The sequence below is a fragment of the Pseudomonas sp. FW305-25 genome, from assembly GCF_017351415.1.
Classification (GTDB): domain Bacteria; phylum Pseudomonadota; class Gammaproteobacteria; order Pseudomonadales; family Pseudomonadaceae; genus Aquipseudomonas; species Aquipseudomonas chlororaphis.
In genome coordinates this window covers 1-179,511 of sequence record NZ_JACNDE010000012.1, presented here as the reverse complement: position 1 = coordinate 179,511, position 179,511 = coordinate 1, and the positions used below count along the sequence as shown (strand labels likewise).

Genomic DNA, 179,511 nt, shown 5'->3' with positions numbered 1-179,511 from the left:
AGCTTGCTCGCGATGAGTCATGACGCTCGGGTGGGGGCAGCCGGTAGCGGCTGCGGAGGGCGGATAGGGCGGCTTTTCCCCAGGCCAAAGAAAACCCCCGGCAGGCAGGGCCTGTCGGGGGTTCGGATAAGCGCCGGGAGGCGCCTGTCGGCTCAGCTTATTGGCAAGCTTCGCAATCCGGCTCGTCGATGGCGCAAGCCTTCGGCACTGGAGCAGGACCGGCTGGAGCCGCCAGGACCGAGTCGTCACCGTGGTTGCCGCCGCTGGAAACAGCGTTCAGCTTGCCGGTGTTGATGGTCGACTTCTCGGTGCTGGTCGCGGCCAGGGCACGGAGGTAGTAAGTGGTTTTCAGGCCACGGTACCAGGCCATGCGGTAGGTCACGTCGAGCTTCTTGCCCGAAGCGCCGGCGATGTACAGGTTCAGCGACTGAGCCTGGTCGATCCACTTCTGGCGGCGGCTAGCGGCGTCGACAATCCACTTGGTTTCCACTTCGAAGGCAGTCGCGTAGAGCTCCTTGAGTTCTTGCGGGATGCGCTCGATCTGCTGCACGGAACCGTCGTAGTACTTCAGGTCGTTGATCATGACCGAGTCCCACAGGCCACGAGCCTTGAGGTCGCGAACCAGGTACGGGTTGATCACGGTGAATTCGCCCGACAGGTTCGATTTCACATACAGGTTCTGGTAGGTCGGTTCGATCGACTGCGACACGCCGGTGATGTTGGCGATGGTTGCGGTCGGCGCGATGGCCATGATGTTGGAGTTACGAATACCTTTCTGTACACGGGCGCGCACCGGTGCCCAGTCCAGGGTTTCGTTCAGGTCGACATCGATGTACTTCTGGCCACGGGACTCGATCAGGATCTGTTGCGAATCCAGCGGCAGGATGCCTTTGGACCACAGCGAACCCTGGAACGTCTCGTAGGCGCCACGCTCGTCGGCCAGGTCGCAGGAAGCCTGGATCGCGTAGAAGCTCACCGCTTCCATGGACTTGTCGGCGAAGTCGACAGCGGCATCGGAACCGTAAGGGATGTGCTGCAGGTACAGCGCGTCCTGGAAGCCCATGATCCCCAGGCCGACCGGACGGTGCTTGAAGTTGGAGTTCTTCGCCTGCGGTACCGAGTAGTAGTTGATGTCGATCACGTTATCGAGCATGCGTACAGCGGTGTTCACAGTGCGTTGCAGCTTGGCGGTGTCCAGCTTGCCGTCGACGATGTGGTTCGGCAGGTTGATCGAGCCGAGGTTGCAAACGGCGATCTCGTCCTTGTTGGTGTTCAAGGTGATCTCGGTGCACAGGTTCGAACTGTGGACCACGCCCACGTGCTGCTGCGGGCTGCGCAGGTTGCACGGGTCCTTGAAGGTCAGCCAAGGGTGGCCGGTTTCGAACAGCATGGACAGCATCTTGCGCCACAGGTCTTTGGCCTGGATGGTCTTGAACAGCTTGATCTTGCCGTATTCGCACAGGGCTTCGTAGTACTCGTAGCGCTCTTCGAAGGCCTTGCCGGTCAGGTCGTGCAGGTCCGGCACTTCCGATGGCGAGAACAGGGTCCACTTGCCGTCGTCGAAGACGCGCTTCATGAACAGGTCGGGAATCCAGTTGGCGGTGTTCATGTCGTGGGTACGACGACGATCGTCACCGGTGTTCTTGCGCAGCTCGATGAACTCTTCGATGTCCATGTGCCAGGTTTCCAGGTAGGCACACACAGCGCCTTTGCGCTTGCCACCCTGGTTCACGGCTACTGCGGTGTCGTTCACCACTTTCAGGAATGGCACGACGCCCTGGGACTTGCCGTTGGTGCCCTTGATGTACGAGCCCAGCGCACGCACTGGAGTCCAGTCGTTGCCCAGGCCACCGGCGAATTTCGACAGCATGGCGTTGTCGTGGATGGCGCCGTAGATGCCCGACAGGTCGTCCGGCACGGTGGTCAGGTAGCAGCTCGACAGCTGTGGACGCAGGGTGCCGGCGTTGAACAGGGTCGGAGTCGAAGCCATGTAGTCGAAGGACGACAACAGGTTGTAGAACTCGATGGCACGGTCTTCGCGCTGTTTTTCTTCGATCGCCAGGCCCATGGCCACGCGCATGAAGAAGACCTGTGGCAGTTCGAAGCGCACGCCATCCTTGTGGATAAAGTAACGGTCGTACAGGGTCTGCAGGCCCAGGTAGGTGAACTGCTGGTCGCGCTCGTGGTTGATCGCCTTGCCGAGTTTCTCCAGGTCGAATTCGGCCAGCACAGGGTTCAGCAGTTCGAACTCGATACCTTTGGCGACATAGGCCGGCAGTGCCTTGGCGTACAGGTCGGCCATCTCGTGGTGAGTGGCGCTCTCGGCCACTTCCAGGAAGCTCAGGCCTTCGGCGCGCAGGGTGTCCATCAGCAGGCGGGCGGTCACGAACGAGTAATTCGGCTCGCGCTCAACCAGGGTGCGCGCGGTCATCACCAGGGCGGTGTTGACGTCCTTGAGCGCTACGCCGTCGTAGAGGTTCTTCAGGGTTTCGCGTTGGATCAGGTCGCCGTCGACTTCTTCCAGGCCTTCGCAGGCTTCGGTGACGATGGTGTTCAGGCGGCCCATGTCCAGAGGCGCGAAGCTGCCGTCGGTACGGGTGATACGGATCGACGGGTGAGCCTGCACCGGCTCTTCGCCTGGGGTGCGGGTGGCGCGCTCTTTGGCGCGCGAGTCACGGTAGATCACGTAGTCGCGGGCAACTTTCTGCTCGCCGGCGCGCATCAGGGCCAGTTCGACCTGGTCCTGGATCTCTTCGATATGGATGGTGCCGCCCGAAGGCATGCGACGCTTGAAGGTGGCGGTGACCTGCTCGGTCAGGCGAGCGACGGTGTCGTGGATTCGCGACGAAGCGGCAGCGGTGCCGCCTTCAACTGCGAGAAACGCTTTGGTGATGGCGACGGTGATTTTGTCATCGGTGTAAGGAACGACAGTGCCGTTACGCTTGATCACTCGCAGTTGGCCAGGCGCGGTGGCAGACAGATCCAGGTTGGAATCGGCAGCCTGCGGCGCTTTGGCCTGCGGGTTCTCGCGAGTTGTGTCGGTTTGCATGGGTGTCTCCACGTTCTCTATGTTTGTTTGGGCACCCTTTGGGTGCCCACCGTTCCGTCCTGAAGCACTACAACCGGCGCACGCCGGGCATAACGACTTCGGGACAGTTCAGGAAGGGGGGCTGTTGGCGCCGCTTCCATGCCGAAGTCATAGGTCGCGAGCCAGTGGCTCGTGACCGTATTCCTGGTGGGTGACAGTCATGTACTGCAACACCCGTACCGTTTTCCTCGCCGTGGGCTGGAAAACCGCAGCCATACGCACGCGCGGTTTGGCTTCTGAAAATCCGATTGGTTCCACCAAACGAGTGCAAGAAAAGCGCTTGAGTTTCTTGTCTGATTTGTGTTTGGTTTTTGGCCTGAAACCCTAGATGTAGGGTTTTTTTGCGGCCGAGCTACAAGATAATGCGTTTTTGGGGGTGATTGCAACGTACAGCCTGTGGATAAGGTTGTGCGTAAATTGTGTATGAATCAGGTAAACCTCACGCAGGCCGCAGCAGGGCTGGATCCTACCGTTTGTCACTGTTTTTTGCCCTGCAAAACTGCCCGGGGCGGATTTTTGCGGGCGCGAACCCTATCACAAAAAAACGCCTTTACCGAGCGCATTCAGCGCCTTGTGTTCACGGCCTTTGCCGTTGCTACAATCGGGCCTTCCAGACATTGTTTTATCCATCTCACATTACAAAAAGACGGGCGGATTCTTCCTGAGCCCGTATCTGGCAAGCAGAGGTCACCGTGGAGCAAGAAGCGTGGCAGATATTGATCGTCGAGGACGATCAGCGACTGGCCGAGTTGACCTGTGAATATCTGCAGAGCAATGGATTGCGTGTCGCCATCGAAGGCAATGGCGCCCTGGCCGCGGCGCGGATCATTGCCGAACAACCCGATCTGGTGATCCTCGACCTGATGCTGCCCGGCGAGGATGGCCTGAGCATTTGCCGCAAGGTCCGCGATCGCTACGACGGGCCGATCCTGATGCTGACCGCGCGCACCGACGACATGGACCAGATACTGGGGCTGGACACCGGTGCCGACGATTACGTGTGCAAGCCGGTCCGTCCGCGCCTGTTGCTGGCCAGGATCCAGGCCCTGCTGCGGCGCAGCGAACCTGTGGAAAGCAGCGCGCCGGAGAAATCCCGGCGCCTGCAATTCGGCCCGCTGGTGGTGGACAGCGCCTTGCGCGAGGCCTGGCTGCACGACGCCGGGATCGAGTTGACCAGCGCCGAGTTCGACCTGCTCTGGCTGCTGGTAGCCAACGCCGGGCGCATTCTGTCCCGCGAGGAAATCTTCACCGCCCTGCGCGGCATCGGCTATGACGGCCAGGACCGCTCCATCGATGTGCGCATTTCGCGTATCCGTCCGAAAATCGGCGACGACCCGGAGCACCCGCGGCTGATCAAGACCATCCGCAGCAAGGGTTATCTGTTCGTCCCCGAAGCCGCTGCCGATCTGTTGCCGTGAACTCCATATTCCTGCGCATCTACGGCGGCATGTGCGCCGCCCTGATTCTGGTGGCGCTGTTGGGCGTACTGGCGCTGCACCTGCTCAACCAGGTGCGTAGCGAGCAATACCGCGAGCGCCTGGCCCACGGCACGTTCTCGCTGATGGCCGACAATCTGCAGCCCATGAGCGAGATCGAGCGCCGCCGCGCCCTGGCGGTGTGGGAGCGCCTGTTGGGCATCCCGCTGACCCTGCAGACCTTCACCCAGACCGGCCTCGACCTCGGGCAGCGCAACCGCGTTTTGCGCGGCCAGGCCCTGGTGGAGCAGACCGGGCCTTATGCGGCACGGGTCTACCGTCTGGTCAGCGAACCTGAGCAATTGTTGCTGACCGGTGAAGTGCAGCAGATCAGCGAACAACTGGCGCGGGCGACTATCTATCTGCTGGCCGACGAGCTGGTGCGCTTTCCGGTGGCCGAGCAGCCGGAGCGCCTGGCGGCACTGAAAAAGAACAAAGGCTTTGGCTTCGACATGCACCTGGTCACCCAGGACGACGCGGACATGGACGAGGACCAGCGTCGCCGGGTTGCCGAGGGCGATACGGTGATGGCGCTGGGCAAGGGCGGCGATTCGATCCGCGTGTTCGCAGGGATGGTGGGCACGCCCTGGGTGCTGGAAATCGGCCCGCTGTACCAGATGAATCCCTACCCGCCGCAATGGCTGGTGTTGATCGCGGTGCTGGGCCTGAGCCTGATCGGCCTGATCGTCTATTTATTGGTACGCCAGCTGGAGCGGCGCTTGCGTGGCCTGGAATCGGCGGCCACGCGCATTGCCAAGGGCAGCCTGGAAGCCCGGGTGCCGGCCGGTGGCGCCGACTCCGTGGGACGGTTGGCGGCGGCCTTCAACGGCATGGCCGAGCATTTGCAGCGCTTGCTGGCGATCCAGCGCGAGCTGGTGCGCGCGGTGTCCCATGAGTTGCGCACGCCAGTGGCGCGCCTGCGCTTTGGCCTGGAGATGATCGGCTCGGCGACCACCCCACAGGCCCGGGACAAGTACATGGAGGGCATGGACAACGATATCCAGGACCTCGACCGGCTGGTGGACGAAATGCTCACCTATGCGCGGCTGGAGCAGGGTTCTCCGGCGCTGAACTTCCAGCGCATCGACCTGGACGCGCTGATCAACCAGGTGATCAGCGAGCTGGCGCCGTTGCGGGCGCAGGTCAAGGTGCAGCGTGGTTCGTGCCTGTCCGCGGCGGATTGCGATGGCGCCTGGGTCGAGGCCGAGCCGCGCTACCTGCATCGGGCGTTGCAGAACCTGGTGAGCAACGCCATGCGCCACGCCGAGTCGCAGGTGCTGGTCAGTTACCAGGTGGGGCAGATGCGTTGCCGGGTCGATGTCGAGGACGATGGTCCAGGGGTTCCGGAAAGCGCCTGGGAGCGGATCTTCACCCCGTTCCTGCGCCTGGATGACAGCCGTACCCGCGCTTCGGGTGGGCACGGCCTGGGGTTGTCGATCGTGCGGCGGATCATTCACTGGCACGACGGCCGGGCATTGATCAGCAGGAGCAAGACCCTCGGTGGCGCCTGCTTCAGCCTGAGCTGGCCACGGCATCAGGATAAAGGTTGAAGGCTTGCGCTCAGGTTCGTCCGGGCATCAAGCCCGGATACTGACCAGGCTCAGCAGTTGCCCGTCCTGCAGGGCGAATTGCGCGTCCAGTTCACTGCCATTGCGCCATTCGCTGGACAGGTCGGTCAGCAGGCGCAGGCGGACCTGGCCGCTGGCCGTCCACTCCAGCACTTCGGCATGTTCGAAATAGAAGCGTTGCCGGACGATCGGGTACAGCGCCTTGAATAGGCTTTCCTTCACCGAAAAGGTCAGGGTGACCCAGAGCGCCAGTTGTTCCCGCGGGGCGGCGGCCATGCGCTGCATTTCGGCCGGGATGAGGATTTCCCCCGCCAGGCGTTCCGCCCGTTCGCTGTTGAGCAGGTTCTCCAGGTCCATGCCCAGCCCGCGCCAATGCTCCTTGCGCGCGACAATCGCCGCGGCACGCCCGGTGCTGTGGGTAATCGAGCCGCTGATGTGCGTCGGCCAGACCGGCGCCCGGTCCTCGCCGATCGGCGGAATGCAGTCCAGGCCATCCAGGCGCTGCAGGGCAGCGCGGGCGCAGAAACGACCGGCGAGAAACTCGGCCTGCCGTTTTGCCACCGAACGTTGAATGCTCGCGGGCGGCTCGATGGCGCTGCGCTGGAAGTCGTTGCTGGCCAGGCGCGAGGCATCGAAATGGGTGCCGAGCAGGACGGTGTCCGGCAGGGCGTCGGGCAGCGGCCACTGGTCGTCGAGTGGGGTGCAGCAGGCTGGGAGGGTGGGGATGCGATTCATGCCAGGCATTTTGCCGGGTTGTAAGGCTGGAGGGTAGCCTGGCAAGCGTCGGCCTCGATGCCGCCGCCCCGGGAATTGAGGTCTCGGGGCGGTCGACGCGGGGTCAGTCGAACAGCTTTTTGAAGAACTCTCGCATGTCCGCCCATGAGCGTTCATCGGCGGCCTTGCTGTAGCCGATGTCCAGCCCGCCATGTTCGCCGTGGCTCATGCGGTCGGCATCCGGATTGCTGAAGCTGTGCTTGGCGCCCTCGAGGTTGACGAACCGGTAGTCGGCGCCGGCCTTGTCCATTTCTGCCTTGAAGGCGCTGACGTTATCGGCGGTGACCATGCTGTCGAGGGCGCCGTGCTCCACCAGGATTTTCGCCTTGACGCTGCCGGGAGTGGCCGGGGTACTGGTGACCAGGGCGCCATGGAAACTCACCACACCGAGCAGGGGCAGGCCCTGGCGCGCTGCGTCCAGCACCACCTTGCCGCCGAAGCAGTAGCCGATCGCGGCCAGCTTGGCCGGGTCGGTCTGCGGTTGTTTCTTCAGCAGGTCGAGCCCGGCCTTGAAGCGCGCGCTGGCGGCGGCACTGTCTTTCGAGGCGGCCTGCATGAAGGCCATGGCGTCTTTCGGGTGCTCGGTGTTCTTGCCGTCGCCGTACATATCGATGGCCAGGGCGCTGTAACCCAGGGCCGCGAGATCCCGGGCCCGGCGTTTGGCGTAGTCGTTCAGGCCCCACCACTCATGCACCACCACGACTCCTGGGCGTGGCCCTTTCAACACGTCGTCATAGGCGTAGTAGCCGATGAGCCGGGTACCGTCGGGGCTCTGGTAGGGGATTTCCTGGGTCTTGATGGCTGCCTGGCTCAAGCCGCAGAAAGCCAACAACAAGCAAGCGAAAAGCGCGCGCATGGTCCGTTCTCCTTTTAAAAGACTGCCAGACAGCCTAGTCGATTTGATTCAGCCGAGGTTCAGAGTGTGTTCAGGGGGAGTTCAGGGCGGGGTCGGTAGTCTGGCTCCCGTACCCAAAAACACATAGCGAATGAGGAAACACCCATGACTACTTTCAAGAAGATGATCCTGGCCTTCACTGTTCTCGGCGCCAGCGCTGTCGTCCAGGCCGCCGACAGCAACTTCGCCAGCCTTACCTATGGCCAGACCAGCGACAAGGTCAAGAAGTCCAGCCTGCTCAACAGCAACCTGAACAACCCGAACGCCGACGGTGTGATCGGCAAGGACAACACCTGGGGCGTGCGCCTGGGTCAGCAGAATGACCAGCACCGCTACTACGCCACCTACGACAATGTCTCCGGCTCGCACAATGGCATTAAACTGCGCCAGGAAAACCTGCTCGGCAGCTACGATGTGTTCCTGCCGGTGACCAGCAGCACCAAGCTGTTCGGCGGCGGTACCGCGGGCCTGACCAAGCTGACCCAGGATTCCCCAGGCTTCAGCCGCGACAGCGATATCGGTTATGCCGTCGGCATGCAGGCCGGTGTCCTGCAGCAGGTTTCACAGAACACCTCGGTCGAACTGGGTTACCGTTACCTGCGTAGCAATGCCAGCACCGAGATGAGCGAGCGCAGTGGCAGCAAGCAGGGTTCGCTGAGCCTGACCAGCAGCGCCCAGACCTACCTGTCGGCCAACTACGCTTTCTAAAATATTGTCCTGGTTCTGAGCGCGCCGGATCTGCCAAGGCAAGATCCGGCGTTGCCATATATACGATCAGGGCGCCTGAGCGCCCTTGGAGATGTCGAATTTTGCCTGGGAGAGCTGCATGAAACTGCTCGTCGTTGAAGATGAGGCGCTGCTGCGCCATCACTTGCAAACCCGCCTCACGGACAGCGGCCATGTGGTCGAGTCCGTGGCCAATGCCGAGGAGGCGCTGTATCAGACCGAGCAGTTCAACCATGATCTGGCGGTGATCGATCTGGGCCTGCCGGGCATGGGCGGGCTGGACCTGATCCGCCAGCTGCGCTCGCGGGGCAAGGCGTTTCCGATCCTGATCCTGACGGCACGCGGCAACTGGCAGGACAAGGTCGAAGGGCTGGCCGCCGGCGCCGACGACTATGTGGTCAAGCCCTTCCAGTTCGAGGAGCTGGACGCACGCCTGAATGCGCTGCTGCGTCGCTCCAGCGGGTTCACCCAGTCGACCATCATCGCCGGCCCGCTGCTGCTCGACCTCAATCGCAAGCAGGCCTCGCTCGACGAACAGCCGCTGGCGTTGACCGCCTACGAGTACCGGATTCTCGAGTACCTCATGCGCCACCATCAGCAGGTGGTGGCCAAGGACCGGCTGATGGAGCAGCTGTACCCGGACGATGATGAGCGCGATCCGAACGTGATCGAGGTGCTGGTCGGCCGCCTGCGGCGCAAGCTGGAAGGGCCGTCGGGCTTCAAGCCCATCGATACCGTGCGTGGCCTGGGTTACCTGTTCAACGAGCGCTGCCGATGATCCGATCGTTACGCCTGCGCCTGATGCTGGCGGCCACGACGCTGGCGGTGCTGTTCATGCTGGCGTTGTTGCCGGCCATGCAAGGCGCGTTCAGCCTGGCGCTGCAGGACTCCATCGAGCAGCGCCTGGCCTCCGACGTGACCACGCTGATCTCGGCGGCCCGGGTCGAGAACAATCACCTGCAAATGCCGGCGCAACTGCCGGACGAGCGTTTCAACCTGACCGACAGCCGTCTCCTGGGTTACATCTACGACCGGGAGGGGCGGCTGGTCTGGCGCTCCAAGGCGACCCAGGAAGAGAACATCAACTACAAGCCGCGGTATGACGGGCGCGGCAACGAGTTCGCGCGTATCCGCGAGGTCAACGGCCAGGAGTTTTTCGTCTACGACGTCGAGGTCAAGCTGCTGGGCGGTAAAAGCGCGGCGTTCAGCATCGTCGCCTTGCAGCCGGTGCGTGAGTACCAGTTGACCCTGGAAGGGGTGCGGGAAAACCTCTACCTCGGGTTCGGCGCCGCGTTGCTGGTGCTCCTGGCGCTGCTCTGGCTCGGCCTGACCTGGGGCCTGCAGGCATTGCGCCGGCTGAGCCAGGAGCTGGACGAAATCGAGAGCGGCACCCGGCAAAGCCTCAGCGAAGAACATCCACGCGAACTGCTGCGCCTGACCGGCTCGTTGAACCGCCTGCTGCACAGCGAGCGCGAGCAACGCAGCCGTTATCGCGATTCCCTGGATGACCTGGCCCACAGCCTGAAGACCCCGCTGACGGTGTTGCAAGGGGTCAGCGAGGACATGGCCCTGCGTCCTCAAGACCGCGAACAGGCCTGGGTGCTGCAGACCCAGATCGAACGCATGAGCCAGCAGATCAGCTACCAGCTGCAGCGCGCCAGCCTGCGCAAGAGCGGCCTGGTGCGCCACCAGGTGCGTTTGCGTCCGGTGCTGAAAAGCCTGTGCGACACCCTGGACAAGGTCTACCGCGACAAACAGGTGCGGGTCTCGTTCGATCTGCCGGAGCGCTGCTATGTGCCGATCGAGCATGGAGCCTTGCTCGAATTGCTGGGCAACCTGCTGGAGAACGCCTACCGCCTGTGCCTGAGCGAGGTGCGTATCAGTGTCCGCCAAGACCTCCACGGCGCGCAGTTGTGTGTCGAGGACGACGGGCCGGGCGTGCCGCCGGACCAGCGGGCGCGGATTCTCCAGCGCGGCGAACGGCTGGATCGCCAGCATCCGGGGCAGGGGATCGGCCTGGCGGTGGTCAAGGACATCATCGACAGCTATGGCGCGCAACTGACCCTTGGCGATTCCACCCTGGGCGGGGCCGCGTTCCGCATTCACTTCCCGGCGATTTGATCGGCGCGCTCAGATTTCCTGGGCGCGGTAGGCGCCCGGGGTCAGCCCGGTCCACTTCTTGAACGCGCGGTGAAAGGCCGATGGCTCGGAAAAGCCGGTCTGCTCGGCGATCTGTTGCAACGACAGGTCGGCCCGACGCAGGTGGTAGATGGCGATATCGCGCCGCAACTGATCCTTCAACCCCTGAAAACTCGTGCCTTCTTCGCGCAAGTGCCGGCGCAGGGTCTGCGGGCTGATGTGCAGGTGCTGGGCGATGCTTTCCAGGTCCGGCCAATGGTTGCTGTCGCGGCTGAGCAGGCGGCGCAGCTGGCTGCTCAGACTGTCGCCGTCGTCCGGGCGGGCCAGGAGGTCGGCGGGGGAGCGTTCAAGGAAGTGCTTGAGGGTTCGTTCGTCCTGCAGCAGCGGCATGCTCAGGTAGCGGCTGTGGAACAGCAGGCTGCTGCAGTCGCGGGAAAACATCAGGGGGCAGGGGAACAGCAGGTCGTATTCGTTGCCGTGCTCGGGTTTCGGGTAGCTGAAACAGGCCTGCTCGAGGCGGATGCGCTGGCCGATCAACCAACTGCCGAGGCGATGCCAGATCACCAGCAGGCTCTCGCTGAGGAAATGGTCCGGGTCCCACAGTGCGGCGTCGTCCAGGCTCAGGCGGGTCATGTCCCCTTCGCGCGTCAGGCTCAGCCGCGGTGCCTGGGGGAACAGGCTATAGAACAGCAGGCCGCGCTGCAGGGCCTTTTCCAGGTTGCTGCAGTGGATCAGGGCGTGGCACATCATGGCGAAGGTGCCGCGCTTGCTCGGGCCGTCGCCAAACCCCAGGTACTCGTCGTCCAGGACTTGCCAGAGCTGTTGCAGCAGGCTGGCGAACTGCTCGGGGGCGATACGGGCCTTGGGTTCGTTGAGCAGTTCGAGGCTGATGCCCAGGGTCTGCAGCAGCTCCGAATAGTCGTAGCCCCGTCGGCGCGCCCCGCCCAGGGCGGCGCGGGCGAAATGACTGGCGATGGTGCGTTCGCGCATGAAGGTTGATCCGTCCATTAAGTGGCGGATGTTAACAGCCGACAACGACTGGGCAAGGCGGATATCCGCCAAATTGTAGGACGAGCGTCGGGCGATGGGCGGAAATCCGCCACTTCATGTAGGGGCAGGGAGAGCGAAGGCGAGCGCAAACCCTGATGTCCAAAGGCCTTCAGGGTTTTTTGGCAAGCTGGCACGGGCTTTGCGATAGCGAGCAAGGAGAAGGGAGCAGCGAAAGGTGTTCCCCGCAGCTCTACACAACAAATCCCTCCAGTGCAGGAGGGTTCGCACTTTAGGCGTCGTGTGCATCGATGGATGGTGTGCAACGGTGCTCTTGAGGAACTTTGCAATGACGACTCGTCAGCCACTGTACAAATCCCTGTATTTCCAGGTGATCGTTGCCATCGCCATCGGCATCCTGCTCGGTCACTTCTACCCGCAGACCGGTGTGGCCCTCAAGCCCCTGGGTGACGGGTTCATCAAACTGATCAAGATGGTCATCGCGCCTATCATCTTCTGTACGGTCGTCAGCGGTATCGCGGGCATGCAGAACATGAAATCGGTGGGCAAGACCGGTGGCTACGCGCTGCTGTACTTCGAAATCGTTTCGACCATCGCCCTGCTGATCGGCCTGGTTGTGGTCAACGTGGTGCAGCCGGGCAACGGCATGCACATCGACGTGTCCACCCTGGATGCCTCGAAAGTGGCGGCCTACGTCACCGCCGGCAAGGACCAGAGCATCGTCGGCTTCATCCTCAACGTCATTCCGAACACCATCGTCGGTGCCTTCGCCAACGGCGACATCCTGCAAGTGCTGATGTTCTCGGTGATCTTCGGTTTCGCCCTGCACCGCCTGGGTGCCTATGGCAAGCCGGTGCTGGACTTCATCGACCGTTTCGCCCATGTGATGTTCAACATCATCAACATGATCATGAAGCTCGCGCCGATCGGTGCGCTGGGCGCCATGGCCTTCACCATCGGCGCCTATGGCGTGGGTTCGCTGGTGCAGCTGGGCCAGCTGATGATCTGCTTCTACATCACCTGCGTGCTGTTCGTGCTGGTGGTGCTGGGCGCCATCTGCCGCGCCCACGGTTTCAGCGTGCTGAAGCTGATCCGCTACATCCGTGAAGAACTGCTGATCGTGCTGGGTACTTCCTCCTCGGAATCGGCCCTGCCACGCATGCTGATCAAGATGGAACGCCTGGGCGCGAAGAAATCGGTAGTGGGCCTGGTGATCCCCACCGGTTACTCCTTCAACCTCGACGGTACTTCGATCTACCTGACCATGGCGGCCGTGTTCATCGCCCAGGCGACCGACACCCACATGGACATCACTCACCAGATCACCCTGCTGCTGGTGCTGCTGCTGTCCTCCAAAGGCGCCGCAGGCGTGACCGGTAGCGGCTTCATCGTGCTGGCGGCGACCCTGTCGGCCGTGGGTCACCTGCCGGTGGCCGGCCTGGCGCTGATCCTGGGTATCGACCGTTTCATGTCCGAAGCCCGTGCGCTGACCAACCTGGTGGGTAACGCGGTAGCCACCGTAGTGGTCGCCAAGTGGGTCAAGGAGCTGGACGAAGACCAGTTGCAGGCCGAGCTGGCTTCCGGTGGTCGTGCTATCAGCGACACTCGCGAAGAAGATGACCTGGGCGTTGCCGAAGGCCCAACCCCGACGTCCGTGAAGTAACTTCACCACGTCGATGAAAAACCCGCTGCGGCGGGTTTTTTCATGCCCGGGGTTTGAGCGCAACGGTCAGCCCGGGTGGCGCTTGCGGTGATTGCCGGGCCTCGAGACGCTGCCTACTCTGTGGGCAGTCAATCGGCAAGGGAGGGTACTCATGCACGGGCCACTGGCGTCACTCAAGGTATTGGATTTCTCCACGCTGCTGCCGGGGCCGTTCGCCTCCTTGCTGCTGGCGGACATGGGCGCCGAGGTGCTGCGCATCGAATCGCCGACCCGTACGGACCTGCTGCGGGTGCTGCCGCCCCACGATCAGGGCGTCTCCGCCAGCCATGCCTACCTCAATCGCAATAAGCGCAGCCTGGCGCTGGACCTCAAGCAGCCCGAGGCGCTGGAGGTGATCCGCCAACTGGTGCTGGAATACGACATCGTCCTGGAGCAGTTCCGCCCCGGGGTGATGGAGCGCCTGGGGCTGGGCTACGAGGCGCTGAAGGCGCTGAACCCGAAGCTGATCTATGTCTCGATCACCGGTTACGGCCAGACCGGCCCGTACCGGGATCGCGCCGGCCACGACATCAATTACCTGGCCCTGGCGGGCTTGGCCAGCTACACCGGGCGCAAGGACAGCGGGCCGCTGCCCCTGGGCATCCAGGCGGCGGACATCGCCGGCGGTTCGCTGCATGGGGTCATCGGCCTGCTGGCGGCGGTGATTGCCCGCCAGCACAGCGGCCTGGGGCAGCACCTGGACGTGAGCATGACCGATTGCGTGTTCAGCCTGAACGCCATGGCCGGGGCCGGCTACCTGGCGTGCGGGATCGAGCCCGCGGCGGAGCAGCAGGTGCTCAATGGCGGCAGCTTCTATGACTATTACCGCAGTCGGGATGGTCGCTGGCTGTCGGTGGGCAGCCTGGAGCCGCCGTTCATGCAGGCGCTGTGCAAGGCCCTGGGGCGTCCGGAACTGGCGGCCCAGGGGCTGTCGCCGCAGCCGGAACAACAGCAGGCGCTCAAGCAGGCCTTGCAGGTCGAGTTCGAGAAGCACGATTTTGCCGAGCTCTGCGAGTTGTTTGCTGGGGTCGACGCCTGCGTCGAACCGGTGCTGGGCCTGGCGGAGGCGGTGGTGCATCCGCAGTTGCAGGCACGGCAACTGGTCAGCCAGGTGCCGCGTGGCGATGGCAGCTACCAGGCGCAGATGGCCTGTCCGTTGAAGTTTTCCCAGGGGCTGCCGGAGCCGCGGCATATCGGGGCGGAACTGGGCGCCCATAGCGACCAGGTGCTGGCTGAGCTGGGTTACAGCGCGCAGCGCATCGCTGAGCTACGCCAGGGCCGGATCATCCTGTAGGGCGCCGGGCCGGGTTCATTCCACCCGCATCTCGCCGCTGAATACCAGGGTGTGCCGGCAACGTCGGCACAGATAGCGTCGGCCCTGGGCGACCAGGCGATGGCGCTGGGCGGAAAACGGAAAGTCGTTGTCGCAGGGGCAGCGGTAGATGTAGCGGGTCACGCTGCGGCGCTGGATCTCGTAGGTGTGGCAGCGATTGGGCGGCAGTTCGTACACGCCGCGCATGATCAGTTGCCATTCTTCGCCGTGGGGCTGAATGCGCTCGCCGAACAGTTGGTGGGCGATCAGGTGCGCGACTTCATGGGCCACGGTCTGCTTGAGGAAGTCTTCGGTGTTTTCCCGGTACAGCTGCGGGTTGAAGCGCAGCAGGTTCTCGTGCAGGTGGGCGACACCGGCTTTCTGGCCGCGCAACTTGAGGCTGACCACCGGGCGTTTGAAAGGTCGTTTGAAAAAGGATTCAGCGAGTTGGAAACAGTCTTCGACGCGGGTGTTGAGTTGCTCGGGCATGCTTAACGGCTCTCCAGAGCGGGTGAGTATGCCGCAAAACCGATGCATTCCGAATCGTCCAGGCGCCGAATGGTCGTTGCGCAGATTGGAAGGCCGCCTTGCGGCGGCCTGTGTTGGCAGATTGTGTTGGTTTTTTGAGCGACGTCAGTTGGTGTAAACGGGGCCGACGCCAAGACCCCAGACGATCACGGTGAATGCCATGATCGCGACCAGTACCACCAGCCCAACGGCCAGTACGGAGCTTGAGAACAGGAAACCTTCGTCCGAGGGAATGTTCATGAAGGTCGGCAACCCGACATACAGCAGGTAGACGGTGTAGCAGATGGCGGCCGTGCCGACGATCATGCCCAGCCACATGTGCGGATACAGCGCCGCCAGGCCGCCGATGAACAGGGGCGTCGCGGTATAGGTGGCGAACGCGATGCAGCGCGCCAGGCTCGGGCTGGCGTCGTAGGTGCGGGCCATCCAGTGGACGAAGGCGCCCATGACCGCGACCCCGCCCAGCATCGCCAGGTACGACATGATGGTCATCCACAGCGCGCTTTCCATGGTCAGCATGACCGGTGCTCGATTGCCGATGACCCAACCGACCTGGGTGGTGCCGATAAACGCCGAAATCGCCGGAATCGCCGCGAGAATCAGCGTGTGGGTGAGGTACATGTGGCTGATGCTTTCCTCTTCGTCGCCACGTATTTCTCGCCATTCCTGATCGGGGTGGGTGAAGAGTCCCACGACATGATGAATCATAGTCAGTCACTCCTTTGTTATTGCCATCGCCCCCCAACGGAGCGCCTACGGGCCAGCGGCCAAGTAAGTAAAGGTCTGAATATGCGTGCGACCTTATGTCGCAGTATAGAAAGGACTGACCTGCAAAGGTCATGGGTGTTAGAGCAAATCGCGCTGTCGGCGCGGCTGGTAATCGCATTCGGCGATTTGATCGGTCGACTGGCGCCCGGCGCTTCGCCCGCGCGCGGTTTTTGCGTAAAATGACCGGCTTTTCGTCACACACCGCGGATTTCAAGCGCCATGGGCACTCTTACGGTCAACCAGAACAAACTGCAGAAACGCTTGCGCCGCCAGGCCGGGGAAGCGGTCGCCGACTTCAACATGATCGAAGACGGCGACAAGGTCATGGTCTGCCTGTCCGGCGGCAAGGACAGCTACACCATGCTCGACGTGCTGATGCACCTGCAGAAGGTTGCACCGATCAAGTTCGACATCGTCGCCGTGAACATGGACCAGAAGCAGCCCGGGTTCCCCGAGCACGTGCTGCCGGCCTACCTCGAGACACTGGGTGTGGAGTACCACATCGTCGAGAAGGACACCTATTCGGTGGTCAAGGAACTGATACCGGAAGGCAAGACCACCTGTTCGCTGTGCTCGCGCCTGCGTCGTGGCACCCTGTACACCTTCGCCGACGAGATCGGCGCGACCAAGATGGCCCTGGGTCACCACCGGGACGACATCGTCGAGACCTTCTTCCTCAACATGTTCTACAACGGCTCGCTCAAGGCCATGCCGCCCAAGCTGCGGGCCGACGACGGGCGTAATGTGGTGATCCGCCCCCTGGCCTATTGCAGCGAGAGGGACATCCAGGCCTATTCCGACCTCAAGCAGTTCCCGATCATCCCGTGCAACCTCTGCGGCTCCCAGGAAAACCTGCAGCGCCAGGTGGTCAAGGAAATGCTCCAGGAATGGGAACGCAAGACCCCGGGCCGTACCGAAAGCATTTTCCGCGGCCTGCAGAACGTGGTGCCGTCGCAGCTGGCGGACCGCAACCTGTTCGACTTCACCAGCCTGAAGATCGATGAAACCGCGGCTTCGCGTTTCGTCAATGTGGTGAACCTCTGAGTCGTCTCGCGGCTCTGTATCGTGGAATCACGGCGCTCCTTCGAGCGCCGTTTCTTTATCGTCATTAGGAGAGGGCATGCGCGATTACAAGTGGCTGCACGAATACTGTCTGAACCGTTTCGGTTCGGCGGCCGAGCTGGAAGCCCATCTGCCGGTGCCGAAAACACCGGCGCAATTGCGCAAGATCAGCGATGACCGTTATCTCTCGACCCTGGCCTTGCGGGTATTCCGCGCCGGCTTGAAGCACAGCCTGGTGGACGCCAAGTGGCCGGCCTTCGAAGAGGTGTTCTTTGGCTTCGACCCAGAGAAAGTGGTGCTGATGGGCGCCGAGCACCTCGAGCGGCTGATGCAGGACACGCGGATCATTCGCCACCTGGGCAAGCTCAAGAGCGTGCCGCGCAACGCGCAGATGGTGCTCGACGTGGAAAAGGAGAAGGGCAGTTTCGGCGCCTTGATCGCCGACTGGCCGGTGACCGACATCGTCGGCCTGTGGAAGTACCTGGCCAAGCACGGTCACCAGTTGGGCGGCCTCTCGGCTCCGCGCTTTCTGCGGATGGTCGGCAAGGACACCTTCGTGCCGACCTATGACGTGGTGGCGGCGCTGAATGCGCAGCAGATCATCGACAAGGAGCCCAGCAGCCTCAAGGACCTGGCCACCGTGCAGGGCGCCTTCAACCAGTGGCACGCCGAAAGTGGCCGGCCGCTGTGCCAGATCTCGATGATGCTGGCGTATACGGTCAATCACTGATCGGGGCGTGTTCCCTGGAGTACCGCGTCATCGTTCATCGCGAGCAAGCTTCGCTCCTACAGAAGTACTGGGTGCTCTGTAGGGGTGAGGCCTGCCCGCGATAGCTCGCCGTCAGGCGGCGCTGACCTGGCCTTCGCCCGCCAGCTTGCGGTTGAGCTGGAAGCGCCAGCGCACGTAGAGCAGGGCCGAGCAGAACACGGCCAGGCTGGCCAGCATTTCCAGGATGCCGAACAGTTGCCGGTTCGGGTCGTAGGCGGCCAGCGCGCCCTTGATGAAATACAGGTTCACCACAAAGCACATCCAGGAATGCCCGCGGGCGCTGCCCACCAGCATGCCCGGCGCCATCAACAGCAGCGGCACCAGTTCGATCAGCAGAATCACCCAGGGCCGGGCGCCGTGCAGGTCGGCGACGAACAGGTAGTAGCCGCAGAGCAGGCCGACCAGGCCGAAAAAGCAGATCAGGCTCAGCACCCGGGTGATGTGTACGCGCGGCTCCAGCCATTCGATGGCCGGCAGGATCTTCGGCTTTTTAGCCACGGCTGCTCTCCAGTTGCAGGGCAGTCTTGGCCAGGCGCAGGCCCAGGGCGCGGCAGAGGGCGACCTCGTGCTCGTTCAGCGGGCTCTTGCCGTCGGCGCCGGCATGGTGGCTGGCCCCGTAAGGCGTGCCACCGCCACGGGTTTCCAGCAGGGCCGACTCGCTGTAGGGCAGGCCGGTGATCAGCATGCCGTGGTGCAGCAGCGGCAGCATCATCGACAGCAGGGTGGTTTCCTGGCCGCCGTGCAGGCTGGCGGTGGAGGTGAACACCCCGGCCGGCTTGCCCACCAGGGCGCCGGTCAGCCACAGGTTGCTGGTGCCGTCGAGGAAGTACTTCAGCGGCGCGGCCATGTTGCCGAACCGGGTCGGACTGCCCAAAGCCAGGCCGGAGCAGTGCTTCAGGTCGTCGAGGCTGGCGTACAGCGCGCCGTCTTCCGGGATGCTCGGGGCTACGGCCTCGCAGTCGGCGGATATCGCCGGCACGGTGCGCAGGCGCGCTTCCATGCCACCTTGTTCGATGCCCCGGGCGATCTGCCGGGCCATCTCGTTGGTCGAGCCGTTGCGGCTGTAGTAGAGAACCAGGATGTACGGCGTACTCAAGGCAGGATCTCCAGCACGTTCTCCGGCGGCCGGCCGATGATGGCCTTGTCGCCGACTTCGAGAATCGGCCGTTCCATGAGTTTCGGGTGCGCGGCGATGGAGGCGATCAGCTGCGCTTCGCTGAGGCTGGCGTCGGCCAGGTTGAGGGTCTTGTACTCGTCTTCGCCGGTGCGCAGCAGCTGGCGGGCGCCGATCCCGAGCTTGCCCAGCAGGCTTTGCAGCTGGGCGGCCTCGAGCGGAGTTTCCAGGTAGCGGACCACGGTCGGGGTCAGGCCACGGGCTTCCAGCAGTTCCAGCGCACCGCGGGATTTCGAGCAGCGCGGGTTGTGATAAAGCGTCAGATCGGTCATGGGCGGGTCGCATCTTGCGTAAGGTGGCGGCTATTCTACCTGTGCGACGGGCAGTCCTGAACCTTGCGAGGCGATGGGTCGCACGAGAAAGCGGGTTTGACGGTTTTTTTTCAATACAAGGATCAAGGCATGGCAAGGCAACTGGCGGCGGCATTGGCGATCATCGGCACTTTGTTGCTGAGCGGCTGCGGTAACGATTACGGGGTCGATCAATATGGCCGGAAAGTCGCCGCCGAGCGCGTGGACAAGCAGTGGCTGGTGCTCAATTACTGGGCTGAATGGTGTGGGCCGTGCCGCACCGAGATTCCCGAGCTCAATGCATTGGCCGAAGGGCTCAAGGGCCAGCCGGTGAGTGTGCTGGGGGTCAATTTCGATAATGTGCAGGGCGAAGAACTGAAGAGCGCCAGTGAAAAACTGGGGATCAAGTTCACCGTGCTGGCGCAGAACCCGGCGGAGATTTTCGATTTGCCACGCAGCGAAGGCTTGCCGGTGACCTACATCATCGATGACCAGGGCAAGGTGCGTGAGCAACTGATGGGCGAACAGACTGCGGCGGGCGTGATGGCGAAGCTGGAAGCCCTGCGCGGGCATTGATCTGTAGCCGCCGCCGCAGGCTGCGATCGGCCTGCAAGGCCGTTGCAATCTTGGGATCGCTGAAGGTCCTGCGGACCTTATCGCAGCCTGCGGCAGCGGCTACAGGGGGCGGTATCAACCTTCCTCGAGCCACCAGCGCAACGGCTTGCCTTCGGCCGGCCAGAAGCGCACTTGCTCGATTGGGGAAATGTCCCAGCGCTGGACGGTTTCCAACGCCTGCAGGAAGCGTCGTTCCTGCTCCATCAGGGCTGGCGCGCACAGCTTGCGGGTACTGCCGACCTTGCCGAAGCTGAGCTTGTCGCCGTCCAGGGTATAGGGCGCAAACCAGTGGTTGCAGCCGCCGTTGCCGTAGGCGCGACCGTCTTCACCGAGGGTGATGGTCAGGTGGCTGTAGTCGATCAGCGGACGTTCGCCGATCCACTCCAGGATGTAGCTGCGATCCTGCTGCAGTTTCACCGGCTCCGCCGCGCAACCCAGCAGGCCGGCGCCGAACGCGGCGGTCAACGCCAGGCGTTTCATTGGGCGGCTCGCTGGCATTTCGGGCAGAGGTGTTTTTCCCCTTCGCTGATCCAGCCCAGCTCGGCGATCCGCGCGCTGGCCGCGGGCTTTTGCGCCTTGCTGCCCAGCTTGGCGTCCACCGCGAACTCGAAGCTCAGCTCGGCCGCACAGCTGTCGCAGTTGACCTGCCACTGATGGATCGCCAGCTCGCCGAATACCGGACCACGGGCCACGGCGACCCACTGGCCGACCGGGTTGATCAGGTGCCGCACGGTTTCCACCGTCAGGCGCATCGACAGGTCCTTGCTGCCCTTGAGGGTGACGATCAGCACGTCGTCGTTGCGGATGGAACCACCGTTGCCGGTGACCTGATAGCGGCCGGGCACCAGGGCGCGGCATTCGATCAGGGTGTGTTGCGGGTTCATCAGGCTGTAGCGGAAATCGTGTTCGACCATGGGTCCTCCAAATCTGGCGCGTATGCTAGCACGCACCCCGATATCTCAGGTTGCAGGCAGATGACCTTCGCTTACCGCCGGTCCGTCGGCTCAGCCTTCCACCCGGTTGCAGGGCGCGCCGGCGGCCCAGGCGGCGATGTTGTGCAAGGTGGTGTCGGCGATCGCCGCCAGGGCCTCGCGGGTGAGGAACGCCTGGTGGGCGGTGACAATCACGTTGGGGAAGGTCAGCAGCCGCGCCAGCACGTCGTCCTGTAGCGGCAGGTCGGAGCGGTCCTCGAAGAACAGCTGCGCCTCCTCTTCGTAGACATCCAGCCCCAGGTAGCCCAGCTGGCCGTTCTTCAGGGCCTCGATCAGCGCCGGAGTATCCACCAGGCCGCCGCGGCCGGTGTTGATCAGCATTGCGCCCGGTTGCATCCGGGCCAGGCTCTGGCGGTTGATCAGGTGTTTGCTGTCGGCGGTGAGCGGGCAGTGCAGGCTGACGATCTGCGCCTGGGCCAGCAGCTCCGGCAGGCTCAGGTAACGTGCGCCCAGGGCCTCGACTTGCGGGTTGGGGAAGGGATCGTGGGCCAGCAACTGGCAGCCGAAGCCGGCCATGATCCGGGCAAATGTCGCGCCGATCTGCCCGGTGCCGACGATGCCGACGGTTTTTCCCACCAGGTCGAAGCCGGTCAGGCCGTGCAGGCTGAAGTCGCCTTCGCGGGTGCGGTTGTAGGCGCGGTGCAGGCGGCGGTTCAGCGCCAGGATCAGGGCCACGGCATGTTCGGCCACGGCATGGGGAGAATAGGCCGGGACCCGGACCACGCTCAGGCCCAGGCGTTTGGCCGCGGCCAGGTCGACATGGTTGTAGCCGGCCGAGCGCAGCGCGATCAGGCGCGTGCCGCCGGCGGCCAGTTGCTCCAGCACCGGGGCGCTCAGGTCGTCGTTGATAAAAGCGCAGACCACCTCGTGGTGCTCCGCCAGGGCCGCGGTGTCCAGGCTCAGGCGCGCGGCCTGGAACTGTAGCTCGATACCCGGCGGCGGCTCGGCGCCGAGGAAGCTGTCGCGGTCATAGTTCTGGCTGCTGAAGAGAATCGTGCGCATGGCGTCGTCCTTGTGGGAGGTTGCCCCGAGCATGAGCCTTCGGGGCAAACCTGTCGTTGCCCTGGGTCAGGCGTTGATGCGGGCCTCCGTGGCCAGGCGGTTGATGGCCCGTTCGAGTTCGTCGAGGGCGGCGAATGCCTTGACGTCTTCCTGCTTGAGCAGGGTTTCGCTGCGCTGGCAGGCGGCGCGCAACTGCGGCACGCCACAGTAGCGGGTGGCCCCGTGCAGACGGTGGACCCGTTCGATCAGCGCATTGTGGTCGTTGGCGGCACGGGCGGCGCGAATCGCTTCACGATCGGCCTCCAGCGAGGCCAGGAGCATCGCCAGCATGTCGGCGGCCAGGTCCGCCTTGCCGGCGGCCAGGCGCAAACCTTCGTCGTGATCCAGCACTTGCAGCTCGAGGCCGTTGCCGGACGGTTCGCCAGTGCGTTCCGGTCCCTGGTTGCGCAGGGCCAGACCGGTCCACTTCAGCACCACCTGAGCCAGTTGCCGCTCACTGATGGGCTTGGTCAGGTAGTCGTCCATGCCGCTTTGCAGCAGCGCGCGTTTTTCGTTGGCCATGGCGTGGGCGGTGAGGGCGATCACCGGCAGCGGCGTGCAGTTGCGTTCGCTCTCCCACTGGCGAATCGCCTCGGTGCTCTGGCGGCCGTCCATGCCGGGCATCTGCACGTCCATCATCACCAGATCGAACGATTCGTTCTGCACTGCCTTGACCGCCGCATAGCCGCTGTCGACCGCGAGCACCTTGGCGCCCATGTCTTCGAGCAGGGTCTGCACCAGCAGCAGGTTGGCCGGGTTGTCATCGACACACAGCACCCGTGGCGGGCGACTGGCGATCGGTTCGCTCGGCTCGTTGCGCACCACCTTGGGGTTGACCAGATCGGCCAGGGCGCGCCGCAGTTTGCGGGTGCAGGCCGGTTTGGCCTGCAACTGGCTGTGAGGGTTGGGCACCGACAGATGGAACAGCGTCTGTTCGGTGGTCGGGCACAGCACCAGTACTTTGCAGCCCAGGTGCTCGAGGTCCCAGATGTGCTGGTTGAGGCGTTCCGGCGGCATGTCATTGCTGGTGATGCCGAGCACCGCCAGATCGATCGCCTGTTCGGTCTGGTGCACTCCGGTCACGCCGTTGGTCAGGGCTTCCAGGGTATTGAACGGCGTCACTTCCAGACCGCAGTCCTCGAGTTGATGCTGCAGGGCCTGGCGTGCCAGCTCATGGTTCTCCAGGACTGCGATCCGCCTGCCGAGCAGCGGCGGGCGGGCAGGTCTTCGGCGTCGTCGCGGGTTTTCGGCAGGCGCAGGCTGATCCAGAACTCCGAACCTTCGCCGGGCGTGCTGTCGACGCCGATCTCGCCACCCATCTGTTCGATCAGGCGCTTGGAGATCACCAGCCCAAGGCCGGTACCGCCCGGTTGCCGCGACAGCGAGTTGTCGGCCTGGCTGAAGGCCTGGAACAGGGCGCGCACGTCCTGGTTCGACAGGCCGATGCCGGTGTCCTGAATGCTGATGCGCAGTTGCACGCTGTCTTCGTGTTCTTCTTCGAGCATGGCGCGGGCGACGATGGTGCCTTCGCGGGTGAACTTGATGGCGTTGCTCACCAGGTTGGTGAGGATCTGCTTGAGACGCAGCGGGTCGCCCACCAGCGACAGCGGGGTATCGCGATACACCAGGCTGACCAGTTCCAGCTGCTTGGCGTGGGCGGCCGGGGCGAGGATGGTCAGGGTGTCCTGCAACAGGTCGCGCAGGTTGAACGGAATGCTGTCGAGCACCAGCTTGCCGGCTTCGATTTTCGAGAAGTCGAGAATTTCGTTGATGATTCCCAGCAGGCTGTCGGCGGACTTTTCGATGGTGCCCAGGTAATCCAGCTGGCGCGGGGTCAGTTCGCTTTTCTGCAACAGGTGGGTGAAGCCGAGAATACCGTTGAGCGGCGTGCGGATCTCGTGACTCATGTTGGCCAGGAATTCCGACTTGATGCGGCTGGCCTCCAGGGCCTCCTTGCGCGCCAGGTCCAGTTCGATGTTCTGGATTTCGATGGTTTCCAGGTTTTGCCGGACGTCCTCGGTGGCCTGGTCGATGCTGTGTTGCAATTCTTCCTGGGCGTTCTGCAGGGTGCCGGCCATGCGGTTGATGCCCGAGGCCAATTCGTCCAGCTCCTGGCTGCCGAGCAAGGGCAGGCGGGTTTCCAGGTTGCCGTCCTTGAGTTGGGTAACGGCATGTTTGATCTGGCTCAGCGGGTTGTTGATGGTGCGCCCCATGCGCAGCGCCAGCAGGCCGGTGCAGATCAGCCCGGCGATAATCAGCAGCAGGCTGGCGAACAGGCTGCGGTAGCCGCGCAACAGCATGCTGTTATGGGACAGCTCCAGCTCGACCCAGCCGAGCAGGCGGTCGGACTCGTCGGGAATCAGGTCGCCGGCCAGGTTGCGGTGGCGGCCGAACACCGGCAGCAGATAGCGGGTGGCGTCGCTGCCGGTGCGTTGCAGCATCTGGCTGCCGTTACCGGTCGGCGCCTGGTTGAGCATGCTCGGGCCGGCATGGGCCAAGGGGGTGCGGTCGGGCGCGAGGAAGGTCACTGCGCGCACGTCCTGCTGTTCCAGGGACTGGGTGGCGATGCGTTCCAGCAGGGCGATGTTCTTGTGGGCCAGGGCCGGTGCCACCAGGGGCGCCAGTTGCTCGGCGATCATTTCGCCGCGTTGCAGAAGCTGGGTTTGCAGGTCCGACTGCTGCATCCAGGTGAAATAACCGCCCAGCACCAACGCCATCAGGCTGGTTGGCAGCAAGGTCAGTAACAGCACGCGGCCTTTGATCCCCAGTTTCTTAAGCACGCAACTCTCCTGCTACCACGCCGTTTTGAATGAACCCTGCGCACATCCGGTGCGCACCACCTGCGCAGTGTAGCCATTTGCTTTGCCGCAATCTTCGCAAAATTAACCGTCGAACCGCTCAGGTGCCGCAGGCTGGCGAGCGCTTTGTCGACCGGTGTCGGTTGCCCGGCCGCGGACAATCTTGAATAATCGCCCAACTGAGAATTACTTGCAGAAGCTAATGAATCCCGTATCTGTCAGCCACCCCCGGATCCTGAGTATCGAAGACGACCTGGTGCTCGGTGCCTACGTGCATGAGCAATTGGGTCGTTGTGGGTTTGATGTCACCTGGTGCCAGAACGGCCAGGAAGGCCTGACGATGGCTCGCCAGCAACCTTTCGATGTGGTGCTGATGGACATCCTGCTGCCGGGGATGGACGGGCTGACGGTGCTCACCCATTTTCGCCAGAGCCATTCCACGCCGGTGCTGCTGATGTCGGCGCTGGGAGCCGAGGCCGATCGCATCAGCGGTTTTCGCCTGGGGGCCGACGATTATCTGCCCAAGCCCTTCAGCATGGCCGAGCTGCGGGTACGGATCGAAGCCATCCTGCGGCGCGTGGCCCTGGATCGTCGGCCGGCCCCGGCGCCGCTCAGGCAGGAAGCCCAGGGCCTGCGTTTCGACGACGAGCTGTGCGACGTGCATTACGGACAACAGTGGGCCGGGCTGACCCGCAGCGAATACCGCCTGCTGGAGACGCTCAACCGCAACGGCGACGAGGTCCTGAGCAAACCCTTCCTTTATCAGCATGTGCTGCAGCGCGGCTACGCGCCTCATGATCGCAGCCTGGACATGCACATCAGCCAGATCCGCCGCAAACTCAAGGCCATTGGTTATGTCGCGCGGGAAGTGCGTACGGTCTGGGGCAAGGGCTATGTGCTGAGTGCCGTCGATGAAATGGCCTGAGCTGCCCGGCAGGCATTCGCTGTTCTGGAAGCTGGCCTGCCTGTTGGTCGCGTTCTGCCTGCTGATGATCTGGCTGAGCTGGTCCTGGGGCCGCTACATGGAACAGAAGAACCTGTTCCTTTCCGACGAGGCCCGCGGCACGCTGACCGGCTACGCCGCCGAAGCCGAACAGGCCTGGAACCAGGGGCAGAGCGCCGGGGTCGATGCCTGGCTGCAGGGCATGGCCGAGCGCGAGCGCCATTGGGTCGGGGTCATCGGCCGCGACCTGCAATCGCTGAGCAGCTATCCGCTGAGCGAAGCCGAGAGCCAGCACCTGACGTTCCTGCGCGGCCTGGATTGGCCGGTCAGCCGGCATACCCGTGGCTTGCCCTGGCTGAAGATTGCGTTTCCCAACGACCCGTCCGCCGGCAGCCTGGTGATCGAGTTGCCCCAGCGCTTCATGCCCGGGCGCTACCGGGTGTTCTGGCGGGTGCTGACCAATGGGGTGATTCCCGGCCTGTTCACCCTGCTGCTGTGTGTCGGGCTGTATCGACTGCTGGTGGTGCCGCTGAACCAACTGCGCGAACAGGCCAACGCCTGGCGCGCCGATCAACTGAATGCGCGGCTGTCGAGCCAGACCACCAGTCGCCAGGACGAGTTGGGCGAGCTGGGTCGGGCGTTCGACCAGATGTCCGAGCGCCTGCAGGGCACGGTGGCCTTGCAGCAACAATTGCTGCGCGATCTTTCCCATGAATTGCGTACGCCCCTGAGTCGCCTGCGGGTCGCCTGTGACGGCGAGCAGAGCCTGCCGGCACTGCGCGAGCGGCTGGCACGGGAGGTCGATGGCATGCAGCGGCTGGTGGACGACACCCTGCAACTGGCCTGGCTCGACACCGAGCGGGCACCGCTGGCCGAGGAAGACATCCAGATCCAGGCCCTGTGGGAAATGCTCACGGAAAACGCCTGTTTCGAAAGCGCCTGGTCCAGCGCGCAACTGCACTGTGCGCTGGACGCTTCATGCTGGGTCCGAGGCAACCTCAATACCCTGGCCCAGGCCCTGGAAAATATCCTGCGCAATGCCATCCGTCATTCGCCCGCGGGCGGTCGTGTGCTGCTGGACGGCCAGCGTCAGGGCGAGCATTGGCTGCTGTGGCTGGAGGATGAGGGGCCTGGCGTGGCCGACGCCGATCTGCAGCGGATCTTCGACCCCTTTACCCGCCTCGACGGCTCGCGTCCGGGCAATGGCGGTTTTGGCCTGGGGTTGAGCATCGCGCGCAACGCCGTGCAGCGTCAGGGCGGCCAGCTGTGGGCGGAAAATACCGGGCGTGGGCTGCGTTTGAACATGCGCCTGCGGGCTGCCGTTGTGATGGACGCGCCTTCGCCCGAGGCTGATTCGCTGCCTTATATCGTTAAGCCATAAGACCCTCACTTTGCGTGATATGGCCTGCGAACGTTTGCCGGTATGATAGTCGCCCCCGCAGTCCGGATTGCGAATACGCCATGACCTTGCAGTACCCCACCATCGCCGATTGCGTCGGCAACACCCCGCTGGTCCGTTTGCAGCGCCTGCCTGGCGTCACCAGCAACACCCTGCTGCTCAAGCTCGAGGGCAATAACCCGGCGGGTTCGGTCAAGGACCGCCCGGCGCTGTCGATGATCACTCGCGCCGAGCTGCGTGGGCAGATTCACCCCGGCGATACGCTGATCGAAGCGACCTCGGGCAACACCGGGATTGCCCTGGCGATGGCCGCGGCGATCAAGGGCTACAAGATGATCCTGATCATGCCCGACAACTCCAGTGCCGAGCGCAAGGCGGCAATGACCGCCTATGGCGCCGAACTGATCCTGGTCAGCCAGGAAGAGGGCATGGAAGGCGCGCGCGACCTGGCCGAGAAGATGCAGGCCGAAGGTCGTGGCAAGGTGCTCGACCAGTTCGCCAACGGTGACAACCCGGAGGCGCACTACACCGGCACCGGCCCGGAAATCTGGCGGCAGACCGAGGGCACCATCACCCATTTCGTCAGCTCCATGGGCACCACCGGCACCATCATGGGCACCTCGCGTTATCTGAAGGAACAGAACCCGAACGTGCAGATCATCGGCCTGCAACCGATGGAAGGCTCGGCCATTCCCGGCATTCGCCGCTGGCCGCAGGAATACCTGCCGAAGATCTACCAGGCCAGTCGCGTGGATCGCATCGTCGACATGGCGCAAAGCGAAGCCGAAGACGTGACCCGGCGCCTGGCCCGCGAAGAAGGCATCTTCTGCGGCGTGTCCTCGGGCGGTGCGGTGGCGGCGATGTTGCGCCTGTCCCGCGAAGTCGAAAACGCGGTGATTGTCGCGATCATCTGTGACCGTGGCGACCGTTACCTGTCGACCGGCATCTTCGATGCGCCCAACTGATGGCTAAGCCAGTCAGAGGCTTGCGCTTCCAGCCTTCGGGCGGCAGCCGGGCTGCGCAGATACCCGTCGGGAAAAAACAGCGCCTGACCATCGAGCGTCTGGCCAACGATGGTCGCGGCATTGCCTTCCTGGAAGGGCGTACCTGGTTCGTCGCTGGCGCATTGGCGGGCGAAGAGGTCGAGGCGCGTGTGTTGGGCGCCCACGGCAAAGTGGTGGAAGCCCGTACCGAGCGGGTATTCAGCGCCAGCGATCTGCGGCGCCCGGCGCCATGCGCCCATGCCGGCCGTTGCGGTGGCTGCAGCGTGCAGCATCTGCCCCATGACGAACAGCTTGCCCTGAAACAGCGCATGCTCGCCGAGCAGCTGTCGCGGGTCGCCGGTGTCGAGCCAGAGGCATGGGCAGCGCCCTTGAGCGGTCCGGAGTTCGGCTACCGGCGCCGGGCGCGGGTCGCGGTGCGCTGGGACGCCAAGGCGAAAAAGCTCGAAGTGGGTTTTCGCGCCGCCGGCAGCCAGGACATCGTCGCCATCGACGAATGCCCGGTGCTGGTACAGCCCTTGCAACCGATCATGAGCCGCTTGCCGGCCATGCTGCAGCGCCTGAGCAAACCGCAGGCACTGGGGCATGTGGAGTTGTTCAGCGGTTCGGCGATTGCCGTGCTGCTGCGCCATATGGCGCCGTTGTCCGCGGCCGACCTGGAGATTCTCCAGGCGTTCTGCGCATTCCATGAGGCCCAGTTGTGGCTGCATGGCGAAGGCGAGCCGCAACCGGTGGACCCGGACCAGGCCCTTGGCTATCGCCTGGAGCCCTGGAATCTGCAGCTGGCTTATCGGCCGGGAGACTTTGTCCAGGTCAACGCCGGGGTCAACGAGGCGATGGTGGCCCAGGCCCTGGAATGGCTGGCGCCACAGGCCGACGAGCGCGTGCTGGACCTGTTTTGTGGCTTGGGCAACTTTGCCTTGCCGCTGGCGCAGAACGTTCGGGAAGTGGTGGCGGTCGAAGGGGTGGCGACCATGGTCGCGCGTGCGGCGCAGAATGCTGCTAGCAACAATTTGCATAACACCCGGTTTTTTCAGGCCGATTTATCGCAGCCCCTGAGCGACGCCGAGTGGGCCCGCGAAGGCTTTTCTGCGGTACTCTTGGACCCACCTCGGGACGGGGCTTTCGAGGTGGTCCGCAAGCTGGCGAGCCTGGGCGCCAAGCGCCTGGTTTATGTGTCATGCAACCCTGCCACTCTGGCGCGTGACACAGTCGAACTGGTCAGACAGGGCTACCGGTTAAAACGTGCCGGGATCCTCGATATGTTTCCTCAGACGGCACATGTCGAGGCCATGGCGTTATTTGAAGCGAGCTAGGATGGCTCGTCTAATCCGTTGGCCCGTCAGGCAGCACTCGCCGGCCCAGCGAGGAAATACTGGCAGTGAAGGTCAGCGATTTGACGCATTGAATGTGCGTCGTAGGGAAGGTAAAGCAAGATGGTACAGGTGAGAGCGCACCAGCCGATCAACACCGACGGCAGTATCAATCTCGAGGCGTGGCTCGATCATGCGGTCAGCGTCGACATGGCACTGGACCGTGAAGCCTTGAAAGAAGCCTGCGAGTTCGCTCGTGAGGCAGAGCAACAACACATCGCGGCGAAGAATCTCAGCGGCGAGGACATGTCGAGTTTCAGCACTGGCCTGGAGATCGCGGAGATCCTCGCCGACCTCAAGCTGGATCAGGATTCGCTGGTGGCCGCGGTGCTTTATCGTGGCGTCCGGGAAGGCCAGATCCCGCTGCCGGCCGTCAGCCAGCGCTTCGGCCCGGTGGTGGCCAAACTGATCGACGGCGTGCTGCGCATGGCGGCGATCAGCGCCAGCCTCAGCCCCCGCCAATCCCTCGTGCTCGGCACCCAGGCCCAGGTGGAAAACCTGCGCAAGATGCTGGTGGCGATGGTCGATGACGTGCGCGTGGCGCTGATCAAGCTGGCCGAGCGGACCTGCGCGATCAGGGCGGTGAAAAACGCCGACGACGAGAAGCGCAACCGCGTTGCCCGGGAAGTCTTCGACATCTATGCACCGCTGGCGCATCGCCTCGGTATCGGCCATATCAAATGGGAGCTGGAGGACCTGTCCTTCCGCTACCTGGAGCCTGAGCAGTACAAGCAGATCGCCAAGTTGCTGCACGAGCGGCGCCTTGATCGCGAGCGTTTCATCTCCGACGTGATGAACCAGCTGCAGAACGAACTGCGGGCCACCGGCGTCGACGCCGACATCAGCGGCCGGGCCAAACACATCTATTCGATCTGGCGCAAAATGCAGCGCAAGGGCCTGGAGTTCAGCCAGATCTACGACGTGCGCGCGGTGCGCGTGCTGGTCCCGGAAATGCGCGACTGCTACACCGCGCTGGGGATCGTCCACACCCTGTGGCGGCACATTCCGAAAGAGTTCGACGACTACATCGCCAACCCCAAGGAGAACGGTTACCGCTCGCTGCACACGGCGGTCATCGGCCCTGAGGGCAAGGTGCTGGAAGTGCAGATCCGCACCCACGCGATGCACGAAGAGGCCGAGCTGGGGGTCTGCGCCCACTGGCGCTACAAGGGCACCGACGTCAAGTCCGGTTCCAACCACTACGAAGAGAAAATCTCCTGGCTGCGTCAGGTGCTCGAGTGGCATGAGGAGCTGGGGGATATCGGCGGCCTGGCCGAGCAGTTGCGGGTGGATATCGAGCCGGACCGGGTCTACATCTTCACCCCCGACGGCCACGCCATCGACTTGCCGAAAGGCGCGACCCCGCTGGACTTCGCCTACCGCGTGCACACCGAGATCGGTCACAACTGCCGGGGTGCGAAGATCAATGGGCGCATTGTGCCGCTCAACTACAGCCTGCAGACCGGCGAGCAGGTCGAGATCATCACCAGCAAGCACGGCACGCCGAGCCGCGACTGGCTGAACCCGAACCTGGGCTATGTCACCACCTCGCGGGCGCGGGCGAAGATCGTCCACTGGTTCAAGCTGCAGGCGCGGGATCAGAACGTGGCGGCGGGCAAGACTCTGCTCGAGCGCGAACTCAATCGCCTCGACCTGCCGCAGGTGGATTTCGACAAGCTGGCCGACAAGGCCAACATGAAAACCGCCGAGGACATGTTTGCCGCCCTGGGCGCGGGCGACCTGCGCCTGGCGCAACTGGTCAACCTGGCTCAGCAACTGGTGGAGCCGGAGCGCGGCAACGAACAGCTGGAACTGATCCCGCGCAAGGCCACCGGCTACAAGCCCGGCAAGCGCGGCGACATCCAGATCCAGGGCGTCGGCAACCTGCTGACCCAGATGGCCGGCTGCTGCCAGCCGCTGCCGGGGGATGCGATCGTCGGTTACATCACCCAGGGCCGTGGGGTGAGCATTCACCGCCAGGACTGCGCCTCGGTGCTGCAACTGGCCGGCCGCGAGCCGGAGCGGATCATCCAGGTCAGCTGGGGCCCGGTGCCGGTGCAGACCTACCCGGTGGACATCATCATTCGCGCCTACGACCGCTCCGGCCTGCTGCGTGACGTGTCCCAGGTGCTGCTCAACGAACGGATCAACGTGCTGGCGGTCAACACCCGCTCGAACAAGGAGGACAACACTGCGCTGATGTCCCTGACCATCGAGATTCCGGGGCTGGACGCGTTGGGGCGGCTGCTGGGGCGTATTTCCCAGTTGCCGAACATCATCGAGACTCGCCGTAACCGTACCCCTTGAAAGTCGGAGCGTAGGAGTGAGGCTTGCCCGCGATGGCGATTTGTCTGACATACCGCTATCGCGGGCAAGCCTCGCTCCTACAGAAAACATGGTTTGGCAATGAGAGTGACCGATGTACAGCCTTGAAGACCTGTTGCACCTGATGGCGCGGCTGCGGGACCCGCAGTACGGCTGCCCTTGGGATATCAAGCAGAGCTACGCCACCATCGTCCCCCACACCCTGGAAGAAGCCTACGAAGTGGCCGATGCCATCGAGCGGGGCGATTTCGAGCACTTGCAGGGTGAGCTGGGCGATCTGCTGTTCCAGGTGGTGTATTACAGCCAGCTGGCGCGGGAGGAAGGGCGTTTCGAGTTCGATGGCGTGGTCGACAGCATCACCCGCAAGCTGATCCGTCGCCATCCCCATGTATTCCCTACCGGGGACCTGTACGCGCCGCTGGATATTCCGCGGCTGGATGAAGAACAGGTCAAGCAGCGCTGGGAAGAGATCAAGGCCGAGGAGCGTGCCGAGAAGTCGGCGCAGCCTTTGCAGTTGTCCTTGCTCGACGATGTGCCCACGGCGCTGCCGGCGCTGTCTCGTTCGGCCAAGCTGCAAAAACGCGCGGCACAGGTCGGTTTTGACTGGCCGGACGCCTTGCCGGTGGTGGACAAGATCCGCGAAGAGCTCGATGAAGTGCTCGAAGCCATGTCCGAGAATGACCCGCAGGCGATCGCCGACGAGGTGGGCGACTTGCTGTTCGCCGTGGTCAACCTGGCCCGACATCTGAAGGTCGATCCGGAAACCACCCTGCGTGGCGCCAATGCCAAGTTCGAGCGACGCTTCCGATTTATCGAGCAGGCATTGCGCGATACCCGCCGACCCATGGAAGATTGCACCCTCGAAGAGTTGGACGCCTTGTGGGGCGAAGCCAAACGTCAGGAAAAGAATTTGCCCAGCTGTGGCTGAGGCTGTTGCCTAAGTGAGTGAGCACCAATGAGCCTTTCCCTTCGCGACCAGTTGCTCAAAGCAGGGCTGGTCAACCAAAAGCAGGCCAAACAGGTCAGCAAAGAGAAACAGAAGCAGCAACGCCTAGTCCATAAAGGCCAGGTCGAGGCGGACGATACCCAGGCGCGCCTGGCCCAGGAGGCGCAGGCCGAGAAGGTCAAGCGCGACCAGGAACTCAACCGCCAGCAGCAGGAGAAGGCCGAGCAGAAGGCCCGTGCCGCGCAGATCAAGCAACTGATCGAAGTGTCGCGCCTGCCGAAGCTGACCACCGAGGATTACTACAATTTCGTCGACGACAAGAAGGTCAAGCGCCTGTCGGTGAACACCCTGATGCGCAACAAGCTGAGCAGCGGCTCGCTGGCCATCGTGCACCATGCCGGCGGTTATGAGGTCATCCCGCGTGAAGCCGCGCTGAAGATCCAGGAGCGCGATCCACGGCGCATTGTTCAGCTCAACACGCCGACCGAGGCGCCGGACGAGGACGATCCGTACGCGGCCTACCAGATCCCTGACGATCTGATGTGGTAAACCCGCAGAAACAACAAACCCCGCCATGAGCGGGGTTTGTTGTTTCTGAAGCGCCTGCCGATGCGTGGCGGCAGGCGCGGCAGTCGTTGTGAGGTCAGGAGCTTTGCGGTGCGCGGTTCTGCTCCAGCTTCTCCAGTTCGGCCTTGTAATTATGGGCATCGCTCTCGGAATGAAACATTCCCACCAGCAAGTCTTGTTGATGCACGTTCCAGATCCGTACACCTGCGGCTACGCCTTCATGGGACATGTGTGAATCGTCGCGTTCAGTTACTTTTACAGTCATCTGCTAGCTCCAATCTCTATTGATCTGCAGCAAGGCGTGTGCAGGACTCTGTTATATATTTTGTTAGCTGGCTAAGTAAATTGCTTTCAAATGCAACAATCTTTTGCAGATTTCGAAACAGTCCCGCAGGCCGCGGAAACTGTGGCATTCGGTCGCAGGGGTCGGAGTTTTATGACAAAAGTTTCATGTTGGGCGGCTGTCGTACTGGGTGTTTTGGCCCGGCGAGAGAGCCTGCCGGGTCGCCAGGAGGGCTGTGCTTGAGCGGCTAAATGGAAGCACCAGGCGAAAAAAAGCCCCGCATCGGCGGGGCTTTTTCATTGTCGTGCGGCTTAGCTGCCTTTGACGGTCTTGCCGTTGACGGTGCCGTTCAGGAGCATGATGTTGTACTCCTTGCCGTCGGTTTCGACCTGTTGCAGGCGAACCAGCAGGTAATCCCAGTCCTTGGCGAACCACATGACGGTGATGCGTTTGCTTTGTGTCGGGTCGCGCACGCGCTCGACCTTGATCGCGTCGATCTGGCCGGCCTTGGTGTCGACTTTTTCCGAGCCCAGGACACGGAAGTCGTAGGTATCGACTTCGCCATCATCGACGACCTGGTAGCTCATGCTTTTCTTGCCGGCGGCTACATCGTGCTGCAGAGCGAGCTGGTAGGTGGATTTGTCGACCATGCCGCGATTGAGCGGGATCTTGACTGCATCGCCGCGATCGGTGCCGGTGACCATCTTGGCATTCCAGTCGAAGTCCAGGTCGGCCTTCTTGGCTTTGCCCAGGCCGCCGCGCTCGAAGTGATAGGACTGCGGCAGCAGGGTGTCCTTGTCGAGCGTCAAGGTGCTTTCTTCAGTCAGGCTGGCGATCATCATCGAAGCCTTGAAGCTCAGCTTCCAGGTGCCGTCGCCTTTCTTTTCCAGGCTGCGTTCGGCGGTACCGCTCATCGGCAGCTGTTTCCAGTCGGCGGTATAGCTGGCGGAGAAGGGTTGAAGGTCCGCAGCCTGCGCGAAGGGCAGGGCGAGCAGAGCACAAGCGAAGAGCAGGGCGCGACGCATAAAATCTCCTAATTACGAATCAAGTGGCCACTGGCGGCCAGTAACTGACCATCCAGTAAAGCACCCTGTTCGCCGAGTGTGAGTCGACCTTCGGCAAACCAGCGTACGGCCATTGGGTAAATCCGGTGTTCCTGGACGTGGACCCGCTGCGCCAGGCTTTGCGGCGAGTCGTGCAACTCTACCGGGATCACTGCCTGTACGACCAGTGGTCCGCCATCGAGTTCCTCTGTCACAAAGTGCACGCTGCAGCCGTGCTCGGTGTCTCCGGCCTCCAGCGCTCGCTGATGAGTGTGTAACCCTTTGTATTTGGGTAGCAGCGAAGGATGGATATTGAGCAGGCGACCCTGATAGTGCCGCACGAAGTCCGCGCTGAGAATGCGCATGAATCCGGCAAGCACCACGAGCTTGGGCTGGAAGGCGTCGATCAGTTCGATCAGCGCGGCATCGAAGGCCTCGCGACCTTCGAATGCCTTGTGATCGAGAGAGCGGGTATCGATACCGGCGTCCCGGGCGCGTTGCAGGCCGTAGGCGTCGGCGCGGTTGGAAATCACCGCGCGGATGCGTACCGGGCTGTCGTCGCCCCGGGTACTGTCGATCAGGGCCTGCAAGTTGCTGCCGGTACCGGACAACAGCACCACTACATCACAGGTGGCTGGCATCGGCTCTTGCATCAATGTGCCTTGAGGTTTTTCAGCTCGACCCGGGCAGCGCCTTCGGCGGCGCTAGCGATCTGACCAATGACCCAAGGTTGTTCGCCGGCTTCGCGCAGGACGTTAAGGGCGCTTTCAACGTGCTCTTGAGCCACGCAGATCACCATGCCCACGCCGCAGTTCAGCACGCGGTGCATTTCGTGTTCGTCGACGTTGCCTTTCTCTTGCAGCCAGTCGAATATCGCCGGGCGCTGCCAGCTGGCCACGTCGACCACGGCCTGGGCGCCTTTTGGCAGGACACGCGGAATGTTATCCAGCAGGCCGCCGCCGGTGATGTGGGCCATGGCCTTGACCGCGCCAGTGTCCTTGATCAGCTTGAGCAGTGGCTTGACGTAGATGCGGGTCGGGGCCATCAGCAGTTCGGTCAGCGGCTTGCCGTCGAGCTGGACGGTTTCGATATCGGCACCGGAGACTTCGATGATCTTGCGGATCAGCGAGTAGCCGTTGGAGTGCGGGCCGGACGATGGCAGGGCGAGCAGGGCGTCGCCGGTGGCAACCTTGGAGCCGTCGATGATTTCGGCTTTTTCCACCACGCCGACGCAGAAGCCGGCCAGGTCGTAGTCTTCGCCTTCGTACATGCCGGGCATTTCAGCGGTTTCACCGCCGACCAGGGAGCAGCCAGCCAGTTCGCAGCCGGCACCGATACCGGTAACCACGGTGGCGGCAACGTCGACGTTCAGTTTGCCGGTGGCGTAGTAGTCGAGGAAGAACAGCGGCTCGGCACCGCAGACCACCAGGTCGTTGACGCACATGGCGACCAGGTCCTGGCCGATGCTGTCGTGTTTGTTCAGGTTCAGTGCCAGGCGCAGCTTGGTGCCCACGCCGTCGGTACCGGAGACCAGTACTGGCTGCTTGTAGCCGGCCGGGATTTCGCAGAGGGCGCCGAAACCGCCCAGGCCGCCCATGACTTCCGGGCGCGCAGTGCGCTTGGCGACGCTCTTGATGCGTTCGACCAATGCTTCACCGGCGTCGATGTCTACACCGGCGTCTTTGTAGCTCAGGGAGGGTTGCTTGCTCATGATCCAGGCCTTTAGGGGGGATTCAGGGGTATCGACCGAGTCCAGGGAGGCCATTGAAACAGTCGCGGCGGCAATGCCGCGCAATCATTTCAGCGACCCCGGCTGTTGCCGGTCTGCGAAGGCGCGCGATTTTATCAGGCTTGAGGTGTAGCGGCCATCCTCGGGCCGACGGGCAGGGCATATCCGCTTAAAAAAAACCGCAATTGCGCGTGTCGATCGCGCCGCTCGGGGCTGTATAAGGTATAGCCTTGTACCCGCTGTCGTTATGACAGCACGAAAACTTCCATCGACCGGGTGAATGTTTGCCCAGGCTTTGTGGTCACAGCCTGGGTCAATCCTGTTCATGCGGTCTGTTCCAGCCGCCTTTTGTCGTCGGGAATCCTCCATGCGTTTGGGTAAATTTCTTTTTGTGGGCTGTTTGTCATTGGTCAGCCTGGCGAGTCATGCCGAAACCCTCAATAACCTGTATCAGGTCCGCGAACCGGTTAGCAGCCAGTCCCCTGGCGAGCGCGACCAGGCCACCCAGCGGGCCCTGGAAACCCTGGTATTGCGCCTGACCGGTGATAGCAAGGCCTTGCAGAACCCGGGACTGGCGGCGATCCGCAAGGACCCGCAGCAGATCATCAGCCAGTACGGCTACGACGCCGGTCCTCCCGAAAGCCTGCAGGTCGACTTCGACCCGGCCAGCACCGACCGGGCGTTGCGCCAGGCTGGCCTGTCGCTGTGGGGCAGTAATCGCCCGTCGATTCTCGGCTGGTGGCTGACCGACTCCAGTGAAGGTTCCAGCCTGGTGGGCGATGGCCAGGCCAGCGCCACGCCGTTGCGCCGCGCTGCCCTGCATCGCGGCCTGCCGCTGCGTTTGCCGCTGGGTGACCTGAATGAGCAGATTGTCGCTACGGCGCCGAATCTCGAAGGTTCCGATCCGGCGCCATTGCGCGCCGCGTCGGAGCGTTACGGCGCGGACGCCCTGCTGGCGGTGCATGCCAGTGAAGAGGGCGGTCAGTGGCAGGCCAAATGGCGCCTGTGGCTGGGTGACCAGAAGGAACAGGGCAGCGTCCAGGGAGCTGATGTGCCGGCCTTGGCCGATGCCGTGCTGTTGGCGGTCAGCCAGCGCCTGGCCCCGCGTTTCGTGGTCAAGCCGGGCGCATCCAGCGAGCAGTTGCTGGAAGTGCAGGGCATGAACCTGGAGCGCTATGCGGCGTTGGGCCGTTTGCTCGAGCCCTTCGGTGGGCGTTTGCAGAGTGTCGATGGTGATCGTTCGGTGTACCGGGTCAGCGGCAGCGCCGAGCAGTTGCGTGCGCAACTGAGCCTGGCACGGTTGCAGGAAGTCCCGGCGGGCGCTGTGCCTGTCCAGCCGACTGTCGAAGGCGCGACACCTGCGCCTGCACCGGCCGCGCAACTGAGGTTTCGCTGGTAGGTTTTCTTTCTTTATATAGAAGCAATGGAGTGGTTCATGGCTGATACGCGTCGATGGGTCTGGTTGGGTGGGTTGGTCCTGCTCTGTGGATTTGTGTACCTGTTGCATCCGATCCTGACGCCGTTCCTGGTGGCCTTGCTGTTGGCCTATCTGTTCGATCCGCTGGTGGACCGCCTGGAAAAGCTCGGGTTGTCGCGCACCTGGGGCGTGGTGGCGGTATTTGCCCTGTTCACCCTGATCGTCATGGCGTTGTTGCTGGTGCTGGTGCCTATGCTCGCCAAGCAGCTGCTGCGCCTGTACGAACTGGCGCCGCAGATGCTCGATTGGCTGCAGCACACGGCGATGCCCTGGGCGCAGTCCAAGCTGGGTTTGTCCGATGGTTTCTGGAAGTTCGACAAGGTCAAGGCGGCGATCAGCGAGCACATGGGGCAGACCACCGATATCGTTGGCGTGGTCCTGAGCCAGGCAACGGCTTCCAGCCTGGCGCTGATTGGCTGGCTGGCCAACCTGGTGCTGATTCCGGTGGTCAGCTTTTACCTGCTGCGCGACTGGGACCTGATGATGGCGAAGATCCGCAGCCTGTTGCCCCGTGATCGCGAGGAGCGTGTGGTGGCGCTGGCGGGGGAATGCCATGAAGTGCTGGGGGCGTTCGTCCGTGGTCAACTGCTGGTGATGGTGGCCCTGGGGATGATCTATGCGGCCGGCCTGATGCTGGTCGGGCTGGAACTGGGGCTGTTGATCGGTCTGATTGCCGGCCTGGCGGCCATCGTGCCGTACATGGGGTTTGTCATCGGCATCGGCGCGGCGCTGATTGCCGGGTTGTTCCAGTTCGGTGGCGACCTGTACCCGATGATCGGCATCGTGGCCGTGTTCATGGTCGGCCAGGCCCTGGAGGGTATGGTGCTGACCCCCTTGCTGGTGGGCGACCGGATCGGCCTGCACCCGGTGGCGGTGATCTTCGCGATTCTCGCCGGTGGCGAGCTGTTCGGTTTCACCGGCATCCTGCTGGCCTTGCCGGTGGCGGCGGTGATCATGGTGCTGGTGCGCCATGTGCACGACTTGTACAAGGATTCGGACATCTATAGCGGTGTAGAGGAGTCCGAGTTGTAACGTCCACTGTTAATGCTTTCGGGGCGCCTGCGTTTCAGGCGGGTGCCATCGAGAGTGTTTACAGCTGTCACATCCACCGTCAAAGAAACCCCCGTGATTTCATCAGGCTAACGCAAACCTTTGATTTTGCTTGTGGTCTGCTACATTGTGCGCCCGGCGTCACGGGTATAAACTTTGCAAACTTTACACAGAGGCCACTAACGGTTCGTTTGGAACTGTTCAGTCAGCATGAAACCGATTCAGCTGCCCCTAGGTGTGCGTCTGCGTGATGACGCCACCTTCATCAACTACTACCCAGGCGCCAATGCCGCTGCACTCGGCTATGTCGAGCGGCTTTGCGAAGCCGACGCCGGCTGGACCGAAAGCCTGATCTACCTCTGGGGCAAGGATGGGGTAGGGCGTACGCACTTGCTGCAGGCGGCCTGCCTGCGGTTCGAACAGTTGGGGGAGCCAGCGGTCTATTTGCCCCTGGCGGAATTGCTGGACCGCGGCATCGAAATCCTCGACAACCTGGAACAGTACGAACTGGTCTGCCTGGACGACTTGCAAGCGGTGGCGGGCAAGGCTGACTGGGAAGAAGCGCTGTTTCATCTGTTCAACCGCTTGCGTGACAGCGGCCGGCGCCTGTTGATCGCGGCTTCGACCTCTCCCCGGGAGCTGCCGGTGAAGCTGGCGGACCTCAAATCCCGCCTGACTCTGGCGCTGATCTTCCAGATGCGCCCGCTCTCGGATGAAGACAAGCTGCGTGCATTGCAATTGCGCGCCTCGCGTCGCGGGCTGCACCTGACCGACGAAGTCGGGCACTTTATCCTGACGCGCGGTACCCGCAGCATGAGCGCCTTGTTCGAGCTGCTGGAGCGCCTCGATCAGGCGTCCTTGCAGGCTCAGCGCAAGCTGACCATTCCCTTTCTCAAAGAAACCCTGGGCTGGTAAAATCGCGGGCGGTAGTGGCTTTTTGGCATATTTCAGGCGCCAGAAACCCGCATCCGGAAGCGGTTCCAGAGGCGCGTGCGTTTAAAATGGGCTTAAGGCCTTAGATGTTGAGTAGAAACTGATAAGTCACATTTCAATCGATTGAATTTGCAAATTAGAGCGATAGAAGGCATAGTCGCGGCTTCTTTATAACTTTAAGCCACGGTCGTGCCCATGCTGAAGCGCTTCGCACCCCTCGTGCCTCTTGCACTCGTTACCCTGTTATTCGGTTGCGCCACCCACTCTCCGGTGAGCCAGCAAGAGCAGCAACAACAGGTTCAAAACTCTTCAAAAGCCCAGTCTTCCGCTATTTTCCAGGAAGAGCTGGCAACCGAAAAAGAACTCGCCGAGTTCGCTGACAGCAAGCCTTACCAGCTGCCAGTGCTGGCTGACAGTATTCTCGAACGTGGCATGTCCCTGATCGGTACCCGTTACCGTTTCGGCGGTACCTCTGAAGCCGGTTTCGATTGCAGCGGTTTCATCGGCTACCTGTTCCGTGAAGAGGCCGGCATGAATCTGCCGCGCTCCACCCGTGAAATGATCAACGTTGATGCTCCGCTGGTTGCGCGTAACAAGCTGCAGCCGGGCGATCTGCTGTTCTTCGCCACCAATGGCCGCCGCGGTCGCGTAAGCCACGCTGGCATCTACCTGGGCGATGACCAGTTCATCCACTCCAGCAGCCGCCGCAGCGGTGGCGTGCGGGTGGACAGCCTGGGCGACAGCTACTGGAGCAAGACCTTCATCGAAGCCAAGCGCGCCCTCGCCATGGCCCCGACCGTGGTCACCGCACGCAAGTAAGCGGACTTTTTGTAAGGTGAAGTTAAAGTCTTACTTGAAGTTTGGCGCGTAGACGCTAGAATCCTGATCTATTGTTGAAAACTAACCGCGTAAGCCCTGCTTACGCGGTTTTGTTTTCGGCCTCACGGCAGAGAAAGCCGCATCCAGATCAGGATTGTTCTGCATATGTCGACGTCGGCCCGCCTTGCATTGATCGTTCTCGCCGCGCTGCTCAGCGCGTGCGCCAGTCGTACCCCGCCACCCGCGCCCGTGGTACGTGCTCCCGTATTCAACACTCCCCAGACCTTCTCGCCGGCTGCCGAAGACGTGCTGTTTCGTGCGTTGGGCCTGGTGGGCACGCCTTATCGCTGGGGCGGCAACACGCCCGACTCCGGTTTCGATTGCAGTGGCCTGATCGGCTACGTCTATCGCGACGCAGCCGGTATCTCGCTGCCGCGCTCGACCCGCGAAATGATCGGCATGCGGGCACCGAATGTCGGCAAGAACGCCTTGCAGACCGGCGACCTGATATTTTTTGCCACCAATGGCGGTTCCCAGGTCAGCCATGCGGGCATCTATGTCGGCGAAGGCCGCTTCGTCCATGCGCCGGCCACCGGCGGCACGGTGAAGCTAGATAGCCTGTCCAAGGCCTATTGGCAAAAAGCCTACCTGAGCGCCAAGCGCGTGCTGCAGCCAGAGCATCTGGCGCACAATCCTTAGTCCTGTCTCTGCGTCGAGGTTGCCATGACCGCTCGTACCCTCAACCTCGACGACGCCCTCTATCACTACCTGCTCGACGTTTCCCTGCGCGAAACGCCGCTGCTGCGCCGTCTGCGTGACGAAACCCAGGCGCTGCCCATGGCGCGCTGGCAGGTAGCGCCCGAGCAGGGGCAGTTCCTGGCGTTGCTGATCAAGCTGATCGGTGCCCGGCGTGCGCTGGAGGTGGGGACCTTCACCGGCTACAGCGCCTTGTCCATGGCCGCGGCCTTGCCGGAGGATGGTCAACTGATCTGCTGTGACATCCCGGGCGACTACAACGCCACCGCGCGCCGTTACTGGCAGGAAGCAGGTGTCGCCGGACGGATCGAGTTACGCCTGGCACCGGCCCTGGATACCTTGGCCAGGATCGAGCAGGAGGAAGGCGAGGGTGGTTTCGACCTGATCTTCATCGACGCCGACAAGGCCAATTACCCGGCTTATCTGGAAAGTGCCCTGCGCCTGCTACGCGTGGGCGGGTTGGCGGTGTTCGATAACACGCTGTGGAGCGGTCGGGTGCTGGAGGAAAATCCCCAGAGTGAAGACACCCGGGCCATCCAGGCACTCAATCGCGCCTTGAAGGATGACCCGCGTGTCGACCTGTCGCTGCTGCCCCTGGGGGACGGCTTGACCCTGTGCCGCAAGCGCTGAACCTATTGCGCCTTGGCTGCTGACACGCGCCAGACCTTGTTGCCGACATCATCGGCTACCAGCAGATCCCCTTGCTTGTCGATCACTACGCCGACCGGGCGCCCCATGGCTTTCTCGTCGGCGTTGAGGAAGCCGGTCAGCACGTCCACCGGTTGGCCTACCGGCTTGCCGTTGGCGAAGGGTACGAAGATCACTTTGTAGCCGCTGTGGGGCTTGCGGTTCCACGAGCCATGCTGGCCGATGAACACGCCTTGGGTGAACGGCGCCGGCAGCTTGCTGCCTTCGGCGAATGCCAGGCCCAGGGAGGCGGTATGCGGGCCGACGGCATAATCCGGGGCGATGGCCTTGGCCACCAGGTCCGGGTTCTGCGGAGTGACTCGTACGTCCACATGCTGGCCGTAATAGCTGAATGGCCAGCCATAGAAGGCGCCGTCCTTGACCGAGGTGATGTAGTCCGGCACCAGGTCGCTGCCGATCTCGTCGCGCTCGTTGACCGCGGTCCACAACTGACCGCTTTGCGGCTCCCAGGCCATGCCGTTGGGGTTGCGCAGGCCGGAGGCGAAAATCCGTTGCTTGCCGCTCGCGCGGTCGACTTCCCAGATGGCGGCACGGCCTTCTTCCTGGTCCATGCCGTTTTCGCCGACGTTGCTGTTGGAGCCGACCGTGACGTACAGCTTGCTGCCGTCCTTGCTGGCAATCACGTTTTTGGTCCAGTGGTGGTTCAGCTTGCCGCCAGGCAGGTCCACCACCTTGGTCGGCTGGGCGCTGATCCTGGTGTCGCCGTCCTTGTAGGGGAAGCGCAGCAGGCGATCGGTGTCGGCGACGTACAGGTCATTGCCCACCAGGACCATGCCGAACGGCGAGTTGAGGTTTTCCAGGAATACCGTGCGGGTTTCCGCCACGCCATCGTGATCCTTGTCCCGCAGCAGGGTGATGCGGTTCGGGCTGGGCACGCCGGCCCCGGCGCGGCTCATGATCTTGCTGGCTATCCAGCCACGAATACCCTTGCTGTCATCGGGGGAGGGTGGGGCGTTGGTCTCCGCTACCAGTACGTCGCCGTTGGGCAGCACGTACAACCAGCGCGGATGGTCCAGGCCTTCGGCGAATGCGGCGACCTGGGTGCCGGCGGCGGCCACCGGTTTGGCGCCTTGCGGCCAGCCGATCGCGGGCGCGATGTTCACGGTCGGGAACAGGGTCTTGTTCGGTTCGGGGAGTTTCGGCGAGGGGCCGGTGCCGTCGGAGACCTGGAGGGTGGAGGTTTCGCCACAGGCACCAAGGCCTGCGGCGACGGCGATAAGGATTGCGTATCGAAGTTTGAGCATGCTGATTTCCCTATGTATGCACGACGTCGGTGTAGTCATAGAGAAGCACAGGTCGGCGATGGTTCAACCCGTTCAGCGCGCTTCCTTGAACAGCACGGCAACGCCGGGGTGATAGTTGCCGGCTTCATTGCGCAATTTGCGGTACGCGTAGGGGAAGTACCAGGCCACGGCGCAGCAATGTTCCTTTTGCAGGTCGTCGACCATGTCCTGCAGTTCTTCCGGGGTGGCGCTGTGCTGGGTTTTCTGGGGCGTGACGAACAGGCAGCCGAGTTTCAGGTCGCTGGGGTAGCTGGCTTTTTTCGCGTCGCTGGCGACATCCAGCAACGGTTGGGTCAGGTGCAGGCTGTTGACCCGGGGCCAGCGCTGGGTGGTCTGGATGTAGACGCGTTCCTCCTGCGTGGCGATGTACAGGTCGGTGCGGCCGTTGCGGTCGCCGTCCTCGAGCTGTTTTTTGCTCGGTGCGTGTTCCAGGGTGACCATCTCCGCCATCCAGGCTGCCGCCGAGAGCATTCCCAGGTTGGCTTTTTCGTCGAACCAGTACGGGCTTTCGTTATCGCCGCGCACGGCGTTGTAGCGGTCGATGCAATCGAACCAGCGTTCCAGGGCAGGGCGCAGGAATTCCAGTTTCGGATTGCTGATGATCATGCCTTGCATAGGACTTTTCCTATTATTGTTGAGATATTGGAGTTTTTTAACGCGATTATGGCTATTTGATATCACTGCACTGAGTGTGGCACAAGATTGGCGTCATTTTTCCGATATGCAGCATTCGCCGATCTGCGGGGCTTTAATTGACGCTCCACCCCCAACCCTCTAACCTTCGCGACTTGTTTCAGGTGCTCTGTGGCCTTGGGTCGACAGAGTGAAACAGGGAAGCCGGTGAGTACGCGTGCCGAAGGCGCACGCACGACGATTCCGGCGCTGCCCCCGCAACGGTAAGTGAGTCAAGACTGCGCCTGATGCCACTGTGTCGACTGTCGACATGGGAAGGCGCGCAGTTGGGCATTCCAGCCACTCACAAGCCCGGAGACCGGCCTGATCCATCCAACGGCATCACGGTGGGCGATGCCAGGCTTGCGCCGTCTATTCCTATTCCTGCCCCCCGTTATCCAGCCCCAACGGAGAGCTGCCCCATGACTGAATCCCCCGATCGTGACGAACGCCATCTGGCGCGCATGTTGCGCAAAAAAGCCGTGATCGATGAACGCATCGCCAACTCGCCGAACGAGTGCGGTTTGCTGCTGGTGCTGACCGGCAACGGCAAAGGCAAAAGCAGCTCGGCCTTCGGCATGCTCGCGCGGGCCATGGGCCACGGCATGCAATGCGGCGTGGTGCAGTTCATCAAGGGCCGCAACAGCACTGGCGAGGAATTGTTCTTCCGGCGCTTCCCGGAGCAGGTGCGTTTCCATGTCATGGGCGAAGGCTTCACCTGGGAAACCCAGGACCGCCAGCGCGACATCGCCGCGGCCGAAGCGGCCTGGGCGGTTTCCCGCGAACTGCTGAGCGATCCGACGATCGGCCTGGTGCTGCTCGATGAACTGAACATCGCCCTCAAGCACGGCTATCTGGACCTGGATCAGGTGCTCAGCGACCTGCAGGCGCGACCGCCGATGCAGCATGTGGTGGTCACCGGACGTGGCGCCAAGCCAGAGATGATCGAGCTGGCCGACACCGTCACCGAAATGGGCATGGTCAAGCATGCGTTCCAGGCCGGGATCAAAGCGCAAAAAGGCGTCGAACTGTGAGTGATGCCCGTCATTGCCCGGCGGTATTGATTGCCGCGCCGGCTTCCGGTCAGGGCAAGACCACCGTGACCGCCGCGCTCGCCCGCCTGCATCGCAATCAGGGACGCAAGGTGCGCGTGTTCAAGTGCGGCCCGGACTTTCTCGACCCGATGATCCTCGAGCGCGCCAGCGGTGCGCCGGTGTATCAACTTGACATGTGGATGGTCGGCGAGCAGGAAAGCCGCCGCCTGTTGTGGGAGGCCGCCGGCGAGGCGGACCTGATCCTGATCGAAGGCGTGATGGGGCTGTTCGACGGCACGCCGTCCAGCGCCGACCTGGCGCGGCATTTCGGGGTGCCGGTGCTCGCGGTGATCGATGGCACCGCCATGGCCCAGACCTTCGGCGCCCTGGCGCTGGGGCTGGCGCGTTATCAGCCGGACTTGCCGTTCGCCGGCGTGCTGGCCAACCGCGTCGGCACCCTGCGGCATGCACAGTTGCTCGAAGGCAGCCTGACCGAAGGCCTGCGCTGGTACGGCGCGCTGTCCCGGGAAACCGGCATCGAACTGCCCAGCCGCCATCTGGGGTTGGTGCAGGCCAGCGAACTCAACGATCTGGATCTGCGTCTCGACGCCGCCGCGGCCGCCTTGGCGGACAGCTGCGAAGTGGCCTTGCCGCCCGCCGTGGTGTTCGCCGCTCCCCAGACGGTTGACGTCGAGCCGTTGTTGGCCGGCGTGCGCATTGCCGTGGCCCGCGACGAAGCCTTTGCCTTTACCTATGGCGCGAGCCTGGATCTGCTGCGGGCCATGGGCGCCGAGCTGGTCTTTTTCTCGCCGATCCATGACGCGGTACTGCCTGAGGCAGACAGCCTGTACCTGCCGGGCGGTTACCCGGAGTTGCATCACCGGGCGCTGGCGACGAATAGCTCGATGCTCAGCGCGATCCGCGCGCATCACGCCGCAGGCAAACCCTTGCTCGCCGAGTGTGGCGGCATGTTGTATCTGCTGGATTCCCTGACCGACGTCGACGGCGAGCGCGCCGAACTGCTGGGCCTGTTGCCCGGCGACGCGGTGATGCAAAAGCGCCTGGCGGCCCTGGCCTTGCAGGCGGTGGAGTTGCCGGAAGGCTCGTTGCGCGGGCATACCTACCATCATTCGTTGACCAGCACCGAGCTTGCGCCGATCGCTCGCGGCCTGAGCCCGAATGGCGGGCGCGGCGCGGAAGCGGTTTACCGCGAAGGGCGGATGACCGCCTCTTATGTGCATTTCTATTTTCCGTCCAACCCCGAAGCGGTGGCGGCCCTGCTGGCGCCGGCAGGAGCGAGCGTGCTCGCGCGGTGCCTATGAGCGACAACGCCTTTTCCGCGGCCGAACGCGACGCGGTCTATCGCGCGATCGCCGAGCGTCGTGACATGCGCCACTTCGTCGGTGGCACGGTCGAGCCGCAGGTCTTGCGTCGCCTGCTGGAAGCGGCGCACCAGGCGCCCAGCGTCGGTCTGATGCAGCCCTGGCGGTTCATCCGTATCAGTGACCGGTCGTTGCGCGGGCAAATCCAGCAACTGGTGGAAGAGGAGCGGGTACGCACCGCCGAGGCCCTGGGCGAACGCTCCGATGAGTTCATGAAGCTCAAGGTCGAAGGCATCAACGACTGCGCCGAGGTCCTGGTGGCGGCGCTGATGGACGACCGTGAGCGGCATATTTTCGGCCGCCGCACCCTGCCGGAAATGGACCTGGCCTCGCTCTCCTGCGCGATTCAGAACCTGTGGCTGGCGGCCCGGGCCGAAGGGCTGGGCATGGGCTGGGTGTCGCTGTTCGAGCCCGCTGGCTTGGCCCAGTTGCTGGGCCTGCCGGCCGGGGCCAAGCCGCTGGCGGTGCTGTGCCTGGGCCCGGTCGGCGAGTTTTACCCGGCGCCGATGCTGGTGCTCGAGGGCTGGGCGCGGGAGCGTCCGCTGAGTGAGTTGCTGTATGAAAATTATTGGGGAGTGAGTCAATGAGTGTGGCGTTGCTGAGTGTCGCCGGAGTGGCGCTGGATGCGTTGCTGGGCGAACCCAAGCGCTGGCATCCACTGGTGGCGTTCGGTCGTTTTGCCGATCGCATCGAGCAACGCTTCAACTCCGGTGGCCGCGGCTGGCGCAGTCATGGCGTCACCGCCTGGGTCATCGCGGTGCTGCCGCTGACCCTGCTGGCAACCCTGTTTTCCTGGCTGCCCTACATCGGCTGGTTGTTCGAGATCCTGGCGCTGTATTGCGCCCTTGGCCTGCGCAGCCTCGGCGAGCATGTCGAGCCGGTGGCCCAGGCCTTGCGCAGCGACGACCTGGACCAGGCGCGGCAGCGGGTCGGTTATCTGGTGAGCCGGCAGACCAGCGAGCTGGATGCCACCGAAGTCGCCCGCGCCGCCACCGAGTCGGTGCTGGAAAACGGCAGCGATGCGGTGTTCGCCGCCTTGTTCTGGTTTGCCGTGGCCGGTGCGCCGGGCGTGGTGCTCTATCGCCTGAGCAATACCCTGGATGCGATGTGGGGCTATCGTAATGAACGCTTCGAGCGTTTCGGCTGGGCGGCGGCGAAGATCGACGACCTGCTCAACTACATTCCAGCCCGCCTGGTAGCCCTGACTTACGCGTTGCTGGGCAAGACCCGCCTGGCGCTGAAATGCTGGCGCCGCCAGGGGCCGACCTGGGACAGCCCGAATGCCGGGCCGGTGATGGCGGCCGGGGCCGGGGCCCTGGGCGTCGAGCTAGGCGGCGCGGCGATCTATCACGGCGAGCTGCATCAGCGCCCGCAATTGGGCGAAGGCGTGGCGGCCGATGCCTCGTCCATCGATCGCGGCTGGCAACTGGTGCAGCGCGGGGTCTGGTTATGGCTGCTGATTCTCTGCGTGGGAGCTGAGTTCTATGCTTGAGCACGGTGGCCGCCTGCGCAAGGCGGCCGAGCAATACGGCATCGCCGAGGCCGACTGGCTGGACCTGTCCAGCGGCCTGGCACCCTGGCCGTGGCCGATTCCCGAGATCGGGATGCGGGCTTGGGCGCGCCTGCCGGAAACCGACGATGGCCTGGAGCAGGCCGCCCGCGACTACTACGGCGCGGCCCATGTGTTGCCGGTGCCCGGTTCCCAGGCGGCGATCCAGCTGCTCCCGCGTTTGCGCCGCGCCGGCAAGGTCGGCGTGCTGTCGCCCTGTTATGCCGAGCACGCCGAAGCCTGGCGCCGCAGCGGCTACATCGTGCGGGAAGTGCTGGAACAGGAAGTGGACTTTTTCCTCGACAGCCTGGACGTGCTGGTGGTGGTCAACCCGAACAACCCCACGGGCTTGAGCCTGACCCCGGAGCGCCTGCTGGACTGGCATGCACGCCTGGCGCAGCGCGGTGGCTGGCTGGTGGTCGACGAAGCCTTCATGGACAACACTCCCCAGCTGAGCCTGGCGGCCCAGGCCGATCAGGTGGGGTTGATCGTCCTGCGTTCCTTCGGCAAGTTTTTCGGCCTGGCCGGGGTGCGCCTGGGCTTCGTGCTGGCCGAGCGCAAGCTGCTCAAGCTGCTGGCCGAGCAGGTCGGCCCCTGGGCCGTCAGTGGGCCGACCCGGGTGCTGGGCCAGGTGTGCCTGCGTGACAGCCAAGGCCATGGGCGGCAACGAGTGCGCAGCGAAGCGGCGAGCCTGCGCCTGGCGCAACTGCTCGAGCGCCACGGCCTGAAACCCCAGGGTGGCTGTGCGCTGTTCCAGTGGCTGATCACCGATCGCGCCGAGCTGTTGCATGAGTTCATGGCGCGCCGGGGCATCCTGCTGCGGCTGTTCACCCACAACAGCAGCCTGCGCTTCGGCCTGCCGGCCGACGAAGCCGACTGGTCGCGTCTCGAACAGGCCTTCGTCGCCTACGCCAAGGAACATCCATGACCACCCTGATGGTGCAGGGCACCACTTCCGACGCCGGTAAAAGCACCCTGGTGACGGCGCTCTGCCGCTGGCTGACGCGCCAGGGCGTCAGCGTCGTGCCCTTCAAACCGCAGAACATGGCCCTCAACAGCGCGGTGACCGCCGACGGTGGCGAGATCGGCCGGGCCCAGGCAGTACAGGCCCAGGCCGCGCACCTGGAGCCGCACACCGACATGAACCCGGTGCTGCTCAAACCCAACAGTGACACTGGGGCCCAGGTGATCATTCACGGTCGCGCGGTGACCACCATGAACGCGGTGGCCTATCACGACTACAAGGCTATCGCCATGCAGGCGGTGCTGGCCTCTCACCAACGCCTGAGCGCGGCCTATCCGGTGGTGATGGTGGAAGGCGCGGGCTCGCCGGCGGAGATCAACCTGCGGGCCGGCGACATTGCCAACATGGGCTTTGCCGAAGCGGTGGACTGCCCGGTGCTGCTGATCGCCGACATCAACCGTGGCGGGGTTTTCGCCCATCTGGTGGGCACCCTGGAGCTGTTGTCGCCAAGCGAGCAGGCGCGGGTCAAAGGTTTCATCATCAACCGTTTTCGCGGCGATATCGCCCTGTTGCAACCGGGCCTCGACTGGCTCGAAGCGCGTACCGGCAAGCCGGTGATCGGCGTGTTGCCCTATGTGCTGGACCTGCATCTGGAAGCCGAAGACGGCATCGACCAGCGTCAGGCCGACAAGGCCGAGCAGGTGCTGAAAGTACTGGTGCCGGTATTGCCGCGCATCAGCAATCACACCGACTTCGATCCGCTGCGCCTACACCCTCAGGTGGACCTGCAATTCATCGGTCCCGGCCAGGCGATTGCGCCGGCCGACCTGATCATCCTACCCGGCTCGAAAAGCGTGCGCAGCGACCTGGCGTACCTGCGCGCCCAGGGCTGGGACACGGCCATCGCCCGGCACCTGCGCTACGGCGGTAAGTTGCTGGGTATCTGCGGCGGTTTGCAGATGCTCGGCGAGCAGCTGCACGACCCTTTCGGGTTGGAAGGCGCGCCAGGCTCCAGCGCGGGGTTGGGGCTGCTGGCGTTCGATACGGTGCTGGAACAAGAGAAGCAGCTGCGCAATGTGCGTGGACGTCTGGCGCTGGAGGAGGCCGAGGTCAGCGGTTATGAGATCCATGCCGGCGTCACGACGGGGCCTGCGCTGGAACTGGCCGCCGTGACCCTGGACGACGGTCGCTGCGACGGCGCGCGCAGCGACGACGGGCAGATTCTCGGCACCTACCTGCACGGTCTGTTCGAGGCGCCGGCGGCCTGCAGTGCGTTGCTGCGCTGGGCGGGTTTGCGCGAGGTGCAGGCGGTCGACTACCACGCTCTGCGCGAGCGCGACATCGAGCGCCTGGCCGATCTGGTGGAGCAGCACCTGGACACCGAGCACCTGCGCCAGCTTTGCGGGCTTTAGAACGTCGGCGCCGGCATTGCCGCGCCGCTGTGGCTGTACCTCAATTCAAGGGTTTCCAAGCATGTTGCAACTGATCCTCGGCGGTGCCCGTTCCGGCAAGAGTCGCCTGGCGGAAAAGCTCGCCGGCGAGAGCGGCCTGGCCGTGACCTATATCGCCACCAGCCAGGCGCTGGACGGCGAAATGAGTCAGCGCATCGCGCATCACCGCGAACGGCGTCCGGCCCAATGGGCATTGATCGAGGAGCCGTTGGAATTGGCGCGGGTGCTGCGCGAAAGCGCGAGCGCCGAGCGCTGCCTGCTGGTGGATTGCCTGACCTTGTGGCTGACCAACCTGTTGCTGCTGGAGGATGCCCAGCGGCTCGCCAGTGAGCGCGAAGCGCTGCTGGAGTGCCTGGCGTCGCTGCCGGGCGAAATCATTTTTGTCAGCAACGAGACTGGAATGGGTGTCGTGCCGCTGGGCGAGTTGACTCGCCGTTATGTCGATGAAGCCGGTTGGCTGCATCAAGCCCTGGCCGAGCGTTGTCAGCGGGTAGTGCTGACGGTGGCCGGCCTGCCCCTGACTCTGAAAGGAACTGCGTTATGAATGACTTCTGGTGGCTGCGGCCGTGCAAGGCGCTCGACACTCAAGCCCTGGAGGCGGCGCAGTCGCGTCAGCAGCAATTGACCAAGCCAGCGGGTTCGCTGGGGCAGCTGGAGCAGGTCGCGGTACAGCTGGCCGGCTTGCAGGGGCGGGTCAAGCCTGGCCTGGAGCAGCTGTGGATTGCGATTTTCGCCGGCGACCACGGGGTGGTGGCCGAGGGTGTTTCGGCTTATCCGCAGGCAGTCACGGGGCAGATGCTGCACAACTTCGTCAGCGGCGGCGCGGCCATCAGCGTGTTGGCGCGGCAGCTGCGGGCACGCCTGGAAGTGGTCGATCTCGGCACGGTGACGCCCGGCTTGAACCTGCCCGGCGTGCGGCATTTGAACCTGGGGGCGGGCACCCGGAACTTCGTCGAGGGGCCGGCCATGACCCAGGCCCAGGGCGAGCGGGCCCTGCAGGCCGGACGTGACAGTGTGCTGCGGGCCGTCGAACAGGGCAGCGAGCTGTTTATCGGCGGCGAGATGGGCATCGGCAACACCACCGCGGCCAGCACCGTGGCCTGTGCCTTGCTGGATATTCCGGTAGCGCACCTCGCGGGGCCGGGCACCGGCCTGGATGCGGCGGGTGTCAGCCACAAGGCGCAGGTGATTGAGCGCGCCTTGAGCCGGCATGCCGCCCAGCGTGGCGATGCCTTGCAGACCTTGTTCAACCTTGGCGGTTTCGAGATCGCCGCGCTCGTTGGGGCGTACCTGGCCTGTGCCCAGGAAGGCGTCGCGGTGCTGGTCGATGGTTTCATTTGCAGCGTGGCGGCGCTGGTGGCGGTGCGGCTGAACCCCGAGTGCCGCCCGTGGCTGCTGTTCGGCCACCGTGGGGCCGAGCCGGGGCATCGGCATATCCTGCAAACCCTCGAGGCCGAGCCTTTGCTGGACCTCGGCCTGCGCCTGGGTGAGGGTAGTGGCGCGGCGCTGGCGGTGCCGTTGCTGCGCCTGGCCTGCGACCTGCACGGGCAGATGGCGACTTTTGCCGAAGCGGCCGTGGCGGATCGTCCGGCATGACCTTGCGCCTGGACCTGCTGCGCCACGGCGAAACCGAGCTCGGTGGTGGCCTGCGCGGCAGCCTAGACGATGCCCTGACCGACGCCGGTTGGCAGCAGATGCGTGCTGCTGTCGCAGGCCGGGGGCCCTGGGATCGGCTGGTAAGTTCGCCCTTGCAACGCTGCGCGCGTTTTGCCGAGGAACTGGGGGCGCGCCTGGCGCTGCCGGTGACCCTGGACCCGGATCTGCAGGAGCTGCATTTCGGTGCCTGGGAAGGGCAGAGCGCGGCGGCGCTGATGGCCACCGACGCTGAGGCGCTGGGGCGGTTCTGGGCCGATCCCTATGCCTTTACCCCGCCGCGGGGCGAGCCGGTGCTGGCGTTTTCCGCGCGGGTGCTGGGGGCGGTCGAACGTCTGCATCAGCGTTATGCCGGCGAGCGGGTGCTGCTGGTCAGCCATGGCGGGGTGATGCGCTTGTTGCTGGCCCGGGCCCGAGGTTTGCCGCGTGAGCAGTTGCTGAATGTCGAGGTTGCTCACGGTGCCTTGTTCGCCCTGACTGTCGAGGCTGGCCTGGTATTGAGCGAGGGAGTCTGAGCGTGCTGCCATTCTGGATCGCCCTGCAATTTCTCAGCAGTTTTCCGGTGCGTTTGCCGGGCATGCCGTCGCCCGAGGAAATGGGCCGGTCGTTGCTGTTCTACCCGTTGATCGGCCTGCTGTTCGGGCTGCTGCTCTGGGGGCTGAACCAGTTGTTGATGGGCGCGCCGCTGTTGCTGCATGGGGCGTTGTTGCTGACGGTCTGGGTGCTGCTCAGCGGTGCCTTGCATCTGGATGGGCTGGCCGACAGCGCGGACGCCTGGCTGGGCGGCTTCGGCGATCGCGAGCGCACACTGACGATCATGAAGGACCCGCGCAGCGGGCCGATTGCCGTGGTCACCCTGGGGCTGGTGTTGCTGCTCAAGTTCGCCGCGCTGGTAGCGCTGATCGAGCAGCAGGCCGGCGTTGCCTTGCTGCTGGCGCCGCTGATCGGTCGCGGCGCCTTGCTGGGATTGTTCCTCTGCACGCCTTATGTGCGCCCTGGTGGCCTTGGGCAGGCGCTGGCGAATCATCTGCCACGTCTGGCCGGCAAGTGGGTGCTGGCGCTTACTGTGTTGGTGTGCGTAGTGCTCAGTGGCTATAGCGCGGTGTTGGCGTTGCTGCTGGCGGGCCTGGTGTTTGCTGGCTTGCGTCAGCTGATGCTGCGTCGTCTGGGTGGCACCACCGGGGACACGGCGGGCGCCCTGCTGGAACTGCTGGAGGTGACGGTCCTGGTAGGGTTGGCGCTGTTCTAGAAAGGCGGAGCGCGGGTTTTATTCGCGCCCTGAACTATGCAAATTTCTTGCATTCCCTTAATCGCGGGTATATACACGCACCATGCTTCCTTCTCAATGTCTGTGCACCAACCTGCGGCGCGCCGCCCGTGGCGTTAGCAGGTTCTACGACGGCGCTCTCGACGGCTTCGGGATCAACGTTGCCCAGTATTCCTTGCTGAGTAACCTGCAGCGCCTGGACCAACCGAGCATTTCCAGCCTGGCCGAGGCCATGGGCCTGGACCGCAGTACCCTGGGCCGTAACCTGCGGGTGCTGGAAGGCGAGGGCCTGGTCCGACTGTCCGAGGGTGAGGATCAACGCAATCGCATCGTCCAGCTGACCGATGAGGGCCAGCAGCGATTGCTGGCGGCCTTGCCGGCCTGGGAAGCGGCGCAACAGCGCTTGATCGACCGTCTGGGTGCAGAAAAACGCGAAACCTTGCTGGCCTTGCTGAACGAACTGGCGTGAAGGCCTTTCGTTCGATGATAAGCGGGTATATACCCGTAAGTGGAGAATAAAATGACTTCGATGTGGCGTACCAGCGGTTGGGTTCTTCTCGGGAGTGCGCTGATCCTGGCCTTGTCCCTGGGGATAAGACATGGCTTCGGGCTGTTTCTGCCGCCCATGAGCGCGGAGTTCGGCTGGGCGCGCGAGGTGTTTGCCTTTGCCATTGCCCTGCAGAACCTCATCTGGGGCCTGGCCCAGCCCTTCACTGGAGCCCTGGCCGACCGCTTCGGTGCGGCCAAGGTAGTGCTGGTCGGCGGTGTGCTGTACGCCGTGGGCCTGTTGTTCATGGGGTTGGCCGATTCGCCGCTGTCGCTGTCGTTGAGCGCCGGCTTGCTGATCGGTATCGGGCTTTCGGGGACCTCGTTTTCAGTGCTTCTCGGCGTGGTGGGGCGCGCGCTGCCGGCGGAGAAACGCAGCATGGGCATGGGAGTCGCCAGTGCGGCCGGTTCGTTCGGTCAGTTCGCCATGCTGCCGGGTACCCTGGGTTTGATCGGCTGGCTCGGCTGGTCCTCGGCACTGTTGGTGCTGGGGTTGCTGGTGGCATTGATCGTGCCGCTGGTGAGCATGCTCAAGGACAAGCCGCTGCCCAGCCTGGGCCATGAGCAGAGCCTCTCCGAGGCCTTGCGTGAGGCCTGCTCTCACTCCGGGTTCTGGCTGCTGGCGTTCGGCTTTTTCGTCTGCGGTTTCCAGGTGGTGTTCATCGGCGTGCATTTGCCAGCCTACCTGGTGGACCAGCACTTGCCGGCCACGGTAGGCACCACGGTGCTGGCGCTGATCGGCCTGTTCAATATCTTCGGCACCTACACCGCCGGCTGGCTGGGTGGGCGCATGTCCAAGCCGCGCTTGTTGACCGGCCTGTACCTGTTGCGTGCGGTGGTCATCGGCCTGTTCCTCTGGCTGCCGGTGACGCAAGTCAGTGCGTATCTGTTCGGCATGGCCATGGGCTTCCTGTGGCTGTCGACGGTGCCGCTGACCAATGGCACGGTGGCGACCTTGTTCGGGGTGCGCAACCTGTCCATGCTGGGCGGCATCGTGTTTCTGTTTCACCAGTTGGGCTCGTTCCTCGGCGGCTGGCTCGGCGGGGTGGTCTACGATCGAACCGGGAGTTATGACTTGATCTGGCAGGTGGCGATTCTCCTCAGTCTGCTGGCCGCAGCCCTGAACTGGCCAGTGCGCGAGCGTCCGGTTGCCCGTCTGCAGGCAAGCGCGGCATGAGTCGGACAGGCTTGCGCTGGGTCAGTCTGGTGGCTGTCGTCGCGCTGTTGGCGGTGGCCTGGTGGGGCTGGCACCAGGGTGGGCTGGCGCTGATGCAGTTGGGCATGGGCGTCTGCCAGGAAGCGCTTGCTAGGGCGTCCGCCGGGCGAGTAGTTTGACCCTTTGACGGTACTTTCAAGGAGTTGAATATGTTGGCGCGCTGGCTTGCTGTTCCAGCTGTACTCATGGTGTTTGCCGGTTCGACCTGGGCGGGCGAATGCCCGTCGCTGTTGCAGGGTTCGCTGCCCAAGCTGCGCGCCAAGGAGTTCATCGACCTGTGCCAACGCTTTGCCGGCAAGCCGCTGGTGGTGGTCAATACCGCGAGCTTTTGCGGCTTCGCCCCGCAGTTCAAGGGGCTCGAGGCGTTGTACCAGCGTTACAAGGATCAGGGGCTGGAGCTGGTAGGCGTGCCGTCCAATGACTTCAAACAGGAGTCCAAGGATGGCGCGGAGACGGCCAAGGTCTGTTATGCGAACTACGGCGTCACCTTCATCATGACCGAGCCGCAGCAGGTCCGAGGCCCGGACGCGGTGCACCTGTTCAAGGTCCTGGCCGAGCAGAGCAGTGCGCCGAAGTGGAATTTCTACAAGTATGTGGTCGATCGCCAGGGCAAGGTGATCGCCAATTTCTCCAGCCTGACCAAACCGGACAGTCCTGAACTGATCGAGGCCGTGGAACAGGCGCTGGCGTCCAAGCCTTGAGAGTTATCCACGGCCAATAATAAAAAAGCCCCTGCATCCTTGGATGCGGGGGCTTTTTCGTTCAGGCCGTCAGGCTTTAGAAGCGGTAGGTTGCACCGACACCGAAGCCGTTCGCGCTGTTTTCGTACTCGGCGCTGTAAGACTGGCCGAGCTGTTGGTTCCTGTTGTTGACCTTGACCTTCTCTTCCTTGAGGTAGGAGTAAGCCACGTCGATGGTCAGGTCTTCAGTTGGGCTCCAGCCGGCGCCGAGGCTGAAGATGGTCCGGTCGCCGGTAGGGATGCGTGGCGAACGGTTGGTGTTGTTGGCCGGCGACTGGTCGAAGCTCAGGCCGGTACGCAGTACCCACTGCTTGTTCAACTGGTAGGAAGTACCGATGGCATAGGCCCAGGTGTCGTGCCAGTTCTGTTCTTCCTTGATGGAGCTGAGGGCACCCGGGGCCAGAAGACCACCGGCGCTGGCGGTTACGCCTTCGTTTTGTACGGTGATGTCTTTCAGGCGGCTCCAGCGGGTCCAGGTCGCACCGGCGTAGAGTTTCCAGGCATCGTTGAGGTCCTGGGTCACCGACAGGTCGGCCGACTCAGGGGTGGTGATGTCCAGCGAGGCGTCGTAGCGAGCACCGCGCAGCAGGGCGCCCGGAGTACCGGCGCCTGGGCTGACTTCGGTGTGGCCTTCCAGCTTGTACTTGACCTTCGAGTGATAAGTCAGGCCCACGCGAGTGGTGTCGGTCGCCTGGACCAGCACACCGATGTTGTAGCCATAGCCGATATCGTCACCCTTGATCTGGACATTGCCATCGTTAGGCGACAGTGGCGTGGTCAGCGCGGATTCCAGGGTGCCGGAGATACGGTTGATGGTCGGGCCGAAACCGATCGACACCTTGTCGTTGAAGGCATAGCTGACGGTTGGCTGGAAGGTGACGACTTTAACTTCGCTTTTGCTGCCGAAGTTACGGCCCTGGAAGCCGCTTTCATAGTCGGTGATCAGGCCGAACGGGGCGTAGACACCCAGGCCGAAGGCCCACTGGTCATCGATAGGCTTGACGTAGTAGGCCATTGGGACGGCGGTGAACGGCACCATATCGCCTTTGTTGGTCCCTCTCTGGCTACCGCTGGCGTCGTTGATATCGGTGGACGCGTCGATGGCCGCGAGGCCGCCAGTGACTTGCTGGCGTTTCAGGCGCGACATACCGGCAGGGTTACCAAAAACTGTGCTTGCATCGTCGGCAGCAGAGGATCGACCGGCGAAACCAGTACCCATGCCGCTGATGCTTTGTTCGTTCAGGGCAAAGCCGCTTGCGAAAAGTTGGGTGGATGCCATGGCAACGGCAAGGCTAAGACTGGTTTTGAGTATTACTTTTTTCATTATTAGAACTCCTGGTGATCACCGGAGCGAAAATTACCAACATTTCCTCCTCAACGCTATAGGCTGTATGGCTTGAGATAGAGCGGTTTTGTAGGACAATCCGACCAAAATTGCGCTTGTTTGCGCGATCTTGCAAAAAGTCCGGTCAGCAGGCGACCTGATTCAGTGGCGCAACACAGGTCTGCCAGGCATCGGCGAAGTCCCGCAGACGTCCTTGTGGCTGGAAGATCTGCTTCCAGATACGAGCCATGCCGACCAGGTCATCGGCTTCGGGGAGCGGGGTGTTCTGCTCTTCTACCAGCAGCCAGGCGATGGCGGTGGCGTAACGCAGGTTGACGGTCAGTTCCAGATGCGGCCCGCTGAGGAATGCATGCTGGCTGGCCAGGCCGCGAACCAGGCTGGCGCGTTCCGGGTCCAGGGCCAGATAGTGGTCCCAGAGTGCCTGGTGGCGGGGTTCGGCGATGCGGTAGAGGCCGTGGCCTCTGCGGTCGTGCAGGGCGGAGCCGAGGGCGGATTGACTGGCGGCGATGCCTAGCAGCAATGATTCTGCGGTGCGACTGTGATTGCCCAGATAGATCAGGGTCGGACGGATCACGTAGCGGCACAGTTCGCTGGCGGCAATACCCATAAAGCCCTCGAAGCGTGAAGTGGCCGGCGAGGCCTGATGGGGGAGCTTGGCAGCGATGGATCGGTCAGGCTCGCCGGAAGCGGATCATGCCGCTTGAGTTGAAGTGTAGTGTCATCTCGTTGCTGTAAAGGTCTGTTTTTAAAATATTTCCGGCTTCCTGTTATAACCGTTATACCGGATGGTGCTTTAGCCGAAGGCGGGAAAATCGAAATAACAGGTAATAAAAAGCCCCGCTATTCAGGCGGGGCTTCGGGTTTTTCAGCGCTCTGGCGTCTCAGGCGGTCAGGGCCTGACGAGTGCGCTCGATCACCGCTTGCAGCGGCTCGGCGCTGGAATACTGATCGGGGTACAGGCGTTCGCTGTGACGAGCGATACCGTGTTCGTTGACCAGGGTGAAGCTGAAGCAGCCTTTGCGAGCGGCCATGATCAGGCAGTTCATTGGAGCAAAAGCATTGGTAAGGGTGCGAATGGCATCCTGAGTCTGGATTTGAGTAGACATAGTTATTGGGTGTTCCTACAAATGACACGGTTAAGAACCGTGCAACGTTAAAACGTTCCAGTAACGCCGACCACCATTGGTCGAACGAAGAACCCGACTGGAACAAAGCAGCCAGTTGGAAGCGCTTTATCAAGTGCGCGCTAGGGCTGGCAGGTAGGTACTTAGGAGGGCAGGCAATCACAGCAGGGGTTAAGGTTCTGGGCCCCAGGTGAAGATCCTGATCAATTTGCAGGTTGGTTCGGTCAGAGTAAAAAGGGCTTCGCGACATCCTTTGCAATGTGTTCAAAGGCAGTGTCGGCGAAAGCTTTACCTGGAAACCAGCGAGGTGGTCGATCCCGTGTAGTCGGTAGAAACTTCTCTTCAGGGAAGCTGAACCGGGGGACTTGTTCGACCAGAATTGACTTTCAGCTTGGTACTAACGCTGTGGATGATAACGGATTGATGTAGCTGATGCAAGTGTGTTAGGCAAAATGGTTATGAGCGTCACAGGGGCGAGGTCGTGAACAAGGCAGGCCGGCCTTTCCACCGTAGTTGAGCAGAAAGTTGTTACTGGAGCTTTGGTCTTCGCTGCTGTTCTCCCGTGAAACGGGCGAAAAAGGTGCACCGATATAACCGGATCAAGGGTACTTGTGCACAATAGTTGCGCGGACTGTCACCGGCCTGTCACCTCACCTGTCGGGCCCTCCAATGCCTGCGATGAAAATTTAAGTCAATGAAAAACATCGGTTTTTTTTACTGGTGAAAAAATCGTCAGTTTGACTGCGGGCCCCGTCCCATGCGGCTTTCGGAGACTTGTAGGGCGGTTGTCCACTGAGTTATCCACAGCTTCTGTGGATTGTCCCAAGCGCTTGCTCTAGCACGGGCGTGCCGAGTTTTTTCGACTTTACGCGTGTGAAAAAAGGAGTAGAGTGGCGCGCCTTCCGATCTGCCCTACAGTGCTTTATGAAGTTTCGCTCAGTGTCACCTTCTGTTACCTCTGCCTCTTCCAGTGTTACCGAGCCCAAGCGTTTTTCGTTACGTGTGGCCATGTGGCTGCTCGACAGCCCGCGCCTGGGTGATAACCGGAACGTCAAGCACTTTGCCGGGCGTTTGCTCAAGCAGCCTGCCCGGGAAGGGGTAGTGGCGGCGCAGAGCCGTCTCGGCCAACTGATGTGCCGCGAATGCGGCAACGCCCGCGATCGGCGGATCGGCCATGACCTGCTGCGCCAGGCGGCACGGGCTGGCGATCGCCGCGCCCAGCTGGAGCTTGGCCAGATCGAAGACTGAGCTGTCCAAGCCTCGGTCCCTTGGTTAACCTTCAAGCTTTATTTCACTGTCTGGAGTGGCTATGGCTATGGACTTGACCAGCGTACTGCTCGGTCTGGCAGGCGCGGCATTGCCCTTGGTGGCGCTCGCCTGGCAACTGCAACGCCGTCTGAGCTCCCGCCAAACCGAACTGTCCCTGCTGGAGGAACGCCTGGCCACGGCGTTGCTGGCGCAGGATGGCTTGAACGCCCAACTGGATGCCTGCCGCGACGAGATCAGCGACCTGGGCCAGGCCAATGCCGTGAAGCAGGCCGACCTGGCGGCGGTGCGCCGGGAAGTCGAGTTGTTGCAGATCGAGCGCGACAACGCCCGTGATGCCGCCCACGCCTGGAACCTTGAACGGGCCAACAAGGAAGCCGAACTGCGGCGCCTGGACGCCCAGGCCGCGTCATTGAATGCCGAGTTGCGCGAGCAGCAAGAAAGCCACCAGCAGCGCCTGAACGACCTGCAAGGCTCGCGGGACGAGCTGCGGGCGCAGTTCGCCGAGCTGGCGGGCAAGATCTTCGACGAGCGTGAGCAGCGTTTTGCCGAGAACAGCCAGCAGCGTCTCGGACAATTGCTCGACCCGCTCAAGGAGCGCATCCAGTCCTTCGAGAAGCGGGTCGAAGAGAGTTATCAGGCCGAAGCGCGCGAGCGTTTTTCCCTCGGCAAGGAGCTCGAGCGCCTGCAGCAGCTGAACCTGCGCTTGAGCGACGAGGCGACCAACCTGACCCGTGCGCTCAAGGGCCAGAAAACCCAGGGCAACTGGGGTGAGCTGATTCTCGAGCGGGTACTGGAGCATGCCGGCCTGGAGAAGGGCCGGGAGTACCAGACCCAGGTCAGCCTCAAAGGGCCCGACGGCGAGCGTTTTCAGCCCGACGTGCTGATCATGCTGCCCGGCGACAAGCAGGTGGTGGTGGACTCCAAGGTCAGCCTGACCGCCTACCAGCAGTTTGTCGCGGCGGACGATGAAGTGATCGGCCAGGCGGTGCTGAAGCAGCACGTACTGTCCTTGCGCAATCACGTCAAAGGCCTGGCCGGCAAGGATTACAAGCGTCTGGAAGGCTTGCACAGCCTGGATTTCGTCTTGCTCTTCGTGCCCATCGAGGCAGCTTTTTCCGCTGCCTTGCAAGCCGAGCCCAACCTGTTCCAGGAAGCCTTCGACCGCAATATCGTGATCGTCAGCCCGACCACCTTGCTGGCTACCCTGCGAGTGATCGACAGCCTGTGGAAGCAGGAGCGGCAGAGCCAGAACGCCCGGGAAATCGCCGAACGCGCCGGTTGGCTGTACGACAAGTTCGTGTTGTTCATTCAGGATCTGGATGAAGTCGGCAATCGCCTGCAGCAGCTGGACAAGGCCTACAGCGCCGCGCGCAACAAGCTGACCGAGGGGCGTGGCAACCTGGTCAGCCGCAGCGAACAACTGCGGTTGCTCGGGGCGCGTGCCAGCAAGAGCCTGCCGGCGGACCTGCTGGAGCGGGCGATGACCGATGCCGACGGCGCGTTGCTTGAACTGCCGGATTGATTCGAGAGCGGGCTATCAGAGCGGCAGATGCCGGCTCAGCAGCGCCCGCAACGCCGCGGGCTTCACCGGCTTGGCCAGGTAGTCCAGCCCAGCGGCGTGCACCTCGGCGACCATCTCGGGGCGCCCGTCGGCGCTGATCACCACGCCTGGCACCGGGTCACCCAACTGGGTACGCAGCCAGGCCATGACCCCGGTGCCGGTTTCGCCATCGTCCAGGTGATAGTCCACCAATGCCAGTTGCGGGCGCACGCCATCATTGAGCAGCGCCGCGCATTCTTCGCGGTTACGCGCGGTCCAGACCTGGCAGCCCCAGCGGCTGAGCAGGCTGTTCATGCCGATCAGGATGCTGTCTTCGTTGTCGACACACAGCACCTGGGCGCCGGACAGCAGATGGCCGTTGAGTTCGGCCACCTGCCTCGGTGCGCTGACGACCGCCTTGGCCAAAGGCACGCTGACACTGAAGACGCTGCCCTTGCCCGGCCAGGAGCGCACTTGCAGGCCGTGACCGAGAACGCGACACAGCCCGTCGGCGATCGCCAATCCGAGGCCCAGGCCTTTTTCGGCGCGGGTCTGGTGGCTGTCGAGGCGTTTGAATTCTTCGAAGATCACTTGCTGCTTATCCAGTGGAATCCCCGGTCCACGGTCCCAGACTTCCAGGCACAGCTGGTTGCCGCGGCGGCGCACGCCCAGCAGCACAGGTCCCTTGGCGTAACGGAAGGCATTGGTCAGGAAGTTCTGCAGAACCCGGCGCAGTAGCTTGATGTCGCTGTCGACCCTGAGACGGCTGCCGCGCAGGCGGAATTTCAGGCCTTGCTCCTGGGCCAGTACCTTGAATTCGGCCCCCAGGGTATCGAACAGTTCGTTGAGCACGAACGGCTTGCGCTCTGGATTGATCTTGCCGTTTTCCAGGCGGGAGATATCCAGCAGGTCGCTGATCAGGTCTTCGGCGGAGCGCAGGGAGCTGTCCAGGTGCTGGACCAATTGCTGGGCTTCGGTGGACAAACCGTCGTCCTGGTGGGAGAGGGCGGCAGAGAACAGCCGGGCGGCATTCAGTGGTTGCATCAGGTCGTGACTGACCGCCGCCAGGAAACGCGTCTTGGATTGGTTGGCGGCCTCGGCGGTGCCCTTGGCCTCGGTCAGCGCGGCGTTCAGTTGCGACAGTTCGTGGGTTCGCTCGGCGACCCGCTGCTCCAGGCCTTCGTTGGCTTCGGTGAGGGCCTGTTCGGCTTCGCGGAACGGGGTGATGTCGGTGAAACTCATGACAAAGCCGCCGCCGGGCATCGGGTTGCCGATCAACTCGATCACCCGGCCATTGGGGAACAGCCGTTCGGAGGTGTGGGCGCGGCCCTGACGCATCCAGTGCAGGCGGCGGGCGACATGCACTTCGGCCTCGCCCGGCCCGCACAGGCCTCGTTCGGCGTTGTGGCGGATGATGTCGGCGATCGGCCGGCCGACGCTGATCAGCCCGTCCGGGTAGTTGAACAGCTCCAGGTAGCGACGGTTCCAGGCCACCAGCCTGAGGGACTGGTCGACCACGCTGATGCCCTGGCTGATGTTCTCGATCGCCCCTTGCAGCAAGGCCCGGTTGAATTGCAGCACTTCAGAGGCTTCGTCGGCGATGCGCACTACGTCTTCGAGCTGCATCTCCCGCCCTTCGATGGCGGCCTTGACCACCGCGCGGGTGGACGATGCGCCGAGCACGCCGGCCAGCAGGCGTTCGGTGTGGGCGATCCATTCGCCGTCGGCGTTCTGGTTGGGGTTGAAGCCTTTGCCCTGGCGGTAGGCAAAGCGGATGAAGCTCTGGCGGGCCCGTTCTTCCCCGACAAATCGCGCGGCGAGCTTGAGCAGGTCGTCGATCTGTACCGAGAGCATCGATCGGGCGCTGGGGCGGCCGCTGATTTCCTGGCCGATGAAGCGCCCGGCCTGCCAGTGTTCCGAAACCCGGGTACGCGACAGCACCGAGACCCAGGCGAACAGGGTGAAGTTGCCGGCCAGCGACAGCACCACACCTTGGGTCAAGGGTGTGATCGGCAGGTTCAGCGGGTTGCCGTGCAGCCAGGCCAGGCCCGGGAAGCTGCTCAGCGACCAGCCCAGGCTGTGGGCGGCGATCGGCAGGACCAGGGTGTAGAACCACAGGAAAGTACCGGCCGCCAATCCGGCGAACACGCCGCGGCGGTTGGCCTGCTTCCAGTACAGCGCGCCGAGCATGGCTGGGGCCAGCTGGGTCACCGCGGCGAAGGCGATCTGGCCGATGGTCGCCAGGCTCGCGGTGGAGCCCAGCAGGCGGTAGCTGACATAGGCCAGCAGCAGGATGACCACGATGCTGACCCGGCGCACCGAGAGCATCCAGTGGCGGAACACTTCGAAGGGCCGTTCGGCACTCTGCCGGCGCAGCAGCCAGGGCAGCAGCATGTCGTTGGAGACCATGGTCGACAGGGCCACGCTGGCGACGATCACCATGCCGGTGGCGGCCGACGCGCCGCCGATAAAGGCCAGCACGGCCAGGGCCGGATGGGCCTGGGCCAGGGGCAGGCTGATGACGAACGAATCCGGCAGCACCGAGCTGGGCAGCAGCATCTGCCCGGCCAGGGCGATCGGCACCACGAACAGCGCGGCCAGGGCCAGGTAGGCGGGAAACACCCACTTGGCCAGGCGCAGGTCCTGGGGTTCGATGTTCTCCACCACGGTGACGTGGAACTGCCGCGGCAGGCAGATGATCGCCATCATGGCGACGCCGGTCTGCACCACCATCGACGGCCAGTTGATGGTTTCTTCCCAGTACTGCTCCAGGCGCGGGGCAAGCATGGCCTGGCTGAACAGGTCGTCGAAACCGTCGTACAGGCCATAGGTGACAAAGGCGCCGACCGCAAGAAAGGCCAGCAGCTTGACCAGGGACTCGAAGGCAATCGCCAGCACCATGCCGCGGTGGTGCTCGGTGGCGTCGAGGTTGCGGGTACCGAAGACGATGGTGAACAGCGCCAGGATCAGCGACACGATCAGCGCCGTGTCCTGGGCGCGGGTGCCCATGGTGTCGGCACCCGCGCCGATCAGCAGGTCCACGCCAAGCACGATGCCCTTGAGCTGCAGGGCAATATAAGGAAGCACGCCGACCAGGCAGATCAGCGCCACCACCACCGCCAGGGTCTGGGACTTGCCGTAGCGCGCGGCGATGAAGTCGGCGATGGAGGTGATGTTTTCCTGCTTGCTGATCATCACCATCTTTTGCAGGACCCAGGGCGCGAGTACCAGCAGCAGGATCGGCCCCAGGTAGATCGGCAAGAACGACCAGAGTTGCTCGGCGGCCTGGCCGACGGCGCCGAAGAAGGTCCAGCTGGTGCAATACACCGCCAGCGACAGGCTGTACACCCAGGCACGCACCCGCGGCGGCAAGGGCGCGCTGCGACGGTCACCGTAAAAGGCGATGGCGAACATGATGGCCATATAGGCCAGGGCGACGATGGCGATCAGCCCGCTGGACAGCGACATGGAAACTCCGAACATAAAGGCGCGCCGGGCGCTTCAGCCCGGTCAGACAGTCTCGCACGATGTTCGGGGTTCGTCAGTGTCGACCAAGGTATTGGCGCGGCCAGGTGTCGCAGGGGGAAGAGGGCTGCCTGTCAGGTTTTATCGCGGAAGGCGCGCGCTTATGGAAGGTGGCTCGGAACCGGTCGGCGCGAGGGCAGCCTCAAGGCCGCAGCGCGATGTCGATCAGTTCATGCAGTTCCTGCACTTCAAGCGGTTGCGCGGCGAACAGGATGCGGAACACCGTTGGCGCCACCAGCATGTTCAACAGCCGGTCGATGCTGGGCAGGGCCGCTTCGCTGTGCCGGTGACGGTCGAGGATGATCTGCAATTGCCCGCTGAGAATGCTCACGCAATAGCCGGGCGTGCTGCTGCATTGCACGTCGCGCATCATGTTGCGCCCGGGTTCGGAGCTCATTTCATCGAGGTACTGTTCGGCCCAGGCCCGCAGGTCGCCGAGCAGGCTGCCGGTGGCGGCCGGTTCGCTGTCCGGGCGCATGCGTTCCAGGGCGACATCCGCCAGCAGTGCCGACAGGTCGCCCCAGCGCCGGTAGATGGTCGAGGGCGTAACGCCGGCGCGGGTAGCGATTTGCGGCACGGTCAGGGTCGAGCGCTCCTGTTCTTCGAGGAGTTCCCTGACTGCCGAGTGGATGGATTCCTGCACCCGGGCACTGCGCCCGCCCGGGCGTAAACCTTCTTTAATAGCCATGGATCGAACCTTAACACAAAGAATTTGCTTTAAGAGCGAGGCGGTAGCACACTCCGCAAAAGCAAAAAATTAGCTTTAATGGAGCGTGCCCATGTCCAGTAGTGTCGACTCTTCACGGTCAAACCGTTCCAGACTGTTGTTTCTGGCGATCACCTTACTCAGTTTTCTCGCCGCTTCCAGTGTGCCGACGCCGATGTATCACCTGTATCAGGAGGTGCTGCAATTCTCGTCGGCGACCTTGACCCTGATCTTCGGCGTCTACGCCTTGAGCCTGCTGGCGGCGCTGCTGACCGTCGGCTCGCTTTCGGATTATCTGGGACGCAAGCCGGTGATCTTCGTGGCGTTGCTGCTGGACATACTGGCGATGCTGCTGTTCATCCAGGCCGACAGCGTGGCCTGGCTGATTGCTGCCCGGGTGATGCAGGGCTTCGCCACCGGCATGGCCACCAGTGTGCTGGGGGCGGCGCTGCTGGATACCGACCGCCAGCAGGGGCCGTTGGTCAACAGCGTGGCGCCCTTGCTGGGCATGGCGTGCGGGGCGATGGGCAGTGGCTTGCTGGTGGAATATGCGCCGTTGCCGCTGCAACTGGCCTACTGGTTGCTGCTGGTGCTGTTTGTCGCCCAGGCGCTGTACGTCTGGCGTTTGCCGGAGACGGTCACTGCCCAGGCTGGTGTCTGGGCTTCCCTGCGGCCCTCGCTGCATGTACCGCCCCAGGCGCGACGGGCGCTGTGGTTGGCGTTACCGGTGGATGTGGCGGTGTGGGCCGTGGGTGGGTTCTTTCTGTCGTTGGCGCCATCGCTGGTGCGCGCTGCGACGGGCTCGACCTCGAACCTGATCGGCGGTGGCCTGGTGGCAGTGCTGACGCTGAGCGGTGCCCTGATGATTGTTTCCCTGCGCCATCGTCCGGCCGACAAGGTTTTGCGGTTGGGCGCGAGCCTGCTGGCCGTCGGCATCAGCCTGATCCTCATCGCCGTGCACACCGCCAGCCTGCCGCTGTTCTTCCTCGGCACCCTGGTCACGGGCGGAGGTTTTGGCTCCGGGTTCCTCGGCGCTCTGCGCAGTGTGATGCCGCTGGCCTTGCCCCATGAGCGGGCGGGATTGATGTCGGCGTTTTATGTCCTGAGTTATCTGGCGTTCTGCCTGCCATCCCTGCTGGCAGGAAACCTGACGCGCAGTTTCGGCCTGATCGCGACCACCGATGGTTATGGCGCGGTGTTGATCCTGTTGTCCCTGGGCGCTTTGTTGGGGGTGCTGCGTCAGCGAACCGCCAAGGCCTGCGTCGCGCAAGAGAGTTGAGCGCGACGCGGATGCCGGTGGTTGAAACGCAGGCAGTGTCTAGCTCTTATATTTATAAAATAGATAACAGATAGAGAGATTACCCGTTATATAGATATTCGATATGGTTCTACCATGGGCTCCACCTCATCGGAGGACAGGAGATCACACCATGACATGCCCCAATACCCTCAGAACCGGACGGCCCTTGAGCCAGTTGCAGCATCCTCGCGAAGCCATCCGCCATTTCACCCCCAACTGGTTCGCGGCCACCATGGGCACCGGCGTGCTGGCCCTGGCGCTGGCCCAGTTGCCGCTGCGGATCCCGGGCTTGCACCTGTTGGCCGAGGGGCTGTGGCTGTTCACCATCGGGTTGTTCGTAGTGTTCAGCGTCGCTTATGCGGCACGCTGGGTAATGTTCTTCGACGAAGCCCGGCGGATTTTCGGGCATTCCACGGTCTCGATGTTCTTCGGCACCATCCCCATGGGGCTGGCCACCATCATCAACGGTTTTCTGCTGTTCGGCGTACCGCGCTGGGGTGACGGCGTGGTGCAGCTGGCCGAGCTGCTGTGGTGGCTGGATGTGGCGCTGTCGCTGGCTTGCGGGGTGCTGATTCCCTACATGATGTTCACCCGCCAGGAGCACCGTATCGACCAGATGACCGCGGTCTGGCTGTTGCCGGTGGTCGCGGCCGAAGTCGCCGCCGCCAGTGGCGGGCTGCTGGCGCCGCATCTGGTGGACGCGCATTCGCAACTGGTGATGCTGGTGACCAGCTATGTGCTCTGGGCCTTCTCGCTGCCGGTGGCTTTCAGCATCCTGACCATTCTCCTGCTGCGCATGGCCTTGCATAAGCTGCCTCACGAAAGCATGGCTGCCTCGAGCTGGCTGGCCCTGGGGCCGATCGGCACAGGGGCCCTGGGCATGTTGCTGCTGGGCGCGGACGCTCCAGCGATCTTCGCCGCCAACGGCATGGCCGCAATGGGCGAAATCGCCGAGGGCCTGGGCCTGGTGGCCGGTATCACCCTGTGGGGTTTCGGCCTGTGGTGGATGCTGACGGCGCTGCTGATCACCCTGCGTTATCTGCGCGACGGCATTCCGTTCAACCTCGGCTGGTGGGGATTCACCTTCCCGCTGGGGGTCTATGCCCTGACCACCCTGAAATTGGCCGCTACCCTGAACCTGACGTTTTTCGCGGTGTTCGGCAGCCTGTTGGTCCTGGCGCTGGCGCTGATGTGGCTGGTGGTGGGCAAGCGCACGCTGCAGGGCGCTTATCGTGGCGAGTTGTTCGTTTCGCCTTGCATCGCAGGATTAGCGAAATAATCCGCGAACTTTAGGTAAGGTTGTGGCCTGGATCGAAGATCGATAATCCAATAACAGCATCCAAGCCACTCAGGGACATGGAAGATGAGTCACCCCTCACAGTTCACCTTGCTTCGTACGCGGCGTTTCCTGCCATTCTTCATTACTCAGTCCCTCGGTGCGTTCAACGACAACATCTTCAAGCAGTCGCTGATCCTCGCCATTCTCTACAAGCTGGCCATCGAGGGAGACCGCTCGATCTGGGTCAACCTCTGCGCCTTGCTGTTCATCCTGCCGTTCTTCCTGTTCTCGGCGCTGGCCGGGCAATTCGGCGAGAAATTCGCCAAGGACGCGTTGATCCGCCTGATCAAGCTCGGCGAGATTGTGATCATGGCCGTGGGGGCGGTGGGGTTTGTCTTCGATCACCTGTCGCTGATGCTGCTGGCGCTGTTCGCCATGGGCACCCACTCGGCGCTGTTCGGCCCGGTGAAATATTCGATCCTGCCCCAGGCGCTACGGGAGGAAGAGCTGGTGGGGGGCAACGGCCTGGTGGAAATGGGCACTTTCCTGGCGATTCTCGCCGGCACCATAGGCGCCGGGATCATGATGTCCTCCGCCCATTACGCACCGATTGTCTCGACGGCGATCATTGCCGTCGCCGTGCTCGGTTACCTCGCCAGCCGGGGTATTCCCCGGGCCGCGGCGGCCACCCCGGACATGCGCCTGAACTGGAACATCTTCAGCCAGTCCTGGGCCACCCTGCGCCTGGGCCTGGGGCAGACGCCGGCCGTGTCGCGCTCGATCGTCGGCAACTCGTGGTTCTGGTTTGTCGGGGCGATCTACCTGACGCAGATTCCGGCCTATGCCAAGGAGTGGATGCACGGCGACGAGACAGTGGTCACGCTGATCCTCACGGTGTTCTCGGTGGGCATCGCCGCCGGTTCCATGCTGTGCGAGAAGCTCTCGGGACGTAAGGTCGAGATCGGCCTGGTGCCTTTTGGCTCGTTCGGCCTGACGGTGTTCGGCCTGCTGTTGTGGTGGCATTCCGGCGGGATTGCGCCAAGCGAGGCGGGGTACAGCTGGCTCGAGGTACTCGGCTATGGCCACGCCTGGTGGGTGCTGATCGATATTCTCGGCCTGGGCATCTTCGGTGGTTTCTACATCGTGCCGCTGTATGCACTGATTCAGTCGCGGACCCCGGAGAACGAGCGGGCGCGGGTGATTGCCGCGAACAACATTCTCAACGCGTTGTTCATGGTGGTGTCGGCGATTGTCTCGATCGTCTTGCTGAGCCTGGCCAAGCTGTCGATCCCGCAGCTGTTCCTGGTGGTGTCGCTGCTGAACATCGCGGTCAACGCCTACATCTTCAAGATCGTCCCTGAGTTCAGCATGCGTTTCATGATCTGGCTGCTCAGCCATTCCATGTACCGGGTCGAGCACCGCAACCTGGAGGCGATCCCGGACGAAGGTGCGGCGTTGCTGGTGTGCAATCACGTGTCCTTCGTCGATGCCTTGCTGATCGGCGGCGCGGTGCGGCGGCCGATTCGTTTCGTGATGTATTACAAGATCTACAACCTGCCGGTGCTCAACTTCATCTTCCGTACCGCCGGGACCATTCCGATTGCCGGGCGCAACGAGGACATCCAGATCTACGAAAGGGCGTTCACCCAGATTGCCCGCTACCTCAAGGATGGCGAGCTGGTGTGCATCTTCCCGGAGGGCAAGCTGACCGCCGATGGCGAGATCAATGAGTTCAAGGGCGGGCTGACGCGGATTCTCGAAGAGACACCGGTGCCGGTGATTCCGCTGGCGTTGCGGGGGCTGTGGGGCAGCTTTTTCAGCCGCGATCCAAGCAAGGGGCTGTTCCGCCGCCTGTGGTCGCGAGTGACCCTGGTGGCGGGTTCGGCCGTGACCGCCGACAGTGCCGAACCGGCCCGTTTGCAAACCCTGGTGGGTGAGCTGCGCGGTAGCGTGCGCTAGGTTTCCAGCGCCTATAAAAACGCCCACAGAGTTGTGGGCGTTTTTGTTGGGGCGTTTGCTTGTATCAGGCCGCGCTGACCTTCAAGCCGATCAGCCCGGTAATGATCAGCGCCACGCTGGCCAGGCGGAACAGCGCCATGGACTCACCGAACAGAATGATCCCGGCGATCACCGTACCGACCGCGCCGACTCCGGTCCAGATGGCATAGGCAGTGCCCAGCGGCAGCTCCTTCATGGCCAGCCCCAGCAGGCCGAGGCTGACCGCCATGGCGGCGATGGTCAGGGCGGTGGGGAGAGGGCGACTGAAACCGTCGGTGTACTTGAGGCCGACGGCCCAGCCCACTTCGAACAGGCCGGCGAAAAACAGAATGATCCAGGACATGATGACCTCCATCGATTGACGGGGTCGTCCCCAGATTAATGACTCGATCGAGCCGCGGGGTCGTCCCCGCGTTGCGCAGTATAGTGCCCATTATTAATCCGGGGATCAAGGTTTCTCCTCAGTCGCTCGCCTGCTGGGCAGCCAGTGCGCGGTCGTCCTTTTCGCTCATGCGGCGGAACCAAGTGGAAAGCAGCGCCCCGGAAATGTTGTGCCAGACGCTGAACAATGCGCTCGGCACCGCCGCCAGCGGCGAGAAGTGCGCGCTGGCCAGGGCGGCGCCGAGGCCGGAGTTCTGCATGCCGACTTCCAGGGCCAGGGATTTGCGTTGCGCCAACGGCAGCTTGAACAGGCGGCCGGTGAAGTAACCCAGCAGGTAACCGAAGCTGTTATGCAGCATCACCACGGCCATGATCAGCAGGCCGGACTCGGCGATTTTCGCCTGGCTGGCGGCCACCACCGCGGTGACGATGATCACGATGCTGACCACCGACACCAGCGGCAATACCTCCACCGCATGCCGTACCCGGTCGCCAAGCACACGCTGGGCAATCACCCCGAGCACGATCGGCAGCAGTACCACTTGCAGGATCGACCAGAACAACTCCATGAACGAGACCGGCAGCCAGGCCGAGGCCAGCAGCCAGATCAGGGCTGGGGTCAACAGCGGCGCCAGCAGGGTGGTGACGGCGGCGATCGCCACTGACAGCGCCAGATCGCCGCGGGCCAGCCAGGTCATGACGTTGGACGACGTACCGCTCGGGCAGCAGCCGACCAGGATCACGCCGACGGCGATTTCCGGCGGCAGATGGAAGACCTGGCACAGCAACCAGGCCACGCCCGGCATGATCACGAAGTGCGCGACCACGCCCAGGGCCACGCGCCACGGATGGCGCGCGACTTCGGCGAAGTCTTCGAGCTTCAGGGTCAGGCCCATGCCGAACATCACCAGGCCCAGCAGCGGCACGATGGCGCCCTTGAGGCCGATGAACCAGTCTGGCTGCAAGAACGCCACTACCGCGAAAATCAGAACCCAGTAGGCAAAGGTATTGCCGACAAAACGACTTAATGCTGCCAGTGCACGCATGGCCTGTTCCTTCTTATATGAAAACGCCACCGAAAGCGGTGGCGTCTGTGGTGCTCCTGCAGGAGCGAGCGGGTTGGCGATAAGGCCGGGCGGCCCGTCGCCAGCAAGCGGGCTGCTACAAGGTCAGATGCCTTGTGGGATCTCTTCGCCACCCAGGGCTTCGAACAGCGCCGGGAGGAAATCGCCGAAGGTCAGCATCATCAAGGTAAAGCTGGCATCCAGCTGGCCGAGGGCTTCGTCGCCACCGTCCTGCTCCGCCTGATCCTGCAGCAGGTCTTCGAACTTCAGGCGCTTGACCGTCATCTTGTCGTCGAGCATGAAGGACAGTTTGTCCTGCCAGGCCAGGGACAATTGGGTGACCACCTTGCCGGTGCTCAGGTGCAGCTGGATTTCTTCGCTGGTCAGGTCCTGGCGCTTGCAACGGACGATACCGCCGTCTTCATGGGTGTCGCGCAGCTCGCACTCGTCGAGCACGAAGAAGTCGTCGGCGGCTTGTTGGGTTTTCACCCAGTCGGTCATGATCGCGGTCGGCGCGGTCTTCACGGTCAGCGGACGCACCGGCAGGGTGCCAAGCACTTCGCGCAGGGTGGAGAGCAGGTCTTCGGCGCGTTTCGGGCTGGCCGAGTTGACCAGGATCAGGCCCTGTTTCGGCGCGATGGCGGCGAAAGTCGAGGAGCGGCGGATAAAGGCACGGGGCAGGAATGCCTGGATGATTTCATCCTTGATCTGATCGCGTTCCTTTTTATAGACCTTGCGCATTTGCTCGGCTTCGATCTCTTCTACCTTTTCCTTGACCGCGTCGCGCACCACGCTGCCAGGCAGAATACGTTCTTCCTTGCGCGCGGCGACCAGCAGGAAGTCCTGGCTGACGTGGACCAGCGGCGCATCTTCGCCTTTGCCGAATGGCGCGACGAAACCGTAAGTGGTCAACTCCTGGCTTGCACATGGACGCGCCAGTTTGGTGGCCAGTGCGGTTTCCAGCGCCTCAGCATCAAAGGGCAGATCTTGGGTCAGGCGATAGATAAGCAGGTTCTTGAACCACATGGGGTGAATCTCTCCTTTATACAAAGGGGGGCATTATTCTCCGCGCAGCTCCATAGGCCAACCCTCCGCTAAGCCTTTGGAAGGCCTGAAAAAATTATTTTAAAAAGTGCTTGCCAGAGTAGGGGGCGCTCCGTAGAATGCGCGCCACACCGAACGTGAAGGGTGATTAGCTCAGCCGGGAGAGCATCTGCCTTACAAGCAGAGGGTCGGCGGTTCGATCCCGTCATCACCCACCATTCGCTTTCAGTGTTACGCGCAGCGGTAGTTCAGTCGGTTAGAATACCGGCCTGTCACGCCGGGGGTCGCGGGTTCGAGTCCCGTCCGCTGCGCCATATTCGATGAGCTGGAGCACTGAACGCCAGCTCATCACAGAAAGCCCGCTCACGCGGGCTTTTTGCTGTCTGGAGTATGTAAATGTTCCCCAAGAAAGCGGCCCGCGGGCCGCTTTTTTCGTTTCTGGATCACTGCTCGGCGTTGCGGTTGTGCCGGTAGTCGCTGACCGCTTCGTACACCGCCTTGCGCAGGCGGTTGATGCCGCCGATGGGGCGGTGCGCTTCCAGCCCGAACCAGGGGTTGAAGGACAGATTGTCGCATTGCAGGTTCTGCCGCGGGGTATCGAAGTCCTGGGCAGGAATCCTGATCCGCGCCACGGTTTCGAAGGGCGCATCGCTTTCCCGCCATTCGATGCTGGTGTCTTCGATGGGCATGTAGTGGCTTGGGTCCTGGCGCTGCACCTGCAATACAAAGCAGGCCGGCACGCGGTCGGTCGACAGCTGCTGGTTCAGGGCGTTGCGTAGAAAGTTGGGCAGGGCCTGGTTTTGTGCGGGCAGGTTGTACACCGGGCAGCTGTCGGGGTCCGGCGCGACGCGGAACTTGGCGTTGGCGCTGCCGAACTTGTAGGGCGAAACCGAAAAATAGCGGGTTTGCGTCGGGCTGGCCGGGGGCGGTGACAGGGTGGCCAAGGCAATGAACAGGTGGCGGACCTGCCAGGTGCGTGGGTCCCAGCCGGGGAAAAAGGCTCCGACCTTTTTTCCGTCCGCCTGCGCGGCGACATTCTGCCGGTACTCGGCGACATCGCTGACGAAGAAGTTCGGATGGTTGAACATCACGAAATCCTGCTCGCCACGGCCCTGCTGTTCCTTCAATAGCTGGGTGCCGGGCACATTCAACAACTTGATCGCCATCCCGCGCGCGTCACGAATGCTGTCGAACTGTGGATAAGCATTGCCGTTGGACAGCCGCACCATGGCTTGCCAGGTCTTGCCGGGTTCGGCGAACACGCCCTGGCGCAACGGCGGCGCCAGTTGCTCGAGCACCTGGACCTCGGCCTTTACGCAGCCATGGGCCTTGGCGTGGGCGTCGCGCAGGTAACGGGTGTTATCCCGGTGCTGATCGACGATGCGCACGGCGGTCTGGATGATGTCCTGGGTCATGGTGGCTTCGCCGGGCGGGACCTGTTCTTCGGTCGAAACCGGCCCCTGGTAGTGCCAGATCGACCAGGCGCTGCTCAGCGTCCAGCCGAGCAGGGCGATCAGCACCAGCAGCAGAAGTGTCTTGAGCAGCAGCGCCCCTATGCGCAGCCATAAGGTGATCAGCATGAAAGCGTCCTTTCGATGAGGGCCAGGGTCATGGCAGTTGCGCCTCCAGCGGCCCGCCCAGCACTTTCAGGTATTCCAGCAGGGCCCAGCGTTCCTCGGGTTGCAGCAGGCGGCCGATCACCCCGTCGCCACGCTTGCCCGAACGGAATTCATGGCCGCTGTTGTGATTGCCGCTGATCCTGGTATCGAACAGGAAGCCGTTCTTGAACGGCTCGGTACGATAGCCCAGATGCTTCGGATCGTATTCGAAGGTGCCTTTATAGAAGGTGCTGGCGCGTTCGTCCTGAGGCGAAAGCAACTGGTACAGGCTGGGCACCGAGCCGTTATGCAGGAAGGGCGGGGTAGCCCATACCCCGGCCAGCGGCCGGGCCTTGTAGGCGCGCAGTTCGCGGACGCCGATCGGCAAGCCATAGCCGTCGAGTCGTGGGCGTTCGGCCGGGGTCACCTGGGCGTCCCGGTAGGCGCGCTCCTCAACGAAGGCAGTGACATAGGCCAGGCCCTTGGCCGCTGAAAGCTGGCGCATGTCCAGCGGCTCAGTGGGCGTGGGGTGCAACTGGACATTTGATTGCGCCAGCTCGGCGGCGTCCCATTGCAGCGCGCTCAGGTCGTAACGCTGATCGGCAATATTGTTGGCCGTATTCGGGTCGGTGCCGATCACCGCGACTGGCAGCATCTTCAGTTGTTGTTCCGGGCGCCCGTTGACCTCGGTGACCGGCGGGACATGGCAACCTGCACAGTTTTCCGCGAACAGTGCTCGCCCCTTGGCCGCCAGGGGCTTGTCGATGCCGCCGAACAGTTCTTCTGGCCAGGTCGGCGGTTTCAGTCGTTGCAGGGTTTCTTCGATGCGGTTGAGGTCGCGCACCCGAACGCTCGACGCGTATCGGGCGTCGCCCTTGAGCGGCTGGCCCTGGGCATCGAAGAAGTTCAGGGTGGCGCCTACACCCAGCGCCTCGCCGATATTGCGGGCCATGGGTTGCTGGGCCGAGCCGTTCCACTGTACCCAGTCGAAGGTCCAGATGTCCCATAGCTGCGGATAGTCCACCGGTGCGTTGGCCACTCGATAGTTGTCGGGGGAAATGGCGTCGCCGAAGCTGGCATTGGCGATCCGGCCAAAGGCATCGGTACGTCCGGGGCCTTCCTCAGTGGGATAGAGACCGCGGTGAGTGTCGTTCCAGGCGACGTGCAGGAAGGTGTCCAGCGACGCCTTGAAGTCCTTGCGCAGTTGTTCATGCTCGGCGTCGTAGTTCTGGCCCAGCACGTTGCGGGCGAAGCGCTCGAATTTCCACGGGTTGTAATAGGTCGACGCCAGGCTGGCGACCAGGGCCTGGCCGAAGCTGCCGCCGCGCAGGGTGGGCACGCTGGAGGGCAATACATGTTGTGCCGAACCGCCGTCGATCCGCAGGGCCTGTTGGTTGTAGCGCAGCTCGCCGGTGTGGCAGGCGGCGCAGGTGATGTCCAGGTACTGCTGCGGGCTGCCAGGGTTCTGATGGCGAGTGAAACCGACTGGCAGGTTCGCCGGGTTATCGGCGCTGGCCTGCTGCGCTGGATCCACCAGGAAGCCGAAGCGGGCCAGGTACTGCGGCGCGGCGAAGCGTTGCGTGGAGAAGGGCAGTTCCAGGGCGGCGAACCACTCATAACGCAGGCCCTTCACCTGAGTGCCCTGGGGGGTGAAGTAATAGGTCTGGCGGTCGGCGGCGCTCCATTGATCCTGATAGTGCACCTGCCGGGCGGGAATATAGTCGGGCAATTTCGGATTGGCCACGTAATACAGGACCACGGCCAGGGCGACGCCGATCAGGGCGAGGATCAAGAGCAAAACACGGGATAAGAGGCGCAAGATAAACATCCTTGTCGAGTTGTGGCTCTCTTATGCCTCAAGGGCAAACTGCCGGGCAAGTGGCCATTACGTCCGCTGTCATTACTTTGCGGTCGAGGTGTTCTTTCCCGCGCTCGTTGTAATGGCTGGCGAAATGCTTTTAAACACGTGAACTTATCGGGCTAATCCGGCTCTCATGCCGGTAGCCATTGGTCGTGGCCGCCTGATAAGCTCGCGGCTTTACTCGATTGCCCTTTAGGCGCATGAACAAGGAAATAGCATGAAACAGCATCGGTTAGCGGCGGCGGTAGCCCTGGTTAGCCTGGTACTCGCGGGTTGTGACTCGCAGACCAGCGTGGAGCTGAAAACCCCGGCGCAGAAAGCTTCCTATGGTATCGGCCTGAACATGGGCAAAAGCCTTGCCCAGGAAGGTATGGATGACCTGGATTCCAAAGCGGTAGCCCAGGGCATCGAAGATGCCATCGGCAAGAAAGAACAGAAGCTGAAAGACGACGAACTGGTCGAAGCCTTCGCCGCGCTGCAAAAGCGTGCTGAAGAGCGCATGGCCAAGATCAGCGAAGAGTCGGCAGCAGCCGGCAAGAAATTCCTCGAAGAAAACGGCAAGAAGGCTGGCGTGACCACTACCGCCTCCGGCCTGCAGTACGAAGTGCTGAAAAAAGCCGATGGCGCCCAGCCTAAGCCGACCGACGTGGTGACCGTTCACTACACCGGTACCCTGACCAACGGCACTGTGTTCGACAGCTCGGTCGAGCGCGGCAGCCCGATCGATCTGCCGGTCAGCGGCGTGATTCCGGGTTGGGTCGAAGGCCTGCAACTGATGCACGTCGGCGAGAAGTACAAACTGTACATCCCGAGCGATTTGGCCTACGGCGCACAGAGCCCGAGCCCGGCCATTCCGGCCAACTCGGTTCTGGTGTTCGAGCTAGAACTGCTGGGTATCAAGGATCCAGCGAAACAAGACGACGCCAAGTAATCTTCGTCTGGTTCAATGACAACGCCCCGTTCTTACGGGGCGTTGTCGTATCTGGTCGTTGGTCCGGGAAAAAATGCGAACCCACGGCATAAGGCATAGTCTTAACAGCACGTGTTGCGGCTAGCCGCATGAGGCTGCCAAGTCAATGAAATTATGGGTTTTTTTATGTGAGTAAAAAACGCCCGATCTGAGCCGAGCCCTTGTAAAACGGGGCTTCCAGCTGTGAAAAGCGGCTCTGTTCACAAGGTTATCCACAATTTGTGTGGATAACATTTCAGTGGGAGTGACGATGAAAGCACCCTGGAATTTTGCCCGCTTCCTTCCCCTGGCCGGCCGCTTGCTCAGCCGTGGCCGACTGCCGACCCTGTTGTTCGCCGTGGCCAGCAAAGGTGCCTTGCAAGGCGGCCGTCTTGGCAAGCTCAAGGACGATCTGCGCCTGCTGCAGGCCCTGTGCCTGGCTTACTGGCGTGGTGAGTACCGCGCCATCAGCCCCAAGGCGCTGCTGTCGGTAGTCGCGGGCCTGATGTACTTCCTCAGTCCGCTGGATGCCATCCCGGACTTCCTGCCGATGTTCGGCATGCTCGACGATATCGCCGTTCTGGCCTGGATCATGAAAACCCTGGACGGCGAACTCAACGCCTTTCGCGCCTGGCGCAATCGCCAGCAATCGGAGAAGCTGGCGGTAGTGGAGCGTTTGCCCGACACCCCGGAACAACTGCAATTGGAAGGTCCGAAGAAAAACTGAAGTGAATTCGGATCCATACAACGATGCCCCCGCGACCTTAGTGACTGTTAGGATTACACTTCATAAGGAAAAGTCCGACTCGTTATGTGTCGTCCTACGGGGTAGTAATGGATATTCAGATAATTGCACGCGATGGCGAGCCCGAATATGCGGTTCTGCCATGGGCTCAGTATCAGGCTTTACTAAAAGCCGCAGGTATCACCGAACAATCTCCGCGAGAAGCCAGGGGGCCTGTCGCGACCACAGCCGACCAGCCGCTTCCAGGTCTGGATCAACTCCGCAGTTTGCGTGAAGCCAAGGGCATCGCCATTGAGGCGCTTGCCCGTACGGTAGGTATCAGTCCGTCATATCTGGCCATGATTGAAAGCGGTGAGCGTCAACCCGACGCCGCTATACGCCGTAGCCTGGCCTGGGAATTGACGGTTCCGGGTTGGAGGGATGAATCGTGAGCGTAAGGATCAGTCGTCAACATTGGGATGGCCTGTTGGGGGAACTCGACCAGGCCCGTCGGCAACGCCATCTTTTGACCTATCGCGCTCTGCTTGAGCGCTTGCAGCTACCCAGCCCCGCCATGCAGACCCTGACGGCGGCCCTTGAGCATCTGGCCGCGCTGGATGCGCGTGCGGAGCAGCCATTGCGCAGTTCGCTGGTGATCAGCCAGGGGGCGAGTCGATTGCCGCGCACCGGTTTTTTCGAGTGTGCGGAACGCCTCGGGCGTTTTTCCGGGCCTTCCGATGGGGTCGCGGCCGCGTCGTGGCACGCCTCGGAAGTGGTTCGTGTGTTCGAGTACGAATACCCCGAGTCGGTGGAGGCCTGAGTGTTCTGGCGCCTCAAGGCGCGAGCCGGCTACTGGCTGGCTCGCCGGTTGTTTCATTGGCCCTGGTTTGTGCGTCAACCCCGGGGCTGGCATTGGCTGGAGGGGCAATTGGCGCGCATGGCGAACCTGGGGGACGTCGACGCACAGAGCTTTTATGGCCATATCCTGACCTTTCGTGGCCAGGGGCTGGGGGCTCGTGAAGAAGGCATACGCCTGTTACGTCTTGCCGGCTTGGCCGGGGACGCCAAGGCGGCCTATCAGATGGGCGTCATCAGCCTGGCCGGTTCGCCCAGCAAGGCCGCGGATGCGGCGCAAGCCGCCCGTTGGTGGGCCCTGGCGGCGAAAGCCGGGCATCCCCTCGCCGAGGTCAAGCTGGCGCAGCTGAATCAGTCGAGTACGCCGGATCCGCTAGCCGGTCCGCGTCAGCCGTAAAGCCGTCTGCCATCTGGCGGCTGTCGATCACATGGATGCTGTAGCCCGGCACGTTCTTGGCGTGGTGCTTGGCTTGCGAGGCCAGCTCGGCCAACTGGCTGGCATCGAGTTGTCCACAGGCCTGTGGATACAGGTGCACCACGCCAATGGACAGTGACAGCAAGGCGAACTCCTGGCGAATGCCCTGGCGGTTGGGGGCGATGAAGCAGCCGGCTTCCAGGTGTTCGCTGCGATAAAAACGCCGGCACTGGCTATGGAAGTCGTCCAGCAGCTGGTTCAGGCGTTTTTGCCAGTCCTCGGGGCCCAATACCAGGAGAAAGTCGTCGCCGCCGATATGGCCGACGAAATCGCGGCTGGGGTCCACCCGGTCATTCAGGCACTGCGCCAGGCACAACAGCACTTCATCGCCACGGCCGTAGCCATAGATATCGTTGAAGGGCTTGAAGCTGTCGATGTCTACGTAACAGATCAGCGATTCCCGTCCTTGTTGCAGCAGGTGGGTCAGGCACTGCTGGATCGGCACGTTGCCAGGCAGCAGGGTCAATGGGTTGGCATAACGCGCCTGCTGGATCTTCAGCTCGGTAATCAGCTTGAGCACATCGATCACCCGCCCCAGGCCCAGGTAGCTACCGTTGAGGGTGATGATGAAATCCTCTTCGATCCGTTGCCGGGCACGACTGGTGATCAGGCGGCTGACTTGTTGCAGCGACTGGCTGATCTCTACCGCGAGGAAGTCATCGTTCATCAGGCGGCTGATGGGCTTGCGGGCAAACAGGTCGGTGGCGAAGGGCTTGAGCAGGGCATCGGACAATGAATGGCGGTGCACGATGCCGCAGGGCTGGCCCTGTTCGTCGAGCACCGCCAGCGAGTTGAGGTTGGCCTGGCGACGGAAGGCTTCCAGCACCGTGGCCGTCGGTATGTCGCGTGCTACCGCCGGTTGTTCGTTGAGCAGGGCACTGAGGTCGCTGCCTTCGTCGTTGAGCGTCGCGGGGGGGCTTTCGCGCTTGGGCAGCAGGTTGCGGCCATCGCGGGGCGGATGTTCCTGGGGGCGGCAGAGCAGGTAACCCTGCAGCAGGTCCACGCCCATTTCCGTGAGCACCTCCAGCTCTTCCGCCACTTCGATGCCCTCGGCGATCACTTGGGCGCGGGAGGCTTTGGCAATTTGCAGGATCGAACCGACGAACTCGCGCTTGAGGGCATCCTGATGAATGCCGTCGATAAAGTGCCGGTCGATCTTCACGTAGTCCGGGCGCAGCTCGGACCACAGGCGCAGGCTCGAATAACCGGCGCCGAGGTCGTCCAGGGCGATCGAGAAACCCATGTCCCGATAATGATGCAGCGCATTGTGCAGCAGCTGGAAGTCATCGATTGGCGTCTGCTCGGTGAGTTCGATCACCACCTGGCTCGGCGGAATACCGAAGTCTTGCAGCAATTGCAGGGTGCGGCCGGGCTGGTGGGCGGCTTCTAGCAATGACTCCGGAGACACGTTGAGGAACAGCTTGCCGGGCAACTGCTGCTCGCTGAATCCCTTGCAGGCGCTCTGGCGGCAAGCGATTTCCAGCTCGCTGAGGCGTCCGACCTGGCGGGCCACGGCAAACAGGGCGAGAGGGGAGTGCAGCGGGCTGTTGGACGGACCACGGGTCAAGGCTTCATAGCCGAGAATGCGTCGTTCGGAGAGGCAGATGATCGGCTGGAACAGACTGTGCAAACCGCTTTGAGCCAGGATTGAGCTCAAGGCACTCAGCTGTTCGGTCGTGGTCATGGCGATCTCTGTCGATAAAAAAAGGACCGGGCGCGCCCTTGATTCAAGAGCAGCGCCCGGTCCTTTATTTCACGACAGAATGATGACTGTTTGATGACGCTCCGAGGAGCGTCAGCATTAAATTGCCATCATCTCAGTGCTTGGCGACCGCAGTGTTGAGCTTCAGGTAATCGAGGAGGATTCGCCCGGTTTCGCTGAGGTAAGCGTCGTCTTCCGGCTTGGTCTTGTCCGGATCGGCGGCCGCGATGGCGTCCTCGTCTTCTTTCTTCAGCTCCTTGAGCGGCTCTTCACCCTTGGCCTTGCGGCGGATGTTTTCCAGCGCCAGCTGCTTGGCCTCGATGTCGGCGTGCTGCGCCCGACGTTCGGCTTCGTTGAGGCTGACGGTTTTTTCCGCCATCAGCTTCTTGGCCAGGGCCAGCTTGTCGCGGATGAAGACGAACTCGGCGTCCTTGGCCGAGCGCACGTCATGTTCGGATTTCAGCTGCGCGAGGAACGGCTTGAACGGATCCACCGCCGGCTTGATGGCCGGGCGAATGGTGTCCCATGGCATGGCTTCGGGCAGGGCGCTTTCGCCGATTTCCTTGGTGTCGATGATCGACGGGTAATCGATGTCCGGCAGCACGCCCTGATGCTGGGTGCTCTGCCCGGAAACCCGGTAGAACTTGGCCAGGGTCAGTTTCAGCTCGCCGTGATTGAGCGGCTGGATGGTCTGCACGGTGCCTTTGCCGAAGGTCTGGCCACCGATGATCAGGGCACGGTGATAGTCCTGCATCGCACCGGCGAAAATCTCCGAGGCCGAGGCCGAGAGACGGTTGACCAGCAGCGCCATCGGCCCTTTGTAGAAGGCGCCAGGGTTTTCATCTTCGAGCACATCGACCCGGCCGTCGGCGTTACGCACCAGCACGGTAGGGCCCTTGTCGATGAACAGGCTGGTCAGCTCGGTGGCTTCCTGCAGGGAACCGCCGCCGTTGTTGCGCAGGTCGATGACCACGCCGTCGACCTTGTCTTTCTGCAACTCGGTCAGCAGTTTCTTCACGTCACGGGTGGTGCTCTTGTAGTCTGGATCGCCGGCACGGAAGGCCTTGAAGTCCAGGTAGAAGGCCGGGATCTCGATCACCCCGAGCTTGTAGTCCTTGCCGTCCTGCTTGAGGTTGAGGATCGACTTCTTCGCCGCCTGCTCTTCCAGCTTCACCGCTTCGCGGGTGATGGAGACGATCTTGCTGGTCTGGTCGTTCGGCGCGTTGCTCGCCGGGATGATTTCCAGGCGCACCACCGAGCCTTTCGGACCACGGATCAGCTTGACCACTTCGTCCAGGCGCCAGCCGACCACGTCGACCATTTCCTTGTCGCCCTGGGCCACGCCGATGATCTTGTCCGCCGGGGCCACCTGCTTGGTCTTGTCTGCCGGGCCGGCCGGCACCAGGCGCACGACCTTGACCTGGTCGTTGTCGCTCTGCAACACGGCGCCGATGCCTTCCAGCGACAGGCTCATGTTGATGTCGAAGTTCTCCGCGTTATCCGGCGACAGATAGTTGGTGTGCGGGTCGTAGGACATGGCGAAGGTGTTGATGTACGCCTGGAAGATATCTTCGGCGCGGGTCTGGTCCAGGCGGGCGAGCTGATTCTTGTAGCGCTTGGTCAGCGTTTCCTGAATCTGCTTGGGTTCCTTGCCAGCGATCTTCATGCGCAGGACTTCGTCCTTGACGCGCTTGCGCCACAGGTCGTCGAGTTCCGCGGTGGTCTTGAGCCAAGGCGCGTCCTTGCGATCGATCAGCAAGGACTCCTTGGTGGTGAAGTCGAATTTGTCGACGCCTTTGCCCAGCTCGGCCAGGGCAAAGTCCAGGCGCGCCTTGACGCGGTCCAGGTAGCGTTTGTAGATGATGAAGCCGGCGTTCAGGTCACCGCTTTTCAGGAAGTCGTCGAACTGGGTTTTCCACTTGTCGAATTCCGCGATGTCGCTGGCCATGAAGTAGCTGCGCGACGGGTCCAGCAGCTTCAGGTAGCTGTCATAGATGATCGCCGAGCGCGCGTCGTCCAGCGGTGGCTTGCTGTAGTGATGACGCTTGAGCAGCTCGACGACATTGAGGCTGGCAATTACCTCGTCGCGATCCGGCTGAAGTTTGTCCCAGCTATTGGCTGCGAACGTATTGGTCGACATCGGCAGCAGACCGAGACCAATGAAAAGAGCGAGGGCGGTGCTGGGGAACAAATGCTTCATGCTGATTCGACGCGGGGGCAATTGATAACGCATATTAGGCCGTCTTTGAAGTCGCCGGTTCCACAAGGACCGGTCGCATAATGCAAAAAGCCCGGTGCTACAGCTCCGGGCTCAGTCCAGACTCACTATGGAGGCACTGTGAAAGCATTGCAAGGCGTTGAAGGTCATGTGGAGTGGGTTGAAGAGCCCAGTCCGACGTGCGACGTAGGACAAGTGCGAATCCGCGTGGCGGCCGCGGGACTGAACCGGGCCGACCTGTTGCAACGGGCCGGGCTCTATCCGCCGCCACCGGGCGCCAGCAAGGTGCTGGGCCTTGAGTGCTCGGGGGTGATCAGCGAGGTCGGCCCGGGCTCTGCGTGGCAGGTCGGCGATCGGGTCTGCGCGCTGCTGGCCGGGGGCGGCATGGCCGAGGAAGTGGTGGTCGATGCCCGTCATGTCCTGCCGGTGCCGGAAGGGCTGTCCCTGGCGCAAGCGGCGGCGCTGCCCGAGGTGTACAGCACCGCCTGGCTGAACCTGTTCCAGCTGGCGGCCCTCAAGCCGGGGGAGAAGGTCCTGCTGCACGCCGGCGCCAGTGGTGTCGGTTCGGCCGCGATCCAGTTGTGCAAGGCGTTTGGCAACCCATGCTGGGTCAGCGTCGGTTCCGCCGACCGCCTGGCCTACTGTGAGGCGCTGGGGGCCCAGGGCGGCGTGGTGCGCACTGATGGCCTGGAAGGGCTGCGGGATTTCGGGCCGTTCGATGTGATCCTGGATCCGGTCGGCGCCAACTATGCGGCGCACAACGTCAAGCTGCTGGCCCTGGACGGGCGCTGGGTGCTGATTGGCTTGATGGGCGGGCGCGAGGCCCAACTGGACCTGGCGCAGATCCTCGGCAAGCGCATCCAGTTGCTGGGTTCGACCTTGCGCAGCCGCGACGAGCAGTTCAAGGCCGATCTGTTCAGCGACCTCAGCCAGCATGTCTGGCCACTGTTCGCCGAAGGGCGCCTGAGCCCGCAGCTGGCCATGACCTTCCCGATCAAGGACGCCGAAGCGGCCTTTGCCGAGCTGGCGACCAACCAGGTGTCGGGCAAGCTGGTGCTGCTGATCGACGAGACCTTGGCATGATCCTGTAGCCACTGCTGAAGGCTGCGATAAGCCCAAAGGGCTTCAGCGATCTTCAGATCTTGCGCCCACGTTGTGGGCGATCGCAGCCTGCGGCAGCGGCTACAGAGGCACCTACTTCCACTGATGAATCGGCCAGCCGGCCTTTTCCGCGTGTTCGCGCAGTACCGGGTCCGGGTTGACCACATGCGGGTAGTCGACCTTCAGCAGCAATGGCAGGTCGTTGCGCGAGTCGGAATAGAAGCTCGCGCCTTCGAGGTTTTCTTCTTCGGCATCCAGCCATTCCAGCAGGCGGGTGACCTTGCCTTCGCGGTAGGTCAGGGTGCCCAGGGTATTGCCGCTGTAGACCCCGTGCAGGACCTCCAGCTCGATCCCCAGGACTTCATCGATGCCCAGGCGTTCGGCAATGGGCTGGACCAGGTGAGTGCCCGAGGCCGAGATCACCAGGATCCGGTCGCCGGCCTTGCGGTGGGCGGCGATGGCTTTGCAGGCGTCGCTGAAAATGATCGGTTCGATCACGTCCTCGACCCAGGGGCCGACCAGGTGCCCGACCTCTTCCGGGGTACGTCCGGCCATCGGTTCCAGGCTGAAGGCCATGAACTCCTCCATGGCCAGCTTGCCGTGGCTGTAGGCGTCCATCAGCTCGTTGTTGCGGCGCATGAAAGACTCGCTGTCGACCCAGCCCAGGCGCCCCATCTGTTCGCTCCAGAGGGTGGCGCAGTCGCCGTGGATCAGGGTCTCGTCCAGATCAAAAATTGCCAGGGCCATTAGTGCAGTTCTCTCCGAGAACAGCTTCAAGCTATAAGCTTCAAGCTGCAAGAATTGGATTTAGGTGCTTAGCAGTCTATCTATAACTTGAAGCTTGAAGCTTGAAGCTTGAAGCTTGCAGCTTGTCGCTGCCGTCAAGCTACTTCACAGAGGGCCGTGGGATCGATGGAAAGTGCCAGGCGTTGGCCGTCGGGGTGCAGATCGTCCGGCGAGCGGTTCAGCACATCCACCACCAGTTCCACGCCACGGGCTTCGACCCGGTAGCGGATCACGTTGCCCAGCAGGCTGTGGCTGCGGATCAGCGCGTCGGGTTCGCCGTCCTTGCGCAGTTCGATGGCCTCTGGGCGAATCGCGATACGCCCGTTGATCGGCCGCTGCAGCAGCTTGCTGGCGCTCTCGGCATCCAGCAGGTTGTAGTTGCCGATGAAGCCGGCGGCGAACACATCCACCGGTGCGGTGTAGAGCGTCTCGGCGTCGCCGCTCTGGACGATCTTGCCCTGGTTCATCAGGAAAATGCGGTCGGACATGGTCAGGGCTTCTTCCTGGTCGTGAGTGACGAAAATCGTGGTCAGCCCCAGTTCGCGCTGGATCTGCCGGATCTGTTCGCGCAGGTGCTTGCGGATCCGCGCGTCCAGCGCCGACAGCGGCTCGTCCAGCAGCAACAGGCGCGGACGGGTCACCAGCGAACGGGCCAGGGCCACGCGCTGGCACTGGCCCCCGGACAGTTGATGGGGATAACGGCTGGCGAAGTCGTGCAGTTCCACCAGGCGCAGGACTTCGAGCACGCGCTGGTGGCTCTCGTCGGCGTTGACCTTCTGCATGCGCAGGCCGAACGCCACGTTCTGCTCCACGGTCATGTTGGGGAACAGCGCATAGCTCTGGAACACCATGCCGATCCCGCGTTTCTGCGGGCTCAGGGGCACGATGTCGTGGCCGTCGAGGAGGATCTTGCCGGCGTCCACCGGGGTCAGGCCGGCGATGCAGCGCAGCAGGGTGGACTTGCCGCAGCCGGACGGGCCGAGCAGCGTGACGAATTCGCCCTTGTGGATTTCGCAGTTGATGTCGCTGAACACCGGGGTGCCACTGTAATTTTTCTGCAGGTGTTGGACGCTGACGAAGCTCATTGGCTTTTGTCCTTGTTCAAGATGTTGGCGGCCCAGGTCAGAACCAGCACAAAGAAGAAGTAGGAAATCACCAGCGCACTGGTGAAGTGGCCGCTGCTGTTGCGCATGTTGTTCAGGTAGACCTGCAGGGTTTCGTAGCGGGTGCCCACCAGGATGTTGGCGAACACGAACTCGCCGAACAGGAACGAGAACGACAGCAGCAGGGCCACCATCAGGCCCTTGCGCAGATTCGGCAGCACCACCAGGAAAGCCGCCTGCCAGGTACTGGCGCCCAGCAGCTGGGCGGCGTCCATCAGGTCGCGCAGGTTGATCGCTTGCAGGTTATTGGTGATCGCCCGGTACATGAACGGCAGGGCCACGGTGAAGTAGCAGCCGACGAGGATCCACGGCGTGCCGACCATGGCGAACGGTCCCGAACCGTAGAGTTGCAGCAGGCCCACCGAGGACACCACCGGCGGCACCGCGAACGGCAGCAGGATCAGGATGTTCATCAGCGCATCGAGCCTTGGGAAGTGGTAGTGCACCACGAACAGCAGGGGCAGGATCAGCACCACCGACAGGATCAGGGCGCCGACGCAGACCAGCAGCGACTGGCCGAAGGCGTGCAGGAAGCGCGGGTCGCTCCACAGCTGGATGTACCACTTGAAGGTGAAGCCGCTGGGCAGGATGGTCGCCGACCAGTTGCTGGCGATGGAGTAGATCAGGGTCCCGGCCAGCGGCAGCAGGAGGATAGCGAACAGCAGGTACACCACGACCCGGTGATAGAGGGCGGCGGAGCCGGGTTCAGCGCGAGACATGGTAGCTCCTCTTCAACAGCAACTGATGGACGATGGTCACCAGGGTCATCAGCGCCACCAGGACCACGGCCAGGGCGCTGGCCATGTTCGGGTCGAGGGAGATGTCGCCGGAAACCATGGCGGCGATGCGGATCGGCAGCACGTTGAAGTTGCCGGTGGTCAGTGCATAGACCGTGGCATAGGCGCCCAGGGCGTTGGCCAGCAGGATGACGAAGGTCCCCAGTAGCGCCGGGGTCAGCACCGGCAGGCCGATGTGGCGCCAGAACTGCCAGCCACTGGCGCCAAGCAGTGCCGCGGACTCGCGCCAGTCTTCACGCAGGGCATCGAAGGCCGGGTAGAGCAGCAGCACGCCCAGGGGGATCTGGAAGTAGGTGTAGAGGATGATCAGGCCGGTCTTGGAGTACAGGTTGAAGTCCTGAATGATCCCCGCCTGCTTGAGCATGATGGTGATGCTGCCGTTGAAGCCCAGCAGGATGATGAAGGCGAACGCCAGGGGCACGCCGGCGAAGTTGCTGGTCATGTTGGCGAAGGCGTTGACGAAGTTGCGCAGCTTCGAGTCGACCCGGCGCAGCGAGTAGCTGCCGAGAATCGCGATGACGATGCCGAACACGCTCGACCAGAAGCTGATCTCCAGGCTGTACTGGATGGCTTGCAGATAGAACCTGGAACTGAAGATCTTGTTGAAATTGGCCAGGCCCCAGCCGAACTCTTCCGATTGCAGGCTGTTGATCAGCACCCAGAGCAGCGGGGCGATCTGGAACACGATGAAGAACAGGGCAAACGGCAGCAGGCACAGGATCGCTAGCCATTTGCCGCGGGTGAATGCATTCACTTCAGCAACTCCCGGCATACAGGTTTGTCGTGGGGCACGCCGAGCAACTCGCAGATGGTGCCGCACAACTCGGTCTGATCCGGCGTGGCGACGGGGCTGAAGCTGAATGCATCGCCGAGAACGAACAACGGCACTTCCCGCTCCTCCGGCAGCAGGCCGTTGTGGGAGCGGTCGTTGTTCATGCCGTGGTCGGCGGTCACCAGCACCTGGTAGCCGGCGTCGAGCCAGCCTTGCAGGTAATCGGCGAGGATGATGTCGGCCGCGCGTGCGCTGTTGCGGTACTGCGGGGTGTCGAGGCCGTGCTTGTGGCCGGCGTCGTCGATGTTCATCGGGTGCACCAGCAGAAAGTTCGGGGCATGGCGCAGCCGCAGGTGTTCGGCGTCGGCGAACAGGTGGGAATCGGGGTAGTGGTCGTTCCAGTAGAAATGCCCGTGCTGGATCGGCAGCTTCTTGTTGTCGGTATGCCGGTCCCGGGCCGGGTTGAACGGTGAGCGGTTGTACAGCTCGCTGATCCAGTGATAAGCCGCGGCGGCGGTGCCGAGCCCGGCGGCGCTGGCGTAGTGGAAAATGCTGCGCTGGTTGGACAGGCGCGAGACGTTGTTGTGCACGATGCCGCTGTCGATCGGTGGCACCCCGGTCAGGATGCATTCGTAGAGCGGTCGGGACAGGGCCGGCAGTTCGCATTCCAGCTTGTACAGCGCTGCGCGTCCCGCGCCGACGTAGGCCTGAAGGTGTCCCATGGCATGGCGGGCGACCTCATGGTTGAGGCCGTCGAGCACGACAAGGATGACGTTGTGTGACATGGGGGAGGACTCCGCAAGACAACCAGGTGCCTGTAGGAGCGAGCTTGCTCGCGATGGCATCTCTGCGGTTCCAGGACAGACCGCAGCGCCTGGATCGCGAGCAAGCTCGCTCCTACAGATGCAGCATTACTGCATGTTGATGATCACTTCTTCCTGCCATTTCTGTGGCAGGCCCTTGGAGGTTTTCTCCCAGGCGTCGGCGTCCTTGATCGGCGTGACTTTCTTGTACTGCTCGTTGGGCAGCAGGTTGGCCTGGACTTCGGCGGGCAGGGTCAGGTGTTCGGCGCGGATCGGACGGGCATTGCCGCGCGCCAGGTTGATCTGGCCGGCATCGCTGAAGATGTATTCACGGGTCAGCTTGGCCGCATTCGGGTGCTTGGCGTATTTGTTGATGATGGTGGTGTAGCCGGAGATCACCGAACCGTCCGAGGGGATCAGCACGATGTAGTCGTCCTTGTTGACCATCTTGTTGCGGTAGCTCAGGCCGTTGAAGTCCCAGACCACGCCGACTTCCACTTCACCCTTTTCCATGGTGGCGATGGTCGGGTTGGCCAGCGACAGGCGTCCCTGCTTGGCGATCTCGGCGAACATCAGCAGCGCCGGCTGGATGTTCTTTTCATCGCCGCCCTTGGCGATGGCCGCGGCCAGCACGCCGTTGGCGGCCTGAGCGGCGGTGCTCACGTCGCCGATGGAGACCTTGTATTTGCCTTTCTCCAGGTCGGCCCAGCTTTTGGGGGCTTCGGAGCCGTGCAGCAGCTTCTTGTTGATGATGAAGGCGATGGTGCCGGTGTAGGCCAGCGCCCAGTTGCCGTCCTTGTCCTTGGCCCAGTCCGGGACCTGGTCCCAGGTGCTTGGTTTGTAAGGCTGGACCACGCCCTGCTTGACCGCGATCGGGCCGAAGGCCGCGCCCACGTCGCCGATGTCGGCGCTGGCGTTGTCTTTCTCGGCGGCGAACTTGGCGATCTCCTGGGCCGAGCTCATGTCGGTGTCGATGTGCTTGAGGCCGTAATGCTTGGCCAGGTCTTCCCAGGTCCCTTTCCAGTTGGCCCAGTCGTCGGGCATGCCGACGCTGTTGACGGCGCCTTCGGCTTTCGCCGCGGCTTCCAGGGTCTTCAAGTCGGTATCGGCGGCCATGGCGGCGGTGCACAGGGCAATGGTCGAGCCTAACAGTGATGCCAGGAAAAGCTGTTTCATCCGAAGCTCCTTTGGGCGTGTTCAACGCTGTGTTTGTCTAACGTTGTTGGTCTAGGTCAGCAATACCTGAGCCAATTTAAGCCGGCTGGATGACACTTTGATGTCGGCATCAGTCCTGCAAGGCGTTTGCGAGTGTCAGGCACGGGTCTGCGAGATAAGCGTAGCCCAGGGCTAAACAGCTGATATGAAAGGACTTGGCCAGCCAATTGCAGGTGTCTGGCACAGCGATTTGGCGGCGTTGTCATCTGTCAGTCATATGCAGTGCCTAGGCTCTCGGTGAAGGCTGAGTGCCTTTTTCCCTGGCACGTTTTGCCCTGAAACAGTGCTGGTCTAGTCCAGATAGGTAACGTTGATGCGCGAAGAGGCAGTCAAGGCGGTGACAGCCATTGGGCAGGTCCTGCAGGAACAGATCGATCACGGGTTGTTGGCACCCGGTAGCAAGCTGCCGGCCGAGCGCAAGCTCAGCGAGTTGTTCGGCACTACGCGGATTACCGTGCGCGAAGCCTTGTTGCAGCTGGAGGCCCAGGGCCAGATCTACCGCGAGGAGCGGCGCGGCTGGTTCGTCTCGCCGCCACGCCTGGCCTACAACCTGATGCAGCGCAGCCATTTTCACGCGATGGTCAGCGCCCAGGGGCGGGTGCCGTCGACCGAGATGATTTCGGCGCGCCTGCAACCGGCTTCAGCGGCGGTCTGTGCCTGGCTGCAACTGCCGGCGCTGTCCAGCGTGATCCAGATCCGTCGGGTACGACGTATCGACGAGCGTCTGGTGCTGTATGTCGAGCACTACCTCAATCCGCAGTACTTCCCGGGCATTCTCGAGTTCGACCTGAACCAGTCGATCACCGAGCTGTATGCCCGGCACTACGACCTGCATTACGGCCGGGTGCGCTTCGAGATCGTGCCGACCTCCTTGCCGGTGGAGGCGGCCGCGGCGTTGAAGGTTTCGGCCGGCAGTCCCGGGCTGCGGATCGCCCGGGTCAATTACGACCAGCACCAGCGCCTGATCGACTGTGACCTGGAGTTCTGGCGCCACGACGCGATCCATGTCGGCGTCGATGTGGTCTGAGCCCGCTCCCGGTGCGGGAGCGAGCCTGCTCGCGATAACGACAGGGGTCAATCCTTAAGGTTTGGCCCTGGCAAACAGATAATCGGTGGTCAATGACGCCAGGGTACGCACGCCCACCACCAGCGCCGATTCATCGACAAAGAACCCCGGGTTGTGGTTCGGCGCGGCTTTGGCCATGTCCTGGTCCCGCGGTGTCACGCCGAGAAACACGAACAGCCCCGGCGCCTCCTTGGCATAGAAGGAAAAGTCTTCCGCGCCCCCCACCAGCGGGCCCTGTACCACATCGTCCTTGGCCGCCCAGCGCAGGCTCGGCAGCATCTTTTCGGTCAGGGCCGGGTCGTTGATGGTCGGGTCGTACTTCTCGATGATGCTCACCTCAGCCTTGGCGCCACCGCTTTCGGCGATCTTTTCCACAGTCTGGCGCACATCGCTGTGCAGCTTCTGGCGAATGCCGTAGTCGTACGAGCGGATGGTGCCGCTCATGTCCAGCGACTCGGGGATGATGTTGTAGCGCGTGCCGCCGTTGATGGTGCCGATGCTGACCACCGAGGGAAACGACGAGATATCGGTGCGGCGGCTGACCACGGTTTGCAGCCCGACGACGGTCTGGGCGCCGACCGTGATCGGGTCGATGCCGTCCCAGGGGCGGCCGGCGTGGGTCTGCTTGCCGAGAATCCTGATGCGCAGGTCGTCGGAGCTGGCCAGGGTCGGGCCCGGGCGGTAGGCGATGCGTCCGGCCGGAATCCCGGCCCAGACATGCAGGCCGAACACCGCGTCCGGCTTGGGCGATTGCATCACGCCTTCCTGCACCATCATTTTCGCGCCCCAGGTGTTCTTGCCGTCGGGGATGAAATCGCTCGGGCCTTCTTCGGCGGGCTGGAAATAGAACACCACGGTGCCGGGCAGGCGCTTGCGCATGTCGCTGAGGATTTTCGCCGTGCTCAGCAGGATGGCGGTGTGGGCGTCGTGGCCGCAGGCGTGCATGACGTCCACTTCCTTATCCAGGTAGCGCCCCTTGGCCTTGGAGGCGAACGGCAGGTCCGCGACTTCCTTGACCGGCAGCGCGTCCATATCGGCGCGCAAGGCCACGGTGGGGCCGGGCAGGGCGCCCTTGAGCACCGCCACCACGCCGGTGCGGGCGACGCCGGTCTTGACCTCCAGGCCCAGGGCGCGCAATTGCGTGGCTACCAGCTGTGCGGTGCGCTGTTCGGTGTTGCCGAGTTCCGGGTGGGCGTGGATATCGCGACGGGTTTCCAGCAGCGCTGGCTCCAGGGCCTTGGCCTGTTCGGCGATGTGCTGGCGGGCCTGTTCCATGGGGCTGTCGTCGACAGCGTTGGCGGCCTGGCCGGACAAGGCCAGGACGCCGATCAGGCAGGCTTGGGCGATAGCGGATAGCTGCATAGGGGACTCTCTCCATGATTAGTGTTGTGCTGCTCAGGTGCCAGAACCTGTGACCGCCCCAACCCTGGAGAGTGCGGCCGCGCCCTTGCCGAGACGCGGCCGGACGCCTTACTCCTCTTGCTGGGGCCCGCCGCCGGCGGTGATCACCTGCACGCTCATGCGTGGCGTGGCCAGGTCCATTCCGGCTTCGTCGAGGTGACGCTTGAGGGACAGGTTGAAGGCTCGCGACACTTCCCATTGCTTGATCGGCGCGGTCTTGAAGCGGGCGCGCAGAATCGCGTTGCCGGACTCGAAGCTTTCCACCCCCTGGAACTCCAGCGGCGACCAGATGTTGCGCCGTTGCAGCGGGTCGGTACGCATCTTCTGGCCGACATCGCGCATCAGTTTGATGGCTTCGTCTATGTCCATGTTGTACGGAATGGCCACCCGGAAGATCGCGTAGCCGAACTCCCGGGAGTAGTTCTTGATGCTCTTGATTTCGCTGAACGGGATGGTGTGCACGATGCCGTCGATGTCCCGCAGGCGCACGGTGCGGATGGTCAGGCCTTCGACGGTGCCCAGGTGGCCGCCGACGTCCACGTAGTCGTCGATGGCCAGGGAATCCTCGATGATGATGAACAGGCCGGTGATCAGGTCGGCCACCAGCGACTGGGCGCCAAAACCGATGGCCAGGCCGATCACACCGGCACCGGCCAGCAGTGGCGTGACGTTCATGCCCATGTTCGCCAGGGCGACGATCAGGGCAATGATAAAGATCGCCACGAACAGCACGTTGCGGATCAGCGGCATCATGGTCTGTGCCCGGGCATTGGCCAGGCCTTTGCGCGAGCGGGTCAGGGCGTGGTGCACCGCGGTGTCGCTGAGGATCCAGATCAGCCAGGCGAACAGCAGGGTACCGCCGAGGCTGAACAGCTTGACGCTGATTTCGTGGCCGTCGCCTTCGGTGAAGCGGATCAGCGACATGCCCCAGACCCGCAGGCCAAGTTCGATGAACACCAGCCACACCAGCAGGTGGGCGAGGGTGTAGAAGAAGCCTTTGAGGCGCTCGGAATACAGGGCGTGGCGCTTGTGCCCGCGCTGGGGCTTGAGGGAATGGCGGCGCACCAGGCCGTTGATCACCATGCACAGCACCAGCAGCACGGTGCAGATCAGCGACTGGCGCAGCGCGGTACTGGTGTCGCCGGCGGAAATGAAGGTGGCGAACAGGGAAATGGCCACCAGCACCAGCGCTGGCAGGTACCAGAAGGTGCCGATGATCTCGATGGTGTCGCTCAGGGCGCGGCGGGTCAGGCGCCGGGACAGCGGCTGGTTGCGGATCAGGTGAGCGATCGGCCGGCGGAAACGCAGGATGAACACCCCGGTGGACAAGGCCGCCATCACATTGGCGAAGGTGGCCGCGGTGTGCGCCAGGTGGCTGCCCAGGCTGGCGATCAACCGTGGGTCGCTCAAGGCCTCGCCGAAGGCGGCGAAACTGCCGATCAGCCACAACGGCCGGAACGCCTGGCGACGCAGGATGTACAGCGCGCGGTGACGGTTCGGACCGTCCAGCACGGAAAAGGCGATCACGCAGATCGCCGAGAAGCAGGTGCCGACCACCAGCGCATAAGCCAGGACCATGGCCAGGTCCTTGCCTAGGGACGACGGCAGTTTGTAGGTCATGTACACGGTCATGATCAACGCGATCAGCCAGGGCCCCAGTTTGCGCAGGGCGAAGCGCAGCAGGTCCCAGGTCTTGGGGTGTTGCGGCAGTTCTTCGGTGAGGCCGAAACGCTCGCGCAGGCGGTGGCTGAGCCAGATCAGCGCCGCGGCGAGAAGGCTCCAGACCATCAGGATCAGGGCGAAGGCGAAGATGATCGGCAGCCATTCGCTGGCCGGCAGCATCAGGGCCGCCAGTTCATCCTGGGCCTGATCGAATTCGTTCGACCAGCGAGTGATCGGGCTGTCGGCGCCGGAGAACTGTTTTTCGAAGCTGGACAGGGTGCCGCCGATCAGGCCGAGCACGCCTTCTTCGGCGGGCGTCTGGGCCTTCTTCGTGGCGTCGCGAAGTTTTTTCAGGTCGGTCAGCAACTGGGTGCGTTGCTGGTCGTTTTCCAGGGACTTGATCACTTCATCCAGCGACTGCCCCAGGGGCTGCTCGGCTTGCGGCTGGGTTTTGCCGCTGTTGAGCAGGCCCGGCAAACCCACTGCCTGGGCCGATGACAGCGGCAACAGTGTCAGGAGACAGAGAAGCAGGCAGTAGGGCAGAACGGAAAGACGAGCAAACACTGGGCGGTCAACCTCAGAAAAAGCGGATCGACCGAGTGTACGAGGCAGCCAATACCAATGCGAGCCTGGACGGCGGATTTATTCGGCGAGTTTGGCGAGGATCTTGTAGATCACGGTGCCGAGGATCAGCAGCATACCGGCCCACATGCTGAAGATGCCGGCGTTCTTGTCGCGGAAGTTGTAGCCGATGGCCAACAGGATCATTCCCGAGAGAATGGGAATGAGCATGGCGTGGAACGAAGACATCGAGATCATGGCGACAGCCTTGTCGGAAGGGGATAGTCCTAAGTCTAGGTGGCTTTGGCGAGGTTCGGGTTGATGTGCATCAGAAATGCTTCGGCACCCTGTAGCCGCTGGCGCTGGCTGCGATCACCTGTAAAAACAGGCGCAGGATCTTGAGATCGCTGAAGCCCTTCGGGCTTGTCGCAGCCTGCGGCAGCGGCTACATGGGGCTTACGGCAGATCGCGGCTGGCGTAGAACGCGCTCAAGACCTTCACCAGATGGGCCAGGTCGTGGCTGCCGCACAGTTCGCGGATCGAGTGCATGGCGAAAGTCGGCAGGCCGATATCCACGGTGCGCACACCCAGGTGGCTGGCGGTGATCGGGCCGATGGTCGAGCCACAACCCATGTCGCTGCGCACCACGAAGCTTTGCACCGGCACTTCCTCGGCCATGCACAGGTGGCGGAAGAAACCGGCGGTTTCGCTGTTGGTGGCGTAGCGCTGGTTGCTGTTGACCTTGATCACCGGGCCGGCGTTGAGTTTCGGGCCGTGGTTGGCATCGTGCTTGTCGGCGTAGTTGGGGTGCACGCCATGGGCGTTGTCGGCCGAGACCAGCAGCGACTTCTGGATGGTACGCACGAATTCGTCACCTTCGGGCAGCAGGCGGCGCAGGGTCTGTTCGAGCATCGGGCCGTCGGCGCCACAGGCCGAGCAGGAGCCGACTTCTTCGTGGTCGTTGCAGACCAGCACGCAGGTTTCCTCGGTGTCGGCGTTGAGCAAGGCTTGCAGGCCGGCGTAGCAGGACAGCAGGTTGTCCAGGCGCGCGCCGGCGATGAAGTCGCCGTGCAGGCCGATCACCGCCGCGCTTTGGGTGTCGTAGAAGCTCAGCTCGTAATCGAGCACCACATCGGCGTTGAGGCCGTGTTCGCGGGCCAGCTGGTCGGTCAGCACCGCGCGGAAGTCGACCCGCTCGTCGCCGGCGAATTGCGCGAGGATCGGCGGCAACTCGGTCTGGGCATTGATGGCCCAGCCCTGGTTGGCTTCGCGATTGAGGTGAATAGCCAGGTTGGGGATGATCGCGATGGGCGCCTTGAAGTCGATCAACTGGCTTTCAACCTTGCCGTCGCGGCGGAAGGTGACGCGGCCGGCCAACGACAGGTCGCGGTCGAACCAGGGCGCCAGCAGGGCGCCGCCATAGACTTCCACGCCCAGTTGCCAGAAGCCCTGGCGTTGCAGCTCAGGTTGCGGCTTGACCCGCAGGCACGGGCTGTCGGTGTGCGCGCCGACCATGCGGATCCCGCCTTGCAGAGGCGAGTGCCGCCCCAGCTTGACGGCCACGATGGAGGAGTCATTGCGGGTGACGTAGTAGCGACCGTTGGCTTCGGTGGTCCACGGCTCGCGCTCGTCGAGACGCTGGTAGCCCGCGGCCTCCAGGCGTTGTACGAGGCTGGCGGTTGCATGGAAAGGGGTAGGGGAGGCCTTGAGGAAGTCGATCAGGCCCTGGTTCAACTCTTCGCGCATAAGTAACTCCAGACAGCAGTGGCGCGAGTTTACCGTATCGGCTCGCGGCATTGCAGGCGCAATGCCGTTGAGGGAGACAACATTCATCGCGGCAGGGAAAACGGCTCAACCGGTGATCAGGTTGCCTTTGAGGAACACTTCGCGGCGTTGCTTGCGACCCACATATTCATGCTTGCTGGCCTGGTAAACCTCATTGAATTTCTCTGCGCAAATGCCCGGCAGTTGATCGAGGTATTCCTCCACCAGCGTGTCGTACTGCGCTTCGGTGATCAGTTTGTAGACTTCGCGGCGATAGAAGAACCCCAACTGAAAACCCAGGGTTTCGCTGGCATGGGGCGTGATGGTCGCGAAGCAGTTCTCGAAGTCGATGGCCTTGAGCGGAGCCTGGGGGCTGATCATGATGTTGCCGGCCCAGAAATCCATGTGGGTGATGTTCTTTTGCGCGAGGGAGTGCAGCAGGCCGAATGCATCGCGGATAAAAGGCTCGATCTTGTCCGGATTGTTGCGCAACCACTTTACGCCGTCGACGTAATCATCCAGCAGGCGGGTAATGATGAAGTATTCCTGTACCAGTCCCAGGCGATCCCGGGTGTAGCCGAATCCTTCAAGGTCGGACATCTGTACGCCGCGTCGCTGGGCTTCGACGGTGTTGATCAGCTCTTCCAGCGGCCAGTCGAAGCGGCCGTTGCGCTGGGGCTTGCCCAGGGTGACGCGAACTTTCGCCTTGAGCGTATCCAGGGGCTGCACCTTGGCGAACAGCGGTGTCTCGCCGGTCGCCAAGGGGGTGCTGGCGCGGGTCTGTTTGTGGGCGTGACGTTGGCGGATGAGTTGTTCGAGGGCTGTGCAGGCGTCTGCCGAAGGTTTTTCGCGAAGGTGCAGGGTGGTATTCAGAAAGCAGAAGGTGAAAGGGTAATCGCGTTGAAATGGCTGACTGCTGAGCACGAGGGCTTCCTGCCTTAATGTCGAATGGCCACTATTTTAATATTATTTTCACAAATTCATAACAAATTGTTCAGATTAATCTTCATTTTTGATCAGATTTTTCCGTGTCTGTATGCCCCTCAATCGAGGGGCGTTTCGCTACGGTGGCCGCTCTCGATCAGAATGGTGCCGGGCACTCGAAGCGCAGGCGTTCGCCACTCTGCGGATGGGTGAAGCTGAGCATGCTGGCGTGCAGGCACAGGCGTGGCCAGGCGGCCAGCGCTTGCGGATGCGCGTACAGGCCGTCGCCCAACAGCGGGTGGCCGATGGACAGCATATGCACCCGCAACTGGTGCGAGCGCCCGGTGATCGGGGTCAGTTCGACGCGGCACCAGTCGCCGCAGCGTTCCAGCACTCGCCAGAAGGTCAGGGCGTTCTTGCCGAATTCGTGATCCACCACGTGCCGCGGTTTGGTCGGCGGGTCGTAGCGCAGTGGCAGGTCGATGCTACCGCTGTCCAGTTCCGGCTGGCCCCAGCACAGGGCGGTGTAGGCTTTTTCGGTCTCGCGGTCGTGAAATTGCCGGGACAGTTCGCGATGGGTATCGGGGTCGCGGGCCAGCAGGATGATGCCGGAGGTTTCCCAGTCCAGGCGATGGACGATGCGGGCTTCCGGGTAGCCGTTTTCCTGCAGGCGGGTGATCAGGCAATCCTTGTTGTCATCGGCCCGGCCGGGCACGGAGAGCAGCAGGGTGGGCTTGTCCACCACCAGGACGGCGGCGTCCTGGTGAATGATGCGGATATTCGACAGCGGCATTAAAACAGCCTCGTAACAAACGCCAACGGCGGCTCGATCGACCCGGCGTCTACAGGAGCACCTGTGCTCCTGTAGAAAAACCGAGGGACCGAGCCGCCGTGGCTCCAGCCGAATCGATCAGCGATCGGGCAGGGTGATATTGAGTTCCAGGATCGAGCAGCTGCCCTGGTTTTCCAGGGCGACATGCACGTCATCGGACCCGATATTGACGTACTTGCGGATGACTTCCACCAGCTCCTTCTGCAAGGCAGGCAAGTAATCAGGGGTAGTGCGCTGGCCGCGTTCATGCGCCACGATGATCTGTAGACGCTCTTTCGCTACCGACGCGGTGCTTACTTTTTTGCTGGCACGAAAGAAGTCAAAAAGATTCATTACCTACCTCCAAACAGGCGCTCGAAGAATCCCTTCTTCTCAACATCAAGGAACCGGTGTTCCACGGTTTTACCCAGCAGACGGTCGACAGCATCGCTGTACGCCTGGCCGGCGTCGCTCTGGTCATCGAGAATCACTGGAACGCCTTGGTTGGAAGCCTTGAGTACTGCCTGGGATTCTGGAATCACGCCCAGCAGCGTTACTGCGAGAATCTCTTTGACGTCTTCGACGCCAAGCATTTCGCCGTTGCTGACACGCGAAGGGTTGTAGCGGGTCAGCAGCAGGTGTTCCTTGATCGGGTCTTCGCCGTTCTCCGCGCGCTTGGACTTGCTGGCCAGCAGGCCCAGCATGCGGTCGGAGTCACGTACCGAGGAAACTTCCGGGTTGGTCACGACAATCGCTTCGTCGGCGAAGTACATGGCCAGGTGAGCACCTTTCTCGATACCGGCCGGAGAGTCGCAGACCACGAATTCGAAGGTCTCCTTGAGCTCCATCAGCACTTTTTCCACGCCTTCCTGGGTCAGCGCGTCTTTGTCGCGGGTCTGACTGGCGGCCAGTACGTAGAGGTTTTCCAGGCGCTTGTCTTTGATCAGGGCTTGCTGCAGGTTGGCTTCGCCGTTGACCACGTTGACGAAGTCATACACCACGCGACGTTCGCAACCCATGATCAGGTCGAGGTTACGCAAGCCGACGTCGAAGTCGACGATGACTGTTTTGTGGCCGCGCAGAGCGAGGCCGGTACCGATAGCGGCGCTGGTGGTGGTCTTACCCACACCACCCTTGCCGGATGTAACCACGAGAATCTTGGCCAAGGTGTTTCACCCCTAAGGAAAAAGGACTTTTAGCCCCTGAAAAACATCTCTTGAAAACTACTGCAGTCGGACAGCCTTGGCTGGAGGTCGGTTAACACCTGCTCCTACTTCGTTTGAGCCGTATTCGCTACGTTTTAGAGATGCTTGGAAAATGCGGCAGTATCCGTTAAAGACGTGTGATGTTCAACACGTCACCCGACAGGCTGACCTGGACCCCGGCACCCCACAACGGATCGCGCCGCAGGTCCTCGGAAACCTTGTACTGGCCGGCGATGGACACCAGTTCAGCGCTCAATTGCTGACAGAAAATCCGTGCCTTGGTATCTCCCTTGACCCCGGCCAGCGCTCGACCGCGCATCGGGCCGTATACATGGATGTTGCCATCGGCCAGAAGTTCCGCACCCGGGCTGACCGAGGAGGTCACGACCAGATCGCCACCCTGGGCATAGATCTGCTGCCCGCCGCGTACTGGCGAAGTGATGATGCGGGTGGGCTTGATGGTCGGCTCAGGCGGCTTTTCAGGCTTTTTCCGAGCTTCGTTTTCCTGCGGTTCCAGCGGTCGTTCTCGGGCGCCGGAAGGTGGCAGCACGGGCAGGTCGACGGCGATCGCCGCGGCGATGTCTTCGATGCGGCTGGCGCGGATCGCCAGGGTGCGCAGACCATGGTGACGGCAGACGCGCATCAGGCCGGGCAGATCGACGGCGCCTTCGCTGGCCGGCAGCTTGTCCAGCGCCAGCACCAGCGGGGCGTTACTGAAGAAATTCGGGGCTTGCGCGACCTTCGCCGCCAGTTGGCGATCGAGGCCCTCGAGGTCGTTGCGGGCCAGTTCCAGCACGGTGATGGCCAGCATACTGCCCTTCAACTGGAACACAGGATCCAGGTCTTGCGATTCGGTTTGGCTCATGGTCGGCATAAAGCGGCTTGTCACTAAAAGTGCCGAGACTTATAACGAGAACGCCCGCGGGCCGCAAGCCGGGTCGAACCGATGTAGAATGCGCGACCTTGTTGTCTGTCCGGAATCTGTAATGGATCGCCCGCGTTTTCGAGCTGCATTTCTTTATCCCCGTTTTTGGCCGCTGTGGCTGGGCCTGGGCCTGCTATGGCTGGTGGTCCAGCTGCCTTATCCGTTGCTGCTGTGGATCGGCCGTGCCCTGGGCGCGCTGATGTACCGGGTGGCCGGTGAGCGTCGGCGGATCGCCAAGCGCAACCTGGAACTGTGTTTCCCCGAAAAGTCCGCCGCCGAGCGCAAGCGCCTGCTCAAGGAAAACTTCGCCTCCACCGGCATCGCCTTTTTCGAAATGGCCATGAGCTGGTGGTGGTCCAAGCCGCGCCTGGCGCGCCTGGCCCATGTCGAAGGCCTGGAGCATCTCAAGCAGGCGCAGCTGGAAGGCAAGGGCGTGATCCTCATGGCCCTGCACTTCACCACCCTGGAGATCGGCGCCGCCTTGCTGGGCCAGCAGCACACCATCGACGGCATGTACCGCGAGCACAAGAACCCGCTGTTCGATTTCATCCAGCGTCGTGGCCGCGAGCGGCACAATCTGGATTCCCTGGCGGTGGAGCGTGAAGACGTGCGCGGCATGCTCAAGCTGCTGCGCGCCGGGCGGGCCATCTGGTACGCACCGGACCAGGATTACGGCGCCAAGCAGAGCGTATTCGTGCCGCTGTTCGGCATCCAGGCGGCGACGGTCACCGCCACCAGCAAGTTCGCCCGGCTGGGCAAGGCCCTGGTGGTGCCTTTCACTCAGCAGCGGCTGGCCGATGGCAGTGGTTATCGGCTGGTGATTCACCCGCCGTTGCAGGATTTCCCGGGTGAGACCGAAGAGGCCGATTGCCTGCGCATCAACCAGTGGATCGAAGGTGTGCTGCGCGAGTGTCCGGAGCAGTATCTGTGGGCTCATCGGCGCTTCAAGAGCCGCCCGCCAGGCGAGCCGAAGCTGTATAAGAAGCGCGGTTGAATTTATCGCGCTAGATTGAAAGCCCTTTATCAGCGCCATGGAGTGTAGCGATGAGCCCAGCGGAACCGGTCACAGGATTGATTCTTTCCGGCGGCGGGGCTCGTGCGGCATATCAGGTGGGGGTGCTGGCGGCGATTGCCGAATTGCTGCCGGCGGGGGCGAGCAATCCCTTCCCGGTGATAGTCGGGACCTCGGCCGGGGCGATCAATGCGGTCAGCCTGGCCAGCGGCGCGCTGGATTTCACCGCGGCCATCGAGCGTCTCACGGCGTTCTGGCAGGGCTTTCGCAGCCATCAGGTGATTCGCAGCGACTGGCCCGGGGTGATCCGCCAGGCCACCCGGTTCGTTGGCCACAGCCTGCTCGGCCTGGGCGCGCAAGTGCCGGTGGCGTTGCTCAACAGCTCGCCGCTGCGGCAGTTGTTGAACGATAAATTGCAGCTGTCCGGTATTCGTCATGCCATTGCGCAAAAGCATCTGCAGGCGGTGGCGGTCACGGCCTTCGGTTATGAATCGGGCCAGGCGGTGACCTTCTACCAGGGCGGCGGCACCATCGAGGCCTGGTTGCGCCATCGGCGTATCGGCCTGCCCACCGAACTCACGGTCGAACACTTGCTGGCCAGCTCGGCGATTCCACTGCTGTTCGCGCCGGTGAAAATCGACCAGGAGTTTTTCGGCGACGGCGCGGTGCGGCAATCGGCGCCCATCAGTCCGGCCTTGCACCTGGGGGCCAGCCGAGTGCTGGTGGTCGGGGTCAGCGGCAACCCCCGTGGCATCGATCCGCAGGCGCCCCAGCAACGCAGCTACACCGGGCAGCAGCCGACGCTGGCGCAGATCGGTGGCCACATGCTCAACAGTACGTTCATTGACAGCCTGGAGAGCGACATCGAGCTCTTGCAGCGACTCAACCAGTTCAGTCATCTGCTGCCGTCGGGCACGCCCGTCCGTACCCTGGGCGTGGCGCCGGTGGAGGTGCTGGTGATCGCCCCCAGCCAGCCGATCGACGAGATCGCCGCGCGTCACCGGCATGAGCTGCCGGCGGCATTGCGCCTGTTCCTGCGCGGGCCGGGGGCGACCAAGACCAGCGGTGCCGGGGTCTTGAGTTACCTGCTGTTCGAGGCGGGGTATTGCAGCGAATTGATCGAGCTGGGGCGCAGCGATGCCTTGGCCAAGCGCGACGAGCTGCGGCGGTTCCTGGGGTTGGCGGCAGAGGTCGCGAGGGCCTGAAAGAACATCGCGAGCAGGCTCGCCTACAGGGAATTCATTATCTCTGTAGGAGCGAGCTTGCTCGCGATAGCGTTTCTAAGGGCAATGCTCAGGCCGTCAGCTTGTCATCGCGAAAATCCCGCAATGCCTGCTCGATCTCTTCCCGGGTGTTCATCACGAATGGTCCGTACTGCACGATCGGCTCGCCCAGCGGCTTGCCGGCAATCAACAGCACACGGGCGCCGTCGGCACTGCTCACCTGAATCTCGCCCTGGTCGGACAGGCGCACCAGCTTGCTGCTGGCGACCGGTTGCGGATGCCCGGGCAGGTCGATCTGACCTTCATAGACATACAGCAGGGCCCGATGCCCTGCAGGCAGCCGCGGGCTGATGCTGGCGCCCGCAGGCAGGCGCAGGTCGAAGTAGTGGGGCTCGGTGTCCGGCCGTTCGACGGCGCCGGTCTGCTGCGCCTGGCCGTCATCGAAGCGGCCGGCGATCACCACCACTTCCACGCCATTGGCGGTGGTCAGGCGGGGGATGTCCTGGGGTTGAATGTCCCGGTAGCCGGCCTTGTCCAGCTTGTGCTTGCCCGGCAGGTTCAGCCAGAGCTGGAAGCCGCGCATCACGCCTTCTTCCTGTTCCGGCATCTCGCTGTGGATGATGCCCTTGGCGGCGGTCATCCATTGCACGCCACCGCCTTCCAGCAGGCCGACGTTGCCCAGGTGATCCTCGTGGCGCATGCGGCCTTCGAGCATGTAGGTGACGGTTTCGAAGCCGCGATGGGGATGGGGCGGGAAGCCTGCGATGTAGTCGTCGGGGTTTTCCGAGCCGAATTCATCGAGCATCAGGAACGGGTCGAAGCGCTCGACACCCTGGCCACCGAAGACCCGGGTCAGTCTGACGCCGGCGCCGTCCGAAGCGGGCTGGCCGGTATGGACGCTGAGTACTGTGCGAAATTGAGTCATCGATGCAACTCCTGATCAGGTTGGGATGAGCGACATGCTATGCCAGCTCAACTGATCGATGGTTGCGAATATCGGCGCGTTGCTATCGATTTATTCGATGTAATCCGTTCCCGCGACCCGCACGGGAACGGCGCTCACTGCATCAGAAGTGGTACTTGAGCAGCAGGCTGGCGGTGTTCTGGTCGGTGTCGAAGTAGGGGGTGTCCTTGACCCCGTACTTGTTCTTCCAGTAGTCGTACTCGATACCCACATACAACTGTTTGTCGCCCAGTTTCAGCGCCTTGCCCAGGTCGTACTTGATCTGCGGGTTGATGTGCAGGTTGGCGTGGTACTCGCCTTTGGAGTTTTTGTCGTTGTCCACCACCCAGTCGATGAAACCGTCGATCAGGATGTCCGAACGGCCCACGGGAATGGTATAGGACCAGACCGGGGTGATCTGCCAGACATTGTCGCCGGCACGGCTGCCTTCGGTCTGGCGGTTGTAGAAGTTCAACTGGAAGTAATCGAACCCGGGGATTGCCAGGTCGAAGCCCGGACCGATCAGGTAGGACTCGTTATCGCCTTCGCCGAACTCGTAAGTCATGGCCAGCAATACATCCTTGATCGGGCCGAACTCCAACTTCTGATCGAAGATCTTGCCGAACGAAAGACGCGGGCTGAACTCGCCGTAATAAGTGTTCGGGCCGACGTTGCCGTCCTTTTTACCGTTGTAGAAGATCTTGTCGATAAACAGGAAGTTGTCGCCGTACTTCCAGGCATCGGCATGTTCGAAAGTCACGGTTTGCTGGATCTGCGGGTTGATCGTGAAGTCTTTGCCGTAGAGGTAGGTCAGGCTGTTGTTTTGCCATTGCAGCAGGTCGCCGGCGGTGGCCTGGGCCCCTGCCAGCAAGGATCCGGCAAGCATCAGGCCTTTACAGATGCGGTTCATTCGGTTGCTCCCAAAAAGTAAGTGGTTCCACGTTTTTCTTTAAAAGCCGGTGCTCTGGTGTGGCACCTTTTAGTGGCTGAAAAATCATCCGATCGGTCAGCTTTGTTGCTGATAGCAAGAGCTGAGCCAAGGCGAAAAAAAAGCGCAAAAACTCCCGCGCGCCTGTACGAATACAGTCGATCGAGAGTGAATTCGGTTTTAACTCGGTACGCCTTAGTACTTTCCGGAGGCCGGGATAAGTTGGCTTTCCGGTCAGGTTTTAAATCCGGGCTTTTTTTTTCACCGGATTCAGGCGGCCGCGGAGAATACTGACTCCCACGGCCTTGCTCAAGTGCTCTGCAATAGCGCACTTGAAACAACTTTGGGGCACGTTTGCCGGTCATTCTAGAAATGCACCTTCACCAGCAGGCTGGCGGTGTTCTGATTGGTGTCCAGGTTGGCGCTGTCCTGAATGCCGTATTTGTCTTTCCAGTAGCTGTATTCGAGACCGACATACAGCTGCTTTTCGCCCAGGAGCAGGGCCTTGCCCAGGTCGTATTTGATCTGCGGGTTGATATGCAGGTTGGCGTGGTAGGTACCGCGGTCGTTCCGGTCGTTATCCACCACCCAGTCCAGGTAGCCGTCGATCAACAGGTTCGAACGGCCCAGCGGGATGCTGTAGGACCAGGAAGGGGTGATCTGCCAGACACCGTCGCCGGGGCGCGGGCCTTCGGTCTGGCGGCGATAGAAGTTCAGGGTGAAATAGTTGAAGCCCGCAAGGGCCAGGTCGAAACCGGGGCCGATCAGATAGGCCTCGCTGTCGCCTTCGCCATATTCGTAGGTCATGGCCAGCAACACATCCTTGACCGGGCCGAAGGCGAATGAGCGGTCGAGGATCTTGCCGAACGACAGCCTGGGGCTGAACTCGCCGTAAAAGGCATGGGGACCTTTGTTACGGTCTTCCTCGCCGTTGTAGAAAATCTTGTCGACGAACAGGAAGGTGTCGCCGTACTTCCAACGATCGGCGTGTTCGAAGGTCACCGTCTGCTGGATCGACGGGTTGATCGTGAAGTTCTTGCCGTACAGGTACGTCAGGCTGTTGGTCTGCCACAGCAGCAGGTCGCCGGCCATGACCTGGGTCGTGGCCAGCAGTGCGCCGCTGAGCAGCAGGCGTGCGTGTGCATATCTCATCGTGTTGCTCCCTGTTTGTTTTTATTGTCAAGGCGCAGGCAGCCGCCGACTGCGACCGGGCGCGGTGCCGGGTCTGCCTGTCGTGCGTGTATTTCGGGTATCGACGGTCAAGCAGGGGCGGCTGTCGGGCCGCCCCGTCCAGGCTTCAATGCTGGTGGGCGTGTCGGGCGTTGCTGGCGGCCCGTTCGGTGCCGCCCAGAATGTTGAACAGCAGGTTCAGGGCCAGCGCACTGAGGGTGGCCATGGCGATTCCGCTGTGAGTGATCGGGCTCATCCACAGGGGCAGGTGGGCGAAGAATTCCGGACGGACCACCGGAATCAGGCCCATGCCGATGCTCACCGCCACCAGCAGTTGATTGCGCCGGTCGGCGATATCGGTTTCCTGGAGGATCTTGATCCCGGTCGCCGCCACCATGCCGAACATGGCGATAGCCGCGCCACCCAGGACCGCCGGGGGAATCGAGGCCACCAGGAAAGCCGCCTTGGGCAGCAGGCTGAGTACGATCAGCAGGCCGCCGGCGACTATGGTCACCGAGCGGCAGCGCACACCGGTCATCTGCACCAGGCCGATGTTCTGGGCGAACGAAGAGTGGGTGAAGGTGTTGAGGAAACCGGCGAAAAACGAGGCGCCGGCATCACACAGCAGGCCACGGCGGAGCATGCGCGGGGTGACTTCCTGACCGGTGATTTTCCCCAGGGCGAGGAACATCCCGGTGGACTCGACGAAGATGATCACCACCACCAGGCACATCGAAAGAATCGGCGCCAGATGGAACTGCGGCATGCCGAAATGCAGCGGAGTGACCACCTGCACCCAGGGCGCCTGGGCCATGCCGCTGAGGTCGACCATGCCGATCAGGCCGCAGAGCACATAGCCCAGGCCCATGCCGATCAGCACGGAAATGTTCACCCAGAAACCGCGCATGAACCGATGCACCAGCAGGATTGTGCCCAGCACCAGCGCGGCGATGGTCAGGTAGATGGGGGAACCGAATTCGGCATTGTGGCTACCGCCGCCCGCCCAGTTCACCGCGACCGGGAACAGCGACAGACCGATGGAGGTGATGACGGTGCCGGTGACCAGGGGCGGAAAGAAGCGCACCACCTTGGACATGAAGGGCGCGATGAGCATGCCGAAGAAACCGGCGGCGATGGTCGCGCCGAAGATCCCCTGCAGGCCGATGCCCGGCATGCCGGCCATGGCTACCATGCTGCCCACGGCGGCAAAGCTGGCCCCCATCATCACCGGCATGCGGATGCCCATGGGGCCGATGCCGAGGGATTGTACGAGGGTGGCGATGCCGGCGACCAGCAGGTCGGCATTGATCAGGAAGGCGATTTCTTCACGACTCAGACCCGCGGCCTGTCCGATGATCAGCGGCACCGCGATGGCGCCTCCGTACATCAGCAGAACATGCTGCAACCCGACCAGGATCAGTTGCAAAAGGGGCAGTCGCGCAATGGCGGGTGCGTCGGGGATGCGCGGTTCGGTTAACGCGGACATGCAACACCTCGGATCTTCTTATTCTTGTGATTAGAAAGCTGTGTGGTTGCGAACAGCTTTTTTGCAGCAGGCCAACCGCGTGGCGGCCGATCGCAAGCAAGCTTCGCTCCTACAGAAGCAACACACATGCTGTAGGCGCGAGGCTTGCCTGCGATAGCGGTCGTCAAGGCACCGCGGTACTAGTTGGTGCGCGCCCCCTGGTTGATCCAGGCGCCGATCAGGTCACGTTCCTGCTGGGTCATCTGGGTGATATTGCCCAGCGGCATGATCTGGCTGGCGACTGCCTGGGCCTGGATCCGTGGGGCCTGGAGCTTGATCTGCTCGGGGGTGTCGAACATCACGCCGGCCGGCGCGGCACTGAACAGCGGGCTGGTGGGCTTGGCCGAGTGGCAGACGGTGCAACGTTCCTGGATCACGTTATGCACCTTGTCGAAGGTCGGGCCCTGGGCCGCCGTGGACGCTTGTGCCGGAGCCACTTCGGGAGTCGCCGGAGCTGCTGGAGTTGCTGCGGTTTCAGGCTTGGCGCCGCCGCCGATGGCGGTTTCCGGCAGTGGCTGGTACTCGATCTTCGCTGGGGCCTTGGCCACTTCCGGGCTGTTGGCCATTTGCGCGGGGCCGGTGACGTAGGCCAGGCAGATCATGCCCAGGGCGGCCACCGGCAGGGTCCAGGCGAACTTGTGGCTGTCGTGGCGGGTGTTGAAGTAGTGACGCACCAGCACCGCCAGCACCGCGATCCCGGCCAGGATCAACCAGTTGTACTGGCTGCCGTAGGTGCTCGGAAAGTGGTTGCTGATCATGATGAACAGCACGGGCAGGGTGAAGTAGTTGTTGTGGCGCGAACGCAGCAGGCCCTTGGCCGGCAGGGTCGGGTCCGGCGTGCGGTTTTCCGCGATGGCGGCCACCAGCGCGCGCTGGGCCGGCATGATGATGCGGAACACGTTACCGACCATGATGGTGCCGATGATGGCGCCGACGTGCAGGTAGGCGCCGCGACCGCTGAACACCTTGCTGAAGCCATAGGCCGCGGCGATCAACAGCACGAACAGGATGAAGCCGAGCAGGGCGGGTTTCTTGCCCAGGGGCGAGTCGCAGAGGAAGTCGTAGACAAACCAGCCGGCGATCAGCGAACCGATGCCGATGGCCACGCCTTCAGGGCCGGTCAGGCCGCTGCCGGGCGCTACCAGGTAGAGCATCGGGTTGTAGTAGAACACCAGGCACAGCAGGGCGATCCCCGACATCCAGGTGAAGTAGGCTTCCCATTTGAACCAGTGCAGGTTTTCCGGCATGGACGGTGGGGCCAGTTTGTATTTTTCCAGGTGATAGATGCCGCCACCGTGGATTGCCCAGAGGTCGCCCGACAGGCCGTCCTTGGGGTTGACGCGATTGAGGTTGTTTTCCAGCCAGACGAAGTAGAACGACGCGCCGATCCAGGCCACGCCAGTGATCATGTGAACCCAACGCACGCTCAGGTTGAGCCATTCCAACAGATGTGCTTCCACAGTTTTTACCTCTCGCCTGTCACCCTTGTTTTCGGGTGATCAGACCTTCTCTTATTGGTGGGGGGCGAGGATCAAACACTCATCCTCTTCAAAGAAATGCTCATCGCAGTTGTTGCCTGTACCACTGCGATCAACCACCAGGAAGTCATCCCGCTTTTCGATCGTCAGCACCGGGTGGTGCCAGACGCCGCGATGGTAATTAATGCCCTGCCTGCCATTGCTGACAAAGGCGCGGACCAAGCCCGATACAGGTGCATCGCCAAGTGGCGCGACCACGATCAGAAAGGGGTTGCCGAGCAGCGGAATGAAAGCCTGGCTGCCCAGCGGATGGCGCTCCAGCATGCGGACGGTCAAGGGCATGTCCAGCGCGTCGGCGCGGAAGATGCTGATGATCGCCTTGTCGTCCGGCGTGGCGGTTTCCACGGTAGCCAGACGATGGAAGCGCATGGTCGAACCGTTGTTGATCATGAAGTGATCGCTGCCGTCGGTTTCGATCACGTCACCGAAGGGGGCGAAGGCTTCTTTGCTCAGCGGTTCGATCATCAATGTGCGCATGCTGTTCTTCTTAATCTGTGAGTTCGTTGTTGTCGTCTTGTGCTGTCCTGTAGGAGCGAGCTTGCTCGCGATGCGGTTGTCCGGTGTTCATCTATCGCCCGGTCTGACGTCATCGCGAGCAAGCTCGCTCCTACACCTACAGGTTTGGCATTACTTCGCGACCTTGCCGAGTATCCGCAGGCGGCTGACGCCACCGTCCGGGAACACGTTCAGGCGGATATGGGTGATCGGGCCCAGGGCCTTGATCTGCTCGGCGAAGGTGTGTTCGGCGTGCATTTCCAGCTTCTGGCTCGGCAGCAGTTCACGCCAGAACAGCGACTGGGTTTCGATCTGGCTGTCGGTACCGCCCTTGACGAAGGCGCCCTGGATCGAGCAGCTGTCCGGGTAGTTGCCCTTGAAGTGCAGGGTGTCGACGATGATTTTCTCGATCTCGCCCGGATGGCCCAGGGCGACGATTACCCAGTCATTGCCCGGGGTGCGGCGGCGTGCGGTTTCCCAGCCATCGCCCATGTTGATGCCGCGGCCCGGGTTGAGGATGTTGCTCATGCGGCCGAAGTGTTCGTCGGAGCAGGCCAGGGCGCGGCCGCCGTTGAGGGCGGCTGCCAGGTCGATCTGCTCGTTGTCGCCGACCGCCGACCAGTCGCGGTACGGAATGCCATACACGCGCAGGCGGGCCACGCCGCCATCCGGGTAGATGTTGAAACGCAGGTGGCTGAACGCCTGGTCGTTGCTGATCTCGTGGTAGTGGTGGCTGTTGCCTTGCAGCTCGACGGCCGACAGCACTTCCACCCACTGGGTGTTTTCATTCGGTTCGCCTTGGGCCAGGAAGCAGGCTTCCAGGGAGGCCGACGGTGGGAAGTTGCCGGTGAAGAATGAGGTGTCGATGTCCACGCCTTTGATCTGGCCAGGCACGCCCAGGCGGATCACCGCGCTGTCGTAGCCTTCGAAGCGCTTGCGGCGCGACTCCCAGCCGTCCATCCACTTGCCGTTGTCATCGAAAACGCCCTCCTTCCATACGGCCGGGGTCGGCTGGAACAGACGGTTGGCGTCAGCGAACCAGTCATCGGTCACCGAAATGATCTTGGTGCCCAGGCGGGCGTCGGCCAGGTTGACGAACTTCTCGAAAGGTACGGCGTAAGCTTTCATTCTTCTTGTCTGCCTTTATAGAGTGGCTTGGGATGCTTGCAGGGCCCTGGGTACGTTTCGTACTCGGGCCAGGCTTGCTAGAGAGTCAGTAATCGGAACAGGGCGATCTTGTTGATCTCCGCCAGCGCGCACCTGAATTCGGTGTCCACCGAGTTGTGGATGCGGGCTTCGAACGCCGCGAGGATCTGATGCCGGTTGCTGCCTTTTACCGCCATGATGAAGGGAAACTTGAACTTGGCCTTGTAGGCGTCGTTCAGCTCGGTGAAGCGCTGGAACTCTTCGGCCGTGCATTGGTGAATACCCGCGCCAGACTGTTCTTCAGTGCTGGCCGCGGTCAGTTGCCCCTGGACGGCGGCTTTGCCGGCCAGGTCCGGGTGAGCGTTGATCAGGGCCAGCTGGCTCTGGTGGTCGGCGCTCAACAGGATATCGCTCATGCGCTGGTGCAGGACGTCGATCCGGTCGATCGAGGCATCCTGGCCCAGGTCGAAGGCCTTTTCGGCGACCCATGGCGAATGTTCGTAGATGTCGGCGAAGGCGTTGACGAAGGCGTCGCGGCTCAGGGTCGAGGGTTTCAGGGTTTGGAAGGTGCTCATTTCGCCGCCCCCGGGAACGGATGGGTTTGCTGCCAGTGGCGGGCGATGTCCACGCGGCGGGTGAACCAGACCTGATCGTGACCTTTGACATACTCGATAAAACGCTTCAGGGCGGCCAGGCGTGCCGGGCGGCCGATCAGGCGGCAGTGCAGGCCGATGGACAGCATCTTCGGTGCCTCGGCGCCTTCGGCGTACAGCACGTCGAAGGCATCCTTGAGGTACTGGTAGAAGTCGTCGCCCTTGTTGAAGCCCTGGACCTGGGTGAAGCGCATGTCGTTGGTGTCCAGGGTGTAGGGGATCACCAGATGCGCCTTGCCGGTCGGGTTGTTGGCTTCCCAGTAGGGCAGGTCGTCGTCGTAGGTGTCGCAGTCGTAGAGGAAACCGCCTTCTTCCATCACCAGGCGCCGGGTGTTCGGGCCGGTGCGGCCGGTATACCAGCCCAGCGGGCGTTCACCGGTGATTTCGGTGAGGATGCGGATCGCCTCGAGCATATGCTCGCGTTCCTGGGCTTCGTCCATGTACTGGTAGTCGATCCAGCGGTAGCCGTGGCTGCAGATCTCGTGGCCGGCCTCGACCATGGCGCGGATCACGTCCGGATGGCGCTGGGCGGCCATGGCGACGGCGAAGATGGTCAGCGGAATGTCGAATTCCTTGAACAGCTTGAGGATCCGCCAGACGCCGGCACGGCTGCCATACTCGTACAGCGATTCCATGCTCATGTTGCGTTCGCCCTGCAGGGGCTGGGCGGCGACCATTTCCGAAAGGAAGGCTTCCGACTCCTTGTCGCCGTGCAGGATATTGCGCTCGCCGCCTTCTTCGTAATTGAGCACGAACGACAGGGCGATGCGGGCATTGCCCGGCCAGTGAGGGTGAGGAGGGTTGGAGCCGTAACCGATCAGGTCGCGTGGGTAGTCAGCGCTCACTGCAGTCTTCCTTCTTATCGTGATAACGGTGGCGTGGCGGGGCCTGGGGGGAAGGACAGGCTGGCGTCACAGCGATGGGCTGATTGTATACAACTTTTCATTCGGTTTGTAAGCCCGATTTTTTGCATTTTTCATCGATTGTGTTCATGCCTGGGTACTGCAAGAAACCTGCCTGGTTGGTCAGCTAATGGATGAAAAGTCTTCTGTCCTCATGGTGTAGCCGCTGATCAAGGGAATACGGGGGCTTGCTCGAAGTACCCGAAAATGGGTGATTTTTATTGTGTACAATTTTTTTGAAAAGTGTCTTAATAAATTCCTCGCCGCATCCTTTCGTGCTCCGAAACGGTGCGGTCTCCTTATCAACTGACTTCAGGAGGCGCGAGGTCTGGACGTGTGAGCGCGCACAGACACGCAGAATCAATGGGACGTTTGACTACACACGTGTTGGATGCCGCGCATGGCTGCCCAGGCAGTGCCATCAAGGTCGAGTTGTACCGGGTCGAAGGTACGCAGCTGGAACTGGTCGCCAGTGCCCTGACCAACAGCGATGGCCGTTGCGATGCGCCGCTGCTGCAAGGCGATGACTACCGCACCGGGGTTTACCAACTGCAATTCCATGCCGGTGATTACTACCGTGCCCGCGGCGTACAACTGCCCGAACCTGCGTTTCTCGATGTGGTGGTGCTGCGCTTTGGCATCTCGGCCGAGCAGGAGCATTACCACGTACCGCTGCTGATCTCGCCCTACAGCTATTCGACCTACAGAGGAAGCTAGGACTTTCCCCCCACGAAGCCTGCGCAAATAGCTTCTTTGGTCTTTCGCCCGCTCACACTGCGGGCTTTTTTTCGCCCTTGAGAAAGGGGTGTCTGGGAGGATGTCATCGCGAGCAAGCTCGCTCCTACAGGTTTGCAGCAGCTCTCTGTAGGAGCGAGCTTGCTCGCGATGCTTTCAGCGGCTCAACAGCGACGCGGCACCGGCGCCGCTGAACAGCCCGGCGCTGACCCGGTTGAACCAGCTCTGGCCCTTGCCGCTGCGCAGGTAACGCGCCGCACCGTGGGCACCCAGGCCGTAAGCCAGCTTGCACAGCAGGTCGAGTACGGTCCAGGTGGCGATCATGATCAGCAGCTGGGGCAGGAAGGGCTGCTCGGCGCTGAGAAACTGCGGCAGAAACGCGGCGAAGAACAGAATGTCTTTCGGGTTGCTGGCACCCAGCACAAAAGCGCGCCCGAACAGTGCGCGAAAGCGTGGTTTCGGTGCGGCCTCGGGCACTTCGGCGCCATGAGACGGCTGCCGCGATTGCTGCCAGCTTTGCCAGGCGAGATAGAACAGGTACAGCGCGCCGACGATTTTCAGCGCGCTGAACAGCTGTTCCGAGGCCAGCAGCAGGGCGCCCAGGCCCAGGGCCGAGGCGCTCAGCAGGCAGATCGAGGCAAACACGCCGCCGAGAAACGCCGGGTAGGACCGGCGCAAACCGTAATTCAGGCTGTTGCTGATCATCAGCAGGGACAGCGGGCCCGGAATCAGGATCACCACCAGTGCCGCGCCGCTGAACAGCAGCCAGGTTTCCACGCTCATTGCCTTTCTCCTTATGCGCAAAAGCCTCACCCGACGGGGTGAGGCCGTTTGAAACCGATGTACCTACAAGAAAATGAACTTGGCGATAAAGATCGCGCACAGCACCCACAGGCTGATGGATATTTCCTTGTACTTGCCCGTCCCGGCCTTCAAGGCCACGTAGGTGATGAAGCCCAGGGCGATACCGTCGGCGACCGAGAAGGTCAGCGGCATCATGATCGCGGTCACGATCGCCGGGATGCTGTCGGTGGCCTCTTCCCAATCGATGTGGGCCATGCCGCCCATCATCAGCATCGCCACATAAATCAGCGCGCCGGCGGTGGCATAAGCGGGGATCATGCCAGCCAGCGGTGCGAAAAACATGGCTGCGATAAATAGCACACCTACGGTCACTGCGGTAAGACCAGTCCGACCACCTGCGGCGACGCCCGCGGCACTTTCCACGTAGCTGGTCACGGGCGGAACACCGACCACCGCGCCGAAGACGCTGGAGGCGCTGTCCGCCTTCAGGGCGCGGGAGAGGTTCTCGATCTTGCCGTCGGGGTTGACCAGGCCGGCGCGCTGGGCCACGCCCATCAGGGTGCCGGCGGTATCGAACATGTGCACGAAGAGGAAGGCCAGCACCACGCTGATCATGCTGACGTTGAACACCCCGGCCACGTCCATGGCCATCCAGGTCGGTGCCAGGCTCGGCGGGGCCGACATGATGCCCTCGTAGTGCACCAGGCCCAGGCCCCAGCCGGCCAGGGTCACGGTGATGATGCTGATGAGGATCGCGCCGAACACCCGGTGATAGCTGAGCACGGCAATCATCAGGAAGCAGACCGCCGCCAGCAGCGGGCCGGGTTCGCGCAGGGAGCCGAGCTTGATCAGGGTGGCCGGGCTATCGACCACGATGCCCGCGGTCTTCAAACCGATCAGTCCCAGGAACAAACCCACGCCGGCGCCCATGGCAAAACGCAGGCTGGCCGGAATGCTGTTGAGCAGCCATTCGCGGATCCGCGAGAAGGTCAGGAACATGAACAGCGCGCCGGAAACGAACACTGCACCGAGGGCGGTTTCCCAGTTGTAGCCCATGGTTCCGACCACGGTGTAGGTGAAAAAGGCGTTCAGCCCCATGCCGGGCGCCAGGCCTACCGGCCAGTTGGCGTACAGCCCCATCAACAGGCAACCCAGGGCCGCGGCGATGCAGGTGGCGACGAAGGCCGCGCCGTGGTCGATGCCGGCGTCGGCCATGATGTTGGGGTTGACGAAGATGATGTAGGCCATGGTGATGAAGGTCGTCAGACCGGCGATCAACTCGGTCTTCACCGTGGTGCCATGCAACCTGAGTTTGAAGATGCGCTCCAGCCAGCCACTGTTCAGCGGCGGCGAGAGTTCCAGCGTAGGGGCTTCGGATTTGCGGCTTTCCACAGCGAGTACTCCTCAAGAGTTTTATTATTTTTTCCAGAGCCGGGCACGTGAGGGTGGGCAGCGGCTCTTTGAGGCATGTAAGGCTTGCGGGCTTTTATTGACCTTTAGGTCAGGAACTCGCACGTGGCGAATTATGCTTTTGTATACAAAGAAAGCAAATAATGTTTTTTAGGTTGTGTGCGAAAAGTCCGCCAGAAAGGCTATATGCCCTGTAGCCGCTGGCGCAGCCTGCGATCGAGCGCGCAGCAGTCGTAATGGGGCTGACGCGGTCCTGCAGAAGTATCGGGTATGCGGGTTGACGACCGCTGCGTGCTCGCGGGCTGTGGTGTCAGCGGTTTTCGCCCAGAGCCTTGTTCACCGCCAGCCAGCCATCCACTGCCGCCTCGCCGGCCTCGGCGAATACCCGTTGCAGCAGCTTGACCTGCTCGCGCCGCAGCGATTGCTCAAAGCGCGCGCCGTCTTCCGTCAGCTTCAGCAGGCGTTTGCGCTTGTCGCTCTGCGAGGCAACGCTGTTGACCAGGTGCATCTCCATCAATTGGCGCAGCGGGATATTCAGCGCCTGCTTGCTCACGCCCAGTGCCGTGAGCAGTTCTTTCACGCTCAGCCCTGGATAGCGGGCGATGAAAAACACGATGCGCTGGTGCACGCGACTCAGGCCGCGACGCTCGAGCATTTCGTCGGCCTTGGCGGTGAACGCCTGGTAACCAAAGAAGAAGGCTTCCATGGCGGCTTGTTGGGTGGTCTGGTTTTTAAGGTCAAGCATATTGACGTATCTGCGAAAGTCGGCGTAATTTCGGTCAAGCAGTTTGACGTATTTTCCTCCGCCTTCGCTACGGGTGACCTCATGGCCTTCTCCGAACGTGTCTCGCGTCTTAAAAGCTCACTGATCCGTGAAATCCTTGCCGCCGCGCAGCGTCCGGAAGTGATGTCGTTCGCCGGAGGCCTGCCCGCCGAGGCGATGCTGCCGAAGGTCGATTGGCAGGCGATGCCGGTGTCCATGGGCCAATACGGCATGAGTGAAGGCGAGCCACAGCTGCGCGAGGCCCTGGCGGCACAGGCCCGGGCGCTGGGCGTGCCGTGCGAGGCCAGCCAGGTGCTGGTGGTCAGCGGCTCCCAGCAGACCCTCGACCTGGCGGCCAAGCTGTACATCGACAAGGGCACCGAGATCATGCTGGAAGCGCCGACTTATCTCGCGGCACTGCAGATCTTTCAGCTGTTCGGCGCCGATTGCCTGACCGTGCCGCTTCAGGCCGATGGACCGGATCTGGCGCAATTGCGCGCCTGCCTGGAGCAGCATCGTCCCGCGTTCATCTACCTGATCCCGACCTTCCAGAATCCTTCGGCGGTGCGCTACAGCGAGGCCAAGCGCGATGCCGTGGCGGCGTTGCTTGACGAGTTCGGGGTGACCCTGATCGAAGACGAGCCTTACCGCGAACTGACGTTCGATGGCGGCAACGCCACGCCTATTGTCGGGCGCCTGCGCAAGGCCAGTTGGATCTACACCGGCACGGTGTCGAAGACCCTGCTGCCAGGGTTGCGGGTCGGTTACCTGATCGCCAGCCCGGACCTGTTTCCCCATCTGCTGCGGTTGAAACAATCGGCGGACCTGCACACCAACCGCGTCGGCCAATGGCAGGCGCTGCAATGGATAGGTACCGAGCAGTACCAGCGGCACCTGGGCGAATTGCGCGATTTCTACCGGGTGCGCCGCGATGGTTTTCAGGCCGCCCTGCAACGTCATTTCGGCGATCTGGCCGATTGGCAGGTGCCCCAGGGCGGGCTGTTTTTCTGGTTGACCTTGAAACAGCCGCTGGACACCCGCACTTTGCTGAAAGCGGCGCTGGAGCAGGACGTGGCATTCATGCCGGGCGAACCCTTCTTCTCCGAGCCGGACCGCAATCCAGGTCACCTGCGGTTGAATTTCAGTCATATCGATCCGGCGCGTCTGGACGAAGGTCTCAAGCGGCTGGCCACCGTGGTACGTCAAGCACAGGCTGCACAGGCAGCCTAAGGGGAGAGGGCCATGTACAAGGTTTATGGGGATTACCGGTCCGGCAACTGCTACAAGGTCAAGCTGATGCTCAATCTGCTGGGCCTGCCTTACGAGTGGCACGCCGTGGACATCTTGAACGGGGATACGCAGACCGAGGCGTTTCTGGCGAAGAACCCCAACGGCAAGATCCCGGTGCTGGAGCTGGAAGACGGCACCTGCCTGTGGGAGTCGAACGCGATTCTCAACTTTCTCGCCGACGGCAGCGAATTCCTGCCGAGCGAGCCGCGTTTACGCACGCAAGTGCTGCAATGGCAGTTTTTCGAGCAATACAGCCATGAGCCGTACATTGCCGTGGCACGTTTCATCCAGCTCTATCTGGGGCTGCCGCAAGAGCGCCAGCACGAATACGAGAAGCTGCAAAAACGCGGTTACAAGGCCCTGGACGTGATGGAACACCAGTTGGCGCGCACGCCGTATCTGGTGGGTGAGCAGTACTCGATTGCCGATATCGCGCTCTATGCCTACACCCATGTCGCCCATGAAGGTGGCTTCGACCTGGCGCGCTACCCGGGCATCCAGGCGTGGATGCAGCGGGTGGAAAGCCATCCGCTGCATGTCGGGATGCTCGACTGAGTCTCTGCGGGAAACAAAAAACCGACCCTTGGGTCGGTTTTTTATGGTCTGGATCTTGTGGGGGCTGTTCTGGCGCGATGACGTCCTTCAGAACGCCACCAACCATTCAAGCTGTTGCAAAGCGCTTGTCCAGATAATCGATGATCACCTTGGACTCGTACATCCAGGTGGTCTGGCCGTTTTCTTCGATACGCAGGCACGGCACCTTGATCTTGCCGCCTTGCTCCAGCAGGGCCTGGCGATCCTGTTCGTTGTTTTTCGCGTCACGCAGGGCCACCGGAACGTTCAGGCGGTGCAGGGTGCGGCGGGTTTTCACGCAGAACGGGCAGGCGTGGAACTGGTACAGGGTCAGGCCCTTGGCGGCCTGTTCGACCTGGGCTTGAGCGGCGGCAGGGCGCTGCTGCTTGCGTGGGCGGGTGATGAAGTCGATGAAGATGATGAGCTGGCCCAGGCCGACTCGAAGCGCTTTGACGATCACGATATTGCCTCTTGCCCATGAAAGAAGGGGCGGCAGCTTACCTGATTTTTGCCAGGCGAAAAAAAACCGGCGATGAACGCCGGTTCTTTCGGGCAGCCGTTTACTTGATCAGGCTGAGAAACTCGCTGCGGGTTGCCGCGTTTTCGCGGAACTCGCCCAGCATCACCGAGGTGATCATCGACGAGTTCTGCTTCTCCACACCGCGCATCATCATGCACATGTGCTTGGCCTCGATCACCACCGCGACGCCCAGGGCGCCGGTCACTTGCTGGACCGCGTCGGCGATCTGGCGGCTGAGGTTTTCCTGGATCTGCAGGCGGCGCGCGTACATGTCGACGATACGCGCGACTTTTGACAGGCCCAGCACCTTGCCACTCGGAATGTAGGCGACGTGAGCCTTGCCGATGAAAGGCAGCAGGTGGTGCTCGCACAGCGAGTAGAGCTCGATGTCCTTGACCAGCACCATTTCGCTGTTATCGGAGCTGAACAAGGCACCGTTGGTGACTTCTTCCAGCGTTTGTTCATAACCGCGGCAGAGGTACTGCATGGCTTTGGCGGCACGTTTTGGCGTGTCGAGCAGGCCCTCGCGGGAGACGTCTTCGCCCAATTGGCCGAGGATCGCCGTGTAATTCTGTTCCAGGGACATGAAACTACCTGTGGGATTTTACGCAAAGGGCAAGGGTACGGTGGCGGACCGGGCGCTGCAAGCGCGACGAAGCGGCTTTACTCGTCGCGGCCTTCCATCATGGTGCGTTTGAGCATCACGTAGACCGCCCCGGCACCGCCATGTTTGGCCTGGCACGAGGTGAAGCCGAGTACCTGGGGATGCTGGCGCAGCCAGGTGTTGACGTGGCTTTTGATCATCGGCCGCTTGCCGTCCAGGCGCACGGCCTTGCCGTGGGTGACGCGCACGCAGCGGATTTCGAACTTGGTGGCTTCGGCGAGGAATGCCCAGAGGGTTTCCCGGGCCTTTTCCACGTTCATGCCGTGCAGGTCGAGGCTGCCCTCGAAAGGGATCTGGCCGACCTTGAGCTTGCGCATCTGGCTTTCCTGAACCCCGTCGCGGGCCCACATCAGCTCGTCTTCCGGGCCGACGTCGATCACGAACTGATCGGACAACCCGTCGACGGTCGTGGTTTCGGTGCGCACGCTGGCAGCCTGGCGCAGCTTGGCGATCTGCGCCCGGTCAGCCTTGGGTTTGCCGGTTTCGGCGCGATCGTGCTTGATCGGCTTGACGCCTTGGATCGCGCTTTTGAACAGGGAAAAATCGTCGTCTTGCATGTCAGCCTCCGCGAAGACCGAGCAGTTTACCCAACTCGACGGGAGAGGGGCGGGACAAAACGTGTTGCCGTCGATTCAGTCATGCTTCTTCATCAGGTGGGGAGCCATGTTCAGGGTCTGCGGCTGGCGCATGCGCCGCCGGCAGCGACGCCACAGCCAGACGCCGACATACAGCAGTAACAGACCGACCGCTAGAATCACCGCGGAACCCGCCGGACTTGCATTCAATTCGCCCAGCGCCGGAGGGCGCCCCAACAGGCTGGCGGCCCCGGCCATCGCCAGCAGCACACCGAAGGTCGCCAGCAACGCGGAGAATCCCGCGCCCAGGCGCAAACGCCAGTTCCGCGGGCCTTTGGGCCGCAGACGACGTGCGTCAAAACCATCGGATATCTTCATTCCGACCTTCCTCAATGGGTATCGGCCCTTCGACCGAAAGATGACCGGGTGGTTCCTGAGGCTAAGGCAATTACGGCAAATGAGAGGCTTTTACGGATGAGCGGCCTTGCCCCTGAAGGCGCGCCGCTCATTGCAGGTCGATCAGATCAGATCTTTGGTGGCGGCGAGGGTGGCGAAGTTGTCCGCCATGATGGCCATTTCGGTCTGCTGCACGTGCTCGGCGCTGAGGATGCCGCCCTTGTAGGGCAGGTCGCGAGTGGCGCAGGCATCTTCCACCAGGGTGCAGCGAAAGCCCAGGTTCTTCGCCGCGCGCACTGTGGTGCTGACACTGGAATGGCTCATGAAACCGCAGACGATCAGGTCCAGGGAGCCCAGGTCCTGCAGGCGCTTTTCCAGTTCGGTGCCATGGAAGGCGCTCGGCAGCAGCTTGCCGATGATGGTCTCGTCGCCCTGGGGTTCGAGGCCGGGGATGAACTCACCGCGTTCGCCCTGGGGGTCGAACAGGCCGCCGACGGTGCCGAGGTGGCGCACATGCACAACCGGGCGGCCGGCGGAGCGGGCGGCAGCGACCAGTTGCTTGATGTTGGCGACCGCAGCGTCCATGCCGGACAGGGCCAGCGGACCGCTGAGGTACTCTTTCTGGGCGTCGATGATCACAAGGGTCGCGTGGCTCAAATTAGCCGCTGCATAACCACGACCGCTGAGTTGAAACATCGTCTTTGGAACGGACATTCTGGGGCTCCTGTGAGTGGGGCTTTTGCGACATTGTCCTCTGGCGGAGCGCTTCTGTGAATCGCTACTAACGTAAGGTGCGTGGTTGCTGGCCTACAGCCGTGTCAAGGGCTATGGAGAATCGGGCCGAATGTGGAGAAAACCGCCTGAACGCCCCGCAGACTCAGATTTTTCATGCGTCGTCCTCAGACGTTTTGGCTGTTAGAATCGCCAGTCGTTTTTTCAGGAGTCTGTCCCGTGATCACTTCCCGCCTGCGCACCCTGCGCGACCACATCCGTTGGGCTGTCAGCCGCTTTCATGGGGAGGATCTGTTTTTCGGCCATGGGACCGACAACGCCTGGGACGAAGCCCGCCAATTGGTACTGGGTGCCTTGCACCTGCCGTGGGAAATCGCTGACAGCTATCTGGACTGCGCCCTGGAAGACGACGAACTGGTCAACCTGCAGCGTCTGCTCAAGCGGCGCATCGAAGAGCGCGTACCGACCGCCTACCTGCTGGGCGAGGCCTGGTTCTGTGGCCTGTCGTTCATTGTCGATGAGCGGGTGCTGATCCCACGCTCGCCGATCGGCGAGCTGATCGAAAAACGTTTCGAGCCCTGGTTGGGCGCCGAGCCCGCGCGCATTCTCGACCTGTGTACCGGTTCCGGCTGCATCGGCATTGCCTGCGCCTACGAGTTCCGCAAGGCCGAAGTGGTGCTGGCCGACCTGTCGTTCGAAGCCCTCGAGGTGGCGAACCAGAACATCGAGCGTCATGGTGTCGATGAGCGGGTGTTCACGGTACAGGGCGACGGTTTCGACGGCTTGCCGGGCCAGCGCTTCGACCTGATCGTGTCGAACCCGCCGTATGTGGATGCCGAGGACTTCGCCGACATGCCCGAGGAGTACCAGCACGAACCGGAGCTGGGCCTGGCCTGTGGCGACGATGGCTTGAATCTGGTGCGGCGCATGCTGGCCGAGGCGGCGGATCATCTGACCGAGAAGGGCCTGTTGATCGTCGAGGTCGGCAATAGCCAGGTCCATGTCGAAGCGCTGTACCCGGAAGTCGATTTCGCCTGGCTGGACTTCGAACGCGGCGGTCATGGCGTGTTCATGCTCACCGCCGAGCAGTGCCGACAGCACCAGGCACTGTTCAGCTCCCGGGTCTGATCGGCGCTTCAGTAGGAGCGAGCGGGCGGCGATCCGACTTGCCCGCGATCCAGGTACCGGGGTGTGCCTGGACGGACGCTATCGCGAGCAAGCTTCGCTCCTACAATTGTCCGCGAGGCGGCCAGGGGTCAGCGGTGGGTTGCGATCCAGATCAGCAACCCGGCCTGGAACACCGCAAACGCCACCAGGCAGGTGATGGTAAAGCGCAGCCCGGTGTCTTCGCGCTTGTACTTGGCGACCTTTTCTTCGTGCTTGCGCAGCTTCACTTCCTGTTCTTCGAGGTTCTGCTCGGCCTGCTGCAGCATCTGCGCGGCTTCGAGGATCTCGACGAATTGCAGCTTTTCGGTGTTCCAGTTGGGCAGTAGTTCACCGACCTGCACATGTTTGACGCTGCCCTTGAGATGCTGGGCGTCGGCGTAAACCACATCGAAACCCTGGACCCGCAGGAAATGATCGCGCCGCAGGCGCGTGGCCTCGTTCAGCGCATCCTTGTTCGCCAGTTCGAAACCGTCCACGCGGTAGTGCGGCCATTTCTTCTGGGCCCAGCTTGCCCCCTGCGCCAGCAGAAAGCGGCCGATGCCGCGGTTCGCCGGTTCGATCTGCAGGTTTTCCGGCTCGAAGCGCACCCGACGAGTCGCGTGGTCGACCCAGACATCCAGGTGATTCTGTTCCTTGCGCACCCGTTGGCCCGGCAGTTGGAGGGTCATGCGCAACAGGCTGTGTTCCTTGTTGCTGCGCTCGGCATAACCGAACTCGATAAAGCGCAGGGGCCGTCCGCCCGTGGCGCGATCGGTTTGCAGCGGGGCCAGGCGAAGCATCCGGTGATGCTCGGCATGGACGTCCGCCCACGGCAACGCCACGGCTTCGGGAGCGGGGTTTTCAACCTCGGTTTCGGGAGGGTTCTGGGTATCGGTCATAACGGCGAGATCCTGTCCAAGCGCTACTTGCCGACGGCAAGTGAACGGCCGGCAAAGGCTTATCGGCCGTTTTTTTCAGGACTGGAGGGGAAAACGCGTCAACGGGCGTGAAGTCCGTCAATAAAGCTGATGATGCGGGTGCCGAGTTCCGAGGCCAGGGGCAGCTGCGGATCCTTGTAGGAGGCCAGTTGCCGCTTGACGTCGTTGGGCACGATACGCAGGACATGGTTCATGCCTTCGATCAGCGCCAGTTGGGCGTCCGGCTTGGCGGCCTTGAGCATCTGCGCATCGCCGACACCGACCTGGATGTCATTACTGCCCTGGACAATCAGCGCCGGCATCTTCAGGCGGGCGAACGCGGCGGCCGGGTCTTGCTTGAACAGGGTGATCAGGTACGGCTGCACGCTGGGGCGGAAGATCACTTCCAGCTGCGGCGGCACGTCGGTGTCGACCCGGCCAGCCTTGAGGCTGTCGAGCAGTTCGTTGCTGCGAAGCATCAGCGGCGCCGGCAGGCGGTAGCTCAGTTGCTGGCGCAGCACCTGGTCCACCGGGCGGGCGGTGCCGGAGATGGAAATCACCGCCGCCGCATCGACCTGGGGCGCCGCCAGGGTGGCGATCAGCGCGCCTTCGCTGTGGCCGAGCATGATCAACGGGCCCAGGCGCGGGTCGCCCTTGAGCTTCTTGCCCCAGGCCACGGCGTCGGCGACGTAGGCGTCGAGGGTCAGGTTGCGCTCGTCCGGGGTGGCGGCGAGGCTGGCGGCCACCCCGCGCTTGTCGTAGCGCACGCTGGCGATGTTGTGCTTGGCCAGCACCCAGGCCAGGCGCTTGAGGCTGTCGTTGCGCCCACCGTCGGGATTGTTGCCGTTGCGGTCGGTGGGGCCGGAACCGGAGACGATCAGGACCACCGGCACCGGGGCGTCGGACTTGGGCAGCAGCAGCGAGCCGTATAACTCGCCAGTGCCGGTGTCGAGGCTGATGGGACGTTGCAGTACGGCCGCCTGGACCAGGCCGGTGAACAGGGTAAGGCTCAAGAGAAGAACTCGCAGCATCATCACGCCATCATGGAGAAGGTGCCGGTTGGACTTCCGGACACGGATAAGGTTCGAGGATGAACTAGTTGGGGAGCCTGCGTATACTTCCCGGCTCAGTAATCCAGATTGAGTTATTTCGGCTGATTTCATGGAGCGTCCTGCATGTCCGGCAATACCTACGGCAAGCTGTTCACTGTCACCACCGCGGGCGAAAGCCATGGTCCGGCGTTGGTCGCCATTGTCGACGGCTGCCCACCGGGTCTTGAGCTGTCGCTGGACGATCTGCAGCGCGATCTGGACCGGCGCAAGCCCGGCACCAGCCGCCACACTACCCAGCGCCAGGAAGCCGATGAAGTCGAAATCCTCTCCGGCGTGTTCGAGGGCAAGACCACCGGCTGCTCCATCGGCCTGCTGATCCGCAACACCGACCAGAAGTCCAAGGACTACTCGGCGATCAAGGATCTGTTCCGCCCGGCCCACGCCGATTACACCTACCACCACAAATACGGCATCCGCGACTACCGCGGCGGCGGTCGCAGCTCGGCGCGGGAAACCGCCATGCGCGTGGCGGCGGGGGCCATCGCCAAGAAGTACCTGGCCAGCCAGGGCATCGTGGTGCGTGGCTACATGAGCCAGTTGGGCCCGATCGAAATCCCGTTCAAGACCTGGGAGTCGGTGGAAGACAACGCCTTCTTCAGCCCCGACCCGGACAAGGTGCCGGAGCTGGAAGCCTACATGGACCAGCTGCGTCGCGATCAGGACTCGGTGGGCGCCAAGATCACCGTGGTCGCCGAGGGTGTGATGCCGGGCCTGGGCGAGCCGATCTTCGACCGCCTGGACGCCGAGCTGGCCCATGCGCTGATGAGCATCAACGCGGTCAAGGGCGTGGAAATCGGCGCCGGTTTCGCCAGCGTCGCCCAGCGTGGCACCGAGCATCGCGACGAGCTGACCCCGCAAGGTTTCCTCAGCAACAACGCGGGCGGCATCCTGGGCGGGATTTCCTCCGGCCAGCCGATCGTCGCGCACCTGGCGCTCAAGCCGACCTCCAGCATCACCACCCCGGGCCGCTCGATCGACATCGATGGCAACCCGGTGGACGTCATCACCAAGGGCCGTCACGACCCGTGCGTGGGCATCCGCGCCACGCCGATCGCCGAAGCCATGATGGCCATCGTGCTGATGGATCACCTGCTGCGTCATCGTGGCCAGAATGCCGACGTGCGCGTCAGCACGCCGGTGCTGGGCCAGTTGTAATGGCGTCTCTGCCAGTCGCCACGGTCTGACGGCCGTGGCGGCGCTCCCGTACTGGCGGCTCTCCAGTTTCTACCTGTTCTATTTCGCCTTGCTGGGGTCGACCGCGCCGTTTCTGGCGCTGTATTTCGATCACCTGGGGTTTTCCAGCGCGCGTATTGGCGAGCTGGTGGCGATTCCCATGCTGATGCGCTGCGTGGCGCCGAACCTCTGGGGCTGGCTGGGCGACTACACCGGCCGGCGCCTGGCCATCGTACGTTTTGGCGCGATCTGCACACTGCTGAGCTTTTCGCTGATTTTCGTCAGCAAGAGCTACGCCTGGCTGGCGATGGTCATGGCCCTGCATGCGTTCTTCTGGCACGCGGTATTGCCGCAATTCGAAGTGATCACCCTGGCGCACCTGCAAGGCCAGACCGCTCGCTACAGCCAGATCCGCCTGTGGGGCTCGATCGGTTTCATCCTCACGGTGGTGGCGCTGGGGCGGCTGTTCGAGTGGTTGAGCCTGGACATCTACCCGGCGGCGCTGGTGCTGATCATGGCCGGCATCGTGCTCAGCAGCGCCTGGGTGCCCAACGCCCAGCCAGCGGCCCAGGGCAGCCGCTTGGCCGTCGGGGGCTTTCTTGGCCAGCTGCGCAGCCCCGGCGTCCTGGCCTTCTATGCCTGCGTGGCGCTGATGCAAATGAGCCACGGTCCTTACTACACCTTCCTGACCCTGCACCTGGAACACCTGGGCTATAGCCGCGGCTTGATCGGCCTGTTGTGGGCGCTGGGGGTGGTCGCCGAAGTCTTGATGTTCCTGGCAATGAGCTGGATTCTCTCGCGGTTTTCGGTACGCCGGGTGCTGCTGGCGAGTTTCCTGCTGGCAGCCCTGCGCTGGTTGCTGCTGGGCGCCTTTGCCGAACACCTGTGGCTGCTGTTGTTTGCCCAGGTGCTGCATGCCGCGACCTTCGGCAGCTTTCATGCCGCGGCCATTCATTTCGTGCAACGCAGCTTCGGCGACCGTCAGCAAGGCCAGGGCCAGGCCCTGTACGCGGCCCTGGCCGGCACCGGCGGCGCATTGGGCGCGTTGTATTCCGGCTACAGCTGGAACGCCCTGGGCGCGACATTGACCTTTAGTATTGCAAGCCTCGCAGCGCTGGCGGCAGCCGTTATCATTGCCACACGTATGCAAGAGGAGAGGCCATGAGCCTTACCCGCGAACAGCTGGCACAGGACATCATCGAGGTCGGACGCTTTCTGTATGCCCGCGGCTGGTCCCCGGCCACCAGCAGCAACTATTCCACGCGCCTGTCGCCGAGCGCGCTATTGCTCACGGTTTCGGGCAAGCACAAAGGCCAGTTGGGCCTGGATGACGTGCTGGCCACCGACTTGTCGGGCAACAGCCTGGAGCCGGGCAAAAAGCCGTCGGCCGAAACCCTGTTGCACACCCAGCTGTACAGCTGGAACCCGCAGATCGGCGCCGTGTTGCATACCCACTCGGTGAATGCCACGGTGCTGTCACGCCTGACCGCCGAGGACTTCATCGAGTTCGAGGGTTACGAGCTGCAAAAGGCTTTTACCGGCATTGCCAGCCACGAGTCGCGGGTGCGGGTGCCGATTTTCGACAACGATCAGGACATCGCCCGGCTGGCGACCAAGATCCAGCCCTGGCTCGACGCCCATGCCGATTGCGTCGGCTACCTGATTCGCGGTCATGGCCTCTACACCTGGGGCGCGCGCATGAGTGACGCGCAGCGCCAGATCGAGGCCTTCGAGTTTCTGTTCGAGTGCGAGTTGCAGACTCGCGCCCTGTTAAACCGTTAAGGCTTGCTTCGACTGAAGTAGCCAGCGCCTGATGATATGCACTGCCTGACCGGCCTGGAAAAAGCCGCAAGGCACTGCCGATAACGAGGAATTGCCAGATGAGCAGCCTGTCCGTTTACCACGTATCCAGCCCGGACCTGCCGAACAAGGTGCTGACCCATTTCGACGATATCGCCGCGACCCTGGCCGAGCAGGGCGTGCGTTTCGATCGCTGGCAAGCCGCCACCAGGATCCAGCCGGGCGCCAGCCAGGAGGAAGTGATAGGCGCCTACCAGGAACAGATCGACCGCCTGATGACCGAGCGCGGCTACATCACCGTCGATGTGATCAGCCTCAATGGCGATCACCCGCAGAAGGCCGAGCTGCGCGCCAAGTTCCTCGACGAACACCGGCATGCCGAGGACGAGGTGCGCTTTTTCGTCGCCGGCCGCGGTCTGTTCAGCCTGCATATTGGCGACTACGTGTATGCCGTGCTCTGCGAGAAGAACGACCTGATCTCGGTGCCGGCCGGTACCGCGCACTGGTTCGACATGGGCGAGAACCCATACCTGGTGGCGATCCGCATGTTCAACAACCCGCAAGGCTGGGTCGCCAGCTTCACCGGTTCCGATATCGCCAGCCAGTTCCCGCTTCTGGAGGATTGAGCGGATGCCGATCAAGGCCATTCTCACCGACATCGAAGGCACCACCAGCGCGGTGAGTTTTGTCTTCGAGGTGCTGTTCCCCTACGCGGTGCGGCAGCTGCCGGACTTCGTGCGCAAGCACGCCAGCCGGGCCGACGTTGCCGAGCAGTTGCAGGCGGTGCGCGAGGCCAGCGGCGAGCCGGCGGCGGACGTCGAGCGGGTGATCGGGATTCTGCTGGGCTGGATCGCGGAAGATCGCAAGTCCACGCCGCTCAAGGCGCTGCAAGGCATGGTCTGGGAGCAGGGGTACCGGGCCGGACAGCTCAAGGGCCATGTCTACCCGGATGCGGTGGCGGCGTTGCAGCACTGGCATCAGGATGGGTATCGGTTGTATGTCTATTCGTCGGGCTCGATCCAGGCGCAGAAGCTGATTTTCGGTTGCTCAACTGCCGGGGACCTGTCGCCGCTGTTCAGCGGTTTCTTCGACACCACCTCGGGGCCGAAACGGGAAGTGCAGTCTTACCAGCGCATTACCCAGGCCATCGGCTGTGCACCCGGGCAGATTCTCTTTTTGTCCGATATCGTCCAGGAGCTGGATGCGGCCCGGTCCGCCGGCCTGGCCACCTGCGGCCTGGTGCGCGAAGGCGGGGTATTGGCGGGGCATGCGAATGTAGCGAGCTTCGCCGATATCGATCCGCAGGGTTTCTGAAAAGCAATCAGGCCGTGTCAGCGCAAGGCTGGCACGGCCTGATTGGGGTTATCTGTTATCCAGTTGCCGGTGATCATCGCGAATCCGCGGCGGTGCGGATTTAAAGCGAGTGATACGACGGCAGGGCAAAACGGTTCTGGCTTTGCAGCAGGGAAATCTGTGGCAATTCGCTGGCCTGTTCGGCCAGGTCGCGACGCAACGCGCTGATCACCCACGACAACTGATCGCCCGCATGTAACTGCGCATAAGAGATCGAGCGCTTGAGCTGTTTACCTTCGCTGTTACGCAGCGTCAGCAGGATGCCGCCATCGGGCCGTGGCTGAGTGGTCACTTCGTAGTTGGAGAACAGGGAAGCGAATTTTTCTTGGATCAGGCTCATGTCTATCAGCTCCATTGGTTCTTGAATGGCAAACCTGGAGTGATAGGTGCAGCGATTGTGCCAGCCTCAATTTTTATAAAAATCCTTATAAATCATATTGTTATAAAAATTCGCCGTTTGCGTGTCCGTGCAATTTGCATGAATGGCCATCGTGCATCCTGCATTTTGCGAGATCGCGGGCCTGGGTAAGGGCAGGGACGTAACGCTGTGACTGCCGGTTCACGCAAAAGATTCAGCCGGCAAGCCCGGCCCTCAAGCGCGAGGCACCTGGCGGCGCGGAGGAGATACAAAACTTTGCAAAAACTCCATGTACAGGCCAGGAAGCGCTGACGTATTTTTTTGCCAGCGACAGGCTTGGCGCAGACTCTTTGCACAAGCCCAAGCCCTGATGTTCCGGGCTGTACAGGTCAATCAGACGTTTCACCGACATGGACAGTCATGCGCCGTGGTCCCCTTGGATCATGGGCGCCTGATAATAAGAAAATAGGACGTCATCCATGAACGCCATGCTCTGCGTTACTGCCAATAGCACGCCCCCTGTTTCTCCTGTTTGCCGTGGCGGCCCGCCCTCGGGCCCCAGCTGAATAGCCCCATCGACCCTTGTCCGCCTGCCCGGCCTGGCCCCGTGCAGGATCCTTTTGCGTCGAACAGGAGCCGTCATGAGCACTCATCAGCACGACATGATCACCTGGGGCATGATGCTACGGAAGTTGCCCTCCATCGCCCGGGCGTTGCCGCGGGTCATCAAGGGCATGCAGATAGCCAACGTCAAGCGCGCCGATCAGCCCTGCGGGCTGGGCTGGACCTTCGAGCAGGCCACCCAACGCAACCCCGACGGCCCGGCGCTGCTGTACGGCGACCGGGTGTTGAGTTATGCACAGGCCAACCAGTGGGCCAACCGGATCGCCCATTACCTGGCGAGCCAGGGCATCGGCAAGGGCGACGTGGTGGCGATCTTCGTCGAGAACCGTCCCGAGTTGCTGGTGAGCGTGCTGGCGGTGGCCAAGCTCGGCGGCATCTGCGCCATGCTCAATACCGCGCAGACCGGCAGTGTGCTGGTGCACAGCGTGAACCTGGTGAAGCCGGTAGCGATGATCGTCGGCGGCGAACTGCTGGATGCCTACTCGGCGATTCGCGATCAGGTCGCCATCGACGAGGCGCGCACCTGGTTCGTCGCCGATCCGGATGTGGCGTCCGGGCCAACGCCTGCCGGTTGCATCGACCTGATGACCGCCAGCGCCGCCAGCGAATCGTCCAACCCACCAAGTACCGCGCGGATCTACCTCGACGATCCGTGCTTCTATATCTACACCTCCGGCACCACCGGGCTGCCCAAGGCCGGTATTTTCAAGCACGGCCGCTGGATGCGCAGCTCGGCCAGCTTCGGCATGATCGCCCTCGACATGCAGCCGGCCGATATCCTGTACTGCACCTTGCCGCTGTATCACGCCACCGGGTTGTGCGTGTGCTGGGGCTCGGCCATCAGCGGCGCTTCGGGCTTCGCCATTCGCCGCAAGTTCAGCGCCAGCCGTTTCTGGGAAGACGTCCGCCGGTTCAAGGCCACCACCATTGGTTACGTGGGTGAGCTGTGCCGTTACCTGGTTGACCAGCCTGCCTGCGAGCACGACCGTGACAACAGCGTGGTGAAGATGGTCGGCAACGGCCTGCGCCCCGGCGTGTGGGGGCCGTTCAAGCAGCGTTTCGGCGTCGAGCATATCTGCGAGCTGTATGCCGCCAGCGACGGCAATATCGGCTTTACCAACGTGCTCAACTTCGACAATACCGTGGGCTTTTCCCTGGCGCCCTGGGCGCTGGTGGAGTATGCCCACGACACCTGCGCGCCGATCCGCAACGGTTCCGGCTTCATGCAGAAGGTCGCCAAGGGCGGGCAGGGCCTGCTGCTGGCGAAGATCGACGACAAGGCGCCGCTGGACGGCTATACCGAGCCGGAAAAGAACCTGAAGGTGATCCTCACCGACGTGTTCGAGAAGGGCGACCGTTACTTCAATACCGGCGACCTGTTGCGCGATATCGGTTTTGGCCATGCGCAGTTCATCGATCGCCTGGGCGATACCTATCGCTGGAAGGGCGAAAACGTCTCCACCACCGAGGTGGAGAACATCCTCCTGCAACATCCGCAGGTCGCCGAGGCGGTGGCCTATGGCGTGGAGGTGCACAACACCAACGGCCGTGCCGGGATGGCGGCGATCACCCCGGCCGAATCCCTGGCGACCCTGGATTTCACCGAGCTGTTGCAGTTCGTCCGCGAACATCTGCCGGGCTACGCGGTGCCGCTGTTCCTGCGGGTCAAGGTGAAGATGGAGACCACCGGCACCTTCAAGTACCAGAAGACCCGGCTCAAGGAAGAAGCCTTCGACCCGTCGAAAACCGGCGGCGATCCGGTGTACGCCTGGTTGCCGGGGTCGGCGACCTATGTCCGGGTGACGGAGGCGGTCCTGGCGGATATTTGTGCCGGTCGGCACCGTTATTGATTCTGGCTATGGCTGCTCTTGAGAAAAAAGGGATGACAGGGCGGGAGCCGCTTGGGGACACTAGCGGCTTTCCGATTGGCCGAAAGTGGAGTTCCCGATGTCAGACAAAAGCCGCCAGATGACCGCAGAAGAAGCCGCCGAGTTTACCGAGCAGGTCTTCAACGTCGCACGTCAAGGCGACGCCCAGATGCTCGACAAGCTGGCGAGCAGCGGTCTGCCGGTCAACCTGCGCAATCACAAGGGCGACACCCTGCTGATGCTGGCCAGCTATTACGGGCATGTGGACGCGGTGCAGGTGCTGCTCAAGCACAAGGCCGACCCCGAGATCCGTAACGACAACGGCCAGAGCCCGATCGCCGGCGCGGCCTTCAAGGGCGACCTGGCGGTGGTCAAGGCGCTGGTGGAGGGCGGTGCCGAGGTGGAAGGCTCGTCCTTCGATGGGCGTACCGCGCTGATGATGGCGGCGATGTTCAATCGCACGGAAATCGTCGACTACCTCATCGGCAAGGGCGCCAACCCGCGGGCCACCGACGCCAACGGCGTGAGCGCACTGGACGCGGCGAAGACCATGGGCGCCGTCGACACCACCGCGCAATTGCAGAAGTTGCTGGGCTGAGCTGAACGGCGCATACCGTCGGGCCAGGGCCATGCCTGGGTCGCGGCGGTAGGTTCGTGGGCCGGGTTTAGGCTATCCTGCGCGCCCGCCATTGACCCGTAACAGGATTCGCCCATGAAAAACGTCCTCGCCGAACTCATCACTAAAATCAGCTCCGGCTGCATGGGCGAAGAAGAAATCCTGCGGATCGCCGACGAGGCCGCCCAGGCCTACGCCGATCCCCAGGCCTTCCTGGCCGCCAATCCGGACATCAACTACGACGACAGCTTCCCGATCCCGCTGGGCGAATGGGTGGTGGTCGGCAGCCTGCCGGACACCGTGCTGTTCCAGGCCGACACCTACATGGACCTGTTCGCGCAGATCGTCGCGTCTTTCGGCCCGGGCGTGGCGTTCAATATCAAGCCCAAGCAACTGGCCAAGACCGAGGCCCTGACCGCGCTCAACCGCATCCAGATCCAGATGGGCAGCATGAACCCGGAAAACGGCGGTTACGTGCTGATGAACTTCAGCCAGTTGCTGGACGACGAGCTGCAAGTGGTGCTGGTCTACGGCAATGACGTGCCGCGGGTGCTGCAGCTGTGCGCCGAAGCCGGCATTGCCGCCGCGCCGTCCCTGGAAGCGCTCAAGGTCGCGGTTCACGTCTGAGCTGCGGGCCACAGGCCGACCGCGCAGGCAATAAAAAGGAACCCCGCTGCCGGCCGACTATCCTAAGTGGGCAAGCCCTCATTTAGGAGCGACACCATGGGTTCCACTTTCAATACGCTGGTTGGACTGATCATCCTCGCGCTGGACATCTGGGCGATCATCAATGTGCTTAAAAGCAGTGCCGAAACCGGGATGAAAATCCTCTGGGTGTTGCTGATCATCCTATTGCCGGTGCTGGGCCTGATCATCTGGGCGATTGCCGGGCCGCGCGGCAACGTACGGCTCTGAAGGCTGGCGTGGGGTTCAAAAGGGGCCGCCAGGCCCTTTTTTATGTGACCAAATATGCGCTGCACGAAATTTTCACAAAGTCTCCATGACAATTCGCCAGCGCTGTTTTTCCGCTGCTCCCGTGCGATCTCCGATTGCGATCCCTGGCTCTGGGCCATTGCCGGCCAGGGGAGGGCGCCTGCCAGTAATCAATGGCAATGCCGCTGCTGATCGTGCAACATTTGCGCACCGCGCCATCCCCCCAGCCCTGAATGGCTACAAGAGGGCAAAGCGTAGCTGCATTCTTTTCGCAACTTCAACTTCCATTGGGTCCTAAAACGATATGGCAAACCCGGACGTCCTGAGTCAGCAGCGAGCCTCGAGTCGCCTGCTGCAACCGACCGTCAAATCGCATCTGGCTTATACGCTGCTCTGCGCGCTGGCCATGATGGTCATGCTGTCTTTGCTGCGCGTGGCGCTGCTGGTCTACAACCGCGAGATGATCCTCGACACACCGGCCTCGACCTTCCTTGAAGCCTTCGCCAACGGCCTGCGCTTCGATGTGCGCCTGGTGGTCTACCTCAGCATCCCGCTGCTGCTGGCGCTGTTCAGTGCCCGGGCCATGGCGGCTCGCGGTTTCTTCCGCTTCTGGCTGACCATCGTTTCGAGCATCGCGCTGTTCCTCGGCCTGATGGAGATGGACTTCTACCGCGAGTTCCACCAGCGCCTCAACGGCCTGGTCTTCCAGTATGTGAAGGAAGACCCGAAAACCGTGATGAGCATGCTCTGGTACGGCTTCCCGGTGGTGCGCTACCTGCTGGCCTGGGCGGTCGGCACCTGGCTGCTGAGCCTGGCATTCAAGGGCGCCGACCGCGCGACCCGGCCGCGTGGCCCGTTCAGCGGCGGCAGCATCGGCACCCGGCAGGTCGCCCCGTGGTACGCCCGTATCGGCGTATTCGTGGTCTGCCTGCTGGTCTGCGTGGTCGCCGCCCGCGGCACCCTGCGCCAGGGCCCGCCACTGCGCTGGGGTGACGTCTACACCACCGAATCGAACTTCGCCAACCAGCTGGGCCTCAACGGCACGCTGTCGCTGGTCGAGGCGGCCAAGAGCCGGATGGGCGAGGACCGCAGCAATATCTGGAAAGCCACCCTGCCGCAGCCCGAGGCGCAGCAAGTGGTGCGCGACCTGCTGGTGATGCCGGACGACAAGCTGGTGGACGCCGATATCGCCGCCGTGCGCCGCGACTACACGCCACCGGCCGACAAGACCCTGCCGATCAAGAACGTGGTCGTGATCCTGATGGAAAGCATGGCTGGTCACTCGGTGGGTGCCCTGGGCGCTCCAGGCAATATCACCCCGTACCTGGACCAACTGTCCAAGGAAGGCCTGCTGTTCGACCGCTTCTTCTCCAACGGCACCCATACCCACCAGGGCATGTTCGCCACCATGGCCTGCTTCCCCAACCTGCCGGGTTTCGAATACCTGATGCAGACCCCGGAAGGCAGCCACAAGCTGTCCGGCCTGCCGCAGGTGCTGAGCGCCCGCAAGTATGACGACGTGTATGTCTACAACGGCGATTTCGCCTGGGACAACCAGTCGGGCTTCTTCAGCAACCAGGGCATGACCAACTTCGTCGGTCGCAACGACTTCGTCGATCCGGTGTTCTCCGATCCGACCTGGGGCGTATCCGACCAGGACATGTTCAACCGTGGCCTGGAAGAGTTGAAGGCGCGGGAAAACGGCAAGCCGTTCTATGCCCTGCTGCAGACCCTGTCCAACCACACCCCGTACGCCTTGCCGACGCCATTGCCGGTGGCGAAGGTGACCGACCGTGGCAGCCTGAACGAACACCTGACCGCCATGCGCTATTCCGACTGGGCCCTGGGCCAGTTCTTCGAGAAGGCGCGCAAGGAGCCGTACTTCAAGGAGACGCTGTTCGTGATCGTGGGTGACCATGGTTTCGGTAACGAGCGCCAGATCACCGAAATGGACCTGGGCCGCTTCAACGTGCCGATGCTGATGATCGCTCCGGGCATCCAGGAAAAATTCGGCCAGCGCAACCACACCGTGGGCACCCAGGTCGATATCGTGCCGACCATCATGGGCCGCCTCGGTGGCGAAGTGCGTCACCAGTGCTGGGGCCGCGACCTGCTCAACCTGCCGGAAGGCGACACCGGCTTTGGCGTGATCAAGCCGTCGGGCAGCGAGCAGACCACGGCTATCGTCACCGCCGACCAGATCCTGGTACTGCCGCGCGAGAAGGAAATGGCGCCGAAGATCTACCAGTACGAACTGGGCGCCAATCCGCATGCCGAAGTGGTGCCGGACGCACCGCGTACCGCCGAGTTGAAGCACAAGCTGGAAGCTTTCCTGCAAACCGCCACCAAGAGCCTGTTGGATAACACCGCAGGCGTGGTGCACGGCACGCCGGACTGATTCATTGCGCTAATGAAAAAGAGGCCCTCGGGCCTCTTTTTTTTGACGGTTATTAAAGTGCCGGACATGAACTGGCGAAACCTATATCCGGCCCAGTAACAGGAGAACCAGCAACACCACCAGCACCACACCGATGATGCCGGACGGGCCATAACCCCAGCTTCTGGAGTGCGGGAACACTGGAAGACCACCGATCAGCAGAAGAATCAGAATAATGATCAGGATTGTGCCCATGTCGTTTTCCTTATTGGAGGATCGAAGGCGCGGCTGGACTCGAAGGCAATTAATCCGTACCGCTTAATCATTCGGACTCTGTGCCTTGAAGGATGATTCCAAGTTTTTTTAATGCTTTTTGCACGCAGGCCTATTTCTTTTCGTACCTGCTGCCGGTGGCCATCGAGTTGAACGTGCAACACCGCAGGAAGTTGCACCGAGGCCCCGGTTTGCCTGGGGCATTCAGCAATCTGATGGTGCGTGGGCGGCACAAAATCCTTCGCTACACTCGCCTCATCTTCCCCGGAACAACAAGGCAACTCCTATGCAAAATCGCATGATGATCACTGGCGCCGGATCCGGCCTGGGTCGCGAAATCGCTCTGCGCTGGGCGCGCGAAGGCTGGCAGTTGGCGTTGTCGGATGTCAGCGAACCCGGCCTGCAGGAAACCCTCAGGCTGGTACGCCAAGCCGGCGGCGATGGCTTCGTGCAACGTTGCGACGTGCGTGACTACAGCCAGTTGACCGCCTTCGCCCAGGCCTGCGAGGTCAAGCTCGGCGGCATCGATGTGATCGTCAATAACGCCGGCGTGGCCTCCGGCGGCTTCTTCAGCGAATTGTCCCTGGAGGACTGGGACTGGCAGATCGCGATCAACCTGATGGGCGTGGTCAAGGGCTGCAAGGCGTTCCTGCCGCTGCTGGAAAAGAGCAAGGGCCGGATCATCAATATCGCCTCGATGGCGGCCTTGATGCAGGGCCCGGCGATGAGTAACTACAACGTGGCCAAGGCCGGCGTGGTGGCCCTGTCCGAAAGCTTGTTGATCGAACTGGCCCAGCAGGAGATCGGCGTGCACGTGGTATGCCCGTCGTTCTTCCAGACCAACCTGCTGGATTCGTTCCGTGGCCCGACCCCGGCGATGAAGGCCCAGGTCGGCAAGCTGCTGGAAAGCTCGCCGATCAGCGCGGCGGACATCGCCGACTACATCTACACCCGGGTCGCCGCCGGCGAATTCATGATCCTGCCCCACGAACAGGGGCGCATGGCCTGGGCCCTGAAGCAGAAGAACCCGCAGTTGCTGTACGACGAAATGACCCTCATGGCCGATAAAATGCGCGCCAAGGCCAAGCAAAACGCCAGCTGAGCTTGCTCCTGCCCCGGCGCGTCGTTAGGGTTGCCAGCATCTGGCATCCCTGACGAGACCTTGCATGCTCAATTACCTGTGGTTCTTCCTCGCCGCGCTGTTCGAGATCGCCGGCTGCTACGCCTTCTGGATGTGGCTGCGCCAGGGCAAAAGTGCCTGGTGGATGGTCCCGGCGCTGGCGAGCCTGATGCTCTTCGCCCTGTTGCTGACCAAGATCGAAGCGAGCTACGCCGGCCGCGCCTATGCGGCGTACGGCGGGATCTACATCATCGCCTCGATCGGCTGGCTGGGTATGGTGGAGCGGGTGCGGCCGCTGAGTTCGGACTGGCTGGGGGTGGCGCTGTGCGTGATCGGCGCGAGCATCATTCTGTTCGGGCCGCGCTTTACCAACGGTTGAGAAACTGGCCGGGTTGCGGGCGCCGCGATGGCGCCCGGTCCCGGGCGGGAATCAGTCGAACAATTCCTTGGGCACGTCGTGCTTGAGCATCAACTGGCACTGCTCGCTGTCCGGGTCGAAGACGATCACCGCCTGGCCCTTGGTCAGCGCCTGGCGCACGCGCAGGACGCGGGTTTCCAGCGGGGTGTCGTCGCCATTGTCGGTGCCGTCGCGGGTGACGAAGTCTTCGATCAGGCGGGTCAGGGTGTCGACTTCTAGTTGGTCATGGGGAATCAGCATACGGGCCTCCGGCAAACAATCCCGGATCCTACTGCGCCGGGCCCCGCGCGGCTAGGCAAACCTCGCGCGGGGCCGTAATGCCGATCATCTGTAGGAGCGAGCTTGCTCGCCTTGAGGGCCCTGCGTATTTACCTGTGAGTACGTGTGGGGCGAGAGTTCAGCGCTTTGCGCTCTATCGCGAGCAAGCTCGCTCCTACAGTGGAAGCGGGGCTTTTCACCTCAGGACTTTTGCCCCACCAGGCTGTCCACCGACGGCACCCGGGTGTCGCTTTCCATTTGTGTGTCGTGTTCCAGCTGATGGCTGAAACGGTCCAGGGAACCCTGGGCCGGCTGTGCGTCGCTGGCGAACACCGGCGGGCTGAGAATGTAGGCACCCAGCAGGCGGCTGAGGGCCGCCAGGCTGTCGATATGGGTGCGCTCGTAGCCGTGGGTGGCGTCGCAACCGAAGGCCAGCAGGGCGGTACGGATATCGTGGCCGGCGGTGACCGCCGAATGGGCATCGCTGAAGTAGTAGCGGAACAGGTCGCGGCGCACCGGCAATTCGTGTTCCGTGGCCAGGCGCAGCAGGTGGCGCGACAGGTGATAGTCGTAAGGCCCGCCGGAGTCCTGCATGGCCACGCTCACCGCGTGCTCGCTGGAGTGCTGGCCGGGGGCGACCGGGGCGATGTCGATGCCGACGAATTCGCTGACGTCCCAGGGCAGGGCCGCCGCCGCGCCGCTGCCGGTTTCTTCGGTGATGGTGAACAGCGGATGGCAGTCGATCATCAGTGGCTCGCCGCTGTCGACGATGGCCTTGAGCGCGGCCAGCAGCGCGGCGACCCCAGCCTTGTCGTCGAGGTGGCGGGCGCTGATATGGCCGCTTTCGGTGAACTCCGGCAAGGGATCGAACGCGACGAAATCGCCGACGCCGATGCCCAGTGACTCGCAGTCGGCGCGGGTGGTGCAGTAGGCGTCCAGGCGCAATTCGATGTGGTCCCAACTGATGGGCATCTCGTCCACCGCGGTGTTGAAGGCGTGCCCGGAGGCCATCAGCGGCAACACGCTGCCACGCAATACGCCGTTGTCGGTGAACAGGCTGACCCGGCTGCCCTCGGCGAAACGGCTGGACCAGCAACCGACCGGGGCCAGGGTCAGGCGGCCGTTGTCTTTCACCGCGCGCACGCTGGCGCCGATGGTGTCCAGGTGCGCCGAGACCGCACGGTCAGGGCTGTTCTTCTGCCCCTTGAGGGTGGCGCGAATGGTCCCGCGGCGGGTCAGCTCGAAGGGAATGCCCAGTTCTTCCAGGCGCTCGGCCACGTAACGCACGATGGTGTCGGTGAAGCCGGTGGGGCTGGGAATGGCGAGCATTTCCAGGAGGACTTTCTGCAGGTAGTTGAGGTCCGGTTCGGGAATCGATCGGGTCATGGAAACTCCTGATGATGAAAAGGCATCGCGAGCAAGGCGGCGATCCCTGTAGGAGCGAGGCTTGCCCGCGATGAGGCCGCGACGGTCAGCACAAGGCTTTCAAACCGCCGGCTGGCTGTGGGGAAACAACAGGTCGACAAAGCGCTCGGCCGTCGGCTGCGGTTCATGGTTGGCCAGGCCGGCGCGCTCGTTGGCCTCGATGAACACATACTGTGGCTGGTCCGCCGCCGGCACCATCAGGTCGAGGCCGACCATCGGGATATCCAGCGCCCGCGCCGCGCGGATCGCGGCGTCTACCAGTTCCGGATGCAGAGTCGCGGTGACATCTTCCAGGGTGCCGCCGGTATGCAGATTGGCGGTGCGCCGCACGAACAGCTGTTCGCCGGCCGCCAGGATGCTGTCGTAGCCGTGCCCGGCGGCGTGCAGGGTGCGCTGGGTTTCATGGTCCAGGGGGATCTTGCTTTCGCCGCCGGTGGCGGCCTGGCGACGTCGGCTTTGCGCTTCGATCAGCTGCCTGATGGAGTGCTGGCCGTCGCCGATCACCTCGGCCGGCCGGCGAATGGCGGCGGCAACCACCTCGAAGCCGATCACCAGGATGCGCAGGTCCAGGCCCTCGTGGAAGCTCTCGAGCAACACCCGGCTGTCGAACCGCCGGGCGTTGTCGATCGCCTGTTGCACTTCTTCGATGGTGCGCAGATCCACGGCCACACCTTGGCCTTGTTCCCCGTCGAGTGGCTTGACCACCACCCGTTCATGCTCGTCGAGAAACGCCAGGTTGTCGTCGGCGTTTCCCGCGAGTTGTTGCGCCGGCAGGTTCAGCCCGGCCTGTTTCAGTACCTTGTGAGTCAGGCTCTTGTCCTGGCACAGGCTCATGCTGATGGCGCTGGTCAGGTCGCTGAGGGATTCGCGGCAACGCACCCGGCGACCGCCATGGCTGAGGGTGAACATCCCGGCTTCGGCGTCGTCGACCTGCACGTCGATGCCGCGGCGATGGGCTTCCTCGACGATGATCCGCGCGTAAGGGTTGAACTGCGCCTCGGGCCCGGGGCCGAGGAACAGCGGCTGGTTGATGCCGTTCTTGCGCTTGATGGCGAAGGTCGACAGCGTGCGGAAACCCAGCTTGGCGTACAGGCACTTGGCCTGGCGATTGTCGTGCAGCACCGACAGGTCGAGGTAGCTCAGGCCACGGCTCATGAAGTGTTCGATCAGGTGCCGGACCAGCACTTCGCCGACCCCCGGGCGGGTGCAATGCGGGTCCACCGCCAGGCACCACAGGCTGCTGCCGTGCTCCGGATCGTGGAAGGCCTTCTGGTGGTCCAGGCCCATGACGCTGCCGATCACCGCGCCGCTGTCTTCGTCTTCGGCCAGCCAGTACACCGGCCCGCCGGCATGGCGCGGGGTCAGCAGGCTCGGGTCGACCGGCAGCATGTTGCGGGCCAGGTACAGCTGGTTGATGGCCTGCCAGTCCGCCGCGCTCTGCGCCCGGCGGATGCGGAAGCCGCGAAACACCCGGGTGGCCTGGCGGTAGTCGCTGAACCACAGGCGCAGGGTGTCCGAGGGGTCGAGGAACAACTGGGTCGGTTCCAGGCCGAGGATCTGCTGGGGGGCGGCGACATACAGGGCGATGTCGCGTTCGCCAGGGTGTTCGTTGAGCAGCTCCTCGGCCAGGCTCGTCGGGTCGGGAAAGGTATGGCCGATCAGCAGCCGGCCCCAGCCGCAATGCACGGCAATCGGGTCGGTGCCGAGGGCGCTGCGGTCTTCGGCGAAACGCGCCTGCAGACGCTCGTAGGAGGGCGCCTGACCGCGCAGCAAGCGTTGGCTGTAAGCCGTGGCATGGGGTTTCATGGTCAGATTCCTTGTTCGCTGAGCCACAGGTTCAGCGCCGCCAGTTGCCACAGCTTGGAGCCGCGCAACGGTGTCAGCTGGCCTTGTGGATCGGTCAGCAGGCGGTCGAGCATCGCCGGGTTGAACAGGCCGCGGTCCTGGCTCGGGTCGAGCAGCAGTTCACGTACCCAGTCCAGGGTGGCGCCCTGCAGATGCTTGAGGCCGGGCACCGGGAAGTAGCCTTTCTTGCGGTCGATCACCGCGCTGGGGATCACCAGCCGCGCGGCCTCCTTGAGTACCTGCTTGCCGCCATCGGGCAGCTTGAACCGGGCCGGCACCCGCGCCGACAGCTCCACCAGCCGGTAGTCGAGAAACGGCGTGCGTGCCTCCAGGCCCCAGGCCATGGTCATGTTATCCACACGCTTGACCGGGTCGTCGACCAGCATCACCGTGCTGTCCAGGCGCAGGGCTTTATCCACAGGTTCGGTGGCGCCGGGCTGGGCGAAATGCTCACGGACGAAATCGCCGGCGGCGTCGTTGGCGGTCAGCCACCGCGGTTGCACGGTGGCCGCGTAATCGTCGTAGCTGCGGTCGAAGAACGCTTCGCGGTAGGCCGCGTAGGGATCGCTGGCGCCCTCCACCTGCGGGTACCAGTGGTAACCGGCGAACAGTTCGTCGGCGCCCTGGCCGCTCTGCACCACCTTGCAGTGCTTGGCGACTTCCCGCGACAGCAGGTAGAAGGCGATGCAGTCGTGGCTGACCATGGGTTCGCTCATGGCGCGGAACGCCGCCGGCAGCTGTTCGATGATCTCGCGCTCGTCGATGCGCAACTGATGGTGATCGGTGCCGTAGTGTTGGGCGATCAGGTCCGAATACTGGAACTCGTCGCCGCGTTCGCCGCCGGCATCCTGGAAGCCGATGGAGAAGGTCGACAGGTTATCCACACCGACTTCCCGCAGCAGGCCGACCAGCAGGCTCGAATCGACGCCGCCGGACAGCAGCACGCCGACATCCACTGCCGCCCGTTGGCGGATCGCCACGGCTTCGCGGGTGCTGTCGAGTACCCGGTCGCGCCAGTCTTCCAGGGTCAGCCCGGTTTCATCGGCGCGCGGGCCGTAGGGCAGGGTCCACCAGGTTCGCTGCTCGGTGCGGCCGTCGGCTTCGATGCGCATCCAGGTGGCCGGCGGCAGTTTCTCGATGCCCGCCAGCAGGGTGCGCGGCGCCGGCACCACGGCATGGAAGTTCAGGTAATGATTGAGCGCCACCGGGTCGAGCAGCGGGTTGATGTCGCCACCCTTGAGCAGCGCCGGCAAGGCCGAGGCGAAACGCAGGCGCTGGCCGGTGCGCGACAGGTACAGCGGCTTGACGCCCAGGCGGTCGCGGGCGATGAACAGGCGCTTGGCGTCCCGCTCCCAGATGGCGAAGGCAAACATGCCGTTGAGCCGCGGCAGCAGCTCGGCGCCCCAGGCGTGATAGCCCTTGAGCAGCACTTCGGTGTCGCCGCCGGAATAAAAGGCGTAGCCCAGGCTTTCCAGTTCGGCGCGCAGTTCGGGGAAGTTGTAGATCGCGCCGTTGAAGGCCAGGGACAGGCCCAACTGGTTGTCGATCATCGGCTGGGCCGAACCGTCCGACAGGTCCATGATTTTCAGGCGTCGATGGCCCAGGGCTATCGGGCCCTGGCTATGGAAACCCCAGGCGTCGGGGCCGCGAGGGGCGAGGTGGTGGGTAATTCGTTCAACCGCTGCCAGGTCGGCGGGTTGATGATCAAAACGTAGTTCTCCAGCTAATCCGCACATAAGTCCTTACCGGTTTTTCCGTTGGGGAGGAGTGAATCGCGACCGGCCAGAAATGGCAGGTACCCGGAAACTGACCCAGGTGATCCCCTGGAGTTTTAGACCGATGGGTTATAAGCGGCGGGGCGCAAGTGCGTTGCGGGCTGGGGCAAAGGCCTTGATCTGCCTGGAGTTTTGCCGTGCGGGCAGGGCCCGTGGGCGTTTGCGGGAGATGGCGAAGCGATGCCAGGGCGGCTGGCATCGCTGCTTTATTTCATGGCTTGCTGCGAATCAACCGACGCAAGGCAAAGCGATTGGGGTGACAGGCTTCGGCCACGCTGCGCGGCAGGGGCAGCGGTTCGTTGTCCAGCCAGGCGGCCAGCAACTCGCCCGACAGCGGCGCGGTGATCAAGCCGCGCGAGCCGTGGCCGCTATTGATATACAGGCCGTCCAGCCAGGGGCAGGGCAGGTCCGGAACCTGGCGCGCGTCCTTGCCCAGCACCGCGTAGACCTCGGCGAATGCCGCCTGGTCCGCCAGGGGACCGACGATCGGCAGATAGTCCGGGCTGGTGCAACGGAAGGCGGCCCGTCCTTCGAGGGTTTGCGCTTGCAGCCGGTCGGCTTCCAGGCGTTCCACCAGGTCCTGGGAGATCTCTTCGAGCATCTGCAGGTTGCCCGCATGCTCGGCGGCGGTGGGTGTCAGGTCTTCGCTCTTGAAATCGAAACTGGCACCCAGGGTGTGTTCGCCCAGTCGCGCGGGGGCGACATAACCCTCGGCGCACACCACGGTGGCCAGGCTCTGGCTGCGCGCGGTCTGCGGCAGGCGGGTGATCTGCCCGCGGATGCGCTTGAGCGGCAGCTTGGCGCTGGCGGGAAAGCGCTTGATCTCGGCGGCGCCGGCGAGGATCACCACCTCGGCACTGGCCAGCAACCGCTCGCCGTCCCAGGCCTGCCACTGGCCATCGACCCGGCGCAATTCCACTACATCGTGGTGGGGCAGCAGGCGAATCCGCGGGTGCGCGGCTTGCCACTGGCACAGGGCCGGCGGATGCACCCAGCCACCTTCCGGGTAGAACAGCCCACCGTGGGCCAGGCCGACGCCGGCCAGGGCCTGGGCCTGGGGTTGGTCCAACTGATGCAGCAGGTCCGCCGGGAAGGCCGCCGCCAACTGCGCCTGGCGCTCGGCTTCCTTGGCGTTGAAGGCCAGTTGCAGCACGCCGCAGCTGTCCCAGTCGACACCCCGTTGCAACTGTTCGAGCAGGCGCCGGGTGTAGCCGAAACCGCTGAGGATCATCTGCGACAGGGCGGTGCCGTGGGCCGAGAGTTTCAGGTACAGCACGCCCTGGGGATTGCCCGAGGCCTCCTGGGCCAGTTGCCCGTGGCGCTCCAGCAGGCTGACCCGCCAGCCCCGCGCGGCGAGGCTGGCGGCGCTGGCGCAACCGGCCAGGCCGGCGCCGATCACCAGGGCGTGTTGCTCCTGAACCTGTTGAGTCGGGCGGGCGAACCAGGGCTTGCTGGCGGCAGGCAGCGGCGTGTCTTCGGGCCAGCCGAGAAACTCGCCGCGCAGCACTTCCCACTTGTGGCCAATGCCCGGGGTGCGCTTCATCTTGAAGCCCGCGGCATTCAGCAGGCGGCGCACCCAGCCGGTGCTGGTGAAGGTACTGATGCTCGAACCCGGCGCGGCCAGGCGCGCCAGTTCGGCGAACAGCTCGGCGGTCCACATCTCGGGGTTTTTCGCCGGGGCGAAACCGTCGAGGAACCAGGCGTCGATCTGCCCGTCGAGTTGCGGCAATTGCTCCAGGGCATCGCCGACCAGCAGGGTCAGGGTGACCCGGCCTTCGTCCAGTACCAGGCGCTGAAAGCCCTGGTGCACCGCGACATAGGCGCGCAACAGGCGCTCGGCCAGCGGCCCCAGTTCCGGCCATAGGGCCAGGGCGCGCTGCAGGTCGGCTGGCGTCAGCGGGTACTTTTCCACGCTGACGAAATGCAGGCGTGCGCTGGCGTCGGCCTGTTGTTCGAACAACTGCCAGGCGCAGAGAAAGTTCAGGCCGGTGCCGAAGCCGGTTTCGCCGATGACGAAGCGGCCACTGGGCGGCAACGCGGCAAAACGCTCGCGCAGGCGGTTCTGTTCGAGAAACACATGGCGGGTTTCGTCCAGGCCCGACTCGGTGGAGAAATACACATCGTCGAAGACCCGCGAACGCGGGCGGCCCTGGTCGTCCCAGTCGAGCTGGGCGTGGGGCTGAGGAGGGGGCAATTCGGCGCTCATGTTCGGCTCGGTAGCGGCAAGGCGGCCATTCTAGCCGATCGACACACCGGGTAATGATCCACGGCAATAAGCGGCATGTTCGGGGCCGACAAAGCCTAGGTCGATCCGCTAGTCTTGCTCCATCTTGCCAGGGAGTCGCTCATGTTCGAATCAGCCGAAATCGGTCACGCCATCGACAAAAAAACTTTTGACGCCGAAGTCCCTGCCCTGCGCGAAGCCCTGCTGGAGGCCCAGTTCGAGCTGAAGCAGAAAGCCCGTTTTCCGGTGATCGTGCTGATCAACGGCATCGAAGGCGCTGGCAAGGGCGAGACGGTGAAACTGCTCAACGAGTGGATGGACCCACGCCTGATCGAGGTCCGTACCTTCGACCAGCAGACCGACGAAGAACTGGCGAGGCCACCGGCCTGGCGCTACTGGCGGATGCTCCCGGCCAAGGGCCGCATGGGGGTGTTTTTCGGCAACTGGTACAGCCAGATGTTGCAGGGACGGGTGCACGAACTGTTCAAGGACGGCCGTTTCGACCAGGCCATCGCCGGCGCCGAGCGCCTGGAAAAGATGCTCTGCGACGAAGGCGCGCTGATCTTCAAGTTCTGGTTCCACCTGTCCAAGAAACAGATGAAGGCCCGCCTCAAGTCCTTGCAGGACGATCCGCTGCACAGCTGGCGCATCAGCCCGCTGGACTGGCAGCAGTCGGAGACCTACGACAAGTTCGTCAAATACGGCGAGCGGGTGTTACGCCGCACCAGCCGCGACTACGCGCCCTGGCATGTGATCGAAGGCGTGGACCCGCATTACCGCAGCCTGGCGGTGGGCAAGATTCTCCTCGAGGGTTTGCAGAATGCCCTCAACCGGCCCGAGGTCGAAGCCGAGCCCCATGTGGCGCCGCTGGCCGAGGCGGTCGACAAGCTGACCCTGCTCGACAGCCTGGACATGAGCCAGCAACTGGACAAGGACGACTACGAGGAGCAACTGATTACCGAGCAGGCGCGCCTGGCCGGCCTGCTGCGCGACAAGCGCATGCGCAAGCACGCGTTGGTGGCGGTTTTCGAGGGCAATGACGCGGCCGGCAAGGGCGGGGCGATTCGCCGGGTAGCGGCGGCGCTGGACCCGCGCCAGTACAGCATTGTGCCGATTGCCGCGCCGACCGAGGACGAGCGGGCCCAGCCTTATCTGTGGCGCTTCTGGCGGCATATTCCGGCACGGGGCAAGTTCACCGTGTTCGACCGTTCCTGGTACGGCCGGGTGCTGGTGGAACGGGTCGAGGGCTTTTGCAGCCCGGCGGACTGGTTGCGCGCCTATGGCGAGATCAACGACTTCGAGGAGCAGCTCGAGGACGCCGGGGTGATCGTGGTCAAGTTCTGGCTGGCGATCGACAAGCAGACCCAGCTGGAGCGTTTCCAGGCCCGTGAAGAGATTCCGTTCAAGCGTTTCAAGATCACCGAGGACGATTGGCGCAACCGCGACAAATGGGATGCCTACCGCGCCGCCGTCGGCGACATGGTCGACCGCACCAGCACCGAGGTCGCGGCCTGGACCCTGGTGGAGGCCAACGACAAGCGCTGGGCCCGGGTCAAGGTATTGCGCACCCTCAACCGCGCACTGGAAGAGGCATTCGACAAGTCCGAGAAAAAGGACAGGAAAGGCAAGAAGGACAAGAAATAACCGCCGCGGGTTGTGAGCGGGTCACTGGATAAACCCAGCACCGCGATGGTTTTGCATACGCCGGATGAATGATCGTCGCGGCCAGGCAAGGGCCGGATCTATGCTCGAGCCACTCACAACCGACAACAACAATGAGGTATGCCATGCGTGAAGTGGTGATCGTCGATAGCGTGCGGACCGGCCTGGCCAAGTCCTTTCGCGGCAAGTTCAACCAGACCCGTCCGGATGACATGGCCGCCCATTGCGTCAATGCGCTGCTGAACCGCAACGGTATCGACCCGGCCAGCGTCGAGGACTGCATCGTCGGCGCCGGTTCCAACGAAGGCGCCCAGGGCTACAACATCGGGCGCAACGTCGCGGTGCTGTCGCGCCTGGGCACCGGCACCGCGGGCATGACCCTCAACCGTTTCTGTTCGTCCGGCCTGCAGGCGATCGCCATCGCGGCCAACCAGATCGCTTCCGGTTGCAGCGACGTCATTGTCGCCGGCGGGGTCGAGTCCATCAGCCTGACGATGAAAAGCGTCAACACCGACAACCTGATCAACCCGCTGCTCAAGGAACAGGTGCCGGGCATCTATTTCCCCATGGGCCAGACCGCCGAGGTGGTCGCCCGGCGTTACAACGTGAGTCGCGAGGAGCAGGACCTGTATGCCCTGCAAAGCCAGCAGCGCACCGCGGCGGCCCAGGCGGCCGGGCTGTTCGACGACGAGATCGTGGCGATGGCGGTGAAGTACCGGGTCGAGGACAAGAACAGCGGCCAGGTGCAGATTCTCGACGGCGTGGTCGATCGCGACGACTGCAACCGCCCGGACACCACCCTGGAAAGCCTGGCCGGTTTGAAACCGGTGTTCGCCGAAGACGGCTCGGTGACCGCCGGCAACTCCTCGCAATTGTCCGATGGCGCCTCCATGACCCTGGTCATGAGCCTGGAGCGGGCCCTGGCGCTGGGGCTCAAGCCCAAGGCGTTCTTCCGCGGCTTCACCGTGGCCGGTTGCGAGCCGGACGAAATGGGCATCGGCCCGGTGTTCTCGGTGCCCAGGCTGCTCAAGGCCAAGGGCCTGCAAGTGGACGACATCGATCTCTGGGAGTTGAACGAGGCCTTCGCCTCGCAATGCCTGTACAGCCGCAACCGGCTGCAGATCGACAACGCCAGGTACAACGTCAACGGCGGCTCGATCTCCATCGGCCACCCGTTCGGCATGACCGGTTCGCGCCAGGTCGGCCACCTGGTGCGGGAACTGCAACGGCGCAACCTGCGCTACGGCATCGTCACCATGTGCGTCGGCGGTGGCATGGGTGCGACCGGGTTGTTCGAAGCAGTGTGCTAAGCCGTCAGACGGGGTGGAACCTATCGCGGGCAAGCCTCGCACCTACGGAAGCACACCATCTTCTTCTGTAGGAGCGAGGCTTGCCCGCGATGCTTTTTGCGACCTGCACCATCCTGTTTACGTTCACCCTCCAACTGTCTCTGTGTAAGTCACGGCCCCGGGCCTAGAATGCGGGCTCTCTCCATCAGGCTTTTGGGGGTCGCATGCATATCTCGTCCGGTCGCTGGGTCTACGGCTTGTTCCTCGCACTGCTGACGGCGCTGCTGTGGGGCATCCTGCCGATCAAGCTCAAGCAAGTGTTGCTGGTGATGGACCCGGTGACCGTGACCTGGTTTCGCCTGTTGGTGTCCGGTGGTTTCCTGCTGGTCTACCTGGCGGCGGTCAAGCGTTTGCCCAGTTGGCGGGTACTCGGGCCGCGTGGCGGCTGGCTGGTGCTGATGGCGGTCTGCGGGCTGGTGGGCAACTACGTGCTGTACCTGATGGGGCTGAACCTGCTGAGCCCCGGCACCGCGCAACTGGTGGTGCAGATGGGGCCGATCCTGCTGCTGATCGCCAGCCTGTTTGTGTTCAAGGAGCGTTTCAGCCTGGGGCAGGGGATTGGCCTGGCGGTGCTGCTGATCGGTTTCGGGTTGTTTTTCAATCAGCGCCTGACCGAGCTGCTGACGTCCTTGAGCAACTACACCGCTGGTGTGCTGACGGTGCTCGCCGCCTCGGCGGTCTGGACCTTCTACGCCCTGGGCCAGAAGCAGTTGCTGACGGTGTGGAATTCCTTGCAGGTGATGATGGTGATCTACCTGTTCTGCGCGCTGTTGCTCACCCCGTGGGCCCATCCCCTCGAAGCGCTTGAATTGAGCCCGCTGCAAGGCTGGCTGTTGCTGGCCTGCTGCCTGAATACCCTGATCGCCTACGGTGCGTTCGCCGAAGCGCTGGCCCATTGGGAAGCGTCGCGGGTCAGCGCCACGCTGGCGATCACGCCCTTGGTGACCTTCGCCGCAGTGGCGGTGGCGGCCTGGTTGTGGCCCGAATATGTGCATGCCGAACAGATCAACGGCCTGGGGTATGGCGGGGCGGTGCTGGTGGTGCTGGGGTCGGCCTTGACGGCCCTGGGGCCGTCGCTGATGGCCGGGCTCAAGGCGCGGCGGGTGCGTATGGACGTGCCGCAGAGCTAGGGCGCGTTATCGTTGATCGCGGGCAAGCCCCTATCCTGTAGGAGCGAGGCTTGCCCACGATAGCATCTGTTCAATCACTGCCTTCCATCAGCCCTGCTTGCCAGCCTCCAACATGTTTTCCGGACGCACCCAGGCATCGAACTCTTCATCCGTCAGATAACCCAGCTCCAGGGCCGCTTCACGCAAGGTGCGGTTCTCGGCATAGGCCTTCTTGGCGATCTCGGCGGACTTGTCGTAGCCGATATGGGTGTTGAGCGCGGTGACCAGCATCAGCCCGCGTTCCAGATGGTCGGCCATCTGCACCGGGTCGGGCTCCAGGCCGGCGATGCAGTGCTGCTGGAAGTTGCTGCAGCCGTCGGCGAGCAGGCGCACCGATTGCAGCAGGTTGTGGATGATCACCGGCTTGAACACGTTCAGTTGCAGGTGGCCCTGACTGGCGGCGAAGCCGATGGCCACGTCGTTGCCCATCACCTGGCACGCCAGCATGGACAGGGCTTCGCACTGGGTCGGGTTGACCTTGCCCGGCATGATCGAGCTGCCCGGTTCGTTGGCCGGCAGCCTGATCTCGGCCAGCCCGGCCCGTGGTCCGGAGCCCAGCAGGCGCAGGTCGTTGGCGATTTTCATCAGGCACACCGCCAGGGTCTTCAGCGCGCCGGATAGCGTGGTCAGGGGTTCGTGGCCGGCGAGGGCGGCGAACTTGTTCGGCGCAGTGACAAACGGCAGGCCGGACAAGGCCGCCAGCTCGGCGGCGATCGCCTCGCCGAAACCATGGGGCGAGTTCAGTCCGGTGCCGACGGCGGTACCGCCCTGGGCCAGCTCGCAGACCGCTGGCAGGGCCGCGCGAATGGCGCGCTCGGCGTAGTCCAGTTGCGCGATGAAGGCCGACAGCTCCTGGCCGAAAGTGATGGGGGTGGCATCCATCATGTGGGTGCGCCCGGTTTTCACCAGCTTCATGTGCCGTGCCGCGAGTTCGGCCAGGCCGCCGGACAGCTCGGCGATCGATGGCAACAGATGCTGCTGCACCGCCTGGGCCGCGGCGATGTGCATTGCCGTGGGGAAGCAGTCGTTGGAGCTTTGCGAGCGATTCACATGGTCGTTGGGGTGCACCGGGGTCTTGCCGCCGCGCGGGTTGCCGGCCAGTTCGTTGGCGCGACCGGCGATCACCTCGTTGACGTTCATGTTGCTCTGGGTGCCGCTGCCGGTCTGCCAGACCACCAGTGGGAACTGGTCGTCATGCTGGCCGTCCAGTACCTCGTCGGCGGCCTGTTCGATCAGGCGGGCGATGTCGGCCGGCAGATCGCCGTTGCGGTCGTTGACCCGGGCCGCGGCCTTCTTGATCAACGCCAGGGCATGCAGGACCGACAGCGGCATGCGCTCGTTGCCGATGGCGAAGTTGATCAGCGAACGCTGGGTCTGGGCGCCCCAATAGGCGTCGTCCGGGACTTCAACCTGGCCAAGGCTGTCGGTTTCGATTCGACTCATCGTGCTCACTCCTGTAGGTCTGATTGCGCAGTTTAGGCTGTGATCCACAGCCTGGGTTCCATAAAGCGCCTTTTGTGTCATTTGGTCGAGCAAATGCAGGCACCACAAGGCTTGGGGTTGAGCGACAGAGTTTTTTAGGCGCAGAATGGTCGCCCTTGGGGTTATACCTCGCCTGCTAGAAAAGGAAACTCGATGACTCGTCTTCGTGCCATCTGTACCGCGGTTGCTCTGGTTTGCGCCAGCGGCCAGGTGCTTGCCGATACCGCCAGCCACAACGCCAGTGCCGAAGCTTTCCTGACCCTGGCGCACGCTGACAAGCTGGGCACTCCGGTGTACATGCAAGTGCAGCAAATGTTCGCTCAGCGTTTTGAACAGACCAAAGCCCCAGAGTCGAAAAAAGCCGTGCTGGAAACCTACCAGGCCAAGGCCAACGCCGCCCTGGACCAGGCCATCGGCTGGAACAAGCTGAAGCCGGACATGGTCAAGCTCTACACCAGCAACTTCAGTGAATCCGAGCTCAAGGACCTGGTGGCGTTCTACCAGTCGCCGCTGGGCAAGAAAGTCCTGGAAAAAATGCCGCAGCTGACCCAGCAATCGGCCCAGATGACCCAGGCCAAGCTGGAAAGCGCGGTACCGGTAGTCAACAAGCTGCTGGCCGACATGACCGCCGAACTCGAGCCTAAGGCCGCACCGGCGAAGAAGAAGTAAGCGGAGCCAGGAATGACCATGCAACAACGTATCGAATCGGCACTAGGCGCATTGCAGCCAGAGCATTTGCAGGTGCTGGATGAAAGCCACATGCACAGCCGCGGCCTGGAAACCCATTTCAAGGCTGTGCTGGTCAGCGAGCAGTTTGCCGGGCTCAACAGCGTCAAGCGTCACCAGAAGGTCTACGCGACCCTGGGCGAGCTGATGGGCCAGTTTCATGCGTTGGCGCTGCATACCTACACGCCAGAGGAATGGGCGAAGATCGGCGTGGCCCCGGCCTCGCCGACCTGCGCTGGCGGCAGCAAGCATTAACCACAGGTTTTTTGCTAGAATCCGCAACGCGCCGCTCAGTCGGCGCGTTTTTTTTGCATCCGGTTCACCCTTTGCGAGGGTAGCCACCTGGAGAATTACCCATGACACAACAGATTGTCGTGGCGGCACTGTATAAGTTCGTCACCCTCGAAGATTACGTTGCCCTGCGCGAACCGCTGCTCAAGGCGATGCTCGACAACGGCATCAAGGGCACCCTGCTGATCGCCGAAGAAGGTATCAACGGCACCGTTTCCGGTAGCCGCGAAGGCATCGACGGGCTGCTGGCCTGGCTCAAGAACGACCCGCGCATGGTCGACATCGATCACAAGGAATCGTACTGCGACGAGCAGCCGTTCTACCGCACCAAGGTCAAGCTCAAGAAAGAGATCGTGACCCTGGGCGTGCCCGGCGTCGACCCGAACAAGAAGGTCGGCACCTATGTCGAACCGCAGGACTGGAACGCGCTGATCAGCGACCCGCAAGTGCTGCTGATCGATACCCGTAACGACTACGAGGTTTCGATCGGCACCTTCGAAGGCGCCATCGACCCGAAGACCACCAGTTTTCGCGAATTCCCCGACTACATCAAAGCCAACTTCGACCCGAGCAAGCACAAGAAAGTCGCGATGTTCTGCACCGGCGGCATTCGTTGCGAGAAAGCTTCGAGCTACATGCTCAGCGAAGGCTTCGGCGAGGTCTTCCACCTCAAGGGCGGTATCCTCAAATACCTCGAAGAGGTGCCGCAGCAAGAGAGTAAATGGCAGGGCGACTGCTTCGTCTTCGATAATCGGGTGACCGTGCGTCACGACCTCAGCGAAGGCGACTACGATCAATGTCATGCCTGCCGCACGCCGGTAAGCGTCGAGGATCGCGCCAGCGAGCACTATGTGCCGGGTATCAGTTGCCCGCACTGCTGGGACACGCTGAGCGAGAAAACCCGCCGTAGCGCCATCGACCGGCAGAAGCAGATTGAACTGGCCAAGGCTCGCAACATGCCGCACCCGATCGGTTACAACTACAAGCAATCTTCTTCCGAGGCCTGAGCCATGTCTGCCCGCCTGCTCTATGTGATGGACCCGATGTGTTCGTGGTGCTGGGGCTTCGCTCCAGTGGCCGAGGCCCTGGTCGAGCAGGCGCGGGCCGCGGGCGTCGAGTTGCATCTGGTGGTGGGCGGCCTGCGGACTGGCAGTGGCTCGGCACTGGAGCCGACCACCCGCCGCTATATCCTCGAACACTGGCAGGCGGTCACCGAGGCCACCGGCCAGCCGTTCAAGTTCGAGGGCGCCTTGCCCGACGGTTTTGTCTATGACACCGAGCCTGCGTGCCGCGCCATCGTCACGGCGCGCAGCCTGGCGCCGGATTGCGCCTGGAAACTCTTGCGCCTGATCCAGCGGGCTTTTTACGTCGAAGGCCGGGATGTCACTCGCGCCAGCGTTCTGGTGGAACTGGCCGAGGAAGCGGGTGTGCCGCGCATCGAGTTCGCCGAGGCGTTCGATCGCGCCGAGCAGCATGCCGCGACCGCCGCCGATTTCACCTGGGTCCAGGACCTGGGGATTGCCGGCTTCCCGACGATGCTGGCCGAGCGCAATGGCCAGCTGGCCTTGTTGACCAATGGCTACCAGCCCCTGAGTGAGCTGTCTCCACTGCTCGGCCGTTGGCTGGAGCGTGCCGCCTGTGCGTGATCCACAAGCGCCGGAACCCGTCGATCGCCTGAGCTGGGCGCAAGTCCGCCGGCTGGCACTGCAGCATAAAAAAGCCCTGTGGATCGCCAATGGCGTGGCCGTCCTGGCGACGCTGTGCAGCGTGCCTATCCCGTTGCTGCTGCCGCTGTTGGTGGACGAAGTACTGCTGGGGCATGGCGATGCTGCGCTGAAGGTGATGAACCACGCCTTGCCCGCGGGCTGGCAGAGCGCCGCCGGCTACATCGGCCTGATGTTGTTGATCACCCTGATGCTGCGTTGCTCGGCGCTACTGTTCAACGTGCTGCAGGCCCGGTTGTTTGCCGGGTTGGCCAAGGACATTGTCTATCGCATCCGTCTGCGGCTGATCGAGCGCCTCAAGCGCATTTCCCTGGGCGAGTATGAAAGCCTGGGCAGCGGTACGGTGACGACTCACCTGGTCACCGACCTCGACACCCTCGACAAGTTTGTCGGCGAAACCCTTAGCCGTTTTCTGGTGGCCATGCTCACGCTGGTGGGCACCGCGGGCATCCTGATGTGGATGCATTGGCAGCTGGCGCTGCTGATCCTGTTGTTCAATCCCCTGGTGATCTACGCCACGGTGCAGTTGGGCAAGCGGGTCAAACACCTGAAAAAGCTCGAGAACGACAGCACCTCGCGTTTCACCCAGGCCCTGACCGAAACCCTGGATGCGATCCAGGAAGTCCGTGCGGGCAATCGCCAGGGCTTTTTCCTCGGCCGTCTCGGCCGGCGTGCCCAGGATGTGCGGGACTACGCGGTGGCCTCGCAATGGAAGAGCGACGCCTCCAATCGTGCCAGTGGGCTGCTGTTCCAGTTCGGTATCGATATCTTTCGTGCGGCGGCCATGCTCACCGTGCTGTTTTCCGATCTGTCCATCGGCCAGATGCTGGCTGTATTCAGCTACCTGTGGTTCATGATCGGCCCGGTGGAACAACTGCTGAACCTGCAGTACGCCTACTATGCCGCCGGTGGCGCGTTGTCGCGCATCAACGAGCTGCTGTCGCGGGCCGACGAGCCGCAGTATGCCGGCGGTGTCGACCCGTTCCAGGGGCGCGAGACCGTGGGTATCGAAGTCAGCGGCCTGAGTTTCGGCTACGGCGACGAACTGGTGCTGGACCAGATGAACCTGTCGATCGAGCCGGGGGAGAAGGTGGCGATCGTCGGCGCCAGCGGCGGCGGCAAAAGTACCCTGGTGCAGCTGTTGCTAGGGCTCTACACACCGCAGGCGGGCGTGATTCGTTTTGGCGGCAAGACCCAGCAGGAAATCGGCCTGGAAACCCTGCGGGAAAACGTGGCGGTGGTGTTGCAGCATCCGGCGCTGTTCAACGACAGCATCCGCGCCAACCTGACCATGGGCCGCGAGCGCAGCGACGAGGCCTGTTGGCGGGCGTTGGAAATTGCCCAGTTGGACTCGACGGTCCGCGCCCTGGCCAACGGTCTGGACAGTGTGGTCGGCCGTTCCGGCGTGCGTCTGTCTGGCGGCCAGCGCCAGCGCCTGGCCATCGCGCGGATGGTCCTGGCCGAACCCAAGGTGGTGATCCTCGACGAAGCCACCTCCGCGCTGGACGCCGCCACCGAGTACAACCTGCACCAGGCGCTGACGCGTTTCCTCCACGGCCGGACCACGCTGATCATTGCCCACCGCCTGTCCGCGGTAAAACAGGCGGATCGGGTTCTGGTGTTCGATGGCGGACAGATTGCCGAAGATGGCGACCATCAGCAGCTAATTGCCGACGGCGGCCTTTACGCCAAGCTTTATGGGCATTTGCAGCAAGTCCAGCGACCTTGAGTTTTATCCGGTTTTCTGTGCTTAGTGCTTGAATTCTCTGGTGGAAATGACCCTCCTGGGGCGCGGCCCTGTCGTGTCTCGACTGGCAGCGTGCTCGAACGTCACGGCCTGTGCGCTCGAAGCGGCGGAAATTAGCCTAGTCTGTGCTGTCAGGAGCGGTATTTCCTCGGGTGTTCATCTGGCAGTGCTTATGCAAGGGACCTCATGAAGCAAAAGCGGACTCTCGGAACGCCACGGTTATTGGGCATCGTCTGGCCATTTATTGCGGTGGTGTTGTTTCAAGCGCTGTTGGGTGGCCTCAGCTTATATGTCCTTTCGGCGGTACGTGGTTACGTTGCCGGGGAGAGCCTTTGGTCCAAGGGCCAGAAGGACGCCATCTACTACCTCAATCTCTACGCCGACAGCCGCGACGAATCGATCTTTCTGAAGTACCAGAATGCTATTGCCGTGCCTCAGGGCGGGCATGAGCTGCGGGTCGCGCTGGATCAGCAACCGCCCGACCTGAATGCCGCGCGGGCGGGGATTCTCAAGGGTGGCAACCACCCTGACGACAGCGACAGCGTGATTTGGCTGTACCTGAACTTCCGCCATTTCAGCTACCTGGAAAAAGCCATCGACCTGTGGACCGTGGGCGACAGTTATCTGGTGCAGCTCGACAGCGTGGCCCATGAAATGCACCGCAGCATTACCAGCAACCAGGCCTCCGAAGCCGATATCCAGCGCTGGAAGAACCAGATTTTCGCCATCAACGATGGCGTGACGCCCGCTGCCAAGGCCTTTAGCGATGCTTTAGGCGAGGGCTCGCGGGTCATCCTGCGGCTGTTGCTGATCACCAACCTGGCCACCGCGCTGGGGCTGATTGTCCTGGCCTTGCTGCGCACCCATAAGCTGCTGGCCCAGCGTCATGAATTTGCCAGCGCCCTGCAGTTGGAAAAGGAACGGGCGCAGATCACCCTGCAATCCATTGGCGACGGTGTCATCACCACCGACGTGGACGGCGCCATCGCCTACATGAACCCGGCCGCCGAGGAAATGACCCACTGGAAGGCCGAGCAGGCCATGGGGCTGCCGCTGGCGGCCTTGTTCAATCTGCTGGATGAAAATGCCCAGACCGACGGCTTTACCCTGATCGAGCACATTCTCAGTGGCCAGCTCAGTGGTGGCAGCGAGCACTCGAAGCTGATCCAGCGCCTGGATGGCAGCACGGTGTCGGTGACTCTGGTCGGCGCGCCGATCCAGAATGCCGGCAAGGTCAGCGGTACGGTGCTGGTGCTGCACGACATGACCCAGGAGCGCCAGTACATCGCCAATCTGTCCTGGCAGGCGACCCACGACGCCTTGACTGGCCTGGCGAACCGTCGCGAGTTCGAATACCGCCTGGAGCAGGCATTGCACAGCTTGAGCCGGCAACCGGGGCGGCACGCCCTGATGTTCCTCGACCTGGACCAGTTCAAGCTGGTCAACGATACCTGCGGCCATGCGGCAGGGGACGAGTTGCTCCGGCATATCTGCGCCTTGCTCCAGTCGGGCCTGCGCGAGGGCGATACCCTGGCGCGCCTGGGGGGCGATGAGTTCGGCATCCTGCTGGAGAACTGCTCGCCGGAAGCGGCGGAAAAGATCGCCGAAGGCCTGCGCCAGACGGTGCAGAACCTGCATTTTGTCTGGAAGGGCCGGCCCTTCGTCACCACGGTCAGCATTGGCCTGGTGCATGTGGCGCAAACCCCGACCACCCTCGAAGCGTCACTGCGGGCAGCGGACATGGCGTGCTACATGGCCAAGGAGAAAGGGCGCAACCGGGTCCAGGTCTATCACGCGGACGACTCGGAGCTGTCCCTGCGGTTCGGTGAAATGGCCTGGGTACAGCGCCTACATATGGCCCTGGAGGAAAACCGCTTCTGTCTTTATGCCCAGGAAATAGCCGCCCTGGGGCATGTGGACCGGCTCGGCGGGCATATCGAGATTCTGCTGCGCCTGCACGACGAGGCCGGGCGGATGATCCTGCCCGATAGCTTCATTCCGGCCGCCGAGCGTTACGGCCTGATGACCTCCCTGGACCGTTGGGTGGTGGAGAATGTGTTCAAGATCATCGCCGAGTGCATCCGTGAGGAGCGCGAAGGGCCCCTGGCGATGTGTGCGATCAATCTGTCGGGCGCGACCATCGGTGACGAGGCTTTCCTGGACTTCCTGCGCGAGCAGTTCATCGTCCACGGTGTGCCACCGGACCTGATTTGTTTTGAAATCACCGAGACCAGCGCTATCTCCAATCTCGGCAGTGCGATTCGATTTATCAACGAGCTCAAGGGCTTGGGCTGTCACTTTTCGTTGGATGACTTTTGTGCGGGAATGTCGTCATTCGCTTATCTCAAACATTTGCCTGTAGACTTCCTCAAGATCGATGGAAGTTTCGTAAAAGATATGCTGGACGACCCGATCAATCGCGCGATGGTCGAGGTGATCAACCATATTGGTCATGTGATGGGCAAGCGCACGATTGCCGAGTTTGTCGAAACACCGCAGATTGAGCAGGCATTGTTGGAGATTGGCGTGGATTACGCTCAGGGCTACCTGATCGAGCGCCCGCAACTCTTCACCTGCGACAGTCTGCAGTGCCGGCCTTCGCGACCACAGCCTCTGTTGTTCAAGGCTCCTGGCACGTTCCGTTGAATCTCTCGCTGATCCGTACCATCACCATCAAAAGGAGCCCCGACAGTGATCGACGCATTCAACAGAACCGGTCCGCTCATGGACGCTGCAAGCTATCCGGCCTGGGCCCAGCAGCTGATCCAGGATTGCAGCGAGAGCAAGCGCCGCGTGGTCGACCACGAACTGTACCAGCGCATGCGCGACAACAAGCTCAGCAACAAGACCATGCGCCAGTACCTGATCGGCGGCTGGCCGGTTGTCGAGCAGTTCGCCCTGTACATGGCGCAGAACCTGACCAAGACCCGCTTCGCCCGTCACCCCGGGGAAGACATGGCGCGGCGCTGGCTGATGCGCAATATCCGGGTCGAGCTCAATCATGCCGATTACTGGGTGAACTGGAGCCGCGCCCATGGCGTGAGCCTGGAAGATCTGCAGGCGCAGCAAGTCCCACCGGAGCTGCACGCTTTGAGTCATTGGTGCTGGCACACCAGCTCCGCCGACTCGCTGATCGTGGCGATCGCTGCGACCAACTACGCAATCGAGGGTGCCACGGGTGAGTGGTCGGCGCTGGTCTGCTCCTCCGGTGTGTATGCGGCGGCCTTTCCCGAAGAAGAGCGCAAGCGGGCGATGAAGTGGCTGAAAATGCATGCCCAGTACGACGATGCGCATCCTTGGGAGGCGCTGGAAATCATCTGTACCCTGGCCGGCATGAAGCCGAGCAAAGCCTTGCAGGGCGAGCTGCGCCAGGCGATCTGCAAGAGTTATGACTACATGTACCTGTTCCTGGAGCGTTGCATGCAACAGGAAAAGACCCCGGCGGCCCGTGAACGGATGGCGCTGGTCGAAGGTTGAATGGCGGCCTCCGATGAAGGTGGCCCCAGCCATTCTCTCAGCCGGCCATCGCCAGGCGGTTGCGGCCTTCGCGCTTGGCCACATACAGCGCGCTGTCCGCACGGCGCAGCAGGCTCTCGGCTGACTCCCCCGGCAGCAGGGTCGAGCAACCCAGGCTGACCGTCAGCTCGATCAACTTGCCATCCGCCCAGTAATCCTTGGCCTGGGCCGCCTGGCGCAGCCGTTCTCCCACCATGGCGGCGGCATCGCGTCCAGTGTTGGACAGCAGGATCAGGAACTCCTCGCCGCCAAAACGAAACACCATGTCGACGTTGCGCAACTGCGCCTTGATGGCCGCGGCAACAGCCTTGAGCACTTCATCGCCGGCGCTGTGGCCGTGGCTGTCGTTGATTCTCTTGAAGTGATCGATATCCAGCATCAGCAGCGACAGTGGGTGCAGGTGGCGGCGGGCCATTTCGATTTCCCGTTGCAGCGTCTGGTCCATGGCGATTCGGTTGCCGGTATCGGTCAAAGGGTCGCGCAGGGCACTACGGGTCGCGGCCCGATAGAGCAGGGCATTGCGCATCGGATAAAGCAGGGTGGACAGCAGGGATTCCAGATGGCCCTGTTCCTGGTCGCTGAAACGCTGATTGCGCCGAAATACCAGCTCGCCCATGGTCTCGCCTTCATGGCTCAGGCTGTAGCTGATGGAGTGGTGGCCGCGCTGGCCGAACTCCAGGCGCAGGTCGCTGGGCTTGTGCTGGTAAACCAGGGCATCCAGGGGCACAAGGCGTTGGGTTTCGCGGAAGAACAGGCCGAGAATGCGTTGCGGCTCCAGGCTGGTCTGTAATTGCAGGCTCAGTTGCTGGCGCAACTGGGCAAGGCTGACCGGGCGTTGCAGGAGTGGTGACTGCTGGCCAAAGCCCAGGCGTTGCAATTTGGCGCTATCGAAGTCAATTGCGTTGGTCTGGGTCGGTATTTTCATATGGCGTGAGCCCCTGGGCACGTAATGCAGTCTTACTGGCTGGGTGAGAGCGGCTCATGGCTGCACGTCATACTGTTCCATCAGTCCCGTAGGACAAGCGATCACAGTCTAATCCGCTTTACGGGCCGTTATAAGCCCCGACTCGATCGTCGCTGAGTTTCGCCAATACACTGCCTATTTGAGGGAGATGAGAGCGAAAGTCATGCCATTCGCTTCGTCCGAGTAAAATGCTTTTGAATTCAGCGGGTTGGCTGGCCGTGCCGAGGCTTGGCGTGGCCCGGGGTGGCATTTGTCTGGCGATGACGGGGTGGAAGGCTGGCAGGAAAGGAGTGCCGCGACGATATTCTGCCGCGGCCAAAGAACGGATTACTGGGCGTCGAATGCCTGGCCGTTGATCCCGGTACTGTCTGGACCCATGAGGTACAGGTAGACCGGCATGATCTCCTCGGGGGCCGGGTTGTTGCTCGGGTTTTCCCCTGGATAGGCCTGGGCGCGCATGCTGGTGCGGGTAGCGCCCGGATTGACACTGTTGGCGCGCACCGGTGCGACACCGTCGACTTCGTCGGCCAGGGTTTGCATCAGGCCTTCGGTGGCGAACTTCGAAACGCCATAGGCGCCCCAGTAGGCACGGCCCTTGCGGCCAACGCTGCTGGAGGTGAACACCACCGAGGCGTCCTGGGACAGCTTGAGCAGCGGCAGCAGGGTGCTGGTCAGCATGAACATGGCATTGACGTTGACTTGCATCACCCGCATGAAGTTCTCGCCCGACAGCTGTTCCAACGGCGTGCGCGGACCAATGATCGAGGCATTGTGCAGCAGGCCATCGAGGTGACCGAACTCGGCTTCGACCATGGCGGCCAGTTCGTCGTACTGGTGCGGCAGGGCGGTTTCCAGGTTGAACGGAATCACCACCGGCTGAGGATGGCCGGCGGCTTCGATCTCGTCATAAACCTGGGTCAGGTTGGCTTCGGTCTTGCCCAGCAGCAGTACGGTGGCGCCGTGGCCGGCGAAGGTCTTGGCGGCAGCGGCGCCGATGCCGCGACCGGCGCCGGTGACCAGAATGACCCGATCCTTGAGCAGTTCGGGGCGGGCGGAATAATCAAACATAAAAACCTCGGGAAATCAGAAGCGAAAGCCTGGGCAGATCAGCAGCTGCACAGCGCCTGGTCCAGGACCTGGCGCAGTTCCAGCGGATGGTCGACCACCACGTCGGCGCCCCAGTGCTTGGGATTGTCGTCCGGATGGATGTAACCGTAGGTCACGGCGGCGGTCCTGGTGCCTGCGTCGCGGCCCGATTCGATGTCGCGCAGGTCGTCACCGACGAACAGTACGCTGGCCGGGTCGAGGTCGAGCATCTTGCACGCCAGGATCAATGGTTCCGGATCGGGTTTGCTGTTCTTCACGTGATCCGGGCAGATCAGCAGGGCGGAACGTTCCGCCAGGCCCAACTGCTGCATGATTGGCTCGGCAAAGCGCACCGGCTTGTTGGTGACCACGCCCCAGAGCAGATTGGCCTTTTCGATATCGGCCAGCAGCTCGGCCATGCCGTCGAACAGTTTGCTGTGCACCGCGCAATGCTTGAGGTAACGCTCCAGAAACTCCAGGCGCAGCTCCTCGAACCCCGGGGATTCCGGGTCCATCGAGAAGGTCACGGCGACCATCGCCCGGGCGCCACCGGAGATTTCGTCACGGATATGTTTGTCTGCGATCGGCGCCAGGCCGCGGTCGGCGCGCATGGCCTGGCAGATGGCGATGAAGTCCGGCGCGGTGTCGAGCAGGGTGCCGTCCATGTCGAAAAGAACTGCTCTGATACGCATGGGCTTATTCCTCCCGCAGGGTCTGGATCATGTAGTTGACGTCGACGTCGGCGGCCAGCTTGTAGTGCTTGGTCAGCGGGTTGTAGGTCAGACCGATGATGTCCTTGACGCTCAGGCCGGCGTCACGGCTCCAGGCGCCCAGCTCGGAAGGCCGGATGAATTTCTTGAAGTCATGGGTGCCGCGCGGCAGCAGCTTCATGATGTATTCGGCGCCGATGATGGCGAACAGATAGGCCTTCGGATTGCGGTTGATGGTGGAGAAGAACACCTGGCCGCCGGGCTTGACCATGCGAAAGCACGCGCGGATCACCGAGGAGGGGTCTGGCACGTGTTCGAGCATCTCCAGGCAGGTGACGACGTCGAACTGCTCGGGCATTTCCTCGGCCAGGGCTTCGGCGGTGATCTGCCGATACTCGACGTTTACCCCGGACTCCAGTTGATGCAGTTGTGCCACCGCCAGCGGGGCCTCGCCCATGTCGATACCCGTTACCGTGGCGCCGCGCTGGGCCATGGCTTCGCTGAGGATGCCGCCGCCGCAACCGACGTCGAGGACTTTCTTGCCGGCCAGGTTGACGCGCTCGTCAATCCAGTTGACCCGCAGCGGGTTGATATCGTGCAGCGGTTTGAATTCGCTCTCGCGGTCCCACCAGCGATGGGCGAGGGCTTCGAATTTGGCGATTTCGGCGTGGTCGACGTTACTCATGGGTAATCCTCTGAATCTGGAAAATTCTGGCTGTCGGTCTCGAGCCGGGGCTCGAGGGTTCCTGCTATTCGGTATGGCCGCTGATGCGCCGGCCCCAGGCTGTCGCCGTGGCGTGCAGCTGTTGTTCGTCCAGGCGCGTCAGGCGCCGGTCGTCGAGCAATTGCTTGCCGGCGACCCAAAGGTGTTTCACGCAATCGCGGCCGGTGGCATATATAAGCTGCGAAACCGGGTCATAAATCGGTTGCTGCGCCAGGCCGGAAAGGTCAAAGGCCACCAGGTCCGCGGCCTTGCCGAGTTCCAGCGAGCCGATCTCGCTCTCCAGGCCCAGGGCCCGCGCGCCGTTGAGGGTGGCCATGCGCAGCGCCTGGTGGGCATTCAGGGCGGTGGCCGAGCCTGCCACGGCCTTGGCCAGCAGTGCGGCGGTGCGGATTTCGCCGAGCAGGTCCAGGTCGTTGTTGCTGGCGGCCCCGTCGGTGCCTACCGCAACATTGACGCCAGCCTGCCACAGCCGTTCCACCGGGCAGAAGCCGCTGGCCAGTTTCAGGTTCGACTCTGGGCAATGAATGACATTGCTATTGGTTTCTACCAGCAAAGCCAGGTCGTCATCGCTGATTTGGGTCATGTGTACGGCCTGGAAGCGCGGCCCGAGCAGTCCCAGTCGCGCCAGGCGGGCCAGGGGCCGCTCGCCGTGCCGGGCGACGGCCTGTTCCACCTCGAAGGCGGTTTCATGGACATGCATATGAATGGAGGCATCGAGCTCTTCGGCAATGATCCGGATCTTCTCCAGGTTTTCGTCGCCGACCGTGTAGGGCGCGTGGGGGCCGAAGGTGATCTTGATGCGCGGATGATGCTTGAGGTCGCTGAACAGCTCGACGCCCTGGCGAATGGCCTCGTCGGCGCTGTGGGCGCCCGGAATCGGAAAGTCGAGGACTGGAATGGCGATCTGCGCCCGAATGCCGCTGTTGTGCACGCGCTCGCTGGCAACCTTCGGAAAGAAGTACATGTCGGAAAAGCAGCTGATACCGCCTTTGAGCTGTTCGGCGATGGCCAGGTCGGTACCGTCGCGGACGAAGGCTTCATCGACCCATTTGGCTTCGGCGGGCCAGATGTGGTTCTCCAGCCAGGTCATCAGCGGCAGATCGTCGGCCAGGCCGCGGAACAGGGTCATCGCCGCGTGGCCGTGGGCGTTGATCAGGCCAGGGCTGAGCAGCATGCCCGGCAACTCGCGGACCTCGGCAGCCTGCAGCTTCAAGGCCGCGGCGCGCGGGCCGATGAACACGATGCGGCCGTCGCGGATACCCAGGCCGTGCTCCTTGAGCACCACGCCGGCCGGTTCAACAGGCACCAGCCAGGTCGGCAACAGGAGTAGGTCGAGCGCAACGACAGGGTTCGGCATCGAAGATCGGTTCCAGGGCGTTTGTGGAGGATGGCGAAGTATACCCGAGCGTCTTCGCCGGGGGATCGCTATAATCGGCGGCTTTTGTTCATGAGTGCGGGGTGAGGGATGCGCGATCGACTGTTGGCAGCGGAGAAGGTGAAGGCCATCGATTGGCGGGATGACGCCCTGTATCTGCTCGATCAGCGTATTTTGCCCTTCGAGGAAAGCTGGATTGCCTACACCAGCGCGGCTGGCGTCGCGCAGGCCATTCGCGAAATGGTGGTGCGTGGCGCGCCGGCAATCGGCATTAGCGCCGCGTATGGCGTGGTCCTGGCGGCGCGCGCGCGTTTTGCCGCCGGTGGTGACTGGCAGGCGGCGATGGAAGAAGACTTCGCACTGCTCGCCGACTCGCGTCCGACCGCGGTCAACCTGTTCTGGGCGCTGAACCGCATGCGTGAACGTCTGGAGCGCCTCAAGGGCCACGCCGACCCGCTGGCGGTGCTGGAGGCGGAAGCCCTGGCCATTCATGAAAGCGACCGCGAAGCCAACCTGACCATGGCCCAGTTGGGTGTCGACCTGATTCGCCGGCATCAGGGCAATGCCCAGGCCATCCTGACCCACTGCAATACCGGCGCCCTGGCGACCGGCGGCTTCGGAACGGCCCTGGGGGTGATTCGCGGGGCCTTTATCGAAGGTATGGTCGAGCGGGTGTATGCCAATGAAACCCGTCCCTGGCTGCAAGGCTCGCGGCTGACTGCCTGGGAGCTGGCCAACGAAGGCATCCCGGTGACCTTGAATGCCGACTCCGCTGCCGCGCACATCATGAAAACCAAGGGCGTGACCTGGGTGATCGTTGGCGCCGACCGCATTACCGCCAATGGCGATGTGGCGAACAAGATCGGCACCTATCAGCTGGCGGTCAATGCAATGCACCACGGCGTGCGTTTCATGGTGGTCGCGCCGAGTTCGACCATCGACATGGCCCTGGCCAGTGGCGAAGACATTCCGATCGAGGAGCGTGATGGCAAGGAGCTGCTTGAGGTCGGCGGCAAGCGGGTAGGGGCGGATGTGGAGGCCTACAACCCGGTATTCGACGTCACCCCGGCGGACCTGATCGACGCCATCGTCACCGAGAAAGGCATAGTCGAGCGTCCCGACACCGCGAAAATGGCCCAATTGATGTGCCGCAAGCGCTTGCACTGAGATCGTTTTGCAAAAGGTTTCGCTGACGGCTGCCGTGGGGTGGTCGTCAGTCCGGGAAAAAATCCGCATTTACGCGCGAAATCAGCCTCTGAGCTTCTCTCGTCTCTTATCAGCCTGTCACCGGTCAACTAACTATGCTCCATGCGCATCAGGGGGATAGGTGCGTGGCGGCGATTGTGATAACATCCGGCGGTTTCCAAGGTGGTCCGAAGTGACCGCCTTCACTGCGCAAATCCATGGCATAACTTGTTGATTTGTCGTAAGTCGGTGCATGGCACTAGGCCTGCAGCGGCGAGCTTCGTTCGTCCCATATGGATGTGACGAAGTTTCACCAGAAAAAGGAATCAGGCTTCTCATGGGCGAACTGGCCAAAGAAATCCTCCCGGTCAATATCGAAGACGAGCTGAAACAGTCCTATCTCGACTACGCGATGAGCGTAATCGTCGGGCGGGCACTGCCTGATGCGCGCGATGGCTTGAAGCCCGTGCACCGGCGCGTGCTGTACGCGATGAGCGAGCTCGGTAACGACTGGAACAAGCCGTACAAGAAATCTGCCCGTGTTGTCGGTGACGTGATCGGTAAGTATCACCCGCACGGTGATACCGCGGTGTACGACACCATCGTTCGTATGGCCCAGCCATTCTCCCTGCGCTACCTGCTGGTAGACGGCCAGGGTAACTTCGGTTCGGTCGACGGCGACAACGCGGCGGCCATGCGATACACCGAAGTGCGCATGACCAAGCTGGCGCACGAGCTGCTGGCCGACCTGCACAAGGAAACCGTGGACTGGGTGCCGAACTACGACGGCACCGAGCTGATCCCCGCGGTCATGCCGACCAAGATCCCCAACCTGCTGGTCAACGGTTCCAGCGGTATTGCCGTGGGCATGGCGACCAACATTCCGCCGCATAACCTCGGCGAAGTCATCGACGGTTGCCTGGCCCTGATCGACAACCCGGAGCTGACCGTCGATGAGCTGATGCAGCACATCCCGGGCCCGGACTTCCCGACGGCGGCGATCATCAATGGTCGTGAAGGCATCATCGAAGCCTACCGTACCGGTCGCGGGCGCATTTACATGCGTGCCCGCTCGATCATCGAGGACATCGACAAGGTCGGTGGCCGCCAGCAGATCGTCATCACCGAGCTGCCTTACCAACTGAACAAGGCGCGTCTGATCGAGAAGATCGCCGAGCTGGTCAAGGAGAAGAAGCTCGAAGGCATCACCGAGCTGCGCGACGAGTCCGACAAGGACGGTATGCGCGTAGTGATCGAGCTGCGTCGTGGCGAAGTGCCGGAGGTGATCCTCAACAATCTCTACGCCCAGACCCAGCTGCAGAGCGTGTTCGGTATCAACATCGTTGCGCTGATCGACGGTCGTCCGCGGATCCTCAACCTGAAGGACCTGCTGGAAGCCTTCGTGCGTCACCGCCGTGAAGTGGTGACCCGTCGTACCGTGTTCGAACTGCGCAAGGCTCGTGAGCGTGGTCACATTCTCGAAGGCCAGGCTGTTGCCCTGTCGAACATCGACCCGGTCATTGCCCTGATCAAGGCCTCGCCGACCCCGTCGGAAGCCAAGGAAGCGCTGATCAGCACGCCTTGGGAATCCAGCGCGGTGATGACCATGGTCGAGCGTGCCGGCGCGGATTCCTGCCGTCCGGAGAACCTCGATCCGCAATACGGTCTGCGCGACGGCAAGTACTTCCTGTCGCCAGAGCAGGCGCAAGCCATTCTGGAATTGCGTCTGCACCGCCTGACCGGCCTCGAGCATGAAAAACTGCTGGCCGAGTATCAGGAGATCCTCAACCAGATCGGCGAACTGATCCGCATCCTCAACAGCGCCACGCGCCTGATGGAAGTGATCCGCGAAGAGCTGGAAGTGATTCGTGCCGAATACGGCGATGTGCGTCGCACCGAGATCCTTGATGCCCGTCTCGACCTGACCCTGGGCGACATGATCCCAGAAGAAGAGCGTGTCGTGACCATTTCCCACGGCGGCTATGCCAAGACCCAGCCGCTGGCCGCGTACCAGGCCCAGCGTCGTGGCGGCAAAGGCAAGTCGGCAACCGGCGTCAAGGATGAGGACTACATCGCTCACCTGCTGGTGGCCAACAGTCACACCACGCTGTTGCTGTTCTCCAGCAAGGGCAAGGTCTACTGGCTGAAAACCTACGAAATCCCCGAGGCGTCCCGTGCCGCCCGCGGTCGTCCGCTGGTCAACCTGCTGCCGCTGGATGACGGTGAATACATCACCACCATGCTGCCGGTCGAGGAATACACCGAGGGTCACTACATCTTCATGGCGACCGCCAACGGCACCGTGAAGAAGACCCCGCTGGAATCCTTCAGCCGTCAGCGCAGCGTCGGTCTGATCGCGCTGGAGCTGGATGAGGGCGATGTGCTGATTTCCGCCGCGATCACCGATGGCGAGCGCGAAGTCATGCTGTTCTCCGATGGTGGCAAGGTGACTCGCTTCAAGGAGTCCGACGTTCGTGCCATGGGCCGTACTGCCCGTGGTGTGCGCGGCATGCGTCTGCCGGAAGGGCAGAAGCTGATCTCCATGCTGATTCCGGAAGAAGGCAGCCAGATCCTCACCGCTTCGGCGCGTGGTTATGGCAAGCGCACGGCGATCACCGAGTTCCCTGAGTACAAGCGTGGTGGTCAAGGCGTTATCGCCATGGTCAGCAACGAACGTAACGGCCGCCTGGTCGGAGCGGTCCAGGTGCTCGACGGCGAGGAAATCATGCTGATTTCCGATCAGGGCACCCTGGTGCGCACCCGGGTCGATGAAGTGTCCAGCCTGGGCCGTAACACCCAGGGCGTGACCTTGATCAAGCTGGCCAGCGACGAAACGCTGGTAGGCCTGGAGCGGGTTCAGGAGCCGTCGGAAGTCGAAGGCGACGAATTGGAAGACGAGGATGGCGAGGTGCTCGAGGGCGCCGTGCTGGATGCGGCGACCGACTCGGATGATGCCGTCGAAGGCCAGCAGGCTGACGCCGCGGGTGAAGAAGAGTCGCAAGACTAAATAAATCGTAGCAGGGCAGAGTGTTTGCTCTGTCCGCTACCGTGAATGCATAGCGAGAGTGGATGTGAGCAAACGAGCCTATAACTTCTGCGCAGGTCCCGCTGCGCTACCTGAAGCTGTCCTGTTGCGTGCCCAGGCCGAATTGCTGGATTGGCATGGCAAGGGCCTGTCGGTCATGGAGATGAGCCATCGCAGCGATGAGTTCGTCTCCATCGCCACCAAGGCCGAGCAGGATCTGCGTGATCTGCTGAATATCCCCTCGAACTATAAAGTGCTGTTTCTGCAAGGCGGCGCCAGCCAGCAATTTGCTCAGATCCCTCTGAACCTGTTGCCGGAAAATGGCACGGCCGACTATATCGACACCGGTATCTGGTCGCAGAAAGCCATTGAAGAAGCCTCGCGCTACGGCCATGTCAATGTGGCTGCCACCGCCAAGCCTTACGATTACTTCGCCATCCCTGGCCAGAACGAATGGCAGCTGTCGAAAGACGCGGCCTACGTGCACTACGCGCCGAACGAAACCATCGGCGGCCTGGAATTCCAGTGGATCCCGGAAACCGGCGACGTTCCGCTGGTGGCCGACATGTCTTCCGACATCCTCTCGCGCCCTGTGGATATCTCCCGTTTCGGCATGATCTATGCCGGCGCGCAGAAAAACATCGGCCCGAGCGGCATCCTGGTCAATATCGTTCGCGAGGACCTGCTGGGTCGCGCGCGCGCGCTGTGCCCGACCATGCTCGACTACAAGGTCGCGGCGGACAACGGCTCGATGTACAACACTCCGCCGACTCTGGCCTGGTACCTGTCCGGCCTGGTGTTCGAGTGGCTCAAGGAGCAGGGTGGGGTGGAAGCCATCGCCAAGCTCAATGACGTCAAACAACGCACCCTGTACGACTTCATCGACGCCAGCGGCCTGTACAGCAACCCGATCAACAAGTCGGACCGCTCGTGGATGAACGTGCCGTTCCGCCTGGCCGATGACCGTCTGGACAAGCCGTTCCTGGCCGGCGCCGATGCGCGTGGCCTGCTGAACCTCAAGGGGCACCGTTCGGTAGGCGGCATGCGCGCCTCCATTTACAACGCTGTCGACATCAATGCGGTCAACGCGCTGGTGGCCTACATGGCAGAGTTCGAGAAGGAACACGGCTAATGTCTGAGCAAGAACTCAAGGCACTTCGCCTGCGCATCGACGCTCTGGACGAGAAAGTCCTGGAGCTGATCAGTGAGCGCGCGCGCTGCGCCCAGGAAGTCGCGCGAGTAAAGATGGCCTCGCTGGCCGAAGGCGAAGTGCCGGTGTTCTATCGTCCTGAGCGTGAAGCTCAGGTGCTCAAGCGGGTGATGGAGCGCAATCAGGGGCCGTTGGGCAACGAAGAGATGGCGCGGCTGTTCCGTGAAATCATGTCGTCCTGCCTGGCGCTCGAGCAGCCGCTGAAAGTGGCCTACCTCGGTCCGGAAGGTACCTTCACCCAGGCCGCGGCCATGAAGCACTTCGGTCACGCGGTGATCAGCAAGCCAATGGCGGCGATCGACGAAGTGTTCCGTGAGGTGGCGGCGGGAGCGGTGAACTTTGGCGTGGTGCCTGTGGAAAACTCCACCGAGGGTGCGGTAAACCACACCCTCGACAGTTTCCTGGAGCACGACATGGTGATCTGCGGCGAGGTCGAGCTGCGTATCCACCATCATCTGCTGGTCGGTGAAAACACCAAGACCGACAGCATCAGCCGCATCTACTCCCATGCCCAGTCCCTGGCGCAGTGCCGCAAGTGGCTGGATGCCCATTATCCGAATGTCGAGCGGGTGGCGGTTTCCAGCAACGCCGAGGCGGCCAAGCGGGTCAAGGGCGAGTGGAACTCGGCGGCCATCGCCGGCGATATGGCGGCGAGCCTGTATGGCTTGACCCGTCTGGCCGAGAAAATCGAGGATCGCCCGGACAACTCCACGCGCTTCCTGATGATCGGCAACCAGGAAGTGCCGCCGACTGGCGACGACAAGACCTCGATCATCGTTTCCATGAGCAACAAGCCCGGCGCTCTGCATGAGCTGCTGGTGCCGTTCCATGATAACGGTATCGATCTGACGCGTATCGAAACCCGGCCTTCGCGCAGCGGCAAGTGGACCTATGTGTTCTTCATCGACTTCGTCGGCCACCACCGCGATCCATTGATCAAGGGTGTGCTGGAAAAGATCAGTCAGGAAGCAGTGGCACTCAAGGTGCTGGGTTCCTACCCGAAAGCGGTTCTCTGAGGCTTTAACAATGAGTGGCGACTTCCTCGCTCTGGCACAGCCGGGCGTGCAACAACTTTCGCCTTACGTTCCGGGCAAGCCCGTGGACGAATTGGCGCGCGAGCTGGATATCGATCCGGCGAAAATCGTCAAGCTGGCGAGCAACGAAAACCCGCTGGGCGCCAGTCCCAAGGCGTTGGCGGCGATTCGCGAAGAGCTGGCCGAGCTGACCCGTTACCCGGATGGCAATGGCTTTGCGCTCAAGACCCTGCTGGCCGAGCGCTGTGGCGTCGAGCTGGCGCAGGTCACCCTGGGCAATGGTTCCAACGACATCCTGGAGCTGGTCGCCCGCGCCTATCTGGCGCCTGGCCTGAATGCGGTGTTCAGCGAACACGCCTTTGCGGTCTATCCGATCGTTACCCAGGCCGTGGGGGCCGAAGCCCGTGTGGTTCCGGCTAAAGACTGGGGGCATGACCTGCCGGCCATGTTGCAGGCCATTGATGCCGATACCCGGGTGGTCTTTATCGCCAACCCGAACAATCCGACCGGCACCTGGTTCAGCGCCGAGGTGCTGGACGATTTCCTCCAAGACGTACCAGCGCATGTACTGGTGGTGCTGGACGAGGCTTACATCGAATATGCCGAAGGCAGCGATCTGCCGGATGGCCTGGATTTCCTGGCGGCCTATCCGAACCTGCTGGTTTCGCGAACCTTCTCCAAGGCCTACGGCCTGGCTGCGTTGCGCGTGGGTTATGGTTTGTCGACTCCGACCGTTGCCGATGTGCTCAATCGCGTTCGCCAGCCCTTCAATGTCAACAGCCTGGCCCTGGCGGCGGCGTGTGCGGCGCTGGAGGATACCGATTACCTGGCCGAGAGCCGTCGCTTGAACGAGGCGGGAATGCAGCAGTTGGAAGCCGGCTTCCGGGAGCTGGGCCTGAGCTGGATCGCTTCCAGGGGTAACTTCATTGCGGTGGATGTCGGGCGGATTGCCGCACCGGTGTTCCAGGGTTTGTTGCGTGAAGGGGTGATCGTGCGTCCGGTGGCCAACTACGGCATGCCGAATCACCTGCGCGTGACCATTGGCCTGCCGGCTGAAAACGCCCGTTTCCTCGAGGCTTTAGCCAAGGTTCTGGCTCGTGGTTGATGTCATTCCAGTGCAACCTGCGGTGCCTATGATCGGTCGCCTGGTGGTGGTCGGTCTGGGACTGATCGGCGGTTCCTTTGCCAAGGGCCTGCGTGAAAGTGGCGTATGCCGCGAAGTGGTCGGTGTCGATCTGGATCCGCAATCGTGCAAGCTGGCCGTTGAGTTGGGTGTGGTGGATCGCTGTGAAGAAGACCTGGCGCTGGCGTGCCGGGGCGCTGATGTGATCCAGCTGGCGGTGCCGATTCTGGCCATGGAAAAGTTGCTGGCGATTCTGGCTGGCATGGATCTGGGGCAGGCGATCCTGACCGATGTCGGCAGCGCCAAGGGCAATGTGGTGCGAGCGGCGACCGAGGCTTTTGGCGGCATGCCGCCGCGCTTCGTCCCGGGACATCCGATCGCCGGTTCCGAACAGAGCGGGGTGGAAGCCGCCAATGGCCAGTTGTTCCGTCGCCACAAGGTGATACTGACGCCGCTGGAGCAGACCGACCCGGAAGCGCTGGTGGTGGTCGACAAGCTCTGGCGAGAGCTGGGGGCGGATGTCGAGCACATGCAGGTCGAGCGCCACGATGAAGTGCTGGCGGCGACCAGTCATCTGCCGCACTTGCTGGCGTTCGGTCTGGTCGATTCGTTGGCCAAGCGCAGTGAAAATCTGGACATCTTCCGCTACGCTGCGGGCGGTTTCCGTGATTTCACGAGAATCGCCGGTAGTGATCCGGTCATGTGGCACGACATCTTCCTCGCCAATCGCGAAGCTGTCCTGCGCACACTCGATACATTTCGCAACGACCTCGACGCCTTGCGCGACGCGGTCGATGCAGGGGATGGGCACCAGTTGTTGGGCGTATTCACTCGCGCCCGGGTTGCTCGCGAGCATTTCAGTAAAATCCTGGCCCGTCGGGCCTATGTGGACGCTATGAACTCCAATAACCTGATTTTCCTGGCAAATCCTGGTGGCCGCCTGACTGGGCGGATTCGTGTACCAGGCGACAAATCGATTTCTCACCGTTCGATCATGCTCGGCTCCCTGGCTGACGGTACTACCGAAGTCGATGGCTTCCTCGAGGGCGAAGACGCCCTGGCGACGCTGCAGGCTTTCCGTGACATGGGCGTGGTGATCGAAGGTCCGCACCATGGTCGTGTGACCATCCATGGCGTCGGCCTGCATGGCTTGAAGCCGGCTCCGGGGCCGATCTACTTGGGCAACTCCGGCACCTCGATGCGCCTGCTGTCCGGTCTGCTGGCCGCGCAGAGTTTCGATAGCGTGCTGACGGGCGATGCATCGCTGTCCAAGCGTCCGATGAATCGCGTAGCCAATCCGCTGCGCGAGATGGGGGCAGTCATTGAAACCGCAGCGGAAGGGCGTCCGCCGATGACCATCCGTGGTGGCCACAAACTCAAAGGCCTGACTTACACCATGCCAATGGCCAGTGCCCAGGTTAAGTCATGCCTGCTGTTGGCTGGCCTGTACGCCGAAGGCAAGACCACTGTGACCGAGCCTGCGCCAACCCGCGATCATACCGAGCGCATGCTGCGCGGCTTCGGTTACCCGGTAGCGGTCGACGGCGCCACGGCCTCGGTCGAGTCTGGTGGCAAGCTGCAGGCGACCCATATCGAAGTACCTGCGGATATCTCCTCGGCGGCCTTCTTCCTGGTGGCTGCGTCCATCGCCGAAGGTTCCGAACTGGTGCTCGAGCATGTTGGCATCAACCCGACTCGTACCGGGGTAATCGATATCCTGCGCCTGATGGGGGCTGATATCAGCCTGGAAAACCAGCGTGAGGTCGGCGGCGAGCCTGTGGCAGACCTGCGGGTTCGCGCGGCGAAGCTCAAGGGGATCGAGATTCCGGAAGAGCTGGTCCCGCTGGCGATCGACGAATTCCCGGTGCTGTTCGTTGCCGCAGCCTGCGCCGAAGGGCGTACCGTGCTGCGTGGCGCCGAAGAGTTGCGGGTCAAGGAGTCCGACCGCATCCAGGTAATGGCCGATGGTTTGCTGGCCCTGGGCGTCAAGTGCGAGCCGACGCCGGACGGTATCATCATCGATGGCGGCCAGATTGGCGGCGGCGAAGTGCACGGGCATGGCGATCACCGTATCGCCATGGCTTTCAGCGTGGCTTCATTACGTGCCAATGCGCCAATCCGCATCCATGACTGCGCCAACGTTGCCACGTCCTTCCCGAACTTCCTTGCGCTATGTGCACAAGTCGGCATTCGTGTTGTGCAAGAGGCCCAGTCGTGAACATCAAGGCGCCAGTCATCACCATCGATGGGCCAAGCGGCTCGGGCAAGGGCACCATTGCCGGGATTCTGGCCAAACGCTTGGGCTGGTGCCTGCTGGATTCCGGTGCCTTGTACCGCTTGCTGGCTTTTGCCGCGCGCAATCATGGTGTCGACCTGACCAATGAGGAGTCGCTGAAACTGCTGGCGGCTCATCTGGATGTGCAATTCGTCGGAGCGACCGAAGGTCATCCGCAACGCATCATTCTGGAAGGTGATGACGTCACCGATGATTTGCGCAACGAGCAGGTCGGCGCCTGGGCCTCCCAGGTTGCGGCACTGCCGGCCGTGCGCGACGCGCTGTTGCAGCGTCAGCGAGCTTTTCAGGAGCCGCCGGGGCTAGTGGCCGATGGGCGTGACATGGGGACAGTGGTATTTCCCGATGCGCCCCTGAAGATATTCCTCACCGCAAGTGCCGAGGAGCGCGCGCGTCGTCGCTACTTGCAGTTGAAGGGAAAAGTCGATGGTGTTAGTCTGTCGAGTCTGCTAGATGAGATTCGTGCGCGCGATGAGCGTGACACCCAGCGAGCAGTCGCCCCGCTCAAACCGGCGGTTGACGCGATACAGCTGGATTCCACGGAGTTGTCCATCGAGCAGGTGCTGGAACGCATCCTGAGCGAAATCGCCATTCGCGATATCGCCGGGTGACCAAGGAGGAGCGCAGGGGACCAGTCATAGTCCTGCGGTCCTTCTTTTATATGAACGTAACCCACATTGTCTGGGATGTGGCAGATGGGCGTATTCTTCGCCCTTATCAACAGGAATTAAAATGAGCGAAAGCTTTGCGGAACTCTTTGAAGAAAGCCTAAAAACCCTGAACCTTCAGGCAGGCTCCATCATCACCGGTGTTATCGTCGACATCGACTACCAAGCGCGTTGGGTAACCGTTCACGCTGGTCTGAAGTCTGAAGCGCTGATCCCGCTTGAGCAGTTCTACAACGATGCTGGCGAACTGTCCATCAATGTTGGTGATGAAGTTCACGTTGCTCTGGATTCGGTTGAAGACGGCTTTGGTGAAACCAAGCTGTCCCGTGAAAAAGCCAAGCGCGCTGAATGCTGGATCGTTCTGGAAGCAGCCTTCGCAGCCGAAGAAGTGGTCAAGGGCGTTATCAACGGTAAGGTTAAAGGCGGCTTCACTGTCGACGTTAACGGCATCCGTGCGTTCCTGCCAGGTTCTCTGGTTGACGTCCGTCCAGTGCGCGACACTACGCACCTGGAAGGCAAAGAGCTCGAGTTTAAAGTCATCAAACTCGACCAGAAGCGCAACAACGTTGTCGTTTCCCGCCGTAGCGTCCTCGAAGCCGAGAACTCCGCTGAGCGTGAAGCTCTGCTGGAATCCCTGCAGGAAGGTCAGCAAGTCAAAGGTATCGTCAAAAACCTCACCGATTACGGCGCATTCGTCGATCTGGGTGGCGTCGATGGCCTGCTGCACATTACCGACATGGCTTGGAAGCGCATCAAGCATCCTTCCGAAATCGTCAACGTTGGCGACGAGATCGATGTCAAGGTTCTGAAGTACGATCGCGAGCGCAATCGTGTTTCCCTGGGCCTGAAGCAGCTGGGCGAAGATCCATGGGTTGCTATCAAAGCCCGTTACCCAGAAAGCACTCGCGTTACCGCTCGTGTAACCAACCTGACCGACTACGGCTGCTTCGCTGAGCTGGAAGAAGGTGTTGAAGGTCTGGTGCACGTTTCGGAAATGGACTGGACCAACAAGAACATCCATCCTTCGAAAGTCGTACAAGTCGGCGACGAAGTGGAAGTTATGGTTCTGGACATCGACGAAGAGCGTCGTCGTATCTCCCTGGGCATCAAGCAGTGCAAATCTAACCCATGGGAAGATTTCTCTGGCCAGTTCAACAAGGGCGACAAAATCTCCGGCACCATCAAGTCGATCACCGATTTCGGTATCTTCATTGGTCTGGACGGTGGCATCGACGGTCTGGTTCACCTGTCCGACATCTCCTGGAACGAAGTGGGCGAAGAAGCCGTACGCCGCTTCAAGAAGGGCGACGAGTTGGACACTGTTATCCTGTCGGTTGACCCAGAGCGTGAGCGCATCTCCCTGGGTATCAAGCAACTGGAAAGCGATCCGTTCTCCGAGTACGTTCAAGAGAACGACAAGGGTGCAATCGTTAAGGGTGTTGTAAAAGAAGTTGACGCCAAAGGCGCCATCATCACCCTGGCCAACGATATCGAAGCTACTCTGAAAGCCTCCGAAATCAGCCGTGATCGCATCGAAGATGCTCGTAACGTCCTGAAAGAAGGCGAAGAAGTTGAAGCCAAGATCATCAGCGTTGACCGTAAGAGCCGTGTAATCCAGCTCTCGATCAAGTCGAAAGACGTTGAAGACGAGAAAGAAGCTATCCAGAGCCTGCGCGACAAGCCAGCTGCTTCGGATATCGCTGCTGGTCCTACCACTCTGGGCGACCTGTTGCGTGCACAGATGGAAAAGCAGAACTAAGTTCTGTCAGACCATAGAAAAAGGGCGACTTCGGTCGCCCTTTTTTGTGTCTGCGATTTGGGTTCTGGCTTGCATCTGTCGAGGGGGGGAAACCAATAGAGTCATTCGGGTGTCTATTTTCTTAAGCGGATCAATAACCTATTCAGGGCTAGGCTTATTTGAGCTGAGTGATGGTGGGCGATTGCCCGTATAAGGAAGTAGATGAAAAATCTCATCGTGATTTTCGCGGTTCTAGTTTTGGTGGGCTGTACGACCAATGCCAAGATCCATGCGGTCCGTGGTGTCAGCGGCATCGAGATCGACTGTTCCGGTCTAGGGGCTGGATGGGGCAAGTGCTACAAGCGTGCCGAGCGTGAATGCAAGGGGGATGGCTATAAGGTCATCACCAGGTCCAGTGATGCCAAGGACGAGGAGGGTGACTATCCCTTTGGCTGGAATCCTGCGGGTTACCTCACTCGGACCATGCTTGTCATATGCCGCTAGTAGGATGGCGTGGTGGGAGGTCAAATTGCTGCGGAGTTTTCGTTTTAGGCGCTGTTGAATGCCCTCGTTTGTGGCGTTTTAGCAAGGGGGGAGATAAGTCAATGCTTGGGCTGTTCAAAATCCCCCGGTCGTGCTAAAACCTTTGAAGCGCTTATCTAGCTGCTTGAAAAAGAAGGGAAAAATATGACGAAGTCGGAGTTGATCGAACGAATTGTCACCCATCAAGGGCTACTCTCATCCAAGGATGTGGAGCTGGCCATCAAGACCATGCTTGAGCAAATGTCCCAATGCTTGGCAACAGGAGATCGTATAGAAATCCGTGGCTTTGGCAGCTTCTCTCTGCACTACCGTGCGCCACGCGTCGGCCGGAATCCGAAAACCGGTCAATCTGTCAGTCTCGATGGTAAGTTTGTACCTCACTTCAAGCCTGGCAAAGAATTGAGGGATCGAGTTAATGAAGATGAAGAGGGTGGTATCTGATGGTTCAGGCGGCTGGAGGGGGGCGAATTATTACTCGCATCATTTTTATTCTGCTGGTGTTGCTTGTTGCGCTAACGATTTTGATTTTTGTGCTTGAGAATCAGCAGGTTGTAACTTTGTCTCTCTTTGGGTGGTCCGCCCCGCTTTTGCCGATTTCTGCATTAATACTACTATCTTCGTTGTTTGGGATGGTTGTCGGTCCAATGTTGCGATTTGTTATTAGGCGTAAGCGTACGCGATATCCTTAGTGATGTTGGTGGCTGTAGTGATGAAGGTAAACTCTTTGTCGATATGTACAGTGTCAATTCTGGCTTGGTCGATCGTTACAAGGCTTGCGTTGTTATAAGTTATTATTAGGTTTTTCTGGCTACTGAAAGGTTTTTCAAAGTCATCAATTAATTTAGCAGTGGTTCTCTTTATGTCGAATGGTGCCGTTGATTTTTCAAGTGCTGATGAAGTTGATCTTAAGAGGATTTTTTTTGTGCTTTGGCAGCAAAGAAAATTAATTGTCTGTATTGCGTTCGTGGTTGTATTTTTTTCAGTGTGTTATGCGTTTTTTAAGGTGCCGCTGTATGAGGCAAAAGTGTATGTTGTTCCTCCAACTCAGGATGATATTTCCAATTTAAACTATGGTCGAACCTCAGAGTCTGAGTTGCCTTACTTTACGGTAAAGGAAATATATTCTACTTTTTTATTTAATCTCCAGTCTGAGTCGGTGCGTCGATCATTTTTCAATGATATTTATTTGCCTTCTTTGGATGCTACTAGGCGCAAGCGTTCGGAGTCGGCGCTGTACAGTGAATTCACTAAGAGGCTGGTCGTTTCATCGCCTGGGAAAGACCTTGCAGAGCGATACCAGGTCGTGATGCAGGGGGATAGCCCTGCTAAGTCGGCTGAACTTCTGGATAAGTTCGTCATCCGTGCTGGAGAGGCGGCTAAGCGTGAGCTAATCAAAAATATAACTCGCGAAGCTGAAGTCAGGGCGATGAACTTAGCTCAGCAGATTGCCGCTGTGCGTGAGGGTGGTCAGCAAAAAAGGGCGGATTATATTGTCCAGCTGAAAGAGGCTTTGCAGGTGGCCAGTGCAATTGGTCTTCTGGACTCGCCTTCTGTATCGGGAAAACTATTTGTTGAGGTCTCTAATTCTCGGGAGACTCCACTCTATATGCGGGGAGCTAAAGCGCTTAGGGCGGAAATCCAGGCTCTTGAGAATCGAAAGTCGGATGATCCATTTATAACCTCCTTAAGGGGGCAAGAGGCTAAGTATGATCTTTACAGGTCGCTAATGTTGTTTTCGCCTGTGGGGGTAGAAGTTTATCGTATGGATGGCGCTATTAATCAGGTGGAGGGCCCTATTGAACCTCGGAAAACAATGGTGATATTGGCTGGGTTGATGTTGGGTTTGTTTTTTGGAGGGGTATATGCTTTGGGGCGTGATTTTTTACGGGCGTCGTGATTTCTGTTTGTTGTAGCTATAGTGCTGGTTTTTTTTTTGGCTGGGAAGGTTTCCGTTTTTCTACTCTAGATAATCTAGTTGTGTTCCTCGCAGGAGGTTGTAGGTGAGCGGTGGGGAAGGACCGATCTGAAGATGTATATCCGGGTGAGTGTGTAGTGGTCAACTAATCCCGGACACGACGTTAAGTTTTTTCTCGGCCTGAGCCGGAGCTATCCCATCGTTAAACTGGTGCGGTCGAATCCAGTTGTACCGATGCATCAGGTAATGACTGATGTCTCGGTGCGCGTCTTGAACCGTCATGTAGCCCACGGTCTGTATCCATTCAGTTCTCAAACTGCGAAACACGCGCTCCATCGGCGCATTATCCCAACAGTTTCCACGACGGCTCATGTTTTGGTGCATGCGGTAACGCCAGAGCCGTTGGTGAAACTGGCGAGCCCTGATCCGAGTGAAATAGCAGTCCTTGAGGCCGGCCACGCTGCTCGTAAGCCATGTCCAACGCCTTGATCACCAAGTCCGTGTCCGGTTTGCTCGACAGCGCCCAGCCCACAACTCGACGTGCGTAGAGATCCAGCACGACAGCCAAGTAATGCCATTTTCCTTGAGCCCAGATATAGGTGATATCGCCACACCAGACCTGGTTGGGTGCCGGCACTTCAAACTCTCGATTCAAGATGTTCGGAATATCCTGTCGCTCAACCGTCGCTTGTTTGTAGGCATGTGATCCAGGTTGTTTGCTGACTAACGCCAGTTCTCGCATTAGGCCACGCACCTTAAATCGTCCGATTTGCTCGCCATCTTCCTTCATCATCGACACGATGCTGCGGCTGCCGGCCGCGCTTCGACTCCGCGTGAACAGCTCATTGACTCGACTGCATAACCGAAGTCGTTCAGCGTCCGGAGTTCGACGTCTGAGGCGATGGGCGTAGTAGCACGAGCGAGTGATATCAAAGACCACGCAAAGCCAATCAACCGGCTCTTGGGTCCTCAGTTGATCAATCAGCGCGTGCGCTCGTGCTCTTCCGACATCAAGAGCGCGGCAGCCTTCCTAAGAAATACCTTCCGCCGGTTGCAGCATGAAGCCAAGCTCAGCCGCGCGTCGGTACAAGCCCTTCACCACTCGCTCCCGATATTTTTGCTCGTAGTGATCGGCCCCTGGATCTTGATAGTTCATCCCGAAGCGCATGGCGTTGTAGAACAGGATGGCGATCTTCCGAGCAGTAGCCGTAACGGCCTTGGCTTTTCCGATTCGAGCCGCAAGGCGTCGATAGAATGCACCCAATGCCGTGTTCGTTCTTCCGACCGTTACCGCAGCTAACCGCAGGTGGGCGGTCACCCGATTTTTGGTCTTACGGGTATGGGCCGAAAGGACCTTGCCGCCACTGATACGACAGCCGGGCGCGAGAGTGGGCCAAGAAGTGAAATGATGACAGGTACGCCATCGACTCAGATCCGTGCCGCACTCGGCAATCAAACGCAAGGCCAGGTAGGGGCCAATGCCGTGGATCTGGGTCAGATCGACTCCGACCAATTGATAGAGCAAGGTACGGACATCGAAGTTGAGCGCGTTGGGTTGCCGGGTACGATGCCGTGGTTTTGGTAGCGGCTCAGTTGGCGATGCCTTTTCCTGCGAGAGCGTGATCAGCGTCTGTGCCATTTGCTGGTCACAAACCTCCAGCGGCGCCTGATAAGCGTCATACATGGACAGCGCCTGCGTCAGAGCAAAAACGTGCTCTGGCTGATAGTTGCCGACCAAAGAGGCTTGAATGACTTCGATACCGGCTTTGCAACGGGTGTCGCTCATGGCTGCCAATACCGAGGGGCTCCGCTCACCCGCCACGATAGCACGGATTATTCGCATACCGGTTACCCCCGGTGATATCCGTCACGACATGGTGCAGTTGCAGATTCATATGCGTCAGCGCCTTTTGCATGTGCTGAATATGCGCCGCGGCATAGTCGAGATGACGCTCCCGCAGCCGCAGATAGCTGCGCAAAGCCGAGATTTCGCGATCAGGGTGAAAGCTGGCCCGTAGCAACCCACAGGCATGCAATCGTTGTATCCACTGTGCGTCATTCACGTCGGTTTTGCGTCCTGGTACGGCGCGGGCCTCTCGGGCATTGGCCAGCACGACCTGAAGGCCATGTGCTTCTAATATTTCGTAAACCGGAATCCAGTAAACGCCTGTCGATTCCATCGCGACCGTCGTTATATCGAGATTGACCAACCAGTTGGCCAGGCGCTCCAAGTCGGAAGTGAAAGCCTGGAAAGTTTGAACAGACTCTTTGGCAAGGTCTGCAGGAACAGCCATCACATGAAAGCGTGAGCCAATATCAATGCCGGCTGCATGATCATGAATAACCGGTAACCCACGCTGCTTTAGATCGTGCTTTTTCATGAGCACCTCCAGTCAAGTTGAACTGGACGGGGACTCGGATCAAATCACCTTCCTAAACGGGGTCACGGAATATGCCACCACTAACGGGTCCACAGCTTCCCCTGGGTCAAGTTTTTTGACGGGGACTTAGCCTCCAAAAAGCCAGCGACCACTGTCCAGTGGGATCAGTGTAGAACGTAGTGTTTCTAGTCCAATGGGCCGCGGAGCGCCGGGGAGGCGGTTTTTTAAAATGGATTTTTCCCACTCAAGACGAGCGATCCTGGCTTCCAACTCCTGGATCTTCTGCCGCTCGGGCGTCAGCGCTTTAGTCTGTGGAGTAACACCGCTGCGCTCCTGCTGGAGTTGGTTCACCCAGCGATGCAACGCGGACTCGACCACACCGAGCGACCGGCAGGCCTCGATATGGCTATAGCGTTGATCGAGCACGAGGGCTGCGGCCTCGCGTTTGAATTCAGCGGAAAAGGAACGACGTTGCTTGGTCATCAGACACCTCTATCCGGCGAGCACTCTCGC

Annotated in this window: 167 protein-coding genes, 2 tRNA genes, 3 pseudogenes and 1 riboswitch; of the genes and pseudogenes, 90 read left to right on the top strand and 82 right to left on the bottom strand. The window is 62.3% G+C overall.

What is annotated here, in order from left to right; all coding sequences use genetic code 11:
• Positions 1 to 157 precede the first annotated feature (157 nt).
• The gene (locus J4E58_RS14445; RefSeq protein ID WP_007921632.1) at positions 158 to 3,049 is read right to left on the bottom strand and encodes a ribonucleoside-diphosphate reductase subunit alpha; all 2,892 of its coding nucleotides are present in this window, start codon (positions 3,047 to 3,049) and stop codon (positions 158 to 160) included.
• 731 nt (positions 3,050 to 3,780) lie between these two features.
• On the opposite strand from J4E58_RS14445, the gene J4E58_RS14440 reads away from it, so the two are divergent.
• Both J4E58_RS14440 and J4E58_RS14435 read left to right on the top strand, forming a co-directional pair.
• Positions 3,781 to 4,506, top strand: coding sequence for a winged helix-turn-helix domain-containing protein (locus J4E58_RS14440; protein ID WP_007931765.1), 726 nt, complete (start codon positions 3,781 to 3,783; stop codon positions 4,504 to 4,506).
• The gene (locus J4E58_RS14435; protein WP_007931766.1) at positions 4,503 to 6,113 is read left to right on the top strand and encodes an ATP-binding protein; all 1,611 of its coding nucleotides are present in this window, start codon (positions 4,503 to 4,505) and stop codon (positions 6,111 to 6,113) included. The genes J4E58_RS14440 and J4E58_RS14435 overlap by 4 nt, the downstream gene beginning before the upstream one ends.
• 27 nt (positions 6,114 to 6,140) lie before the next feature.
• Here J4E58_RS14435 and J4E58_RS14430 read toward each other — a convergent pair whose 3' ends face one another.
• Together J4E58_RS14430 and J4E58_RS14425 are read right to left on the bottom strand one after the other, a co-directional pair.
• Complete coding sequence (locus J4E58_RS14430) at positions 6,141 to 6,866, bottom strand: 4'-phosphopantetheinyl transferase (protein WP_087092450.1); 726 nt, start codon at positions 6,864 to 6,866, stop codon at positions 6,141 to 6,143.
• Positions 6,867 to 6,969: 103 nt separating this feature from the next.
• Complete coding sequence (locus J4E58_RS14425) at positions 6,970 to 7,761, bottom strand: dienelactone hydrolase family protein (RefSeq protein ID WP_087092449.1); 792 nt, start codon at positions 7,759 to 7,761, stop codon at positions 6,970 to 6,972.
• A gap of 144 nt (positions 7,762 to 7,905) precedes the next feature.
• Between J4E58_RS14425 and J4E58_RS14420 the strand changes: the two genes are divergently transcribed.
• The 3 genes from J4E58_RS14420 (at position 7,906) to J4E58_RS14410 (ending at position 10,647) form a co-directional block, all read left to right on the top strand.
• Positions 7,906 to 8,508, top strand: coding sequence for a hypothetical protein (locus tag J4E58_RS14420; RefSeq protein ID WP_087092448.1), 603 nt, complete (start codon positions 7,906 to 7,908; stop codon positions 8,506 to 8,508).
• A 118-nt stretch (positions 8,509 to 8,626) separates the two neighbouring features.
• The gene (locus J4E58_RS14415; RefSeq protein WP_007931776.1) at positions 8,627 to 9,304 is read left to right on the top strand and encodes a response regulator; all 678 of its coding nucleotides are present in this window, start codon (positions 8,627 to 8,629) and stop codon (positions 9,302 to 9,304) included.
• Positions 9,301 to 10,647 (top strand): ATP-binding protein, encoded by a 1,347-nt coding sequence (locus J4E58_RS14410; RefSeq protein ID WP_007931779.1) that lies wholly within the window; start codon positions 9,301 to 9,303, stop codon positions 10,645 to 10,647. The genes J4E58_RS14415 and J4E58_RS14410 overlap by 4 nt, the downstream gene beginning before the upstream one ends.
• A gap of 9 nt (positions 10,648 to 10,656) precedes the next feature.
• Here J4E58_RS14410 and J4E58_RS14405 read toward each other — a convergent pair whose 3' ends face one another.
• Positions 10,657 to 11,655, bottom strand: a complete 999-nt coding sequence (locus J4E58_RS14405) for an AraC family transcriptional regulator (protein ID WP_087092447.1) — start codon at positions 11,653 to 11,655, stop codon at positions 10,657 to 10,659.
• Positions 11,656 to 12,001: 346 nt separating this feature from the next.
• Between J4E58_RS14405 and J4E58_RS14400 the strand changes: the two genes are divergently transcribed.
• Positions 12,002 to 13,336 carry a dicarboxylate/amino acid:cation symporter gene (locus J4E58_RS14400; protein ID WP_007931783.1) on the top strand — a complete coding sequence of 445 codons (1,335 nt, stop codon included), beginning with the start codon at positions 12,002 to 12,004 and terminating at the stop codon, positions 13,334 to 13,336.
• A gap of 151 nt (positions 13,337 to 13,487) precedes the next feature.
• Positions 13,488 to 14,669 carry a CaiB/BaiF CoA-transferase family protein gene (locus J4E58_RS14395; RefSeq protein WP_087092446.1) on the top strand — a complete coding sequence of 394 codons (1,182 nt, stop codon included), beginning with the start codon at positions 13,488 to 13,490 and terminating at the stop codon, positions 14,667 to 14,669.
• A gap of 15 nt (positions 14,670 to 14,684) precedes the next feature.
• Here J4E58_RS14395 and J4E58_RS14390 read toward each other — a convergent pair whose 3' ends face one another.
• Both J4E58_RS14390 and J4E58_RS14385 read right to left on the bottom strand, forming a co-directional pair.
• Positions 14,685 to 15,176, bottom strand: coding sequence for a SprT family zinc-dependent metalloprotease (locus tag J4E58_RS14390; RefSeq protein ID WP_007931787.1), 492 nt, complete (start codon positions 15,174 to 15,176; stop codon positions 14,685 to 14,687).
• A 144-nt stretch (positions 15,177 to 15,320) separates the two neighbouring features.
• Entirely contained in the window at positions 15,321 to 15,923 is a 603-nt protein-coding gene (locus J4E58_RS14385; RefSeq protein WP_007931790.1) for a Yip1 family protein, read from the bottom strand.
• 279 nt (positions 15,924 to 16,202) lie between these two features.
• Here J4E58_RS14385 and ttcA point away from each other — a divergent pair, with 279 nt between their 5' ends.
• Together ttcA and J4E58_RS14375 are read left to right on the top strand one after the other, a co-directional pair.
• Positions 16,203 to 17,027 (top strand): tRNA 2-thiocytidine(32) synthetase TtcA, encoded by an 825-nt coding sequence (gene ttcA, locus J4E58_RS14380; protein ID WP_087092445.1) that lies wholly within the window; start codon positions 16,203 to 16,205, stop codon positions 17,025 to 17,027.
• Between the two features lie 76 nt (positions 17,028 to 17,103).
• Entirely contained in the window at positions 17,104 to 17,775 is a 672-nt protein-coding gene (locus J4E58_RS14375) for a DNA-3-methyladenine glycosylase I (RefSeq protein WP_087092444.1), read from the top strand.
• A 111-nt stretch (positions 17,776 to 17,886) separates the two neighbouring features.
• Here J4E58_RS14375 and J4E58_RS14370 read toward each other — a convergent pair whose 3' ends face one another.
• Genes J4E58_RS14370 through arsC form a run of 3 tightly spaced genes read right to left on the bottom strand, consistent with a single transcriptional unit; the run spans position 17,887 to position 19,260 of the window.
• Complete coding sequence (locus J4E58_RS14370; protein ID WP_087092443.1) at positions 17,887 to 18,312, bottom strand: DUF2069 domain-containing protein; 426 nt, start codon at positions 18,310 to 18,312, stop codon at positions 17,887 to 17,889.
• Complete coding sequence (gene wrbA, locus J4E58_RS14365; RefSeq protein WP_007931797.1) at positions 18,305 to 18,910, bottom strand: NAD(P)H:quinone oxidoreductase; 606 nt, start codon at positions 18,908 to 18,910, stop codon at positions 18,305 to 18,307. The genes J4E58_RS14370 and wrbA overlap by 8 nt, the downstream gene beginning before the upstream one ends.
• A complete protein-coding gene (gene arsC / locus J4E58_RS14360) occupies positions 18,907 to 19,260 on the bottom strand; it encodes an arsenate reductase (glutaredoxin) (protein ID WP_087092442.1) in 354 nt (117 codons plus the stop codon). The genes wrbA and arsC overlap by 4 nt, the downstream gene beginning before the upstream one ends.
• A gap of 129 nt (positions 19,261 to 19,389) precedes the next feature.
• On the opposite strand from arsC, the gene J4E58_RS14355 reads away from it, so the two are divergent.
• Positions 19,390 to 19,854 (top strand): TlpA disulfide reductase family protein, encoded by a 465-nt coding sequence (locus J4E58_RS14355; RefSeq protein WP_007931800.1) that lies wholly within the window; start codon positions 19,390 to 19,392, stop codon positions 19,852 to 19,854.
• Positions 19,855 to 19,968: 114 nt separating this feature from the next.
• On the opposite strand, the gene J4E58_RS14350 is transcribed toward J4E58_RS14355, so the two are convergent.
• From J4E58_RS14350 to J4E58_RS14335, 4 genes and pseudogenes are all read right to left on the bottom strand, one after another.
• Positions 19,969 to 20,373: an META domain-containing protein gene (locus J4E58_RS14350; protein WP_007927741.1), complete on the bottom strand. Its 405-nt coding sequence runs from the start codon at positions 20,371 to 20,373 to the stop codon at positions 19,969 to 19,971.
• Positions 20,370 to 20,807 carry a hypothetical protein gene (locus J4E58_RS14345; protein ID WP_009050281.1) on the bottom strand — a complete coding sequence of 146 codons (438 nt, stop codon included), beginning with the start codon at positions 20,805 to 20,807 and terminating at the stop codon, positions 20,370 to 20,372. Before J4E58_RS14345 ends, J4E58_RS14350 begins: the two co-directional genes overlap by 4 nt.
• Before the next feature lie 90 nt (positions 20,808 to 20,897).
• Positions 20,898 to 21,887, bottom strand: coding sequence for a 2-hydroxyacid dehydrogenase (locus tag J4E58_RS14340; RefSeq protein WP_087092441.1), 990 nt, complete (start codon positions 21,885 to 21,887; stop codon positions 20,898 to 20,900).
• A gap of 66 nt (positions 21,888 to 21,953) precedes the next feature.
• Positions 21,954 to 24,706, bottom strand: a pseudogene (locus tag J4E58_RS14335) (response regulator).
• A gap of 220 nt (positions 24,707 to 24,926) precedes the next feature.
• Here J4E58_RS14335 and J4E58_RS14330 point away from each other — a divergent pair.
• From J4E58_RS14330 to J4E58_RS14300, 7 genes are all read left to right on the top strand, one after another.
• Entirely contained in the window at positions 24,927 to 25,649 is a 723-nt protein-coding gene (locus tag J4E58_RS14330; RefSeq protein WP_087092440.1) for a response regulator transcription factor, read from the top strand.
• Complete coding sequence (locus tag J4E58_RS14325) at positions 25,636 to 27,048, top strand: sensor histidine kinase (RefSeq protein WP_087092439.1); 1,413 nt, start codon at positions 25,636 to 25,638, stop codon at positions 27,046 to 27,048. The genes J4E58_RS14330 and J4E58_RS14325 overlap by 14 nt, the downstream gene beginning before the upstream one ends.
• A gap of 80 nt (positions 27,049 to 27,128) precedes the next feature.
• Positions 27,129 to 28,031 (top strand): cysteine synthase CysM, encoded by a 903-nt coding sequence (cysM, locus tag J4E58_RS14320; RefSeq protein ID WP_009045119.1) that lies wholly within the window; start codon positions 27,129 to 27,131, stop codon positions 28,029 to 28,031.
• Entirely contained in the window at positions 28,031 to 29,383 is a 1,353-nt protein-coding gene (gene rlmD / locus J4E58_RS14315) for a 23S rRNA (uracil(1939)-C(5))-methyltransferase RlmD (RefSeq protein ID WP_007927761.1), read from the top strand. The genes cysM and rlmD overlap by 1 nt, the downstream gene beginning before the upstream one ends.
• A gap of 120 nt (positions 29,384 to 29,503) precedes the next feature.
• Positions 29,504 to 31,747 (top strand): GTP diphosphokinase, encoded by a 2,244-nt coding sequence (gene relA, locus J4E58_RS14310; protein WP_007927768.1) that lies wholly within the window; start codon positions 29,504 to 29,506, stop codon positions 31,745 to 31,747.
• Positions 31,748 to 31,859: 112 nt separating this feature from the next.
• Positions 31,860 to 32,693, top strand: a complete 834-nt coding sequence (mazG, locus tag J4E58_RS14305) for a nucleoside triphosphate pyrophosphohydrolase (RefSeq protein WP_087092438.1) — start codon at positions 31,860 to 31,862, stop codon at positions 32,691 to 32,693.
• 27 nt (positions 32,694 to 32,720) lie between these two features.
• Positions 32,721 to 33,260, top strand: a complete 540-nt coding sequence (locus J4E58_RS14300; RefSeq protein ID WP_007927770.1) for a DUF2058 domain-containing protein — start codon at positions 32,721 to 32,723, stop codon at positions 33,258 to 33,260.
• A gap of 94 nt (positions 33,261 to 33,354) precedes the next feature.
• Here J4E58_RS14300 and J4E58_RS14295 read toward each other — a convergent pair whose 3' ends face one another.
• The 4 genes from J4E58_RS14295 to purM all read right to left on the bottom strand — a co-directional run bounded on the left by J4E58_RS14295 (position 33,355) and on the right by purM (position 36,315).
• On the bottom strand, positions 33,355 to 33,543 hold the full coding sequence (locus J4E58_RS14295; protein ID WP_087092437.1) for a hypothetical protein: 189 nt from the start codon (positions 33,541 to 33,543) through the stop codon (positions 33,355 to 33,357).
• Positions 33,544 to 33,872: 329 nt separating this feature from the next.
• Complete coding sequence (locus tag J4E58_RS14290) at positions 33,873 to 34,586, bottom strand: DUF3108 domain-containing protein (protein WP_007927772.1); 714 nt, start codon at positions 34,584 to 34,586, stop codon at positions 33,873 to 33,875.
• Between the two features lie 8 nt (positions 34,587 to 34,594).
• Entirely contained in the window at positions 34,595 to 35,245 is a 651-nt protein-coding gene (purN, locus tag J4E58_RS14285) for a phosphoribosylglycinamide formyltransferase (RefSeq protein ID WP_087092453.1), read from the bottom strand.
• Between the two features lie 11 nt (positions 35,246 to 35,256).
• Positions 35,257 to 36,315, bottom strand: a complete 1,059-nt coding sequence (purM, locus tag J4E58_RS14280; protein WP_087092452.1) for a phosphoribosylformylglycinamidine cyclo-ligase — start codon at positions 36,313 to 36,315, stop codon at positions 35,257 to 35,259.
• Between the two features lie 385 nt (positions 36,316 to 36,700).
• Here purM and J4E58_RS14275 point away from each other — a divergent pair, with 385 nt between their 5' ends.
• From J4E58_RS14275 to J4E58_RS14250, 6 genes are all read left to right on the top strand, one after another.
• Positions 36,701 to 37,732 (top strand): DUF2066 domain-containing protein, encoded by a 1,032-nt coding sequence (locus J4E58_RS14275; protein ID WP_102673055.1) that lies wholly within the window; start codon positions 36,701 to 36,703, stop codon positions 37,730 to 37,732.
• A 36-nt stretch (positions 37,733 to 37,768) separates the two neighbouring features.
• Positions 37,769 to 38,842 (top strand): AI-2E family transporter, encoded by a 1,074-nt coding sequence (locus J4E58_RS14270; RefSeq protein ID WP_007927776.1) that lies wholly within the window; start codon positions 37,769 to 37,771, stop codon positions 38,840 to 38,842.
• A 228-nt stretch (positions 38,843 to 39,070) separates the two neighbouring features.
• Positions 39,071 to 39,775, top strand: coding sequence for a DnaA regulatory inactivator Hda (hda, locus tag J4E58_RS14265; RefSeq protein WP_007898944.1), 705 nt, complete (start codon positions 39,071 to 39,073; stop codon positions 39,773 to 39,775).
• Between the two features lie 213 nt (positions 39,776 to 39,988).
• The gene (locus J4E58_RS14260; RefSeq protein WP_025805656.1) at positions 39,989 to 40,612 is read left to right on the top strand and encodes a C40 family peptidase; all 624 of its coding nucleotides are present in this window, start codon (positions 39,989 to 39,991) and stop codon (positions 40,610 to 40,612) included.
• A 165-nt stretch (positions 40,613 to 40,777) separates the two neighbouring features.
• Positions 40,778 to 41,311 carry a C40 family peptidase gene (locus tag J4E58_RS14255; protein ID WP_007927778.1) on the top strand — a complete coding sequence of 178 codons (534 nt, stop codon included), beginning with the start codon at positions 40,778 to 40,780 and terminating at the stop codon, positions 41,309 to 41,311.
• 24 nt (positions 41,312 to 41,335) lie between these two features.
• Positions 41,336 to 41,998: a class I SAM-dependent methyltransferase gene (locus J4E58_RS14250; protein ID WP_087092435.1), complete on the top strand. Its 663-nt coding sequence runs from the start codon at positions 41,336 to 41,338 to the stop codon at positions 41,996 to 41,998.
• A 2-nt stretch (positions 41,999 to 42,000) separates the two neighbouring features.
• Here the strand turns inward: J4E58_RS14250 and J4E58_RS14245 are convergent, their stop codons facing one another.
• Positions 42,001 to 43,320 (bottom strand): sorbosone dehydrogenase family protein, encoded by a 1,320-nt coding sequence (locus tag J4E58_RS14245; protein WP_087092434.1) that lies wholly within the window; start codon positions 43,318 to 43,320, stop codon positions 42,001 to 42,003.
• Positions 43,321 to 43,392: 72 nt separating this feature from the next.
• Positions 43,393 to 43,974 carry a hypothetical protein gene (locus J4E58_RS14240; RefSeq protein WP_087092433.1) on the bottom strand — a complete coding sequence of 194 codons (582 nt, stop codon included), beginning with the start codon at positions 43,972 to 43,974 and terminating at the stop codon, positions 43,393 to 43,395.
• Positions 43,975 to 44,137: 163 nt separating this feature from the next.
• Positions 44,138 to 44,374, top strand: a riboswitch (cobalamin riboswitch).
• Positions 44,375 to 44,453: 79 nt separating this feature from the next.
• On the opposite strand from J4E58_RS14240, the gene cobO reads away from it, so the two are divergent.
• The 14 genes from cobO (at position 44,454) to J4E58_RS14170 (ending at position 55,794) form a co-directional block, all read left to right on the top strand.
• On the top strand, positions 44,454 to 45,065 hold the full coding sequence (gene cobO, locus J4E58_RS14235; RefSeq protein WP_053262256.1) for a cob(I)yrinic acid a,c-diamide adenosyltransferase: 612 nt from the start codon (positions 44,454 to 44,456) through the stop codon (positions 45,063 to 45,065).
• The gene (locus J4E58_RS14230; protein WP_087092432.1) at positions 45,062 to 46,387 is read left to right on the top strand and encodes a cobyrinate a,c-diamide synthase; all 1,326 of its coding nucleotides are present in this window, start codon (positions 45,062 to 45,064) and stop codon (positions 46,385 to 46,387) included. The genes cobO and J4E58_RS14230 overlap by 4 nt, the downstream gene beginning before the upstream one ends.
• Positions 46,384 to 47,034, top strand: a complete 651-nt coding sequence (bluB, locus tag J4E58_RS14225) for a 5,6-dimethylbenzimidazole synthase (RefSeq protein WP_087092431.1) — start codon at positions 46,384 to 46,386, stop codon at positions 47,032 to 47,034. Before J4E58_RS14230 ends, bluB begins: the two co-directional genes overlap by 4 nt.
• Positions 47,031 to 47,939 carry an adenosylcobinamide-phosphate synthase CbiB gene (gene cbiB / locus J4E58_RS14220; protein ID WP_007927792.1) on the top strand — a complete coding sequence of 303 codons (909 nt, stop codon included), beginning with the start codon at positions 47,031 to 47,033 and terminating at the stop codon, positions 47,937 to 47,939. Before bluB ends, cbiB begins: the two co-directional genes overlap by 4 nt.
• Positions 47,932 to 48,924 (top strand): threonine-phosphate decarboxylase CobD, encoded by a 993-nt coding sequence (gene cobD / locus J4E58_RS14215; protein WP_087092430.1) that lies wholly within the window; start codon positions 47,932 to 47,934, stop codon positions 48,922 to 48,924. The genes cbiB and cobD overlap by 8 nt, the downstream gene beginning before the upstream one ends.
• Entirely contained in the window at positions 48,921 to 50,372 is a 1,452-nt protein-coding gene (locus J4E58_RS14210; protein WP_087092429.1) for a cobyric acid synthase, read from the top strand. Before cobD ends, J4E58_RS14210 begins: the two co-directional genes overlap by 4 nt.
• A 61-nt stretch (positions 50,373 to 50,433) precedes the next feature.
• Positions 50,434 to 50,955, top strand: coding sequence for a bifunctional adenosylcobinamide kinase/adenosylcobinamide-phosphate guanylyltransferase (cobU, locus tag J4E58_RS14205; RefSeq protein WP_087092428.1), 522 nt, complete (start codon positions 50,434 to 50,436; stop codon positions 50,953 to 50,955).
• On the top strand, positions 50,952 to 52,007 hold the full coding sequence (cobT, locus tag J4E58_RS14200) for a nicotinate-nucleotide--dimethylbenzimidazole phosphoribosyltransferase (RefSeq protein WP_087092427.1): 1,056 nt from the start codon (positions 50,952 to 50,954) through the stop codon (positions 52,005 to 52,007). Before cobU ends, cobT begins: the two co-directional genes overlap by 4 nt.
• The gene (gene cobC, locus J4E58_RS14195) at positions 52,004 to 52,579 is read left to right on the top strand and encodes an alpha-ribazole phosphatase family protein (protein ID WP_087092426.1); all 576 of its coding nucleotides are present in this window, start codon (positions 52,004 to 52,006) and stop codon (positions 52,577 to 52,579) included. Before cobT ends, cobC begins: the two co-directional genes overlap by 4 nt.
• A 2-nt stretch (positions 52,580 to 52,581) precedes the next feature.
• Positions 52,582 to 53,313 carry an adenosylcobinamide-GDP ribazoletransferase gene (locus J4E58_RS14190; RefSeq protein WP_087092425.1) on the top strand — a complete coding sequence of 244 codons (732 nt, stop codon included), beginning with the start codon at positions 52,582 to 52,584 and terminating at the stop codon, positions 53,311 to 53,313.
• 82 nt (positions 53,314 to 53,395) lie between these two features.
• The gene (locus J4E58_RS14185) at positions 53,396 to 53,800 is read left to right on the top strand and encodes a MarR family winged helix-turn-helix transcriptional regulator (protein WP_007927803.1); all 405 of its coding nucleotides are present in this window, start codon (positions 53,396 to 53,398) and stop codon (positions 53,798 to 53,800) included.
• Positions 53,801 to 53,851: 51 nt separating this feature from the next.
• Positions 53,852 to 55,054, top strand: coding sequence for an MFS transporter (locus J4E58_RS14180; RefSeq protein ID WP_087092424.1), 1,203 nt, complete (start codon positions 53,852 to 53,854; stop codon positions 55,052 to 55,054).
• On the top strand, positions 55,051 to 55,212 hold the full coding sequence (locus tag J4E58_RS14175) for a hypothetical protein (protein ID WP_007927805.1): 162 nt from the start codon (positions 55,051 to 55,053) through the stop codon (positions 55,210 to 55,212). The genes J4E58_RS14180 and J4E58_RS14175 overlap by 4 nt, the downstream gene beginning before the upstream one ends.
• 30 nt (positions 55,213 to 55,242) lie before the next feature.
• Positions 55,243 to 55,794, top strand: coding sequence for a glutathione peroxidase (locus J4E58_RS14170; RefSeq protein ID WP_087092423.1), 552 nt, complete (start codon positions 55,243 to 55,245; stop codon positions 55,792 to 55,794).
• 76 nt (positions 55,795 to 55,870) lie between these two features.
• Here the strand turns inward: J4E58_RS14170 and J4E58_RS14165 are convergent, their stop codons facing one another.
• The 3 genes from J4E58_RS14165 to J4E58_RS14155 form a co-directional block, all read right to left on the bottom strand.
• Complete coding sequence (locus J4E58_RS14165) at positions 55,871 to 57,157, bottom strand: OmpP1/FadL family transporter (RefSeq protein WP_087092422.1); 1,287 nt, start codon at positions 57,155 to 57,157, stop codon at positions 55,871 to 55,873.
• Positions 57,158 to 57,302: 145 nt separating this feature from the next.
• On the bottom strand, positions 57,303 to 57,785 hold the full coding sequence (locus J4E58_RS14160) for a hypothetical protein (RefSeq protein WP_007927808.1): 483 nt from the start codon (positions 57,783 to 57,785) through the stop codon (positions 57,303 to 57,305).
• A 274-nt stretch (positions 57,786 to 58,059) separates the two neighbouring features.
• The gene (locus J4E58_RS14155) at positions 58,060 to 58,284 is read right to left on the bottom strand and encodes a hypothetical protein (protein WP_007927809.1); all 225 of its coding nucleotides are present in this window, start codon (positions 58,282 to 58,284) and stop codon (positions 58,060 to 58,062) included.
• Positions 58,285 to 59,226: 942 nt separating this feature from the next.
• Here J4E58_RS14155 and J4E58_RS14150 point away from each other — a divergent pair.
• Both J4E58_RS14150 and rmuC read left to right on the top strand, forming a co-directional pair.
• On the top strand, positions 59,227 to 59,550 hold the full coding sequence (locus J4E58_RS14150; RefSeq protein WP_009045091.1) for a hypothetical protein: 324 nt from the start codon (positions 59,227 to 59,229) through the stop codon (positions 59,548 to 59,550).
• A 175-nt stretch (positions 59,551 to 59,725) separates the two neighbouring features.
• Complete coding sequence (gene rmuC, locus J4E58_RS14145) at positions 59,726 to 61,093, top strand: DNA recombination protein RmuC (protein ID WP_172963065.1); 1,368 nt, start codon at positions 59,726 to 59,728, stop codon at positions 61,091 to 61,093.
• 15 nt (positions 61,094 to 61,108) lie between these two features.
• Here the strand turns inward: rmuC and J4E58_RS14140 are convergent, their stop codons facing one another.
• Both J4E58_RS14140 and J4E58_RS14135 read right to left on the bottom strand, forming a co-directional pair.
• On the bottom strand, positions 61,109 to 64,579 hold the full coding sequence (locus J4E58_RS14140; RefSeq protein WP_087092420.1) for a PAS domain-containing hybrid sensor histidine kinase/response regulator: 3,471 nt from the start codon (positions 64,577 to 64,579) through the stop codon (positions 61,109 to 61,111).
• Positions 64,580 to 64,778: 199 nt separating this feature from the next.
• Positions 64,779 to 65,324: a TetR/AcrR family transcriptional regulator gene (locus J4E58_RS14135; RefSeq protein WP_053262243.1), complete on the bottom strand. Its 546-nt coding sequence runs from the start codon at positions 65,322 to 65,324 to the stop codon at positions 64,779 to 64,781.
• A gap of 91 nt (positions 65,325 to 65,415) precedes the next feature.
• On the opposite strand from J4E58_RS14135, the gene J4E58_RS14130 reads away from it, so the two are divergent.
• The 3 genes from J4E58_RS14130 (at position 65,416) to J4E58_RS14120 (ending at position 69,880) form a co-directional block, all read left to right on the top strand.
• Positions 65,416 to 66,621, top strand: coding sequence for an MFS transporter (locus J4E58_RS14130; RefSeq protein WP_087092419.1), 1,206 nt, complete (start codon positions 65,416 to 65,418; stop codon positions 66,619 to 66,621).
• A gap of 151 nt (positions 66,622 to 66,772) precedes the next feature.
• A complete protein-coding gene (locus J4E58_RS14125; protein ID WP_087092418.1) occupies positions 66,773 to 67,921 on the top strand; it encodes a TDT family transporter in 1,149 nt (382 codons plus the stop codon).
• An 84-nt stretch (positions 67,922 to 68,005) separates the two neighbouring features.
• On the top strand, positions 68,006 to 69,880 hold the full coding sequence (locus J4E58_RS14120) for an MFS transporter (RefSeq protein ID WP_053262240.1): 1,875 nt from the start codon (positions 68,006 to 68,008) through the stop codon (positions 69,878 to 69,880).
• A 64-nt stretch (positions 69,881 to 69,944) separates the two neighbouring features.
• On the opposite strand, the gene sugE is transcribed toward J4E58_RS14120, so the two are convergent.
• The 3 genes from sugE to rdgC all read right to left on the bottom strand — a co-directional run bounded on the left by sugE (position 69,945) and on the right by rdgC (position 72,390).
• Positions 69,945 to 70,262, bottom strand: coding sequence for a quaternary ammonium compound efflux SMR transporter SugE (sugE, locus tag J4E58_RS14115; protein WP_007927818.1), 318 nt, complete (start codon positions 70,260 to 70,262; stop codon positions 69,945 to 69,947).
• 118 nt (positions 70,263 to 70,380) lie between these two features.
• The gene (locus J4E58_RS14110; protein WP_087092417.1) at positions 70,381 to 71,346 is read right to left on the bottom strand and encodes a bile acid:sodium symporter family protein; all 966 of its coding nucleotides are present in this window, start codon (positions 71,344 to 71,346) and stop codon (positions 70,381 to 70,383) included.
• Between the two features lie 123 nt (positions 71,347 to 71,469).
• Positions 71,470 to 72,390, bottom strand: coding sequence for a recombination-associated protein RdgC (gene rdgC, locus J4E58_RS14105; protein WP_009045083.1), 921 nt, complete (start codon positions 72,388 to 72,390; stop codon positions 71,470 to 71,472).
• Positions 72,391 to 72,550: 160 nt separating this feature from the next.
• On the opposite strand from rdgC, the gene J4E58_RS14100 reads away from it, so the two are divergent.
• Positions 72,551 to 72,626 (top strand) — tRNA-Val (locus J4E58_RS14100).
• Positions 72,627 to 72,645: 19 nt separating this feature from the next.
• Positions 72,646 to 72,722, top strand: a tRNA-Asp gene (locus J4E58_RS14095).
• A 129-nt stretch (positions 72,723 to 72,851) separates the two neighbouring features.
• Here the strand turns inward: J4E58_RS14095 and J4E58_RS14090 are convergent.
• Together J4E58_RS14090 and J4E58_RS14085 are read right to left on the bottom strand one after the other, a co-directional pair.
• Positions 72,852 to 73,988 carry a catalase family protein gene (locus tag J4E58_RS14090; protein WP_087092416.1) on the bottom strand — a complete coding sequence of 379 codons (1,137 nt, stop codon included), beginning with the start codon at positions 73,986 to 73,988 and terminating at the stop codon, positions 72,852 to 72,854.
• Between the two features lie 28 nt (positions 73,989 to 74,016).
• The gene (locus J4E58_RS14085; RefSeq protein ID WP_087092451.1) at positions 74,017 to 75,825 is read right to left on the bottom strand and encodes a di-heme-cytochrome C peroxidase; all 1,809 of its coding nucleotides are present in this window, start codon (positions 75,823 to 75,825) and stop codon (positions 74,017 to 74,019) included.
• Between the two features lie 259 nt (positions 75,826 to 76,084).
• Here J4E58_RS14085 and J4E58_RS14080 point away from each other — a divergent pair, with 259 nt between their 5' ends.
• The 5 genes from J4E58_RS14080 (at position 76,085) to J4E58_RS14060 (ending at position 78,792) form a co-directional block, all read left to right on the top strand.
• Positions 76,085 to 76,798, top strand: coding sequence for an FKBP-type peptidyl-prolyl cis-trans isomerase (locus J4E58_RS14080; protein ID WP_007927823.1), 714 nt, complete (start codon positions 76,085 to 76,087; stop codon positions 76,796 to 76,798).
• A 289-nt stretch (positions 76,799 to 77,087) separates the two neighbouring features.
• Positions 77,088 to 77,543 carry a YkvA family protein gene (locus J4E58_RS14075; RefSeq protein WP_087092415.1) on the top strand — a complete coding sequence of 152 codons (456 nt, stop codon included), beginning with the start codon at positions 77,088 to 77,090 and terminating at the stop codon, positions 77,541 to 77,543.
• A 107-nt stretch (positions 77,544 to 77,650) separates the two neighbouring features.
• Positions 77,651 to 77,992 carry a helix-turn-helix transcriptional regulator gene (locus J4E58_RS14070; protein WP_081002342.1) on the top strand — a complete coding sequence of 114 codons (342 nt, stop codon included), beginning with the start codon at positions 77,651 to 77,653 and terminating at the stop codon, positions 77,990 to 77,992.
• A complete protein-coding gene (locus tag J4E58_RS14065; RefSeq protein WP_007927825.1) occupies positions 77,989 to 78,360 on the top strand; it encodes a hypothetical protein in 372 nt (123 codons plus the stop codon). The genes J4E58_RS14070 and J4E58_RS14065 overlap by 4 nt, the downstream gene beginning before the upstream one ends.
• Positions 78,361 to 78,792 (top strand): hypothetical protein, encoded by a 432-nt coding sequence (locus tag J4E58_RS14060; RefSeq protein WP_087092414.1) that lies wholly within the window; start codon positions 78,361 to 78,363, stop codon positions 78,790 to 78,792.
• On the opposite strand, the gene J4E58_RS14055 is transcribed toward J4E58_RS14060, so the two are convergent.
• Positions 78,728 to 80,554 carry a bifunctional diguanylate cyclase/phosphodiesterase gene (locus J4E58_RS14055; RefSeq protein ID WP_087092413.1) on the bottom strand — a complete coding sequence of 609 codons (1,827 nt, stop codon included), beginning with the start codon at positions 80,552 to 80,554 and terminating at the stop codon, positions 78,728 to 78,730. The genes J4E58_RS14060 and J4E58_RS14055 overlap by 65 nt on opposite strands.
• A 133-nt stretch (positions 80,555 to 80,687) precedes the next feature.
• Positions 80,688 to 82,772 carry a carboxy terminal-processing peptidase gene (locus J4E58_RS14050; RefSeq protein ID WP_007927834.1) on the bottom strand — a complete coding sequence of 695 codons (2,085 nt, stop codon included), beginning with the start codon at positions 82,770 to 82,772 and terminating at the stop codon, positions 80,688 to 80,690.
• A gap of 138 nt (positions 82,773 to 82,910) precedes the next feature.
• Here J4E58_RS14050 and J4E58_RS14045 point away from each other — a divergent pair, with 138 nt between their 5' ends.
• The gene (locus tag J4E58_RS14045; protein WP_062825001.1) at positions 82,911 to 83,873 is read left to right on the top strand and encodes a zinc-binding dehydrogenase; all 963 of its coding nucleotides are present in this window, start codon (positions 82,911 to 82,913) and stop codon (positions 83,871 to 83,873) included.
• Positions 83,874 to 83,984: 111 nt separating this feature from the next.
• Here J4E58_RS14045 and J4E58_RS14040 read toward each other — a convergent pair whose 3' ends face one another.
• The 6 genes from J4E58_RS14040 to J4E58_RS14015 all read right to left on the bottom strand — a co-directional run bounded on the left by J4E58_RS14040 (position 83,985) and on the right by J4E58_RS14015 (position 89,388).
• Positions 83,985 to 84,638: an HAD family phosphatase gene (locus J4E58_RS14040; protein ID WP_009045076.1), complete on the bottom strand. Its 654-nt coding sequence runs from the start codon at positions 84,636 to 84,638 to the stop codon at positions 83,985 to 83,987.
• A 134-nt stretch (positions 84,639 to 84,772) separates the two neighbouring features.
• Positions 84,773 to 85,762 (bottom strand): ABC transporter ATP-binding protein, encoded by a 990-nt coding sequence (locus J4E58_RS14035; protein ID WP_053262233.1) that lies wholly within the window; start codon positions 85,760 to 85,762, stop codon positions 84,773 to 84,775.
• Positions 85,759 to 86,559, bottom strand: coding sequence for an ABC transporter permease (locus J4E58_RS14030; protein ID WP_087092412.1), 801 nt, complete (start codon positions 86,557 to 86,559; stop codon positions 85,759 to 85,761). Before J4E58_RS14030 ends, J4E58_RS14035 begins: the two co-directional genes overlap by 4 nt.
• On the bottom strand, positions 86,546 to 87,409 hold the full coding sequence (locus J4E58_RS14025; protein WP_164523771.1) for an ABC transporter permease subunit: 864 nt from the start codon (positions 87,407 to 87,409) through the stop codon (positions 86,546 to 86,548). The genes J4E58_RS14030 and J4E58_RS14025 overlap by 14 nt, the downstream gene beginning before the upstream one ends.
• Positions 87,388 to 88,194, bottom strand: a complete 807-nt coding sequence (locus J4E58_RS14020; RefSeq protein ID WP_087092411.1) for an alkaline phosphatase family protein — start codon at positions 88,192 to 88,194, stop codon at positions 87,388 to 87,390. The genes J4E58_RS14025 and J4E58_RS14020 overlap by 22 nt, the downstream gene beginning before the upstream one ends.
• A gap of 126 nt (positions 88,195 to 88,320) precedes the next feature.
• Positions 88,321 to 89,388, bottom strand: coding sequence for an ABC transporter substrate-binding protein (locus J4E58_RS14015; protein ID WP_009045072.1), 1,068 nt, complete (start codon positions 89,386 to 89,388; stop codon positions 88,321 to 88,323).
• Between the two features lie 352 nt (positions 89,389 to 89,740).
• Here J4E58_RS14015 and phnR point away from each other — a divergent pair, with 352 nt between their 5' ends.
• Positions 89,741 to 90,454, top strand: coding sequence for a phosphonate utilization transcriptional regulator PhnR (gene phnR / locus J4E58_RS14010; protein ID WP_009050226.1), 714 nt, complete (start codon positions 89,741 to 89,743; stop codon positions 90,452 to 90,454).
• A 54-nt stretch (positions 90,455 to 90,508) separates the two neighbouring features.
• On the opposite strand, the gene J4E58_RS14005 is transcribed toward phnR, so the two are convergent.
• From J4E58_RS14005 to minC, 9 genes are all read right to left on the bottom strand, one after another.
• A complete protein-coding gene (locus J4E58_RS14005; RefSeq protein WP_087092410.1) occupies positions 90,509 to 91,855 on the bottom strand; it encodes an amidohydrolase in 1,347 nt (448 codons plus the stop codon).
• 108 nt (positions 91,856 to 91,963) lie between these two features.
• Entirely contained in the window at positions 91,964 to 94,120 is a 2,157-nt protein-coding gene (locus J4E58_RS14000; protein ID WP_087092409.1) for a mechanosensitive ion channel family protein, read from the bottom strand.
• Positions 94,121 to 94,198: 78 nt separating this feature from the next.
• Positions 94,199 to 94,375 (bottom strand): hypothetical protein, encoded by a 177-nt coding sequence (locus J4E58_RS13995; protein WP_007927853.1) that lies wholly within the window; start codon positions 94,373 to 94,375, stop codon positions 94,199 to 94,201.
• Positions 94,376 to 94,573: 198 nt separating this feature from the next.
• Positions 94,574 to 95,863, bottom strand: coding sequence for a M18 family aminopeptidase (locus tag J4E58_RS13990; RefSeq protein ID WP_007928670.1), 1,290 nt, complete (start codon positions 95,861 to 95,863; stop codon positions 94,574 to 94,576).
• Between the two features lie 105 nt (positions 95,864 to 95,968).
• Positions 95,969 to 96,805 (bottom strand): hypothetical protein, encoded by an 837-nt coding sequence (locus J4E58_RS13985; protein ID WP_087092408.1) that lies wholly within the window; start codon positions 96,803 to 96,805, stop codon positions 95,969 to 95,971.
• A gap of 157 nt (positions 96,806 to 96,962) precedes the next feature.
• The gene (locus J4E58_RS13980; protein WP_007928667.1) at positions 96,963 to 97,598 is read right to left on the bottom strand and encodes an RluA family pseudouridine synthase; all 636 of its coding nucleotides are present in this window, start codon (positions 97,596 to 97,598) and stop codon (positions 96,963 to 96,965) included.
• Positions 97,599 to 97,715: 117 nt separating this feature from the next.
• Entirely contained in the window at positions 97,716 to 97,970 is a 255-nt protein-coding gene (minE, locus tag J4E58_RS13975; protein ID WP_007928666.1) for a cell division topological specificity factor MinE, read from the bottom strand.
• The gene (gene minD, locus J4E58_RS13970; RefSeq protein WP_007928664.1) at positions 97,970 to 98,782 is read right to left on the bottom strand and encodes a septum site-determining protein MinD; all 813 of its coding nucleotides are present in this window, start codon (positions 98,780 to 98,782) and stop codon (positions 97,970 to 97,972) included. The genes minE and minD overlap by 1 nt, the downstream gene beginning before the upstream one ends.
• A gap of 166 nt (positions 98,783 to 98,948) precedes the next feature.
• Positions 98,949 to 99,686 carry a septum site-determining protein MinC gene (gene minC / locus J4E58_RS13965; RefSeq protein WP_009045065.1) on the bottom strand — a complete coding sequence of 246 codons (738 nt, stop codon included), beginning with the start codon at positions 99,684 to 99,686 and terminating at the stop codon, positions 98,949 to 98,951.
• 121 nt (positions 99,687 to 99,807) lie between these two features.
• Between minC and J4E58_RS13960 the strand changes: the two genes are divergently transcribed.
• Together J4E58_RS13960 and J4E58_RS13955 are read left to right on the top strand one after the other, a co-directional pair.
• Positions 99,808 to 100,740, top strand: a complete 933-nt coding sequence (locus J4E58_RS13960) for a lipid A biosynthesis lauroyl acyltransferase (protein WP_038576968.1) — start codon at positions 99,808 to 99,810, stop codon at positions 100,738 to 100,740.
• 50 nt (positions 100,741 to 100,790) lie between these two features.
• Positions 100,791 to 101,963, top strand: coding sequence for a patatin-like phospholipase family protein (locus tag J4E58_RS13955; RefSeq protein WP_087092407.1), 1,173 nt, complete (start codon positions 100,791 to 100,793; stop codon positions 101,961 to 101,963).
• Positions 101,964 to 102,051: 88 nt separating this feature from the next.
• On the opposite strand, the gene J4E58_RS13950 is transcribed toward J4E58_RS13955, so the two are convergent.
• The 9 genes from J4E58_RS13950 to puuE form a co-directional block, all read right to left on the bottom strand.
• Positions 102,052 to 102,906, bottom strand: a complete 855-nt coding sequence (locus J4E58_RS13950; RefSeq protein ID WP_087092406.1) for a pirin family protein — start codon at positions 102,904 to 102,906, stop codon at positions 102,052 to 102,054.
• Positions 102,907 to 103,048: 142 nt separating this feature from the next.
• A complete protein-coding gene (locus J4E58_RS13945) occupies positions 103,049 to 103,834 on the bottom strand; it encodes an outer membrane protein OmpK (RefSeq protein ID WP_053262226.1) in 786 nt (261 codons plus the stop codon).
• 384 nt (positions 103,835 to 104,218) lie between these two features.
• Positions 104,219 to 105,004, bottom strand: a complete 786-nt coding sequence (locus J4E58_RS13940; RefSeq protein WP_087092405.1) for an outer membrane protein OmpK — start codon at positions 105,002 to 105,004, stop codon at positions 104,219 to 104,221.
• A gap of 145 nt (positions 105,005 to 105,149) precedes the next feature.
• Positions 105,150 to 106,508: a nucleobase:cation symporter-2 family protein gene (locus J4E58_RS13935; protein WP_053262224.1), complete on the bottom strand. Its 1,359-nt coding sequence runs from the start codon at positions 106,506 to 106,508 to the stop codon at positions 105,150 to 105,152.
• Positions 106,509 to 106,687: 179 nt separating this feature from the next.
• Positions 106,688 to 108,007, bottom strand: coding sequence for a urate hydroxylase PuuD (locus tag J4E58_RS13930; RefSeq protein ID WP_087092404.1), 1,320 nt, complete (start codon positions 108,005 to 108,007; stop codon positions 106,688 to 106,690).
• 51 nt (positions 108,008 to 108,058) lie between these two features.
• The gene (locus tag J4E58_RS13925) at positions 108,059 to 108,562 is read right to left on the bottom strand and encodes an ureidoglycolate lyase (protein ID WP_007921785.1); all 504 of its coding nucleotides are present in this window, start codon (positions 108,560 to 108,562) and stop codon (positions 108,059 to 108,061) included.
• Positions 108,563 to 108,712: 150 nt separating this feature from the next.
• Entirely contained in the window at positions 108,713 to 109,708 is a 996-nt protein-coding gene (alc, locus tag J4E58_RS13920; RefSeq protein ID WP_087092403.1) for an allantoicase, read from the bottom strand.
• A 77-nt stretch (positions 109,709 to 109,785) separates the two neighbouring features.
• Positions 109,786 to 110,301: a 2-oxo-4-hydroxy-4-carboxy-5-ureidoimidazoline decarboxylase gene (gene uraD, locus J4E58_RS13915; RefSeq protein ID WP_087092402.1), complete on the bottom strand. Its 516-nt coding sequence runs from the start codon at positions 110,299 to 110,301 to the stop codon at positions 109,786 to 109,788.
• Entirely contained in the window at positions 110,298 to 111,224 is a 927-nt protein-coding gene (gene puuE, locus J4E58_RS13910; protein WP_007921782.1) for an allantoinase PuuE, read from the bottom strand. Before puuE ends, uraD begins: the two co-directional genes overlap by 4 nt.
• Before the next feature lie 420 nt (positions 111,225 to 111,644).
• Between puuE and uraH the strand changes: the two genes are divergently transcribed.
• A complete protein-coding gene (uraH, locus tag J4E58_RS13905; RefSeq protein WP_023966464.1) occupies positions 111,645 to 111,998 on the top strand; it encodes a hydroxyisourate hydrolase in 354 nt (117 codons plus the stop codon).
• Between the two features lie 174 nt (positions 111,999 to 112,172).
• On the opposite strand, the gene J4E58_RS13900 is transcribed toward uraH, so the two are convergent.
• The 3 genes from J4E58_RS13900 to J4E58_RS13890 all read right to left on the bottom strand — a co-directional run bounded on the left by J4E58_RS13900 (position 112,173) and on the right by J4E58_RS13890 (position 114,975).
• The gene (locus tag J4E58_RS13900) at positions 112,173 to 112,799 is read right to left on the bottom strand and encodes a LysE family translocator (RefSeq protein WP_007921780.1); all 627 of its coding nucleotides are present in this window, start codon (positions 112,797 to 112,799) and stop codon (positions 112,173 to 112,175) included.
• 63 nt (positions 112,800 to 112,862) lie between these two features.
• Positions 112,863 to 114,212 (bottom strand): NCS2 family permease, encoded by a 1,350-nt coding sequence (locus tag J4E58_RS13895; RefSeq protein WP_087092401.1) that lies wholly within the window; start codon positions 114,210 to 114,212, stop codon positions 112,863 to 112,865.
• Positions 114,213 to 114,540: 328 nt separating this feature from the next.
• A complete protein-coding gene (locus J4E58_RS13890) occupies positions 114,541 to 114,975 on the bottom strand; it encodes a MarR family transcriptional regulator (protein ID WP_087092400.1) in 435 nt (144 codons plus the stop codon).
• A gap of 81 nt (positions 114,976 to 115,056) precedes the next feature.
• Here J4E58_RS13890 and J4E58_RS13885 point away from each other — a divergent pair, with 81 nt between their 5' ends.
• Both J4E58_RS13885 and J4E58_RS13880 read left to right on the top strand, forming a co-directional pair.
• A complete protein-coding gene (locus tag J4E58_RS13885) occupies positions 115,057 to 116,223 on the top strand; it encodes a PLP-dependent aminotransferase family protein (RefSeq protein ID WP_087092399.1) in 1,167 nt (388 codons plus the stop codon).
• A gap of 12 nt (positions 116,224 to 116,235) precedes the next feature.
• Positions 116,236 to 116,838, top strand: coding sequence for a glutathione S-transferase family protein (locus J4E58_RS13880; RefSeq protein ID WP_087092398.1), 603 nt, complete (start codon positions 116,236 to 116,238; stop codon positions 116,836 to 116,838).
• Positions 116,839 to 116,944: 106 nt separating this feature from the next.
• On the opposite strand, the gene J4E58_RS13875 is transcribed toward J4E58_RS13880, so the two are convergent.
• The 5 genes from J4E58_RS13875 to J4E58_RS13855 all read right to left on the bottom strand — a co-directional run bounded on the left by J4E58_RS13875 (position 116,945) and on the right by J4E58_RS13855 (position 119,725).
• A complete protein-coding gene (locus J4E58_RS13875) occupies positions 116,945 to 117,316 on the bottom strand; it encodes a glutathione S-transferase N-terminal domain-containing protein (RefSeq protein WP_087092397.1) in 372 nt (123 codons plus the stop codon).
• A 100-nt stretch (positions 117,317 to 117,416) separates the two neighbouring features.
• Entirely contained in the window at positions 117,417 to 117,962 is a 546-nt protein-coding gene (gene folE / locus J4E58_RS13870) for a GTP cyclohydrolase I FolE (RefSeq protein WP_003204506.1), read from the bottom strand.
• A 77-nt stretch (positions 117,963 to 118,039) separates the two neighbouring features.
• Positions 118,040 to 118,597, bottom strand: coding sequence for a Smr/MutS family protein (locus tag J4E58_RS13865; protein ID WP_007932272.1), 558 nt, complete (start codon positions 118,595 to 118,597; stop codon positions 118,040 to 118,042).
• Between the two features lie 75 nt (positions 118,598 to 118,672).
• The gene (locus tag J4E58_RS13860) at positions 118,673 to 118,993 is read right to left on the bottom strand and encodes a hypothetical protein (RefSeq protein ID WP_007932271.1); all 321 of its coding nucleotides are present in this window, start codon (positions 118,991 to 118,993) and stop codon (positions 118,673 to 118,675) included.
• A 141-nt stretch (positions 118,994 to 119,134) separates the two neighbouring features.
• A complete protein-coding gene (locus J4E58_RS13855) occupies positions 119,135 to 119,725 on the bottom strand; it encodes a cysteine hydrolase family protein (protein ID WP_053262217.1) in 591 nt (196 codons plus the stop codon).
• A 237-nt stretch (positions 119,726 to 119,962) separates the two neighbouring features.
• Between J4E58_RS13855 and prmB the strand changes: the two genes are divergently transcribed.
• Positions 119,963 to 120,871: a 50S ribosomal protein L3 N(5)-glutamine methyltransferase gene (gene prmB, locus J4E58_RS13850; protein WP_087092396.1), complete on the top strand. Its 909-nt coding sequence runs from the start codon at positions 119,963 to 119,965 to the stop codon at positions 120,869 to 120,871.
• 128 nt (positions 120,872 to 120,999) lie between these two features.
• Here the strand turns inward: prmB and J4E58_RS13845 are convergent, their stop codons facing one another.
• Positions 121,000 to 121,788 carry a hypothetical protein gene (locus J4E58_RS13845; RefSeq protein ID WP_087092395.1) on the bottom strand — a complete coding sequence of 263 codons (789 nt, stop codon included), beginning with the start codon at positions 121,786 to 121,788 and terminating at the stop codon, positions 121,000 to 121,002.
• A gap of 98 nt (positions 121,789 to 121,886) precedes the next feature.
• Positions 121,887 to 122,840 (bottom strand): alpha/beta hydrolase, encoded by a 954-nt coding sequence (locus tag J4E58_RS13840; protein ID WP_087092394.1) that lies wholly within the window; start codon positions 122,838 to 122,840, stop codon positions 121,887 to 121,889.
• A 141-nt stretch (positions 122,841 to 122,981) separates the two neighbouring features.
• On the opposite strand from J4E58_RS13840, the gene aroC reads away from it, so the two are divergent.
• From aroC to mtnC, 5 genes are all read left to right on the top strand, one after another.
• Positions 122,982 to 124,073 (top strand): chorismate synthase, encoded by a 1,092-nt coding sequence (gene aroC, locus J4E58_RS13835; protein WP_087092393.1) that lies wholly within the window; start codon positions 122,982 to 122,984, stop codon positions 124,071 to 124,073.
• Positions 124,074 to 124,107: 34 nt separating this feature from the next.
• Positions 124,108 to 125,256, top strand: coding sequence for an MFS transporter (locus J4E58_RS13830; RefSeq protein WP_087092392.1), 1,149 nt, complete (start codon positions 124,108 to 124,110; stop codon positions 125,254 to 125,256).
• On the top strand, positions 125,253 to 125,873 hold the full coding sequence (locus J4E58_RS13825; protein WP_007932262.1) for a methylthioribulose 1-phosphate dehydratase: 621 nt from the start codon (positions 125,253 to 125,255) through the stop codon (positions 125,871 to 125,873). Before J4E58_RS13830 ends, J4E58_RS13825 begins: the two co-directional genes overlap by 4 nt.
• 98 nt (positions 125,874 to 125,971) lie before the next feature.
• Complete coding sequence (locus J4E58_RS13820) at positions 125,972 to 126,517, top strand: acireductone dioxygenase (protein ID WP_087092391.1); 546 nt, start codon at positions 125,972 to 125,974, stop codon at positions 126,515 to 126,517.
• A 4-nt stretch (positions 126,518 to 126,521) separates the two neighbouring features.
• Positions 126,522 to 127,205, top strand: coding sequence for an acireductone synthase (mtnC, locus tag J4E58_RS13815; protein WP_087092390.1), 684 nt, complete (start codon positions 126,522 to 126,524; stop codon positions 127,203 to 127,205).
• Between the two features lie 100 nt (positions 127,206 to 127,305).
• Here the strand turns inward: mtnC and J4E58_RS13810 are convergent, their stop codons facing one another.
• Positions 127,306 to 127,584 carry a DUF3509 domain-containing protein gene (locus J4E58_RS13810; RefSeq protein ID WP_009045039.1) on the bottom strand — a complete coding sequence of 93 codons (279 nt, stop codon included), beginning with the start codon at positions 127,582 to 127,584 and terminating at the stop codon, positions 127,306 to 127,308.
• Between the two features lie 659 nt (positions 127,585 to 128,243).
• On the opposite strand from J4E58_RS13810, the gene J4E58_RS13805 reads away from it, so the two are divergent.
• The 5 genes from J4E58_RS13805 (at position 128,244) to J4E58_RS13785 (ending at position 134,041) form a co-directional block, all read left to right on the top strand.
• Complete coding sequence (locus J4E58_RS13805; protein WP_087092388.1) at positions 128,244 to 130,076, top strand: long-chain-acyl-CoA synthetase; 1,833 nt, start codon at positions 128,244 to 128,246, stop codon at positions 130,074 to 130,076.
• A gap of 97 nt (positions 130,077 to 130,173) precedes the next feature.
• The gene (locus J4E58_RS13800; protein WP_009045037.1) at positions 130,174 to 130,692 is read left to right on the top strand and encodes an ankyrin repeat domain-containing protein; all 519 of its coding nucleotides are present in this window, start codon (positions 130,174 to 130,176) and stop codon (positions 130,690 to 130,692) included.
• Positions 130,693 to 130,806: 114 nt separating this feature from the next.
• Positions 130,807 to 131,337 (top strand): hypothetical protein, encoded by a 531-nt coding sequence (locus J4E58_RS13795; protein ID WP_007932253.1) that lies wholly within the window; start codon positions 130,807 to 130,809, stop codon positions 131,335 to 131,337.
• Between the two features lie 96 nt (positions 131,338 to 131,433).
• Positions 131,434 to 131,625 carry a PLDc N-terminal domain-containing protein gene (locus tag J4E58_RS13790; RefSeq protein WP_007932252.1) on the top strand — a complete coding sequence of 64 codons (192 nt, stop codon included), beginning with the start codon at positions 131,434 to 131,436 and terminating at the stop codon, positions 131,623 to 131,625.
• 322 nt (positions 131,626 to 131,947) lie between these two features.
• Positions 131,948 to 134,041 carry an LTA synthase family protein gene (locus J4E58_RS13785; RefSeq protein ID WP_087092387.1) on the top strand — a complete coding sequence of 698 codons (2,094 nt, stop codon included), beginning with the start codon at positions 131,948 to 131,950 and terminating at the stop codon, positions 134,039 to 134,041.
• Between the two features lie 81 nt (positions 134,042 to 134,122).
• Here the strand turns inward: J4E58_RS13785 and J4E58_RS13780 are convergent, their stop codons facing one another.
• A complete protein-coding gene (locus J4E58_RS13780) occupies positions 134,123 to 134,275 on the bottom strand; it encodes a DUF3309 family protein (RefSeq protein ID WP_003226960.1) in 153 nt (50 codons plus the stop codon).
• A gap of 304 nt (positions 134,276 to 134,579) precedes the next feature.
• Between J4E58_RS13780 and J4E58_RS13775 the strand changes: the two genes are divergently transcribed.
• Positions 134,580 to 135,395: an SDR family oxidoreductase gene (locus J4E58_RS13775; RefSeq protein WP_053262206.1), complete on the top strand. Its 816-nt coding sequence runs from the start codon at positions 134,580 to 134,582 to the stop codon at positions 135,393 to 135,395.
• A gap of 64 nt (positions 135,396 to 135,459) precedes the next feature.
• A complete protein-coding gene (locus tag J4E58_RS13770) occupies positions 135,460 to 135,792 on the top strand; it encodes a YnfA family protein (RefSeq protein WP_007932246.1) in 333 nt (110 codons plus the stop codon).
• Positions 135,793 to 135,843: 51 nt separating this feature from the next.
• On the opposite strand, the gene J4E58_RS13765 is transcribed toward J4E58_RS13770, so the two are convergent.
• The 5 genes from J4E58_RS13765 to mnmC form a co-directional block, all read right to left on the bottom strand.
• Positions 135,844 to 136,071 carry a YheU family protein gene (locus J4E58_RS13765; RefSeq protein ID WP_007932245.1) on the bottom strand — a complete coding sequence of 76 codons (228 nt, stop codon included), beginning with the start codon at positions 136,069 to 136,071 and terminating at the stop codon, positions 135,844 to 135,846.
• 219 nt (positions 136,072 to 136,290) lie between these two features.
• Positions 136,291 to 137,475 (bottom strand): osmoprotectant NAGGN system M42 family peptidase, encoded by a 1,185-nt coding sequence (locus tag J4E58_RS13760; protein WP_087092386.1) that lies wholly within the window; start codon positions 137,473 to 137,475, stop codon positions 136,291 to 136,293.
• Positions 137,476 to 137,574: 99 nt separating this feature from the next.
• Complete coding sequence (gene ngg / locus J4E58_RS13755) at positions 137,575 to 139,320, bottom strand: N-acetylglutaminylglutamine synthetase (RefSeq protein ID WP_087092385.1); 1,746 nt, start codon at positions 139,318 to 139,320, stop codon at positions 137,575 to 137,577.
• A 2-nt stretch (positions 139,321 to 139,322) separates the two neighbouring features.
• Positions 139,323 to 141,095 (bottom strand): N-acetylglutaminylglutamine amidotransferase, encoded by a 1,773-nt coding sequence (locus J4E58_RS13750; protein WP_087092384.1) that lies wholly within the window; start codon positions 141,093 to 141,095, stop codon positions 139,323 to 139,325.
• A gap of 250 nt (positions 141,096 to 141,345) precedes the next feature.
• Entirely contained in the window at positions 141,346 to 143,328 is a 1,983-nt protein-coding gene (gene mnmC / locus J4E58_RS13745; RefSeq protein WP_172963033.1) for a bifunctional tRNA (5-methylaminomethyl-2-thiouridine)(34)-methyltransferase MnmD/FAD-dependent 5-carboxymethylaminomethyl-2-thiouridine(34) oxidoreductase MnmC, read from the bottom strand.
• A 153-nt stretch (positions 143,329 to 143,481) separates the two neighbouring features.
• Between mnmC and pap the strand changes: the two genes are divergently transcribed.
• The 3 genes from pap to J4E58_RS13730 all read left to right on the top strand — a co-directional run bounded on the left by pap (position 143,482) and on the right by J4E58_RS13730 (position 147,499).
• Complete coding sequence (pap, locus tag J4E58_RS13740) at positions 143,482 to 145,002, top strand: polyphosphate:AMP phosphotransferase (protein ID WP_087092382.1); 1,521 nt, start codon at positions 143,482 to 143,484, stop codon at positions 145,000 to 145,002.
• A gap of 143 nt (positions 145,003 to 145,145) precedes the next feature.
• Positions 145,146 to 146,330, top strand: a complete 1,185-nt coding sequence (locus tag J4E58_RS13735) for a thiolase family protein (RefSeq protein WP_087092381.1) — start codon at positions 145,146 to 145,148, stop codon at positions 146,328 to 146,330.
• A gap of 203 nt (positions 146,331 to 146,533) precedes the next feature.
• Positions 146,534 to 147,499, top strand: coding sequence for a DMT family transporter (locus J4E58_RS13730; RefSeq protein ID WP_087092380.1), 966 nt, complete (start codon positions 146,534 to 146,536; stop codon positions 147,497 to 147,499).
• A gap of 87 nt (positions 147,500 to 147,586) precedes the next feature.
• Here the strand turns inward: J4E58_RS13730 and J4E58_RS13725 are convergent, their stop codons facing one another.
• Positions 147,587 to 148,981 carry a class II fumarate hydratase gene (locus tag J4E58_RS13725; RefSeq protein ID WP_087092379.1) on the bottom strand — a complete coding sequence of 465 codons (1,395 nt, stop codon included), beginning with the start codon at positions 148,979 to 148,981 and terminating at the stop codon, positions 147,587 to 147,589.
• Positions 148,982 to 149,173: 192 nt separating this feature from the next.
• Between J4E58_RS13725 and J4E58_RS13720 the strand changes: the two genes are divergently transcribed.
• The 7 genes from J4E58_RS13720 to J4E58_RS13690 all read left to right on the top strand — a co-directional run bounded on the left by J4E58_RS13720 (position 149,174) and on the right by J4E58_RS13690 (position 156,985).
• Entirely contained in the window at positions 149,174 to 149,689 is a 516-nt protein-coding gene (locus tag J4E58_RS13720; protein ID WP_009045024.1) for a DUF2059 domain-containing protein, read from the top strand.
• Positions 149,690 to 149,701: 12 nt separating this feature from the next.
• Positions 149,702 to 150,001 (top strand): BolA family transcriptional regulator, encoded by a 300-nt coding sequence (locus tag J4E58_RS13715; RefSeq protein WP_007932228.1) that lies wholly within the window; start codon positions 149,702 to 149,704, stop codon positions 149,999 to 150,001.
• 101 nt (positions 150,002 to 150,102) lie between these two features.
• Complete coding sequence (locus tag J4E58_RS13710) at positions 150,103 to 151,044, top strand: rhodanese-related sulfurtransferase (protein ID WP_007932227.1); 942 nt, start codon at positions 150,103 to 150,105, stop codon at positions 151,042 to 151,044.
• Between the two features lie 36 nt (positions 151,045 to 151,080).
• Positions 151,081 to 151,683, top strand: coding sequence for a DsbA family protein (locus J4E58_RS13705; RefSeq protein WP_172963034.1), 603 nt, complete (start codon positions 151,081 to 151,083; stop codon positions 151,681 to 151,683).
• The gene (locus J4E58_RS13700) at positions 151,676 to 153,490 is read left to right on the top strand and encodes an ABC transporter ATP-binding protein (protein ID WP_009045020.1); all 1,815 of its coding nucleotides are present in this window, start codon (positions 151,676 to 151,678) and stop codon (positions 153,488 to 153,490) included. The genes J4E58_RS13705 and J4E58_RS13700 overlap by 8 nt, the downstream gene beginning before the upstream one ends.
• A gap of 204 nt (positions 153,491 to 153,694) precedes the next feature.
• Positions 153,695 to 156,154 (top strand): EAL domain-containing protein, encoded by a 2,460-nt coding sequence (locus J4E58_RS13695; protein ID WP_007932218.1) that lies wholly within the window; start codon positions 153,695 to 153,697, stop codon positions 156,152 to 156,154.
• A 78-nt stretch (positions 156,155 to 156,232) separates the two neighbouring features.
• A complete protein-coding gene (locus tag J4E58_RS13690; protein WP_219734992.1) occupies positions 156,233 to 156,985 on the top strand; it encodes a TenA family transcriptional regulator in 753 nt (250 codons plus the stop codon).
• A 37-nt stretch (positions 156,986 to 157,022) separates the two neighbouring features.
• Here J4E58_RS13690 and J4E58_RS13685 read toward each other — a convergent pair whose 3' ends face one another.
• The 5 genes from J4E58_RS13685 to J4E58_RS13665 all read right to left on the bottom strand — a co-directional run bounded on the left by J4E58_RS13685 (position 157,023) and on the right by J4E58_RS13665 (position 161,865).
• A complete protein-coding gene (locus J4E58_RS13685) occupies positions 157,023 to 157,949 on the bottom strand; it encodes a GGDEF domain-containing protein (protein ID WP_053262197.1) in 927 nt (308 codons plus the stop codon).
• Between the two features lie 366 nt (positions 157,950 to 158,315).
• Complete coding sequence (locus tag J4E58_RS13680) at positions 158,316 to 159,056, bottom strand: YciK family oxidoreductase (RefSeq protein WP_087092378.1); 741 nt, start codon at positions 159,054 to 159,056, stop codon at positions 158,316 to 158,318.
• Between the two features lie 38 nt (positions 159,057 to 159,094).
• A complete protein-coding gene (gene mupP / locus J4E58_RS13675; protein ID WP_007932213.1) occupies positions 159,095 to 159,766 on the bottom strand; it encodes an N-acetylmuramic acid 6-phosphate phosphatase MupP in 672 nt (223 codons plus the stop codon).
• Positions 159,767 to 159,770: 4 nt separating this feature from the next.
• The gene (gene ubiG / locus J4E58_RS13670; protein WP_087092377.1) at positions 159,771 to 160,469 is read right to left on the bottom strand and encodes a bifunctional 2-polyprenyl-6-hydroxyphenol methylase/3-demethylubiquinol 3-O-methyltransferase UbiG; all 699 of its coding nucleotides are present in this window, start codon (positions 160,467 to 160,469) and stop codon (positions 159,771 to 159,773) included.
• A 64-nt stretch (positions 160,470 to 160,533) separates the two neighbouring features.
• Positions 160,534 to 161,865 (bottom strand): TRZ/ATZ family hydrolase, encoded by a 1,332-nt coding sequence (locus tag J4E58_RS13665; RefSeq protein WP_087092376.1) that lies wholly within the window; start codon positions 161,863 to 161,865, stop codon positions 160,534 to 160,536.
• Between the two features lie 108 nt (positions 161,866 to 161,973).
• Between J4E58_RS13665 and mtnA the strand changes: the two genes are divergently transcribed.
• From mtnA to J4E58_RS13605, 11 genes are all read left to right on the top strand, one after another.
• Complete coding sequence (gene mtnA, locus J4E58_RS13660; protein ID WP_087092375.1) at positions 161,974 to 163,050, top strand: S-methyl-5-thioribose-1-phosphate isomerase; 1,077 nt, start codon at positions 161,974 to 161,976, stop codon at positions 163,048 to 163,050.
• 355 nt (positions 163,051 to 163,405) lie between these two features.
• On the top strand, positions 163,406 to 166,075 hold the full coding sequence (gene gyrA / locus J4E58_RS13655) for a DNA gyrase subunit A (RefSeq protein ID WP_087092374.1): 2,670 nt from the start codon (positions 163,406 to 163,408) through the stop codon (positions 166,073 to 166,075).
• Positions 166,076 to 166,139: 64 nt separating this feature from the next.
• Entirely contained in the window at positions 166,140 to 167,225 is a 1,086-nt protein-coding gene (gene serC / locus J4E58_RS13650) for a 3-phosphoserine/phosphohydroxythreonine transaminase (protein WP_025805551.1), read from the top strand.
• Complete coding sequence (gene pheA / locus J4E58_RS13645) at positions 167,225 to 168,319, top strand: prephenate dehydratase (protein WP_009045010.1); 1,095 nt, start codon at positions 167,225 to 167,227, stop codon at positions 168,317 to 168,319. The genes serC and pheA overlap by 1 nt, the downstream gene beginning before the upstream one ends.
• Before the next feature lie 10 nt (positions 168,320 to 168,329).
• Complete coding sequence (gene hisC, locus J4E58_RS13640; RefSeq protein ID WP_087092373.1) at positions 168,330 to 169,442, top strand: histidinol-phosphate transaminase; 1,113 nt, start codon at positions 168,330 to 168,332, stop codon at positions 169,440 to 169,442.
• Positions 169,443 to 169,470: 28 nt separating this feature from the next.
• Positions 169,471 to 171,678 (top strand): bifunctional prephenate dehydrogenase/3-phosphoshikimate 1-carboxyvinyltransferase, encoded by a 2,208-nt coding sequence (locus J4E58_RS13635; protein ID WP_087092372.1) that lies wholly within the window; start codon positions 169,471 to 169,473, stop codon positions 171,676 to 171,678.
• A complete protein-coding gene (gene cmk, locus J4E58_RS13630) occupies positions 171,675 to 172,364 on the top strand; it encodes a (d)CMP kinase (RefSeq protein ID WP_007931317.1) in 690 nt (229 codons plus the stop codon). The genes J4E58_RS13635 and cmk overlap by 4 nt, the downstream gene beginning before the upstream one ends.
• 121 nt (positions 172,365 to 172,485) lie before the next feature.
• Positions 172,486 to 174,180, top strand: coding sequence for a 30S ribosomal protein S1 (rpsA, locus tag J4E58_RS13625; RefSeq protein WP_007931318.1), 1,695 nt, complete (start codon positions 172,486 to 172,488; stop codon positions 174,178 to 174,180).
• Between the two features lie 201 nt (positions 174,181 to 174,381).
• Positions 174,382 to 174,663 (top strand): hypothetical protein, encoded by a 282-nt coding sequence (locus tag J4E58_RS13620; RefSeq protein WP_087092371.1) that lies wholly within the window; start codon positions 174,382 to 174,384, stop codon positions 174,661 to 174,663.
• Positions 174,664 to 174,846: 183 nt separating this feature from the next.
• Entirely contained in the window at positions 174,847 to 175,143 is a 297-nt protein-coding gene (gene ihfB / locus J4E58_RS13615) for an integration host factor subunit beta (protein WP_087092370.1), read from the top strand.
• Positions 175,144 to 175,561: 418 nt separating this feature from the next.
• Complete coding sequence (locus J4E58_RS13605; protein ID WP_143481918.1) at positions 175,562 to 176,599, top strand: Wzz/FepE/Etk N-terminal domain-containing protein; 1,038 nt, start codon at positions 175,562 to 175,564, stop codon at positions 176,597 to 176,599.
• Positions 176,600 to 176,758: 159 nt separating this feature from the next.
• On the opposite strand, the pseudogene J4E58_RS13600 reads toward J4E58_RS13605, so the two are convergent.
• The 4 genes and pseudogenes from J4E58_RS13600 to J4E58_RS13590 form a co-directional block, all read right to left on the bottom strand.
• A pseudogene (locus J4E58_RS13600) lies at positions 176,759 to 177,647 on the bottom strand (IS3 family transposase); the annotation flags it as partial.
• Positions 177,648 to 178,403: a transposase gene (locus J4E58_RS31955; RefSeq protein ID WP_256583193.1), complete on the bottom strand. Its 756-nt coding sequence runs from the start codon at positions 178,401 to 178,403 to the stop codon at positions 177,648 to 177,650.
• A 25-nt stretch (positions 178,404 to 178,428) separates the two neighbouring features.
• Entirely contained in the window at positions 178,429 to 178,998 is a 570-nt protein-coding gene (locus J4E58_RS31950; RefSeq protein WP_256583194.1) for a transposase, read from the bottom strand.
• 222 nt (positions 178,999 to 179,220) lie between these two features.
• Positions 179,221 to 179,481: pseudogene (locus J4E58_RS13590) on the bottom strand (transposase); the annotation flags it as partial.
• Positions 179,482 to 179,511: the final 30 nt, after the last annotated feature.

What these genes read in the sequence shown, in the direction of transcription:
- J4E58_RS14445 (WP_007921632.1), bottom strand. Translation starts at nt 3,049, where the DNA reads ATGCAAACCGACACAACTCGCGAGAACCCGCAGGCCAAAGCGCCGCAG.
- J4E58_RS14430 (WP_087092450.1), bottom strand. Translation starts at nt 6,866, where the DNA reads ATGAATCGCATCCCCACCCTCCCAGCCTGCTGCACCCCACTCGACGAC.
- J4E58_RS14425 (WP_087092449.1), bottom strand. Translation starts at nt 7,761, where the DNA reads ATGCGCGCGCTTTTCGCTTGCTTGTTGTTGGCTTTCTGCGGCTTGAGC.
- J4E58_RS14420 (WP_087092448.1), top strand. Translation starts at nt 7,906, where the DNA reads ATGACTACTTTCAAGAAGATGATCCTGGCCTTCACTGTTCTCGGCGCC.
- J4E58_RS14415 (WP_007931776.1), top strand. Translation starts at nt 8,627, where the DNA reads ATGAAACTGCTCGTCGTTGAAGATGAGGCGCTGCTGCGCCATCACTTG.
- J4E58_RS14410 (WP_007931779.1), top strand. Translation starts at nt 9,301, where the DNA reads ATGATCCGATCGTTACGCCTGCGCCTGATGCTGGCGGCCACGACGCTG.
- J4E58_RS14405 (WP_087092447.1), bottom strand. Translation starts at nt 11,655, where the DNA reads ATGCGCGAACGCACCATCGCCAGTCATTTCGCCCGCGCCGCCCTGGGC.
- J4E58_RS14400 (WP_007931783.1), top strand. Translation starts at nt 12,002, where the DNA reads ATGACGACTCGTCAGCCACTGTACAAATCCCTGTATTTCCAGGTGATC.
- J4E58_RS14395 (WP_087092446.1), top strand. Translation starts at nt 13,488, where the DNA reads ATGCACGGGCCACTGGCGTCACTCAAGGTATTGGATTTCTCCACGCTG.
- J4E58_RS14390 (WP_007931787.1), bottom strand. Translation starts at nt 15,176, where the DNA reads ATGCCCGAGCAACTCAACACCCGCGTCGAAGACTGTTTCCAACTCGCT.
- J4E58_RS14385 (WP_007931790.1), bottom strand. Translation starts at nt 15,923, where the DNA reads ATGATTCATCATGTCGTGGGACTCTTCACCCACCCCGATCAGGAATGG.
- ttcA (WP_087092445.1), top strand. Translation starts at nt 16,203, where the DNA reads ATGGGCACTCTTACGGTCAACCAGAACAAACTGCAGAAACGCTTGCGC.
- J4E58_RS14375 (WP_087092444.1), top strand. Translation starts at nt 17,104, where the DNA reads ATGCGCGATTACAAGTGGCTGCACGAATACTGTCTGAACCGTTTCGGT.
- arsC (WP_087092442.1), bottom strand. Translation starts at nt 19,260, where the DNA reads ATGACCGATCTGACGCTTTATCACAACCCGCGCTGCTCGAAATCCCGC.
- J4E58_RS14355 (WP_007931800.1), top strand. Translation starts at nt 19,390, where the DNA reads ATGGCAAGGCAACTGGCGGCGGCATTGGCGATCATCGGCACTTTGTTG.
- J4E58_RS14350 (WP_007927741.1), bottom strand. Translation starts at nt 20,373, where the DNA reads ATGAAACGCCTGGCGTTGACCGCCGCGTTCGGCGCCGGCCTGCTGGGT.
- J4E58_RS14345 (WP_009050281.1), bottom strand. Translation starts at nt 20,807, where the DNA reads ATGGTCGAACACGATTTCCGCTACAGCCTGATGAACCCGCAACACACC.
- J4E58_RS14340 (WP_087092441.1), bottom strand. Translation starts at nt 21,887, where the DNA reads ATGCGCACGATTCTCTTCAGCAGCCAGAACTATGACCGCGACAGCTTC.
- J4E58_RS14330 (WP_087092440.1), top strand. Translation starts at nt 24,927, where the DNA reads ATGAATCCCGTATCTGTCAGCCACCCCCGGATCCTGAGTATCGAAGAC.
- J4E58_RS14325 (WP_087092439.1), top strand. Translation starts at nt 25,636, where the DNA reads ATGAAATGGCCTGAGCTGCCCGGCAGGCATTCGCTGTTCTGGAAGCTG.
- cysM (WP_009045119.1), top strand. Translation starts at nt 27,129, where the DNA reads ATGACCTTGCAGTACCCCACCATCGCCGATTGCGTCGGCAACACCCCG.
- rlmD (WP_007927761.1), top strand. Translation starts at nt 28,031, where the DNA reads ATGGCTAAGCCAGTCAGAGGCTTGCGCTTCCAGCCTTCGGGCGGCAGC.
- relA (WP_007927768.1), top strand. Translation starts at nt 29,504, where the DNA reads ATGGTACAGGTGAGAGCGCACCAGCCGATCAACACCGACGGCAGTATC.
- mazG (WP_087092438.1), top strand. Translation starts at nt 31,860, where the DNA reads ATGTACAGCCTTGAAGACCTGTTGCACCTGATGGCGCGGCTGCGGGAC.
- J4E58_RS14300 (WP_007927770.1), top strand. Translation starts at nt 32,721, where the DNA reads ATGAGCCTTTCCCTTCGCGACCAGTTGCTCAAAGCAGGGCTGGTCAAC.
- J4E58_RS14295 (WP_087092437.1), bottom strand. Translation starts at nt 33,543, where the DNA reads ATGACTGTAAAAGTAACTGAACGCGACGATTCACACATGTCCCATGAA.
- J4E58_RS14290 (WP_007927772.1), bottom strand. Translation starts at nt 34,586, where the DNA reads ATGCGTCGCGCCCTGCTCTTCGCTTGTGCTCTGCTCGCCCTGCCCTTC.
- purN (WP_087092453.1), bottom strand. Translation starts at nt 35,245, where the DNA reads ATGCCAGCCACCTGTGATGTAGTGGTGCTGTTGTCCGGTACCGGCAGC.
- purM (WP_087092452.1), bottom strand. Translation starts at nt 36,315, where the DNA reads ATGAGCAAGCAACCCTCCCTGAGCTACAAAGACGCCGGTGTAGACATC.
- J4E58_RS14275 (WP_102673055.1), top strand. Translation starts at nt 36,701, where the DNA reads ATGCGTTTGGGTAAATTTCTTTTTGTGGGCTGTTTGTCATTGGTCAGC.
- J4E58_RS14270 (WP_007927776.1), top strand. Translation starts at nt 37,769, where the DNA reads ATGGCTGATACGCGTCGATGGGTCTGGTTGGGTGGGTTGGTCCTGCTC.
- hda (WP_007898944.1), top strand. Translation starts at nt 39,071, where the DNA reads ATGAAACCGATTCAGCTGCCCCTAGGTGTGCGTCTGCGTGATGACGCC.
- J4E58_RS14260 (WP_025805656.1), top strand. Translation starts at nt 39,989, where the DNA reads ATGCTGAAGCGCTTCGCACCCCTCGTGCCTCTTGCACTCGTTACCCTG.
- J4E58_RS14255 (WP_007927778.1), top strand. Translation starts at nt 40,778, where the DNA reads ATGTCGACGTCGGCCCGCCTTGCATTGATCGTTCTCGCCGCGCTGCTC.
- J4E58_RS14250 (WP_087092435.1), top strand. Translation starts at nt 41,336, where the DNA reads ATGACCGCTCGTACCCTCAACCTCGACGACGCCCTCTATCACTACCTG.
- J4E58_RS14245 (WP_087092434.1), bottom strand. Translation starts at nt 43,320, where the DNA reads ATGCTCAAACTTCGATACGCAATCCTTATCGCCGTCGCCGCAGGCCTT.
- J4E58_RS14240 (WP_087092433.1), bottom strand. Translation starts at nt 43,974, where the DNA reads ATGCAAGGCATGATCATCAGCAATCCGAAACTGGAATTCCTGCGCCCT.
- cobO (WP_053262256.1), top strand. Translation starts at nt 44,454, where the DNA reads ATGACTGAATCCCCCGATCGTGACGAACGCCATCTGGCGCGCATGTTG.
- bluB (WP_087092431.1), top strand. Translation starts at nt 46,384, where the DNA reads ATGAGCGACAACGCCTTTTCCGCGGCCGAACGCGACGCGGTCTATCGC.
- cbiB (WP_007927792.1), top strand. Translation starts at nt 47,031, where the DNA reads ATGAGTGTGGCGTTGCTGAGTGTCGCCGGAGTGGCGCTGGATGCGTTG.
- cobD (WP_087092430.1), top strand. Translation starts at nt 47,932, where the DNA reads ATGCTTGAGCACGGTGGCCGCCTGCGCAAGGCGGCCGAGCAATACGGC.
- J4E58_RS14210 (WP_087092429.1), top strand. Translation starts at nt 48,921, where the DNA reads ATGACCACCCTGATGGTGCAGGGCACCACTTCCGACGCCGGTAAAAGC.
- cobU (WP_087092428.1), top strand. Translation starts at nt 50,434, where the DNA reads ATGTTGCAACTGATCCTCGGCGGTGCCCGTTCCGGCAAGAGTCGCCTG.
- cobT (WP_087092427.1), top strand. Translation starts at nt 50,952, where the DNA reads ATGAATGACTTCTGGTGGCTGCGGCCGTGCAAGGCGCTCGACACTCAA.
- cobC (WP_087092426.1), top strand. Translation starts at nt 52,004, where the DNA reads ATGACCTTGCGCCTGGACCTGCTGCGCCACGGCGAAACCGAGCTCGGT.
- J4E58_RS14185 (WP_007927803.1), top strand. Translation starts at nt 53,396, where the DNA reads ATGCTTCCTTCTCAATGTCTGTGCACCAACCTGCGGCGCGCCGCCCGT.
- J4E58_RS14180 (WP_087092424.1), top strand. Translation starts at nt 53,852, where the DNA reads ATGACTTCGATGTGGCGTACCAGCGGTTGGGTTCTTCTCGGGAGTGCG.
- J4E58_RS14175 (WP_007927805.1), top strand. Translation starts at nt 55,051, where the DNA reads ATGAGTCGGACAGGCTTGCGCTGGGTCAGTCTGGTGGCTGTCGTCGCG.
- J4E58_RS14170 (WP_087092423.1), top strand. Translation starts at nt 55,243, where the DNA reads ATGTTGGCGCGCTGGCTTGCTGTTCCAGCTGTACTCATGGTGTTTGCC.
- J4E58_RS14165 (WP_087092422.1), bottom strand. Translation starts at nt 57,157, where the DNA reads ATGAAAAAAGTAATACTCAAAACCAGTCTTAGCCTTGCCGTTGCCATG.
- J4E58_RS14160 (WP_007927808.1), bottom strand. Translation starts at nt 57,785, where the DNA reads ATGGGTATTGCCGCCAGCGAACTGTGCCGCTACGTGATCCGTCCGACC.
- J4E58_RS14155 (WP_007927809.1), bottom strand. Translation starts at nt 58,284, where the DNA reads ATGTCTACTCAAATCCAGACTCAGGATGCCATTCGCACCCTTACCAAT.
- J4E58_RS14150 (WP_009045091.1), top strand. Translation starts at nt 59,227, where the DNA reads ATGAAGTTTCGCTCAGTGTCACCTTCTGTTACCTCTGCCTCTTCCAGT.
- J4E58_RS14140 (WP_087092420.1), bottom strand. Translation starts at nt 64,579, where the DNA reads ATGTCGCTGTCCAGCGGGCTGATCGCCATCGTCGCCCTGGCCTATATG.
- J4E58_RS14135 (WP_053262243.1), bottom strand. Translation starts at nt 65,324, where the DNA reads ATGGCTATTAAAGAAGGTTTACGCCCGGGCGGGCGCAGTGCCCGGGTG.
- J4E58_RS14130 (WP_087092419.1), top strand. Translation starts at nt 65,416, where the DNA reads ATGTCCAGTAGTGTCGACTCTTCACGGTCAAACCGTTCCAGACTGTTG.
- J4E58_RS14125 (WP_087092418.1), top strand. Translation starts at nt 66,773, where the DNA reads ATGACATGCCCCAATACCCTCAGAACCGGACGGCCCTTGAGCCAGTTG.
- J4E58_RS14120 (WP_053262240.1), top strand. Translation starts at nt 68,006, where the DNA reads ATGAGTCACCCCTCACAGTTCACCTTGCTTCGTACGCGGCGTTTCCTG.
- sugE (WP_007927818.1), bottom strand. Translation starts at nt 70,262, where the DNA reads ATGTCCTGGATCATTCTGTTTTTCGCCGGCCTGTTCGAAGTGGGCTGG.
- J4E58_RS14110 (WP_087092417.1), bottom strand. Translation starts at nt 71,346, where the DNA reads ATGCGTGCACTGGCAGCATTAAGTCGTTTTGTCGGCAATACCTTTGCC.
- rdgC (WP_009045083.1), bottom strand. Translation starts at nt 72,390, where the DNA reads ATGTGGTTCAAGAACCTGCTTATCTATCGCCTGACCCAAGATCTGCCC.
- J4E58_RS14090 (WP_087092416.1), bottom strand. Translation starts at nt 73,988, where the DNA reads ATGCTGATCACCTTATGGCTGCGCATAGGGGCGCTGCTGCTCAAGACA.
- J4E58_RS14080 (WP_007927823.1), top strand. Translation starts at nt 76,085, where the DNA reads ATGAAACAGCATCGGTTAGCGGCGGCGGTAGCCCTGGTTAGCCTGGTA.
- J4E58_RS14075 (WP_087092415.1), top strand. Translation starts at nt 77,088, where the DNA reads ATGAAAGCACCCTGGAATTTTGCCCGCTTCCTTCCCCTGGCCGGCCGC.
- J4E58_RS14070 (WP_081002342.1), top strand. Translation starts at nt 77,651, where the DNA reads ATGGATATTCAGATAATTGCACGCGATGGCGAGCCCGAATATGCGGTT.
- J4E58_RS14055 (WP_087092413.1), bottom strand. Translation starts at nt 80,554, where the DNA reads ATGACCACGACCGAACAGCTGAGTGCCTTGAGCTCAATCCTGGCTCAA.
- J4E58_RS14050 (WP_007927834.1), bottom strand. Translation starts at nt 82,772, where the DNA reads ATGAAGCATTTGTTCCCCAGCACCGCCCTCGCTCTTTTCATTGGTCTC.
- J4E58_RS14040 (WP_009045076.1), bottom strand. Translation starts at nt 84,638, where the DNA reads ATGGCCCTGGCAATTTTTGATCTGGACGAGACCCTGATCCACGGCGAC.
- J4E58_RS14035 (WP_053262233.1), bottom strand. Translation starts at nt 85,762, where the DNA reads ATGAGCTTCGTCAGCGTCCAACACCTGCAGAAAAATTACAGTGGCACC.
- J4E58_RS14030 (WP_087092412.1), bottom strand. Translation starts at nt 86,559, where the DNA reads ATGTCTCGCGCTGAACCCGGCTCCGCCGCCCTCTATCACCGGGTCGTG.
- J4E58_RS14025 (WP_164523771.1), bottom strand. Translation starts at nt 87,409, where the DNA reads ATGCCGGGAGTTGCTGAAGTGAATGCATTCACCCGCGGCAAATGGCTA.
- J4E58_RS14020 (WP_087092411.1), bottom strand. Translation starts at nt 88,194, where the DNA reads ATGTCACACAACGTCATCCTTGTCGTGCTCGACGGCCTCAACCATGAG.
- J4E58_RS14015 (WP_009045072.1), bottom strand. Translation starts at nt 89,388, where the DNA reads ATGAAACAGCTTTTCCTGGCATCACTGTTAGGCTCGACCATTGCCCTG.
- phnR (WP_009050226.1), top strand. Translation starts at nt 89,741, where the DNA reads ATGCGCGAAGAGGCAGTCAAGGCGGTGACAGCCATTGGGCAGGTCCTG.
- J4E58_RS14005 (WP_087092410.1), bottom strand. Translation starts at nt 91,855, where the DNA reads ATGCAGCTATCCGCTATCGCCCAAGCCTGCCTGATCGGCGTCCTGGCC.
- J4E58_RS13995 (WP_007927853.1), bottom strand. Translation starts at nt 94,375, where the DNA reads ATGATCTCGATGTCTTCGTTCCACGCCATGCTCATTCCCATTCTCTCG.
- J4E58_RS13990 (WP_007928670.1), bottom strand. Translation starts at nt 95,863, where the DNA reads ATGCGCGAAGAGTTGAACCAGGGCCTGATCGACTTCCTCAAGGCCTCC.
- J4E58_RS13980 (WP_007928667.1), bottom strand. Translation starts at nt 97,598, where the DNA reads ATGCCGCTGTCGAATATCCGCATCATTCACCAGGACGCCGCCGTCCTG.
- minE (WP_007928666.1), bottom strand. Translation starts at nt 97,970, where the DNA reads ATGAATCTTTTTGACTTCTTTCGTGCCAGCAAAAAAGTAAGCACCGCG.
- minC (WP_009045065.1), bottom strand. Translation starts at nt 99,686, where the DNA reads ATGAGCCAAACCGAATCGCAAGACCTGGATCCTGTGTTCCAGTTGAAG.
- J4E58_RS13960 (WP_038576968.1), top strand. Translation starts at nt 99,808, where the DNA reads ATGGATCGCCCGCGTTTTCGAGCTGCATTTCTTTATCCCCGTTTTTGG.
- J4E58_RS13955 (WP_087092407.1), top strand. Translation starts at nt 100,791, where the DNA reads ATGAGCCCAGCGGAACCGGTCACAGGATTGATTCTTTCCGGCGGCGGG.
- J4E58_RS13950 (WP_087092406.1), bottom strand. Translation starts at nt 102,906, where the DNA reads ATGACTCAATTTCGCACAGTACTCAGCGTCCATACCGGCCAGCCCGCT.
- J4E58_RS13945 (WP_053262226.1), bottom strand. Translation starts at nt 103,834, where the DNA reads ATGAACCGCATCTGTAAAGGCCTGATGCTTGCCGGATCCTTGCTGGCA.
- J4E58_RS13940 (WP_087092405.1), bottom strand. Translation starts at nt 105,004, where the DNA reads ATGAGATATGCACACGCACGCCTGCTGCTCAGCGGCGCACTGCTGGCC.
- J4E58_RS13935 (WP_053262224.1), bottom strand. Translation starts at nt 106,508, where the DNA reads ATGTCCGCGTTAACCGAACCGCGCATCCCCGACGCACCCGCCATTGCG.
- J4E58_RS13925 (WP_007921785.1), bottom strand. Translation starts at nt 108,562, where the DNA reads ATGCGCACATTGATGATCGAACCGCTGAGCAAAGAAGCCTTCGCCCCC.
- alc (WP_087092403.1), bottom strand. Translation starts at nt 109,708, where the DNA reads ATGAAAGCTTACGCCGTACCTTTCGAGAAGTTCGTCAACCTGGCCGAC.
- uraD (WP_087092402.1), bottom strand. Translation starts at nt 110,301, where the DNA reads ATGAGCACCTTCCAAACCCTGAAACCCTCGACCCTGAGCCGCGACGCC.
- uraH (WP_023966464.1), top strand. Translation starts at nt 111,645, where the DNA reads ATGGGACGTTTGACTACACACGTGTTGGATGCCGCGCATGGCTGCCCA.
- J4E58_RS13900 (WP_007921780.1), bottom strand. Translation starts at nt 112,799, where the DNA reads ATGAGCGTGGAAACCTGGCTGCTGTTCAGCGGCGCGGCACTGGTGGTG.
- J4E58_RS13890 (WP_087092400.1), bottom strand. Translation starts at nt 114,975, where the DNA reads ATGCTTGACCTTAAAAACCAGACCACCCAACAAGCCGCCATGGAAGCC.
- J4E58_RS13885 (WP_087092399.1), top strand. Translation starts at nt 115,057, where the DNA reads ATGGCCTTCTCCGAACGTGTCTCGCGTCTTAAAAGCTCACTGATCCGT.
- J4E58_RS13880 (WP_087092398.1), top strand. Translation starts at nt 116,236, where the DNA reads ATGTACAAGGTTTATGGGGATTACCGGTCCGGCAACTGCTACAAGGTC.
- folE (WP_003204506.1), bottom strand. Translation starts at nt 117,962, where the DNA reads ATGTCCCTGGAACAGAATTACACGGCGATCCTCGGCCAATTGGGCGAA.
- J4E58_RS13865 (WP_007932272.1), bottom strand. Translation starts at nt 118,597, where the DNA reads ATGCAAGACGACGATTTTTCCCTGTTCAAAAGCGCGATCCAAGGCGTC.
- J4E58_RS13860 (WP_007932271.1), bottom strand. Translation starts at nt 118,993, where the DNA reads ATGAAGATATCCGATGGTTTTGACGCACGTCGTCTGCGGCCCAAAGGC.
- J4E58_RS13855 (WP_053262217.1), bottom strand. Translation starts at nt 119,725, where the DNA reads ATGTCCGTTCCAAAGACGATGTTTCAACTCAGCGGTCGTGGTTATGCA.
- J4E58_RS13845 (WP_087092395.1), bottom strand. Translation starts at nt 121,788, where the DNA reads ATGACCGATACCCAGAACCCTCCCGAAACCGAGGTTGAAAACCCCGCT.
- J4E58_RS13840 (WP_087092394.1), bottom strand. Translation starts at nt 122,840, where the DNA reads ATGATGCTGCGAGTTCTTCTCTTGAGCCTTACCCTGTTCACCGGCCTG.
- aroC (WP_087092393.1), top strand. Translation starts at nt 122,982, where the DNA reads ATGTCCGGCAATACCTACGGCAAGCTGTTCACTGTCACCACCGCGGGC.
- J4E58_RS13825 (WP_007932262.1), top strand. Translation starts at nt 125,253, where the DNA reads ATGAGCCTTACCCGCGAACAGCTGGCACAGGACATCATCGAGGTCGGA.
- J4E58_RS13820 (WP_087092391.1), top strand. Translation starts at nt 125,972, where the DNA reads ATGAGCAGCCTGTCCGTTTACCACGTATCCAGCCCGGACCTGCCGAAC.
- mtnC (WP_087092390.1), top strand. Translation starts at nt 126,522, where the DNA reads ATGCCGATCAAGGCCATTCTCACCGACATCGAAGGCACCACCAGCGCG.
- J4E58_RS13810 (WP_009045039.1), bottom strand. Translation starts at nt 127,584, where the DNA reads ATGAGCCTGATCCAAGAAAAATTCGCTTCCCTGTTCTCCAACTACGAA.
- J4E58_RS13805 (WP_087092388.1), top strand. Translation starts at nt 128,244, where the DNA reads ATGAGCACTCATCAGCACGACATGATCACCTGGGGCATGATGCTACGG.
- J4E58_RS13800 (WP_009045037.1), top strand. Translation starts at nt 130,174, where the DNA reads ATGTCAGACAAAAGCCGCCAGATGACCGCAGAAGAAGCCGCCGAGTTT.
- J4E58_RS13795 (WP_007932253.1), top strand. Translation starts at nt 130,807, where the DNA reads ATGAAAAACGTCCTCGCCGAACTCATCACTAAAATCAGCTCCGGCTGC.
- J4E58_RS13790 (WP_007932252.1), top strand. Translation starts at nt 131,434, where the DNA reads ATGGGTTCCACTTTCAATACGCTGGTTGGACTGATCATCCTCGCGCTG.
- J4E58_RS13785 (WP_087092387.1), top strand. Translation starts at nt 131,948, where the DNA reads ATGGCAAACCCGGACGTCCTGAGTCAGCAGCGAGCCTCGAGTCGCCTG.
- J4E58_RS13780 (WP_003226960.1), bottom strand. Translation starts at nt 134,275, where the DNA reads ATGGGCACAATCCTGATCATTATTCTGATTCTTCTGCTGATCGGTGGT.
- J4E58_RS13775 (WP_053262206.1), top strand. Translation starts at nt 134,580, where the DNA reads ATGCAAAATCGCATGATGATCACTGGCGCCGGATCCGGCCTGGGTCGC.
- J4E58_RS13770 (WP_007932246.1), top strand. Translation starts at nt 135,460, where the DNA reads ATGCTCAATTACCTGTGGTTCTTCCTCGCCGCGCTGTTCGAGATCGCC.
- J4E58_RS13765 (WP_007932245.1), bottom strand. Translation starts at nt 136,071, where the DNA reads ATGCTGATTCCCCATGACCAACTAGAAGTCGACACCCTGACCCGCCTG.
- J4E58_RS13760 (WP_087092386.1), bottom strand. Translation starts at nt 137,475, where the DNA reads ATGACCCGATCGATTCCCGAACCGGACCTCAACTACCTGCAGAAAGTC.
- ngg (WP_087092385.1), bottom strand. Translation starts at nt 139,320, where the DNA reads ATGAAACCCCATGCCACGGCTTACAGCCAACGCTTGCTGCGCGGTCAG.
- J4E58_RS13750 (WP_087092384.1), bottom strand. Translation starts at nt 141,095, where the DNA reads ATGTGCGGATTAGCTGGAGAACTACGTTTTGATCATCAACCCGCCGAC.
- pap (WP_087092382.1), top strand. Translation starts at nt 143,482, where the DNA reads ATGTTCGAATCAGCCGAAATCGGTCACGCCATCGACAAAAAAACTTTT.
- J4E58_RS13735 (WP_087092381.1), top strand. Translation starts at nt 145,146, where the DNA reads ATGCGTGAAGTGGTGATCGTCGATAGCGTGCGGACCGGCCTGGCCAAG.
- J4E58_RS13730 (WP_087092380.1), top strand. Translation starts at nt 146,534, where the DNA reads ATGCATATCTCGTCCGGTCGCTGGGTCTACGGCTTGTTCCTCGCACTG.
- J4E58_RS13725 (WP_087092379.1), bottom strand. Translation starts at nt 148,981, where the DNA reads ATGAGTCGAATCGAAACCGACAGCCTTGGCCAGGTTGAAGTCCCGGAC.
- J4E58_RS13720 (WP_009045024.1), top strand. Translation starts at nt 149,174, where the DNA reads ATGACTCGTCTTCGTGCCATCTGTACCGCGGTTGCTCTGGTTTGCGCC.
- J4E58_RS13715 (WP_007932228.1), top strand. Translation starts at nt 149,702, where the DNA reads ATGACCATGCAACAACGTATCGAATCGGCACTAGGCGCATTGCAGCCA.
- J4E58_RS13710 (WP_007932227.1), top strand. Translation starts at nt 150,103, where the DNA reads ATGACACAACAGATTGTCGTGGCGGCACTGTATAAGTTCGTCACCCTC.
- J4E58_RS13705 (WP_172963034.1), top strand. Translation starts at nt 151,081, where the DNA reads ATGTGTTCGTGGTGCTGGGGCTTCGCTCCAGTGGCCGAGGCCCTGGTC.
- J4E58_RS13695 (WP_007932218.1), top strand. Translation starts at nt 153,695, where the DNA reads ATGAAGCAAAAGCGGACTCTCGGAACGCCACGGTTATTGGGCATCGTC.
- J4E58_RS13690 (WP_219734992.1), top strand. Translation starts at nt 156,233, where the DNA reads ATGGACGCTGCAAGCTATCCGGCCTGGGCCCAGCAGCTGATCCAGGAT.
- J4E58_RS13685 (WP_053262197.1), bottom strand. Translation starts at nt 157,949, where the DNA reads ATGAAAATACCGACCCAGACCAACGCAATTGACTTCGATAGCGCCAAA.
- J4E58_RS13680 (WP_087092378.1), bottom strand. Translation starts at nt 159,056, where the DNA reads ATGTTTGATTATTCCGCCCGCCCCGAACTGCTCAAGGATCGGGTCATT.
- mupP (WP_007932213.1), bottom strand. Translation starts at nt 159,766, where the DNA reads ATGCGTATCAGAGCAGTTCTTTTCGACATGGACGGCACCCTGCTCGAC.
- ubiG (WP_087092377.1), bottom strand. Translation starts at nt 160,469, where the DNA reads ATGAGTAACGTCGACCACGCCGAAATCGCCAAATTCGAAGCCCTCGCC.
- J4E58_RS13665 (WP_087092376.1), bottom strand. Translation starts at nt 161,865, where the DNA reads ATGCCGAACCCTGTCGTTGCGCTCGACCTACTCCTGTTGCCGACCTGG.
- mtnA (WP_087092375.1), top strand. Translation starts at nt 161,974, where the DNA reads ATGCGCGATCGACTGTTGGCAGCGGAGAAGGTGAAGGCCATCGATTGG.
- gyrA (WP_087092374.1), top strand. Translation starts at nt 163,406, where the DNA reads ATGGGCGAACTGGCCAAAGAAATCCTCCCGGTCAATATCGAAGACGAG.
- pheA (WP_009045010.1), top strand. Translation starts at nt 167,225, where the DNA reads ATGTCTGAGCAAGAACTCAAGGCACTTCGCCTGCGCATCGACGCTCTG.
- hisC (WP_087092373.1), top strand. Translation starts at nt 168,330, where the DNA reads ATGAGTGGCGACTTCCTCGCTCTGGCACAGCCGGGCGTGCAACAACTT.
- J4E58_RS13635 (WP_087092372.1), top strand. Translation starts at nt 169,471, where the DNA reads ATGATCGGTCGCCTGGTGGTGGTCGGTCTGGGACTGATCGGCGGTTCC.
- rpsA (WP_007931318.1), top strand. Translation starts at nt 172,486, where the DNA reads ATGAGCGAAAGCTTTGCGGAACTCTTTGAAGAAAGCCTAAAAACCCTG.
- J4E58_RS13620 (WP_087092371.1), top strand. Translation starts at nt 174,382, where the DNA reads ATGAAAAATCTCATCGTGATTTTCGCGGTTCTAGTTTTGGTGGGCTGT.
- ihfB (WP_087092370.1), top strand. Translation starts at nt 174,847, where the DNA reads ATGACGAAGTCGGAGTTGATCGAACGAATTGTCACCCATCAAGGGCTA.
- J4E58_RS13605 (WP_143481918.1), top strand. Translation starts at nt 175,562, where the DNA reads ATGTCGAATGGTGCCGTTGATTTTTCAAGTGCTGATGAAGTTGATCTT.
- J4E58_RS31955 (WP_256583193.1), bottom strand. Translation starts at nt 178,403, where the DNA reads ATGAGCGACACCCGTTGCAAAGCCGGTATCGAAGTCATTCAAGCCTCT.
- J4E58_RS31950 (WP_256583194.1), bottom strand. Translation starts at nt 178,998, where the DNA reads ATGAAAAAGCACGATCTAAAGCAGCGTGGGTTACCGGTTATTCATGAT.